The organism is Bacillus sp. SD127 (genome assembly GCF_058566445.1).
The window spans coordinates 3,731,855-3,962,540 of the sequence record NZ_CP191226.1; the positions used below are offsets into that span (position 1 = coordinate 3,731,855).

At 45.8% G+C, this 230,686-nt stretch carries 204 protein-coding genes, 7 tRNA genes, 11 pseudogenes and 2 riboswitches (1 of these 224 only partly in view); of the genes and pseudogenes, 66 read left to right on the forward strand and 156 right to left on the reverse strand.

Annotation, left to right across the window (positions count from 1 at the left end):
* Nucleotides 1-142: 142 nt before the first annotated feature.
* A pseudogene (locus ACQVGS_RS19385) lies at nt 143-368 on the forward strand (recombinase family protein); the annotation flags it as partial.
* A 151-nt stretch (nt 369-519) separates the two neighbouring features.
* On the opposite strand, the pseudogene ACQVGS_RS19390 reads toward ACQVGS_RS19385, so the two are convergent.
* Nucleotides 520-1,694, reverse strand: a pseudogene (locus ACQVGS_RS19390) (response regulator aspartate phosphatase).
* A 229-nt stretch (nt 1,695-1,923) separates the two neighbouring features.
* Between ACQVGS_RS19390 and ACQVGS_RS19395 the strand changes: the two are divergent.
* Nucleotides 1,924-2,646, forward strand: coding sequence for a DUF4145 domain-containing protein (locus ACQVGS_RS19395; RefSeq protein ID WP_189269892.1), 723 nt, complete (start codon nt 1,924-1,926; stop codon nt 2,644-2,646).
* 94 nt (nt 2,647-2,740) lie between these two features.
* Here ACQVGS_RS19395 and ACQVGS_RS19400 read toward each other — a convergent pair.
* The 3 genes and pseudogenes from ACQVGS_RS19400 to ACQVGS_RS19410 all read right to left on the reverse strand — a co-directional run.
* Nucleotides 2,741-2,827 (reverse strand): annotated as a pseudogene (locus ACQVGS_RS19400) (hypothetical protein); the annotation flags it as partial.
* Between the two features lie 63 nt (nt 2,828-2,890).
* Nucleotides 2,891-3,355: a DUF441 domain-containing protein gene (locus ACQVGS_RS19405; protein ID WP_106020939.1), complete on the reverse strand. Its 465-nt coding sequence runs from the start codon at nt 3,353-3,355 to the stop codon at nt 2,891-2,893.
* A gap of 354 nt (nt 3,356-3,709) precedes the next feature.
* Nucleotides 3,710-3,847 (reverse strand): annotated as a pseudogene (locus ACQVGS_RS19410) (lipoprotein); the annotation flags it as partial.
* A gap of 131 nt (nt 3,848-3,978) precedes the next feature.
* Between ACQVGS_RS19410 and ACQVGS_RS19415 the strand changes: the two are divergent.
* A complete protein-coding gene (locus ACQVGS_RS19415; protein WP_106020940.1) occupies nt 3,979-4,542 on the forward strand; it encodes a GNAT family N-acetyltransferase in 564 nt (187 codons plus the stop codon).
* Nucleotides 4,543-4,729: 187 nt separating this feature from the next.
* A pseudogene (locus tag ACQVGS_RS19420) lies at nt 4,730-4,822 on the forward strand (hypothetical protein); the annotation flags it as partial.
* A gap of 85 nt (nt 4,823-4,907) precedes the next feature.
* Here ACQVGS_RS19420 and ACQVGS_RS19425 read toward each other — a convergent pair.
* From ACQVGS_RS19425 to ACQVGS_RS19460, 8 genes are all read right to left on the reverse strand, one after another.
* Nucleotides 4,908-4,991, reverse strand: a tRNA-Leu gene (locus tag ACQVGS_RS19425).
* 81 nt (nt 4,992-5,072) lie between these two features.
* Nucleotides 5,073-5,154: transfer RNA gene (locus tag ACQVGS_RS19430), tRNA-Leu, on the reverse strand.
* Between the two features lie 11 nt (nt 5,155-5,165).
* Nucleotides 5,166-5,241: transfer RNA gene (locus ACQVGS_RS19435), tRNA-Lys, on the reverse strand.
* Between the two features lie 27 nt (nt 5,242-5,268).
* Nucleotides 5,269-5,343 (reverse strand) — tRNA-Gln (locus ACQVGS_RS19440).
* A gap of 12 nt (nt 5,344-5,355) precedes the next feature.
* Nucleotides 5,356-5,427: transfer RNA gene (locus ACQVGS_RS19445), tRNA-Glu, on the reverse strand.
* 29 nt (nt 5,428-5,456) lie between these two features.
* Nucleotides 5,457-5,547: transfer RNA gene (locus tag ACQVGS_RS19450), tRNA-Ser, on the reverse strand.
* A gap of 5 nt (nt 5,548-5,552) precedes the next feature.
* Nucleotides 5,553-5,627 (reverse strand) — tRNA-Asn (locus ACQVGS_RS19455).
* Between the two features lie 123 nt (nt 5,628-5,750).
* Nucleotides 5,751-6,203 carry a SprT family protein gene (locus ACQVGS_RS19460; RefSeq protein WP_491830431.1) on the reverse strand — a complete coding sequence of 151 codons (453 nt, stop codon included), beginning with the start codon at nt 6,201-6,203 and terminating at the stop codon, nt 5,751-5,753.
* A gap of 103 nt (nt 6,204-6,306) precedes the next feature.
* Between ACQVGS_RS19460 and cmpA the strand changes: the two genes are divergently transcribed.
* Nucleotides 6,307-6,420 carry a cortex morphogenetic protein CmpA gene (gene cmpA, locus ACQVGS_RS19465; protein ID WP_003225207.1) on the forward strand — a complete coding sequence of 38 codons (114 nt, stop codon included), beginning with the start codon at nt 6,307-6,309 and terminating at the stop codon, nt 6,418-6,420.
* A gap of 9 nt (nt 6,421-6,429) precedes the next feature.
* Here cmpA and ACQVGS_RS19470 read toward each other — a convergent pair whose 3' ends face one another.
* The 17 genes and pseudogenes from ACQVGS_RS19470 to acpS form a co-directional block, all read right to left on the reverse strand.
* Nucleotides 6,430-8,589 carry a Tex family protein gene (locus tag ACQVGS_RS19470; RefSeq protein ID WP_127695935.1) on the reverse strand — a complete coding sequence of 720 codons (2,160 nt, stop codon included), beginning with the start codon at nt 8,587-8,589 and terminating at the stop codon, nt 6,430-6,432.
* Between the two features lie 93 nt (nt 8,590-8,682).
* Nucleotides 8,683-9,126, reverse strand: a complete 444-nt coding sequence (locus ACQVGS_RS19475; protein WP_087992953.1) for a MarR family winged helix-turn-helix transcriptional regulator — start codon at nt 9,124-9,126, stop codon at nt 8,683-8,685.
* Nucleotides 9,110-9,549 (reverse strand): annotated as a pseudogene (locus ACQVGS_RS19480) (EVE domain-containing protein). The gene ACQVGS_RS19475 and the pseudogene ACQVGS_RS19480 overlap by 17 nt, the downstream one beginning before the upstream one ends.
* A complete protein-coding gene (locus tag ACQVGS_RS19485) occupies nt 9,546-9,971 on the reverse strand; it encodes an SRPBCC family protein (protein WP_491830434.1) in 426 nt (141 codons plus the stop codon). The pseudogene ACQVGS_RS19480 and the gene ACQVGS_RS19485 overlap by 4 nt, the downstream one beginning before the upstream one ends.
* Before the next feature lie 113 nt (nt 9,972-10,084).
* Nucleotides 10,085-10,684 (reverse strand): phosphoserine phosphatase RsbX, encoded by a 600-nt coding sequence (rsbX, locus tag ACQVGS_RS19490; protein ID WP_024120304.1) that lies wholly within the window; start codon nt 10,682-10,684, stop codon nt 10,085-10,087.
* The gene (gene sigB, locus ACQVGS_RS19495) at nt 10,684-11,472 is read right to left on the reverse strand and encodes an RNA polymerase sigma factor SigB (RefSeq protein ID WP_024120303.1); all 789 of its coding nucleotides are present in this window, start codon (nt 11,470-11,472) and stop codon (nt 10,684-10,686) included. The genes rsbX and sigB overlap by 1 nt, the downstream gene beginning before the upstream one ends.
* A complete protein-coding gene (gene rsbW / locus ACQVGS_RS19500; RefSeq protein ID WP_024120302.1) occupies nt 11,438-11,920 on the reverse strand; it encodes an anti-sigma B factor RsbW in 483 nt (160 codons plus the stop codon). The genes sigB and rsbW overlap by 35 nt, the downstream gene beginning before the upstream one ends.
* The gene (gene rsbV / locus ACQVGS_RS19505) at nt 11,917-12,246 is read right to left on the reverse strand and encodes an anti-sigma factor antagonist RsbV (RefSeq protein WP_024120301.1); all 330 of its coding nucleotides are present in this window, start codon (nt 12,244-12,246) and stop codon (nt 11,917-11,919) included. The genes rsbW and rsbV overlap by 4 nt, the downstream gene beginning before the upstream one ends.
* Nucleotides 12,247-12,306: 60 nt before the next feature.
* Nucleotides 12,307-13,314, reverse strand: coding sequence for a phosphoserine phosphatase RsbU (gene rsbU, locus ACQVGS_RS19510; RefSeq protein ID WP_024120300.1), 1,008 nt, complete (start codon nt 13,312-13,314; stop codon nt 12,307-12,309).
* 11 nt (nt 13,315-13,325) lie between these two features.
* Nucleotides 13,326-13,727, reverse strand: a complete 402-nt coding sequence (gene rsbT, locus ACQVGS_RS19515) for a serine/threonine-protein kinase RsbT (protein ID WP_106020946.1) — start codon at nt 13,725-13,727, stop codon at nt 13,326-13,328.
* 2 nt (nt 13,728-13,729) lie between these two features.
* On the reverse strand, nt 13,730-14,095 hold the full coding sequence (rsbS, locus tag ACQVGS_RS19520; RefSeq protein WP_003225190.1) for an RsbT antagonist protein RsbS: 366 nt from the start codon (nt 14,093-14,095) through the stop codon (nt 13,730-13,732).
* 4 nt (nt 14,096-14,099) lie between these two features.
* Entirely contained in the window at nt 14,100-14,924 is an 825-nt protein-coding gene (gene rsbRA, locus ACQVGS_RS19525) for an RsbT co-antagonist protein RsbRA (protein WP_081638235.1), read from the reverse strand.
* Nucleotides 14,925-15,039: 115 nt separating this feature from the next.
* Nucleotides 15,040-15,390, reverse strand: coding sequence for a type II toxin-antitoxin system endoribonuclease NdoA (gene ndoA / locus ACQVGS_RS19530; RefSeq protein WP_003156187.1), 351 nt, complete (start codon nt 15,388-15,390; stop codon nt 15,040-15,042).
* A 4-nt stretch (nt 15,391-15,394) separates the two neighbouring features.
* Nucleotides 15,395-15,676 carry a type II toxin-antitoxin system antitoxin EndoAI gene (gene endB / locus ACQVGS_RS19535; RefSeq protein ID WP_003225183.1) on the reverse strand — a complete coding sequence of 94 codons (282 nt, stop codon included), beginning with the start codon at nt 15,674-15,676 and terminating at the stop codon, nt 15,395-15,397.
* Between the two features lie 117 nt (nt 15,677-15,793).
* Nucleotides 15,794-16,963: an alanine racemase gene (alr, locus tag ACQVGS_RS19540; RefSeq protein WP_024120297.1), complete on the reverse strand. Its 1,170-nt coding sequence runs from the start codon at nt 16,961-16,963 to the stop codon at nt 15,794-15,796.
* 116 nt (nt 16,964-17,079) lie between these two features.
* Nucleotides 17,080-18,096 carry a LolA family protein gene (locus ACQVGS_RS19545; RefSeq protein WP_106021112.1) on the reverse strand — a complete coding sequence of 339 codons (1,017 nt, stop codon included), beginning with the start codon at nt 18,094-18,096 and terminating at the stop codon, nt 17,080-17,082.
* A 165-nt stretch (nt 18,097-18,261) separates the two neighbouring features.
* On the reverse strand, nt 18,262-18,627 hold the full coding sequence (acpS, locus tag ACQVGS_RS19550) for a holo-ACP synthase (protein ID WP_106020948.1): 366 nt from the start codon (nt 18,625-18,627) through the stop codon (nt 18,262-18,264).
* 94 nt (nt 18,628-18,721) lie between these two features.
* Here acpS and ACQVGS_RS19555 point away from each other — a divergent pair, with 94 nt between their 5' ends.
* The gene (locus ACQVGS_RS19555; RefSeq protein WP_024120294.1) at nt 18,722-19,321 is read left to right on the forward strand and encodes a rhomboid family intramembrane serine protease; all 600 of its coding nucleotides are present in this window, start codon (nt 18,722-18,724) and stop codon (nt 19,319-19,321) included.
* On the opposite strand, the gene ACQVGS_RS19560 is transcribed toward ACQVGS_RS19555, so the two are convergent.
* From ACQVGS_RS19560 to ACQVGS_RS19580, 5 genes are all read right to left on the reverse strand, one after another.
* Entirely contained in the window at nt 19,318-20,799 is a 1,482-nt protein-coding gene (locus ACQVGS_RS19560) for a PH domain-containing protein (RefSeq protein ID WP_106020950.1), read from the reverse strand. The two genes, ACQVGS_RS19555 and ACQVGS_RS19560, sit on opposite strands and share 4 nt — an antisense overlap.
* Nucleotides 20,789-21,268 carry a PH domain-containing protein gene (locus ACQVGS_RS19565; protein ID WP_106020952.1) on the reverse strand — a complete coding sequence of 160 codons (480 nt, stop codon included), beginning with the start codon at nt 21,266-21,268 and terminating at the stop codon, nt 20,789-20,791. Before ACQVGS_RS19565 ends, ACQVGS_RS19560 begins: the two co-directional genes overlap by 11 nt.
* Nucleotides 21,269-21,451: 183 nt before the next feature.
* Nucleotides 21,452-22,936, reverse strand: coding sequence for a degradosome RNA helicase CshA (gene cshA, locus ACQVGS_RS19570; protein ID WP_044161742.1), 1,485 nt, complete (start codon nt 22,934-22,936; stop codon nt 21,452-21,454).
* Nucleotides 22,937-23,359: 423 nt separating this feature from the next.
* Nucleotides 23,360-24,733: a UDP-N-acetylmuramoyl-tripeptide--D-alanyl-D-alanine ligase gene (locus ACQVGS_RS19575; RefSeq protein WP_106020954.1), complete on the reverse strand. Its 1,374-nt coding sequence runs from the start codon at nt 24,731-24,733 to the stop codon at nt 23,360-23,362.
* 74 nt (nt 24,734-24,807) lie between these two features.
* Nucleotides 24,808-25,893: a D-alanine--D-alanine ligase gene (locus ACQVGS_RS19580; protein ID WP_095714122.1), complete on the reverse strand. Its 1,086-nt coding sequence runs from the start codon at nt 25,891-25,893 to the stop codon at nt 24,808-24,810.
* A gap of 153 nt (nt 25,894-26,046) precedes the next feature.
* On the opposite strand from ACQVGS_RS19580, the gene ACQVGS_RS19585 reads away from it, so the two are divergent.
* Nucleotides 26,047-26,367, forward strand: coding sequence for a thioredoxin family protein (locus ACQVGS_RS19585; RefSeq protein WP_106020956.1), 321 nt, complete (start codon nt 26,047-26,049; stop codon nt 26,365-26,367).
* A 14-nt stretch (nt 26,368-26,381) separates the two neighbouring features.
* Here the strand turns inward: ACQVGS_RS19585 and ACQVGS_RS19590 are convergent, their stop codons facing one another.
* The gene (locus ACQVGS_RS19590; protein WP_106020958.1) at nt 26,382-27,254 is read right to left on the reverse strand and encodes a cation diffusion facilitator family transporter; all 873 of its coding nucleotides are present in this window, start codon (nt 27,252-27,254) and stop codon (nt 26,382-26,384) included.
* Between the two features lie 249 nt (nt 27,255-27,503).
* Between ACQVGS_RS19590 and ACQVGS_RS19595 the strand changes: the two are divergent.
* Nucleotides 27,504-27,669: pseudogene (locus ACQVGS_RS19595) on the forward strand (Fur-regulated basic protein FbpA).
* A complete protein-coding gene (fbpB, locus tag ACQVGS_RS19600; protein WP_010333101.1) occupies nt 27,656-27,802 on the forward strand; it encodes a Fur-regulated basic protein FbpB in 147 nt (48 codons plus the stop codon). Before ACQVGS_RS19595 ends, fbpB begins: the two are co-directional and overlap by 14 nt.
* Nucleotides 27,803-27,830: 28 nt before the next feature.
* Here fbpB and ACQVGS_RS19605 read toward each other — a convergent pair whose 3' ends face one another.
* From ACQVGS_RS19605 to dctS, 9 genes are all read right to left on the reverse strand, one after another.
* Nucleotides 27,831-28,973 carry an acyl-CoA dehydrogenase family protein gene (locus tag ACQVGS_RS19605; protein ID WP_105991472.1) on the reverse strand — a complete coding sequence of 381 codons (1,143 nt, stop codon included), beginning with the start codon at nt 28,971-28,973 and terminating at the stop codon, nt 27,831-27,833.
* A 128-nt stretch (nt 28,974-29,101) separates the two neighbouring features.
* The gene (locus ACQVGS_RS19610; RefSeq protein WP_003225151.1) at nt 29,102-29,437 is read right to left on the reverse strand and encodes a hypothetical protein; all 336 of its coding nucleotides are present in this window, start codon (nt 29,435-29,437) and stop codon (nt 29,102-29,104) included.
* A 95-nt stretch (nt 29,438-29,532) separates the two neighbouring features.
* The gene (locus ACQVGS_RS19615; protein ID WP_232351029.1) at nt 29,533-30,273 is read right to left on the reverse strand and encodes an ABC transporter permease; all 741 of its coding nucleotides are present in this window, start codon (nt 30,271-30,273) and stop codon (nt 29,533-29,535) included.
* 19 nt (nt 30,274-30,292) lie between these two features.
* Entirely contained in the window at nt 30,293-31,219 is a 927-nt protein-coding gene (locus tag ACQVGS_RS19620) for an ABC transporter ATP-binding protein (RefSeq protein WP_106020960.1), read from the reverse strand.
* A gap of 90 nt (nt 31,220-31,309) precedes the next feature.
* Nucleotides 31,310-32,548 (reverse strand): dicarboxylate/amino acid:cation symporter, encoded by a 1,239-nt coding sequence (locus ACQVGS_RS19625; protein WP_024120282.1) that lies wholly within the window; start codon nt 32,546-32,548, stop codon nt 31,310-31,312.
* A 72-nt stretch (nt 32,549-32,620) separates the two neighbouring features.
* Nucleotides 32,621-32,752, reverse strand: a riboswitch (cyclic di-AMP (ydaO/yuaA leader).
* A gap of 49 nt (nt 32,753-32,801) precedes the next feature.
* The gene (locus tag ACQVGS_RS19630; protein ID WP_024120281.1) at nt 32,802-33,854 is read right to left on the reverse strand and encodes an AI-2E family transporter; all 1,053 of its coding nucleotides are present in this window, start codon (nt 33,852-33,854) and stop codon (nt 32,802-32,804) included.
* A gap of 145 nt (nt 33,855-33,999) precedes the next feature.
* Nucleotides 34,000-35,265, reverse strand: a complete 1,266-nt coding sequence (gene dctP, locus ACQVGS_RS19635) for a C4-dicarboxylate transporter DctP (protein WP_024120280.1) — start codon at nt 35,263-35,265, stop codon at nt 34,000-34,002.
* A 118-nt stretch (nt 35,266-35,383) separates the two neighbouring features.
* The gene (gene dctR, locus ACQVGS_RS19640; RefSeq protein ID WP_101860311.1) at nt 35,384-36,064 is read right to left on the reverse strand and encodes a two-component system response regulator DctR; all 681 of its coding nucleotides are present in this window, start codon (nt 36,062-36,064) and stop codon (nt 35,384-35,386) included.
* The gene (gene dctS, locus ACQVGS_RS19645; protein WP_044161761.1) at nt 36,054-37,661 is read right to left on the reverse strand and encodes a two-component system sensor histidine kinase DctS; all 1,608 of its coding nucleotides are present in this window, start codon (nt 37,659-37,661) and stop codon (nt 36,054-36,056) included. Before dctS ends, dctR begins: the two co-directional genes overlap by 11 nt.
* 71 nt (nt 37,662-37,732) lie before the next feature.
* Here dctS and ACQVGS_RS19650 point away from each other — a divergent pair, with 71 nt between their 5' ends.
* Both ACQVGS_RS19650 and ACQVGS_RS19655 read left to right on the forward strand, forming a co-directional pair.
* Nucleotides 37,733-38,785, forward strand: a complete 1,053-nt coding sequence (locus ACQVGS_RS19650; protein WP_188323538.1) for a TRAP transporter substrate-binding protein — start codon at nt 37,733-37,735, stop codon at nt 38,783-38,785.
* An 85-nt stretch (nt 38,786-38,870) separates the two neighbouring features.
* The gene (locus ACQVGS_RS19655) at nt 38,871-39,692 is read left to right on the forward strand and encodes a manganese catalase (protein WP_101864020.1); all 822 of its coding nucleotides are present in this window, start codon (nt 38,871-38,873) and stop codon (nt 39,690-39,692) included.
* 28 nt (nt 39,693-39,720) lie between these two features.
* Here ACQVGS_RS19655 and ACQVGS_RS19660 read toward each other — a convergent pair whose 3' ends face one another.
* The 5 genes and pseudogenes from ACQVGS_RS19660 to ACQVGS_RS19680 form a co-directional block, all read right to left on the reverse strand.
* Nucleotides 39,721-40,119 (reverse strand): VOC family protein, encoded by a 399-nt coding sequence (locus tag ACQVGS_RS19660; RefSeq protein ID WP_127695941.1) that lies wholly within the window; start codon nt 40,117-40,119, stop codon nt 39,721-39,723.
* A 138-nt stretch (nt 40,120-40,257) separates the two neighbouring features.
* Nucleotides 40,258-40,617: pseudogene (locus ACQVGS_RS19665) on the reverse strand (YdbC family protein).
* Complete coding sequence (locus ACQVGS_RS19670; RefSeq protein ID WP_095714113.1) at nt 40,611-40,952, reverse strand: cupin domain-containing protein; 342 nt, start codon at nt 40,950-40,952, stop codon at nt 40,611-40,613. Before ACQVGS_RS19670 ends, ACQVGS_RS19665 begins: the two are co-directional and overlap by 7 nt.
* Before the next feature lie 146 nt (nt 40,953-41,098).
* Complete coding sequence (gsiB, locus tag ACQVGS_RS19675; RefSeq protein ID WP_010333086.1) at nt 41,099-41,470, reverse strand: glucose starvation-inducible protein GsiB; 372 nt, start codon at nt 41,468-41,470, stop codon at nt 41,099-41,101.
* Between the two features lie 128 nt (nt 41,471-41,598).
* Entirely contained in the window at nt 41,599-42,417 is an 819-nt protein-coding gene (locus ACQVGS_RS19680; protein WP_106022304.1) for an EcsC family protein, read from the reverse strand.
* A 119-nt stretch (nt 42,418-42,536) separates the two neighbouring features.
* Between ACQVGS_RS19680 and ACQVGS_RS19685 the strand changes: the two genes are divergently transcribed.
* The 4 genes from ACQVGS_RS19685 to ACQVGS_RS19700 all read left to right on the forward strand — a co-directional run bounded on the left by ACQVGS_RS19685 (nt 42,537) and on the right by ACQVGS_RS19700 (nt 45,210).
* Complete coding sequence (locus tag ACQVGS_RS19685) at nt 42,537-42,989, forward strand: DUF2188 domain-containing protein (protein WP_106020964.1); 453 nt, start codon at nt 42,537-42,539, stop codon at nt 42,987-42,989.
* 77 nt (nt 42,990-43,066) lie between these two features.
* Nucleotides 43,067-43,324 (forward strand): GlsB/YeaQ/YmgE family stress response membrane protein, encoded by a 258-nt coding sequence (locus ACQVGS_RS19690; RefSeq protein ID WP_010333083.1) that lies wholly within the window; start codon nt 43,067-43,069, stop codon nt 43,322-43,324.
* Nucleotides 43,325-43,555: 231 nt separating this feature from the next.
* The gene (locus ACQVGS_RS19695; RefSeq protein WP_049809886.1) at nt 43,556-44,833 is read left to right on the forward strand and encodes an Nramp family divalent metal transporter; all 1,278 of its coding nucleotides are present in this window, start codon (nt 43,556-43,558) and stop codon (nt 44,831-44,833) included.
* Between the two features lie 107 nt (nt 44,834-44,940).
* The gene (locus ACQVGS_RS19700) at nt 44,941-45,210 is read left to right on the forward strand and encodes a hypothetical protein (protein WP_010333081.1); all 270 of its coding nucleotides are present in this window, start codon (nt 44,941-44,943) and stop codon (nt 45,208-45,210) included.
* 266 nt (nt 45,211-45,476) lie between these two features.
* Here ACQVGS_RS19700 and ACQVGS_RS19705 read toward each other — a convergent pair whose 3' ends face one another.
* The 10 genes from ACQVGS_RS19705 to lrpC all read right to left on the reverse strand — a co-directional run bounded on the left by ACQVGS_RS19705 (nt 45,477) and on the right by lrpC (nt 59,965).
* Nucleotides 45,477-47,201, reverse strand: coding sequence for a pyruvate oxidase (locus ACQVGS_RS19705; protein WP_095714111.1), 1,725 nt, complete (start codon nt 47,199-47,201; stop codon nt 45,477-45,479).
* A gap of 62 nt (nt 47,202-47,263) precedes the next feature.
* Complete coding sequence (locus tag ACQVGS_RS19710) at nt 47,264-47,716, reverse strand: NUDIX hydrolase (RefSeq protein ID WP_106022302.1); 453 nt, start codon at nt 47,714-47,716, stop codon at nt 47,264-47,266.
* 57 nt (nt 47,717-47,773) lie between these two features.
* Entirely contained in the window at nt 47,774-49,597 is a 1,824-nt protein-coding gene (kimA, locus tag ACQVGS_RS19715; protein ID WP_188323536.1) for a potassium transporter KimA, read from the reverse strand.
* A gap of 190 nt (nt 49,598-49,787) precedes the next feature.
* Nucleotides 49,788-49,932, reverse strand: a riboswitch (cyclic di-AMP (ydaO/yuaA leader).
* A 136-nt stretch (nt 49,933-50,068) separates the two neighbouring features.
* Nucleotides 50,069-52,180, reverse strand: coding sequence for a cellulose biosynthesis cyclic di-GMP-binding regulatory protein BcsB (locus ACQVGS_RS19720; protein WP_188323535.1), 2,112 nt, complete (start codon nt 52,178-52,180; stop codon nt 50,069-50,071).
* 5 nt (nt 52,181-52,185) lie between these two features.
* Entirely contained in the window at nt 52,186-53,448 is a 1,263-nt protein-coding gene (locus tag ACQVGS_RS19725; protein ID WP_106020972.1) for a glycosyltransferase family 2 protein, read from the reverse strand.
* Nucleotides 53,441-55,171: a DUF2334 domain-containing protein gene (locus ACQVGS_RS19730; RefSeq protein WP_188323534.1), complete on the reverse strand. Its 1,731-nt coding sequence runs from the start codon at nt 55,169-55,171 to the stop codon at nt 53,441-53,443. Before ACQVGS_RS19730 ends, ACQVGS_RS19725 begins: the two co-directional genes overlap by 8 nt.
* A complete protein-coding gene (locus ACQVGS_RS19735) occupies nt 55,161-56,012 on the reverse strand; it encodes a diguanylate cyclase domain-containing protein (RefSeq protein WP_103671944.1) in 852 nt (283 codons plus the stop codon). Before ACQVGS_RS19735 ends, ACQVGS_RS19730 begins: the two co-directional genes overlap by 11 nt.
* Nucleotides 55,993-57,087, reverse strand: coding sequence for a lipoprotein YdaJ (locus ACQVGS_RS19740; RefSeq protein WP_188323533.1), 1,095 nt, complete (start codon nt 57,085-57,087; stop codon nt 55,993-55,995). Before ACQVGS_RS19740 ends, ACQVGS_RS19735 begins: the two co-directional genes overlap by 20 nt.
* A gap of 195 nt (nt 57,088-57,282) precedes the next feature.
* Nucleotides 57,283-59,466 carry a DNA topoisomerase III gene (locus ACQVGS_RS19745; RefSeq protein ID WP_188323532.1) on the reverse strand — a complete coding sequence of 728 codons (2,184 nt, stop codon included), beginning with the start codon at nt 59,464-59,466 and terminating at the stop codon, nt 57,283-57,285.
* A 64-nt stretch (nt 59,467-59,530) separates the two neighbouring features.
* Nucleotides 59,531-59,965: a transcriptional regulator LrpC gene (gene lrpC, locus ACQVGS_RS19750; RefSeq protein ID WP_010333071.1), complete on the reverse strand. Its 435-nt coding sequence runs from the start codon at nt 59,963-59,965 to the stop codon at nt 59,531-59,533.
* Between the two features lie 182 nt (nt 59,966-60,147).
* Here lrpC and ACQVGS_RS19755 point away from each other — a divergent pair, with 182 nt between their 5' ends.
* Nucleotides 60,148-60,438 carry a DUF3817 domain-containing protein gene (locus ACQVGS_RS19755; RefSeq protein WP_010333070.1) on the forward strand — a complete coding sequence of 97 codons (291 nt, stop codon included), beginning with the start codon at nt 60,148-60,150 and terminating at the stop codon, nt 60,436-60,438.
* A gap of 123 nt (nt 60,439-60,561) precedes the next feature.
* Nucleotides 60,562-60,999, forward strand: a complete 438-nt coding sequence (locus ACQVGS_RS19760) for a carboxymuconolactone decarboxylase family protein (protein ID WP_024120261.1) — start codon at nt 60,562-60,564, stop codon at nt 60,997-60,999.
* 38 nt (nt 61,000-61,037) lie between these two features.
* Here ACQVGS_RS19760 and amj read toward each other — a convergent pair whose 3' ends face one another.
* The 5 genes from amj to ACQVGS_RS19785 form a co-directional block, all read right to left on the reverse strand.
* Nucleotides 61,038-61,847: a lipid II flippase Amj gene (gene amj, locus ACQVGS_RS19765; protein ID WP_106020982.1), complete on the reverse strand. Its 810-nt coding sequence runs from the start codon at nt 61,845-61,847 to the stop codon at nt 61,038-61,040.
* Nucleotides 61,848-62,358: 511 nt separating this feature from the next.
* A complete protein-coding gene (locus ACQVGS_RS19770) occupies nt 62,359-62,781 on the reverse strand; it encodes a pyridoxamine 5'-phosphate oxidase family protein (protein WP_024120258.1) in 423 nt (140 codons plus the stop codon).
* Between the two features lie 77 nt (nt 62,782-62,858).
* A complete protein-coding gene (locus ACQVGS_RS19775) occupies nt 62,859-63,410 on the reverse strand; it encodes a GNAT family N-acetyltransferase (protein ID WP_105991485.1) in 552 nt (183 codons plus the stop codon).
* A 90-nt stretch (nt 63,411-63,500) separates the two neighbouring features.
* Nucleotides 63,501-64,004, reverse strand: a complete 504-nt coding sequence (gene lyxE / locus ACQVGS_RS19780; protein WP_010333065.1) for a D-lyxose ketol-isomerase — start codon at nt 64,002-64,004, stop codon at nt 63,501-63,503.
* Between the two features lie 14 nt (nt 64,005-64,018).
* Complete coding sequence (locus tag ACQVGS_RS19785) at nt 64,019-64,879, reverse strand: SDR family oxidoreductase (RefSeq protein WP_106022297.1); 861 nt, start codon at nt 64,877-64,879, stop codon at nt 64,019-64,021.
* A gap of 152 nt (nt 64,880-65,031) precedes the next feature.
* Between ACQVGS_RS19785 and ACQVGS_RS19790 the strand changes: the two genes are divergently transcribed.
* Nucleotides 65,032-65,628, forward strand: coding sequence for a class I SAM-dependent methyltransferase (locus ACQVGS_RS19790; protein WP_286109142.1), 597 nt, complete (start codon nt 65,032-65,034; stop codon nt 65,626-65,628).
* A 17-nt stretch (nt 65,629-65,645) separates the two neighbouring features.
* On the opposite strand, the gene ACQVGS_RS19795 is transcribed toward ACQVGS_RS19790, so the two are convergent.
* The 4 genes from ACQVGS_RS19795 to ACQVGS_RS19810 form a co-directional block, all read right to left on the reverse strand.
* A complete protein-coding gene (locus ACQVGS_RS19795; RefSeq protein WP_106020986.1) occupies nt 65,646-67,157 on the reverse strand; it encodes a class I adenylate-forming enzyme family protein in 1,512 nt (503 codons plus the stop codon).
* Nucleotides 67,158-67,367: 210 nt separating this feature from the next.
* Nucleotides 67,368-69,452 (reverse strand): BglG family transcription antiterminator, encoded by a 2,085-nt coding sequence (locus ACQVGS_RS19800; RefSeq protein WP_106020988.1) that lies wholly within the window; start codon nt 69,450-69,452, stop codon nt 67,368-67,370.
* A gap of 190 nt (nt 69,453-69,642) precedes the next feature.
* Nucleotides 69,643-70,545, reverse strand: a complete 903-nt coding sequence (locus tag ACQVGS_RS19805; RefSeq protein WP_095714100.1) for an aldo/keto reductase — start codon at nt 70,543-70,545, stop codon at nt 69,643-69,645.
* 97 nt (nt 70,546-70,642) lie between these two features.
* Nucleotides 70,643-72,649, reverse strand: coding sequence for a penicillin-binding transpeptidase domain-containing protein (locus ACQVGS_RS19810; RefSeq protein ID WP_024120250.1), 2,007 nt, complete (start codon nt 72,647-72,649; stop codon nt 70,643-70,645).
* 150 nt (nt 72,650-72,799) lie between these two features.
* Here ACQVGS_RS19810 and ACQVGS_RS19815 point away from each other — a divergent pair, with 150 nt between their 5' ends.
* Nucleotides 72,800-73,090: an antibiotic biosynthesis monooxygenase family protein gene (locus tag ACQVGS_RS19815; protein WP_024120249.1), complete on the forward strand. Its 291-nt coding sequence runs from the start codon at nt 72,800-72,802 to the stop codon at nt 73,088-73,090.
* 2 nt (nt 73,091-73,092) lie between these two features.
* Here the strand turns inward: ACQVGS_RS19815 and ACQVGS_RS19820 are convergent, their stop codons facing one another.
* The 9 genes from ACQVGS_RS19820 to ACQVGS_RS19860 all read right to left on the reverse strand — a co-directional run bounded on the left by ACQVGS_RS19820 (nt 73,093) and on the right by ACQVGS_RS19860 (nt 80,514).
* Nucleotides 73,093-73,338: a YczI family protein gene (locus tag ACQVGS_RS19820; protein ID WP_010333057.1), complete on the reverse strand. Its 246-nt coding sequence runs from the start codon at nt 73,336-73,338 to the stop codon at nt 73,093-73,095.
* Nucleotides 73,339-73,509: 171 nt separating this feature from the next.
* Nucleotides 73,510-74,151, reverse strand: a complete 642-nt coding sequence (gene lipC, locus ACQVGS_RS19825) for a spore germination lipase LipC (RefSeq protein WP_106020990.1) — start codon at nt 74,149-74,151, stop codon at nt 73,510-73,512.
* 63 nt (nt 74,152-74,214) lie between these two features.
* The gene (locus ACQVGS_RS19830; RefSeq protein WP_101864002.1) at nt 74,215-74,967 is read right to left on the reverse strand and encodes an IclR family transcriptional regulator; all 753 of its coding nucleotides are present in this window, start codon (nt 74,965-74,967) and stop codon (nt 74,215-74,217) included.
* 16 nt (nt 74,968-74,983) lie between these two features.
* Nucleotides 74,984-75,991: a 5-oxoprolinase subunit C family protein gene (locus ACQVGS_RS19835; protein ID WP_081638239.1), complete on the reverse strand. Its 1,008-nt coding sequence runs from the start codon at nt 75,989-75,991 to the stop codon at nt 74,984-74,986.
* Nucleotides 75,992-75,993: 2 nt separating this feature from the next.
* Nucleotides 75,994-76,716, reverse strand: coding sequence for a 5-oxoprolinase subunit PxpB (gene pxpB / locus ACQVGS_RS19840; RefSeq protein WP_127695958.1), 723 nt, complete (start codon nt 76,714-76,716; stop codon nt 75,994-75,996).
* A gap of 44 nt (nt 76,717-76,760) precedes the next feature.
* Nucleotides 76,761-77,534 carry a putative hydro-lyase gene (locus ACQVGS_RS19845; RefSeq protein WP_127696918.1) on the reverse strand — a complete coding sequence of 258 codons (774 nt, stop codon included), beginning with the start codon at nt 77,532-77,534 and terminating at the stop codon, nt 76,761-76,763.
* 23 nt (nt 77,535-77,557) lie between these two features.
* The gene (locus tag ACQVGS_RS19850) at nt 77,558-78,772 is read right to left on the reverse strand and encodes an NRAMP family divalent metal transporter (RefSeq protein WP_400152723.1); all 1,215 of its coding nucleotides are present in this window, start codon (nt 78,770-78,772) and stop codon (nt 77,558-77,560) included.
* Nucleotides 78,773-78,790: 18 nt separating this feature from the next.
* Nucleotides 78,791-79,558, reverse strand: a complete 768-nt coding sequence (gene pxpA, locus ACQVGS_RS19855; protein WP_127695960.1) for a 5-oxoprolinase subunit PpxA — start codon at nt 79,556-79,558, stop codon at nt 78,791-78,793.
* 206 nt (nt 79,559-79,764) lie between these two features.
* A complete protein-coding gene (locus ACQVGS_RS19860; protein ID WP_024120241.1) occupies nt 79,765-80,514 on the reverse strand; it encodes a Cof-type HAD-IIB family hydrolase in 750 nt (249 codons plus the stop codon).
* A gap of 131 nt (nt 80,515-80,645) precedes the next feature.
* On the opposite strand from ACQVGS_RS19860, the gene ACQVGS_RS19865 reads away from it, so the two are divergent.
* Entirely contained in the window at nt 80,646-80,810 is a 165-nt protein-coding gene (locus ACQVGS_RS19865; RefSeq protein WP_024120240.1) for a YczO family protein, read from the forward strand.
* Between the two features lie 35 nt (nt 80,811-80,845).
* On the opposite strand, the gene ACQVGS_RS19870 is transcribed toward ACQVGS_RS19865, so the two are convergent.
* The gene (locus tag ACQVGS_RS19870) at nt 80,846-81,238 is read right to left on the reverse strand and encodes a 3-hydroxyacyl-ACP dehydratase FabZ family protein (protein ID WP_286109140.1); all 393 of its coding nucleotides are present in this window, start codon (nt 81,236-81,238) and stop codon (nt 80,846-80,848) included.
* 85 nt (nt 81,239-81,323) lie between these two features.
* Here ACQVGS_RS19870 and ACQVGS_RS19875 point away from each other — a divergent pair, with 85 nt between their 5' ends.
* The gene (locus tag ACQVGS_RS19875; RefSeq protein WP_106020998.1) at nt 81,324-81,932 is read left to right on the forward strand and encodes a dienelactone hydrolase family protein; all 609 of its coding nucleotides are present in this window, start codon (nt 81,324-81,326) and stop codon (nt 81,930-81,932) included.
* On the opposite strand, the gene ACQVGS_RS19880 is transcribed toward ACQVGS_RS19875, so the two are convergent.
* From ACQVGS_RS19880 to ACQVGS_RS19900, 5 genes are all read right to left on the reverse strand, one after another.
* Entirely contained in the window at nt 81,918-82,982 is a 1,065-nt protein-coding gene (locus ACQVGS_RS19880; protein WP_106021000.1) for a tartrate dehydrogenase, read from the reverse strand. The two genes, ACQVGS_RS19875 and ACQVGS_RS19880, sit on opposite strands and share 15 nt — an antisense overlap.
* Nucleotides 82,983-83,070: 88 nt before the next feature.
* Entirely contained in the window at nt 83,071-84,192 is a 1,122-nt protein-coding gene (locus ACQVGS_RS19885) for a mannitol-1-phosphate 5-dehydrogenase (RefSeq protein ID WP_188323529.1), read from the reverse strand.
* Between the two features lies 1 nt (nt 84,193).
* Nucleotides 84,194-84,625: a PTS mannitol transporter subunit IIA gene (locus ACQVGS_RS19890; protein ID WP_059291950.1), complete on the reverse strand. Its 432-nt coding sequence runs from the start codon at nt 84,623-84,625 to the stop codon at nt 84,194-84,196.
* 24 nt (nt 84,626-84,649) lie between these two features.
* Entirely contained in the window at nt 84,650-86,083 is a 1,434-nt protein-coding gene (locus ACQVGS_RS19895) for a PTS mannitol transporter subunit IIBC (protein ID WP_254518044.1), read from the reverse strand.
* Between the two features lie 167 nt (nt 86,084-86,250).
* Nucleotides 86,251-86,604: a hypothetical protein gene (locus ACQVGS_RS19900; protein ID WP_044161850.1), complete on the reverse strand. Its 354-nt coding sequence runs from the start codon at nt 86,602-86,604 to the stop codon at nt 86,251-86,253.
* A 162-nt stretch (nt 86,605-86,766) separates the two neighbouring features.
* Between ACQVGS_RS19900 and cutR the strand changes: the two genes are divergently transcribed.
* The 3 genes from cutR to ACQVGS_RS19915 are packed head-to-tail and all read left to right on the forward strand — an operon-like array spanning nt 86,767 to nt 89,633.
* Nucleotides 86,767-87,339: a copper uptake transcriptional regulator CutR gene (gene cutR, locus ACQVGS_RS19905; protein ID WP_254518043.1), complete on the forward strand. Its 573-nt coding sequence runs from the start codon at nt 86,767-86,769 to the stop codon at nt 87,337-87,339.
* A gap of 34 nt (nt 87,340-87,373) precedes the next feature.
* The gene (gene ycnJ, locus ACQVGS_RS19910) at nt 87,374-88,999 is read left to right on the forward strand and encodes a copper transporter YcnJ (RefSeq protein ID WP_491830466.1); all 1,626 of its coding nucleotides are present in this window, start codon (nt 87,374-87,376) and stop codon (nt 88,997-88,999) included.
* Between the two features lie 13 nt (nt 89,000-89,012).
* Nucleotides 89,013-89,633 (forward strand): YcnI family copper-binding membrane protein, encoded by a 621-nt coding sequence (locus tag ACQVGS_RS19915; RefSeq protein ID WP_103671934.1) that lies wholly within the window; start codon nt 89,013-89,015, stop codon nt 89,631-89,633.
* Nucleotides 89,634-89,676: 43 nt separating this feature from the next.
* Here ACQVGS_RS19915 and gdh read toward each other — a convergent pair whose 3' ends face one another.
* From gdh to gabT, 4 genes are all read right to left on the reverse strand, one after another.
* A complete protein-coding gene (gene gdh, locus ACQVGS_RS19920; protein WP_044161863.1) occupies nt 89,677-90,462 on the reverse strand; it encodes a glucose 1-dehydrogenase in 786 nt (261 codons plus the stop codon).
* 18 nt (nt 90,463-90,480) lie between these two features.
* Nucleotides 90,481-91,344, reverse strand: a complete 864-nt coding sequence (glcU, locus tag ACQVGS_RS19925) for a glucose uptake protein GlcU (RefSeq protein ID WP_024120228.1) — start codon at nt 91,342-91,344, stop codon at nt 90,481-90,483.
* Nucleotides 91,345-91,461: 117 nt separating this feature from the next.
* The gene (gene gabD, locus ACQVGS_RS19930) at nt 91,462-92,850 is read right to left on the reverse strand and encodes a succinate-semialdehyde dehydrogenase (RefSeq protein ID WP_106021012.1); all 1,389 of its coding nucleotides are present in this window, start codon (nt 92,848-92,850) and stop codon (nt 91,462-91,464) included.
* 70 nt (nt 92,851-92,920) lie between these two features.
* Nucleotides 92,921-94,234 (reverse strand): 4-aminobutyrate--2-oxoglutarate transaminase, encoded by a 1,314-nt coding sequence (gene gabT, locus ACQVGS_RS19935; protein WP_106021014.1) that lies wholly within the window; start codon nt 94,232-94,234, stop codon nt 92,921-92,923.
* Nucleotides 94,235-94,339: 105 nt separating this feature from the next.
* Between gabT and gabR the strand changes: the two are divergent.
* Nucleotides 94,340-95,780 (forward strand): annotated as a pseudogene (gene gabR, locus ACQVGS_RS19940) (MocR-like transcriptional regulator GabR).
* Between the two features lies 1 nt (nt 95,781).
* On the opposite strand, the gene ACQVGS_RS19945 reads toward gabR, so the two are convergent.
* The gene (locus tag ACQVGS_RS19945; protein ID WP_024120224.1) at nt 95,782-96,096 is read right to left on the reverse strand and encodes an ArsR/SmtB family transcription factor; all 315 of its coding nucleotides are present in this window, start codon (nt 96,094-96,096) and stop codon (nt 95,782-95,784) included.
* A gap of 140 nt (nt 96,097-96,236) precedes the next feature.
* Here ACQVGS_RS19945 and ACQVGS_RS19950 point away from each other — a divergent pair, with 140 nt between their 5' ends.
* The 4 genes from ACQVGS_RS19950 to ACQVGS_RS19965 all read left to right on the forward strand — a co-directional run bounded on the left by ACQVGS_RS19950 (nt 96,237) and on the right by ACQVGS_RS19965 (nt 99,772).
* Nucleotides 96,237-96,524: a putative quinol monooxygenase gene (locus tag ACQVGS_RS19950; protein ID WP_044161872.1), complete on the forward strand. Its 288-nt coding sequence runs from the start codon at nt 96,237-96,239 to the stop codon at nt 96,522-96,524.
* A gap of 16 nt (nt 96,525-96,540) precedes the next feature.
* A complete protein-coding gene (locus ACQVGS_RS19955; RefSeq protein ID WP_326229921.1) occupies nt 96,541-97,290 on the forward strand; it encodes an NADPH-dependent oxidoreductase in 750 nt (249 codons plus the stop codon).
* A 166-nt stretch (nt 97,291-97,456) separates the two neighbouring features.
* On the forward strand, nt 97,457-98,335 hold the full coding sequence (locus ACQVGS_RS19960; RefSeq protein WP_127695978.1) for a TetR/AcrR family transcriptional regulator: 879 nt from the start codon (nt 97,457-97,459) through the stop codon (nt 98,333-98,335).
* Nucleotides 98,336-98,353: 18 nt separating this feature from the next.
* Nucleotides 98,354-99,772 carry an MDR family MFS transporter gene (locus ACQVGS_RS19965; protein WP_095714088.1) on the forward strand — a complete coding sequence of 473 codons (1,419 nt, stop codon included), beginning with the start codon at nt 98,354-98,356 and terminating at the stop codon, nt 99,770-99,772.
* Nucleotides 99,773-99,820: 48 nt separating this feature from the next.
* On the opposite strand, the gene ACQVGS_RS19970 is transcribed toward ACQVGS_RS19965, so the two are convergent.
* Genes ACQVGS_RS19970 through yclN form a run of 4 tightly spaced genes read right to left on the reverse strand, consistent with a single transcriptional unit; the run spans nt 99,821 to nt 103,438 of the window.
* Nucleotides 99,821-100,774 (reverse strand): siderophore ABC transporter substrate-binding protein, encoded by a 954-nt coding sequence (locus tag ACQVGS_RS19970; RefSeq protein ID WP_127695980.1) that lies wholly within the window; start codon nt 100,772-100,774, stop codon nt 99,821-99,823.
* Nucleotides 100,775-100,795: 21 nt separating this feature from the next.
* Nucleotides 100,796-101,554: a petrobactin ABC transporter ATP-binding protein YclP gene (yclP, locus tag ACQVGS_RS19975; RefSeq protein ID WP_106021019.1), complete on the reverse strand. Its 759-nt coding sequence runs from the start codon at nt 101,552-101,554 to the stop codon at nt 100,796-100,798.
* Nucleotides 101,548-102,495, reverse strand: coding sequence for a petrobactin ABC transporter permease YclO (yclO, locus tag ACQVGS_RS19980; protein WP_127695982.1), 948 nt, complete (start codon nt 102,493-102,495; stop codon nt 101,548-101,550). Before yclO ends, yclP begins: the two co-directional genes overlap by 7 nt.
* A complete protein-coding gene (yclN, locus tag ACQVGS_RS19985; RefSeq protein WP_010333025.1) occupies nt 102,488-103,438 on the reverse strand; it encodes a petrobactin ABC transporter permease YclN in 951 nt (316 codons plus the stop codon). The genes yclO and yclN overlap by 8 nt, the downstream gene beginning before the upstream one ends.
* A gap of 385 nt (nt 103,439-103,823) precedes the next feature.
* Here yclN and ACQVGS_RS19990 point away from each other — a divergent pair, with 385 nt between their 5' ends.
* From ACQVGS_RS19990 to ACQVGS_RS20000, 3 genes are all read left to right on the forward strand, one after another.
* Entirely contained in the window at nt 103,824-105,188 is a 1,365-nt protein-coding gene (locus tag ACQVGS_RS19990) for an aspartate kinase (RefSeq protein ID WP_095714086.1), read from the forward strand.
* A 152-nt stretch (nt 105,189-105,340) separates the two neighbouring features.
* Nucleotides 105,341-105,451, forward strand: a complete 111-nt coding sequence (locus ACQVGS_RS19995; protein ID WP_106021023.1) for a YjcZ family sporulation protein — start codon at nt 105,341-105,343, stop codon at nt 105,449-105,451.
* A 146-nt stretch (nt 105,452-105,597) separates the two neighbouring features.
* Nucleotides 105,598-105,690, forward strand: a complete 93-nt coding sequence (locus tag ACQVGS_RS20000) for a YjcZ family sporulation protein (protein WP_024120214.1) — start codon at nt 105,598-105,600, stop codon at nt 105,688-105,690.
* A 104-nt stretch (nt 105,691-105,794) separates the two neighbouring features.
* Here the strand turns inward: ACQVGS_RS20000 and phrC are convergent, their stop codons facing one another.
* From phrC to yclJ, 4 genes are all read right to left on the reverse strand, one after another.
* Entirely contained in the window at nt 105,795-105,917 is a 123-nt protein-coding gene (gene phrC / locus ACQVGS_RS20005) for a phosphatase RapC inhibitor PhrC (protein ID WP_010333023.1), read from the reverse strand.
* Entirely contained in the window at nt 105,901-107,049 is a 1,149-nt protein-coding gene (rapC, locus tag ACQVGS_RS20010) for a response regulator aspartate phosphatase RapC (protein WP_024120212.1), read from the reverse strand. The genes phrC and rapC overlap by 17 nt, the downstream gene beginning before the upstream one ends.
* Before the next feature lie 168 nt (nt 107,050-107,217).
* A complete protein-coding gene (gene yclK, locus ACQVGS_RS20015; protein WP_101860980.1) occupies nt 107,218-108,642 on the reverse strand; it encodes a two-component system sensor histidine kinase YclK in 1,425 nt (474 codons plus the stop codon).
* The gene (gene yclJ / locus ACQVGS_RS20020) at nt 108,629-109,312 is read right to left on the reverse strand and encodes a two-component system response regulator YclJ (RefSeq protein WP_127695984.1); all 684 of its coding nucleotides are present in this window, start codon (nt 109,310-109,312) and stop codon (nt 108,629-108,631) included. Before yclJ ends, yclK begins: the two co-directional genes overlap by 14 nt.
* Before the next feature lie 212 nt (nt 109,313-109,524).
* On the opposite strand from yclJ, the gene ACQVGS_RS20025 reads away from it, so the two are divergent.
* Both ACQVGS_RS20025 and ACQVGS_RS20030 read left to right on the forward strand, forming a co-directional pair.
* Nucleotides 109,525-110,979, forward strand: a complete 1,455-nt coding sequence (locus ACQVGS_RS20025) for an ABC transporter permease (protein ID WP_106022285.1) — start codon at nt 109,525-109,527, stop codon at nt 110,977-110,979.
* 15 nt (nt 110,980-110,994) lie between these two features.
* On the forward strand, nt 110,995-111,675 hold the full coding sequence (locus ACQVGS_RS20030; RefSeq protein WP_106021026.1) for an ABC transporter ATP-binding protein: 681 nt from the start codon (nt 110,995-110,997) through the stop codon (nt 111,673-111,675).
* Between the two features lie 102 nt (nt 111,676-111,777).
* Here ACQVGS_RS20030 and gerKB read toward each other — a convergent pair whose 3' ends face one another.
* The 3 genes from gerKB to gerKA are packed head-to-tail and all read right to left on the reverse strand — an operon-like array spanning nt 111,778 to nt 115,766.
* Nucleotides 111,778-112,902, reverse strand: coding sequence for an endospore germination permease GerKB (gerKB, locus tag ACQVGS_RS20035; RefSeq protein ID WP_101863982.1), 1,125 nt, complete (start codon nt 112,900-112,902; stop codon nt 111,778-111,780).
* A gap of 22 nt (nt 112,903-112,924) precedes the next feature.
* A complete protein-coding gene (locus ACQVGS_RS20040; RefSeq protein ID WP_254518036.1) occupies nt 112,925-114,148 on the reverse strand; it encodes a Ger(x)C family spore germination protein in 1,224 nt (407 codons plus the stop codon).
* Nucleotides 114,138-115,766, reverse strand: coding sequence for a spore germination protein GerKA (gene gerKA, locus ACQVGS_RS20045; protein WP_491830479.1), 1,629 nt, complete (start codon nt 115,764-115,766; stop codon nt 114,138-114,140). The genes ACQVGS_RS20040 and gerKA overlap by 11 nt, the downstream gene beginning before the upstream one ends.
* A 126-nt stretch (nt 115,767-115,892) precedes the next feature.
* Between gerKA and ACQVGS_RS20050 the strand changes: the two genes are divergently transcribed.
* Entirely contained in the window at nt 115,893-116,114 is a 222-nt protein-coding gene (locus ACQVGS_RS20050; RefSeq protein ID WP_024120204.1) for a YczF family membrane protein, read from the forward strand.
* Nucleotides 116,115-116,130: 16 nt separating this feature from the next.
* Here the strand turns inward: ACQVGS_RS20050 and ACQVGS_RS20055 are convergent, their stop codons facing one another.
* Nucleotides 116,131-117,885, reverse strand: coding sequence for a right-handed parallel beta-helix repeat-containing protein (locus ACQVGS_RS20055; RefSeq protein ID WP_106021031.1), 1,755 nt, complete (start codon nt 117,883-117,885; stop codon nt 116,131-116,133).
* Nucleotides 117,886-118,164: 279 nt separating this feature from the next.
* Between ACQVGS_RS20055 and ACQVGS_RS20060 the strand changes: the two genes are divergently transcribed.
* Nucleotides 118,165-119,643, forward strand: a complete 1,479-nt coding sequence (locus tag ACQVGS_RS20060) for a peptide MFS transporter (protein WP_044161897.1) — start codon at nt 118,165-118,167, stop codon at nt 119,641-119,643.
* Between the two features lie 35 nt (nt 119,644-119,678).
* On the opposite strand, the gene ACQVGS_RS20065 is transcribed toward ACQVGS_RS20060, so the two are convergent.
* The 5 genes and pseudogenes from ACQVGS_RS20065 to ACQVGS_RS20085 all read right to left on the reverse strand — a co-directional run bounded on the left by ACQVGS_RS20065 (nt 119,679) and on the right by ACQVGS_RS20085 (nt 123,345).
* Entirely contained in the window at nt 119,679-120,524 is an 846-nt protein-coding gene (locus tag ACQVGS_RS20065; protein WP_188323524.1) for an alpha/beta fold hydrolase, read from the reverse strand.
* A gap of 75 nt (nt 120,525-120,599) precedes the next feature.
* Nucleotides 120,600-121,064 carry a pyridoxamine 5'-phosphate oxidase family protein gene (locus tag ACQVGS_RS20070; protein WP_188323798.1) on the reverse strand — a complete coding sequence of 155 codons (465 nt, stop codon included), beginning with the start codon at nt 121,062-121,064 and terminating at the stop codon, nt 120,600-120,602.
* Nucleotides 121,061-121,288, reverse strand: a complete 228-nt coding sequence (bsdD, locus tag ACQVGS_RS20075) for a phenolic acid decarboxylase subunit BsdD (RefSeq protein WP_044161900.1) — start codon at nt 121,286-121,288, stop codon at nt 121,061-121,063. The genes ACQVGS_RS20070 and bsdD overlap by 4 nt, the downstream gene beginning before the upstream one ends.
* Before the next feature lie 17 nt (nt 121,289-121,305).
* Entirely contained in the window at nt 121,306-122,727 is a 1,422-nt protein-coding gene (bsdC, locus tag ACQVGS_RS20080; protein ID WP_106022342.1) for a phenolic acid decarboxylase BsdC, read from the reverse strand.
* A gap of 2 nt (nt 122,728-122,729) precedes the next feature.
* Nucleotides 122,730-123,345, reverse strand: a pseudogene (locus tag ACQVGS_RS20085) (non-oxidative hydroxyarylic acid decarboxylases subunit B).
* Between the two features lie 88 nt (nt 123,346-123,433).
* Between ACQVGS_RS20085 and bsdA the strand changes: the two are divergent.
* From bsdA to ACQVGS_RS20115, 6 genes are all read left to right on the forward strand, one after another.
* A complete protein-coding gene (gene bsdA, locus ACQVGS_RS20090; protein WP_106021037.1) occupies nt 123,434-124,306 on the forward strand; it encodes a transcriptional regulator BsdA in 873 nt (290 codons plus the stop codon).
* Nucleotides 124,307-124,421: 115 nt separating this feature from the next.
* Nucleotides 124,422-125,228, forward strand: coding sequence for a cystine ABC transporter substrate-binding lipoprotein TcyA (gene tcyA, locus ACQVGS_RS20095; RefSeq protein WP_106021124.1), 807 nt, complete (start codon nt 124,422-124,424; stop codon nt 125,226-125,228).
* Nucleotides 125,215-125,919, forward strand: coding sequence for a cystine ABC transporter permease TcyB (gene tcyB, locus ACQVGS_RS20100; protein ID WP_059334481.1), 705 nt, complete (start codon nt 125,215-125,217; stop codon nt 125,917-125,919). The genes tcyA and tcyB overlap by 14 nt, the downstream gene beginning before the upstream one ends.
* A 13-nt stretch (nt 125,920-125,932) precedes the next feature.
* Nucleotides 125,933-126,676, forward strand: a complete 744-nt coding sequence (gene tcyC / locus ACQVGS_RS20105) for a cystine ABC transporter ATP-binding protein TcyC (RefSeq protein ID WP_106022280.1) — start codon at nt 125,933-125,935, stop codon at nt 126,674-126,676.
* A 124-nt stretch (nt 126,677-126,800) separates the two neighbouring features.
* A complete protein-coding gene (locus ACQVGS_RS20110) occupies nt 126,801-127,448 on the forward strand; it encodes a YczE/YyaS/YitT family protein (RefSeq protein WP_024120192.1) in 648 nt (215 codons plus the stop codon).
* A 104-nt stretch (nt 127,449-127,552) separates the two neighbouring features.
* The gene (locus tag ACQVGS_RS20115) at nt 127,553-128,227 is read left to right on the forward strand and encodes a 4'-phosphopantetheinyl transferase family protein (protein WP_101863975.1); all 675 of its coding nucleotides are present in this window, start codon (nt 127,553-127,555) and stop codon (nt 128,225-128,227) included.
* Here ACQVGS_RS20115 and ACQVGS_RS20120 read toward each other — a convergent pair.
* The gene (locus ACQVGS_RS20120; RefSeq protein ID WP_106021039.1) at nt 128,222-129,556 is read right to left on the reverse strand and encodes an aminotransferase-like domain-containing protein; all 1,335 of its coding nucleotides are present in this window, start codon (nt 129,554-129,556) and stop codon (nt 128,222-128,224) included. The two genes, ACQVGS_RS20115 and ACQVGS_RS20120, sit on opposite strands and share 6 nt — an antisense overlap.
* A gap of 123 nt (nt 129,557-129,679) precedes the next feature.
* Between ACQVGS_RS20120 and ACQVGS_RS20125 the strand changes: the two genes are divergently transcribed.
* Both ACQVGS_RS20125 and ACQVGS_RS20130 read left to right on the forward strand, forming a co-directional pair.
* Nucleotides 129,680-130,621 carry a DMT family transporter gene (locus tag ACQVGS_RS20125; RefSeq protein ID WP_106021041.1) on the forward strand — a complete coding sequence of 314 codons (942 nt, stop codon included), beginning with the start codon at nt 129,680-129,682 and terminating at the stop codon, nt 130,619-130,621.
* A 49-nt stretch (nt 130,622-130,670) separates the two neighbouring features.
* A complete protein-coding gene (locus ACQVGS_RS20130) occupies nt 130,671-131,201 on the forward strand; it encodes a YcxB family protein (RefSeq protein ID WP_106021043.1) in 531 nt (176 codons plus the stop codon).
* Nucleotides 131,202-131,289: 88 nt separating this feature from the next.
* On the opposite strand, the gene ACQVGS_RS20135 is transcribed toward ACQVGS_RS20130, so the two are convergent.
* The 6 genes from ACQVGS_RS20135 to hxlR form a co-directional block, all read right to left on the reverse strand.
* Nucleotides 131,290-132,534: an MFS transporter gene (locus tag ACQVGS_RS20135; protein WP_254518034.1), complete on the reverse strand. Its 1,245-nt coding sequence runs from the start codon at nt 132,532-132,534 to the stop codon at nt 131,290-131,292.
* A 104-nt stretch (nt 132,535-132,638) separates the two neighbouring features.
* Nucleotides 132,639-133,367 carry a surfactin biosynthesis thioesterase SrfAD gene (srfAD, locus tag ACQVGS_RS20140; RefSeq protein ID WP_095714068.1) on the reverse strand — a complete coding sequence of 243 codons (729 nt, stop codon included), beginning with the start codon at nt 133,365-133,367 and terminating at the stop codon, nt 132,639-132,641.
* A gap of 27 nt (nt 133,368-133,394) precedes the next feature.
* Nucleotides 133,395-137,222, reverse strand: a complete 3,828-nt coding sequence (gene srfAC / locus ACQVGS_RS20145) for a surfactin non-ribosomal peptide synthetase SrfAC (RefSeq protein ID WP_263463663.1) — start codon at nt 137,220-137,222, stop codon at nt 133,395-133,397.
* A 37-nt stretch (nt 137,223-137,259) separates the two neighbouring features.
* On the reverse strand, nt 137,260-148,014 hold the full coding sequence (gene srfAB, locus ACQVGS_RS20150; RefSeq protein WP_433961296.1) for a surfactin non-ribosomal peptide synthetase SrfAB: 10,755 nt from the start codon (nt 148,012-148,014) through the stop codon (nt 137,260-137,262).
* A gap of 12 nt (nt 148,015-148,026) precedes the next feature.
* On the reverse strand, nt 148,027-158,790 hold the full coding sequence (gene srfAA, locus ACQVGS_RS20155; RefSeq protein ID WP_491830487.1) for a surfactin non-ribosomal peptide synthetase SrfAA: 10,764 nt from the start codon (nt 158,788-158,790) through the stop codon (nt 148,027-148,029).
* Between the two features lie 576 nt (nt 158,791-159,366).
* Nucleotides 159,367-159,729, reverse strand: coding sequence for a transcriptional activator HxlR (hxlR, locus tag ACQVGS_RS20160; RefSeq protein WP_003241118.1), 363 nt, complete (start codon nt 159,727-159,729; stop codon nt 159,367-159,369).
* A 231-nt stretch (nt 159,730-159,960) separates the two neighbouring features.
* Between hxlR and hxlA the strand changes: the two genes are divergently transcribed.
* The 5 genes from hxlA (at nt 159,961) to nin (ending at nt 164,040) form a co-directional block, all read left to right on the forward strand.
* Nucleotides 159,961-160,593, forward strand: coding sequence for a 3-hexulose-6-phosphate synthase (gene hxlA, locus ACQVGS_RS20165; protein WP_003224929.1), 633 nt, complete (start codon nt 159,961-159,963; stop codon nt 160,591-160,593).
* A gap of 5 nt (nt 160,594-160,598) precedes the next feature.
* Nucleotides 160,599-161,156 (forward strand): 6-phospho-3-hexuloisomerase, encoded by a 558-nt coding sequence (gene hxlB, locus ACQVGS_RS20170; RefSeq protein WP_101863966.1) that lies wholly within the window; start codon nt 160,599-160,601, stop codon nt 161,154-161,156.
* A gap of 112 nt (nt 161,157-161,268) precedes the next feature.
* Nucleotides 161,269-162,993 carry a methyl-accepting chemotaxis protein TlpC gene (gene tlpC / locus ACQVGS_RS20175; protein ID WP_404506043.1) on the forward strand — a complete coding sequence of 575 codons (1,725 nt, stop codon included), beginning with the start codon at nt 161,269-161,271 and terminating at the stop codon, nt 162,991-162,993.
* A 184-nt stretch (nt 162,994-163,177) separates the two neighbouring features.
* Complete coding sequence (gene nucA / locus ACQVGS_RS20180) at nt 163,178-163,615, forward strand: DNA-entry nuclease (protein WP_024120178.1); 438 nt, start codon at nt 163,178-163,180, stop codon at nt 163,613-163,615.
* A 26-nt stretch (nt 163,616-163,641) separates the two neighbouring features.
* Nucleotides 163,642-164,040 (forward strand): DNA-entry nuclease inhibitor, encoded by a 399-nt coding sequence (gene nin, locus ACQVGS_RS20185; protein WP_283912782.1) that lies wholly within the window; start codon nt 163,642-163,644, stop codon nt 164,038-164,040.
* A gap of 34 nt (nt 164,041-164,074) precedes the next feature.
* Here nin and ACQVGS_RS20190 read toward each other — a convergent pair whose 3' ends face one another.
* From ACQVGS_RS20190 to ACQVGS_RS20210, 5 genes are all read right to left on the reverse strand, one after another.
* Complete coding sequence (locus ACQVGS_RS20190; RefSeq protein ID WP_491830492.1) at nt 164,075-165,508, reverse strand: glycoside hydrolase family 1 protein; 1,434 nt, start codon at nt 165,506-165,508, stop codon at nt 164,075-164,077.
* Between the two features lie 72 nt (nt 165,509-165,580).
* Nucleotides 165,581-166,309: an AAA family ATPase gene (locus ACQVGS_RS20195; protein WP_188323518.1), complete on the reverse strand. Its 729-nt coding sequence runs from the start codon at nt 166,307-166,309 to the stop codon at nt 165,581-165,583.
* Nucleotides 166,310-166,460: 151 nt separating this feature from the next.
* The gene (locus ACQVGS_RS20200) at nt 166,461-166,766 is read right to left on the reverse strand and encodes a YckD family protein (protein WP_237728892.1); all 306 of its coding nucleotides are present in this window, start codon (nt 166,764-166,766) and stop codon (nt 166,461-166,463) included.
* A gap of 111 nt (nt 166,767-166,877) precedes the next feature.
* A complete protein-coding gene (locus tag ACQVGS_RS20205) occupies nt 166,878-167,303 on the reverse strand; it encodes an RDD family protein (protein WP_164848148.1) in 426 nt (141 codons plus the stop codon).
* A gap of 42 nt (nt 167,304-167,345) precedes the next feature.
* Nucleotides 167,346-168,482, reverse strand: coding sequence for a zinc-dependent alcohol dehydrogenase (locus tag ACQVGS_RS20210; protein WP_127696008.1), 1,137 nt, complete (start codon nt 168,480-168,482; stop codon nt 167,346-167,348).
* A 167-nt stretch (nt 168,483-168,649) separates the two neighbouring features.
* Between ACQVGS_RS20210 and ACQVGS_RS20215 the strand changes: the two genes are divergently transcribed.
* Together ACQVGS_RS20215 and ACQVGS_RS20220 are read left to right on the forward strand one after the other, a co-directional pair.
* The gene (locus ACQVGS_RS20215) at nt 168,650-169,513 is read left to right on the forward strand and encodes a transporter substrate-binding domain-containing protein (protein ID WP_127696010.1); all 864 of its coding nucleotides are present in this window, start codon (nt 168,650-168,652) and stop codon (nt 169,511-169,513) included.
* A gap of 9 nt (nt 169,514-169,522) precedes the next feature.
* Nucleotides 169,523-170,203, forward strand: a complete 681-nt coding sequence (locus ACQVGS_RS20220) for an amino acid ABC transporter permease (protein ID WP_127696012.1) — start codon at nt 169,523-169,525, stop codon at nt 170,201-170,203.
* Between the two features lie 47 nt (nt 170,204-170,250).
* Here the strand turns inward: ACQVGS_RS20220 and zinU are convergent, their stop codons facing one another.
* The 6 genes from zinU to ACQVGS_RS20250 form a co-directional block, all read right to left on the reverse strand.
* Nucleotides 170,251-171,444, reverse strand: a complete 1,194-nt coding sequence (gene zinU, locus ACQVGS_RS20225) for a zinc metallochaperone ZinU (protein ID WP_095714433.1) — start codon at nt 171,442-171,444, stop codon at nt 170,251-170,253.
* A gap of 134 nt (nt 171,445-171,578) precedes the next feature.
* Nucleotides 171,579-172,172: a Rossmann-fold NAD(P)-binding domain-containing protein gene (locus tag ACQVGS_RS20230; RefSeq protein ID WP_400152735.1), complete on the reverse strand. Its 594-nt coding sequence runs from the start codon at nt 172,170-172,172 to the stop codon at nt 171,579-171,581.
* Entirely contained in the window at nt 172,109-172,642 is a 534-nt protein-coding gene (locus ACQVGS_RS20235; protein WP_223203904.1) for an FAD/NAD(P)-binding protein, read from the reverse strand. The genes ACQVGS_RS20230 and ACQVGS_RS20235 overlap by 64 nt, the downstream gene beginning before the upstream one ends.
* Nucleotides 172,643-172,726: 84 nt before the next feature.
* Nucleotides 172,727-173,302, reverse strand: a complete 576-nt coding sequence (locus tag ACQVGS_RS20240) for a L,D-transpeptidase (RefSeq protein ID WP_106022567.1) — start codon at nt 173,300-173,302, stop codon at nt 172,727-172,729.
* A gap of 2 nt (nt 173,303-173,304) precedes the next feature.
* Nucleotides 173,305-174,213: a GTP cyclohydrolase FolE2 gene (gene folE2 / locus ACQVGS_RS20245; protein ID WP_038954144.1), complete on the reverse strand. Its 909-nt coding sequence runs from the start codon at nt 174,211-174,213 to the stop codon at nt 173,305-173,307.
* Nucleotides 174,214-174,341: 128 nt separating this feature from the next.
* Entirely contained in the window at nt 174,342-175,547 is a 1,206-nt protein-coding gene (locus tag ACQVGS_RS20250; RefSeq protein ID WP_127696018.1) for an MFS transporter, read from the reverse strand.
* Between the two features lie 181 nt (nt 175,548-175,728).
* Between ACQVGS_RS20250 and nirB the strand changes: the two genes are divergently transcribed.
* From nirB to cobA, 5 genes are all read left to right on the forward strand, one after another.
* Entirely contained in the window at nt 175,729-178,047 is a 2,319-nt protein-coding gene (gene nirB, locus ACQVGS_RS20255) for a nitrite reductase large subunit NirB (protein WP_127696020.1), read from the forward strand.
* A 6-nt stretch (nt 178,048-178,053) separates the two neighbouring features.
* Nucleotides 178,054-180,186, forward strand: coding sequence for an assimilatory nitrate reductase catalytic subunit NasC (gene nasC / locus ACQVGS_RS20260; protein ID WP_127696022.1), 2,133 nt, complete (start codon nt 178,054-178,056; stop codon nt 180,184-180,186).
* Between the two features lie 120 nt (nt 180,187-180,306).
* Complete coding sequence (gene nasD / locus ACQVGS_RS20265) at nt 180,307-182,724, forward strand: NADPH-nitrite reductase (RefSeq protein ID WP_127696024.1); 2,418 nt, start codon at nt 180,307-180,309, stop codon at nt 182,722-182,724.
* A gap of 31 nt (nt 182,725-182,755) precedes the next feature.
* Nucleotides 182,756-183,076, forward strand: coding sequence for a nitrite reductase small subunit NirD (gene nirD, locus ACQVGS_RS20270; RefSeq protein ID WP_024120163.1), 321 nt, complete (start codon nt 182,756-182,758; stop codon nt 183,074-183,076).
* 59 nt (nt 183,077-183,135) lie between these two features.
* A complete protein-coding gene (cobA, locus tag ACQVGS_RS20275; protein WP_400152736.1) occupies nt 183,136-184,587 on the forward strand; it encodes a uroporphyrinogen-III C-methyltransferase in 1,452 nt (483 codons plus the stop codon).
* 29 nt (nt 184,588-184,616) lie between these two features.
* On the opposite strand, the gene ACQVGS_RS20280 is transcribed toward cobA, so the two are convergent.
* A complete protein-coding gene (locus tag ACQVGS_RS20280) occupies nt 184,617-185,627 on the reverse strand; it encodes an NAD(P)/FAD-dependent oxidoreductase (RefSeq protein ID WP_188323514.1) in 1,011 nt (336 codons plus the stop codon).
* Nucleotides 185,628-185,913: 286 nt separating this feature from the next.
* Here ACQVGS_RS20280 and ACQVGS_RS20285 point away from each other — a divergent pair, with 286 nt between their 5' ends.
* Both ACQVGS_RS20285 and ACQVGS_RS20290 read left to right on the forward strand, forming a co-directional pair.
* A complete protein-coding gene (locus ACQVGS_RS20285) occupies nt 185,914-186,798 on the forward strand; it encodes a permease (protein ID WP_400152737.1) in 885 nt (294 codons plus the stop codon).
* Nucleotides 186,799-186,802: 4 nt separating this feature from the next.
* A complete protein-coding gene (locus tag ACQVGS_RS20290; protein WP_185848309.1) occupies nt 186,803-187,654 on the forward strand; it encodes a TIGR03943 family putative permease subunit in 852 nt (283 codons plus the stop codon).
* Nucleotides 187,655-187,691: 37 nt separating this feature from the next.
* On the opposite strand, the gene putR is transcribed toward ACQVGS_RS20290, so the two are convergent.
* The 7 genes from putR to ACQVGS_RS20325 form a co-directional block, all read right to left on the reverse strand.
* Nucleotides 187,692-188,927: a proline utilization transcriptional regulator PutR gene (gene putR / locus ACQVGS_RS20295; protein ID WP_010332961.1), complete on the reverse strand. Its 1,236-nt coding sequence runs from the start codon at nt 188,925-188,927 to the stop codon at nt 187,692-187,694.
* Between the two features lie 153 nt (nt 188,928-189,080).
* The gene (gene putP, locus ACQVGS_RS20300; protein ID WP_262927563.1) at nt 189,081-190,502 is read right to left on the reverse strand and encodes a sodium/proline symporter PutP; all 1,422 of its coding nucleotides are present in this window, start codon (nt 190,500-190,502) and stop codon (nt 189,081-189,083) included.
* 124 nt (nt 190,503-190,626) lie between these two features.
* Entirely contained in the window at nt 190,627-192,174 is a 1,548-nt protein-coding gene (gene pruA / locus ACQVGS_RS20305) for an L-glutamate gamma-semialdehyde dehydrogenase (RefSeq protein WP_044161972.1), read from the reverse strand.
* A 16-nt stretch (nt 192,175-192,190) separates the two neighbouring features.
* The gene (gene putB, locus ACQVGS_RS20310; protein ID WP_081638229.1) at nt 192,191-193,102 is read right to left on the reverse strand and encodes a proline dehydrogenase PutB; all 912 of its coding nucleotides are present in this window, start codon (nt 193,100-193,102) and stop codon (nt 192,191-192,193) included.
* A 188-nt stretch (nt 193,103-193,290) separates the two neighbouring features.
* Entirely contained in the window at nt 193,291-194,073 is a 783-nt protein-coding gene (locus ACQVGS_RS20315; RefSeq protein WP_024120156.1) for a nucleotidyltransferase domain-containing protein, read from the reverse strand.
* Nucleotides 194,074-194,154: 81 nt separating this feature from the next.
* A complete protein-coding gene (gene cah, locus ACQVGS_RS20320) occupies nt 194,155-195,111 on the reverse strand; it encodes a cephalosporin C deacetylase (protein WP_188323510.1) in 957 nt (318 codons plus the stop codon).
* A 156-nt stretch (nt 195,112-195,267) separates the two neighbouring features.
* Nucleotides 195,268-196,218: a LysR family transcriptional regulator gene (locus tag ACQVGS_RS20325; RefSeq protein WP_151174740.1), complete on the reverse strand. Its 951-nt coding sequence runs from the start codon at nt 196,216-196,218 to the stop codon at nt 195,268-195,270.
* 115 nt (nt 196,219-196,333) lie between these two features.
* On the opposite strand from ACQVGS_RS20325, the gene ACQVGS_RS20330 reads away from it, so the two are divergent.
* The gene (locus tag ACQVGS_RS20330; RefSeq protein WP_127696036.1) at nt 196,334-197,095 is read left to right on the forward strand and encodes a class I SAM-dependent methyltransferase; all 762 of its coding nucleotides are present in this window, start codon (nt 196,334-196,336) and stop codon (nt 197,093-197,095) included.
* 26 nt (nt 197,096-197,121) lie between these two features.
* Here ACQVGS_RS20330 and ACQVGS_RS20335 read toward each other — a convergent pair whose 3' ends face one another.
* The gene (locus ACQVGS_RS20335) at nt 197,122-197,682 is read right to left on the reverse strand and encodes a shikimate kinase (RefSeq protein ID WP_127696038.1); all 561 of its coding nucleotides are present in this window, start codon (nt 197,680-197,682) and stop codon (nt 197,122-197,124) included.
* Between the two features lie 370 nt (nt 197,683-198,052).
* Between ACQVGS_RS20335 and ACQVGS_RS20340 the strand changes: the two genes are divergently transcribed.
* Both ACQVGS_RS20340 and tmrB read left to right on the forward strand, forming a co-directional pair.
* A complete protein-coding gene (locus ACQVGS_RS20340) occupies nt 198,053-198,841 on the forward strand; it encodes a sugar phosphate isomerase/epimerase family protein (protein ID WP_127696040.1) in 789 nt (262 codons plus the stop codon).
* A 54-nt stretch (nt 198,842-198,895) separates the two neighbouring features.
* Nucleotides 198,896-199,489 (forward strand): tunicamycin resistance ATP-binding TmrB, encoded by a 594-nt coding sequence (gene tmrB, locus ACQVGS_RS20345; RefSeq protein WP_188323796.1) that lies wholly within the window; start codon nt 198,896-198,898, stop codon nt 199,487-199,489.
* A gap of 83 nt (nt 199,490-199,572) precedes the next feature.
* Here the strand turns inward: tmrB and nadE are convergent, their stop codons facing one another.
* On the reverse strand, nt 199,573-200,391 hold the full coding sequence (gene nadE, locus ACQVGS_RS20350; protein ID WP_101860186.1) for an NAD(+) synthase: 819 nt from the start codon (nt 200,389-200,391) through the stop codon (nt 199,573-199,575).
* 133 nt (nt 200,392-200,524) lie between these two features.
* Entirely contained in the window at nt 200,525-201,121 is a 597-nt protein-coding gene (locus ACQVGS_RS20355; protein WP_044161986.1) for a DUF1989 domain-containing protein, read from the reverse strand.
* Nucleotides 201,122-201,250: 129 nt separating this feature from the next.
* Between ACQVGS_RS20355 and ACQVGS_RS20360 the strand changes: the two genes are divergently transcribed.
* Entirely contained in the window at nt 201,251-202,591 is a 1,341-nt protein-coding gene (locus ACQVGS_RS20360; protein ID WP_103672186.1) for an amino acid permease, read from the forward strand.
* A gap of 1 nt (nt 202,592) precedes the next feature.
* Here ACQVGS_RS20360 and ACQVGS_RS20365 read toward each other — a convergent pair whose 3' ends face one another.
* The 3 genes from ACQVGS_RS20365 to ACQVGS_RS20375 all read right to left on the reverse strand — a co-directional run bounded on the left by ACQVGS_RS20365 (nt 202,593) and on the right by ACQVGS_RS20375 (nt 204,592).
* Nucleotides 202,593-203,354 carry a YqcI/YcgG family protein gene (locus ACQVGS_RS20365; protein ID WP_127696044.1) on the reverse strand — a complete coding sequence of 254 codons (762 nt, stop codon included), beginning with the start codon at nt 203,352-203,354 and terminating at the stop codon, nt 202,593-202,595.
* Nucleotides 203,355-203,423: 69 nt separating this feature from the next.
* Complete coding sequence (locus ACQVGS_RS20370) at nt 203,424-204,053, reverse strand: LysE family translocator (RefSeq protein ID WP_024120145.1); 630 nt, start codon at nt 204,051-204,053, stop codon at nt 203,424-203,426.
* 74 nt (nt 204,054-204,127) lie between these two features.
* A complete protein-coding gene (locus tag ACQVGS_RS20375) occupies nt 204,128-204,592 on the reverse strand; it encodes a MarR family transcriptional regulator (RefSeq protein ID WP_127696046.1) in 465 nt (154 codons plus the stop codon).
* Nucleotides 204,593-204,704: 112 nt separating this feature from the next.
* On the opposite strand from ACQVGS_RS20375, the gene bmr3 reads away from it, so the two are divergent.
* Nucleotides 204,705-206,243, forward strand: coding sequence for a multidrug efflux MFS transporter Bmr3 (bmr3, locus tag ACQVGS_RS20380; protein WP_106021104.1), 1,539 nt, complete (start codon nt 204,705-204,707; stop codon nt 206,241-206,243).
* Nucleotides 206,244-206,284: 41 nt separating this feature from the next.
* On the opposite strand, the gene ACQVGS_RS20385 is transcribed toward bmr3, so the two are convergent.
* The 5 genes and pseudogenes from ACQVGS_RS20385 to ACQVGS_RS20405 form a co-directional block, all read right to left on the reverse strand.
* On the reverse strand, nt 206,285-207,910 hold the full coding sequence (locus tag ACQVGS_RS20385) for an L-lactate permease (RefSeq protein ID WP_127696048.1): 1,626 nt from the start codon (nt 207,908-207,910) through the stop codon (nt 206,285-206,287).
* A gap of 32 nt (nt 207,911-207,942) precedes the next feature.
* Nucleotides 207,943-208,908, reverse strand: coding sequence for an L-lactate dehydrogenase (locus ACQVGS_RS20390; protein ID WP_103672191.1), 966 nt, complete (start codon nt 208,906-208,908; stop codon nt 207,943-207,945).
* Nucleotides 208,909-209,275: 367 nt separating this feature from the next.
* A pseudogene (gene amyE, locus ACQVGS_RS20395) lies at nt 209,276-211,274 on the reverse strand (alpha-amylase).
* Nucleotides 211,275-211,539: 265 nt separating this feature from the next.
* Nucleotides 211,540-212,031 carry a DUF6773 family protein gene (locus ACQVGS_RS20400; RefSeq protein WP_044162006.1) on the reverse strand — a complete coding sequence of 164 codons (492 nt, stop codon included), beginning with the start codon at nt 212,029-212,031 and terminating at the stop codon, nt 211,540-211,542.
* 115 nt (nt 212,032-212,146) lie between these two features.
* A complete protein-coding gene (locus tag ACQVGS_RS20405; protein WP_024120138.1) occupies nt 212,147-213,580 on the reverse strand; it encodes a YfcC family protein in 1,434 nt (477 codons plus the stop codon).
* A 127-nt stretch (nt 213,581-213,707) separates the two neighbouring features.
* Here ACQVGS_RS20405 and ACQVGS_RS20410 point away from each other — a divergent pair, with 127 nt between their 5' ends.
* On the forward strand, nt 213,708-214,859 hold the full coding sequence (locus ACQVGS_RS20410; RefSeq protein ID WP_151174736.1) for a M20 peptidase aminoacylase family protein: 1,152 nt from the start codon (nt 213,708-213,710) through the stop codon (nt 214,857-214,859).
* Between the two features lie 37 nt (nt 214,860-214,896).
* On the opposite strand, the gene ACQVGS_RS20415 is transcribed toward ACQVGS_RS20410, so the two are convergent.
* Genes ACQVGS_RS20415 through opuAA form a run of 3 tightly spaced genes read right to left on the reverse strand, consistent with a single transcriptional unit; the run spans nt 214,897 to nt 217,884 of the window.
* On the reverse strand, nt 214,897-215,778 hold the full coding sequence (locus ACQVGS_RS20415) for a glycine betaine ABC transporter substrate-binding protein (RefSeq protein WP_024120136.1): 882 nt from the start codon (nt 215,776-215,778) through the stop codon (nt 214,897-214,899).
* Nucleotides 215,778-216,626, reverse strand: coding sequence for a glycine/proline betaine ABC transporter permease subunit OpuAB (gene opuAB, locus ACQVGS_RS20420; RefSeq protein ID WP_024120135.1), 849 nt, complete (start codon nt 216,624-216,626; stop codon nt 215,778-215,780). Before opuAB ends, ACQVGS_RS20415 begins: the two co-directional genes overlap by 1 nt.
* Nucleotide 216,627: 1 nt before the next feature.
* The gene (gene opuAA / locus ACQVGS_RS20425; RefSeq protein ID WP_024120134.1) at nt 216,628-217,884 is read right to left on the reverse strand and encodes a glycine/proline betaine ABC transporter ATP-binding protein OpuAA; all 1,257 of its coding nucleotides are present in this window, start codon (nt 217,882-217,884) and stop codon (nt 216,628-216,630) included.
* A 290-nt stretch (nt 217,885-218,174) separates the two neighbouring features.
* On the opposite strand from opuAA, the gene ACQVGS_RS20430 reads away from it, so the two are divergent.
* Nucleotides 218,175-218,477 carry an ArsR/SmtB family transcription factor gene (locus ACQVGS_RS20430; protein ID WP_081638228.1) on the forward strand — a complete coding sequence of 101 codons (303 nt, stop codon included), beginning with the start codon at nt 218,175-218,177 and terminating at the stop codon, nt 218,475-218,477.
* A 66-nt stretch (nt 218,478-218,543) separates the two neighbouring features.
* The gene (locus tag ACQVGS_RS20435; protein WP_491830512.1) at nt 218,544-219,725 is read left to right on the forward strand and encodes an MFS transporter; all 1,182 of its coding nucleotides are present in this window, start codon (nt 218,544-218,546) and stop codon (nt 219,723-219,725) included.
* 13 nt (nt 219,726-219,738) lie between these two features.
* Here ACQVGS_RS20435 and niaP read toward each other — a convergent pair whose 3' ends face one another.
* The 11 genes from niaP to ACQVGS_RS20490 all read right to left on the reverse strand — a co-directional run.
* A complete protein-coding gene (gene niaP, locus ACQVGS_RS20440; protein WP_106021227.1) occupies nt 219,739-220,941 on the reverse strand; it encodes a niacin permease NiaP in 1,203 nt (400 codons plus the stop codon).
* 122 nt (nt 220,942-221,063) lie between these two features.
* Nucleotides 221,064-222,155 carry a toxic anion resistance protein gene (locus ACQVGS_RS20445; RefSeq protein WP_010332934.1) on the reverse strand — a complete coding sequence of 364 codons (1,092 nt, stop codon included), beginning with the start codon at nt 222,153-222,155 and terminating at the stop codon, nt 221,064-221,066.
* 15 nt (nt 222,156-222,170) lie between these two features.
* On the reverse strand, nt 222,171-223,784 hold the full coding sequence (locus ACQVGS_RS20450) for a YceG family protein (protein ID WP_400152739.1): 1,614 nt from the start codon (nt 223,782-223,784) through the stop codon (nt 222,171-222,173).
* 31 nt (nt 223,785-223,815) lie between these two features.
* A complete protein-coding gene (locus ACQVGS_RS20455; protein WP_106021223.1) occupies nt 223,816-224,616 on the reverse strand; it encodes an HAD family hydrolase in 801 nt (266 codons plus the stop codon).
* Nucleotides 224,613-225,722, reverse strand: coding sequence for a cysteine protease StiP family protein (locus tag ACQVGS_RS20460; protein WP_188323507.1), 1,110 nt, complete (start codon nt 225,720-225,722; stop codon nt 224,613-224,615). Before ACQVGS_RS20460 ends, ACQVGS_RS20455 begins: the two co-directional genes overlap by 4 nt.
* Nucleotides 225,723-225,728: 6 nt before the next feature.
* Nucleotides 225,729-227,039 (reverse strand): phosphoribosyltransferase family protein, encoded by a 1,311-nt coding sequence (locus ACQVGS_RS20465; RefSeq protein WP_491831854.1) that lies wholly within the window; start codon nt 227,037-227,039, stop codon nt 225,729-225,731.
* Nucleotides 227,029-228,189, reverse strand: coding sequence for an HpcH/HpaI aldolase/citrate lyase family protein (locus tag ACQVGS_RS20470; RefSeq protein WP_106021220.1), 1,161 nt, complete (start codon nt 228,187-228,189; stop codon nt 227,029-227,031). Before ACQVGS_RS20470 ends, ACQVGS_RS20465 begins: the two co-directional genes overlap by 11 nt.
* Before the next feature lie 62 nt (nt 228,190-228,251).
* Nucleotides 228,252-229,025 (reverse strand): TerC family protein, encoded by a 774-nt coding sequence (locus ACQVGS_RS20475; RefSeq protein WP_024120125.1) that lies wholly within the window; start codon nt 229,023-229,025, stop codon nt 228,252-228,254.
* A gap of 51 nt (nt 229,026-229,076) precedes the next feature.
* Entirely contained in the window at nt 229,077-229,655 is a 579-nt protein-coding gene (locus ACQVGS_RS20480; protein WP_010332927.1) for a TerD family protein, read from the reverse strand.
* 35 nt (nt 229,656-229,690) lie between these two features.
* A complete protein-coding gene (locus ACQVGS_RS20485; protein WP_010332926.1) occupies nt 229,691-230,272 on the reverse strand; it encodes a TerD family protein in 582 nt (193 codons plus the stop codon).
* Nucleotides 230,273-230,294: 22 nt separating this feature from the next.
* On the reverse strand, nt 230,295-230,686 hold the 3' portion of the coding sequence (locus tag ACQVGS_RS20490) for a TerD family protein (RefSeq protein WP_491830517.1). The gene runs 208 nt beyond the window's last position; 392 of the gene's 600 nt are visible here — the last part of the coding sequence; its start codon lies beyond the right edge, outside the window; its stop codon occupies nt 230,295-230,297.

A 230,686-nucleotide genomic window follows, 5' to 3' on the forward strand; every position in this document is an offset into this window, starting at 1 on the left:
CAAATAAAAATGTGGTTCCTGCCCCGTAGTTTCGTATTGGGTAAACAAAGCTCAAACTCATTGTCTTTCCATGGGTCTGAGCCTTTACTTTATTTCTTCCTTAATAATTATTGTATGTCTACAGGATTAGATGATAAAAAGAAGAGTCAGCGAATTTCAATTTGACATAATTAGTGAAAACACAAAGGTTGGAATTCAAGAGGCAAAATTAAAGGGGAAAAATACAGGACGTCTGAGAAAACCTGATCATAATGTCCGCCGTGCTATGGAGATGTACCAAAGCAAAAAGTATACCATTCAGCAAATTACCAAAGAGACGGAAAACAACATTATACCGTTACTTAGATAATTGGAATGATTTTGAGTAAGTATTTTTATCCAATGAATACTGTTTTACCAAATTAAAAGAGGAAGGGTACCTAACCCCTTCCTCTTTATGCACCAACTCGATCTGCGGCAATTTTGAAACCACCATTTGGAGTAGTGTCTTCATCTACAAAATGAGTAAATGTTAAGATGCTACTTAACACCATTACTGTCAATAGAATTCGGCTGATCTTCATTTATAATCTCTCCTTTCTTTATTCTTCGTCTCGCCTCGATACTAATACGATAATACTCATTTGATAGCTCTAAATTTCCCCGATGATGAAAAAAATGCCCAATTTCGGTAGCAAAATTTTCAACGTCAGCAAACATTTTTCTGTCTGCAAGATAAGAAAATGCTTCATTAATTAATTGATATTCACCATTAGAAAAATAAAGTCCTTCCAAAATTTTAAACTTTACTATGTATTCCTTATCCTTGTTCTTTTCAGCTACCTCTTTACCCTGCAAATAATATTCCTGAGCAACATTAAAATTATTTCTTTTCGCCTCAACGTGAGACATAGCAAATAAAGCTTTTGTTAAAAAGATGTGTTCAGATTTTTCAAAAACTTTAATGGATAAATCCAGATGATTAGCAGCATTATCGTAATCCTTAATTCCTCATAACAAATTCCAATATTCATATGGGACATACCAATCAAATGATCAACCTTTATATCCTTTGCAATATCTAAAGCCTTTAAAAATTGTTGTAAAGCCATTTCAAACTCTAAAAAATCAATGAAATTACCTGCTACAATAAATTGACATCTTAATGTCTGGACAGCATATTCATCATAATTCTTAAATATGTTTAGCGCTCGATTAGCATAATTCATTGAGAAATAAGTCTGTTTCGTATAATAATAAACGTACGATACTTTGAAGAAAAATTCTGCCCTTTCTATCTCATCCTCAACCTGATATAGCTTAGTTTCGGCTATCCTATAAGCACTGATAGCACTTGTTAACTCTTTTCGTCTAAATTCGTACATACCCAAGAAAAAGAAATAATAATATTCAAGCATTCCTGTCAATTGCCCCTGCTCTTCTATTTCCTTTATTGTTTCATAAGAACTATTTAGATCATCTATTTTTTTTGACTCCATATAAGATAACATTATCTCATGCCTGAATTCTAACAATTGATAATATAACAAAGCGTCTTGGTTCTCTTCCATATTTACTAATTCAGTTTCTACTCCTTTTTTTATTCTCTCAGCTTTTTCAACTTGATCATTCTTTATCGAAGTGTACCAAGCATTCAATTTTTTCGTAACTAGATCATACGGAATTTTAGTTTTATCTAAAAGAATCGGACGCAAGAAATATCCCCCGCCCTTACATAAATTATGAGAATTTTTACATTAATTGTATTATGTCAGATTTAAATTAAGTATACAAAGATGAATTGCAAAAAGGTACATTTTATCTTTTCCTTTGCGGTTACAGCAATCCTTTAGAGACTTGACATATTGAAACCATTGGTTAAAAATTTTAACAATTTAAACAAGAGTGCTATAATACGAGGACAAATATATTGGGGAGCTAAAAATGGAAGAAAATATCATTCTCACATGCCCACATTGTGGAACTAAGGCACCTATGAACTTATTAAACAGATATGTAAAAAAAACATTTGTACCATTAACCTCTTATGAAGCGCAATTTAATGACATATTTGAAGTGCTTGAGTGTCCTGTTTGTTTTGAGTTTCAACTGTATCACACTCATTGGAATACTGAAGAAGTATACTACGAGGGTGATGATATTTATAAAGATGGTCAAGTTTTATACCCATATAGTGAAAAAGTGAATTTAAACCTCTTACCTAAAAACATTAAATCTGCGTATGAGTCAGCTTTAAAAGTAAAGAAGATTGATGCTGTTGTGTGCCTAATGGCTCTTAGAAGAACTTTGGAAATGGTATGCAAAAATAAAGGGGCTATTGGAAGAACACTTCATGCAAAACTTAATGACTTAGAGGAAAGAAAAATTTTACCAGCCTTAATGGGCGATCTTTCTAAGGTGATTAAAGAGGCAGGGAATGCTGCTGCTCATGGCGATGATATAGAATTTAACAGTAATATGGTTGAGCCTTTATTTAAATTTACAAATAAGATACTTGAATATGTTTATATTCTTCCTACTGAAATGACCAGCGCTAGACGTCAAATGGAGATGTTAACAGGAAAAAAATTCACCGAAAAAAGAACACCCCATCGAAAAATACCCAGAATGAGAAAAGTGAACCCAAGAATAAAAAAAGAGGAGTAAACACACGGTCAACTCCTCTAATTTTGTTTGTTTGCCTTTTGCTTCTTCATAGTCTGGTGTTCTCTTGATAACTCCAGCCATGTTCTCCGAAAGTGCTGCTTGTTGATTCTATATGGTTCAATTCATTAATTTTTTCTGTTAAAACTGCATTTTTATCCTTTAACTTTTCAAGCTTATACGTTGCTATCCATTCGGAAGACTTTCACATTCAACTTAATTTTAATTTTTTATAAATAGGTGACACTCATTTGGTAAATAGGCCGATAATCTGAAATACCATATAAGCAATACCAGCTCCAATCAACGGCCCTACTGCTACACCATTTAACAGTACAACAGCAAGGATTGTACCAACGACAAGCGCTACTGTCACCTGCGGGTCTGATGACATCAAATTAACACCATATTTACCCATCACTGCTACCAGGATACCTGCAACTAACGCTACCCATGCATAATAAGATTTCACGCTTGCATATAGTTCATTGAAACCGATCTCCCCACTTGCAATAGGGACAAGTACTGCAATGGTGAGGACGGTAATCCCAATACTCAATCCTTTGGAAGCTAGAAAAGGAAATACTTTATCATCCAACTGCAGAACCTTAATGCCAAGCAGCACGTATGCAGCAATTGTAATGGATTGGTTCTTACCTATGATTCCTAAGATAAAAATAATTACTAAGAACAATGATGAAGTATTTAACAAGATTCTCCCTCCAATAAACTAACAAAAAAGATATAAGTGCAGAAAAATACTAGATTCTAGTACAAAATCAATTAAATATAATAATGTAAAATGTAGTGTTTGTATCTTTAATTTCAATAAGTATATGAGATGTTTTTCTGTTTTCAATCCCATTTTGAACCCTTTATCATCTCCTTACTTTTTTTAAAATGCAGAATAATATTACCATATATCAGGTCGACGGTCGACTTAGAATGGCTGCTATTTGTATTTCTCCTCCTTCACGTTTTTTGAGATTACTGCGTTACTTTTGAGACTTAACTCAACCTCACGTCAGTCCTTTTAAAGATAAAAAAAGAGGAGCAAACACATGGTTTACTCCTCTAACTTTGTCTCTTCATCTTTTACTTCTTCATAGTCTGGTGTTTTCTTCGATAAGCCCAGACGATCATTTTCGCCGTTCATTGGCATACCAGCCATCTCTTGATACTTATCGCCGACTTTCTCATAATAGATTTATATGATGTTAGTTAAGAAAAAGAATCTTGGAAGATTAAATGCAAATTGAATATATTTGTCCCGTCATAAAGTTTTTTTGCATTTGCTTTGCTTCTTTAATATAAAATACCGAGAGGGGAAATCAAATGAATCCTTTGTTGTTAGATGTTCCTTTACAATTAGAAACAGAAAGACTAATTCTTCGAGCACCACACCAAACAGGAGACGGAAAAATTGTAAACCAAGCAATTAGAGATTCTTTTAATGAATTAAAAGCGTGGTTGCCATTTGCTCAAGAACTTCCTACTGTTGAAGAAACAGAGATAAACTTAAGAAATGCTCATATAAATTTTTTAAAGAGAGAAAGTTTTCGTTTTCTTATTTTTGATAAAGATAGCAATAACTTAATTGGAATAACTAGCCTTCAGAGGATTGACTGGGCCATTCCTAAATGTGAAATTGGGTACTGGGTAAATACTAAATTTAGCGGGAATGGATATATGACAGAGGCAGTAAAAAAATTAGCTAACTTCGGATTAAATAATATCAAATTTAGAAGAATTGAAATAAGGTGTGAATCAACAAACCTTAAAAGTCGTGCTATCCCAGAAAAACTTGGATTTTCATTTGAAGGCACTTTAAAAAATGATGATTTATCCGCAGATGGCAGCAAGCTGACTGACACTTGTTTTTATTCTTTAATAAAGTAACAAGGTGAATATTTACACTTAAAGTAACGAGTCAACAAGAAAGAACATAACATATTTTATATAACTAATATGTTATGTTCTTAAATTTATCTTTTTTATTCTGGTCTTGATAAGTTAGTCTACTCCTCTAAAATTTTTTTGCACGCTGACTGTGTGCCTTTAATCTGAACGAGAAGAGAATCCATAGCATGGTTCTGTAAAAACGACAATTGACGTTTACGAACACCTATATCCAAACAAACAAAAGGAAATGGCTGATAAATTAGATGACTTACTTTAGGTAAGTGGGCAGTTAGTGGGCAGTAGATCGTTTAAAAATAAACACAAAAAAATACCAAGGTCGTCAAAACCCTTGGTATCATTGATGCGGCCGAGAGGACTTGAACCTCCACGGGTTATTCACCCACTAGGCCCTCAACCTAGCGCGTCTGCCATTCCGCCACGACCGCGTGATCATTAAATTGTGTTTGTGCTGGTTTATTAGGCTCTTAACCTAGCAAAACCTATTTGCGTGCACTTTGTAATTAAAGTGCGGGTGAAGGGACTCGAACCCCCACGTCGTAAGACACTAGATCCTAAGTCTAGCGCGTCTGCCAATTCCGCCACACCCGCAAAAAGACAAATGGTGAGCCATGAAGGACTCGAACCTTCGACCCTCTGATTAAAAGTCAGATGCTCTACCAACTGAGCTAATGGCTCTTACTATTTAATTTCATAAAATAAAAATGGCTGGGCTAGCTGGATTCGAACCAACGCATGACGGAGTCAAAGTCCGTTGCCTTACCGCTTGGCTATAGCCCAACGAAAATGGAATGACCCGTACGGGATTCGAACCCGTGTTACCGCCGTGAAAGGGCGGTGTCTTAACCGCTTGACCAACGGGCCGATGGTTGAGAACTTATATCGCAATCTTATGGCGGAGAAGGAGGGATTTGAACCCTCGCGCCGCTTACGCGACCTACACCCTTAGCAGGGGCGCCTCTTCAGCCACTTGAGTACTTCTCCAAATATGGCTCCACAGGCAGGATTCGAACCTGCGACCGATCGGTTAACAGCCGATAGCTCTACCACTGAGCTACTGTGGAATAATGAGACAAGATTCATTATATCAGGCTTGTCATTCAGAGTCAAGAGGTAAATATTTTTTATTTATCTCTCGTGACGACTTTTATAATGTAACATAGGCTTGCTAGTTTCGTCAACCTTTTTTACGAAAAAATTCTTTTTATTTTCCCGCGGCATTTTCCGCATCTGTATCTGTCAGGATTCATGGCGCGTCTCTTTATATACTGTTGGCCGCAAGCCGTACATATATACCTATATGTTTTGTTGCTTTCTGTTTTTTTCTTTAGAGGCGTACAGAAGCGGGGCGCATTGACTTGCTGGAGAAGCGCTCTGAAATCTTTGTCCCTGTGCTTGTATCCTTTTCCTTCAAGGTGAAGATGATAATGGCAGAGCTCGTGCTTAATAATGCCAATCAGTTCCTCCCTCCCATGTTCAATCAAATATTTTCTGTTCAATTCAATGTTATGAGAGGTTAACAGGTATCTTCCGCCGATCGTTTTAAGTCTGTCGTTGAAAACAGCCTGATGGCGAAACGGCTTTTTGAAATATGTGTTAGAAATATCCTCTGTAAGCTTTTGCAGCTCTTTGTTATCCATGGTGCACCTCACTAAAAAAACATTGAACGGGACAATTCACTGTTCGCATACAATAGGGTAATCACCGCCCCTCTTATGATAAAAGCTGAGGAGGAATGAGCCTATGCCAAATTGGCTGAAAAAGCAGATGCAAAAAGCGTTCCTTGAAAAAGATAATTACCAAATTAAACTGCTGAATCAATGCTGGTATTTCTATAGGAAAAAACACTGCTCGTAAGCAGTGCTTTTATTTTACCATAGACAGTGACACTCTGCCTTTTTGTACATCGACACCGTCAACCCAAACCGTCACGATGTCACCGACGGATACAACATCAAGCGGATGCTTGACGAATTGATTGCTGAGTTTTGAAATGTGCACAAGCCCGTCCTGTTTGACTCCGATATCAACAAACGCTCCGAAGTCCACTACATTGCGCACGGTGCCCTGCAGCTCCATTCCTTCTTTCAGATCCTCCAGCTGAAGAACGTCTGTTTTCAGCAGAGGCTTAGGCACCTCATCACGCGGATCACGTTCAGGTCTTGTCAGCTGTTCACAAATGTCTTTCAGCGTAATTTCACCGATTCCCAGTTCCTTTGCTGTTTCAGAAAGCTCAAGTTTGTTGATTTTATCCTTCAATTCCGCCGTACCGATCTGCTCTGTTGAAAGACCGAACTTTTTCAAAAGCGTTTTTGTTTCTTTATAGCTTTCCGGGTGGATTCCTGTTCTGTCCAGAGGCTCTGTCCCTTCCTGCACTCTTAAAAAGCCGATACATTGTTCATAGGTTTTCGCGCCGAGCCTTGGAATATCTTTCAGTTCTTTTCGATTCGAAAATTTACCGAGCTCTTCCCGCTTTTTGACAATGTTGCCCGCTACGGACTTTGATAATCCCGCTACATACTGAAGCAGCGCCGCGGAAGCTGTGTTGACATTTACTCCTACCTGGTTTACGACTGTTTCAACGACAAAGCGCAGGGATTCATTTAAGCGTTTTTGGCTGACGTCATGCTGATACTGCCCCACTCCTACAGATTTCGGGTCAATTTTGACGAGTTCCGCAAGCGGATCTTGAAGTCTCCGTGCGATGGATACTGCACTGCGTTCCTCGACCTGAAGCTCAGGAAATTCTTCTCTGGCAAGCTCAGATGCCGAGTATACGCTTGCCCCCGCTTCATTGACAATCACATAATAAATATCACGCGGCGTGTCCTTCAGCACATCCACAATGAATTGCTCTGTCTCCCTGGAGGCCGTGCCGTTTCCAATCGCCACCATTTCCACTTGATACTCTTCAAGAATCGCTTTCACTTTCTCATGAGCTTCCTTCGTTTTTTTGACAGGTGCATGCGGGTAAATCACATCAATTTTTAAGACTTTCCCGGTTTCATCTGACACTGCCAGCTTACAGCCTGTTCGGAAAGCCGGATCTACACCGAGAACCGTCTTGCCTTTCATCGGCGGCTGAAGGAGAAGCTTTCTGAGGTTCTCAGAGAAAATATGAATCGCCTGTTCATCCGCTTTTTCCGACAGCTCTTTTCTGATTTCACGTTCAATAGCAGGCTGAATCAGTCTTTTGTAGCTGTCTTCAATCGTTTCCTGCAAGATTTCTTTTACAGACGTTGAACGGTTTTTGATGATTTGCTTTTCCAAGTAAGCCTTAATGTGATCTGCTGGCGGTTCGATAGACACCTTTAAAATGTCTTCTTTTTCGCCGCGGTTCATGGCAAGCACTCTGTGCGGAACGACCTTTGCGATTGGCTCTTCATACTCGTAGTACATTTCGTACACGTTTTTTTCATCTGTGTCTGCTGATTTTCCGGCAGCTGACTTGATCGTTCCTTTTTTAAAGGTTTCCTGGCGAATCCATTTTCTGAAATTCGGTTCGTCTGAGATTTGTTCCGCAATAATGTGTTTGGCGCCTTCAATGGCTTCTTCTCTGGTGAACACTTCTTTTTCTTCACTGATATATTGGTCTGCTGTTTCTGCAAGGCGGTCATCTTGCGGAAGGGTCATAATATAGTCGGCAAGCGGCTCAAGGCCTTTGCTTTTGGCGACTGTCGCTTTCGTTTTGCGCTTTTGTTTATACGGACGGTAGAGGTCTTCTACTTCCTGAAGTTTTACGGATTGGTCAATTTTGCGTTTTAATTCAACTGTTAGTTTATCCTGCTCGGCGATTAGCCTGATTACTTCTTCTTTTCGCTGATTCAGGTTTTGTATGTATTGCCATCGTTCAGAAATGGTCTGAATCTGAACCTCGTCCATTGAACCCGTCTGCTCTTTTCGATATCTGGCGATAAACGGAACTGTGTTGCCGTCCTCAAGCAGGCGGATGACGCTTTCAACATGTTTTTGTGATAAACCTATTTCTTTCGCAATTTGCTGTTTCAAAAGGGCTGACGTTTCCATGTAACCATAGCCTCCAATTTTGTCGTTCTTACTCTAGTGTATCAAAAACAGAAAAAAACACATAAAAAAAGACAGCTGCCGCTGCCCGTATTTTTATTCATTTTTCAAGAGTTCCTGTAAGCCGCTTAGAAAGTTCTCTTTTATCATGGCTGCTTCAAAAAAAGATTGGTCAATCCGCTCGACAATCGGCAGAGCAGAGGTTACTCTTTCCTCTCCTGTTTCTGTTAATGACAGAAGAACTTCCCTTTTATCCTGAGGATTTTTGCTTCTTTGGATAAATCCCTTTTTCTCAAGCGTCCGCACAACCTCTGATACCATCATGATATTGGTCTGGCTGAAGCCTGCGAGTTTTTTTTGCGTGACGGTTTCTCCATGAGCAATCATATACTTGCATGAGGTCAGGAGAACAAATTGAACGTGGGTAAGGTCATGCTCAGCCAATGCTTTCCCTATTTTCCGCTGCCAGCTTTGTGTGACCTGCCATAATAAAAAACCTGGACTTGTGTTCGGTCCGCTAAATTCAGAGTGCCATTTCACTTATATTACTCCCATCGCTTGTGATATTGTCAAAAAATCATTTTTGCTGATTTCAAAGTGCCCTCTTCGAAATAAAAGCCCGAGATGATTTGTTTCCTGAACAAATTCCAACTGAGATTTAATATCGTAAAAACCTATTTTTTCACACGGAAAGTAATCAATGTCTAACCGGTATGGGATAAAGTCCGGAGCCATTTGATATTGATAGACGTTTCCGCTCTTCACTTTTCCGATAGCGGTAAAACATCGCAGCAGCCTGCCGTCCGGATATGCATCTCGCGGAGAATAATAAATAAGCCAATCATTCTCTTTCATCCTGGCAAGAGGCGCTTTTTTACCGTGGCATACTTGGGCAAATCCGCCGGCGGTCCCTTTTAAAACATGCTGCTCTGACACGACGCCAACCCAATATTTTGTGTTCATTTTAGCATTCCTTGGCAAAGACGGACAAGGCAGTTGACTGACTCTGGGATGTCTTTAGACAGTTCCTGCCCGATTTTTTCTCCCCATTTTTTTGCTTCTGCGCCTTCCAATACAACCCCATGCGTGATGTTTAGACCCTCTTGTCGCTTTTGCAGTACATGATAAAATTCCATTTTTACATTTGTATTCGGAAGGTGGGATATGACAGAAAATGATTGATGCTTCTCCACATGTTCAAGCCAAAATGGAACTGTATTTCCTCGCAAAAGCAATGCTCCTTCCGTTTCATTTTGAAACGGCCCTTTCAGAGAAGCTGATGTGATGCCCGCATCCCACTGTTTCCAGGATTCTGGGTGCTGATAATATTTCCAGATTTCTTCTGGTGCCGCATCTGATATTGCAGTGTATTCATATTTCCACATTTGTAATCCCCCCTAAATAATAAGTACACTTATTAATTATAATAAGTGCACTTACTAATAGTCAATCACAAAAAAAAAGAAGCCGGCTTTCCCAGCTTCTTTTTTCTACTCTTCTAGGACAGCTGCCCAAGAATATATGTCAGATCGTCTTTTCTTGATGTCGTGTACATTTTCAGTGAATTCGATATGTCTTCTACCGATTGGCCTTTTTTCAAATGGGAGCGGATATCGGGTACGTTGAGTCCATCTGTATGTATAATGAACTTAGAACCCTTTTCATAGGTAGCGGTGTGCGTTTTGTATTTTTGCGGCTTGCCTGATAAATAGCCTGAAATCGGCAGAGGATAAAAGCTTTCACCAGACGGGGAATGCAGGATAAAACGTACATTTCCGACGGAGCAGTACGTAAACTGCCTTTGTTCAAAGTTGATTTTTAAGATAGAAGCTGTCGCCCCTCTTTTGTTTCTCATCGCCTGATTACAGCGTTCGATAATGCTTTGTACGTCTTCGTTCGCATAGTTTTCCACTAAGTCTTTGATTGCTGAAGAAGATTCGTTGGCAAGCGATCCGCTTCCAAGACCGTCAGCTACCGCACAAATCAATTCTTTATCATCAGCTTTCATAAAAAAGCTGTCGCCGCAAATGGATTTTCCTTCTTTATTCAGTTGGTATACAAGGGTTTGAATATGCTGGTTTTCTTCAACCTGGATCATTACATTAACTCCATGGAGGGATCTTCAATCAAGGCCTCTCTAAGCTTCTTCACAGCTTTGCGCTGCAGACGCGAGACGTGCATTTGAGATATACCGAGAATGTCCCCAGTTTCTTTTTGGCTTTTGTTTTGAATGTACGTTAGGTCTATGATTTGTTTTTCACGGTCTGAAAGGACATGAAGCACGCTTTGCAGCATCATTTGCTGGTTCACCCGTTCATATCCATCCTCCTGTGATCCGACGATATCGAGAATGGTAACTGTGCTTCCGTCCGCATCTGCTTCAATGCTGTGATCTACAGATAAGGCTTGATAGCTTTTCCCCATCTCCATGGTTTCAAGAACCTCTTCCTCTGATACATCGAGGAATTCAGCAATCTCTTCCACTTTCGGCGACCTTTGTGTTTCTGTCGTCAGCTGATCGACCGCCATTTTGATTCTCGGCCCCAGTTCTTTGATTCGTCTCGGAACATGAACGCTCCACGTCTTATCTCTAAGGAAACGTTTAATCTCCCCGATAATTGTCGGAATCGCAAAAGCTTCAAACGATTTGCCCACCACGGGATCGTAGCGTTTTATTGCGCCGAGAAGCCCGATCATGCCGACCTGGCGGAGATCTTCGTGGAAGCTTTTGCCTTTTGAGTATTTCTTCGCAAGCATATCAACCAGATTTGTATACACCTGCACAAGCGTTTCCTGTGCCTGTTCATCTTGTTTTGTTTGGTAATCGCTTATGAGCCGATCGACTTCATCCTTAGTTAGTTTCGTAGTTTTTGATGGTTGTGTCATGATCAACTCGCTCCCCATTTAAATACTTTGTCATCGCTACGGTGACGCCGGAGTTGTTTTGCACTCTGACTTCATCCATGAGCGTTTCCATTAAATATAGACCGAGCCCTCCTTCTGATAATTGATCGACTGTGTGTGAAGGTGTGTACGGTCCAAGATCCTGCTGCTTTTCATCAAAATCAAAGCTGTCGCCTTCATCCGCCACAATGACCTCTAAACGATCCTCGAACACACCGAATCGGATTGACACTTCCCCGTTTTTGTCTTCTTTATATGCGTGCTGAACCGCATTTGTACACGCTTCACTCACTGCGATTTTCAAATCTTCAATCTCATCGTACGTATAGCCCATTCTGCTAGCGACGCCTGACAGAGTCAGCCGTATAATCCCTACGTATTCAGGCTGGGCCGGCACTTTCATTTCGATGTAATCAGCTTTGTTCTTCATTGCACTCCACCTTCTGACTTTGCAGAAATATCAATGATGTCCTTTAGACCTGTAATTTCAAACAGACGGATCAGGCGGTCAGACAGATTTTCAAGCTTGAGCGAACCGCCTTGTTTTTTCACTGTTTTAAATACACCTACAAAGACGCCAAGCCCGGTACTGTCCATGTAGCTGACATCCTTCAGGCAAATCCTTAAGTCAGCGCCTTGTTCTGCCAGAGGAACGAGTTTTTCTCTGAGAACCGGAGCTGAATACACATCAATTTCTCCTGCAATGTTTACTTGTATATCATTCACATTCTGTCGCACATCAACATTTATATTCATTCATATCACCTCAAAGTATCCTTTAAATCATAGTTGTTGTATACCCTCGGCTGGCAAACGCTAAACCTTTCTTCTTAAAACAATTAACGTAAAATCATCGTGAAGCTGAAAATCCTGCAATTTGAGGAGGCTGTCATATATGTTTTTGACCATTTCCTGCGCAGAGCAACACATATGTTCCTCAATGAGCTTCTGTATATCAAGACGCTCCAAGAAACCGTTTTCTGTCCTGCATTCTGTAACGCCGTCAGAAAATAAAACAATCATATCTCCCTTTTCGAGATACTGGTCAAATTGCCGGTAGTCATAATCCTGCGAGATCCCGAGAACCAGCCCTTTAGCTTCTAAATCGTAAAATGCATTGTCTTTTTGAGAATAGTAGAATCCCGGTTCATGTCCCGCTGAAGCATATGTAAATCGATGACTGTCCGTATTGTAATTGGCATAAAACATCGTAATAAACATACTGGCATCAACGTTTTGTTCAACAACACGATTCAAGTTTTTCAGCACCTGTGAAGGGTGAATGCCCGTTTCCGGCAAAGAATCCATCGCGTATTTAATCATAGACATACATAAAGCTGCCGGAATTCCTTTGCCGATGACGTCAGCAATGGCAATATTAATGGACTCTTTGTCTTTAACAAAATGGTAATAATCACCGCTCATCTGTTTGGCGGGCACACTGATCGCGCCGATGTCCAGCGCTTCTTCCTCCGGAATTTTTGTTCCCAGAAGCGTCTGCTGTACATTAGCTGCGATTTCAATTTCTGATTTAATTTCCTGCTGTATCCCTCTGAGAGTTTGATGCTCCTGATAAGCCATTCCATATCCAATCATGACTTCTATTAAAAAATCCAGCGAATGAAAAACATCTTCCGGGAGACTCGGATACAGTTCCTTCAGCACTTTTCGGTGAATACTGATGATTTCTTCCGGAGGAATTTGATGCTCGATTGTTTTTCGGCTGAATTTTTGGGCTTGATATAAAGATGTTTCTGTTAATTCGGCTATATATCGGTTAAGCAGCTGATGGTACCGCTGCTCAATAACCTCCCTAAAATCCACTTTCTAACCTCCTACCGAAGCCATTTTATGGCTTGTATCTCTGTTCCTTCCCCCGTTACGGAATTTAAGCTAAATTCATCCATCAGCCTTTTCACGCCGGGAAGTCCCGCTCCCAGTCCGCCTGACGTTGAAAACCCGTCTTCCATGACTTTTCGGATATCAGGAATTCCCGGCCCTTTGTCTTCCGCTATAATTTTCAGGCCCATTTTTCCTCTGTCTGCAACCTGTTCAATTCCAATCTGGCCCTTGCCGGCATATAAATAAATATTTCTGGCTAATTCTGATATAGCCGTTGTGATTCTTGCCTGGTCTACTGTGCCGAACCCCAGCTCTTTTGCAACGTTTCGCCCTAGCTGTCTGGCTGCCACGATATCCCATTCTGTCATGATCTTTACACAGGATTGGTCGTTCATAGCTATTCCCCCAATTCCCGCTTCAATGTCTCAAGCCCTTGCTCTAAGTCGAGCGCCGTTTCGATTTCCTCAAGCGCGATTCCAAGTTCAATCAGCGTCACCGCAACGGCGGGCTGAATGCCGGTTAAGACAACTTTTGCGCCCATTAACTTAGACATTGTGATGACATCACCCAGCACTTTGGCGATAAATGAATCAATCATATCCACAGATGTCAGGTCAATGACGACACCGTTTGCACCTGTTTCGTATATTTTATTTAATAAGTCTTCTTGAAAGGTTAATGCGGTTTGATCATCTAGTTCCCATTGAATAGATACTAATAAGCAATTATACAGTTTCAAGATCGGGATTTTCGGATGTCTCACAATATTATTCCCCCAATGAAACGATTTTTCGATCCGTCATTTCCAATGCTGTTTGAATTCCTTTTTGCAGGGTATTCTTAGTAATAACTTGGGATAAATCAATGCCAAGGTTAACGATCGTCTGGGCGATTTCCGGACGGATTCCGGCAAGCAGGCATTTCGCTCCGACAAGCCTTACCGCTTCAGACGCCTGAATAATATGATGGGCAACCATCGTATCGACGACAGGCACACCGGTAATATCGATCAGCACGACTTGGGAACGGTGTTTGACAACGCCGTTAAGCAGATTCTCCATAATTCGTTTTGCGCGTTCCGTATCAATCGTTCCGACCAGCGGCATGACCGTTATATTTTCAAAAACCGGGATCAGCGGCGCAGAAAGCTCCTGCAGTGCGATTTTTTGCAGGGATACTGTTTTTTCCCATGAGATGGAGTACTGATTAAAAATTTCTGTATTAATCGGACTGAAGAAGCGGTCAATCTGCCAGATTAATTCTGTACTCTCTTGATCTGGCAATCTCTTATCGTTCATCTTCGTGTAGAGACGCTTCCAGAATTCAGCAAGCGCCGTAGCCAGAAACTTCAAAGAAAGTCCGATTTGAACGGCTCTCAGCGCCAGTTCGCTGATTTGGCTTTCAGCAGCGCTCTCATCATTAACAGATGAAAGCAGAATGTCGATATATTCTTTAGATATATTTTCATAAACTTGGTCAGTCAGCTGATATGATTCTTGTTCACTTAATTCTTTTAGTGTGTCAGTCCACAATTGAAGCAGTTCATTTTGATTCTCGGCTATGAACTGATAGACAGTCTGATTCGACATCAAATTCGCTTACCTCCCGATAAAAAACAACATATTTTTTCGTTATTCCACTATTATATCGTTAATGTTTTTTGAAAACAAAAAAAGTTGCTCTATTTGAGCAACCAGGTAAATATTACTAAAAATCAATGAGTGCCAAACTGATCTGTAAGGCTTCATCAACCTTATCCATCATTTCATCATCCAGATGAGTAATCTTATCCGTTAACCTTTGCTTGTCAATCGTCCGAATTTGCTCCAGCAAAATAACGGAATCTCTTTCAAAACCGTAGCGTTTTGCATCAATTTCGACGTGGGTTGGTAATTTCGCTTTCTGTATTTGGGCTGTTATGGCTGCAACAATAGCAGTTGGGCTGAAGCGATTTCCGATGTCATTTTGGATCACTAAAACCGGGCGCACCCCGCCTTGCTCTGAGCCAACAACAGGAGATAAATCAGCAAAATAAACATCGCCGCGTTTCACAATCAAATGATTATCCTCCGCTGACTAAGCGCTCAACTGTCGTTTCAGCCTCGCACTCCGCAAAGTGAGCCTCGGAAGAAATGTTCAGGTTGATTTTCGCCATTTCCATATAGCCGCGTCTCATCAAATCACGGTTGTGACGAGTTGTTCGTTCGCTGACATAGGCTCTCACTGCTTGTGATATCAGTTCGTTTCTGCTTCGTTTCTCCCGCATCGCTACACCATCCAATTCAGCTACTAGGTTTTCGGGCAAGCTGATTTTCATTTCGGTTCTTGCGCTGGATTCAGACAAAAAACATACACCTCCACCAAACTTACGGATACGACTCTTTTATCCATCCAGTGATAATGATACCATTATTCACTCTTCAAGCAAAGCTGTTTTAAAAATTCTCTATCGTGATATGAGCTATTCGCTTGCATTCCCCTGCAATAAAGGGTTTCTTACTTCCATTATACTCCCATTTTCCAAAAACATACGGGGAACGCGGGAACTTATTGTACAAGCCACCTCGTAGTTAATGGTTTCGAGCCTGCCTGCGACCTCATCCATGGAAATATATTCATCCCCCTGGCAGCCGATCAATGTGACTTTTGAGCCCGGCGGATATTCCTGATCCAGCTCCACCATAAATTGGTCCATGCAGATTCGGCCGGCGATTTTCAGCCGTTTTCCTTTCACGAGTATCTCTGTTCCCTTTAATTGGCGGAGCCAGCCGTCCGCATAGCCAACGGGTACCGTTCCGATCCATGTGTCTTTTTCCGCCGTGTATTCCGCCCCGTAGCTGACACTTTCCCCTTTATGTACCTTTTTGACATGCGACAGGGTCGAATGCAGGGTGAATGCGGGACGCAGTTTAAACGGGATTTCATCGGTAATTTCCGCTGACGGACGCAGGCCGTACATGCCGATGCCAAATCTGACCGCGTTAAAAAAGCCTTTTTTCAGACGCAGGCCGGCGGCGCTGTTGGCGCAGTGAACCATCATTTTCTTTAAAGGCAGAGGAGCAATCAATTCTTTAAAGCGTTCAAACTGCATCAGAAAGTAGTCTCTTTGTTTTTCATCAGCAGTCGCAAAATGAGTGAAGACCCCTTTGCATTTTAAGCCTGGGTTGCGCTCCAGAATTTTCATCACGTGATGAATCTCTTCTTCTGTTTTTACGCCGAGCCTGTTCATTCCCGTATCGACTTTCAGATGAAAATGAAGGGAAGCTTTCTTGAGGTGGCGCGCAGCTTCCTGAAGCCATTCAACAGAATAACCCGTTAACGTCACATCGTATTCCGCCGCGATTTTCACATACTCCGGAGGAACCGCGCCGAGCACCAATATAGGCGCTTTCAGGCCCCGCTGGCGAAGAGAAATCGCTTCATCCAAGATCGCCACGGCTAAGCATGAAGCACCTGACTCAAGAGCCGCCTTCGCTACTTCGGCATCCCCATGTCCGTAGGCATTTGCTTTCACAACCGCCATCAGGTGGACATGTTCACCGATGTGTTTTTTCATATTACTGACATTTTCTTTAATCGCGGACAGATCAATTTCCGCCCACGTGTCTCTGTAAAAAGGTTTTGTGCTCATTTATGACACTTCCTAGCGTTTATTCAATATCATTTACATATCATACTAAAATTATAGGGCAAAGTGAAATTCTGCCTGACGAAAAAAAGGCCAAATTTGATTCGGCCTTTAGGAGATTATTTGGATGATTGTCCCTTCATGCTTTTGGCGATTGTCACCATCTCCTCTTGTGAAAGATCTTTTGATGACAGAAGATAATCCACGCCTTCGTAAGTCCATGTTAGCGAAGCATCTGACAAAGCGCCGATTGTGTAGCCGAGATTCACCGGTTCCGCGTTCAGCGTGACTGAGGAGGACGCTTTCGCAACCTGGGCTTTTTCCTGAATTAAGGTAAACGATTTTTCTCCGCCGTAAGTCATGATGACGCGCTTGCCATCTTCCGTTGAAATATCTTTTTCTTCAAGCAGTTTTACGCCTAGCGGCAGTTCAAGCGGCGTTTTGACGGCAAAAGAGTCGGAAGGCTTCGCGCTAGTGGCGACATCCATTTGAGAAAGGGTCATATTTTTCTTTTCATCAAAGGACTCTTTGTCAAATTGCTTATTGAATTGGAAGCTGCTGAACTCTACTTTCACCATCACTTTACGGTCGGTATCCATGACTTTGACAGATAGCGGGCTCATGTCCTTCTTGTTAAATGTGATTTCTTGTGTCGGAAGCATTTTGTTATGCTGATAGTTCGTTTTTGTTTCAAATACGTATTCTGATTCTTTTGAAGTGAAGACTGCATCCGAATCATTTTGAACATCCTTTACAAGCGATTCAAACAAATAGACTTGGCTGCTGTTGTTTGGCCAGTCGCTTTGAAACCTGAAGCTCTTATTTAAAGACGGTGTGAGAACAAATACTCCGTTTTCATTTCGTAAAATGACTTGGTTTTGGTCCTTTTTCGGATTTTCCAAATAGACCCGGTACAGAGACGGTTTTTTGTGCCAGATTTCCACATTGTATACTTGCGGGTCACTCCCTGTCTCAATGGTCATTTTTGCTTTTGCTTTGTACGAGGTATATTCTTTCGCCTTCTCGTCCAGCCCGGTAACGACATCTTCCTGTGATTTTTGTCCGCAGGCAGAAAGAATAAGGACAGCCAGCAGTCCCGTTAAAAGCAAAACAAAGCTTTTTCTCACCTTTTTCAACCCCTTTTTCTCAATTGATGTAAAAGGAAGAAATCGCTTGTTTGACTTTAACGGTACGCTCGGTACACGGTTAAACAGAACAGAGGCGTACCATAAAAGCCTCAAACAACTCGTCTCCCTTAATGCATTATCAAATATATGAGAGGGGTGTCCCTAATATGCAGACTAGCTTGACAACCTTTCAATAACAACCTGTGCAGCCGCATATTCCTTCGTATGAGTGATTGACACATGAACAGCGGCTTGGCTCAGCTTTGCGCAAACAATAAAAGGCTTGCCATTCGAATTTTTTGTCACTTCAATATCTTGAAAACTTAATTTCTTGCCTATTCCTGTGCCGTATGCTTTCGAAAAAGCTTCTTTTGCCGCAAATCTTCCTGCGAGAAATTCAATTTTTCTTTTCTCAGAAAGCTCATGATACTGAGCAAGTTCGCCGCCTGTTAAAATACGCTCGGCAAATCGTTTCTGGCGATCGGCCATTGAAGCGATCCGCTTAAGCTCAACGATGTCTAATCCTATACCGTAAATCATGTTTTACACCCTCCTTTGCGCTTGTACTATTTGAATGGTTTGTCTCATAAACGTGTTACTATAGAAATACCAAAATGATGAAATGGGGCTCGGCATGTTTATACGGACTGAAAACTTTCAAACCTTTATCAGGCTTTATCCCGTTGTCACCTTTATATTGGCTGCTCAGGCCGTTCTCTGGCTTTTCTTTTCACTTCCTGTTCCTTCAGTCGTGTTGTGGAGAGACGCTGTCACAGGCTATAACCTTGGCGTCGCTAACGGTGAATGGTGGCGGCTGGTCACGCCGATTTTTCTTCACGCAGGGTTTACCCATTTGCTGTTTAATTCAATGTCCATCTTTTTATTTGCGCCGGCTCTGGAACGAATGCTTGGAAAAGCGCGCTTCCTTCTTGTGTATGCAGGCTCCGGAATGATCGGAAACATCGGCACGTATTTTACAGAACCGCTGGATTATGTGCATGTCGGGGCTTCCGGCGCGATTTTCGGGCTGTTCGGCGTTTATCTGTTTATGGTTCTTTATCGTAAAGAGCTGATCGGGCAGGACAACTCCAAAATGATTATCACATTGCTTGCCTTTGCCGTTCTCATGTCGTTTATCAACTCCAATATTAACATGATGGCCCACCTGTTTGGACTTTGCGGCGGGTTTCTCCTGTCTTTTTTATGTGTGCAAAAAAAAGAGCGGCGGTATTAACCGTCCGCTTTTTCATATGAGTACCAATTTAAAATGAAATCTGCATCCTCTTCTCCCACATCTCTCACCGTTAATTCTTCCATATGGCTTGACGATTTTACCGAGGTGGAAATGGTATACAGCTTCCCCTTCTTTTGAAAATAAGATTGGCTCGCTTTGCATACCTGCATTCGCTTTCTCAACACAATTGCAGTCGTTCTGCCGATAAATCTCGATGTCAGCTGGAGACGGTCTCCGCTGATCACCCAGGCCGCATCTTTATAAGCAAGATACCCGAAAAACAATTCAATCGGCAGCAGGACAATCGAGAGATAACCCCATGGCTGAAAGAAAATACACAGCGGAATGATGAAAAAGATGGAGAAAATGGTTGAGCGGAATAAGTACCGCTTCAATGCGCGCCGCGGCAGATGGCGGCGATTTTCTTCCAGCGTGTATTCCGGCGTAAAAGTACGCAGCATGCCGGGAAGCTTTTTTTTGTGGATCATCGGAAACAGAATGGTCGAAGCGCCCTCTGCTTTTTCCGGGTCTCCTCCGCCGCCCGCGCTGACGATTGACACCGTCGCAAAACCGAAAAGCTGGCGGATGATGTTTTCTTTTATTTTGATGGCTTGTATTTTGCGAAGCGGTATGGTGACTTGGTGTTTTTCAATAATACCCCTTGAAATCACCAATTCCTGCTCTTTTTTCATGATTTGAAAGTTAGCATATTTGAACATCATGCCGGCTATGCTGAGAATCCAGGTGATAAATAAACCAATAAATATAAGTACGGCGTATATGCCTATATTGGCGTGCTGCAGAAAGGAGAATTTCTTAAAGAGCCAATCCATCGGCAGCACCTCATCCAGCTGAGAAATGAGCGCAAATACAGCAGAGATAATCACGCCGATTCCTCCGGAAGTTGAAGCGGCCATAAGTAATTCTTTTGCATTCATGCTGTAGTTCACCTGCGGCTCTGCATCCGGGAGCGCCTCTTTATCTCCTGACAGGCCTTCATCGGTATCGATTGAATTTCTTTCTGCTTTTTTCTTGAATACGGCTTCTTTGATTCTTTCAGCTTCTTCAACTGATATAGCCGACAATACCGCTTCCGCCTCTTTGCCGCCGCCAGCCGTTTCAATTTGCAGTTTGACAAGCTTGAAAATTTGCTGGACCACACCCGCACTCGTATTCATCGTTTGAATCCGGTCAATCGATATATACCTCTTTTTCGTCACAAACAAGCCTTCTTCGATTCTGAATTCATCATCTTCGATTCGATAGGAAAACTTTCTCCATTTGATGATGCTTGCTGCCACGAGCCAGATGAACAAAACGCCGAGCGCGATGGCTCCGTAAAAACGGACAGTATGATTAGAGTTGACGATATACACAAAAAAGAATGGCAGAATAATATTTTTTATCGTTTGAATAATGGTATGGGATAAATTCAAAATGACTGCCGCCGGGTGAAGGCGTTTCGGTTCAGACATCATCGTCAGTCACCCTTGCCAGGCGCGAAATGGAGTCTCTCAGCTGATCCGCTTCCTCCATCTCTAAAGCAGGAATTGAATGCACAGTTGCTGCCGTGGAGATTTTCACTGTTGCCAGATTGTATTTTCTTAATAACGGCCCTTGCGATGTGTCTACGTGCTGAACCCTGACCATCGGCACGATCACGCGTGTCACAACAAAGATACCTGATTGAATATCTATTTCGTTTTCATGAACTTCATAACGCCACACTTTGTGCCGGATCTTTGGAATCAGATAAATCGTCACAACCGAACCCAGCAGCCAAACTGCGCCGAGCACGCCGCTGATCCAGTACGGCCAATGAAAAAAATAACTGAACACTGCAACTGCTATGACAATAAGCAAGCAGACAGCGGATATGATTATCTCTTGAAGTCGCCAAACCTTTAATCCGTCTGGACTGATTTGGTTTTTTGGCTGCTTTCTCAAAATACCTACCTCCCGTTTTTATCATCGTTACTTATACGCACTTATGCAGAAAAAGTTTCATCTTTAAGCATACATAGAAAAAACGGTGCCGTCAGCTGAAAGTTTGCTTAATGTCCATGAATTTTTGAACATAAAAAAAGCCCAAAACAACTCATGTTTTAGGCTCTTATATTCTTTACAGAATTAGTATGATTTTTTCTGGCGTCTGTCACCTGAAGAACGGCGATCGTTTGAACGCTTTTTATCATAGGAAGAACGGTTGTTGCTTTTCCCTTTACCGCCCCGGTAACCGCCGCCTTGTCCGTCTCTGCGTTTAGAAGTGCGTTGGTTTTTGTAGCGTTTGCCGATCATCGGCGCTTCGTCCGTTAAGCGAACAGGCGTGCTATCCGGCTCTTTTGTAGCCATTTTGATAGCCGCTGCAACCACTGTCACTGCATCATGATCTTCAAGCAGCTCAGCTGCCGCTGTCATGTAGAAGTTCAAGTTGTTTTCGCTGATTGTCGTACGAAGACGATCAACTGTAACCTGCTGCTGGCCTTCTAACGCTTCATCAAGTGTCGGCTCTTTCATGCGGTCCATTTTGCGTTTCGTTGTTTGTTCAATTGCGCGAAGCATGCTTTTCTCACGCGGTGTGATAAACGTCATCGCCATACCTGTTTTACCTGCGCGGCCTGTTCTTCCGATACGGTGAACATAGCTTTCAGGATCTTGAGGCACGTCGAAGTTGTACACGTGTGTAACACCTGAGATATCGAGTCCGCGAGCTGCAACATCAGTTGCAACAAGTACTTCGATTGCACCTTCTTTAAATTTGCGAAGCGCAACCATACGTTTCGCCTGCGTTAAATCACCATGAATTCCTTCAGCTGCATATCCGCGAAGGTTCAGGGCTTCTGCCAGTTCATCAACACGGCGTTTTGTACGTCCGAATACAATCGCAAGCTCAGGAGACTGAATGTCAAGAAGACGAGTCAGTGTGTCGAACTTTTTACGTTCCTGTACTTCCAAATAGAACTGCTGAATGTTAGAAACAGTCATTTCTTTTGCTTTTACTTTTACGTGTTCAGGCTCAGTCATGAAACGCTCTGCAATGCGTTTGATCGGCGCTGGCATTGTAGCTGAGAACAGAAGCGTCTGATGCTCGCTCGGCACATTTGAAAGAATAGATTCGATGTCGTCGATGAACCCCATATTCAGCATTTCATCCGCTTCATCCATTACAACAGTATTTACATTGTTTAAACGAATCGTGCGGCGGTTAATGTGGTCAAGAAGACGTCCCGGTGTTCCGACAATGATATGCGGATTTTTCTTTAACGCCCGGATTTGTCGTCCAATATCCTGCCCACCGTAAATAGGAAGAACTTTCGCACGTTTATCTTGTCCGATTTTATATAATTCTTCAGATACTTGAATGGCTAGTTCACGGGTTGGTGCGATTACGATTGCTTGAATATTAGGAGACTCGGGGTTAATTTTCTCAACAAGGGGTATACCAAACGCAGCTGTTTTACCTGTACCTGTTTGCGCTTGTCCAATGACATCTTTATTTGAAAGTCCGAGCGGAATCGTTTGTGCCTGAATCGGCGTTGCTTCTTCAAATCCCATACGGTTAATTGCCTTCATGAGATCAGAACTTAATTGAAAATCTTGAAACGTTATAGTCAAATTATTCAAACTCCTTCTAATTGCTGTTTCAGTAATGTCGTGATTTACCACTTAAAAACTGCCCTCCATGGAAAAAGGACAGGATCCTTACGTATACAAAGCCCGAATTACTTTAAGTTTTATCTTACCATTACACTACTTGTTTTTCAATAACGCGGTAAGCAGATCAGCATTTTGAATGCGCTCGCTGACCTGCTAACCAAATATGCCGGACGATGCCCAATCCCGCTCCTTGTGTCCGCGGAAAACCTAAGGTCAGCGGGTGGCGGTCCGTACACATATTTTCGTATCGCGAAATAAACCTGTCATTATTGTACCATAGCCTCAGCCGGTCATACATAAATTATTTCGGGCCGGCATACATTAGTGTCTGCACATCATTTTTATTTTATGATTGCAATCTGCTTTTTTCCGCAGGATTTTTTAAGAAAACGGGCTCTCCATTAAATCTTTAACGATTTCTTCAAGCTTCATACCTCTTGACGCCTTGAATAAAATCAAATCTCCCTTTGCCGCTTTATTCTTCAGGGCCTGAGTGAGATCTTTTTTGTCGCTGAAGTGGCTGATGCGTTCTTCGCTAAAATGTTCCATCGCACCTTCCGCGATAAATGCCCCAAGTTTTCCATACGTAAAGACGTGGTCAATTTTGTCCGGGCTGATCACAGCGCCGCATTCTTTATGGAACGTTTCTTCAAGATCGCCGAGTTCAAGCATGTCTCCGAGCACGACCATTTTCTTCCCGTATCCTTCAAGGCTTTCTGTCAGTTGGATTGCAGCCTTCATCGACGTCGGGCTCGCGTTATAAGCGTCATTAATAATAGAAATGCCGCTGTCTGTTTTCATCAATTCAAGTCTCATGCCGGTGACCTTCAGGCCGCTTAATCCTTTTGCCGCATCCTCAGGTGTGATGCCGAAATAAGCCCCTGCAGCGATTGCCGCCATGGCGTTCATCACATTATGTTTGCCCAGTATAGGGATAAAAAACGTTTTTTCTATGCCTTTGATCGTAAAATGGGTTCCCGCTTCACTCTGGCTGACATCCTGCAGCTGATAATCGTTTTGCGCCCCAGTACCATACGTTTTCGTTTGGCAGCTGTAGTCCTTTTGCAAGAGCGGTTCGTCTCCGATATAAATCAGCACACCGTCTTCTTTCAGGCCGTTGATAATTTCCAGTTTCGCTTCCGCAATGCCTTCTCTTGAACCAAGATCCTGCATGTGGGATTCGCCGATATTCGTTATCACAGCCGCATCCGGATTTGCCAGGCGGCTCAGGAGGTCAATTTCTCCTTTTGCGCTCATTCCCATTTCCAGTACGGCAATTTCTGTATCTTCAGGCATCGCTAACACTGTAAGCGGCAGCCCGATATGGTTGTTGAAGTTTCCTCCTGTTTTATGGACGCGGTACCGCGTTTGCAGGACAGTGTGAATCATGTCTTTGGTCGTCGTTTTGCCGTTGCTTCCTGTTACCCCGATGACACGTGTGCCCAGCTCCTGTAAATAAGCTTTTGCAAGCTGCTGGAGTGCAGACAATGTATCTTCCACCAGAATCACAGCTTGATTCTCGGGCGGATTTGGTTCCGAGCGGTTCCACAGAACGGCAGACACACCAGCTTCAAAAGCCTGCGGCACAAAAGTGTGGCCGTTAAAATGTTCCCCTTTCAGCGGGATGAAAAGCTGATTGCTTTCCAGCTTTCTTGTATCTGTAGCAACTCCATGAATGACTGTATTTTCATATTGCGGGTTTGTCAGTGTGCCTTTGACCATTTCGGCAATTTTTTTTACGGTTCGCTTAATCAAGTAAGGTCCCTCTCTTTCTTTTGGTGATATACGGGAAAAGACACTGCCCTTTTACCGGCAGTGTCCGTCTTCATTTAGAATGTATGTTTAATCAATTGTTTTTCAGCGTGGCGTTCTTTAGCCAGCTCTACAAGCTGTTCAATGAGGTCAGCGTATTCAACTCCGGCTTCTTTCCAGAGAAGCGGGAACATGCTGAACGGTGTAAAACCAGGCATCGTGTTTACTTCATTGATCAGCACTTCGCCGTCAGCTGTCAGGAAAAAGTCCGCTCTGACAAGTCCTGAACCGTCAATTGATTTAAACGCTCTGATCGCCATGTCACTGATTTTCGCGTATTCCTCATCTGTTACAGCCGCAGGAATAATCAGGTCAGTGTCTCCATCCTCGTATTTCGCTTTGTAATCGTAGAAATCTGTCTTAGGTGCGATTTCTCCAACTGCAGAGCATTTAGGATCATCATTTCCGAGAACGCCGATTTCAATTTCGCGGCCGTTGATGCCTTCTTCGACTACGACTTTCCGGTCATATTGGAACGCCAGCTCAAACGCTTTTTGCAGTTCTTCACGGTTTCGGCATTTGCTGATTCCGACGCTTGAGCCAAGGTTGGCCGGCTTCACGAAGCAAGGGTAGCCCAATTCTTGTTCTACTTGCTCGCAGCTTTCTTCTGGAGAACGAGTCCAGTCTTTTTTAAGGAAGGCTGTGTATTTCGCCTGTGCAAGGCCGGCTTGCGCAAACAAATGCTTCATGACAACTTTATCCATACCAGCTGAGGAAGCGAGCACACCGTTGCCGACATAAGGAATATTTAAAAGTTCAAGCATTCCCTGAATCGTTCCGTCCTCTCCGTTCGGGCCGTGCAGGAGCGGGAAGACGACATCAATTGCTTCATTTTGTTGTGACACTTCCTGCGGAAACATCTCCTGGTTTAGAGCAGATGGAGAAAAAGCAGTTCCGCCCTGCTCAAGCTGAAGCATTTTTACGTTGGAAACAGGCTCTGTTAAACGTGCGCCTCTTATCCATTCGCCTTTTTCAGTTATATAAATTGGATGTATATCAAACTTCTCAGTATTTAGCGCTTTTGTTACAGCCAGAGCTGTCTGAAGCGAAACATTATGTTCGGCTGACTTACCGCCGTACACTAATCCTAGACTTGTTTTCAATGGATACTCCCCCCACTACAATTCATCTTTACTATCTTATCACTTTCACAAGAAAATGATCTAATTATTTTTGGGCATGCTGAAGCTGAATGCATTTGTATGTAATTCCTTTTTATTTTATATTAAAATGGCATTGAAAAGGAGATGTGACATATGAAAAAAATCACAACAAAAGAACAATTTAATGAATTGATTCAATCTGATAAAGAAATCATTGTAAAGTTTTATGCTGATTGGTGCCCTGACTGCACACGCATGAATATGTTCATCGGCGATATTTTGGAAACGTACAATCAAAACGATTGGTACGAGCTGAATAAGGACGACCTTCCTGAACTGGCTGAAATATATCAGGTAATGGGTATTCCAAGCCTGCTCATTTTCAAAAATGGAGAAAAAACAGGCCATCTTCACAGCGCCAATGCCAAAACGCCTGAAGAAGTGACTGAATTCTTATCAGAACATATAAGCTAATTCGATCAGCAGCCCTATTTTATGTCGTCGGGCTCTACGTGAACATGAACATGAGTGACATCGTGTTCATGTTTTATTTTGTTTTCTACCTCATCTGCGACCCCGTGGCCTTCCTCTACTGTCAGCTTCGGATCCACTGTAATGACCATCTCTATATGTACTGTGCTGCCCAAGTATCGCGCTTTCACGTCCTTAAGACGATGCACATTTTCTATCCGGCCGACAGTCTGTTTATAAGGTTCAAGATCTTTCAAATGGAACCCGTCCGTTAATGAATGCGAAGCGTCTTTGAAGATATCCCAGGCTGTCTTGCAAATGATGATTCCGATAATAAAAGCCGTAACCGGATCTATCCAGGCCAGCTGCAGCTGGGACGAAAAAACACCGATAAACGCTCCGGCACTTACAAATGCGTCTGACCTGCTGTCCTTCGCCGCCGCCATAAGTGCAGAGCTTTTAATGGATGCTGCGAGTCTTTTGTTATATAAATAGATGCCGTACATAAACACTGCACTGACTAAAGCCGTCCACGCCGCGATAAGGCTTGGCGTTTCTGATGTGCCGCCCGCAATCGCTTTTCCTCCGCCGATTAACACTTCAATTCCAACAGCCATCATAATAAAAGACGCAATAAGGGACGAAATTGTTTCAGCCCGATAATGGCCATATGGATGGTCACTGTCAGCCGGCCTTTGGGAAATACGCAGTCCGATCAGCACCGCTATTGACGCCACAATATCTGTCCCATTGTTTAACCCGTCTGCTCTCAGCGCTTCAGAATGATACAGTATTCCGATTGTCAGCTTTACTGCAGCAAGAATGATATATGCCAAAATATTGAGGAGTGCTCCTTTTTCTCCCTTTTTAAGATTATCTGTCCTCCCCATTGAATACCAGCCTCCATTCTATTACATAGTATGGTTAAAAACATGAAAAATAGCAGCAGCGATTCTCAACGAGGAGGGAAATTTCGACAGCAAATTATTGCCCGGGAAACTTTTTGTCGATATGTTGAAGGTTTGCTTACTTACGAAAGAATAGGACTGTTTTCACCTTTACAGGCTGTGGAGGGCATTGTATACTGAGATTAATTGATAATGATTATCAATATCGTTTGATTGGAGGTTGGTGACACAATGACACCTCAGTCTGCAGAAATCAGAAAAAAGCATCTCATTCATCTGTTAATACAGAATGGTATATACAAAAAGTCCAAGCGTCATTTGTATGAATTGTCGCTGATGGAGCTGGAAAGTGAATACAAAACATTGTCAGGAGGCGCCAGGGCATGCCAAAGCGTAAAATAAAAACCTACCAACAGCTGATCCAGGAAAACAAAGAGGCGATCATGGGCAATCCAAAGCTGATGAACGTCATTTACGACAGAATTGACCGCAAGCATCAGAAGAATCTTCAGGAACAAAACAATACATAAAAAAGAGCCGGCAAAGGCTCTTTTTTATTTAATGAAAGGCTTCTGCGGCCAGCTTTTGAATGACCGCGTCGTCCATCGGCGGGTTATGGAGACCGGCGCGCACATCCCGGTAATAGCGCTGAAGCGGATTGGTGCGTTCGAGGCTTTTGGCCCCTGCAATTCTCATCGCTTTGTCTACAACAGAAAGCGCGGCGTTTGTGACGATATGTTTTGCCGCACCGAGCTCACTCTTCAAGTAAGGGCGGCGCTCCGGATCGTCATACAATTCAGCCGCATGAAAAAGAAAGTGTCTGGCATTCAGCAATTCAAGCTCCATTTCGCCTGTTCTTTGCTGAACGGCCGGAACATCCTTGATCGGCCCCTTCAAACTATTTGGAGAATACTCGGAGGCAAAGCGCACCGCATAGTCTCTAGCAGCTTGAGCCACGCCAAGATAAACCGCCGGAATATGGAGCAGCCAGCCATTTGGCTTTGCTCCCCGCGGCCCTTGAAGCAGCTCCACCAGTTTATTGTCCTCCAGCGTTACCTCGTTTAATACAAGATCATGGCTGCCGGTAGCCCGCATCGCCATCATATCCCATGTTTCTTCAATTGATACACCAGGATCATTTTTATGAACCAACACGACACCTGTTGTTTGTTTTTCTTCAATCCATGCCGTCACTAAAAAATAATCAAGCGCTTGCGACATTGTCGTAAACGTTTTTCTTCCATTCACCACCCATTTGCCGTCCTTTTTGACGGCGGCAGTCCCGGGGCGTCCTCCCCTGGTCGGGCTCCCAGTTTTCGCTTCTGTCGCTGCTCTATTGATCACGGCGCCGTTTTGGACTTCCTTTGCGATAAACGCAAACACATCTTCATCCCAGCTGTTTCCTTCTCCGAGCTCTCCCATCACGCTTAAATGCCAGCCGATGCTCAGAGCTGCAGGAGCATCTCCCCGTGCAAGCCGCTCTTGAAAAAGCAGCATGTCGTAAACAGACATTCCTGCTCCTCCATGGGATTTTGGCACGGTTATCGCCGTATATCCCGAATCACGCAGTTTTTGTATTTTTTCGGCAGGAAATCGTCCCTGTTCATCATCCTCAGCGGCTGTTTGCTGAAATTCATCCGCTAGCTGTCCTATTTTCTCTATCCATTGCCGCTGTTTTTCGTTCCGTACAAATAATGACATCCGGCAGCCCCCCATTTTTTCAATTCCGATAAATTTAATATGTATTATAGATTTCCAGCCATGATTCCGCAACTGTTAACAATTTGTCCACGATAGAAAAACACGCCGTTCCCGAGGGAACAGCGTGTTTAAACCGGATTTGCATCCCGGTCTTGTTTCATACCGAGATAAATGAGCATATAAGTCAGGTAACCCATTGTCATGACCAATCCGCCGAAGAAAAAGCTTGAGAAAATCGGCTCTTCAAAGGCAGTAACTGCCGCAAGCACAATCCAGCTTGCATACAGATATATGATAAAATAACGGATACCCGTCTTCATTTTATATATCATGTACAGCCCCACGAGAGAAAACAACCCCAGCGCGAGCCTGAAATATACAAGATGTTCAAACTGAAACATGAATGACACAAATGAGAATCCAAGCAGCAATACAATCGGTAAAGCGGTAATAAAGTTCCTCAATTCGAGACACCTCCGTCAGTACCTTTATTATAAACCAAAACATTGAATGATATTGATTTACGTGAGCTTTTTCACAAAAATGTCATTCCTTGCCTTTAGATTCGAACATCCCGTTTGCAGAAACTCCACCAGGCAACGGCAATGAAGAAAACAGCATGAATCACAATAATCCCTACAGAGAACAATGGCGTCATGCCTGAAAACAGAGCCGTTTGTCCGCTTTTGTATTGAGTGAAGTCCGTGTTTGCAAAAAGCAAAAAGCTTCCCCATTTGTTTTCAAACAGCTTCATGATTTGCACAAGTGAACTTGCTCCATATAAAACAACAAAAGAAACAACAACTGAAATGGCACTGTTGCGGAACAGTGATGAACAAAGCAAACCGAATAATCCCATCAGCACCGCTTCAAGCCAGTTTGTGCCGATTAGCTCCAATGTGTTGATGAACAATGTTTTTGATTCAGATGTCACGGACGTGCCAAAAAAGACAAGACCGAATAATAAAGCCAGAATGTAGTATGCCAGATAAAGATAGAAGCTGACCATTACAACTGTCATTAGTTTCGACCAAAAGACCTTTTGCCGCTTGACCGGGCGTATGAGCAGAAATTTGATTGTCTTTTTATCAAATTCATTAGAAATAATCGTCGCTGCAATGACAATGGTTAACGCCTGCAGCAAGATATTCAGGCTCGGTGTATAGGAAAAGTAGCCGATGAAATTTTCGTCAGTTCCGGCACTGATAACGATCCGTTTAATGATCAGCGCCATGAAAAATTGAAAAACGGCCATCAATATAAGCGAAACAAATGTAACTTTCCGATTAAAGAGTTTCATATGTTCATTCCATATTAATTTAGACAAGCTCTTCTCCCTCCTCTTGATGAGCGGTTGTCGCTTTAATAAATTCGTCTTCCAGTGACTGCGTATAAGGCATAATTGAAAATACGTTCAGTCCTTGTCCGACTAGCGAGCGGTTCAGCTCTGGTATATTTTCTTTCGCTATATCCACCACGATGGAGCCGTCTTTACGTTCAGCTGAGTACCCATTGCCCATCAGCCAATCGAGCGCTTTTTCCGCCGGCTGCACTTCTATAACGGCTTTCTCCGTTTTCTGACCGGCTCCATTCAGGCTTACTTCTGCTTTGATCTCGCCTTTTTGTATGATGATCACACGGTCACACAGGTCTTCAACTTCACGCAATAAATGAGTAGCGAATAAAACCGCTGTTCCTTCCTCTTCAGCGAGCTCCTTAATATGATCGCGAAAATCCTTCATACCGGCAGGATCAAGACCGTTTGTCGGCTCATCTAAAATGAGAAGCTTCGGCCGGTGAAGAATCGCCTGAGCAATGCCGAGACGCTGGCGCATGCCGAGGGAGTAGGTTTTCACTTTATCATCAATCGCTGATGTCAGCCCGACTCTTTCCACCACTTCGTCCAGTCTTTCATCAGTTATCTTTTTGTGCATATTTGCAAAGTGTTTGAGGTTTTCCCAGCCTGACAGGTACGGGTAAAACTCAGGGTTTTCCACAATCGCGCCGACAGCTTCCATCGCTTGTTCGAACTCAGTATCATGCTTGAATCCGTTGATGGCCACGCTTCCGCTGTTTTGTTTTAACAGTCCGACGATGATGCGGATGAGTGTCGTTTTTCCGGAACCGTTCGGACCGAGAAGACCGATAATCTCTCCCTGCCTGACGTCCATGCTGATCTGTTTTAAAATCTGTTTAGACCCTATTTTTTTATCAAGGCCTTCAATATGTAAAATCGGCTCAGCCATAAAGCCTTCCTCCTTTTTTCGACAAAAATAAACAGTGCCTAAAAATAGGCACTGTTTGTATTATAGCATTTGTTGCTTCCAAATGTTTGGTTAAACCGATAGAGTCGGTGCTTGCTCCGGCTGTTTGTTCTTTTCTGTTTCTGTAATGATGACGGCACAGGCCGCGTCTCCTGTTGTGTTGACCACTGTGCGAAGCATATCGAGCAAGCGGTCTATTCCGAGGATCAATCCGATACCCTCAACAGGCAAGCCGACTGATTGAAGCACCATGGCGAGCATAATCAAACCGACTCCCGGAACACCCGCAGTTCCCACACTTGCTAATACAGCCGTCAATATCACCATCAGCAATTGCGTAAATGTAAGATCATGTCCGAATACCTGTGCAATGAAGATGGTGGCCACCCCTTGCATAATGGCTGTCCCGTCCATGTTAATCGTCGCCCCGAGCGGCTGAACGAAGCTGCTGATCGGCTCAGGCACTTTTAGTTTTTTCTGGGCTACATCCATTGATACCGGAAGCGTTGCATTGCTGCTTGAGGTACTGAACGCAACGACCATAACTTCTGAGAAATCTTTAAAGAATGTAATCGGATTTCTTTTTGCTAAAAGAGCCACTGTTGAACCGTATGTGACGATTGCATGTATGACAAGAGACAGTGTAACAACAATCATGTACAGCCCCATCGCTTTTATTGCACTGAATCCCTGGCTGCCGATAGCTGTCGCAATGAGACCAAACGTGCCGTATGGCGCAAACTTCATGACCAGGTTGACCAGATACATCATCAGTTCATTGCCCTGCTCCACGACTTTCAAAAGCATATCCGCTTTTTTGCCTAGCATCGTAATCCCGAGTCCGACAAAAATGGAAAACACGATAATCTGGAGCATATTTCCTTCGGTCATCGCTTGAACGGGATTGGCCGGAATCATGTTCAGAAGTGTGTCAGCAACACTCGGCGCTTCTTCTGCCTCGAATTTAGCGGATGAGACATCATAAGTGCCGAACTCACCCGGCTTAATGACAAGCGCCAGTATAAGCCCGATCGTAATCGCCACCGCTGTCGTGATGAGAAAATAAGAAATGGCCTTCACACCGATTCTGCCAAGCTTTTTAGGATCGCCAAGCCCGGCAACTCCTAATGTAAGAGAGAAAAAAACAATCGGTACGACAAGCATTTTAATGAGATTTAAAAAGATGGTGCCAAGAGGCCCGAATACAAACTTATTCAAATTTTCAAATAATTCAGGTGATGTTACATTAAGAATAATCCCCGTGACGGCACCCAGAACCAATGCAATGATGATCTTTCTTGCCAGTTTCATCCGCATTCCTCCTTTTTTGAAAAAAAGCCCGCGAGAGACTCCCGCGGGCTTTGGCTGTATCATAAAACCACAGGATTCTCTCTTCACGCTGATGAGGTTAGCTGCCGGGTTCGGACGAAGAGATGTCCGTTTTTCAGATAAAAAATGAACCCCAAACGATTGGGTCCCCCACTCCTTTTAAAAAGGATTAAGCGTGTGGCTTACTTTTGTATGATGTAGTTTTATTTATACAGAAAATATCCAATTTTGTAAACTATTTTTTGTTACTTTTCTCTCGAGGTCTTTTAGGCCTATTTTCCTTGTTGGTTACATCAAGAATATCAAGGAGAAATACAAAGATCGGAATCCCGATAATTAAGCCCCAAATGCCGAGAAAGTGTTCAGAAAAAATCAGGACTGTAAATGTGAAAAAGATCGGCAGCTCTGTTTTCGCTGACATCAGCTTCGGATTGAGGAAATATGTCTCAATCGCATGAATGGCGAAAATGACAAGCACAATGTAAAGCACATACATTCCGCCGCCTGTGCTGTATGCAATAATACTAAGCGGAATCAGGGAGATGACAACGCCTGCTACCGGGATCAATCCGAGAAAGAAAACCATGATGGACAGCCCCAACAGCTGAGGGAAGTGCATAATCCAGAGTGCAATAAAAGTCAGTATGCAGTTCACGAGCGCAATGATAAATTGTGCCTCAAGCACCTTGCCGAATGTTCTCGCGAATTTACCTCCGAAAAAAGCAATCTCATTATAAAAAACAGCAAGCTTGCTCGTTTTAAACTGCTCCATAAATTCAGACAGCCGTTTTTTCTCAAATAAGAAGAACATGCTGAGAATGAGCGCCATCACGATCTGCAAGCCGAATGTGCTGATATCGGCCAGATACGTATATAGTACATTGAAACCCTCTTTGACATACGAACTAATATTAATATCTCCGAAAACACTTGTGATCTCATCAAAGAAAGGAATGCTGCTTGGATGATACGCAATATGTTTAATCTGCTTGATCAGCTGCTGAATCTGTGCGGCAACGACCGGATAAAACACAAACCCTCCGACTGTAAGCAGCACGGCCAGCAAAATGTAGAGAAACGTAATGACAACCCGCTGGCTCACGCGGAAGAACCGGCTTAAAAATTGCCGGACGACAAGCTCCAAACGATCCATAAGAAATGTGAAAATGAAGGTCAGCAATATTAAGTTGATCATGCTCTTAAATAGATATAACACACCAGTTAACACGACAAAGATGGAAAAACGCCTTACTCCCGGGTGCTGAAAAAATTTTACTAAAGCGGCCATTTATACACTCCTGTTAGGACAAACGTCCTTCATTCAATATAGTATCCATTTGTAAATTATATAACAAAAAAATGCTGAGGTCTCTGTCCTCACCTTAATTATTCTTAAACAATTAAAAAAACGGCCCCATAATGGGCCGTTTTTTTCAGACTGCTGCTTTCATTTTTTTCATGCCTTCCACAGCCTCCACGCTTTTTGCTTCATCGAATTCTTTTTCGCTTTTTGCAACGATGATTGTGGCGATTCCGTTTCCGATCAGGTTCACAATCGCTCTTCCTTCACTCATGAAACGGTCGACACCAAGCAGAAGCGCAAGACCCTCAAGCGGAATGACCTGAAGTGCTGACAGCGTTGACGCAAGAACGATAAATCCGCTTCCTGTCACACCGGCTGCCCCCTTCGAAGTCAGCATCAGAACGAGGATAATCGTAATTTGCTGTCCGATGCTGAGATCCACTCCAAACACTTGAGCCAGAAAGACAGTCGCCATTGATAAATAAATGGATGTTCCGTCAAGGTTAAACGAATACCCGGTCGGAATAACGAGCCCGACGACTGATTTTGAACAGCCGTAGCGTTCCATTTTATCCATCATTCTCGGAAGAACCGATTCTGAAGAGCTTGTGCCGAGCACGATGAGAAGCTCATCTTTGATGAAGCGCAGGTAGTTCCACAGGCTGAATCCGTATAGCTTGCAGATGATATTTAAAACAACAAACACGAACAGGAACATTGTGATATACACGGACAGCATTAAGCTGGCAAGCGGCTTGATGGAATCGAGTCCGAAGTGCCCGATCGTATACGCCATCGCTCCGAATGCACCGATTGGAGCGGCACGCATAACATAGCCGATAATTTTGAAAAAGACATGTGAAACTTTATCAAAAAAATCAATGACGCTTTTCCCTTTTTCACCTAATGCCGCTAGACCGACTCCGAAAAGAATGGAAAAGAATAAGACCTGCAAAATATCCCCTTTTGCGAAGGCATCAACCATGTTGGACGGTACGATGTGTGTGACAAATTCAACCCAGTCGATCCCCTGACCGCCATTTTGGGTGTATTGTGAGACATCTCCCTTTTCAAGCTTGCTGTAATCGAGGCCCGCACCCGGCTTCATAATATTGACGACAAATAAACCGATAATGAGTGCAAGGGTCGTAACAACCTCGAAATAGATAAATGCTTTTCCCCCTACTTTTCCAACCTTCTTCATATCGCCCATTTTTGCAATCCCGAGAACGATTGTGAAGAAAATGATTGGAGCGATCACCATTTTCACAGCGTTGATAAAGGTATCGCCAAGCGGTTTCATTTCTTTCCCGACATCCGGCCAAACCAATCCGACAATGACCCCGATGATGACCGCGGTTATGACTTGAACTGTTAAATTTTTAAACAGTTTCATATTCTCCCTCCCCTGTCCTAGTCGCCTTTGTGTCTTTCTTACTAGAATGATAGCGTTTTCATTAGAGGCGGGGAAGTTTATGTTCATAACGGACATTTTGGTCTTTTTGGTCTCGGGTTTACACTTTAAATATGTAGCGGTTGACGGGGCGTCCGACTCCTCCGTACTGAACATCAAGCTGAATCGTTCCGTTCTTTTCGAGATAATCAAGATATCGCCTCGCTGTCACTCTGGCGATGCCGAGAGCCTTGGCAACCTCTTCAGCAGAAAGAGGCGACGTTTGCTGCTTCAAAAAAGCAATGAGCTCATTCATCGTAAAATGATTCAACCCCTTCGGCAGATCCTGTACGGCCTGCTGCGGGATATTGAGGATGGCATCAAGCTGATCCTGGGACAGCGTGTCGTTTTCCTCTATTTTTTGTTTATACCGCTTATATTTTTCAAGCGCCTGTCTCATCCGTTCGAGCTTAAACGGTTTTAAGATATAGTCAACTGCTCCATTTTGCAGCATAAGAGCAATTGTTTCCTTGTCTTTTGCAGCGGATACGACGATGACATCTACCTCAAGCTTTTGCTTTCTGATCTCCTGCAAGGTTTTGATCCCGTCTTTTTTTGGCATGTATACATCCAGAACCACGAGTTCGGGCTGCTGTTCTTTGATCAGCTTGATGCCTTCGTCCCCGTTTCCCGCTTGCGCACAGACGGTAAAGCCTTTAACGGTTGTTATGAAATCCTTATTGACTTCCTGAACCATCGGATCGTCTTCAATGAGCAGAACCTTGATTTCCTTACGAGCCATGCTGCGCTTCCTCCCCCTTCATCGGAAAAACGATTGAAAAAGACGTTCCCTGTCCCGGGTGTGAATCGACCTCTATCGCACCCGATCCTTTGTCTGTTATTTGCTTGACTAAATAGAGGCCATAGCCTGTGCCGCCTGTTTTATTCACTGTAAATCCTTTTTCATAAAGGTACGGCATATGTGTGTGTTGAATCCCGCATCCGTTGTCTTCTATTAAAATCGCAAGGATATCCTCCGTTTGTTCAATGCTGATGTCAATTCGTTTGTCATCAGACTGAACGGTTTCAAACGAGCCGAAGGCATTTTCAATCAGGTTGCCGAGAAGCACGACGATATCATGCTGGTCAACATGCTCGGGAAATTGCTGCAGGCTGCTGTTTTCATCAATATGCACAGCAATGCCGAGCTCTTTTCCCCTTCTGATTTTACTTAACAAAAGCCCCGCCGCGGCGTCATTTTGAATGGAGCGATGCAGAAATTCTGTGACGTTTTCCTGCTCGGTTGAAGTCTGAAACGCCAGCTGCAGCGCTTTTTCAGATTTCCCGAGCTGGATCAGGCCTGCGATGGTATGGAGCTTGTTCATATGCTCATGATTTTGGACGCGGAGCGCTTCGACAAAGTTTTTGACACCCGTCAATTCCTCAGCCATCTTGGCCGCTTCCGTTCTGTCCTGAAAAATCGCGACGGCACCGATGACTTTTTTCTTCATGACGATCGGAATCCTGCTGCTCATGATGACCTTTCCGCTGACACGAATTTCTTCATTATAAACCGCCTTGTTCCGTTCCACGATTTCGGGCAAACGCGAATCCTTGAGTACATCCCAAATCACCTTTCCGACCAGATCGCCCTGCACCTCAAAAATCTGTTTGGCTTTTTCATTAAATATTGTGATGATATGCCGGTTGTCAATGGCGATCACGCCTTCGTTCATAGAGTGAAAGGTAGCGGTTCGCTCTTCATACATTCTGACAATTTCATGGGGCTCGAGCTGAAACATTTGTTTTTTGATATGACGGGCCAGCAGGAACGAACCCGCCAGGCCGAACCCGAGTGTCAGCACTACGATGAAGGCGATATCCCTTCTTAAATGAAACAATATATCAGCCATCCCCGGCAGTGTTTTTCCAACGAGTACTACGCCGACCTGGTTCAAATCCTGATCCTTTACCGGATAAAAGGCCCGGACAGCCGTCCCGATCTCGCCTGTTGCTTCTGAGAAATAAATGTGCTCCGCAAACGCTGCTTCTTCATCTGCACCCTTTGACTTTTTTCCGATGTTTGTGGTGACAGGATGAGTATAGCGAATGTGATCCATATCCATGACGACAATGTAGTCTGCTTCATTGATCATACGGATCTCTTCAACCGCATGACGGACGGCTTCTGTTTGTTCTTTTCGCGATAACGCCTCTTTCACTTCGGTCATCTCCGACACCGTCCGAGCCGTATTCATCAGCCTTTTTTTCAGCTCCCTTTCCTCAGTATGCTGAATATTGCCTATGAGCACAATGCCGCCGATCAAAAAGGAGAAAATGACGAGTATGTAGGAAAGGATCGTGATTTTCCAGCGGATTGAGAGCTTTTTTTTGTTCATCAGCTTCTCCTTTCAGGTCTTTACGAATCACATCTGCCCCATTATTCTTAACATAAGGGAGGGGGCTTTTCATGAAGAGTTTGCTTGCATGTCTCGGTCTGATGATCGCCGGAATTGCAACCGCTTTATTTATCGGATTCCATGACCGGTCCAGCGGCGAAGAGATTGTATATGATGACGACCAGGAAGGCTTACAGGATCAAATCGTATTCAAATTCAGCCACGTTGTTGCTGAAAACACGCCAAAAGGGCTGGCCGCCAACAAATTCGCCGAGCTGGTAAACGAGAAATCAGGCGGGAAAATGAAAATTGAAGTGTTCCCGAATGGAAGCCTGTATTCGGACATTGAAGAAATCGAAGCATTGCAAAATGGCGACGTACAATTTATCGCCCCCTCCACATCGAAGCTCGGTATGCTCTCTCCTGAATGGGGAGTTCTTGATCTTCCGTATGCATTTACAGACTATGATGCGGTTAAAAAAGGGCTGCACGGAATAATTGGAACACAGCTGTTTGATTCCTTAAAGAAAAATCAATTAAAGGGCCTGGCGTACTGGACAAACGGCTTTAAGCAAATCACCACGAATCAAGGCCCGGTCAAAACCCCGGATGATTTAAAGGGACAAGACCTGCGCATTATGCAAAGTAATGTAATAGAGGACCAGTTCAAGCTGCTTGGTGCAGCACCCCACCAGGAATCTTTCAATGCTACTTTTCAGCTGTTAGAAAGCAATATAGTAGATGGCGAGGAAAATACAATCTCAAACATCTATTCTAAAAAATTTTATAATGTTCAAGACTATTTGACAATAAGCAGCCACGGTTACCTCGGCTACGCTGTGATGACTGATGAGCATTTCTGGAACGCGCAAACACCGGAAACAAGACGCATTCTGACGGAAGCGATGCAGGAAACGACAGAGTGGAATGAAACGTATGCCGAAGAAATGAACAAGGAGCAGCTGGAAGAAATCAAAAAACATTCTTCTATTAAAATCTACGAGCTGTCAGATAAAGAGAAAAAAGATTGGATGAAGCGCCTTGATCCTGTTTACCGGAAGTACGAGCCCATCTTCGGCCGGAAGCTGATTCAGGAGCTTCTGGAGCTGCGCAAGGATTCGTAGAACCCATCTCAATACGCTGCTTTTCGTTTATCTTTGTTCCCATCGGAAATATAGAAAGAGAGACACGAAAAAAGGAGATGGGTACATGTTTAAACATACGAAAATGCTGCAGCATCCTGCTAAGCCAGACCGTCCAGATCCATTATTCGCTAAAAAAATGCAAGAAATTTTAGGCGGGCAATTCGGAGAAATTTCTGTTGCCATGCAGTACTTATTTCAAGGCTGGAATACAAGAGGAAATGAAAAATACAAGGATTTGCTGATGGATACGGCAACTGAAGAAATCGGGCACGTTGAAATGATCGCTACCATGATCGCCAGACTTCTTGAGGATGCCCCGCTTGATGAACAGGAAAAAGCGGCTGATGATCCAGTCATCGGTTCCATCATGGGAGGCATGAACCCTCACCATGCCATTGTATCAGGACTAGGCGCCATGCCGGAAAGCAGTACAGGCGTACCATGGAGCGGAGGCTACATCGTAGCGAGCGGAAACCTGCTGGCAGACTTCCGCGCCAATCTGAATGCGGAATCACAAGGCCGTCTACAGGTTGCACGCCTGTTTGAAATGACGGATGACAAAGGCGTCAAGGACATGCTCAGCTTCCTGCTGGCGCGTGACACAATGCACCAAAACCAATGGCTGGCCGCTATTAAAGAATTAGAAGCACAGGAAGGTCCGGTTGTCCCGGGTACATTCCCGAAAGCGCTCGAGAAACAGGAATTCTCTCATCAGCTTATCAATTTCTCTGAAGGTGAAGAAAGCGCCGAGCAAAACTGGCTGAAGGAGAAAGCCCCGGACGGAGAAGCGTTTGAATATGTGAACGAAGCAAAAGCTTTTGGAGAAAAGCCGGAATTGAAGCCTGCTCCTCCTTTTGTTCATAATACGCTTCCTGGGCGTGAGTAAGAGGCTATCATAAAAAAGATAGATCACTCTAACTGTGATCTATCTTTTTTTGTGCAATTTTCTGCCGCTCAAGCATCTCCAGACGATTGCCAAATGGATCTGAAATATAGAATCTGTCCGCTCCCGGAAGTTTATTGTCCTCAACTATTCCAATTCCATTGCATTTCAAATGTTCTTTTAAACCTTCTATATTCATAACCTCAAAGGCAGGGTGTGCTTTTTTAGCGGGGACAAAAGGTTCTTCTATCCCGATATGCAATTGTCTATTCCCAAAAGTGAACCAGACTCCGCCCCTAGCTTTTAAATCATCAGGTTTTTCAATTTCCCGAAAGCCTAATATGCCGCCGTAAAATTGTCTTGCAATAGTTTCACAGCCTTTAGGAGCCGCAAGCTGAATATGATCAATTTCATTAAAATGAAAAGTCATCTGAATCAATCCCCCTGATTTCACAATTGAATGCCATTTTCTTCATTCTAATTCAATCAAAATAACAGGAGAATATCTTTATTGTTATTATGAGTGATAAAATCAGCTAATCATCTTTTTTAGGACGACTTCTCTTCACTAAGCTTTTGCCACATTCCATCCAGGCTCGTATTCAATGTCCCTGCTGTCAAATAAACAAGCGGCCTCCTCTGCATCCACCTGAGACAGCGTCACTTCGATAGAGAGAATCGTGCCCTTTTGCTCGATTTCTTTATAGATGATGTCGTGTTCGTTCTCCATAAAAGCATCATAAGCTTCTCTGTTCTCCCAAACGCTGGTGATTTCTGCGGTGAACAGCCCATCCGCTGTTTTCCGCCATCCGCCGGCCTGTTTGATGAAGCCACTTACATATGATAGTGCTCCTCACTGTGACTGCGCCTTCGAAAATGCTTCAGCGTTTGCCGCGTCCACCCCACATACAATCTTTTTGATCAGCATTTTGATTCCTCTGTTATGACCGTTTCTGCATGAATGTGCTCGACGCAGAGATTCACGGTCCTGACGTAAGAGCGTGTGCGGTGTATGGTGCCTTTTGGGACAAGCAGGCTGTCATTCGCTTTTAACACCGCGGTTTCTTGATCCTTAAAATCAATAAGCAGCTCTCCTTCAAGAACGATAAATAATTCATCTGAGTCAGGGTGATGGTGCCAGTCGTATTCTCCTGTAAACACAGCAAGCCGTACACAATGGTCATTGACCTCTGAAATGGAGAAATTAGCGTGTTTTTCTTTGACTTCATTTGCAATGGCCAGCAGGTTTTGCATCTCAGGCATAAGTGAAAACTCCTTTTTCACCTATTTTACCGCAGAAGCGTCATTGGGAAGGTATATTTTTTTCCATTTCATCATAAAAAGCGATCCAGCTGCTGCGCCGGATCGCTTTTTATCTACAGGTTGTCTGCCTTTTATGCTTTACTTAGTTAGTCGTTGTCGCGGGCGTTTCCGCCTTTTGAGCCAATTTCTTGATAGAATTCCTTATCATGATTTTTGCTTGTCGCTTCTCCGCCTTTACGGCCGATTTCTTGATAGAATTCTTTATCATGATTTTCGCTAGTGGCTTCTCCGCCTTTTTCACCGATTTCTTGATAGAACTCTTTGTCATGGTTCTTGCTAGTGGCTTCTCCGCCTTTTTCGCCGATTTCCTGATAGAATTCTTTGTCATGGTTTTTGCTAGTGGCTTCTCCGCCTTTTTGACCAATCTCTTGATAGAATTCTTTATCATGGTTTTTGCTAGTCGTTTCTCCGCCTTTTCTACCTGCTTCTTCTCTGCTCATTTTGTTATCTTGTGCCATTTTGAATTCCTCCTTTAATTGGTGTTGGTTGTTGTATTCCCGCTGTCATTTCTTTTAAACAAACAAAACACATTGAGTGTGTTTTGACTGAAAAAGCAGACGGAATGCGGTGCCCGTCTGCTTTTCTTCTATTCATGATTCTGTTCTGTTTCTATGAGCCGCTCAAGGATGCGCCGCTTTTTATAAAGCATCATGCCTGTTTCGGTAATGTCATTTAAGGTCGAGCGATTGGCCGCCGCGCCAAAGACCATTCCCGCGACCGGCACCATTTGAAAAAGCTTTTTCCAGCCAAAGGTGTCACGGTAGCCTAAAACCACTTCCCTCCAGCCTTGAATTTGGGAAGCGACATTCTTATATGTACGGTCCTGATCATAATCTTTTAATTCTTTCAGAATGGATTTTTTACCGACAACATCTGCTGAAGTAAGCTGCAAACATTTTACGATGAAGACCCGCTCTTTTTTCTCCTTTGGATCATAGCCATAGGTCACTGCGATATCCTGCAGTGTTTTTAATGATAAACCGAGCACAGCCGGAATGTCTGCCGCCAGAGTAAATACGCCGCCCACACCCGTGGTCGCTCCCTGAACTGTTGCAGCGTTGATTCGGTTTTTGCCCATCGCTTCAGCAACATCATCCATAACAGCCAGAGGCGCTTTCTGTACGTCCTCCAGTGATTCAAAGGTTTGCTCGGGCAGTTTCTTTTGAAACGTTTTGATAATCTGTTTTTCCGATGTCAGGTACTGTCCTCCAGTTTGAACAAAGCTGCCCACCTCATCCAAAAGCTTGCCGATCTTTTTCTGGATGAATTCCGGCGTCAGCTTGTCCAGCAGCTGAAACGGGAGACGGCTGAGTTTTTCCCAAAACCAGACTTTTTGCTGCTCCTTTTCCCATTTCTCTATTTCTTTTAATTGCTGATGTAAGTCTTCTTTTCGTTCTGTTGTCACCCAACTCGCACTTCCCTTCCGTTTTTTTCTACTATATAGTATACCTTCATTTTTCTCTAAAACGTTTTTATTTTTCACCTGCGGGTACCATTTTTATAAAAGCAGAAGGAGTGATGGATATGCCTTGGTCTATGAAGGATTACCCCGCTTCACTGAAAAATCTCGAGAAGCCTGTGAAGAAAAAGGCGATTGAAATTGCGAATGCCATGATTGATGAAGGCTATGAGGACGGACGCGCCATTCCGATTGCGACGAGCAAAGCAAAGGAATGGGCGGAAAACGCCTCAAAAAAGGAAATTGACGACTTCCTCAAACATGATGATGAAACAGAACGCGATGAGGAGGCAAACGATGACGCCAGACCTGAGCTAATGAATAAAGCGGAGCATGTCATCAAACATAAAAGTGGCTGGGCCGTCAAAGCTGAGGATGCCAAACGTGTATCTGAAATCAAGAATACGAAAAAGGAAGCGATTGAACGGGCGAAGGAAATTGCGGAACATAAAGGCACAGAAGTAATTGTTCATTTGGCTGACGGCAGTGTGCAGAGAAAGATAAAAACAGGATCATAACCAAATATGCTTTTGTACGTTTCGGATCTGTCTAGAACGGTAATTGATATATAAATCATTAAGGAGAGGTGAATATGATGCTTAGCTTTTTGGTTTCATTAGTTATTGCTATCTTAATTGGACTAATCGGAAGCGCCATCGTCGGCAATCGCATGCCTGGAGGAATCTTCGGTTCGATGATTGCAGGGCTGATCGGCGCATGGATCGGGCATGGCTTACTCGGAACTTGGGGACCAAGCCTTGCAGGATTTGCCATTATTCCGGCAATTATCGGGGCAGCGATCTTCGTATTCTTACTGAGCCTCGTATTCCGCGGACTGCGCAAGGAAGCCTAGATATTAGATGATTCAGGAGGCATCGTTTCATACTGAAACGATGTCTTTTTATGTATGGACCTTATCAGATGCCCTACATATCATGTTACATAACAGGGAAAAATTTGAGTGTCATTTTTGAACATCATTGGTTGACAAGAAATCGTGATGGTCATATGATGTAGATAAAATAATTTGGTTTAAGGAAACTCTTTGTTGTATGGCAAAAACAATTAGAATTCAGGTGAGTACATGATGAATAAGGACATCACAGCACAATCTCCCCGTTCCAAAGCAGTCCAAGATGCGCTTGACGGGAAAAGCAGAGGATTCAGAGGACTGCTGCCTTTTTTAGGCCCGGCGTTTATTGCAGCCATTGCCTATATCGATCCCGGTAACTTCGCAACAAATATATCAGCAGGTTCTAAATATGGATATATGCTGCTATGGGTGATTTTATTTTCTAATATCATGGCGCTCTTGATCCAATCACTCTCCGCCAAACTCGGTATCGCGACAGGCAAAAACCTGCCTGAGGTCGCTCGTGAGGAATTTCCTAAGCCTGTCTCTATCGGCTTATGGATTCAAGGCGAGCTCGTCATTATCGCGACTGATCTGGCGGAATTTATCGGAGCGGCATTGGGACTGTATTTGCTGTTCGGCATCCCGATGCTCGAAGCGTCTATTATTGCTGCGATCGGCTCTTTCGCGATTTTGGAGCTTCAGCGCCGCGGTTATCGCTCACTTGAAGCCGGTATTGCCGGCATGCTGTTTGTAGTGGTCATCGCCTTTGCGCTGCAGACCTTTTTTGCAAAACCGGATGCCGTCTCAGTGATGAAAGGACTTTTCGTTCCGACATTTCATGGCACCGATAGCGTGCTTCTTGCAGCAGGTATTCTCGGCGCAACCGTTATGCCGCACGCCATTTATTTACACTCTGCCCTCACACAGCGGCGGGTGGTCGGCAAAACAGATGCTGAACGGAAGAAAATCTTCAGATTCGAATTTATTGATATTTTAATAGCGATGCTGATTGCAGGGGCTATTAATGCGAGTATGCTGATTGTGGCTGCCGCATTATTCTTCAAAAACGGGCTGTTTGTCGAGGACCTTGATGTCGCGTTTCAGCAGTTCGGTCATCTTGTCAGTCCTGTTTCAGCCGCGTTATTCGGAATCGGCCTGCTGGTAGCGGGCCTGTCCAGCTCGTCTGTCGGAACACTTTCAGGCGATGTGATTATGCAGGGATTTATCAACTACCGCATCCCGCTGTATGTACGGCGGTTCATCACCATCATTCCGCCGATCTTGATCATTGCATCAGGCGTCAATCCGACGTCGGCTCTTGTGCTGAGCCAGGTGGTTCTTTCCTTCGGCATTGCCTTTGCCTTAATCCCGCTTATTATGTTCACAAGCAACAAGCGGATTATGGGTTCGCTGATCAATGCCAAATGGGTAACAGTGGTTTCTTGGCTGATCGCTGTGCTGATTGTTGCTTTGAATGTGTTTTTGATCGTCGATACGTTCCGTTAGAAAAAAACCGGCTGAAAGAGCCGGTTTTTTATTTTGGCTTAAAAGCTCATTGATATCATTTTTTACAGAAATTTGTTATGATAGAAGAAAAAATCGGAGTTTTGATAATGTCAGTATTTATTCTGTTTTATTTATGGATTGTCCCTATTGTTATCGGAATTTTATGTTCTGTTATCGCTTATAAATCAACAGGTAAAAAAATGCGAATCGCGCCCGGCATTGCCATGGTGGTGCTCAGTATCATTTCCTTGATTACGGCTTTTACGGCTGGAGGCGCTAATTTTCACGTGTTTATCGGCGGAATGTTTTTATTCGGCACTTTATTAGTTGGTTCTGCTTTTCCTTTCTTTTTCGGACTTTCGAAAAAAGGGAAATAAACTTATAAAGACATTCATTTTGTAAGATTTGATAAGAATAAACAGATGAAACAGACAAGGACAAATGCGCTGATCTTTCTGCTTTGAAAGAAGATGCATTTGTCCTTGTGTCTGTTTTGGGCACGGCGAAAATCATGACAGGCTGCATAGATCATTCCTGCTGATCCCAATAAATATACGAGTCATTTTAAAGGTTCAAACAACCGATTTTATGACTCACCCTCCGTAAAATCAAAAAACAGGAGCCTTCACGGGCCCCTGTTTTTTTAGAATAACCGTTTTAAGCTTTGTTTCAATGACGGCATTTCAATTTTTTGGTTTTCGAAGAAGTTTTTCAGCATATATTTGCTGAAGCCTTTTGCCTGTCCGTAGGTGATTTTGCCGGGCAGCGGCGGTTCGTTTCCGATCATGACGTCGACAACGACCGGCTGATCGGAGTGAAGCGCCTCATGGAAAGCCGGTGCAAGTTCTTCCGCTCTCGTCACCTTGATGCCTTTTGCTCCGCAGCTTTCTGCAAATGCGGCATAGTCGACATTCTGAAGTTTTGTGACATAGTCGATGTTCCCTTTGACCTGCTGTTCATATTCAATCATGCCGAGATTTTCATTGTTTAAAATGACAACAGTAATCGGGAGCTTATATTTGACTGCGGTCGGGAGATCCTGCATGACCATGGAAAAGCCCCCGTCACCGCAGACTGCGATGGCTTGGCGCTCCGGTTCAGACAAGCTCGCCGCTATAGCTCCCGGCAGGCCGCATCCCATTGTCGCAAGCCAGCTGGAAACGATGAAATCCTGGTTGACGTTCATTTTGAAATGCCGTGCCATCCAGACGGTGACAGTGCCGACATCTACAGACAGCACCGCGTCTTCCGCGGCTGCCTCCTGAAGACGTGCGATAACCTGCTGAGGTTTAAGCGGTGTTGTCGCCTCAGTTTCATCTTTTTCGATTTCGTTCCACCAATGCTGCATATGCTCAGTGCAGGCATTTAGGAATCGTCGGTCTTCCTTCCGTTCAATATACTCCGTCAATTCGCGCAGACCGAGAGCCGAGTCACAGACAAGCCCCGCTGTTACCGGATAGCGTTTGCCGATTTTCGCCGGGTCTGAATCAAGCTGGATGGCCGGTGTGTCTTCCGGCAAGTAATCACGATACGGGAACGAGGTGCCAAGCATGATTAACAAATCGCATTCTTCCATTGCCTCATAGGCAGGCTTTGTCCCAATCTGTCCAAGGTTGCCGAGAAAGTGCGGGTGCTTATCGGGAACAACGCCTTTTGCGGGGAGCGTGACGACGATCGGCGCCGCTGCTTTATCCGCAAATTCCAGTAGCTCCCGCTTCGCCTTCTTCATTCCCTGTCCCGCCAAAATGATCGGCTTTTTCGCATTGTTAATATATTGCGCGCATGTCACAAGCTGTTCTTTTTTCGGTTCAAGATTCCCTTCAATATACAACGGTGATGTATAAACGGGTTCCCGTTTGATTTTCTCCGCAAACAAATCATCTGACACACTTAATACCGCAACGCCTTTTTTGCTGTAGGCAGTGCGGATCGCCTGATTCAACAGATCCGGCAGTGACTCCGCGCTATGTACCTCCCTGTTAAACACTGCCACGTCTTCAAACATTTGCTCAAGCTTAATCTCCTGAAAGTAGTCCCGCCCGACTTCACCTGAGGAAACCTGACCTGCAATCGCAAGCACAGGGGCGCCGTCCGCTTTTGCATCGTATAAACCGTTCAATAAGTGCACCGCACCCGGCCCTGCAATTGACAGGCAGACACCGATCTTGCCGGTGAGTTTTGCCTCAGCCGCGGCTGCCAGCGCTGCCACCTCTTCATGGCGGGTTTGGATGAATTCCAATTGATTTCTTTCGTGTCTCAGTTCCTCAATAAATTCGTTAATGCTGTCTCCGGGGATGCCGTAAACATGATCAACTCCCCAATGTTCAAGCAGTTCTGTCATTGTTTGTCCTGCTGTTTTGTGTGCCATGCCGTATCCTCCTTTTTCCTTTTTCAATACCACAGGGGGAGGCGTTTAAAACCCGGAGGCAACTATCGCTTGCTGTATTTCCTTCTGAACAGGTCTAGGGCCGCCAAAAAGCTCTTGTCCTTGACGGTAATACGGATGCCCGCAGCGCCGTTTAGAAAATCTCTGATTTGCATTTTCCGGTTTGGCACCATCAAAAGCGGCAGACGCTCTGGCGAAAACCACTTCATCCCGGCCGTTTCCATGCCGTTTTCTATCGCTTGTCCGCCTGTTATGTTCCCTGCAAACACATGCTGTTCGTCTTGAAACTTAGGTCTTTGATAGACACCCAATTTCCCGGAAGGCTCTATCAGATATCCCGTTTCTTCCATTACCTCCCGGACCGCCGCTGCCTCCGGGGTTTCTCCTGATTCAACCCGTCCGCCCGGCAAATCCCATAAAGGAACGTCTTTTCGTTTGACCAGCAGAATCTGCCGTTTTGTGTTTGTCACTATGACAAATGCCCCTTCCGTATACATCGCCATTTTCCCCTTTATTTAAAAAAGACCAAGGAGATGTCCCTTGGTCTGAGCTGCTTACTTTTTAAAATGATACGGCAATGTGGCAACGATTATGTCCTTCTTCCAGAACAGCCGGACTCTGAGCAGGAAGGCTGACTGGTTGTGCAGAATGGTGTGCCAGCGTTTTTTTGTGATAAATTGCGGGAACAGCACCATGACAGAAAACTGTTTCTTCTTCGCTTTTGCTTCAACAGTTTCCAAAAACTTATCAAACGGATGGACCAGGCTTCTGTACGAAGAGTGAAGCGTGACGAGACGCACTCCATTATTCAGCTCTTCCCAGCGTTTTTCCACTTTCTTTTCCTGTTCTCTGTCAAACGACACGTGAACGGCAATGACCTGATCTGACAGTGATTTCGCATATTGAATGGATTTTTGCACGACGGTTGTGACGCCGGCTACAGGCACAATCACGACCGTACCTTTGATTTCTTCCGGCTGTTTGTTTACGATACGAAGCTGTTCACCGACAGCCGTATAGTGATTTTTAATCGCAAAAAACAAAAAAACGACGATCGGCATAAAGATTAAAACAGGCCATACGACATTAAACTTCGTGACAAACAGGATGGACAGAACCATAAACGATATCAATGCGCCGCAGGTGTTGATCAGCATTTTTCCAATCCAGCCTTTTGGTTTTTGTTTGATCCATTTGATGCACATCCCTGTTTGTGAAAGGGTAAATGGAATAAACACACCGACCGCGTATAGCGGGATTAAGTGCTCCGTCTGCCCTCCAAATAACAGAATCAGCACAATTGAGGCAACACCTAAAAAGATAATCCCGTTTGAGAAGCCTAAGCGGTCGCCTCTTACTGTAAACATGCGCGGCATGTATTGGTCTCTCGCCAAGTTGAAGGCAAGCTGCGGGAAGGCTGAAAAGCCCGTATTCGCCGCAAGGACCAAAATTAACGATGTCACACCCTGAATGACATAGTAGAACACATTTCTGCCGAAGGTATCCGATGCGATTTGTGAAATGACCGTTTCATTCGGTTTCGGAGCCGTCCCGTAACCGTATGCAAGTACCGTAATGCCGGCAAACAGAACCGCAAGCAAGATCCCCATCATAGCTAACGTTCTCGCCGCGTTTCGCGCAGGCGGGTTTTTGAAGGCTGGAATCGCGTTGGAGATCGCTTCAACTCCGGTGAGCGCGGAGCAGCCGGATGAAAAAGCCTTAAGCAGCAAAAACAGCGTAATGCCGGCTACCGGTGTGCCGATCGGTGTATGATGGACTGGCTGATCAATTTGTCCTGTCATAAGCTTAAAAAGACCGACGGCAATCAGGATGAAAAGCGCCGCCACAAACAGATAGACCGGGTAGGCAAGAATCGATGCTGATTCTGACAGCCCCCGCAGATTTAAAATCATAATCACTAAAACAAGTAAAACAGCAATCGGTATATGATAATCATGCAGTGCCGGGAACGCCGACGTGATGGCGTCCGTCCCTGCGGAAATACTTACCGCTACAGTTAATATATAATCGACAAGCAATGAACCGCCTGCAATCAGCCCGGGCTTTTCGCCGAGGTTTTCTTTTGATACAACATACGCCCCGCCGCCCTGCGGATAAGCGTAAATAATTTGCCTGTATGAGAGAATCAGCGCGAGCAGCAAAATGAGTACGCCGACCGCTATCGGAATGGAATACCAAAATGCAGCAGCGCTTACCGCCGCCAATATGATAAGAATTTGTTCCGTTCCGTAAGCGACAGATGATAAAGCATCTGAGGAGAGCATGGCAAGCGCCTTTAATTTCGTCAGTTTTTGTTCTCCTGCGGCTTGTGATTTTAACGGTTTCCCAATCAAAAAACGTTTGATTGAATGATACATCGATGTCTTCCCCTTTTAATTTCATTTTTCATTAAAACAATAAAACATCCGCATCTGTTCTCACATTTTGTAATAGTCCCTTTCTGCTATGATGTCTCTGTATGCGATTTACATCCTGAAAATTGAACAGCAAAAAACACAGAGGCAAACGGATGCCCCTGTGCCTTAACATCGAACACAGGTTTCATTCATCTCCTCTCATGAACGCTTACGAGGTTAGCTGACGGATTCGGGCATATGAGAGTTTGCCCTACCTAAAAAGGATTCACCCCGAGCGGCAAAATGCCGCTAAAATGGGTCCCCCGCTCTGTTTACAGATTAAGCGATTTGTTTTCTAAAAGAGATCATACTCCCGTTTACGTATGTTGTAAAGAGGCTTATCGACCGGGAGAAAAAAATAAAATGACAGGTTCCACAAATGGAAAATTTAAACCAAAAACAAAAAAACAGAGGCTGATAACAGCCTCTGCCTTATTCTCTGTCTGTCTTTCTCTTTCTTCGTCTAACGGTTACCCAAATGAAGGCTGCCGCAATTACCATCATGAGAGCCAGCACGCCGATATACAGCAGTTGTTGCCCATGATCTTGTGCTGTTTTTTCTGTTTCAGAACTGTTTGTTTCCGATTTGAGCTGCTGGTGGTTTGTAAACACCTGCTGGCTGTTTGTTTCATTGATGACGGTCGCCGTGTCATCATTGCTGTTCAAAAAGCTGATGATTTCTTTTGTGACGGCCGCGCCATTTCCTTTCAGCGGCGCAAAAACAGCCATCGTATAATTTGAATCCCATAAAGACGCTTGGGTAAATGCCACTTGTTTCGTCGTCTCGTTCAGCATTTCAAAGCCCGACACGTCAAACGAGCCGTTTTTCGCTTGAGGCACGAGCAGATCAGAAGATTTCTCTTTCAAAAGAGAGAACTGGCTAATGCCGCCGATGAAAATTAAGTTCCGGCCTTTCGCGTCCTCCGCTTTAACTTCAGATGCTTTCCTTACTGTGAAAGATTGCTGGGCTTCGCTTCCAAAGGAATCAGTAACGAGAGAAAGCTCCTTAAGCTTGGATTTGCTCACGCTGTCAGGTAGCACAATCAGTGTTGCCTGTTCCTGATTTCCGGCGTATGGAAGCGGCCATTCTTGAAAATCGGCTGACGGAGATGTGCCTTTGATCGTGTAAGACAATGTGCTGCTTTTATCAATGAAGACCCATTTCTCTTCGTCCGTTGTGTTGCAAGGGTTGTTTTCCTTTAAGCCCGTGGTGATAAACTGTATATCAATGTAGCGGTTTTTCTGCAGCAGCTCAGGGTCTACTTTCAGCGTGACATGATAGTATCCGTTTTTATCTTCTTTCCCTAATTCATCAAGGCGAACTGAATGCGGCTGACCGTTGATGAGGACCTTCAGCTCTGCTGCTTGAGAGGCTGAACCGCTTTCTGCCGCGGCTGCTTGAATCGTTTCCGATTTCTTTAGTTTAAGCGACAGCTTGGCTGATTGATTTTGGTCTATCATCGCAGAAGCCGGATAAAAATAATGTGCTGAAGATGTTTTGTCAGCTCCGATTGTCATATCTTCTGCCCCGAATTTCTCAAGGGTCAGCTTATTGCTTACCTGCTTTTCAGCCTTCTGAAGCTTGCCAATTGAAAGTGTTTCCCCGCTTAGCTGGCCGGTGTAAGTCTGATCGGCGATGGCGCTGATTTTTTCTGAGAGCACATCATCAGATGCCGTTTGTGCAAACAGAACCGGCTGCTGCTTGCCCTGTGCTTTCAGCACGCGCTCCGCAAGCAGAAGTTTTTCTCCTTTTGCCTGTAAGCCGGCTTGTTTGATCAGCTTCTTCACCTTGCCGTTCCAATGCTTATCCACTCCGATGAAAATGGTCGGCTTGTCGATTTGCTTCACTTCAGATTCCTTCACAAACGAAATGCTGACACTGCTGTCCGCAGTTTTCAGGTATCCTTCTGTCTTGACAGCCGCTTCAATTTCTGCCGAGCTCGGGTTATCCGGAATGACAATAGCAGTCTCTTCCGCTGTATTTCCCGATTGGGCAAATGGGTATGGGTAATGTTCAAGTGATGTTCCCTTCGCTTCGCTGCTGTCCGCCAGTGTCAGGCGGCTGTCCGGATAAACTTTGATCCAGTTGCCGGACGTATCCTGTCTGACGCAGACGCCCTCTTTCAAGACGCCGTAAAATTTCAGTGATACGCTGTGATAGCCTGGGGCGGACTGGCTTTTGTTCAAGTTCAGCTTCAGTGTTTTCCGTTTTGAATCGCCGTTTAGCTTTAACGTTTTTACCGGTTCATTGTCAATTACAGCCGTTAACGATGAAGGAGAAATTAAAAGATCTGATGCCTCATATTCAATCACCAATTGCTGGCTGCCGGAAGAGGCGCCTGCCGGAATCTGATACGTCAGTTCCGCGCTGTCTTTTGATCCGTACAATGTCATAAGATCGTTTGTCAGCACCTGCTGTTTGGCTTGTTCACGGCTGCTTTTGCCCAGAAGCGAGCCATCAACCTGCATCTCTTGGGCAAAGGCCGATTGTCCGGTCATTGCCAGCAGCAGAAAGCTTGTAAGAAAAATAAGTAGTTGTTTCAAAAAGGTCACCCGCTTTTATGTTGATTGTATCGTTCTGTTTTGTACCATTTGACCTCTTGCTTGAATAAACGGTGCTTGATTTCTACGAATAAAGAATAGATCACGAGCACAATCCATGCCTGCGAGTACGTAAAGTACATAAGGAATACGATAAAGAAGTTTTGCCTGTTCATTTCTGTTTTTTCGATGCTTAACGTAATCATGACCTCCGTCATAAATAAGAAAAACGCCAAAATCCAAAGGATCATTGCCAAAAACCCGACCGACAAATGCAAATCATAAAACAGATTGACCACAAATATCGTGTTTGACATGATCACGCCAAAGAAAAACAGGAAATACGTAAAGAAAAAGTAAAACAAGTCAAAGATAATCCGTTTTCGTTTCAGTTTGAAAAACTGCGCCAAAAACTTCAGGACGACATATTGGTTGCCGCGCGCCCATCTCGTCCGCTGGCGCCACCACACCTTCCACGTTTCCGGCTCCTGCTCCCAAGTAATAGCTGCCGGGAAAAAGCGGATGTGATAGCCGAGGTTATACACCCGGATGGTCAGCTCGGTATCTTCAGCCAGCGCTTTATCATCCCAGCCCCCGAGCTTTTCAATAATGCTTCTGCGGATCGCGAAATTGGTTCCGGGAATGGTAGCGATTTTGAACCACTTCCATCTGCCTCCCTGCGCCATCCACTGAAAACAGATCGTTTCAATATTGATAAACTTCGTCAGCAGCGTTTTTGCCGCATTGATGACGCGGAATTTCCCCACCACTGCGCCTGCCTTCTCGTCATTCATCAGACCGAGAACAAGATAATACACGGCCATTTTTTCAGGCGTGTTGTCGGCGTCATATACACAAATGACATCGCCGTTCGATTCAGCAAAACCGGAGTTGAGCGCCGAGGATTTGCCTTTTCCGGCGTTAGGCGGTTTTGTGATCACCATTTTGATAAAATCGTATTTCTCGGAAAATTCATTGACGATATCACCCGTCCCGTCTGAAGAATTATCGTTTACCACAATAATCTCCAGCCGGTCCTTCGGATAATAAAGATTCACCATTGCCTTCAGCGTCTGCCGAATGACAACTTCTTCATTATGGGCCGGGATGAGCACACTGACCTTCGGCAATTCCTTCATATTTTCTCTCCACTTCGGAATGTTCCGCTCGAAGGTCATGTAGTGGCGGAATCCGCCTTGCATGAGAAACATGTGATAGAGAAGCATCACCCATATTAAACTTAGCGAGATAAAGAACAGCGTATTACCCAAGGCTTCTTCTCTCCTTAAACATTCGTTTTTTCAATGTGGCTCTCAAGTAAAACGTATAGCTGACAAACATCACGACAAACAAGAGCACAACGGCGGAGAGAACCCATAACGCCTTTTCCAGCGGGGTTTGCCGATGGTGGTCGAAAAACTCGCCAATGGCACTTACATTGTTTTTTACGTGAACCGTTCCGTCACCGCTTGTATGGATTTCCACTTTGTCCGTTTTGACGGTTTGTTGCGTTTTCTTCAAATCAAGCCATTCACTGTCCGGAATGCGTTCCATCCGGTCAACGAGCTCCGGCAAATATTTCATCCCGAGATACGGATGATAAAACCCTCCGGCCACTCCGCCTTCAAAATCAATCATCTGGGAAATGTGTTCCTCCATATCGCCGAGCGGGTTTTGCTTTGATGTATCGACAAAACCGATTGTTTCCGGATACAGCGTCATCCCATGCAGCATAGCTGGTTTGGTCACAAACGGGGATGCGCCGGAAGTTTTCCATGTTGTATCGCTGAGCTGCACCTGCCCGAAAATGCTTGAGAAATACTGTGAAGCCATTTGATAGCCGTACTCAGACATCGTATAGTGCGGGGCTTCAAATGCCAGCGGATAAAGCCCTGCCGAGGTTAAATCCTCAATGGCGTGCGTCAGCTTTTGCCTTGTATATGTTTCTTCCTTTTCCTGAAACGGCTTCAAATAGCTCTTATAGGCCTGTTCGTTCGGAAAAGCCTGTTCCTTTTCCAAAATGGACGGGGGGTCATCGGCATTTTCCGAAGTGATCGGCTGGTCCGCCTTGGCATCCCAAAATTCGAAGCCCTCTCCTGTTTCACTGTGGCGATAGGCGTGTGTGTAGCCGTGAACAATGATACTGCCGCCCATGCTTTGCAGTTTTTTCAATACCTTGACCATCTTCGGTTTATCAGACAAATACACTTTATCGCCTGTTTCCGGATTCAGATACACCGGAATGACTGACAGGATAAAAGGCACATGTCTCTTGTACAGATATGTACCGGCTTGAAGCAGCAATGTTTCATCAGACATCGGGCTGATATCCTCCAGCCGCAAATATAAAAGCGCGGTTCCGGCCTTCTCTCCAAATGCTGCTCGAAGCTCTTTCGCCACAATCAGATTGTCATTTAACAGATTGGTTAAGCCGATGTACACATTTGATTTATCCGTTTTCCATATAAACGGACTCGTTTTGCCGTCATCAGATGTAAAGGTATACAGCCCCTTTCCTTTCAGGCCTGATACGCTCAGCACGTTAAGCCCGCTCTCTAAGGAGACATCGTTTTTTTCCGTGCTGCTGTGAATCTGATAGACATGTTCTTTTCGGGTTAAGGAAAGACCGGAAAATTGGCTGATTTGTCCGGCGTTATAGCCGATGGCGACGACGGGTTTTTTTACGCCGCTGATAAGAGACACCAGTTTTTTGCTGAGCTTTCTTTTCGTTTGCCCGTAATAGATGACATGTTCTTTGCCTTTCACATCAGATGCTGTAACATCCGAATCTTTTCTGACCGTGACATGAGTTGCAAAATGGCCGGCCAATAAATCGAGCATTTTGACTTGAGGCGACTCTTTGCCGTCCAAGGTTGAATAGATGATGAGAATGCCGTCATCCTTCTCCTTCGCTTGGGCAGAAATAGGAAAAGAAGCAATAGCTGTCAGCATCAGAACGGACACGCAGAGTAGCGTTATTCTTTTAAAGTTCATTCATCATCATCTCGTTTTCCAGTTCTTCTAAAAATTGATCAGCTGTCCTTATATCTCTTCGATAAGGTAAATAACAGACATGGAACGTAAGCGACACATACTTTCCGTTTGTCAGCTGATACGTGTCCAGCTGTTTTTTCAGCTTTGTCAGGACGGCCGGCATATGTTCAGCCGGCGTGTGTGTCAGCACAATGCCGAAGCGCTCATCAGAGGGGCGGAATTTTTTATCCGTTTCCCGGACGCTTGACCTGATTTGCCGGCTGACGAATTGAAAGAGAAGGTCGGTCTCTTTCTCCCCGTACAAAGACTTAAATTCCTTGAAATAATGCATATGAAGCAGCAAAAAGACAAAGGAATTGCCGTAGCGCTCCGCCCGTTTGATTTCCTCTGACAGTTCCAGTTTCATTCTTTGCTTATTATCAAAGCCCGTCACTCTATCGACAGCCACGAAGCTTTTGATTTCAGATTGAAGACGTTTGACTGAATGGCGCAGCTCTGCTGCGATATCATGAATTCTTCCTGATATAAAGGAAAACAGCAAAAGCGCAATTCCCCACACGATAAGCATGCGCAGCCCGTCTTCAGCCGAAAACATCACAGCCTGTCCAGTCTGAAAAAACATCATGAGCGTGCCGAGAACAAAGAGAACGATTAAGGTGACCGCCAGCGCGTAAATCGGACCGAACCAAATGCCGGCCCCGATCACGACAAATGTAATGCAAATGATCAGAAAGCCCTCCGACTGCTCGGCGGACACATAAAAAATAAACAGAGACAGGGCTGCGATGAGCCCTGAAAGATAAGCATATAATTTTTGTGATTCATTGAATGATCGTTTCATTAAAAAGCTTCCTTTCGGCTAACAGCGGCAGCAGATTGTCGAACGAGTGCGTGTCGGAGCCGCTCATGTAACCCCCATAATACGGTTTCGCCGGATCAAGAATTTCAAAGTCATTCATTCTATCATAAATCGCTTTGATGACCGAGCTGTCTTCATGCTGTTTTGTTAAAAATAAAACAGCTAACGCGTATACGGACGGCGACTCATATTGGACGGCAGGCTCCTTCGTATCTGCCACATATCGTCCGTACAGCTTTCCGTTTGCCTGAAATTCCTTTTTGACCCACTCTGCTATCACAGCGGCTTTTTCATCCCCTTCCGGCAAATGCCACGCGGCGTACAGCTGGTCAATGACGTTTACTTCACTGTCATATTTGTACTGCTTCGACTCTGCGCTGTACGTCTTTGGCAGGAAACCATTCTTTAAAGGGGCTAGATAGAGAACATCGGCATTTCGCTGTTCTGTTTCTTCGTCTATGATTCCATATTTTTTCAAAACAGCTAGTGCATCGGGCATGACATACGAAAGCGTCACGTCCTTTGAAGCGGCATGAGAGGCTGAATCGTAAAAGTCTGTAAACATCCCGTTGTACATGTTGTATGTCTTTAAAGCCGTGCCAATATCACGGGCAGTTTTTTCATATTGGCTGCTCCCCCAAAGAGCAGCTGCCTGATCGAGAGACACCATGATTCTCATATCATCAATCAGCGCATTTGTCCCGCTCGCTTGACCGTTTTGTATCTTCCATGTCACCAACTGATGATTCAGAAGAAAAGAATCCCTCAGATGCTGATATTGCTCCTGAAAATGCGAGGCATCTTGTCTGCTGACCAAAAACTCCATCCACAGGCCAATCGATTCTGATAAATAGGAGGGCTGATCTGAGAAATCCGTTTTGATAAGCCCTTGGTCATTCATAAGATTGTGATAGATGAAATACTCCGCCGGCTGAAGCGGGCGGGTATTCATATCTGCCTCAGACTGATATAGGGTTTTATTCCCAGCTTCAGCACACCCTGCGGAAAGTCCGATAGATAAGCAAAATAAGATAGCAGCGACCAACACATGCCGCACAGGCAAGTCCCCCTTTGTCGTCCGAAGCGAATCAGACGCACCAATATATGACGAAATTATTACTGCCATGTTACAAATTATATTAACTATAAAAGAAAAAAACGAAGATTACTAGCTTTTTTTCCCCTTTTTGAACTTTCAAAAAACAGGACCTAAGTCCAATAAAAAACCTGTGCGAATCGCACAGGTTTCTTTTTATTGATCCAAACCGAGTTTCTTCAGCTGTTCCGCCAGCGCATTGTTAATCGGTTCGTCTTTATTTTGTTTTTTCATATAAGAAGAGACGTCCCGCTTTGTAGCGCGCCCTTTGTCTTTGTTTTTCCGTTTTTCAAATACAGAAAGCTTCTCACGGTGCCCGCAAACACACGCGAAGGTCTGGCCTTCTCCTTGGCCGCGAAGCTCCATTCTTTTATGGCAGTTCGGGCAGCGCGCGTTTGTTTTTCTGGCGATCGTTTTTCTGCTTCCGCATTCCCGGTCTTGGCACACGAGCATGGTGCCGCGCTTGCCGTTGACCTTCAGCATCATTTTGCCGCACTCCGGACATGCCGTTCCCGTGATGTTATCATGTCTGAAGGTTTGGCTGCTGTTTTTGATTTCTGTTACCGTTTGCTTAGCATAAGCCTTCATGTCTTTAATAAAGACAGCGGATTTTAAATTTCCGGCCGCAATGGCGGACAGCTTTTGTTCCCACTCTGCCGTTAAGGCAGGTGATTTCAAATCCTCAGGAACGAGCTGCAGGAGCTGTTTTCCTTTTGAGGTGATAAAAATGTCTTTGTCTTTTTTCTCAATTAAAAAGCTGTTGAACAGTTTTTCGATAATATCGGCACGCGTTGCAACCGTGCCGAGACCGCCTGTTTCGCCAAGCGTTTTGACAAGGCCTTTTTCTTCTCCCTGCATAAAGGCGCTTGGGTTCTCCATAGCTGACAGCAGCGTCCCTTCATTAAAACGGGCCGGCGGTTTGGTTTGGCCGCTTGTTTCAGTTAATGTGCGGACAGTGAGCGAGGCGCCTTTCTGCAGAGCCGGCAGCGTCTGATCTCTGTCGTCCTCCTGCTCGTCATCCTCGTCAGCCATATCATAAACAGCTTTCCAGCCTTGTAACTGTACGGTTTTTCCCTTCGCCGTAAAGGTTTCTCCGCCGATTTCTGCCATGACCTTTGTTTCTTCATATTCGAAAGCCGGCATCAGCACAGCTAAGAAACGTTTGGCAATCAGATCATACAGCTTGCGTTCTTTATCGCTGAGACTGCTGAGAACAAGCGGCTCTTCAGTCGGGATAATCGCATGGTGGTCTGACACCTTAGCATCATTTACGTAGCCTTTGTGCGATTTGATGCCGCGCTTTTTAATTTGAGTGACATATTGGGCATACGGTTTCACTTCCATGCCCTCCAGCCGGTCTTTTAAGGTTGGGACAATGTCACTGGATAAAAACCGTGAGTCTGTCCGCGGATATGTGACAAGCTTGTGCTGCTCATACAGCTTCTGCAGAACTGAGAGCGTTTCTTTGGCGGAAAATCCGAAGCGTTTGTGGGCGTCCCGCTGGAGTTCCGTCAAGTCGTAAAGCGCAGGAGCAAAGCTTTTTTTCGCTGTTTTTTTCAGTTCAGCGACCACCGCCTGTTTTCCATCAAGTTCTTTTAGCAAACGGCCTGTTACGCCTTGATCGAATGTTCTCGTCTGCTTCGATTTTTTGTCCTGCCACGTCAGCGTCATTCCATCGACTGCTGCGCGAATGCCGTAATACGGTACAGGCTTAAAGGCTTGGATGTCCGCTTCGCGCTTGGCAATCATGGCTAGCGTCGGCGTCTGCACACGTCCGCATGAAAGCTGGGCATTGAATTTTGTGGTGAGCGCACGGGTTGCGTTAATGCCGACAATCCAATCCGCTTCTGCTCTGGCAACGGCTGAGTGGTACAGATTTTCATACTCTTTGCCGCTGCGCAGCTTTTGAAAACCTTCCTTGATCGCTTTGTCCGTTACAGATGAAATCCACAGCCGTTTGATCGGTTTGCGGACGTTCGCTTTTTCAATGATCCAGCGTGCGACGAGCTCACCTTCCCGGCCGGCATCAGTGGCGATGACGATCTGATTGACATCTTTGCGGGTAAGCTGCGCTTTCACCGCATTGAACTGCTTTCCGGTTTTTTTGATAACAACAAGCTTTAGCGGTTCGGGGATAATCGGCAGATCCTCAAGCCGCCATGATTGAAATTCTTTTCCGTAGCCTTCCGGATCAGCAAGTGTCACCAAATGGCCTAAAGCCCATGTGACAATATATTGATCTCCTTCGAGATAACCGTTCCCTTTTTTATGGCACTTCAGCACCCGGGCCAAATCGCGGCCGACTGAAGGTTTTTCAGCTAATACAACTGTTTTTGACATGCTTGATCACTTCTCTTTCTTTCACGCTCATCCTTTTATTATAACAGACTTGAACAAGCACTCTCTAACCGCGCCCGTTTTTCGTGTCAATTTCTGAGAAAATGACGTGAGTGACGGTTTGGGCGTAAGGCGTTGTTTTGTTGATGAAAGCTTCTACTGCTTCAAGGCTCTCCGCGTTGATTTTCAGTATATAGCAGGCCGCTCCCGCAATCCGGTAGCAAAATTCAATATTCGGCAGCGTTTGAATGTAGCTTTTGAATCGATCGTAATCCCCGTTTTTGACGGTTGCCTCGACAATACAGGAAACCGGAAGGCCAAGTTTTTTCTGATCAACCTCCAGCGTATATTGCTTAATGATGCCAAACGATTCCAGCTGTCTCACCCGTTCGGTGACCGATGGCGGGGACAGCTTAATTTTCCTTCCTAACTCCCTCATGGACAAACGGCTGTCTTTTTTCAGTTCCGCAATGATATTCAAATCAATTTGGTCAAGTTTCATATCAAAATCCTTCTTTTATTTTTGTTCACATTATCTCGGGAATTTGTGTAAATGACAAGACTGAGGCCCAAGATAGATTTTTTAAATATGAATGTTTTCCGAACATTTTCTGAAACTTGTCATATATGCCCGCCGGATTGTTTATAGTATAGATGAAAACGTGTCCACAAGGAGGGCGATTTATGCTGCAAACGCCGATCGGAAGACTTCGCACGATGGGTTTTATTGAAGGAATGTCACTCTTAATCCTGCTTTTCGTCGCCATGCCGCTCAAATATTGGGCAGGCCTTTCGCTTGCGGTAACAATTGTCGGTTCTGTTCACGGCGGATTGTTTATTTTGTATTTGCTTGTGTTGGCCTATGTGACGTTCTCTGTGAAATGGTCGCTGAAATGGTCAGCCGCCGGTTTCGTCGCCGCATTCGTCCCATTCGGAAACTTTTTGTACGACCGCGGATTAAGAAACTTTAAATAAACGATAAAGCGGCATGATGTGCGCCGCACTGTTAAGAAAACTGCTTGGATCTGCTTCAGGCTGTTTTCTTTTTTAACCCAATCATCATGTAATAATGATACAGCAGTGAAAGGAGATGGAATGATGACGAAGAGGATTCCCTACGACCAAATAGCACCTGATGGGTTACATATCATGATGAATATGGAGGCATACACGAAAACATCAGGCATTAACCGGACAACAAGAGAGCTAATGAAAATAAGAGCATCACAATTGAACGGCTGCGCCTACTGCATTAACATTCATACGAAAGATGCCCGAAAAATGGGAGAAACCGAACAGCGCATTTACGGATTAAACGCTTGGGAAGAGTGCAGTTTTTATACACCTGAAGAAAAAGCAGCATTATTGCTGACGGAGCATGTCACTTTTATTTCTAACAAGCGTATGCCTGATGATGTTTATCAAGAGGTGCGTAAATTTTATAATGAAAAAGAATATGTTGATCTCATCCTCATCATTAATCAGATTAACAGCTGGAACCGAATCGCCATCTCTATGGGCAACATCGCCGAATAAATAAAAAGCTGACCTTTTACCAGGTCAGCTTTTCGCTATCAAAACCATTTTGTCAGCCACGCGATATAATATGCGCCAGGGATAAACATAAGCTGGGCAAGAAGCGTGCCCGCCACCCTTGACGTCACCATTGTCACAGAGGTCCATTTCAAATAAACGTAGCTTCGTTTTCCTTTTGCCACATCATCGGCAAGAACTGACACTTTCGGGTCAACAAAAATGGCCAGCAGCATCGTCGCAATCCCGTTGATTAAGCCTGATGCCATAACCGCCGTCGTGCTTCGCTCGGGTGCTAGCAGCCCTGCGTACAATGCGGAGAGCACGCCAATTGTATAAATGGACGTGATCAGCATGTTGATGACAAACAGCCGTTTTGGAATCAAGCGCATGTGAAATCCCTTCAAATACGAAGCAGACGGCAGACGCAAATAGGAGCAGGCATTTTTAAATCCATTCTTAGAAAATCCTTTCCGAAAAACTTGTAAAACGGAGCCGCCCCCGCCCGCCAAGTGGATGATCGCACGTGAAAACAGGGCGACAAACGACGGGAGCAGGATAATGCCCACAATAGTCCCAACCGTCGAGCCAAAGATCAGGAACCGGAACTGCTCGCCTACGAGTGTCAGCGCGTTTTTTCCGGCATCGTCAATTAAGCGCCCCGTGAAGGGCTGCTGCACCATGTTCGACATCCTTGACACGATTACCATGACATTAAACAAGGAAAGCGCGGATGCGATAAACCCTACCCGGGCCCCTGAAAGCCTTGTGGCATAGGCAAGGGTCTCTATTGAGTGAATCAATAACAAAAAACAGAAAATAAAAACGACTTGTGTTGTAATGACATGCACGGTATTCTTTCCTCCAGTTTCATCCTAGTGATAAGACTGAAGGAAACAACGAGAAGTTTCATGTGTGATTTGTTTTTTTCACAATAAAAAACCGCCGGCTTACGCCGAGCGGTTTGTCTTATTCTTTTCTATACGCAAATAAAGATTATATTATCCGCCGATTCGGGCGGGTTCGATTCATGTAGCATTGTTCCGAAGAATCATTCTGGAAAGTAAACACCATGGAAATTTCTTGAACACAAGACAACGAAAGCCCTACCTCTCAATCGTCACTGCGGCTCCGAAGCCGCGCCGGTGTGAATTGTAAAACAAAAAAGTCTTTTTTCCATCTCATCGTTAGGGGCGATTTGTTATGAAGGAAAAGAATAAGGGCAGCTGGTTTGCTGCTTGTGAAGCGGTAAAAGCTTCTCTCTCAAAACAGAAAAAAGAAGTTTACTTTCTTTTTTATTTGCTTATTTTTCTTGCTTAGCTATTCATGATAACATATCGCCCCTGCAAATACAAACTTTTATTATAATTCGAGTGAGACTGGTGTTTTCTCTCCCGCATTCATTAGCCTGATATCTTCCGGTTCGATTTCAAGAATCACCAGATTCGGGTCATCCTTGCCGTCGAACCAGCGCTCCAATTTAGAACTCCAGATTTTGTCTTTCAATTCTGATGAATTGTTTATTTTTGCTTTTCCTGTGACTTCGACATACGCATCGCCAAAGCCTTCACAATCATAACCTAATAAAATGTGCACATTAGGGTTATTCTCAATTTCTTCAGCTTTATGAGTTTCTTTGCTTGTCGGTGTATAAATCGTCAGCCCGTCATGGAAAAAAGTCATGTAGCGGGAATGCGGTTTGCCCTTTTGAACCGTTGCGAGCGAACCTACTTTATGGTGATCTAGAACATCAAGCACTTTTTGTTTAATATCTTGCTGATTCATCTCGAATCACTCCTTTTTAACGTCTCCGCTGTTACTTTTCCACATCCGGGAACGATTTAAACAAGAAAATGCGCTCTTTATTTTTCTGCTTCCCATTCACGCTTTAACAGACTGTAATAGACGAGGTCGTGGAACTTGCCTTTAATGAATATACCTTCCCTTGCTGTTCTTTCCTCTTGAAAGCCGAGGCGCTCCGGGATCGCTCTGCTTTTGTGATTTCCGACAGCCGCGCAGATGGCAACCCGATTCAATTCCAGGTCCTGAAAAGCATATGTGATGAGTGCACGGCAGGCGGCAGTGATAATGCCTTTTCCTTCGTATTCCCCGTCAATCCAATAGCCAATTTCCGCTTTTTTATTCACTTGGTCAAGGTTATGCAGGCCAATCATGCCGCACAAGCTGCCGTCATACAGAATCCCCGCTTCGATTCCGTTCAGGTCAGCATACTGACGCCGCCAATCCGGAATGAGGGTTTCCCTGTACGTTTCGGCATCACTTGGATTTTCAGCCCAGAATAGCCATTGGCTGATTCGCTGTTGGTTCTCATGAATGATCGCTGCCAGCCGATCCGCATCCTTTGGCTCCAATAACCGGATGGTAATGTGCTCGTTTACACTGCAGGTGAACATCTCCTTCGCCCTCTTTCCTTTTTTACCCATTATAACGGTGTTTCCGTTTTTTTCAATATAAAAAAAGGATGGGCTTTTTAAGCCTCATCCTTAAATTCTAGGATCGGTAAAGATATCGTGTTTGTCTGTGCTAGTTGAAGACATTTCCGTTACGACTGCGCCTTCCTCCCCGGCCTGGAACCAATGCTTCGTGTTCGGCGGAATTGTATATTGCCCGCCGGGTTCAAGCTCGATCTCATGCCAGACTGTATAGTATTCTCTATCCTCTTGAGGAGGAAGAACCTTTGGAAGCTGCGTTTTTTCTCCTTCAACATAAAGATACACTTTTCCGTAGCGGCAGCGGAAGGTCTCCTGCTTGCCTTCCTGCCCATCAACCGGCGGATGCCGATGCTCCGGGCAAGTCTGTCCCGGAAACAGCACCAGTTCCTTTGAACAATAACGGTCTGTATTCACATAGACAAAGAGCTGGAGCCCGACTTTTCGTTCTTTTCCCAAGCCGTAGTCCATGAGCTGAATTTGTTCTACTTCATCATCCGTTAAGACAATACCGGCTTTTTGATAGTAGCTGTTTACTTCTTCTTTCGTGATGCTCATTTCCTCACTCCCTCTTACGTCGTCACAAAGTCTCCGCCGTTTACATGCAGCGTTTGTCCTGTCATATAGGATGATTCATCTGATGCCAGCAGCACATAGCAGCCGACATGCTCAACAGGCTGACCCGGACGGCCCATCGGCGTATTTTGCCCAAATTGAGCGACTGTATCTTCTGAGAATGTAGACGGAATTAACGGTGTCCAGATTGGTCCCGGCGCTACCGCATTTACACGGATGCCGTCTTTGACAAGTGCCTGCGCCATTGTTCTTGTAAAGGCATTGATCGCGCCTTTCGTTGCCGTATAATCAATCAGCGTCGGATTACCGCGATAAGGGTTAATGGAAGTCGTATTGATGATCGCGCTGCCTGGTTTCATATAATCAATTGCTTTTTTAGTCAAATAAAATTGTGAATAAAAGTTTGTTTTGAATGTGCGGTGAAGCTGTTCGCTTGAAATATCTTTGATGCTTTCCTTCGGATGCTGCTCACCGGCATTGTTCACAAGGATATCCAGACGGCCGAGTTCATTGACTGTTTTTTCAACCGCTTCATTACAGAACTCCTCTTCGCCCACATCTCCGGAGATTAAGAGACATTTCACGCCCTCTTGTTCCACGCGTTTTTTGGTATCTTCAGCATCTCCGTGCTCATCCTTATATACAATGGCGATGTCAGCGCCTTCCTTTGCGTAAGCGACAGATACCGCACGTCCGATTCCGCTGTCACCGCCTGTAATGAGTGCGACTTTTCCTTTTAATTTATCCGCACCTTTATAATGCTCGTATTCATATACCGGACTTGGATTCATTTCGCTTTCGATTCCCGGCTGGCGATTTTGGGTTTGTGCCGGCAGTTCTTTCGGATAGTTTGCCATGATGATTCTCCTCCTTTGTTTTTCATGTCTATTTGTTGTGTACCTCGTGCATACTCTGGGTAAACATGGATGAGCACCTTCGGAATGCTTTATCAGAAAAATGTTTCACATGAAACGCAAGGAGGAAAATGATGTGAAAAGGAGGTTGCTGAATGATTAACATGCTTTCTAAAAAATTCAGCAGACCGAAGGGGATGTTCGGCATACTTGCCGGATACATCATGGCTGCTGAAAATAAAACACTGAATCAGTGGACAATAGATCAGCTTGGATTAACACGCACAGACCGCATTCTAGAAGTCGGTTTTGGACCAGGTTACTGCATGAAGCAGATGCTGAAACGCGAAAAGAGCGTTCATATTCATGGGATTGATATATCAGAAACTATGCTGAAGCTGGCTGCACACAGATTAAAAACAGACCGTGTTCGCCTGATACAGGGCAGCATTGAAACGTTCCCCCTCCCCGCCGCGTATTACGATAAAGTCATTTCCGTTAACAACTATACGATTTGGAAAGACCAGCAAGAAGGCATCAAACAGATTTTTCAAGCATTAAAACCTGGCGGCAAAGCAGCCATTACGATGCAGCCCCGGGAAGCAGATGCCGGTCCCGAGAAAACTGAATCGTTCGGTAAACAGATGCTCGCTGACCTGAAAGCGGCAGGCTTCAAAGACATTGATATCCAATATAAAGATATTAAACCTGAGCTTTCAGTCTGTGCAACCGCAAAAAAGCCCGTCACATAAATGACGGGCTTTTTCTTTTATGAATGTACGGCTTGCTTGCGCAAGACGTCTTTTTTCACTTTGCCGAGATTATTTTTCGGAAGTTCCTTTACGAATTCGATTTCAGGAATTTTGTATGCGGACAAGCGTTCTTTACAAAATGCAATGACATCCGCTTCTGTTATTTCCTGAGTGCTGTTAGTGACGATAAAGGCTTTTGGTTTTTCTCCGTACAGCTGATCCGGTATCCCGACCACTGCTGTTTCAAGGATGCCCGGGATCTGCTGGATGACTTCTTCAACCTGATCAGGATAGACATTGTCGCCTCCGTAAATAATGACATCCTTGTAGCGTCCGGTGATGAAGATAAAGCCGTCCTCATCCACGTAGCCTGAATCTCCGGTTCTGAACCAGCCGTTTTGCAGCACTTTTGCTGTCGCTTCAGGGTTTTCCTCATAGCCTTTAAATAAGAATGGGCTGTGCACCACGATTTCTCCGATTTCACCTTGCGGCAGCTCTTCTCTCGTCTCAGGATCTTCTACCTTGACTTGAACATCAGCAACGGGTTTACCGGCAGAGGCCGCTTTATCCATTCCCATTTCAGGAACCCATGTGCTGATTCCCCAAGCTTCTGTGCTTCCATAACCGTGAGCGAGCTGGATGCCGATATCAAGATACCGCTGAATCAGGCTGCTAGGCACTTTTGTTCCGCCTGTCATCAAAATGATGAGCGAGGACAGATCGGTTTGATGTTCTTCCCACGCCTCAAGCAAATATGTGTAAAACACAGGAAGGGCCATAATCGTTTGAATTTTTTCTTCTTCAATGACCTTCAGCATACGAACGGGATCTTGATCCTTTGTAAAAATAAACGTGGTTCCCGCAAACGTTCCAAGCATGATACAAATAAGCGCGCTTGTATGATAAATCGGGTGGCACGCAAGAAAACGCAGATTTTTCATTCGTGCGCTTGAGCTATTTGACTTTGATACGTAATTATATATACCGCCATGGGTGATCATGCATCTTTTCGGGTTTCCTGTTGTCCCTGACGTAAACATCAGAAGCGCTGTATCATCCGGAGAAACCGTTTCTGCTTTTGGTAAATGATCAGGTCCTGCAAAAAGCGCTTCAAACACTGGAGACGTCTCATACGCTGTTCCTGTTTCCATGATCAAACGCACAGAAGACAGCTCAGGCAGCACTTCATCCATTATCTCTTTAAATTCCGTTCCGTAAAACAATGCTTTCGGTTCACTTGCTTTTAAAATGCCTGTCATCTCGTATGGTTTCAGCTGCCAGCTGACGGGCACTACAACGGCCCCGATTTCAAGTGCGGCAAACATAATGGTTGATGCGGGGTGGCCATTTTTGCAAAGTAAAGCCACACGGTCGCCTTTTTGAATTCCTTTTTGAAGCAGAGCATTCGCCAGCTGATTGATCCGTTTGTGATATGCTGCATATGTCAGTGTGTGGGCTCCGCTTTTTACAGCTTCTATTTCTTCGCTATCCGGCATGTCATGCAGAATCAGATGCTGTAATGTTTCCATATTGTCATCTCCTATATTCTCTTGAATCTTCAATAATTTGTTAGATTATCTTCCTTACCTCACCCATTTTAACCCAAAAAAGATAACTTGTAAAACTATTTCATTTTGGAATTATTCCATTACAGAATGATAAAATAGTCCCGCATTTTTTTATTTTGTGCTGCATCCATACAAAAACACACGCCTTTTTTTGGCGTGTGAAATAGGTGATTACGGGATGTTTTTTTCTTTCATCCATGTGAAAAAGATGCGGTTTAAACGCTGATACAGTTCTCGTTCCCCTTCCTCCTGAAAGCCCGCCATGCTTTCTCCGCTTTCAATAATGGCAGAGCTGATCGCACTCAAAATCTCTGAGCCTTCAGCTGATAATGTGGCCGGTGCCATCATGACGAGAATTCTTGTCATATCGAGGGTATTTCCGTCCATGCCATTAACTTCAAAAGATGTGCTGAGGTCATACATTTTGAAAAAAGGCAGGACGATATGATCATTTTTGAGATGATAAAGCGCCATGTTTGTACCCGGTATGCCCAATCCCCCTTGTTTTTCGCGTTCTGCAAGGCAATCCGCCGCTTTTTTCGGATCTCGGATGAGGCCATCCTCTTTCAGCTGTTGAAAAAGCTCAAACAGCAGCATGCCGTGATCCGGCTTTGTTTTCATTTCAGTGAGTGAAAAATGGCGCAAGACGTCTTGAATCACCGCCATGTATCGTCCCACGCTTTCCGCCGCTGCCAGCATGTCAGGGATGTCGGCTTGCCGCGTTTCTTCCTTCGGGCTTCTTTTTTTCTCAAGAATGAGCGGGATTTTCCGCTTGATATACTGCTTCACCTGGTTTGCGTCTTCCTCATTTAAAAGCGGGCTGACCATAATATAGTCGATGTTTTGATAAGGGATCGGCACAGTGGACACAATCATATCATAGGCATGAGTGTCGCGGTCCTTCAGCTCGATCAGTGATGACATATCAAACGATTCAATTTCAGGCAGCTCTTTCTTCAATCTCGAAGCAAGCATTTTCGAAGAACCGATTCCGCTTGAGCAGACAACAAGCGCTTTCACTTTTGCTTCTTCTTTTTTGATTTCAAGCGCTGAACCGAAGTGAAGAACGATAAAGGCGATTTCATCATCAGAAAAGGACATGTCCGGGAAAAATTTTTCCACGCCCTCTTCTATCGCCATATACAGCAGAAAATAATCGCGCTTGATCTGTTCCTTCATTGGATTATAGATGTCGATGTTTTCTTTCATGCGGCTGATGGCCGGCTCCAAATGGGCAATCAAACCTTCATATAAAGAGTAGTTTTTCGTCAGATCCATTCTGATTTTTTCTGAAATAAAAGCGATCAGCCGTTTTGTTTGCAAGGCTGTTTCAAGCTCTATTTCCTGCGCTCTGTATTCTGTTTTGTATTTGCGGTTGGCGCTTCGCAGATGGATCGTAATATAGCCGACCTCCGCTTCCGGGATCGTTACGCCGAAAGCACGTTCAAGCTCGCCCGCGATTTCCAGAGCGGAGCTGTATTCTTTTGCACTCTTGAGTTCATCAAGCTCGCTCTCTTCCATGCTGATCGTCTCGCCAAGTTTAATGCGTTCGATCGCAAACGTCAGATGAACGACAAGCGCTATATAGGAGCTGTCAGATAGAGAAAATGCGATTTTTTCTTTCAGCTGGAATAAAATCCGCTCCATTTTTAACAGCTCGCCTTTGCTGACAACCCCGAACATCTTCTCGGAGGAATCGGCTTTTCCTTTAATGTTTAATTCAACCGCTTCCAAAAACATTTGGATATCGAGGCGGTTCACAATCAGATTGCCGACAATTTTTCGTTTCGCGTTCTCTGGCCCCATGAGCTGGATGCCAAAGCCTCTTTTTCGGATCAGTGTTAACCCGAACGGAGAAATCCATTTCTCCAGCTCATCTAAATCGTAGCTGACCGTAGCATTGGTGACCTGCAGATCATGAGCGAGCGTGTACAGCTTCACCGGTTCTTGGGACTCTAATAGCGAACAGAGAATCAGCAGTTTTCGTTCGTCGGCGCTGTATTCATGCTGTTCATGTGACAGCTCGGTGAGCAGCTTTTGTTTATCTTCGGGACTTCCTACCGCCTTCAAGCCTTTGCCGGGCTGTTTATCGAGCTTGAGCCCCACAGTCTCCATCAGCGGCTTGATTGATTTCAGCTCCCTGTGAATGGTTCTGGTGCTCACTTCCATCAGCTCAGCCAGCTCCGTTACGGTTACATATCGGTTCAGTAGTAATAAATGCTTTAAAAGCTTTTGTTCTCTTGCAGTCATATACATAAAAAGGCCTCCAGACATTCGTGATGTGCGGATGAAGTCGCATGGAGATATAGGAAGAGGAAAAAAAGAGGGTTTCTATATTAATATAAAACGCTTTCAAACAGGATTCAATCACTTATAAATGGGAATTTGGCACTAAGCGGTGTGACAATATTGAAAAAGCATCAGCCGTTATGCTGATGCTTTTTCTTTATGGTATATCGTGGCCTTGTACGGCTGTATAAATACGGAACCACTGATCCTGATCAAGCTTATACGCCAAGGCGTTTACCGCGGCGGAAATACGCTCGCGTTTTCCGCTTCCGACAATCGGCATGATGCCGGCCGGATGCGTGAACAGCCATGCGTACATCACCTCGTCCAATGAGGCAGCACCGATTTCAGCCTGAACAGTTTCAAGCGCCGTGCGAATGCGCCGATCTTTTTCCGTGTTTCCGGCGAATACTTTACCGCCTGCAAGCGGCGACCAGGCCATCGGAGAAATCCGTTTTTCCTGACACAGGTTCAATGTGCCGTCCTGAATATTTTCTAATTCATATGCGGAAAGCTCAATCTGATTGGTGACAAGCTTTTCAGGCAGATACGATTCCAGCATCCGATATTGATGGCCTTTAAAGTTCGACACACCGAAATATCTGACCTTCCCGGAGCTTTTCAGCGCATGAAACGCCTCAGCCACTCCTTCCGGGTCCATGAGCGGGTCCGGTCTGTGAATCAGCAGCACATCGATATAATCCGTTCTGAGATTCAAAAGCGACTGTTCAACAGACGCGAGAATGTGTGTTTTGCTTGTATTATAATGGTGCGATCTGTGAGCAGGGCGTTCAGGTGATTCAAGAACGATGCCGCATTTTGTGACCAGCTCTATGTTTTCCCTTAATCCGGGTGAAAGAGCAAGAGCATTTCCAAACCCTTTTTCGCACGTGTAGCCCCCGTAAATATCCGCATGATCAAAGGTGGTAATGCCTTGATCGACACACCACTCAATGAGACTGAGCAGCTCAGCGTCTGAATAGTTCCATTCATTCAGACGCCAAAGCCCGTGTATCACTCTTGAAAATTGAAGATCCTCCGCCAAATGAATACGCTGCATGCAAAATCCCTCTTTTCTTTATAAACCGGGTTTTTGCCCCTTACTAGATCATTCGGCCTCAGACGCCCTTTTTCCTTTCACTCCCGTTAAAAAGGTTTTATTTCGATTGAAATTGCTTTTTTGCTTTTTCGACTACGTAGTGGCTGCCGCCGTGATCTTGAACATTTTGAATCATCATCGCGACAAGCAGGTCTTTGTTTTTATAGTCATAGCCGACGAACCAGCCATTTTCGGTGCCGTCTTTATCATCCTTTGATTTTTTCAGCTCGGCTGTTCCCGTTTTTCCAGCCACAGTGATTCCTTTTACGACAGGCTGATACGCTGACCCGCGCTCATCTTCGACTACGCCTTTCAACCCTTTTGTAATATCGGCGGCTCCTTCTTTTGTGAGCACTTGTTTGTGCCAGACATCAGCGGTTTGTGAGTCTTTCTTGATAAGCGTCGGTTTCACGAGGTCTCCATTATCGACAAATGGCGTGTAAGCTGCCGCTAGGTGAAGCGGAGACATCTGCATTTGTCCCTGTCCGTAGCCTGTATCCGCAAGCAAAATGTCTGAGTCAAGCTTGTCGTTTGCGATTGACGATTGCTGGACTGGGAATTCAAATGGAATATCCTCTGCAAACCCAAATGTTTTCATGCCTTTTGTAAAGGTGTCCGCTCCCATATCAAGCGCGTTTTGCGCAAAGTAAATATTGTCTGACGTGATCAGGGCATGTTCCAAATCCACTTGCTCTAAGCTGTCAGACACTCGTGTAACAGAATAGCCGCCCCAGCTTGAATCTTTCTGCCACTGTTTCCCTTTGATAGTTTTCTTCTCTGCGGCTTTAAGCGTGCCGTTTTTCAGGCCGATAGCAGCAGCGATCGGTTTAATCGTGGATCCTGGTGCATATGTTTTGTTGAATTTCGCCGAAAACGGATTGTTTTTGTCTTCGTTTAGTTTTTTCCATTCTTTATCGCTCCATCCGAAGATAAATCCGTTTGGATCGTAAGAAGGCGCGCTGACAAGAGCCAGTGTTTCACCTGTCTGCGGCTGCAGTGCGACTGCCGCCCCGCTGTCATCCTTCAGCTCGTCATAAAGCTTTGTTTGCGTTTTGATATCAATTGTGAGATGTAAATCCTCACCGTCTTTCGCTTTCGTTTCAGCGATGACTTCGCCGGTTTGCGGAACGTAGATTTTCCATCCTGTTGTGCCTCTGAGCTTATCTTCATACACATTTTCAAGACCTGCGATTCCGATGTTTGACGTATCGCTGTATGTTCCGTCTTTCTTTTTCTTCAGTTCTTCCGCCGTAATCGCGCGAACGTAGCCTGTCAGATGGGCTGTTTTTTCGCCATACGGATAATAGCGCGAGCTGACATTTGTTCTTGTGACGCCTTTTAATGACGTCACCTCAGACACTAACTTTTCTTCGTCCGGTTTTACTTTTTTGACCGGCACGAATGAATCATCTTTGACCCAGCTTTGTTTCAGCTTCTGGTTGATGTCATCTTCAGTTACATCCAGTTTTTTCGCGAGCTCTTTTATGACTTTCTCTTTTTTATCGCCAAGTTCTCCGGGAATAATTCCGATTTCTGGAACATCTGTGTTGACGGCTAAGCCTTTCCCGTTTTTATCGTAGATTTGGCCGCGTTTCGGTTCAATGCTGGCGATTTGAACGGTTTTGTCATCAGCCAGCTGCTTGAAAATAAACGATGGGTCCCAATCTATATTCCATGACTCCTCATCATCTGTTTTTTCTTTTTTCAGCACAGCGGTATTTTTAAAGCTGACTTTGCCCGCATTTGTGTCCATGCTGACTTTGTATGGGATGTGCTTCATCGTTTTATTGTCTTTATCATCCTCGTCCACTTTTCCCGCAGTGACTTTCAGATTTTTTACGCCTGCCTGCTCATAGATGGTTTTATATCTGCTGACGAAATCCTTTTTGGAGATTTCTTTTTTTACATCTTTGGTCAGGCTTTGATACATGTCATCGAATTGCTGATCGTTCCACTGTTTTACGAATGCTTCCATTCGGTCCTCTGGTGAATCTGTTTTGGAGCATCCGATTAATCCGATCAGCCCGATACATAGAAATAATAGTAGAATACACTTTTTACACATGACTTTCCCCTGCCTTCCACTTGTTATTTTCTCTTAAATGAATTAGTACGTGCAAGATTTTTTTGAAAATGAAGGAAAAGGTTCATCGATTTTGCAGAAATCTCCTTTCGTTTCCTGTAAACTATTTGAAAAGAGGAAAGAAGGGATCGCATGGTCAGAGAAGCAGCTATGCTTCATATTAAAGAGGGGCTTGAACAAGAATTTGAGGACGCGTTCCGGCTGGCGGCGCCGATCATTGCCGGAATGAAGGGCTATATCACACATTCTTTATCAAAATGTATGGAAGAAACACATAAGTACCTGCTGCTCGTAGAGTGGGAAACGCTTGAGGACCACACTGAAGGCTTTCGCGGGTCTTCCGAGTACAAAGAGTGGAAAGCCTTGCTGCACCGGTTCTATACGCCGTTCCCAACGGTTGAACATTTTCTGGATGTATCATAGATTTATATCATATAAAGCGTAAAACCGATGAGAGAAACAGACCAAACGAAAACGGCAGTATAGATGTTAAATGCTCCTGAGCTGTCGTTTTCTTTTTTGCGTTCTTCAAGCCCCTGAATAAACATGACAGCGCCCAGGAAAACGAGCATGACCGATTGGATAACAGAGGTGTGTTCCGTATAGTTAAAAGCGATAAGCGCCAGTATGATAATGATAACCGCAAAAGACATTTTAAAAATGCGAAACAAAAGGACCATCCTTCCTTATATACGAAATATTGAGCGTTATGCCTATATTTGCCTTTGCCCTCCATTATTCTAGCGCACTTTTTTTGTATATAGAACATGAGACGGGGAAATTTAAGTTTCTTTTAATATTTGAATTCATATAAAAAACGCGCCAGTGATCAGGCGCGTTTTCTATGAAACTGATAATTCTCGATAACCTATTCCTCGGAGCACTTCGGCCATTGCCTGATAGCCGCTGCTATTCGGATGGACACCGTCGAAAGACAGGTATTCCTGCTCTTTCCCTTTAAAGACACTGTAAACATCAGCGATTTTAACATGAGGTGCTGTTGCCAGCGTTTTCAAATGCGAATTAAATGAAGTAATCCATTGATCAGCAATGCCAATGCCGGGAAACGGGTTGTATAAATTAAAAACACGGATGGCGTAAGGTGATGGATCTGACCCTTTGATATTGGCGATTTGGGCAATCATCTTTTCAAAATTCTCATGACAATGCGCGGACGCACGGCTGAAAATCGTTTCATCCTGAGAAGATTGATAGGATAATACAGATTCAATGAGATCATTTCCGCACCCTGTGATCGTAATCATATCAGCGGCTTGAATTTGTTTTTGCACATAGGGATATGACAGGAGCCCGAGGATTTCCTCTGTATCAAGACCGGATTTGGCGAAAACCGATACGGCTGTTTTTGATTTCAGATCGGCTTCCATCATGTCTCTGAAGCGCTGGACAAATCCTGCAGAAAACAGCCCAGAGCCTCTCCCCGTCGTTAAAGAATCTCCGAGCGCTGTATACTGAAGCACCATGATCTTTCCTCCACTCATGAACGTCGATACGTTAATGTACGCAGCAGAGAAAAGATCGGCTACTTATGGATACCCTATTTTTCTGGAAATCTGCAAAGCGGCTTGTTTTACCTTTTCCGTTAAGTATGGCAGCCTGTCTTCTGTAAATCTCGCTTCAAACCCTGCAATACTGATGCCGGCCGCCACCTGGTGATGATGGTTAAAAATCGGCGCGCCAATAGCGGCCGTATAGTTTTCAAGTTCTGAATAGCTGACGGTATAGCCGTTTTGCACCGAGGCCTCAATGGCCTCAAGAAGCTTTGACGGATCTGTAATGGTCCCTGAACCGATCGGAATGAGCTCTGTCTGTTTGATGTACGCTTCAATTTCTTCACGGGGCAGAAAGGACAAAATGCTCCGGGCACATGCCCCGGCGTACAGAGGAGAACGCCGGCCGATTGCAGTGTAGAGGCGAACGGTCTGTGTCCCTTCAATCTTCTCCACGTAGATCGCTTCATTTCCGTCCCTCATGATCAAATGAACGGCTTCATCTACATCGCGGCAAAGCTCTTCCATCACAGGCTTGGCTATTTTTCTGATATCGAGTCTGTCCGCGACAAGCTGTCCGAATTCCAAAAACACCAGTCCCAGCGTATAAACGCCGGATGGGTCTCGATTGAGGAACCCCATTTCTTCCAGTGAGCTGACCATTCGGTGAACAGAGGTTTTCGGCATTCCTGACAGGGAAACGAGTTCGCTTAAAGTAAGGCTTGGTTCATGCAAAAACAAATTGAGCAGCGCCATAGATTTCACTACGGTTTTGTTTTTATTCTGCATCATTCCATCCCCTTTGTTATGTCAGCCATTCCATTTTCATTCTTGTTTTCAGTTCTTTTAGATGCGCTTCCCGTTCAATGAAAAGCGCTTCCGCTTCCTGAAGGGATACAGGCTCAAATTGGACGTGCTCACCCGGCATGATTTGCGAGGCAATCGGAAGATCAGCTGAAATGATGTGAGCGATCCTCGGATAACCTCCCGTCGTCTGCCGGTCTGCAAGCAGGATAATCGGATTGCCGTCAGGCGGCACCTGAACTGTCCCAAATGTAACCGCCTCTGACACCATCTCAAGCGGCGCCTTCAATTCAAGCGGTTCCCCTTTGAGCCTGTAGCCCATACGATCGGACTGCGGAGTGACACGAAACGTTTCTTCATAAAACCGCGTTTTCGATTCTTCTGTGAAAAAAGAGAATTGTTTTCCTTCCAGCACTCGGATCACCGGATTCTTTTTTAACGGCAGAAATCTGTATCGGCTGACTGACCAGTTCGGCGCCGCAAATCCTCGCTGGCCAAGGTGTTGGCTCAAGCGGGAGACGATGGTTTTCGAAAGAGATGACATCTCTCCGATCGGCAGTTCATCTTCCTTCTGAAGCGCTCTTCCGTGAAATCCGCCGATGCCCGCTCTGACATACGTGCTTTTGCTTTCCATCACAGCAGGTACATTGAAGCCGCCGGCTGTCGCCAAATAAGCGCGGCTGCCGAGTTTGCAGGGGCCGAAGGTGACCGTGCTGTTTCCCTTAACGAGCACAGGTTTCCAAAGAGGCGCTTCCTCATCATTCACACGCAGGGTAAAGTCCGCTCCTGTTACGGCAATCAGCATTGGTTCTGACACATAAAGCGACGGGCCGGGACCCATCAGCGTAATTTCAAGGCCGGCTTCTTTTTCGCTGTTTCCGATCAGCAGATTTGCGATTCGAAGCGATACCGTGTCCATGGCGCCGCTTGCCAGCACGCCGTATTTTTGATACCCCGTTCTGCCTATATCCTGAACCGTTGTGAGCAGTCCGGGCTTTAACACTTTCATGCTCAATTGGACTCCTCCTTATAGGCGTGATAGTCATCCTCTGAGATGCGGACAAATGTAACAATATCTCCTGCTCTTAATAACGTTGGCGGGTTTTCCTGCGGCCGGAATAGAGCCAGCGGCGTTTTGCCAATCAGCTGCCAGCCGCCCGGTGTCGAAATCGGATAAACGCCTGTTTGCAGTCCCGCAATTCCGACTGAACCGGCGGGAATCGATGGTCTTGGCGATGATTTCCTTGGAGCTGCAATGCGTTTGGACATCCCGCCTAAGAAAGGAAACCCCGGTGCAAAGCCCAGCATATACACCACATATTCACCGCCTGTATGAATCTCAATGACCTCTTCGGGTGTGAGATGATTGATCTTCGCCACCTCTTCTAAATCAGGCCCGAATTCACCGCCATAGCAGACGGGAATTTCAACGATGCGGCGGCTGCTTTCATAATCAGCCGTTAATTCTCCGAGCCGCTTATGAATATCGCGTTTCACCTTCTCAAAAGGCGAGCTGATGCCTTGAGGCAAATGCTTATACACTTCATATATATCATAAAATACGGTAAGACTCGTAAAAGCCGGGATACATTCAATGAATCCCGGAAACGGCTGTTCTTCTATATAAGCGGCAGCGGCATGGACAAGACCGTTTACTTGCTCGCTTATTTCTTCTCCAAATCGGATCATCATTGCAGAATCACCGAGCTGTTCGATTTGTAATCGTTCAGTCATCTTTCTCACCTCGTTTATTTCTCGTTCATCAGGAGGACGAGAGGTTACAGCACCGCAAGCGACTCGTCTCGAATATCTGTGATGAGCATATGCCCCGGCGCATGTGTGATGACCATTTCAGGTTTTACATTCATAGCCACAGCTTGCGGAGTTACCCCGCATGCCCAAAATAGAGGAACCTCGCCTTCACGAACAGAAACGGCATCTCCGAAATCTGGATTGCTCAAATCCTGTATGCCGATCGCTTTTGGATTGCCGATATGAATCGGTCCTCCGTGCACAGCCGGAAAACGCGAGGTCACCTGTGCGGCGCGTACAGCGAGCCGTTCAGGAACCGGTCTCATACTGACAACCATCTGTCCATGAAACGGCCCCGCCGGAACACAATCTATATTCGTTTTGTACATTGGAACGTTCGTCCCCTCGTCGATATGTCTGACGGGTATTCCATGATTGATCAGCGCTTGTTCAAAAGAGAAACTGCATCCGATCAGAAAGCCGACAAAATCGTCCTCCCAGTATGGCGTAATATCAGATACCTCATCTGCCAAAACACCGTGCCTGTATACACGGTATTTTGGAAAATCCGTTCTGATATCCGCATCTGGCGCTGCAAGCGACGGCACAGGCGAACCGGATTCCGTCACATCCAGCACCGGACAGGGTTTTGGATTCCGCTGGCAAAACAGCAGAAAGTCAAATGCCAGATCTTTTTTCAAAATCACAAGGTTCGCTTGAGCATAGCCGCCGGACATTCCGGCGGTCGGCCCGTTTATTTTCCCCTCTCGTATAAGCGCGCGCACATCTCTTGGCGCCATCTTGTTCAAATGATCCACTCTTATCAGCTCCACAATTGAGGAAGTTGTGTAAACAACGTGTAGACGCCCATAATCGCCATGACGATGACAACCAATGCACCTGAGCCTGTCAGCCAAAGCGGATGCTTATAATCACCGACAATGTTTTTCTTATATGCGGCAATAAGCAGCGTTCCAAGCGCAATCGGCAGAATCAAACCGTTCAGAGATCCGACAAGCACGAGAATTTTTGCCGGCTGGCCGATGGTGACGAAGGCTAATGTAGAAACGACAATAAATCCGATAATAATGGCGCGTGAATTCTTTTCAATTTTTGGAGAAAAGGTTTTAAAAAACGAAACAGATGTATAAGCGGCTCCGATAACAGACGTAATGGCCGCTGACCACATGATCAATCCGAAAATTTTATAACCGACATTTCCCGCTGCCAGCTGGAACACAGAGGCCGCCGGGTTACTTTCATCAATGTGCAGGCCTTTTGAAACAACGCCGAGCACAGCTAAGAAAAGGGCGATCCGCATGATGGATGTAATTAAAATGCCAATAACTGAGCTTTTTGTCACCTGGGGGATGGATTCCTTGCCTTTAATCCCTGCATCAAGCAAACGATGTCCGCCGGCAAATGTGATATATCCCCCGACGGTTCCGCCGACTAATGTGACAATTGCAAATATACTGAAATGTTCAGGGACAAACGTGTTAGCCACAGCCTGTCCGACCGGCGGCGCTGTGGTGACCGCAACAAAGACAGTTAAAATAATCATGACAAAACCCGCGATTTGCGTAAAACGGTCCATCGCTTTTCCTGCTTCCTTGATGACAAAAATCAGAATGGCGATGACGGCGCTGATTAAGGCGCCTGTTTCTGGTGTAATACCGAACAAGACTTGAAGTCCGAGCCCAGCCCCTCCGATATTCCCGATATTAAAGGCAAGTCCGCCAAGCACGACGAGAATGGCGATAAAATATCCCAGTCCGGGAAGCACCATATTCGCAATCTCCTGGCCCCTTTTTCCTGAGACCGCAATGATGCGCCATACGTTGGTTTGAGCGAAGATATCCAAAATAATAGAAATGAAAATAACAAAACCGAAGCTTGCTGCGAGTGTGTTTGTGAATGTTGCGGTTTGTGTCAGGAATCCCGGGCCGATTGCTGATGTCGCCATTAAGAAGGCGGCCCCCATCAGCAATGACCAGCTGCCCGTTTTTTTCCCTGCTGTTTTTTTCTGCTGCTCCATCTATTTTCCTCCTTCTGATTACTCCTGCGCTGAAATAGCAGTCACTTCGATTCCGGCCGCTTTAAGCTCTTTTCGTATTTTTTGCGCAAACGTCAGCGCGTGGGCTCCATCTCCATGAATGCAAACTGTATCTGCTTTTAATGACACATCATGTCCTTGCTGAGATTTGACCGTCCCTTCTTTCACCATTTTGATCACCTGAGTGACGGCGGCATCATCGCTTTCAATGAGTGCGTCCGGCTGGGAGCGCGGCGTGAGCGTCCCGTCCGCTTGGTATGTTCTGTCGGCGAACACTTCACTTGCTGTTTGAAGCCCGATCCGTTCTCCCGCTTTTACAAGCTCGCTCTCAGCAAGGCCGAAAAGAATCAGTCCTGGATCTACCTTGCAGACAGCTTTTGCAATGGCGTCCGATAGCTTCTGATCGACTGCGGCCATATTGTACAAAGCGCCGTGCGGCTTGACGTGCTGCATGTGAAGTCCTTCCGCTTTTAAAAACCCTGACAAGGCGCCAATTTGATAAACCACAAGATCATATGCTTCCTCTGGAGAAATCGCCATATTTCGGCGGCCGAAGCCGAGCAAATCCGGGAGTCCCGGGTGAGCGCCGATTTTCACGCCTTTTTCAGCAGCAAGGGCAACTGTTTTCCGCATGACACTTGGATCCCCTGCATGAAATCCGCATGCGACATTCGCTGAAGTAACAAACTCTAAAATATCTTGATCAAGACCTATCGTATAGGCTCCGAAGCTTTCCCCTAAATCACAATTTAAATCAACTTGAAACACAGAATCCCTCCTGCCAAGCAAACGATTGCTTTATGTATTTTATTGTTCCGAAATTCGGAACGACTATTCCGAATTTTTGAACTTTATTTCATTATATTCAATCATATCAGTTTGTGAAATAACTTTGTTAGAAAACCTACCATGGTCCTAGAAGAAAATCTCCCTGATAAAAAAAAGAAAAGAGTCCTTATCTCAGGACTCTTTTCTTATAGTACCCAATGACGTATCGCTTTAGCGACGCCATCTTCTATATTTGTATCAGTGATCCAATCAGCCGTTTCCTTCACGACGTCTTGGGCATTGCCCATCGCTACGCCCAGTCCGGCTTCTTTGATCATCGCGATATCATTCAGGCTGTCGCCCATCGCCATGACATTTTCCATCGTAAAGCCGAGTTTTTCAGAAACCTTCGCAAGGGCTGCGGCTTTGTTGATGCCGAGCGCGTTGACCTCGATGTTTGTCGGGCTTGAGTTTGTGATTTCGAGCTCTTTATTTTTTCTGAGCTCCGCCAGCACTTCGTTTCGGATGTCGTCATCCTCTATGTCAAATCCGAATTTAAGCCATTCATGATCAGTGATGTTTTCCGGGAACTCGCCTCTCCACACTTTGTTAACAGTTGAAGCCCAGAAATTAGTGTTGTGCTTATTCCGCAAATCCCACATCATTTTGATGTGATCCGTGTGGAGCAGCTTGCGTTCCACTAAATTAAAATTCGAGTCCCAGATTTCGCTGCCGTTAGCCGTGATTAAAAAAGACGACAGCTTCAGCGACTCAGCCAGCTCCCGGCACGTCATCAGCGTCCGGCCCGTACTGATGACCACGTAAACGCCTTTATCCTCCGCCTCACGAATCGCGTTGCGGTTTTCGTCTGAAATCAGCTGCTCGTCATTCAGCAGTGTTCCGTCCATATCAATAGCAATCAGCTTGATATTCACATCTTCTCTTTGAACAGACATATATGTACCTCTCTTTATCTTTTAGTTGTTCTGGTTCTATTCTAATACATTATACCCAGCGGAACAAAACAGCCATTTCACATGTTTCAAGTGGAGGCATTAGAGGAAAACAAATGGTGAGGTGATAAAACATGAAAGAGAGAAAACAGCAGAACCGCCCTAATGAAAACCCCGAACATAATGACTTGACCGATCCGATACCGAATGAAGAGCTGAAGGAAAACATGAATGATGAAAAACAAAAGCGGCAGCAACGAGATGACTCACAAAGCGAACGGGATTACGATACGAAATAATAGAACCCCTCACAAATCGTAGTGAAGGGTTTTTTTCATTTTTCAATATAGATGCCGATTTCCGCTTCAGCAACAGGCTGCCCGCCCACTGACGCCTTGGCATGTCCAAACACAAACCCGCGCCGGTTGCGCGTGACTTCAAACGTAAGATCAAGCCGGTCACCGGGTATGGCCGCGCCCAGCTTTTCCGCTTTCTTCACGGAAGACAATAAGCCCAAGCTGTTTTCATCTGTAATTCCTGTAAAAGCCGCGGTTTGCGCAAGTGCTTCAATCACAAATGAAAACGGCATTTCTGTTTGCGTGTCAGTGATAAACCAGTCGTTCTCACTGACCAGCTTATAAGCAGCTGCATGCTTGCCGGGCTCGCTTTCTGTCACGCCGTCAATCAATAAAAATGGGTAGCGGTGAGGCAAAGATAATAAGTTCATTCTATTTCTCCTTTTTTTGACCATTATATATCAGCCTAAAGCTGAACGATAGGATATAATGGAAAAAATACAAAAGGAGACCGTTATGCCCCAAAAACCGCTCGTCATTCTCGCACACGAAATATACGGTGTAAACAGCCATATGAAAAAAATCGCCCGCCTGATCAAAATGGCTGGATATGATGTGATGACACCTAACCTGCTCGGTGATGGTGAAGTTTACAGACCGCAAGAGGAAAAAACCGCATACGAACAGTTTACAAAACTTGAACGGCTGAAAACAGGAGAAATCATCATTCAAAACTTGATTAGGCAAAACGCGGGACGACGCATTTTTGTGATCGGGTTCAGCGCAGGTGCAACGATCGCATGGAAATGCAGCAGTATGCCTGAGGTGAGCGGAGCTGTATGTTATTACGGTTCCCGGATACGCGATTGCCTTGATCACATTCCTTCCTGCCCGGTTCTATTGTTTTTCCCTTCATATGAACCGTCGTTTGATGTTGCTCTTCTCGTCAAAAAACTGCGGGAAAAACAGCATCACGATTTGGAGATTTATCAATTTGATGCTTTTCACGGCTTTGCCAATCCTGATTCGGTTTATTTTGACAGGGCAATCTTCTTCAAAACGCTTTCCATCATAAAAAACGAGGCAGAAAGTCTGCCCCGCTCTGTTCTATCAAAGTTTTCTTAAACGCACACAAATTTCGTCAGTGACCTCTTCCGTCGTGCTTTGTCCGCCAATGTCGCGTGTTTTAATGCCGTCAGCCGTGACTCGTTCCATCACATTGAGGATCTTTGCCCCCAGTTCTTCCTCTCCGAAATGGTCAAGCATCAGCTTCGCTGTCCAAATCTGGCCGATTGGGTTGGCAAGGCCTTTGCCGGCAATATCCGGAGCTGAGCCATGAACCGGTTCGAACATGGATGGGTACTTGCCGGACGGGTTAATGTTCGCAGACGGCGCAATGCCAATGCTTCCCATCAGGCTCGAGCTGATGTCGGTTAAAATATCACCGAACAGGTTGCTCGCCACAATGACATCAAACGTTTCCGGACGCGTCACAAAAAAAGCGGCCAACGCATCAATATGCTGGGATGACGTTTCAATCTCGCTGTAATCAGCAGCAGTCTGCTGAAAGACTTCATCCCAAAACGGCATTGCGTGATAAATTCCGTTGGACTTTGTTGCGCTTGTCACATGGCCGCGCCGTTTTTTCGCCAATTCGAAGGCAAAACGCATGACACGTTCTGTCGCTTTTCTCGTAAACACGGCATTCTGGATGGCGATTTCATCGTCACCCCTGTGAATGCGTCCGCCGATTTCACTGTATTCACCTTCACTGTTCTCGCGAATCACCACTAGATCAAAATCGTTCGGATGCCGCAGCGGCGACGTGATGCCGGCCATTTGTTTGGCTGGTCTCATATTAATGGAAAGCTCAAGCTCTCTCCGGATCTTCAGCAGCAGCCCCCATAAGGAAATATGGTCGGGAACCAGTTTCGGATTTCCGACCGCTCCCAAGAAAACCGCTTCAAATTGAGTGAGCGTATGTATTCCGTTCTCAGGCATCATTTTGCCGTGCTCCATATAATAGTCACAGCTCCATGGAAATGACGTAAATGAGAATGACAAACCTCCGTGAACCTCAGCTGCTGTGTGAAGCACTTTCTCAGCAGCGGCTACAACCTCTTTTCCTACTCCGTCTCCCGGTATTGCCGCAATCTCGAATTGTTTCATCGTCATTCTCCTCCCCCTGTTATCGTAAGCGTTTTCTATTATACTAGATTGCGAGATGGTAAAAAAAGCCCGTGACGTATAGTCACGGGTCCGGTTATTGATTCAATTTCTTTAAAACGATGGCATGCAGCGGTTCATGAGACGGAATACCGCACACCTCGTGAAGCACTCCGCTGTATCCTTTTTCCGCGATCAGCGCTTGCAGCTCGACCGCTTCCGGATCACCGGCAAAGTCGAATCGCAGTGCCGCAGCAATGCCTTCAGCCAGCGCATTCGGCTCTTTGATTTTCTTCGCCGGACCTACAAGCCTGTCATTTTCTCCAAGCTTTCTGAGCGGCGATCTCGCTACACGGGTTACATCGTCGGTGATAAATTCATTTTCAAAGCGGCCGATGATTTTTTTAATATATTGCTCGTGTTCTGATTGCTTAAAATGATACGTTTTGATGAGATAATCACCGGTTTCAAGCAGCGCTGAGTGAACAACACGGCGGATTTCCGGATGATCGATCGCTTCTTTTATCGTTTTTAATCCGCGCTGATAGCCGACATAGGCCGTTACAGCATGGCCGGTATTAACGGTAAACAGCTTTCGTTCGATGTACGGCGTTAAATCATCAACAAACAGCGCCCCTTTTATTGCCGGTGTTTCCCCTATAAAGCCTGATTCGTCGATGACCCATTCAAAGAACGGCTCAACCGACACTTTGAGCGGATCTTCATGATGCTGAATCGGCACGATCCGGTCAACCGCGGAATTTGGGAATCCGACAGTGTTGCCGACAGCCTCCTGCTCCGCCTCTGTTAAGTGGCTGTATACTTCTTTTTTTAAGAAGCTGCTTCCGCCAATCATATTTTCACAGGCAATGATATTCAGTGTGTCGGCAGAGCTTCTTCGTCTTAAGCCTTCTGCGATAGACGGGGCAATCAGCTTTAATACATTCGGGCCGACAGCCGTCGTGATGAGCGCCGCCTCATTGATCAGCCGATACAGCTCCTCCGGCTGGCTGCCGCTGTTGATGGCGCTGACCGGGCCGATCACCTCTGACGAACGCCCTTCTTCTGCGAGTTCAACAGTGTATGCCCGTTTTTCATTAAGGAGGCCGACCATCGTGTCATTAACATCCGCAAACACCACTTCATAGCCGGAGTGGTGAAGCAGCGCACCGATAAAGCCCCTCCCGATATTTCCCGCACCGAAATGTAAGGCAATCATGCTAGTTCACCTCGTTGAAAATCGCGATCAAATCTTCTTCGCTTTTCGCAGAAATCAGGCGTTCAATGTTTTCTTCTTCTGAGCAGATGATGGCGATGTTAGACAAAATGTCTAAATGCTCGTTATTTTTTCCGGCAATGCCGAATACGACTTTGGCTGTATTTCCTTCTCCATACTCTACTCCGCCAGGAATTTGAATGATCGAAATCCCTGAGTGAAGCACTTCGCTTTTGGCATCTTCTGTGCCGTGGGGGATGGCAATAAAATTCCCCATAAAGGTAGAAGATGTTTCTTCCCGTTCAAACATTTTTTCAATATAATCGTCTGTCACGTAGCCGTTGTCAATCAGCGTTTGGCCCGCCAATCTGATCGCTTCTTCTTTTGTTGCAACCGTTTGATTGAGTTTGATGTTTTCTTTTGCGAGTACTTGCATGAGTATCACTCTCTTTCTATGAGATTACTTTTTTAGCTTTTCAATAAGCTCGTCATATTTCGGACTGTTTAAGAAGTTCTCCACTGATATGTGCGTCGCATTTGGCAGCTTTGCCTTTGCTCGATCTGTTAAGTCTTTGTGGGTAATGACAATATCCGCATCGCTCGGCAGATTGTTAATCGCCGTGTTGGTCACGCTGATATCCAGGTCAGCTTTTTTGACTTTGTTTCTTAAAATCGAAGCCCCCATCGCGCTCGAGCCCATTCCGGCGTCACATGCGAAAATAATTTTATTGACGCTTTCAGGAGACAGCTCAGACGCTTCCTCAGCTTTTGCTTGTTCTGCCTCTAAAGCAGCGGCAGCTTGGCTTTTCTTCCCCTTCATGGACTGCATTTTTTCTGTTGCCGCTGCGAGATCTTCTTCGCTTGCTTTCGAAGACTTCAGGATCACTGCTGATACGATGAACGAAACGGCTGCAGCGACCAATACGCCTGCCAGCACGCCGAAGTATCCGCCTCTTGGCGTCATGGCCATCAATGCGATAATGCTGCCTGGTGACGATGCTGCAACTAGACCGGCATTAAAGATAGAGAACGTTAGGAGTCCGCTTGCTCCGCCTGCAATCGCTGCCAGAATCAATGCCGGCTTCATTAAAATGTACGGGAAGTAAATTTCGTGAATCCCCCCGAAGAAATGAATGATTGCCGCTCCAGGAGCCGTTGATTTTGAAGATCCTTTTCCAAAGAACATATACGCGAGCAAAATGCCGAGCCCCGGTCCAGGGTTTGCTTCTACTAAAAACAGAATTGACTTTCCGGTATTGGCTGCCTGCTCGATTCCAATCGGGCTTAAGATACCGTGGTTGATCGCGTTATTTAGGAACAAGACCTTCGCCGGTTCCACGAAAACGCTTGCAACAGGCAGTAAGTTAGCGTGTACAATGACCTCTACACCGGCTGCCAGTAATTTATTTAACGTCAGAACGACTGGGCCGATCGCATAAAACGCGAGAATCGTTAAAGCCGCGCCGACAATTCCTGCCGTAAAGTTGTTAATCAGCATCTCAAAGCCTTGTTTTACTTTATCCTTGAATAATTTATCAGTTTGCTTAATGAGATATCCGCCCAGCGGCCCCATTATCATCGCGCCTAGAAACATCGGAATATCCGACCCGACAATTACTCCGATTGCCGCCGTCGCACCGACGACTCCGCCGCGGTGGTCATAAATCATTTTTCCGCCTGTATACGCTATCAAAAGCGGCAGTAAATACGTAATCATCGGGCTGACCAGCGTATTCAGCTGCTCATTCGGAAACCATCCCGCCGGAATAAACAAAGCGGTAATGATACCCCACGCGATAAACGCGCCGATATTCGGCATGATCATTCCGCTCAAATAACTGCCAAAGCGCTGAACTTTCATTTTTATGCCGCCTTGCTGCTGTTCTTGCTGCATATATAAACCCTCCCTGTTTTGTTTGTCGCTAAAAGAATGATAATGTCAGAGAATGATGCTTCCCTTTGACTCTATATTAAAACGCTTACAGTGTGTGCACAATTGAAAGTAAAGAGGACTTTGGCACATGGGTGTGACAATTTTTTAAAAATAAAAAGACTCCTGTTTTAGGAGCCTTTTCTCTTTCCTCTATAAATAATCTTGCCGTTTTGAATCACATACTTCGCGATCATCCGTTCACTCACAATAAATACAGGATACGCGCACACAAGCGCAAAAACTGCCATCGGCACATGCTGAACGGCCGGAATCATTGAGCCTGCCGCATTGCGAAGGAGCATCAAAAGATAAATAAGCAGCACGATGAGTGCCAAAGACACAATCATAATCGGAGCTGATACTTTATATTCGTAAAGCCGTTCCCGGCAGTGTCCGCAGCGAAATTGGCACGGGACATTTGACGATCTGACCATGTCGCCTGTCAAAGGTTTGCCGCAGTTCGGGCATACTGTTTCTTTCATATGGTATTTTCACTCTCCATTCATATGTCCATTATACCAGAGACCCTTCTGTTTCGTTTTGTTACTGTTCAACACATTTTCACATTTTTTATCATCAGCATACTTGTCTCGGTCTTTGAAATCCTCTACGCTTAAGAAGATCTTAATGAAGGGGATGTATGAATGCTTCCGATTAATAGACAGCAGCACATACTTGAGTGGCTGAAAAAAGAAGGCGCGCTCAGAATTTCTGATATCAGTCAACGGTTCGGTGTGTCAGAAATGACAGTATACAGAGATGTGAATCAGCTTGTCCAATCAAACCAGGTGATGAAAACGGCCGGCGGCATCACGCTCCCAGTCCGTGCGCCTCAGGCTGATCACATGTGCAGCTATTGCCTAAAGCCGGCCAATCAGGCTTATTCAGTCCAGCTGATCACGGTGACACAAGACATTGAACAGCTGTGCTGCGCACATTGCGCGTTTTTACGGTATGCAGATAAAACAGAAGAGGTCTCTCATTTGATTTGCAAAGACTTTCTGTTGCAAACTACGGTCAGTGCCGCTTCGGCTTATTTTGTTGTAAACGCCGAATTAAATCTGCACTGCTGCCAGCCCCAGGCCATACCGTTTGCGACTCTCGACCATGCTGAACGTTTTCAAAAAGGCTTTGGCGGTGCCGTCCGCACCTTCGATCAAGCGCTGGAAGACATGCTGAGAGACAGAAAAAAGCGCTGCACCTGCACCAAGAAATAACACAATATAATTAGCGGAAGGTGGTGTCTGAGTAATGCAACGAAACAGATGGTGGATCATACTTCTGCTTTTTCTTGTTTTCCTGCCGAAAACAAGCTTTGCTCACGCCTATATTGTCAAATCTTCGCCCGGAGAAAACAGTGAATTAAAAAGCGCTCCCGCACAGGTGGAAATTGAATTTAATGAACCGGTTGAAGAGGGCTTTCACTACATTAAAGTCTATAATTCAGACGGCGACCGGGTGGATACGGACAAAACAGAAATCAAAAAAGACAACAATCACATCATGACCGTGAAGCTGAAAAAGAATCTGCCTAATGACGTATACAGAGCGGAATGGAATGCCGTTTCGGCAGACGGGCACCCTGTTTCCGGCGTCATCCCGTTCAGCATCGGAAAAGCGGATGGAGGGTTCAGCAGCCAGAAAACATCAGGCTCAGCCCTGAATCCGGGAACAGCAGCAGACCGCGCCATTCTGTATACAGCCTTTTCTCTGTTTATCGGGACCGTTTTCTTCCATCTCTTCTGGTATAAAGGGGACGGAAAAAAACTCGCCAAACGGACGAAGCGTTTGCTTGTCATCTCAGTCACTGTGCTGGGGCTGGCGCTCCTGCTTCAGCTTCCGATACAGACAAAAGCGAATGCAGGCGGCGGCTGGGGCAATGCCTTTCAGCCGGGGTACATGAAGGAGACGCTGTTTGAAACCGCGGGAGGCACAATTTGGATGATTCAGGCCGTGCTGTATGTACTGCTTGTCCTGTCTGCCATCCCAGTGTTACGCAAAAAGCGTTTTGCGTCCTTCGCATATTGGACGGCGCCGCTCATTTTCTTTTTCGGTCTCCTGCTTGCCAAAGCGTTTACCGGACATGCCGCTGTTGTTGAAGAAAAGACAGTCGGTATCCTGATGGATTTCCTTCATTTATCGGCCGCCTCCATCTGGATCGGCGGAATAGCGGCCATCGTTTTACTGCTGTCACAGGAGTGGAGACAGCCGGACAAAACGCTTGCTTGGGAGACGGTGAAACGGTTCTCTCCATGGGCGCTCACAGCAGTCGGTGTCATTTTGTTCTCGGGCTTGCTCAATGGATTTTTCATCATTCGGTCAATGGATTCACTGTTCCATACGGCGTATGGCCAAGCCTTGTTAGTCAAAAGCGGACTGTTTGTTTTGATGCTGATTCTGGGCGGTATTCATTTTCTGCTCACCAGAAAACGGCAGGGGTCCAAAATCACCCGCACGCTAAAAGCGGAATGGGCAATCGGCATCGCTGTCCTGATCACAGCTGCCGTATTTACAAGTCTGCCAAGTCCGCCTGAGCCTGCACCCGAACCGTTTTATCAAACGAAAGCGATTGAAAACGGGCAAAATGTTTCTCTCAGCATCAGCCCGAACCAGCCCGGCAAAAACGAGTTTGAACTCAGGGTTACCGATCATAACAGAGACCCAGTAAAAAACATTCAGCAAATCACCTTGACCGTTTATAAAACGGGACTGTCAGGCAGCAAAAACAAAAGCACGTTTCAATTGAAGGAAAAAACAGATGGCATCTTCCAGACTGAAAACCTGTCCATTAATGAAAAGGGAAACTGGAAGATCAAAGTCCACGGACTGACCGGCGACTTTAACGAAATCAATATCATGTTTACAAAGACAAATTAAAGGAGTGTTTGAGTTGTTGAAAAAAATCGCATTCACACTATGTCCAGCTGTTATCGGCTCTCTTTTATTCTTTACGGCGCCTGCCAGCGCGCACGTGTCAGTAAAACCGGCTGAATCCGCCGCAGGCTCATGGGAGACCTACACAATGAAGGTTCCTTCCGAAAAAAATCAGCCGACAACAAAGGTTGTTTTAAAAATGCCAAAGAATGTTGAGTTCCAGCAATACGAACCGGTTCCGGGCTGGAAGGTGTCTACTGCCAAACACGACGACAAATCAGTGTCCGTGACGTGGGAAGCCACTGACGGAGGCATTCAGGAAGGCCAGTTCCAGCAATTTACCTTTGTTGCCAAAAACCCTGATAAAGCGGAGGAAGCCGCTTGGGATGCCTATCAATATTACAAAGACGGCAGCATAGTTGAATGGACAGGCGATGAAGATGCGGATACGCCTCATGCCATTACAAAAATCACCGCAGCCAAAGAAGTAACAGATGAGCATGGCGCCACTCAAACGAAAGATGATTCTGCTTCTGCAGACTCAGGTTCATCGGCTCTTGATATCACAGCGATTGTGCTGTCTGCGGCAGCCATTATTTTATCTGTTGCAGCTCTAGTAAAGAAAAAGCGCGACTAAACAAAAAGCGATCCAGATGAGTTCTGGGTCGCTTTTTTTTGATTTATCCGCGTCCTGCCTGGAAGGAAGGGTATTGTGTCATACCGCCGTCCGCGAATAACGTAATGCCTGTGACGTAGCTGGCTTCCTTCGAAGCAAGCCATGCTGCCACTGCCGCAATTTCCTCCGGTTCACCGATATATCCCATCGGAATCATGCTTTCTACATCTGCTCTCTGCTTAGGATCAGCAAATTTTTCAGCATTGATTGGCGTGTTGATCGCGCCTGGTCCGATATTGTTGACACGAATGCCTTTCGGCGCATATTCCAGCGCCAATGTTTCCGTCATCAGCTTGATTCCGCCTTTACTTGCCGCATAGTGAACAAATAATGGCCACGGAATCACTTCATGTACGCTCGACATATTAATGACATTTCCTTTTATATCGTTTTCAACAAAATATTTAATCGCTTCACGGCTTCCTAAAAAGGCGCCCGTTAAGTTCGTGCTGATGACTTTTTCCCAATCCTTGAGCGGCATTTCATGAGACGGCACGGGATTTTCAAGACCGGCATTATTAATCATAATATCGAGTGTGCCGAACTCTTTAATCGCTGTTTGGACGATGTTTTTTACATCTTCCTCTTTCGTTACGTCTCCTTGGACGACAATGGCTTCACCGCCCGCCTTGATGACCTCTTCTTTTACCTCGTTTGGATCCTGTTTATTACTGTAATAGTTGATGACCACTTTCGCCTGCTCCTTGCCGAAGCGAATGGCCATTGCCTTTCCTAATCCTGAAGCAGCTCCTGTAATAGCAACGACTTTTCCTTTTAAATCCGGATACATATTCATCCTCCTTAACTGTTATGAATTCGTTTTGGCGATCCCTAAAAATACGGCAGCCGCAATAATCAGTGCAATCCCGATCGCAATCGCAATCAGCTGGCGTTTTGATTTCTTTTCACGCAGGATGAAAATACCGCCAAGCGTCGAGATGACAATTCCCATTTGAGAGAGAGAAAAGCTTGTGGCAACGCCGACTTTCGGCTGAGAAATAAACAAAAACATATTTCCCCCTGCCCAGATTAAGCCCGGGAGAATATTTCGGATGGCATACTTATTGAAGGGCTTGTGCTTATAGGTTAAAATGACCCCTCCAATGACCATCCCGATCGCCTGCGGCAACAGGGCGGACCATCCAGATACATTAAATAATCTTGCGACAACGACATAAATCAAATAACCCAATGTCGAGACCAGAAGGATTAAAATGCCCTTTTTTAAGTTGCTCGGCTCTCCATCTTTTTTGTCTTTCTTATCTTCTAATGACGTAAGAACGATACCGACAATAATAAAGATAAGAGCGAGGACTCCAAGTGTAATCGAAATCGGTGTTGACCACTCTCGGAAAACAATGACGCCGAACAGTGAGGTGGAAACAAGCTGCATCCCTGTGGAAATCGGCATCGTTTTGGACACACCCATTAACTGAATGCTTTTGAGCTGGTTGCTCTGCCCAAGTGACCAAAATAAGCCGGATATAATTCCAACGATAAAAATGCGCATGGACAAGACGGGTTGGACAAACAAATAAATAACGATAGAAACAATTAACGCCCCGATCGTCGTTCCCAGTGTTTGGCTGTACGGCCCGCCGCCTAATTTAACATTGAAGAGAACAATGCTCCCCCAAAACAAAGCCGGGAGAAGAGCCAAAAATAAATCCATTGTTGGGGAACCTTCTTTCAAAATGTATTTGCTGTTATTTTGGCTGGAATTGATATGTTTATTCGCTGAAACAAAAAAAGAGCTGCCGGATCTTCCGGCAGCTCTTCAGCGTTTCGTTTATAAACCGATGGACATATATTTTGTTTCAAGGTATGGTTCGATACCTTCTGAACCGCCTTCACGGCCGATTCCGCTTTCTTTCATTCCGCCGAAAGGAGCTTGAACCGCGGACGGTCCTCCGTCATTCCAGCCGATAATTCCGTACTCAAGGTTCTCGGAAATATATATGCCGCGGCGGTAATTTTCTGTGAAGAAGTAAGCAGCCAAGCCGTACGGTGTATCGTTGGCAAGCTCAATTGCTTCATCAATATCTGTAAAAGTGACGATTGGCGCAACAGGGCCGAATGTTTCCTCGTGCATGATATTCATGGACGTATCGACGTCAGCGAGCACTGTCGGATTGACAAAGTAGCAGCCTTTATCATCGTTTCGTTCATAAGTGCCCCCAGCGACAACCTTCGCTCCTTTTTCAACCGCATCATCAATTTGGCTGACGATTTTTTCAAAGCCCCTTTTGTTGATAATCGGACCGACGTTTACGCCTTCCTCAAGTCCATTTCCTACCTTCAGCTTCGATACTTGCTCGCTCAGTTTCGCAGCAAATTCATCTTTGATGGATTCATGGACGATGAGCCGGTTGGCGCATACGCAAGTCTGACCCGCGTTTCGGTATTTAGACACCATTGCCTGTTCAACAGCAAGATCAATGTTTGCATCTTCATCCACAATCAGCGGGGCATGTCCGCCGAGCTCCATGGATACGTGTTTCACAGTATCGGCGCTGTTTTTCATCAGGATTTTCCCTACAGGTGTTGATCCTGTAAAGGTGATTTTGCGGATTTTCGAACTGCTTGTAAAAACATTTCCGATCTCCTCGCCATCACCGATGACAACCTGAAGCACGTCTTTTGGAATACCTGCTTCGTATGCGAGGCGTGCAAGTTCATAGGCTGACAGCGGTGTATCAGGCGCCGGCTTGATAATAAACGTACAGCCGGCAGCAAGAGCAGGCGCCGCTTTACGTGTAATCATCGCATTTGGGAAATTCCAAGGCGTAATCGCGGCAACTGGGCCGACTGCCTGGCGCGTCACGACAATTCGTTTTCCGGTTGTCGGAGCCGGAACGGTTCTTCCGTATACACGCTTCGCTTCCTCTGCGAACCATTCGATATAACCGGCGCCGTACAGCACCTCTCCGACAGCTTCCTGGTACGGTTTTCCGTTTTCCTTCGTAATTAAATCTGCAAGTTCTTCTTTATGTTCAACGATTAGCTCATACCACTTTTTCAAAAGAGACGCTCTTTCGTTCGCTGATGTTTTAGACCATGATGTAAACGCTTGATGTGAACGTTCAATGGCTTCTTCTACTTCCTTGGCTGATTGCTGAGGAATCGTTTTGATCGCCTCGCCTGTAGCCGGGTTGTAGACCGTTAATTGATCTGGCATATTGAACATTCCTTTCTATTCTTGGATTTACTTAAAATGATAGCAGACCCGTGTGCGGTCTTTCCAATGATTAAGCTCGCAGACCTGCTTCCACAATGTGGAGCCCTTCATTCAGAAGGTCATCTGAAATAACCAGCGGCGTCAGGAAGCGGATGATATTGCCGTTGATTCCGGCTGTCAGCAGCAGCAATCCGTTTTGATTCGCGTACGCTGCGATGGCTGCCGCTTTCGCTTTATCAGGTTCACGTGTTTCAGGGTCTTTCACGATCTCGATGGCTGCCATCGCCCCAAGTCTGCGGATGTCACCGATAAACGGGTATTCTGTTTTCCATTCAAGCGCTTTTTCTTCAATGATCCTGCCGATTTCCTCAGAACGTTCATTCAGGCCTTCTTCTTCAATAATGTCCAAAACAGCCAATGCCGCCGCGCACCCAAGCGGACTTCCCGCATACGTGCCGCCGAGCTCTCCGGGCGCCGCCGCATCAAGCATTTCCGCGCGTCCGATCACACCGCTTAACGGCAGCCCAGCCGCAAGAGATTTCGAAACCGTGATCAGGTCTGGCACGACATCAAAGTGCTCGATCGCGAAATAAGTGCCCGTTCTGGCAAATCCGGTTTGAATTTCATCGGCTACAAAGACGATGCCGTGTTCTTTACAGAAGGAAGCGACGTGCTGCACAAACCGTTTAGAAGGAATAATGAATCCGCCTTCTCCCTGCACCGGCTCCATCACAACACACGCTACCGTTTCAGGAGCAACTGCTGCGATAAAGAAGTCATTGAACGCTTGAATGACCATATCGTCATATGCATCATCACTCAGTCCGGCAGGCTTCTGATAATAATACGGAAACGGCGCCTGGTATACCTCTGATGCAAATGGGCCGAAACCGAATTTGTACGGCTTTACCTTGCTTGTCATGCTCATTGTCATATTCGTGCGTCCGTGGAACCCGCGTGTAAACGAGACAACGCCTTGGCGCTTGGTATACTTTCTGGCGATTTTCACAGCGTTTTCCACCGCTTCCGCTCCGGAATTGAGGAAAATCGCTTTTTTCTCATGAGTGCCAGGCGCAATGCCGCAAAGCTTTTCAGCTAATTCAATATAAGACGGATACATCATGACGTTAAAGCCCGGATGGATCAGCTCCTCCGCCTGCCGCTTCACAGCTTCTACCACCTTCGGATGCGAGTGTCCGACGTTTAAAGTTCCAATAGCGCCAGCAAAATCAATAAATCTCCGGCCGTCCAAATCATACAGCTCTGCTCCCTCTCCTTTTACCGCCAGGCTGCGGTTTCCGTTGCTCACACCTTTTGAGACAAATTGGTCCCGTTTTTGCTGCCACTCTGCTGTAGTGAAAGTTGATGCCGTTGTTTGACTCATGTGAATCCCCCCACTGTCATTATTTTCTTACCATTCTGACTTCTTTTTGGTATGATGAAAAGTACCAATTATAACTTTTTGATGGTACCAGAAGGAGACACCGCAATGGACATCACAATCACTCTCGATCGCTCAGAAAAAGCAGATTATATCTATCAGCAGATTTATCAAAAGCTGAAAAACGAAATCCTCAGCCATAATCTGCTGCCCCACTCGAAGGTTCCCTCCAAACGAGAGCTGGCTGAAAAGCTGAAGGTCAGCGTAAACTCTGTGAATTCAGCCTATCAGCAGCTGCTCGCCGAAGGGTATTTGTACGCTGAAGAAAGAAAGGGTTTTTTCGTCGAACAGCTGGACACATTTCCCTCTGAGGAACAGCCCTCATCTTCACTGCCGGATGATCTGAAAGAGGTTCATATCGATCAAAGCGATTGGATATCTTTTTCACATATGAGTGCCGATACAGATCATTTTCCAATGAAAAGCTGGTTTCGCTGTGAGCAAAAAGCGGCTGCCCGCTCACACCGCACGCTCGGCGACATGTCTCATCCGCAAGGCATATATGAGGTAAGAGCCGCCATTACAAGGCTCATCTCTCTGACGCGGGGTGTGAAATGCCGGCCGGAACAAATCGTCATCGGGGCGGGCACCCAGGTGCTGATGCAGCTGCTGACTGAGCTTTTGCCTCAGGACGCGGTGTATGCGATGGAGGAGCCTGGCTACAGGCGAATGTACCAGCTTTTGCAACATGCCGGAAAACAGGTGAAGACGATTATGCTTGATGAAAAAGGGATATCGATTTCTGAAATCATCAGACAGAAGCCTGATGTATTAATCACTACCCCTTCGCATCAATTCCCGGCCGGGACAATTATGCCTGTGTCCCGGAGAATTCAGCTGCTGAACTGGGCAGCGGAGCAGCCGAGCCGCTATATTATTGAGGATGATTATGACAGCGAATTTAAATATGATGTAGACAGTATCCCGGCGCTCCAAAGCCTTGACCGCTTTCAAAACATCATCTATATGGGCACATTTTCAAAATCACTTCTCCCCGGATTGCGGGTCAGCTACATGGTGCTGCCGCCGAAGCTGTTACGGGTATACAAAAAGCGGGGCTATGACCTGCAGACATGCTCGTCGCTCACCCAGCTCGCCCTGCAGGAATTTATCGAGTCCGGAGAATATCAGAAGCATATAAAAAAAATGAAGCAGCATTATAAAGAAAAGAGAGAACGCCTCATCCGCGCATTAGAATCAGAGTTTGGAGGGGAGATTACAGTAAAAGGGGCAAATGCGGGACTGCATTTCGTCACTGAATTTTACACCTGCCGCACAGAACAAGAGATCCTCGCGCATGCCGCCGCCCAACAGCTTGAAATCTTCGGGATGAGCCGGTTTCGCTTAAAAGAAAGCCGTCCGCAGCCGGACAAACCCGCGCTTATTATCGGCTTTGCACGGCTGAGGGAAGAGGACATTCAGGAAGGTGTGCAAAGACTTCGCCGCGCTGTTTATGGAACATAAAAAAATCCCCTGTTCAGGGGATTGATTTACCAGCGCTCCTGGTCCACGTTCAGCACTGCTTCAAGCAGGCCCGGAAATGCCCTTTCAAGATCTTCTGTGCGAAGCGAATAATAACGGCGCTTTCCTTCTATGCGTACTTGAGCGATGCCCGATTCTCTTAATACTTTAAAATGGTGGGACAAGGTCGACTTTGCAACCTGTACATCAGCACAGGTGCTGCACGTTTTCTCTTTTGCTTCGGCCAATTGCTTCACCAGCTCTAAACGTAGCGGATCACTCAGTGCGTGAAGAACCTTTGTCAGCTGCAATGTTTCTGTTTCTGGATGGTTTGGAATGTTCATGACACAAATGTATCACACAACAATTAGAATGACAATTTTACTATTTGAGGGTTTTTCCTTTACCTGATTTTGATTACATGGTACATTTAGTTCGATCAAATTCGAACAATAAATTTTAAAGACAAATGGAGGAGATTTACATGATCGTATTACAAGCTTATATGAAAGTAAAACCCGAAAAACGCGAAGAATTCTTGAGCGAGGCACAATCGCTCGTTCAACATTCAAGAGCCGAGGAAGGCAACGCGCAATACGACCTTTTTGAAAAAGTAGGCGAAGAAAATACATTCGTGATGCTTGAACAATGGAAAGATGAAGCGGCGATGAAATCACACAATGACACTGCGCATTTCCAAGCATTTGTAGCAAATGCCAAAGAACTGCTGAGCGCTCCTCTTGATGTTGTACGCACAGAGCTCAGCGAGTAAGGAAAGGATGTCTCACATGAACGAAGTAATCAAATCATTAACAGATCACCGCTCCATCCGCAGCTATACGGATGAGCCGGTGTCAGAAGAGCAGCTAGACCACATTATACAAGCGGTGCAATCAGCCCCTACTTCTATCAACGGGCAGCAAGTGACTGTCATCGCGATTCAGGATAAAGAGCGGAAAAAGAAAATCTCCGAACTGGCGGGCGGACAGCCTTGGATTGACCAAGCTCCGGTTTTCTTGCTTTTCTGCGCAGACTTCAACCGGGCAAAAATTGCTCTTGAAGATCTGCATGACTTCAACATGGAAATCACAAACGGTTTAGAATCCGTTCTTGTCGGCGCTGTAGATGCCGGCATCGCACTTGGCACGGCGACAGCGGCAGCTGAATCACTCGGTCTTGGCACTGTTCCGATCGGCGCGGTTCGGGGAAACCCAAATGAACTGATCGAGCTGCTTCAGCTTCCGAAATACGTGTTCCCTGTATCGGGTCTAGTCGTCGGCCATCCTGCTGATCGTTCAGCGAAAAAACCTCGTCTTCCAAAGGCAGCGGTTTATCACAAAGAAACGTATCTGCAGCAGGACGAGCTGACATCACACATTCAGTCATATGATGAACAAATGGCCGAATACATGAAAAACCGGACCAACGGAAAAGAAACACGAAACTGGTCACAAGGCATCGCCTCATACTATGAGCGCCTGTACTATCCGCATATTCGTGAAATGCTCGAAACACAAGGATTTAAAGTTGAAAAATAAGCCTCACCCGGCCTGTCGGAATTCCGGCAGGCCCCTTTTATTGTCCGGATAAAATCCATTGACTTTCATTTTGTTTATTTGGTAAAATTTTATCAATGTTACTCATTGGTTTCCTGTGAACCAATGGGTTTTCTATTGTTCAAGAAAGAAAGAAGGAAGCCATGAGATGCTTGATAAAAAAACAGAAATCTTGTTAGCCGCGCGGAAGCTTTTTTCTGAAAAGGATTTTACGTCGGTTTCCATGCAGGCAATCGCAGAAGAATGTAAGATATCAAAAGCTTCGATATATAAGCTGTTTCAGTCGAAGGAAGATTTGCTTTTGGAGCTGCTGACGTTTAACCAGAAGCAAATGGTGGCCGCGGCATCAAGACTGCAGGAAAATACCGCACTGACACCGGAGGAGCGTTTGATTCAAAAGGTCAAAATGGAGCTGGAAGGATTCAGGCGGAATCAGCAGTTTTTTAATATGCTGACCTACGGAAACCCCAAGCTGCACAATGACCGTGTAAAACAGCATATCCATCAGACCAGATCAACGATTATCTGCTGGCACCGCGATTCGCTGATCCAGGCGTATGGAGAAACCATTCTCCCGTTTGTATGGGATTTAGTGATCATTCTTCACGGCATGATGCGTGAGTTTTTAATGCTGATCAAAATAGAGGAAAAACCGCTTGAGCTTGACCCGATCGCAGCGTTTATCATCAGCACCCTCAATCAGATTGTCAAAAACAGAGAAACACGGCAGTCCCTGATTCCGCCTGAGACCATCGAGCTTTATATCCAATCGGCGTCCTCCTACCAGCCAAAGGATAAATCACTCCTGTTATCAGAAAGCCTGAAAGAATTACATAAAGGCATCTCTTCCCTGCCCGCCGCGGATTATGATATCGATGAGCTGACATCCGCTGCAGCCATGCTGGAAGAGGAAGCAAAAAAGGAAGAGCCCCGCGCCTTTTTACTGAAATCACTGATTGGCTATCTGGAACAAACCGGTGTTTTAACACAGCAAATTTCTATGTTAAAAACACTGCTAATTACTTAAAGAAAAGAAGGGATCTTATTGGACACAAGTATTGAAAAAAAACCGTTTAACCGTTCTGTCATTGTCGGCATTTTGTTAGCCGGGGCGTTTGTCGCCATTTTGAACCAGACACTGTTAATTACCGCTCTCCCCCATATCATGAGGGATTTTCATATAGATGCAAACCAAGCCCAATGGCTGACGACTTCATTTATGTTAACGAACGGTATTTTAATTCCGATTACTGCGTTTTTAATTGAAAAATTCACGAGCCGTACGCTTCTCATTACGGCGATGAGTATTTTCACTGCCGGAACAATCGTCGGCACGTTTGCCCCGAACTTTCCGGTTCTGCTGGCGGCCCGTATCATTCAGGCAGCCGGAGCCGGCATTATGATGCCGCTCATGCAGACAGTATTTTTAACGATCTTTCCGATTGAAAAGCGCGGCCAGGCTATGGGTATGGTCGGATTGGTCATCTCCTTCGCGCCTGCGATCGGACCGACTCTTTCAGGATGGGCAGTAGAAGCTTTCTCATGGAGATCATTGTTTTATATCATTCTTCCGTTTGCCGTGATCGATTTGCTTCTCGCTATCATTCTTATGAAAAACGTGACGACATTAAGAAAAACACAGATTGATATTTTATCAGTTATCCTGTCGACACTTGGATTTGGCGGGCTGCTCTATGGCTTCTCAAGCGTCGGCTCTTACGGATGGACCAGCTCAACGGTTCTGATTTCACTGCTAGTGGGCGTGATCGCGCTGCTCTTATTTATTACAAGACAGATGAAGCTTGAAAAACCGATGCTGGAATTCCGCGTATTTACGTTTGGTATCTTCAGCTTAACAACCCTGCTGGGAACCCTTGTCTTTGCATTATTAATTGGTACAGAAACAATTCTGCCGCTGTATACACAAAACGTCAGAGACGTCACAGCCTTTGATACAGGGCTTATGCTTCTTCCGGGAGCCATTGTAATGGGCTTCATGTCACCGATTATCGGAAGAATTTTTGACCGTGTCGGCGGAAGAGGCCTGGCGATTGCAGGTTTCTGTATCATCTTCCTGACATCACTTCCGTTTATGCAGCTGACTGACCATACGTCACTGGCTTGGATTGTCGTTTTATATACCGTTCGTCTCTTAGGGACAGCGATGATTATGATGCCTGTGACAACAGCCGGAATCAATGCGCTGCCGCGCCACCTGATTCCGCACGGAACAGCGATGAACAATACGGTTCGCCAAGTCGGCGGCTCCATCGGAACTGCTCTCCTGGTATCCGTGATGAGCAACCAGGCGGCACATGCAGGAACCACAAATGTAAAACACGCCGCTCTGCACGGCATGAACGCCGCTTTTATCGTGGCAGCCTGCATCGCGCTTGCCGGCTTACTTCTATCCTTTACATTAAAGAAACCTCAGCGCCCTGCCGAACAGCAGCCGGCACGCTGATCCTATAAAAAAAGAGCCCCGCTTTGAGAGCGGAGGCTCTTTTTGGTTTTACTTCTCTAACCCGTCTTTCACTTCTTTAATCATTTGCGTCATTGACTCAAGTCCGCCTCCTGATAAGTACCAAGTAGCTGAATCAAGGTAAACGACATGATTATTTTTCACGGCGTTTACGTTTTTCACATAGTCATTTTCAACGACTTGTTTTGTAGATGATGTTTCTCCGATTGCTGTACCGCGGTCAATAACAAACAGGTAATCAGGGTTTGTTTTTGAAATGTACTCATATGAAACGCTTTGTCCGTGAGTAGACGCTTTAATATTTTTATCAGCCGGTGTCACCCCGAATACGTCATGGATCAGGCCGTATCTTGATTTAGATCCGAACGCGCTGATTTTTCCGTCGTTCGCCATCATCACAAGGCCGTTTTTGTTTTTCTTTTCAGCTGTTTTCTTAAGATCCGCAATTGAGTTATCAATTGTTGCGAGCTCGTCTTTTACTTCATCTTCTTTATCAAAGATTTTACCGATTGTTTGTGCATCTGATTTAAATGATTCCATGTAGTTCGCTGTATCTACGCCAAGGTAAATGGTCGGTGCAATATTAGAGAATTCTTTGTAGGACTCAGATTGTCTGCCAGAGATAATGATCAGGTCAGGGTCTAAATCCGCTACTTTTTCAAAGTCTGGCTCTTTTAAGCTTCCGACATCAGCATATTTGTCATCTTTGAATTTGGACAGATATTTAGGAAGGGCTTGTTTCGGCAGGCCCGCTACTTTATCATCAAGACCTAATTTATCTAATGTATCTAAGCTTCCTAAATCAAATACAACGACTTTTTTAGGGTTCTTTGTCACTTTTGTGCCGTTTTTGTCCAGCTGGTGTTTCACCGTCATTTGTTCTTTCTTCGTGTCAGAACCTTTGCTGCTTGAGCTTTGGTTTCCGCAAGCGGAAATGACAACAGCCGTCACCAATGCGATGAATAGAATTGCAAACTTTTTCATGCTCTTCACCTCTTCTGTATATTAAGAAAAATAAACACCTATTCTTTGGTTATCAATCGTCTGAATCGGGATGGTCATATCGTAGATTTCTTCGAGCACAGAGGTTTCAATCATCTCCTTCGGCGGCCCCTCTTTTACGATTCGGCCGTTTTTCAAAGCAACGATATGATCGGAGTAGACGGAAGCAAAGTTGATATCGTGAATTACGATCACGATTGTTTTTCCAAGCTCCTCTACCAGCCTCTTCAGAAGCTTCATAATTTCAACTGAATGTTTCATATCCAGGTTGTTCAGCGGCTCATCCAGAAAAATGTAATCCGTGTCCTGGGCAATGACCATTGCGATAAAAGCCCTTTGGCACTGTCCCCCGCTCAGCTGATCCAAGTACTTATCCTGAATCTCCTCCAGCTTCATATAACTGAGCGCCTGGTTGATATGAACCCAGTCTTCCTCTGTCAGCCGGCCCTGTGAATAGGGGAATCTGCCGAAGCTGACAAGGTCTTTGATGGTCAGTCTGATATTGATTTGGTTCGCCTGCTTTAAAATACTCATTTTTTTGGCAAGCTCTTTGCTGTCGCAGGTTCCGATCTCTTCTCCGTCTATGAAAATCTCACCGGAATCCTTTTTGATCAGGCGGCTCATAATAGACAGCAGCGTACTTTTGCCGGCGCCGTTAGGACCGATAAACGAGGTGATTTTGCCTTTTTGAATCGTGACTGACGTCTCTTCAAGGACAACTTTCCCTCCATATTGTTTGCTTACATTTTTGACCTCTACCATGATTTATTCTCCTTTAACAGCAAGTAGATAAAATAAATCCCGCCGGCAAAATTAATAATAACGCTCAGCGTCGTTGAGAAGGTGAATACTTTCTCAACCACAAACTGTCCCCCGACTAACGCAATAATGCTGATTAAAACAGAACCTGCGATTAAGTACGAATGCTGATATGTTTTCAGAAATTCTCTCGCCAGGTTGACGACGAGAAGCCCCAAGAACATAATCGGGCCGACAAGCGCTGTAGAAACAGAAACAAGGATCGCGATCACGATCAGCATCTGTTTGACAACTTTGTCGTAGTTAATGCCCAAATTGACGGCGTGTTCACGGCCGAGTGACAGCACGTCAAAAAATTTCGTGAAACGCCAGACATAGATACCGGTCAGCAGGAAGATGATGAAGGCGAGCCATAACAAATCAGTGTTGATGTTGTTAAAGCTGGCAAACATTTTGTCCTGCACAACCTGAAACTCATTCGGATCAATCAGCATCTGCATAAAGGAAGACAGACTGCTGAACAGCGTGCCGAACACGATTCCGATGAGCAGAAGAAAGAAGATATTTTTCCCCTCACCTTTGAACATGATCTGATAGAGAACAAAAGAAAACAGCACCATCAGCAAAACAGAGATGATGAAGTTGATGTTTTTATTCATGATTACGATATTCATAGAACCGAACAAAAAGATGATGACGGTCTGAATCAGCATATAGAGAGAATCAAGGCCTAAAATGCTGGGCGTCAGGATGCGGTTATTCGAGATGGTTTGGAAGATCATCGTCGAAAACGCAATCGCTCCGCCTGTCAGCATAATGGCAGCGACTTTTTTGATTCTTCTCGGCAGTGTGTAATCCCAATTGCCTAAGTCATAAAACAGAAACAAACCGATACATACAACGGCTATACCAACGAGCAACGCAATTTTCATCTGGTTACGCATACGCTTTTCTCCTTAACAGCATAAACAGGAAAATGCCGCTGCCGATGATTCCGACCATCAGACCAATCGAGATTTCATATGGGAAGATAATGACTCTGCCCAATATATCGCAAAACAGAACAAAAACCGCTCCCAGCAGCGCAGTGTGCGGCAGGCTGTTTTTCAGGTTGTCTCCTCTGTAGATCGATACAATGTTCGGGATGATTAAACCGAGAAACGGAAGCATACCGACAGTCAAAATGACAAGTGACGTAATCAGGGATACGATAATGAGCCCGATGTTCACAACCCGTTTATACTTGAGGCCGAGGTTGACAGAAAAGCTTTCTCCCATACCCGCCACTGTAAATTTATCCGCATAAACATAGGCAATGATGACAAGCGGAATACTCAGATAGAGAAGCTCGTATCTCCCTTTCACAACTAAGGAGAAATCCCCCTGAAGCCATGATGACACGTTCTGGATCAGGTCATATTTATACGCGATAAACGTCGCGATTGAGCTGACGATATTCCCGAGCATTAAACCGACTAGCGGAATAAAGATGGTGTCGTTAAACTTGATTCTTTCAAGAATTTTCATAAACAGAAAATTGCCGACTAAAGCAAAGACAAAAGCAATCAGCATTTTCATTAAAGGACTTGCCGATGTAAACAGAAGCAAGGATATTAAGATTCCCAGCCTCGCCCAGTCCATCGTGCCGGCCGTTGTCGGTGACACGAATTTGTTTCTGGTGATCTGCTGCATAATCAGCCCGCAGATGCTCATGCTCATGCCCGCGATTAGAATACTGATCAGCCGCGGCAAACGGCTGGCAAAGAGCGTTGACGCCTCTTCTTTGCTTAAATCAAAGAGATCAAGCGGCGACAGATCTTCTACGCCGATAAATACAGAAGTGACTGCTAATATGATAAGTAGAAAAAATAAGTAACGTAGCTTCATGCTGCCTCCTTACATCCTCACAGCAAAAAGAACGTATCTCCTACTCCGCAAGGACTCAAAACGATATGGCCATATAGTAATTGATTATCATTATCATTTACATATTACCATTTTTCTAGTGTTAGTCAATATTCTTTAAAAATATTAACTTCGTTATCTATTCAATTTTACTAATCATTCAAACCATTTCCCATCACAAATCGTTAGTCTGTTTACCATATTTATCTTCACTATGCTTCAGGTTCGTCATCAGACCTGACACAATTCCTCTCTATAAATACAAATGTTCATTCCACAAAGAAATTTCTCCTTGATTTACAGAACTGAAAGAGGGATAATAAATACTAAATTTGTGTGAAAATTTTAAACATTAGGAGATGTAAACATGAAGGTCGTTAAATTCGGAGGCAGCTCACTCGCTTCAGGCGCACAGCTTGAAAAGGTGTTTCAAATCGTAACCTCAGATCCCGCACGCAAAGCTGTAGTGGTTTCGGCTCCGGGCAAACGCTATTCAGAGGATACGAAAGTGACTGATCTCTTAATCGCATGTGCTGAACAGTATTTATCATCCGGCAGCGCCCCTGAACTGGCGGAAGCGGTCATTGAACGGTATGCTCTGATCGCAAATGAGCTTCAGCTTGAGCCGTGTATTATAGAAAAAATCCGTGATGATTTGTTTACGCTTTTAGAAGGAGATAAAAGCAATCCCGTACAATATTTGGACGCAGTCAAAGCAAGCGGTGAGGATAACAACGCTAAGCTGATTGCCGCTTATTTCCGCCACAAAGGCGTGAAAGCGGAATATGTGAACCCGAAGGATGCCGGCCTTTTTGTAACAAACGAACCCGGCAACGCGCAGGTGCTGCCTGAATCGTATCAAAATCTCTTTCAGCTGAGAGAGCGTGAAGGCCTCATCATATTCCCCGGCTTTTTCGGGTTCAGCAAGGATGGCGATGTGATGACATTCTCACGGAGCGGTTCTGATATTACAGGCTCCATTTTGGCCAACGGTCTTCAGGCCGATCTGTACGAAAACTTTACTGATGTAGATGCCGTGTACTCTGTTAATCCTTCCATTGTTGAGAACCCGAAGGAAATCCACGAGCTGACATACAGAGAGATGCGCGAGCTGTCGTACGCAGGCTTTTCAGTGTTTCATGATGAAGCGCTCATTCCGGCCTTCAGAGCGGGCATTCCCGTACAGATCAAAAATACGAACAACCCGTCGGCGAACGGAACACGCGTCGTCAGCAAACGCGATAACACTAACGGCCCTGTCGTCGGCATTGCCAGCGATACCGGCTTTTGCAGCATTTATATCAGCAAATATTTAATGAACAGAGAAATCGGGTTTGGCCGCAGAGCCCTTCAAATCCTAGAAGAACACGGTTTGACGTATGAGCATGTTCCATCGGGAATTGATGACATGACGATCATCTTAAGACAGGGCCAAATGGATGCTTCGGCCGAACGAAGCGTAATGAAGCAGATTAAAGAGAACCTTCATGCCGATGAAGTCATTGTCGAGCACAATCTGGCGCTGATTATGGTTGTAGGAGAAGCAATGCGCCATAATGTCGGCACAACGGCAAGAGCGGCCAAAGCCTTATCAGAGGCGAAAGTAAATATCGAAATGATTAACCAAGGATCTTCTGAAGTGAGCATGATGTTCGGCGTAAAGGAAGCCGAAGAAAGAAAAGCCGTCCAAGCATTATACCGGGAGTTTTTCGCGGGTGTGCTGGTCTCTTAATCTATACATAAAAGCGGGCGGCAGGGCCCGCTTTTTATATTGTCCGCCTTGATAGCCGAATTGTTCATTCTTTGCCTTGTCCACTATTATCCCTATCAATCCGGCCATGTCCGCACATTTTGTAGTATCCATCATAGGGAGGTGAAAGCCTTATGTCAGGATATTCTAATGGCGGCGGTTACGGCATCGGTTCTTTCGCTTTGATCGTTGTATTGTTTATTCTATTGATTATCGTAGGTACTGCATTTACAAGAGGCTTCTAAGTCTGCAGTACAGCGCCGTAAGACAATATCATTGTCATGCGGCGTTTTTTAGTTGTTTTCTTTATTTTTCAATCTATATCCTGAAAGCCCTGTCCGCCGCGTTTATGCAGCATATCATAAAGTAATCTCACAAGGAGGTGGCACAGATGTCTGGTTACGGAAACTCTTTTGCTTTGATTGTTGTGTTATTTATCCTCTTAATTATCGTGGGAACTGCGTTTTTTAACGGAGGCTACTAAGAAAAAGGAATCTCCATGAATCAGGCGGCGCCGTAAGGTCCATATCCTGCGTTGCTGTTTCTTTAAAAGAAAACCCCTTCTCTTATTGAGAAGGGGCCTGGTTCTTACGTCATTCCTCTTTCTGTGACATGAAAGTCGGATGCTTCAGCATGTGCAGAGACGCCAACCGCTGTAAAAACAGCTGCTGCAGCCAAACAAATAACAAATAACTTAGATTTCAATTTCATACAAACCTTCACTCCTTTGTATTTGTTTTCTTGCCTCTTCAACTCTAAGAAAGTAGGAAGCAGACAGTTCAAACCATTTTTGTTCATAGTAATATTTTGCTACTTCTAGGCCTAAATCCTCTATATCAGCATACATATTTTTATTTTTTAAATATCGGAAACATCGTTCGATTCCTTCTGTATTGGGCTGTGCCTGATATAGGGATTGTAAAAACTCAAATTTTACCGCGTAATCTGCATCGTCTGTTTCTTTAGCATATTCATAGCCCCTCTTGTGATATTCCGAGGCCTTCTCATGTTTTCCGCGTTTATAATAAATAAGTGTTATTAAAAAATATGCTTGAGGCAGAGAATTGGTGATTCTGCTGTTTTCAAAAGTGGAAACCGCTTTCTCAAAATGTTCAATGGCAGGGTCGAGGAGGTCTTGATTGTAATAACACAGCCCTAAATTATAAAATGCTCTTCCGACCAATTGGGCTTTTTGTTCCGCTTCCGCCATCTCCAGCGCCAATTTGAAATGCCGTGCGGCTTGTTCAAAATTTCTCTCATCCATAAGGTTAACCCCGAACACGAAATGGCATTGGATTATCCGAACATTATAGGTTTCCTGCTCTACATAAATTTCATATGCATTTTTGATATGAATCAATGAAAAGTACGTTTGCTTCATATAATAATAAGCTTCCGCAATTTTAAAATAAAATTCAGCCCGTTCAATATGATCGGAAACAAAAGAAAGTTTTTTCTCCGCCTGTTTGTAATATGTAATGGCAGAAATAAATTCCCGCTTATCAAACTCATACATTCCGCGGAAAAAATTCACATAATAATCGAGAAGCCCTTTCAGATCAGCTTGGTTGCTGTCTATATTTCGTGATAATTCAGACAGGCTTGGCTGGTCTTCGATATTTAATTTCTCCAGCGGCTCGAGATAATCAAGCATAAGCTGGTGGCGAAATTCCATTAGTGAGTAATATAACAGCAAGTTGGAATCATGCTGCATGTGTTTCAGTTCCTGCTGGATTTCAGCTTTTAGCACCTCGGCATCCGGCACGCTGAAGGTCCGGATATATTTGTACCACTCGTTAATTTTTTGACCGACCGCTGAAGAAGGAATTACCCCGCTCTTCATTCCTTCACCCTCTCCCATCAAAAACTGTTTATGTCATATTTTATCATGTTTACAGACTGTCCTAACCCGAAAAACACGCAATCTTTATTTCGGGAGCACGCAATAAAAAAAGGAATACCGAAGCGCTGTTAGAAAGAAGGCGGCAGCATCTGACGATATGCCGCCGCCTTACATGATTGATTGCTGTTTTGCAGGTAAAGGAAGGCGGATAATGAATGTTGTGCCTTTCCCTTGTTCACTCTTAATGTCTATTGTACCTTGATGCATTTCAACAAGCTGCTTGACGATGGAGAGGCCGAGGCCGTATTCTCCGTACGCCGTGTTCGTTCTTGAAATATCAGCTTTGTAGAACCGCTCCCAAATATGCTCGATATCCTCTTTTGAAATGCCGATTCCCGTATCTTCAATTTCGATAATGGTCTCTTTATATCCTTCTGTTCCCCGCAGCCAAATGTCACCTTGCTGCGTAAATTGGATGCTGTTTTTTGTAATGTTCACGAGGATTTGAATTAACCGGTCATAGTCGGCATGAACGATCACGCTGTCCTCCACCTGAATCATCAGCTTATTTTGCTTTTCTTCCGCCTGCTGTTCAAGGTGCTCTTTCATGATTTCGAATACTTCAATCAGCGGAACGTCAAGCTTGTTCAGGGTGATTTGCTGTGATCTGATTTTTTCGTAATCGAGATTTTCTTTTACGAGACGCAGCATTCGCTTCGTTTCCTCACTGATGAGCGAGAAGCATTTTTCTTTATTCTCCTCTGGAATCGTATTGCTGTCCAGCCCTTCAACCAAACCGTTAATGGTTGTCAGCGGCGTTCTTAATTCATGGGATACATCGGCAATAAACTGCCTTCTCCGCTTCTCAAGCCGGTCGATTTCATCCCTCGACTGCTTTAATTTTTTCGCCATGATATTAAAGTCAGACGCCAGCACCCCGATTTCATCCCGGTAGCCGTTTTCCAAGTGGATGTCATAGTCGCCGGAAGCTACTTTATCCGTTGCTTCTCTCAGCTTTTGAATGCGTTTCACATGGAATTTGGAAAGCAGCCAGCTGACGAGAATGGTAATGACAAGCGTGCTGATTATCGCGTAAAACATATAGAGGTTGACCTGGTTAATCATTTGCTCTACGCCGCTGATTGGAGAAATCAGCAGTACCGCGCCTTTAAATTCATTGTTAACAAAAATCGGCTGTGCAACAAGGGAAACCTCATCGTTAAAACGGCCATCCGCTCTGTTCATGACCACCTGCCCTTTTTTCAGCTTCTCCCACTCCGCTTTCTTCAGCTTTTCCCGTGGGTGAAAGTCTTCAGGGTGAAAATAAGGCTGCTGTGCTTCATTAAAGATGATAAACTGTGTCTTTCTTGTGCGTAATATATCCTGATATGGGTACAGCCGGCGCATATCAACCTGGCCGGTTTGAAATTCGCTTGCAATCTGCACCGCATATGACGTCAGTTCCTCTACTTTATTTTGGTAGGCAAACTCTTTCACAAAGTGAGAAAAAAGAGAAATAATGATAACAAATGCTAAAATTAATATGCTGACATGGCTCAGCAGCAGCTGATATAAATATTTAATCCTCATCAAATTTATACCCTACTCCCCATACAGTATATAGGAAAGGCCTGTCCTCACTTGCAAGCTTTTTCCGCAGCCGTTTAATATGAACATCGACAGTCCGTTCGTCTCCGTAGAACTGATAGCCCCATACCTGCTCAAGCAGCTGCTCTCTGGAAAACACCTGCCGCGGGTTCTGCACAAGGTAATAAAGCAGGTCAAACTCCTTAGGCGTGAGGTTTTCAACAGGCTCCCCATTTAAAAATACTTCTCTCGTCTTTTTATTAATTTTAAAGCATTCCGATTCAATCGTATCTTCTTCCGCTGCCGCCTTGCCCGTCGCCTGATATCTTCTGTTCACGGCTTTGATGCGGGCAACCAATGTCAGCGGGCTGAATGGCTTCGTCACATAATCGTCCGCACCCATCTCAAAGCCGATCACCTGATCTGATTCGGTGTCTCTGGCAGTCAGCATGATAATCGGAACCGTGCTTGTCTCTCTTATTTTTCTGCAGATGGTTACGCCGTCCATAGACGGAAGCATAATATCCAGAATCACCAAATCCCAATTCTCTTCAGCAAAGCGCTGATACCCCTCTAAACCGTTATGAACAAATTCAGCTTCAAAACCTTCTTTAAAAAAGAACATCTCTGTCATCGTACAAACACTTACGTTATCTTCTATCATTAAAATTTTCATTGGATCCTCCGATTGTTTTGATGCTTTTCTATATAATAGCACCATTTTATACAGAGAATTTTGGGTTTCACAATTGTTAGTTTTTATTTCATCAACTAGAAATAGATTGTTCATATTTTTTTCATACCTTTGGACTACTATAAATTTATCAACAAGCGGGCCTGCCTCACAGGCGGTCTTATCTATAAAAATACCTATACGGAGGAACATAAATGAATTTTATCAAACGGGCTTTTTGGAACATGAAGGCCAAAAAAGGAAAAACGTTTTTGCAGTTATTTGTGTTTACAGTGATTTGTATATTTGTTCTGTCTGGCCTCACGATCCAGTCAGCAGCTCAAAAATCCAGCGACCTTGCCAGACAGGAGCTGGGCGGAAGCGTTACGCTTCAAGTTGACCGCCAAAAACAAATGGAGAAGCAGCAGGACAGCGGTGAAAAACGCAGCTTCGAATCTACACCGATAAAAGTGTCTGATGCCAATAAGCTGACAGCGCTTGATCATGTGAAGAGCTACAACTTCATTACGTCAGCTTCAGCCAACGCCGGAAACTTCGATGCGATTGAAAGCTCAAGCTCTAGTGATTCGAGCACAGACTCAAGCTCAAGCGATACAAAAGGCGCTCCAATGCAAGGCGGAAAACAAATGGTTCAAGCCGATCTTTCGATTGAAGGTGTTATCAGCACGTCGCTGTTAGAGGAATTCTCAGACGGAGATTCAAAAATCACAGACGGGCGCGCGATTACAAAATCTGATGTCGGCAAAAACGTCACAGTGATCAATGAAACATTAGCAGAAGAAAATGATGTAATCGTTGGGGATTCCATCACAATAGAATCAGCAACAGACGAAGATACAACAGTCAAACTGAAGATTGTCGGTATTTATAAAACAACGTCTTCAGGCGATGACCAAGCCCAGAATTTCTCATTCTTAAATCCTTACAATAAGCTTTACACACCTTACACAGCAACAGCGGCTCTGAAAGGTGACGATTATAAAAACACGATTGATTCAGCTGTTTATGATATGGACGATGCTGAACATATTGATGCATTCGTTACAGCAGCGAAGAAAACGTCAATCGACTTTGATACGTTTACTTTAAATACAAACGATCAGCTTTACCAGCAAATGGTCGGCCCGATCGAAAATGTAGCTTCTTTCTCTAAAAACGTTGTGTACCTTGTATCAGTGGCAGGCGCTGTCATTCTTGGCCTCATTGTCATGATGTCAATCAGAGAGCGCAAATATGAGATGGGTGTGTTAATGGCTATCGGTGAAAAACGGTGGAAGCTGATTGGCCAGTTCTTAACTGAGATTCTGATCGTGGCAGTTGTGGCCATCGGCATTGCATCAGTGACTGGAAATCTGGTCGCCAACCAGCTCGGCAATCAGCTCTTATCCCAGCAGATCAGTTCATCAACTGATTCAACACAAACTGCAAGCGCCCAAATGCCCGGCGGCGGGGGCGGCATGGGCCACGGAATGTTCGGCCAAAGCTCTTCAAACGCGGACGTCATTGATTCACTGAATGTGGCAGTTTCGATGAACGATATGCTTGTTCTCGGCGGAATCGGAATGTTAATCGCTGTCATTGCAACGCTGCTGCCGTCTATTTCAGTACTGCGGCTCCACCCGAAAACGATATTGACAAAACAGGAATAGAAAGAGGCGAAACGAATGAGCTTATTAGAATTTCAACAAGTCGGCTACTGGTATAAAGACAAAAGCCAGCCCTTGTTTCAGGATATTAATATCAGCTTTGAAAAAGGTAAATTTTATACAATCGTCGGCACCTCAGGGACAGGAAAAACTACCTTCCTGTCTCTGGCAGGCGGACTTGACGCACCTAAAGAAGGACATATCCTTTATGGCGGAAAAGCTGTTTCTAAAATCGGATTGACGAATTTCAGAAATAAATACGTATCAATTGTCTTTCAGGCGTACAACCTGCTTCCATATATGACAGCTCTTCAAAATGTGACAACCGCCATGGAAATCACAGGTTCAAAGGAAAAGAATAAAGAAGCATATGCTTTGGAGATGCTGGAGAAGGTCGGCATCAATGAAAAACAAGCCCGGCAAAAGGTGCTGACATTAAGCGGCGGACAGCAGCAGCGTGTTTCCATTACAAGAGCGTTTTGCTGTGACACGGACTTGATCGTAGCCGATGAACCGACCGGAAACCTTGACGAGGATACGTCGAAAGAAATTGTGCGGCTCTTTCAGGATTTGGCGCACAAAGAAAATAAATGCATCATCATGGTGACGCATGATGAACAAATTGCAAGAGTATCTGACATTACCATCAGACTTTCACGAGGAAGCTTTACTGTGACGGAAAACGCCGCAGTCGTATAACAAAAACGCGCCTCTGCCAGTGCAGACAGGGGCGCAACCTATATCCCCCTTTTATATAGAAGTGAACGTAAAAAGAGCGGCGGCTGCATCCCCCCGCTCTTTTTATTGTTTCTGTTTTTCAGCCTGCTTTGATTTCTCTCTTCTCTTCTTTTTCCAAACAGCGAGGATAAACAGAAATAATGGAAACAGCACTTGAAAAGGCAAATGAATGTACAGCGGCACTACTTTCAGCCCTTCATTTAAATGCTCTGAAAAGTTGGTGGCAATTGCGATAGAGAGGATGAGTATGCCCAGTCCCATTGGATATGCCAACTGTGAAGGATTTTTTTCCTTAAAAAGAGTGGACGCACCCACCACCACCGCATACAGATAGAGGCTGACTTTGAAGAAGCCGCCGATAATCAGTGCCAGCATAAAAAAGATATCAAGCCGGTCCAGAAATTCTTCCACTTTGATTGTCTGAATCGTACTTAAAAGCGGAAACTGCGATCGCAATGTCAGATCAACATCAAGCACACTGATATTAATCGCTACGGTAAGCGCCACAACCAATCCGCTGATGACCATAGCGAGCATCCCCACTTTTTTGACATTCTTGCGATCATTGAGATTAGGGAAAATCATTACAAATAAAACAATTTCACCGAACGGAACGTACATGGTTTGTGTAAAAACAGAATGAATAACAGGGAAAATCCCGTCTGCTAAAACCGGTTTTAAATTTTTCAGATCTATGGAACCCGATACAATGATCAGCACGAGACCGAGCGCACCCAATAGATACATTGCCCCGAAGAGAAGCTCACCCGCCCGCGCCAGCACTTCAATTCCTTTTCTGACGGCATATATGCTGACCACCATTAGTAAAGCATTCACGATGATAATCGGAGTATCATGGTAAGCAAACGTCAGCAGCATTTCTCCGAAATCACGCAGCACCCGGGCGGCAATATATGCAAAATACAAGATATAAAGAAACGAAAAGAACCAGCTCAGCTTTTTGCCGAGCATATCATCCATGTATTCTTTCGGGGAGAACTCCGGATAGCATTGATAGATCCCCTGATACAAGTAAAAAAGAAATAAACCAACTGCACAGCCTAATAGCACTGCTATCCAGGCATCCCGGCCCGCCATCGTTCCCGGTGTAATCAATAAGGAGCTGCCCAGCTCAAAAATGATCATCATGACAAACAGCTGCCTAATGCTGATTTTGGCTTTTTCCATCTGTCACTACTCCTTTCTTGACCTATTTATGATTAAGCTGGTTTCTGAGCGGATTATTTCGCAGCCCCGTTCTTCTGATATACGTCTCCGCCTTTACATCGACAGGCAGATCAGGCAAATATTCTTTGTCCCATGTATCCCTCATTTTTTCCCACTGCTTCGGATACTTCCTGTATATCGTGTCTCCGAATCCGATAAAGTCAATTTTATGTTCCTTTATCTTTTCAACTGCATGGCTGATTTCCTTTTCCAGCTGTTTGTTGAGTGCTTTTTCGATATCGGCTAACACCTTTGGGTCAGACAAATGAAATGGATACTTTACTGCGTCTATTATGCCTTCAACCGTTACGTGAACATGAATGCGGGGACGGCCGTTTCGTATTTCCGGGTTAAGCTTTGTTGTCTGATGCGTGACCTGTAAGCTTACCGCATCTTTTGTCTTCTTACAATCGGCATTAATAAACGTATGCTGGATTTGATTCTTAAGCCAGACAACCCCAGCTTTGTCCTTATCTTCAATCCAATATTTTAAATGGCCTCTTTTATCGAATACCGCCAAACCGTCCGCCTGAAGAATGGCTTGCGGGTCAGTCGCCTGTGTGTTTTCCAGGCTGACTCCTTTTTTATCATCCCCGATCATCCTGTATCCGGGGATCACCGGCGCTTCTGTGGTGAGGGCAAGTGTTTTCAAGACATCTTGGATATTGGTTTTAATCACCCGCCCATATTGCGCTTGCGTGAAGTCGAGTGTTTTATTGACTTTATTGGATGGTATTTTATCAATCGGCGTAAGCGTTTTGACGATATTTTCGGCTTTCGTTTTATGGGCGATGACAATCGTTGCCGTGGTCCTGAATTCCGTATCGCGGTCAAGGTTATCTAACACAAAATTCAAACCTTCCTCTCTCGCCAGCTTTTCACTGATCACGACCAGGTTGGTATGGGCAAAATAAAGCCGCCTGGATACTTTCATAGAGGCTTTTCTGAGCGCTTCCGTCATGTTGTCGCCTACTATGGAATAGACGGATACAGGCGGCCTGTCTCCCGCACCGCCGCCCTGAAGCCCTCCGGCAACGTTTCCGGGATTAATGATCTGAAAGTGCAGTACGTAATTCCCTTGATTTGTCCGATCAATGCCGATTGCCGATATAATCGCAAGATCTGTCAGCTCGCGCTTATCCCAGCAGCCGGGCAGCACAATGATGCTCAAAAGCATGATAACGGCTAGTACACGTTTACGTATCATCTTGATCTCCTTCTCTCAACTCTTTGTTCACCATTCCGCGTGAACCATCCGGCTGAGGACGCTGGTCTTTCCCCTGACGGACCTTATCTTTTTTGCTGATGGATTCAGGCCTTTTCTGGTCGGCCCACCAAGGAACACGGAACAGCGTGTCCTTCACGCCTTGTGAAGAAAAGGGCGCAAGCGGCGACATATAAGGAACACCAAAGGAACGCAGACTGCATAAATGAACAAACATCATAATAATCCCTAATACCAGCCCGTAAAAACCCATTACGGCAGAAGCAATGATAAACATAAACCGAATGAGGCGGGCAGATATCGCCATGGCAAACGCCGGCGTTGCGAAGCTGGCAATGGCCGTTATGGCAACGATGATGACCATAGCCGGAGACACGATACCAACCTGAACAGCAGCTTGGCCGATAACAAGCGCGCCTACAATGGAAACAGCCGATCCTACAACCCTCGGCAGTCTGACCCCAGCTTCCCTGAGAATCTCAAAAGCAACCTCCATTGTGATGGCTTCAACAACGGCCGGAAACGGAACGATTTCCCGCTGGGCAGCAATGACGATTAACAGCTGTGTCGGAATCATTTCCTGATGAAACGTCGTAGCTGCCACATAAACAGCCGGTGCGACAAGTGAAATAAAAAAGATAAATATCCGCAGAATCCGTATACTTGTCGCAATGTCAAAGCGTGAATAATAATCTTCAACCGACTGAAAAAATTGAATAAATAAGGCTGGGGCAATCAGAACAAACGGTGTTCCGTCCACAACGATTGCAAATCTTCCTTCTAATAGATTTCCTGCGACGACGTCAGGGCGTTCCGTGTGATACATGGTCGGAAACGTCGTAAACGTTTCGTCTTCGATCAGCTGCTCGATGTATCCGGATTCTAAAATACTGTCAATGTCTATTTTTTTCAGGCGCTGCCTCACTTCCTTCAGCACCTTTTCATCACAAATGCCGTGAATGTACATCAGCGCGATATCCGTATTTGTCACAGAACCGATTTTCATTTTTTCGACCCATACATTGGGATTTTTAATGTATCGCCGAATCATGGAAATATTGGTTTGCAAAGACTCTGTAAACCCTTGGCGCGGGCCCCGGAATGACACCTGGGTGCTCGGCTCTTGTATGGAACGGTGCTCTCCCCCCTGGGTGCTGCAGATAAGCGCCTCATCAGAACCGTCCGCAAAAACCAGCGCATTTCCAAGCATCAATTCAGTGAACAGCTTGTCCCAGCTCTTTTCAGCTTTTACTCCGCCCAGCGGAAGCGTTTTTTCAAGGATCTGCTTTAGCGCATGGGCATTTTGGATGGTTTGATCCTGAATCAAAGGCTCGATTAACGATTCATGTATCGTGTTATTATCGACCAAACCCGCGATATAAATAATGGCCAGGTGAACTTCATCCTGTTCCCCTGCTTTCACTTCCCGAATAATGACATCAGAGCTGCTTCCGACTTTCTTCTTCATGTCCGCCACATTTTTCGCCAAACTTGAAGAAGCCAGAATCGCCCCTTCTTCTTTCTTCTGCTGATTCTTATCTTCTTGTTTCTGGCTGTCTTTCGTTTCGGTATTTTTCTTTTGCTTAAAAAATGACGGCATACACAAAATACCTTTCCTTATCGTTTTCTCATATTCTTCCTGTCAGCCTTAAGATTATGCATGTGACTGGCGAGCGGGTATAACTCTCTCATAAAGATAGACACTAAAAGCGGAGGGTGATGAAGGATGAAAATATTAGGCATAACGGCTGTTTTATTAATTTGTTTGTTGGTGATTTCAGTTTTCATGGACATGCTTCAAGGATTCAGTTTGGGAAAAGCCATTTATAATAATATGTCCAGCTTCAAGATGACATCGTTTGCGGAATGGATGATGCTTTTATTTTTTGTTTTGCTATTGGTGAGAGAGATATTCGTGATCTATAAATCGAACAAAAAAAGCCCCTAGAGCGAGGCGCTTTTGTTCAGACGATCATATTGCCGTTTACCTTATCTCCGCTGTTGTTGGTGATGGTTCCTTTGATGATTCGATTTCCGATGATGGTGGAATTGGTTGAGGTGTCCGTTTGAATGGCCACCGCCGTGCTTGCGGAGAGATTATTGATGGTGTTTCCTGAAATGATAGAGCCTGAGGAGCCGTTGAGATAAATCACAATCGGTCTGCCGGCTGTTCTATTGACTGAAAGGGTGTTATCAAAAATGTCATGAACGCCGGTGCTGATATAGATGGTCACTAAAAGAGGAGATCTTTCAAAGTGGTTTCCGATAATAGAGGTTTTTGCACTTGTCGTACAGTAAATCGGGTAATTTTTAAAGTTCTTAAATGTATTGTTTTTAATGATTGCGCCAGCATTGTTTGTGACAGAAACGGCATACGATTCAAGGGCCGCTTCAAACGCGTCGGGGTTAAGCGTATTTCCTTCGATCAACGCGCTTCCTTGAGCGATCCAAATGCCGCGGCTGAATTTTCTCAGCACATTGTCTTTAATGATCATATCGCCTCCTGAAATGTTCACCCCGTCGATGACTTGAATAAGACAGTTATTCAGAAATGCGGTATTATCAGACAGCACCGCTCGAAGGCCGGTACTGCGCCTTGTTTCAGACAGCCCGTTTTGAATCTGGTTGCCGTCTACCTTTACGTCGGAAGACTGATAAACCAATATCCCTGTGTTTTCAAAATTGCTGATTTTGTTGTTCGTGACAAGAACGCTCTTTCCTCTGACATCAATTCCGGTTGAAAATCCGGTAATGAGGTTGCCGGCGATCACTGCATCACTGCTTTCTTTTCCTTGTGAAACACCCAATCCGGTAATCCCGACTCTAGGCGCCGCAGCCGCGTCTTCCGCCCTTCTGAGAATATTCCCCTTAATGACCGTTTGAGTGCCGTACCCATAGCTGATCGTATTGTCTGAGTGGTTTCCTTCTATTGAAATGCCGTACCCGTTAAAATTAGTCACAGAACTTGAAACGTTTCCATTAAAATAGTTATTTCGAATCGAGACATTGAGCGGTTCCTCATAATCAATATTTCCTTCACCATATCCTTCAATGTCAATTCCGAATTTCGGCGCTGTTCCATTTCCCGTTCCGGCATCTTCAATCACGCAGCCCTCCACCGTGACTGTGTCACATCCGGTAATCGAAATGTTATTTCTCCTCGATCGCCGAACCTTACAGCGGCGGATGGTAATGTGCTCTGATGTTCGATAATCGTTATTTGTCTTTAAGCCCCGCGGACTGATAATGATCCCATCTCCAGTAAAATCAGAAATGTTGACATCATCAATAACAACATTCGAACACCCTTCAATACAAATGCCGAAGCCCCATTCATGGGTTGACCTTATCCCCGCGGACGCATACGTATGCTCGTCGCGCTCGCCGATAATTTGTCCACCGGAAATGGTTATATTCTCTTGCTTGCCTACATAAAATGCAGAATACCCCCAGGAGCTGTTCGGAATGACTTTGATGATACACTCAGGGTCCATGACGATATTAAGATTGCCGGGAACAATAATCCCAGCGTTGCGAAACACCTGGTTCGCATCCCCTCCAAGCGTCCCGTCAATTAAATATGTTCCTTTCGGGAACCAGACTGTATGGTACCCCTTTGAAACAGCCGCGCTGAGGCATTGATTAATCAGTTCTGTCGAATCCGTTTTTCCGTCCCCTGAAATACCGAAATCTGCTGCATTCAAGATGAATTCAGCCAATGATCCAACCTCCTCCCGCATGATTGTTACCATGATATTCGCGGCAGCCCGATCTGCTTGTACATTTCTCTAAAATTTTATTAAAAAAGTATAAAGAAATACTATCGTTAGAAAATGTAACAAAACGAAACATAAGAAACAGGAAAAACTCACTACTTTCTACCTTTATAGTTTTTCCATTCTGGAACTTCTTGAAATGAGTATAATTTATATTGACACAAGTATTATATAAGAATATGATTTTTATAATACACTTTTTTAAGAAAGGGTTTGGCTGACATGGCTTCGATTGATAACGAAAGTATCATTAAAAGCGTCCCGCAAAAAGGGTTCTTTGGTCACCCGCGAGGACTATTTACACTATTTTTCACCGAATTTTGGGAGCGTTTCTCTTACTATGGAATGAGAGCAATCTTGCTTTACTATTTGTATACAGAGACGGTAAACGGAGGGCTTGGCTTTGACAAAGGCACTGCGGTTGCCATTATGTCGATTTACGGATCACTCGTATACATGTCCACTATTATTGGCGGATGGCTCGCTGATCGGGTATTCGGTACCGCAAACACCGTGTTTTACGGCGGCATATTTATTATGTTCGGCCACATTGCACTCGCCTATCCGGGCAGCGCGATAGCATTCTATATCAGCATGGTGCTTATCATTATCGGAACAGGCTTATTAAAACCAAACGTTTCGAGCGTCGTTGGAGATCTTTACACGAAAGAAGACCCGCGCCGCGACTCAGGTTTCAGTATTTTCTACATGGGGATTAACCTCGGCGGTTTACTCGCGCCGTTAATTGTCGGAACACTCGGACAGAAGTACAACTATCATCTCGGCTTCGGAGCTGCCGCGGTCGGAATGCTTCTTGGACTTATCGTATTTGCTTTGACAAGAAAGAAAAACCTCGGACCTGCAGGTTCAAATGTCCCGAATCCGCTGTCTAAAAAATCTGCAATTGGCACCGGAATCGGTGTTATCATTGTGGCGATCGCAGTGATGATCTCTGTACAAACAGGCGTGCTGACGATCAACCGTTTCATCGACCTTGTAAGTATTCTCGGTATTTTGATTCCTGTTATTTATTTCATCATCATGTTTACAAGCAAAAAAGCGGACAAAACAGAAAAATCTCGTCTTGCCGCTTACGTTCCTTTGTTTATCGGTGCTGTCATGTTCTGGGCCATTCAGGAACAAGGAGCGACCATTCTTGCGGTATACGCTGATGAACGCATAAGACTTTCATTGGGCGGAATAGAACTTCAGTCATCTTGGTTCCAATCATTAAACCCCTTGTTTATCGTCATTTTTGCACCAATTTTCGCATGGCTTTGGATGAAGCTTGGCAAACGCCAACCGTCTACACCAGTTAAATTCTCAATCGGAATTATTTTAGCCGGATTGTCATTTATCATTATGGTATTCCCGGCTATGCAAGGGAAAGAAGCTCTCGTAAGCCCGCTGTGGCTCGTTCTCAGCTTCCTGCTTGTCGTGCTTGGAGAGCTGTGCCTGTCACCAGTCGGTTTATCCGTGACAACGAAACTGGCGCCAGCTGCATTCTCTGCACAGACAATGAGTATGTGGTTTCTGACTAACGCAGCAGCCCAAGCGATCAATGCCCAAGTAGCCGGGTTGTTTGATAAAATACCTGAAACAACGTACTTCGGTACCATCGGCTTGATTTCTATCATACTCGGCGGCATTCTGCTGCTGATCTCACCGATCATCAAACGTGCGATGAAAGGTATCTTATAATAAAGAAAATCCCGCAGATCAGCTCTGCGGGATTTTTATTTGTCTATCCATTCCATTAAGCTTTGCCCGAAGGTCTGCGGTTCCTCCAGCATCGGCTGGTGCCCGCTCTTTTCAAAGATGACCTTCTTCACATGCGGATATATACCGTCAACGGCATTCCACAACGATACAGGAGCAACCAAATAGTCATATCTGCCTAAACCGATATAGACAGGAACATGAACGTCTGCTAACCGCTGTATGAGGTTCATCTGCGCGAATGTATGTCCCCATAATTCATCTATGATCGGCATATTGGTGTCAACACCTTCCCATAAAGCTGCCGCATTCGGCCTCTCTTTATAAAAGCTTTTCGCTTCAGCGCGAATGCACATGTGCACGAAACGCCTTTCAGGATCTTTTTCTATGTCACCTGCTAAACTTGCAATATCTTTTTCGAAACGTTTCTTTCTCTCAGGGCTGGCTGTTTCCCTAAAAAACGCTTCACTGTCCCGCTGTCTCTTTTGACTGTTATCAGGCGCTGAATTGAGGAGCACGGCCTTTCGCACATGCTCAGGGTACTTTCTGGCGTATTCTAATGCCATAAACGCATGCCCCGAATGTCCCATGATGATAAAATCCTTAAGCTGAAGATGGCGTCTTATCGCTTCAATATCGTCCAAAACTGCATCCAGGCTTTGATCTTCCGGCCGCAGCGCCCGCGCCGGCTTGGCAAAACCCCTGTGATCGGCAAATATCCATTGATATTTCTGTTTGATATCCTGATGAAATAGACGCGGGTAGTAAACCGCACTGCCGATCACGAGAATCGGCGCGCCCTCTCCTTCAATACAATAAGATAAATCAAAACCGTCTGAATAACAGATCCCCTTTGTGCCCATTCCTCACGCCCCCTTTGTCTTTATATGGTTCATTATACTAATAAAAGCCTGACGCATGGCGTCAGGCTTTTTCATTTATCGTTTTAATTCCTCAAGCGTTGCTTCCCATCTGTTCAGCACCTCTTCAGCATTGTGAAGCTGTATCCTGACACCGGAAGTTATATCAGCGTACTTTGCAACATCCTCCTTAGCTGAAGCGATACGGCAGGCAAAGCGTTCCCTGTCATAGACCGCATTTTTCAGCGGCGGGAGCGGCTCACATTGCAGTTTCACGTAATGAGCGGCTCCTTTCCACCATGCAGTAAGCTGGGCTTGTCCCGTTCGAAGGATATTTCCCGCGGTCTCTGTGTTTTTCCACAGGGCGATCCGGATATCCGTCCGATTCAGGGCGATGATTTCTCCGGCGCTGATCATAGCGGCATGCGGCCAGCCGTCCTCCGATACCGTTTGCAGAACGAAGGCTTCATGCTGCTTTTCTTTCAGACGTTCCCCGTCAAGCAGCTCAAAGAGACGGTCTGATAGTTGGTTCACGCCGATCAGGCCTTTCGTTCCGGAACAGCGGGAACTTCAACCGCTGTTTCTGTTTCTTTTGGATCGATTTTAAAGGCCGGATTATATTTTTCCGGATTTGTAATACTTTCCGGTTCACATGATCTCCATGTAAAAAAACATGTTTGGCATTGATAGACTTCCCATGCTCCTTCTACAGGCGATTTGCTCATGACTTCTCCTTTTTTTGAATCGCATCGAGGACATGTATGCATGTCGAATCATCCTTTCCTTATTTATTCATCAAGTCCATTAGTTTTTGTTCCCATTCTTTTGTTGTTAATGGAGAATCAAGCGGCTGTGAATAATGGCCTCTTGTTTCCGGCGCAACAGGTGTTGTGGCATCAAGAATCATTTTGTGCGTGATTCCTGATGGATTTGATCCCGGGTCAAGCGGCAGGACTGATAAATCCGGAATAATGACCGCATCGTGTTTCGGGTGCATTTTTGTAGAGAGCGCCCACATGACCTGCGGCAGATTGAATGGATCGACATCCTCGTCGACAACGATAACCATTTTGCAGTAGCCTAGTCCGTGCGGGGTTGTGAGCGCGCGCATGCCGACCGCTTTCGCAAATCCGCCGTAGCGGTTTTTTGTTGATACAATCGCGATTAAACCGTGTGTGTACATGGCGTTCACAGCCACAATTTCATTCGGATACGCTTCTTTTAGCTGCTGATACAGCGGCACACAAGTATTAATGCCGATCATGTAATCACATTCTGTCCACGGCATGCCTAAGTATAAATGTTCAAAAATCGGGTTGTTTCTGTGATACACGCGGTTAATTTTGATAATCGGCATGCTGCGTCCGCCGGAATAGTGCCCTGTAAATTCACCGAATGGCCCTTCATATTCACGTTCTCCGGCAATGATTTCTCCCTCGAGCACAACTTCTGCTCCCCATGGAATATCAAGGTCAGACAGCTTTGATTTTACGATGCGGTACGGTTCTCCTTGGATTGCTCCCGCCATTTCGTATTCGGATTGGTCATAGAGAAGCGGAGTGGATGCCGCAGTTGTAATGACCGGTTCACATCCGAGCGCAATCGTGACCGGAAGATTAATGCCGCGTTCTTCCGCTTGGCGCAGATGGATCGCAATATCGTGCTGCGGCACAGGCTGTATGCCGAGGCGGTCTTTTCCCTTTACCTGCATTCTGTATATGCCGACATTCTGTTTGCCGAAGTTGTCAGGGTCCTCAAGGTCGCGGGAGATGACGCATGCTTTGTCTAAATAGTAACCGCCGTCTCCTTGGTTAATTCTGAAAAGAGGCAGGATATCGAACAAATTGATGTCCTCTGTGATTTCATTTTCATGAAATGGCGCTGTTTCTTCGCGTTTGACCTCCATCGGAAACTGTTCATATCGCTTCGCGAATTCAAAAAACTGCTCTTTCACCGGTGTATCTTTCGGCAGTCCGAGCATCATTGCGTGGTTCGGCCAAGAGCCGATGACATTCATCGCGATTTGCGCATTGTTGTAGCCGTAAATATTGTTAAATAGCAGTGCAGGGCTTTTATCGCCGAGGTTGCTGGCTGCCCGTGCAGCTGCTCCCAGATCAGGCTCAGGCTTTACCTCTTCATTCACCGTTAACAATTGTCCCTCTTTTTCAAGGGCAGCGAGAAATTCTCTGAAATCTTGATAAGCCATCATCAAGCTCCTCCTTTTTGTTTTTCAATTCCATTCCAGCGCTTTGCCTCAGAAAGGCGCAGGCCGAATTGGTCCAACGTTCTGAATACAATATGGTCGACCATTTCTTCTAAGCTGCTCGGCTGATTATAAAACGCCGGCATCGGCGGAAGAATAATCGTCCCCATTTTTGTGAGTGCAAGCATATTTTCGAGATGAATCTGGTTCAAAGGTGTCTCTCTTGTTAAGAGAACGAGCTTTTTCCGCTCTTTCAGCATGACATCCGCCGAGCGAGTCAGCAGATTATCCGCCATCCCGGTGCGGATGCTCGCAAGCGATTTCATACTGCACGGCGCCACAATCATGCCATCGGTATCAAACGAGCCGCTGGAGATGGCCGCCGCCTGGTCCTTGTGCGAGTATGTGTATGTGGCCAGCTTTTCAACTTCTTTTAACGTGTAGCCTGTTTCATGTTTGATGGTAACGTTAGCCCAAGGAGACACAACGAGATGGGTTTCCACTTCCGCCGCCTTCAGCCATTCTAATAGCCTGACACCGAAGATAGCCCCTGTTGCCCCTGTCATTCCGACAACGAGTTTCAAATTTCGCCCCTCCTTTACGCTTGAATTCTGTCTTCATTTCAATCATACTCCTGATATATCCATATGAAAAATATTCGTTAAATCTATAATCAATACCTAAAAGGTATATAAAAGGAGGCCCTTCTTTGGACATTCGTCAGCTGCGATATTTCATTACCATTGCCCAAGAACAAAAGATCACCTCTGCCGCCAAAAAGCTCCATATGGCGCAGCCGCCGCTAAGCAGGCAGCTCAAACAGCTGGAGGATGAGCTGGGTGTTGTATTGTTTGACCGCAATAAGAAAAAACAAATGACTCTTACATATGAAGGAAGCATTTTTCTCAAAAGAGCCAAAGAGATTCTGCACAGGTTTGAAGATGCGGTCATTGAGGTACAAGAGCTGAGGGAGGAGGTTGCCGGCACGCTGGCTGTGGGTTCGACGATTTATTGCGCCGCTCTTATGCTTGAGAAAGTGACGCAAATGAAAGATAGATATCCGCACCTCACCTTTAATATTTGGGAGAACGAACCGGCAACGCTGTTAGAGCTGCTGGAAAGCCGGCAAATCGACGCCGCTGTCACGACAACCATGATAAAAAGCGATACCGTCCAATTTAAAAAGCTTGACGAAATTCCATGTGTGCTCGTTCTTTCTGATGATGCCGGGTATACATGCGGAGACACCATTCAAATGGAGGATATCCCTTCTTTCCCGCTGATTCTGCTGCGGCCTGTGAACGGAAAAGGCGTTTATAACCAGGTCATGAATGAATTTCAGCGTCTTCAGCTGGAGCCGCGTATTGTTTGTGAATGCCACGATTCAGTAACACTGCTCAGTCTCGTCTCATCAGGATTTGGCGCGTCCATTCTGCCCGTCACCATGATTCCTGTTCATATGAGAAACCACATTCACACAGTTAAAATCGAAAACAATCCCTTCGTTATGACACCGGCTGTCATGTGGAGAACTGACAGTTATTTGCCAAAACCGGTACAGCAATTTTTGAATTTATTTTAAGTGTTTTTGTCTCATGAAAACCAAATACTTGACTCATACTAAAAAAAAGTTATCCTTTAGATTTGTAAGCTATTTTTTCATTTCAACAAAATTAATCAGAAAAGTGGGGAATAGAATGAAAAAAGCACTTTTAGCTTTATTCATGGTCGTAAGCATTGCAGTTCTCGCAGCTTGCGGAGCAGGAAATGACAATCAGTCAAAAGATAACGGAAAAAACGGCGATCTTTGGGCTTCAATTAAGAAAAAAGGCGTACTGACAGTCGGTACAGAAGGAACGTACGAACCGTTCACTTATCATGACAAAGACACTGACAAGCTGACTGGCTATGACGTGGAAGTCATCACAGAAGTCGCAAAACGCCTTGGACTGAAAGCCGAATTCAAGGAAACACAGTGGGACAGTATGTTTGCCGGCCTGAATTCCAAACGGTTTGACGTCGTTGCCAACCAAGTCGGAAAAACAGATCGTGAAAACCAATATGACTTCTCAGACAAATACACAACATCAAGAGCCGTTGTCGTGACGAAAAAAGACAACAACGATATTAAGTCTGAAAAAGACGTAAAAGGAAAAACGTCAGCTCAATCACTGACAAGCAACTATAACAAACTAGCTACAAATGCCGGTGCGAAAGTAGAAGGCGTTGAAGGCATGGCGCAGGCCCTTCAAATGATCCAGCAAGGCCGCGTCGACATGACGTACAACGATAAGCTTGCCGTTTTAAACTATTTAAAAACATCAGGCAACAAAAACGTAAAAATCGCGTTTGAAACAGGCGATCCGCAGGAAACGTATTTCACGTTCCGTAAAGGAAGCGGCGAGGTTGTCGACCAAGTCAACAAAGCATTAAAAGAAATGAAAGAGGACGGGACTCTTTCTAAAATCTCTAAAAAATGGTTCGGCGAAGATGTTTCTAAATAATATACCGGCACTGACGCTTGGCACGGCGATCCCGTGGGATCTGGTGCAGCAGTCATTCTGGCCTATACTTTCAGGGGGAATCTACTATACGATTCCCCTTACGATTCTTTCCTTTATATTCGGAATGATACTGGCGCTGATTACGGCGCTTGCCAGAATGTCGAAAGTGAGACCTTTGAGATGGGTGTTCAGCGTATACGTATCCGCCGTACGCGGCACTCCACTTCTCGTTCAATTGTTCATCATTTTCTATCTGTTCCCGGCCTTTAACATTACACTAGATCCATTTCCAAGCGCAGTCATTGCCTTTTCCTTAAACGTCGGCGCCTATGCATCTGAAATCATCAGGGCATCTATTTTATCCGTGCCGAAGGGGCAATGGGAAGCTGGCTATACCATCGGCATGACACACCAGAAGACGCTGTTCCGCGTCATTTTGCCGCAGGCGTTTCGTGTGTCAATCCCGCCATTATCCAATACCTTTATCAGCCTGATCAAAGATACATCTCTTGCATCTCAGATTCTCGTCGCTGAGCTGTTCAGAAAAGCTCAGGAAATCGGCGCGCGCAATCTCGATCAGATTTTAGTCATTTATATTGAAGCGGCCTTTATTTATTGGATTATCTGCTTCTTGCTTTCGCTCGTCCAGCATGTCATCGAACGGCGTCTTGACCGCTACGTGGCCAAATAAGGAGGTTCCGAGTATGCTTTCCGTTAAAGGATTAAATAAATCATTCGGTCAAAATGAAATTTTAAAAAAGATAGATATGAAGATAGAAAAAGGAAAAGTCATCGCTATACTTGGGCCTTCCGGTTCAGGGAAAACGACGCTGCTTCGCTGTCTGAACGCGCTGGAGATCCCGAATCGCGGGGAGCTTGCATTTGATGATTTCTCCATCGATTTTTCAAAGAAAGTGAAGCAGTCGGATATCCTTCAGCTCCGCCGGAAATCGGGAATGGTGTTTCAGGCGTATCACCTCTTCCCTCACCGCACAGTCCTTGAAAACGTGATGGAAGGCCCTGTTCAGGTGCAAAAACGAAACAAAGAGGAAGTCAGAAAAGAAGCGATTCAGCTTCTTGATAAAGTCGGATTGAAGGACAAAATGGATTTATATCCGTTCCAGCTTTCCGGAGGCCAGCAGCAGCGCGTCGGCATCGCCCGTGCACTGGCAATTCAGCCTGAGCTGATGCTGTTTGACGAACCGACCTCAGCGCTTGACCCTGAGCTTGTGGGTGACGTACTGAAGGTTATCAAGGATTTAGCCAATGAAGGCTGGACCATGGTCGTTGTTACCCACGAAATCAAATTCGCCCAGGAAGTGGCGGACGAAGTCGTCTTCATTGACGGCGGCGTCATCGTGGAGCAGGGGCCGCCTGAGGAAATTTTCTCTGCTCCAAAAGAAGAACGAACCCAGCGGTTTTTGAATCGGATTTTGAACCCGTTGTAAAACCCAAAACAGGGCGCCTGCCGGCGGCCCTGTTTTTTTGTTGAGCCCCTTTCGCCTATTCCGCCCTTTTGTCAGATATGCTACAATGACAATCGATTGATTTTTACGAAAGAAGGGACTTCACGTGAAGCGAGAACTTGTTCTGCGCTGGACATTTTATTTTGCCGGTCTGCTTATTTTGTCTTTTGGTGTATCCCTTACGATAGAAGGAAAAACGCTGGGGATCAGTCCGTGGGATGCATTTCATTACAGCCTGTTTCAGCACTTCGGGCTTACCGTCGGCCAGTGGTCCATCATTATTGGAGCGCTCATCGTCGGATTCACGTCATTGTTTACGAGGGCTTGGCCAAAAATTGGGGCGATCCTGAACATGGTGCTCATTGGTGTTTTTATAGATTTTTTCAATTTTCTTCTGCCTGCCCCCTCCACCTACACAGGCTCCGTCATCGTCTTCTCTCTCGGCGTGCTGCTGATCGGCTACGGCGTCGGTGTTTATGTATCAGCGGGCCTTGGCGCGGGGCCGCGTGATTCACTGATGATGCTGATTACAGAAAAAACCGGCTGGAATGTGCAATGGGTGCGGAACGGCATGGAAATAACAATTTTGTTTGCAGCATGGGGCATGGGCGGTCCGATCGGTTTAGGTACAATTTTGACCGCCATCCTCACCGGTATCATTTTGCGCTTTTCGTTGCCGCAGTCAATCCAGCTGCTGAATTATGCTGTGGCAAGGCGGACAGCCGCTGTGAAAGCAACTCCGCCTATACACTAAAACAAAGCCGCTTCGGCTTTGTTTTTTTATTTTCTCCTCTATATGAGTCTTGTTGAAGTATGATAGGATGGTTTTGACAATCTTTTGCAGACGGAGGATCTAGAATGAAAATTTACGGAATTTATATGGACCGCCCGCTTTCACAGGAAGAAACGGATCGGCTGATGTCTTTCGTTTCCGCTGAAAAACGGGAGAAATGCCGGAGATTTTATCATAAAGAAGATGCTCACCGCACCCTCCTGGGAGATGTGCTTGTTCGCTCTGTCATCAGCGAGCAGTACCAGCTGAATAAAGCCGATATCCGATTCAGCGCGCAGGAATACGGGAAGCCTTGTATCCCTGACCTCCCCAATGCCCACTTTAACATTTCCCATTCCGGCCATTGGGTCATCGGCGCGTTTGATTCAGATCCGATCGGCGTCGATATTGAAAAAATGAAGCCAATCAGCCTCGGGATTGCCGAACGTTTCTTTTCGAAGAACGAGTACAGCGATCTTTTATCCAAACATAAAGACGAGCAAAACGATTATTTTTATCATCTATGGTCTATGAAAGAGAGCTTTATCAAGCAGGAAGGCAAAGGCCTGTCGCTGCCGCTTGACTCCTTCTCCGTGCGCCTGCATGAGGATGGCCGAGTATCCGTCGAGCTTCCGGAACACCATACGCCTTGCTTTATCAAAACGTATGAGGTAGACCCCGGCTATAAAATGGCCGTGTGCGCCGCCCGCCCTGATTTCCCGGAGGACATCACGATGATCTCGTACGAAGCGCTTTTATAAATGGCTCATCAGCAGCTTAATGCCGCGTTCAATATCTTCAGTCTTCACATTGGAAAGATTGATTTTTAATAGATTTTCTTTCGGATAATCTGATAAATAATGGCGGTCAATCGTTTCAAGAAGGACCTCTTGTTTTTTCATCTTTTGAATCACTCTTGATGCCGGCAGATCCTCAGGAAGCACCAGATGGGTATGCATGCACGGGGCCTGGCCGCTGGAAAATAGAAAGCTGCCGCGGCTCGATTGTCCGTGTGTTTGAATGGCTTCATGAAGCCTGAGAGACCGTTCCTTATAGGAATTTCTGATTTTCTCCTTGTGCCTGCCGAACATTCCGCTTTTAATGTAAATTTCTAACGCGGCTTGGGAAATCATCGAGCAGTCAATGTCGTTCAGCTTTTTGTACGTAAGAAATGTGTCAGTCAGCGCATCTGGCAAAACGGCGGCTCCCACGCGAAGGCCGGGAAATATCATTTTTGAAAAGCTTTTTAAATAAATCACATGTGAGGACAGATCATATGCGTACAGCGGATCTGCCTTTTTATTTTCCTCGAGATCACCGAGATAGTCATCCTCAACAAGGTAGACGTCATAGGCTTCCGCCAATCTTACCAGCTCTTGTTTGTCCCGTTCGGCCAGTGAGCTCCCAAGCGGGTTATGGAAGCGTGGCATCGTATAAAAAAATTTGATCGGTTCTGTTTGAAACAGCCGCTCGACTTCCGCTAAATCAAGCCCCTGCTCCGTTCTTTTTATCCCGATTGCGGGGATGCCCAGTGTCTCCACTTGTTCAATCATCAAATGATAGCCTGGCTGTTCAATGGCGATCTTCTCTTTCCCATTAGGAAACGGCATTGCACATAGCAGGGATAGCGCCTGCTGGACACCGGATGTGATAAACATATGCCGCTCGTCCGCAAATACCTGCTGATCAGCAAACAGCTTTCGCAATACACGGATGAGCGACGGGAGGCCCTTCGGCGTTCCGTAGAGAAACAAATCATGCTTGTATGTATCAATCGCTTTGTTGATGCAATGCTGAAAATCCACATACGGAAAAATATCAGGGTCCGGCGCAGACGTTGCAAAGTCGATTGGGCCTGACTTGCCGTGATGCGGCTTCCTCGTCTTTTTCACAAGATAATAGCCGCTTTTCGGAACAGAATAGATGAGATGGCGTTTTTCCAGCTCTTGCAGCGCGCGGATCACCGTGCTTTTGCTGACTTGATAGCGGGCGGACAGCTGCCTGATGGAAGGCAGCCTGTCTCCTTCTTGATAGACACTGCTTTGCATCATTTCCTCTATCTGTATGAAGAGACTGATATACTTCTCCATTCTTTCTCCCCCTGTTTTGTACCGGTACAGTTCATTGTTTTTCTTATTGTACCGTTCCTATCCACCCCATACAATAAAAGGGAGCGGCCGGCTCTATTATTTATATAAAGGAGCACTTCCTGTATGTATAAAAACCAGCAAACCTCAGCTTATCTTGCAGCTATGTTAAACGCATTGATTATCGGGTTATCCTTTCTTTTCGTGAAAATCGCGCTGCAATCGGCAGAACCATTTGATATTCTTGCACACCGGTTCACCCTTGCGTTTGTAGCGGCTACTATACCTGTCTTATTCGGATGGGTGAAGCTGTCCATCCGTTTAAAAGATGTAATGGCCATTTTGCCGCTCGCCTTGCTGTATCCGGCGCTGTTTTTCAGCTTTCAGGCATTCGGCCTGGTGTACTCGTCATCCTCTGAAGCCGGGATCATTCAGGCATCAATTCCGATTTTTACAATGGTCTTTGCCGCTTATTTTTTAAAAGAGCGATCGACGTGGGCTCAAAAAGGGTTCACTGTGTTATCAGTTGCGGGCGTCATGTTTATTTTTGTGATGAAGGGTGTGAACGTTGAATCGGCCAGCCTAAAAGGATCTTTACTTATTCTCTTGTCCGCTCTGTCTTCAGCTATGTACAATACCGCCGCAAGAAAAATGACACAGCGTTTCCGGCTGATGGAGCTCACCTACATCATGTCAGCGATCGGATTTGTCGTCTTCAATGCCATCGCCTTGGTGCGGCACGGCGCTTCCGGAACGGTCGGCACTTACTTCCATCCATTCCGGGAGCCCGGCTTTATTCTCGCGATAGTGTATTTGGGCGTATTATCTTCGCTCGTGACTTCGTTTATGTCCAACTATGCGCTGTCCCGGATTGAGGCGTTTAAAATGAGCGCCTTTAATCATTTGTCCACCATCGTGACGATGATTGCCGGAGTTGTGGTTTTGCACGAAAGCCTAGCCTGGTATCACCTTGCCGGTGCGGTTTGTATTATCATCGGCGTGCTGGGAAGCAATGCCGGTCTCCGAAAAAGAAAGCAAACCAAAAAATCCATTTCTATGAACAAATGAGATGTTATGTTAGAGTTGAAGAAAAAATGGTTTGAGGTGCAGTGTAAGAATGATTCAACACAGTGTCTTCCTAGAGGGAGCCATTTCATTACAAGATATGAGATGTTACTTTTTATCCCGGCAAAGAATATCAGCATTGTTTTATTTTATTTATATTTTTCTTCTATCTTTATTGGTGTATTCGCTTTATGGATTTCCGATTACCGTTTATGACAGCGAAACACTTGAAGTGATATATAATGGTATTTTCATAGCGATTCTATCTTTGATCTGTACATTGCTTTTGATTGCTTTTCATTATATAAGGCTGCGTACCAGCTATAAGAACAATACACGGCTAAAACGCAAAAGGACATATACCATTAACCGGCAAGGCATTCAAATTCAATCCAAAAACGATAATGCATTGTTTGAATGGGATGAAATAAGGGCAGTTGCAGAATATAAACACTTTTTCTCTATCAAAACTTCTAGTCACCAGGTCATCTTAGTTCCTAAACGTTTTTTTGTATTCGAAAATGAGCTCCACTCATTCAGACAGCTTGTAAAAGAACATGTACGTGCCAAAAAAGTAAAATGACAAATTTAAAAAGAGGGTTTTCCCTCTTTTTTTATGTTAATGAGATATGCCGCTTCATTGAGTAACATTCTCTTCAGCTAATGGAGATTTACCCCTCAACACTCTCTTCGTTATGAATATGATTGTTTTTTTTGATTGGCGCCAGCTCCAATAATGCTGATAAACTTACAAGCACCAAACACACAACAGTAACCAGCAAATAATTATGATTCATGTCAAAAAACAATCCGCCCACATACACACTGAGAGCCCCGGCGATTTGATGGATAAAGAAATTGATGCCTAGGAGCGAGCCGATAAGCCCGGTTTGAAAGCTTTCAGAAATGGACGCAGCAGTCAGCGGGATCACGCCTGTGTAGCTGAGCCCGAATAACAGCGTAAAGCACAAGTACCAGAGCTCACTGTTATGAATGCCGAGTGCGGGAATGAGCAGGCAGATCAAGCTGATGAGACGAATGAAAAACAAAATGGAGAGCATCACGCTTCTGCTGCCAAGCAAATCTGACAGCCAGCCTGCCAATAATCCCCCGATGATAATAAACGCCCCGAATGCAGCCATCATTCCGTTGATATGAGAGACATGCGCATCCTCCAGCATTGGAACGAGATGAGCATCAATGATTCCCATCGTAAATCCGCACGTAAATACGCCGAAGTACAGGATATGAATGAAGCGGGACTGCTTTAACACCTTCCAAAATCCCTGCCAGTCATAAGATTTTTTCACGGACTGCCCTTGGACATTGGGCGGGTGCTTCATTCCGAAGGCCAAAAGAGGCAGCAGGACAGCCGCTAAGAAAATGCCCAATATTGTATACGCAGTTTGCCAGCCTGCATAGTAAGGAGCCGCAGCCCAAATCGGTGACAGCAGCAGCAAACCGGCTGAATTTGCATTGGTCAAAATGGCGAGCGCCAAGCCTTTATGCGTGTCAAACCAGCGGCTGATAAAATACTGTGTCGTCACGCCAACCGCGCAGGAATAGCCGATTCCGCCCAGCACTCCGTAGATCACAGAAAATATATGGACATTCGGCGAATGCGGGAGCGCCAAAAAGCTTGCGCTGATACAAATGGCGCCGATCCCCATAATCTTTCTGACGCTGAACCGGTCAATAAAAAAGCCGACAAAAAACTGAACGACTCCCGTTGTGATCATAAAAATGCTGACGGAAGCCGAAATCAGCGACCGATCGGCGTGAAAGGTCTCTGCCATCGGGAGCATAAAAAATTGAAAGGAATTTCTGAATGAGTTCATTCCGATGGCGAAGACAAACGTGAACAGCAATACTAACCATTTCATCTTAGGAGACGCGCAAAGGATGTGCCGAGACATTTTTTCCTGACCTGCCTTTATTTGAGTATTGCGACTATTATATCATGAAAAAATTTACATTCTATATAAAAAAAGCGAACAGCACAGCGCTGTCCGCTTTTTCATTAGGAACTGGAAATCGGATGCTGATTCAAAATCGCAAAAATCCGTTCCGCCACTTCCTCCGTATTTGACAGCAGAAACATATGCCCGCCGTCAAATTCATGGAACATGATGTGTTTCGCCCACTTCTTCCAGCCTTCCGCATCCCGGATGCATTTTTCGTCATTCAGTCCGTTAAAGACGTGGACCGGCGATTGGATCGGCGTCATGTCGTTAAGCTCGAATTGTTCAAGAGCCCGGTAATCCGATCTGAACGAAGGAAGGAAAAATGACATAACTTCTTTATTTTCAACGAGCTCTGCGGGCATTCCGCCTAATTTGATAATATGATCGAGAAATTGATCATCAGGCAAATGCGATACTTTTTTCCGCTGAATATGCGGCGGCTGAATCGCAGAAATAATCACAGCCTGCGGAAAAATGCCTTCACGCTCCAGTTTTTGCGCCAGCCTGAAGGTAATCATGCCGCCCATGCTGTGCCCAAACAGCACAAACGGCCGATCTGGATGCAAATGTAATTCTTGCTTGTACAAATCAGTCAGCTGCTCGAGATCCTCAATTGCTGACGTCTGATTCGTGCCGTGCCCGGGCGGTTCAGCTGCAAGCATTTCACACTCCCCCTGCAAAAAAGCATGGAGAGGGCGAAATGACGCCGAGTAGCCGCCGGCAAACGGAAAACAGATGAGCTGCGTCTTTTCCGATGCATCAAATGATCTGAAGAGTTGGCTCATTGGCCGGCTCCCCCTTTCATCGCTTCCTTAAGAAAGCGTTATGGTTTGTTTATTAAGAAATTCGCGCAAAATCCCGGCATTCCTATCAAGACATTCGCCCTGCAGCATTTCGGCGTGTGTACCGAAGCCTTTTTTCACACGATAAGCGCCCGTTGTCGCCTCTTCCCACGGCGAAAGCCATTCAGGCATTTCAAAGTCAATATCAGAGGTCAGCAAATCAATGTCCGCTTTCACTTGCCCCGAGCTGATCAGGTTGACATAGTATGAGTAGAAGGCATGTGTTTTTTTCTTGAGCCCCTGCTTGACGGCTTCGCTATTGAGGGCTTCATTGTCTCGATTTACATTCATCAGCGCCTCTACATCGTTTTCGACCGTGCGTCCGTCCAGATCACTGACGCCTTGTTTTTTATAGGAATCCACCATGATAATCCGCTGTACAGTGCGTCCCTGCTCTTCAAGTTTTTTAGCGGCTTCAAACGCCAGGCTGCATCCTGCTGAATAACCGAACAGTGTCACAGGACCTTCCGGCTGAAGTTCCTTGATCAGAGCGGCATAACGGTCAAGACGGTTTTCCTCTTCAATAAAGTCAAAGGCGCACAGCTTGTATGACGGCAATTGCTTGGCCAGATTCTGATACATTAAGCCATATCCCAATACCGGCGGGAATGCGAAAATGATGTCATCCTGATCCGGATTCATGATTGTAACGTCCTCAAGTCCTTCTGAGCCTCCGTTTTTCAGATATGCTGAAATGCCGGCAATCGTCGGCGCTTCAAACAATAGCTTCACCGGAAGGTCCATTCCGAGCTCTTTTTTGACGCGAGAAGCGGCTGTCATCGCCTTTAAGGAATGGCCGCCAAGCTCGAAGAAATCGTCATGGATGCTGATTTGCTTTCTGCCGAGAATCTCGGACCAGATTTGCGCGATTGTTTCTTCCGTTTCATTTCGAGGCCCAATCCATTCTTGCGATATCTGATCTTGCTCCGGTTTTGGCAGCAGACGTTTATTGACTTTTCCGTTTGTTGTTAAAGGAAGCTCGTCCAAGAACGTAAATGTCTGCGGCACCATATAAGCAGGAAGCTGTTTTTTCAGGTGTGCCTTAACGTCTCCTGCTGAAAGCTGTGTCCGGTTCACAAGGTAGGCGTTAATTGATGCGTCCCCAGACTCGCGGCGGTCCACCACGACGACCGCGTCTTTTACTCCGGGATATTCCTGCAGCTGCTTTTCGATTTCTTCCAGCTCGATCCGGTGCCCCCGTATTTTCACTTGATCATCAATGCGGCCGGCGTATTCAATCGTACCGTCAGGCAGCCAGCGAGCGAGATCCCCGGTGCGGTAAAGTGTTTCTCCCGGTTTGAACGGGTTGGCGGTAAATTTCTGCTTTGTCAGCTCATCACGGTTTACATAGCCTTTTGATACGCCCATTCCGCTGATGCATAGTTCACCGACCGCTCCGAATGGCTGGAGCTGATTTGATTCATTGAGAATATAAATACTCGCATTGCTGATCGGATTTCCGATCGGCAATGAGGAGATAGACTCCGGAATCTCGTGCACGACGTGAGCCGTTGCAAACACCGTGCCCTCAGTCGGACCGTAGCAGTTAATCAGCTTGCCCGGCCCCATGATCCGCAGCGCTTTCCTAACGTGAGGCACAGACGCGCGTTCCCCGCCGAATAACACACAGCGAAGCCCCTTCAGCCAATCCTCTCCCGCATCTGTGAGAAGATTAAATAAAGCTGTGGTCGCAAACATGACGCTGACATTCTCTTGACGGATGAGACTCGTGAGACGGTCTGTATCAAGCAGTGTATTTTCATCTGCGATAATCAGCCTTGCTCCATTCAAAATGGAAGCGTAGAAATCAAAGGTAAATGCGTCAAAAGCGTAATTCGATACAGATAAGAACGTGTCTTTTTCAGAAAACGTCATGTAGTCAACGTGCTTTACTAATCCTTGAATATTGGCATGCGTCGTGATATTTCCCTTTGGCTTTCCGGTTGTGCCTGATGTATACATGATATACGCCGCATCATCTGGTTCAATCGCGGTTTCAGGATCGCTTGCCTCTTCTTCAAAACGGATGGGATCATCAATGATAAGCGTTTGGCCTGTAAACGGCAGCTGACTCGCTTGCTCTTTCATCTCTTGATGTGTAAGCAGACATGCCGCCCCGCTGTCGGTCAGCATATATGAAATTCGGTCATCCGGCAGCTTAGAATCAACCGGCACATAAGCAGCTCCCGCTTTTAACACACCGAGAATCCCAATCACCAGTTCCAGCGAGCGCTTCGTGTACAATGCAACAACTGAGCCTTTGCCTGCCCCTTGCTTTTGCAAACGGCGTGCGAGGCGGTTCGTTTCCTCGTCTAATTCGTGATAGGACAGCGTTCGGCCTGCAAATGTGAGCGCCGGTGCACTTGGATTGACGTCCACCGCCTCCTTGAACCAATCCGTCAGAGGTTTTGGCTCACACATTTGAGGTGCCGGATTTAAGCCGTTAAGCAAGTACTCTTTTTCTTTTTCGTCAATGAAATCAATGGTGCTGACAGGCTGATCCGGATGCTGAATAAGCTGCTGAATCGCTGTGAGAAGCTGGGATTTTAAGCGCAGCATAAACGCTTCATCAAACACATTCTCATTATAGGCAAGCTTGATCAGCATTTCTTCACCCGGGGAGGCCATCAAATTGAGATCGTAATTTGACTTCTCAAATACATGGACATCCTCCATATCGAATCCGTTTTGTCCGCTTTCTTCATTGCTTGCATCCTGAAGCGGATAATTTTCAAACACGATGATGTGGTCAATCAATTTCGGCTGGTTGGCTTGGCTTTGGATGTCATAAAGCGGCACATATTGATGCGGTTCTGACTCAAGTGACTGCTCCTGAAGCTGCTTGAGCAAACCGTTGAATGTCATGTTTTCAGCCAATTTCACTCTTCTTGGAACAACGTTGATAAACAGGCCGACCATATGTTCAACGCCTTTGATTTCCGCGGGACGCCCGGAAACGACTGTACCGAAAGCCAAATCGTCAGACCGCTGATAACGGCTGATCAGTACGCTCCAGACTGCCTGCAAAGCGGTACTCAAAGTGGTGTGCTGAGATTTCGCAAGCTCTGTAAAAGCTTTTGTTTCCGCTTCCGGCAGTGAGAAGAGAAGTTCTTTCGGTTCGTACCCTTCCTTTTGTTTCTTTCTTTGTTCCGCAAACGTCGCCTGTCCTTCAAAGTCTTCCAAGTACTCGCGCCAGTAGCGGAGCGATGCTTGTTTATCCTGCTTTTCAAGCCACTTGATGTATTCCTTATACGGTTTGACAGGCGGCAGACTGTACGGCTTTTGTTCGCGCAGGGCGTTGTATACCTTAAACAGATCCTGCACGACGATGCCGAAGCACCATCCGTCCAAAATAATGTGGTGGTAGCTCCACACCCATTCAAAGCTGTTGTCAGCTTTTTTGAAGATGGCTGCCCTCATCGGAATATCCCGCGTTAAATCAAAGCCTTTGATCTTATCCTGTGCTTTGTATTCATTGATTTTGTCCGTTTGCTCACTTTCGGATAAACGTGTCAGATCCATTTCTTCTATATGAAATTGACGTTTTTTTAATACGACTTGAACGGGCCTTTTTACTTTTTCGTGAATGAACACGGTACGAAATACATCGTACCGGTCCATGATGACATTCATGCTTTCTTCAAGGCATTTGATATTGAAGTCGCCCTTTACTTTCATCGTAATTTGTTCAAGGTAAAAGCTCTGGCCTGGATTAAGGATGGTATGAAACAGCATCCCCTCCTGCATCGGCGATAGGTAATACATATCTTGAACCTGATCTTTGCTAAATTGACTCATATGTTTCGCTCCCGCCTTCTGTAATTCCCTTGCGTTTTTATTTCAAATTCTCCTCAAGCATGTCAAAGATATCGCCCATCTCATCCATTTCAAGGTCTCCCGCACTGAAGTCGCTCGGTGTGAATTCCTTGTCCTCTTTTTCCGTACAATGGCGGATGATCAGGAGGAGATTTTCTTTAAACCGCTCCATTTGTGCTTCGACCGTTGCTCTTTCATATTCCTTCTCATTGTAGGAGCAAGAAAGGACAAAACGTCCGTTTCGGATCATGCCGCTGAAGCTTAAAGCGTACAGGGCTTCTGATTCTTCGCTCACTTGGCGTCCCATATCGAAAGCGGACGGTTCAAAGAAATCCGTTTTCACTTCACTGTCGAATTGGCCTAAATAGTTAAAGCTGATTTCCGGTGTGAAGCCTTGCGCTTCCGCTTGTTCTGTAAAGTAGCGGAGAATGCCGTATCCGACGCCTTTATCCGGAACGCGGCGCAGGTTTTCTTTGACTGCTTTGATGACCGCTGAGACATCTGTTTCAGACATGTCGAGCACAACAGGATATTGTGCCGTAAACCAGCCAACCGTTCTGGAGATGTTCACATTCGGGATGATGTCTTCCCGTCCGTGCCCCTCAAGATTGATGCCGATTTTGACACCGTCTGTCCATTCTTTCATCGTTAATCCGAGCGCACTGAGGAGAATATCATTGATCTCGGTTCCATATGGCTGATGAACATCTGTTAAGAGATGTTTAGTGTCTTCTTCATTTAATTCGCAGATGACGGATGATGTATGTTTGACAATCCGCTCCTCTGTTTCATCATCCTTCGGTACAGCAGAAACCTCTTCAGCGTCAATTTGCGCCCAATATTCAGCCTGCTGCAAAAGGTGTGCTGATTGGCTGAATGCCGCCAATTCTTCCGCCCAATCCTTGAAGGAGTTCGTTTTTTGCGGGAAGACGATTTTCTCTTCGTTCTCAGCCTGCACGTAGCCTGATGCAAAGTCCTCAAGTAAAATCCGCCATGATACGCCGTCGACCACGAGATGGTGTACAGCGATGAGCAGGTGATCCCCCGCTTCCGTGCGGTACAGCTCCCCTTTCAGAAGCGGACCGTTTTGCAGGTCGAGACTGCTTTGCAGACTGTCAGCGAGAACCTTAATCTGGTTTTTCAGCATATCTTCATCTGAGCCGTACAGATCAACGATTTCGAAGCTGACCTCGCATTCGTCTATCCGTTTATACGCTTGAATGATGTCGCCGTTTTCTTCACGGTAGACCATGCGCAGCGTGTCATGATGCTCAATCAGTGCCTGCAATGTCTTTTCAACCCGTTCAGGATCGAAACCCTTCGCAGAATGAAGCATGACCGACTGATTCCAGTGGTGTTTGTTCGTGAAATTCTTTTCAAAGAACCAGCGCTGAATCGGCGTCAGGATAACTTCGCCCTCCACCGGGCCTTGGTTTGCCTGTTTGCCTTCGGCACGCTCCACGTATTGTGTCAGTTCTTCAATCGTCGGGTGCTGGAAGAGATCCTTCATTTCCAGCTTCCAGCCGTGCTGGTTCAAGCGGCTCGCCATCTGGATTCCTTTAATAGAATCTCCGCCGAGCGAGAAGAAATTGTCGCCGACACCGACTTCAGAAATACCGAGCACGTCCTGCCAAATGCCGGCAAGCAGCTCTTCCATGTCGGTGGACGGTGCTTTGTATTCTCCGCTTCCTGCTTCGATGTCCGGCTCCGGAAGTGCTTTGCGGTCTACTTTTCCGTTTGCGGTAACCGGAAGCTCGTTTAATGTCACCCAGAACGCCGGGATCATGTAGTCTGGCAGAGTTTCCTTGAGCGCCGACTTCAGCGCTTCTATGTCAGCTGTTTCCGGTGTGACATACGCCGCGATCGCTGTATTGCCGCCTTTATCTTTTACAGCTGTCACTGCCGCATCCTGCACCTCAGAAAGCTGGGCCAGCTGCACTTCAATTTCTGACAGCTCGATTCGGTAGCCGCGGACTTTGACCTGCTGGTCGATCCGGCCGATGTATTCGATGCCGCCGCCCGTCCATTTCACCAAATCGCCTGTTTTGTACATGCGTTCACCCGGGACGAACGGATCGGCGACAAACCGCTTCGCGGTTTCGTCTTCCCTGTTCAGATAGCCGCGCGCCAGTCCGCGTCCCGCCACACAAAGCTCTCCGGCCACGCCCTCCGGCTGAACCTGATGGCTTTCGCTGAGAATGTACACTCTCGTATTGGCGATCGCGCGCCCGATGGAAAGCGAGCCTTCCTCCGGATTGATTTCTGTGCTCGTCGCAACGACCGTGTTTTCGGTCGGCCCGTAGTTGTTGACAATCGTGTACGGCTGCTTAACCGCACGCTTCAGCTTGTCCCCTCCGGTCAAAAGCACGCGGAGTGACGTGTTCTCAAGCTCCATGAACTGTTCCGCCAGCTGTGTCGGCAGGAACGTGATTGTGACGTTATGCGTTTCGAAATAGTCATTCAGGCGGGTGATATCAAGGCGAATCGCTTCATCAATGACATGAAGCTCGGCGCCGATCGTCCAGGTCGGGAACATCTCCCAAATGGAAGCGTCGAACCCGAAGCCCGCGTACTTCGCACTGCGGTCCTCCGCCGTCATGCCGAACGCGTCATGATGCCAGAAGCACAGGTTCACAAGCGCATGGTGCTCGATCATAACACCCTTCGGCTGTCCGGTTGTTCCTGACGTATAAATCATATAAGCAAGGTGATCCGCGGTTGTGTCGGTCTGCGGATTTTCCTCATCGTTTTCATCAAGCGGCAGACTCAGGATCGTGCGGTTGCCGTCAAGAAGAATGACCTCGCCCGTGTAGCTGTCCGGCACTGTGATGCCTTCCTGTTTCAAGAGAAGCGTCGCGCCGCTGTCCTGTAGGATATATTCAATCCGCTGATCCGGATAGTCAGGGTCAATCGGCACAAATGCCGCTCCTGCCTTCAGGACACCGAGCACCGCAGCGGACATTTCAAGCGACGGCTTCGTGAGAATGCCGACGCGCTCATCCGCGCCGATGCCGCAGTCAATCAGAATCCGCGCCAGACGGTTTGCCTTCGCATTCAGCTCACCGTACGTCCATGATTGCCCGTTATACGTAACAGCCGGTTGGTCTTTGTGGCGCTGAGCCGTTTCTTCAAACAGCTGATGAACCGTTTTGTCTGTCGGCACAGGCAGTGTTTTCCCTCTCCATGCCTCCAGAAGCGTTTGTTTTTCTGTTTCGTTGACGAGTGACAGGCCGGAAAGCGGCTGGTTTGGATTTTCCGCCACAGCCCGCAATAATCGCAGGACGTATTCGCTCCATTGCTCAGCAGTTTCTCTTGAGAATAAGTCAGTCGCATATTCCAGCTGCAGACCGATGCCGTTTTCGTCAGCGAAACCGCCTAATGTGAGGTCAAACTTGGATGTTCCTTGATGTGCCTCATAAGGTGAAATCGTGAGATCTTGCAGCTCAAGCTGTTCTTTATCAGGGTTTTCTGTCGTAACCATCACGTTAAACAAAGGATTCCGGCTCATATCCCGAGGGAGGTCTAACTGGTTGACCAAGTCTTCAAACGGATACTCCTGATGCTCAAGTGCTGACAGATTTGTCTCCTTCGCTTGCTCCAGAAGCTCTGCAAACGTCTGCTCTTCCCTTGCTTCCATTCTCAGTGCGAGCGTATTGACGAACATCCCCGGCATGTTTTGCACGTCGGCATTCGTGCGGCCTGCTGTAACCGAGCCGATCACGATATCCCGCTGTCCGGAGATTTTGCTTAAAAAGACATGGAAGACGGTGTGAAGCACCATATGCAAAGTCGTTCCCGTTTCTGCTAGCAGTTTCTCAATCGCCTTTGCCGTTCCGCTTTCCGTACGGAAACGGACGGTATCCCCTTCAAAGCTTTGAACAGGCGGTCGGGTGTAATCGAGCGGAAGGTCAAGCTCCGGCAGTTCGCCTGAGAGAACTGAAAGCCAGTATTGCTCATGCTCCTTCATCCGTTCTTTCTGTCCGGCTTCATTTTGCCAAACAGCGAAATCTTTATAATGAAGCTTCGGCTCCGGAAGCTGTTCGCCTTTATAAAGCAGTGCCAATTCTTTAACAAAAATACCTCTTGATACACCATCCGCGATAATATGATGCATATCCAATAGAAGCAGATGTTTTTGGTCTGCGATTCGGAGTAATGCCGCGCGAATGAGCGGAGCGCCGCTTAAGTCGAATGGCCGGATAAATTCTTTAATCTTCTGTTCCGCCTCGCCCTCTTCTGCATCAAACACGTGAAGATCAATTGAAGCCTCCTCAACAATGCGCTGGACAGGCTCTCCGTCTGCTTCCGTAAATGACGTGCGCAATGATTCATGACGGTTTACGAGCTGGTTGAGTGATTCCCGCAGGCGCGAAATATGAAGCTCGCCTTCCATAAGAAGAACCGATGGCATATTATAGCTGATCGTCTGCCGGTCAAGCTGATTGAGCACGTACATCCGTTTCTGCGCGGATGACAATGGATACACATCCTGTTTGTCAGCAGGCTTCAGCATGTGATAGCCGCCTGATGCTGCCGATTCCTCCATATAAGCCGCCAGCTGGCGTACAGTCGGTTGCTCGAACAGCGCTTTAAGCGGCACGGTTTTCTCCAATTCTGCCTGTATATTGGCGATGAGCATCATTCCTTTTAGTGAATGGCCGCCTAAATCGAAGAAGTTGTCATCGATTCCGATCGCTTCAATGCCGAGTGTTTTCTGCCAGATGCGGCAAAGGCTTTCTTCAAGCGCTGTTTCCGGAGCAGCTGACGCTTCATATCCGGATTGCGCTGCGTTCGGCTTCGGCAATGCGTTTCTGTCGGTTTTCCCATTTGCCGTGAGCGGGATAGCGTCCACCTGCACAAAGAAGGCAGGGATCATATGAGACGGCAGTATTTGTGAAAGCTGTTTCCGGAGCTCTGCTTTTTCAATGGCTTGATCCGACGTATAATACGCGCAAAGCTCCTGAAGCCCGCCCTCAGAAACCGCAAGCACAACCGCTTCCTGAACTTCGCTGAGGCTGAGCATGATCGTTTCAATTTCTTTCGGCTCTATGCGGTAGCCGCGGATTTTCACCTGATCATCAGCCCGGCCGATAAATTCAATCGTGCCGTCAGCCAGTCTCCGGACGACATCTCCGGTCTTGTACATCAGGCTGCCCGGCGCATACGGGTTTTCCACAAATTTCTCGGATGTGAGCTGAGGACGGCTGAGATATCCTCTGGCAAGCCCCTGCCCCGTGATATATAGCTGGCCGCTTGCTCCCGAAGGCACAAGCTTCAATGATTCATTTAAGACAAGTGCGCCGGTATTGGCAATCGGCCGTCCGATTGTCGGCCGTTTCGCGAATGTGTCAGGTTCACTCAGGTCAACCCGTCCGGCAATGGCGCCGATCGTTGCTTCGGTCGGACCGTAGTGATTGATAAATTCGGTATGCTGATATACCTTGCTGAAAGCTAAAACATCAGCCGGAATGATCTTTTCTCCTCCCAACACAATCAAGCGCAGGGATTCAAAGTGCGGCTCCTTTGTAAAGCTGGCTGTGTTCACCATCGTATGGAACAGGGACGGTGTCAGCTTGATATACGTGATGCCGTGCTCCTTGATATAACGGCCAATCTGATCGGGCGCCGTATATGTTTCTTTCGGCACAATGTGAAGCTCACCGCCTGCTTGAAGCACAGGGAAAATGCTTGTATACCCCAAGTCGAATGCGTAAGACGAAAGCAAGACAGACTTATCCGTTTCAGCCAGCCCTGCCTCTTTGCTAAACCAAGAAACATAGTTTGTCAGATTGCGATGCTCAATCTGCACACCCTTCGGCTTCCCGGTCGTGCCGGATGTGTAAATGATATATGCAAGATTCTTAGGCCCAGAAATCGGTTCCGGACGCTCCTTGCTTTCGTTCCGCCAATCCGCTTGATCGATGTTGATGACGGTTCCTTGATATTGCCCTATGGCAGTCATATTTCTTTCATTCACGACTGTAAATCTCGCACCGCTGTCTTCTAATGAATAGCGGATTCGTTCCTCAGGCGTATCTGGATCAATCGGAAGGAAAGCTGCTCCCGCCTTCATGACACCAAGAACAGCTGTCATTAGGTCAGCTGAACGATCCATGACGACGGCTACGATGTCTTCACTTCCTGCCCCGTGCGCGCGCAAATGATGCGCCAGCTGGTTCGCCTGTTCATCGAGTTCACGATAGCTCAGCTGGTTTCCGCCAGAAATCACAGCCGGATGATCAGGTGTTTGCTGCACCTGTTTTTCGAAAAGTGACGCAAACGTGTCATTGCCAGAATGAGTGGTTTGTTTTTTCTCTTCAAGCAAAGCTGCCGTTTCAACTGGTGAAAGAATCTCCAAATCAGACAGCCGTACGTTCGGATTAACCGCAGCTGCTTTGATCAAATTGACGAAGTGGCTGCTCCAGCGGCGGATCGTCTCGTCTTTAAACAAGGCAGTTGCGTAGTCAAAGCTTAAACTGATTTCTTCTTCCCGTTCGACAGCTTCCAAGGACAGATCAAATTTCGCCACGTGATGAAGCATGGAATAGGAAGAAATCTTCAAATCTCCTAATTTCAAAGAAGGAATCTCCATGTTCTGCATGTTGAACATGACGCTGAACAGCGGGCTTCGGCTTGTGTCCCTTGTGAGCGGCAGTTTTTCAATCAGTTCCTCAAGCGGATAGCTTTGGTGCTCGAATGCTTGCAGACTGACCGTTTTGACTTCGTCTAGGAATTGTGCAAAGGTTTTATCCCCCGCAGGCGCTGTCCGTAATGCCACCGTGTTGACAAACATACCCGGCACACCTTGCAGATCAGGATGCGTTCTGCCCGCAGTCGGTGAGCCGACGATGATGTCATCCTGTGACGCGTACTTAGAGAGCAGTACATGAAATGCGGCTAAAAGGAACATGTACATTGTTGTGTCTGTTTCTGACAGCAGCGATTTGATTTGAGCTGTGATTTGTTTATCCAGCCCGAACATGACGCGCTCCCCGGAAAAGCTCCGTTCTGCAGGCCGCGGGAAATCCGCCGGAAGATCAAGAACCGGCAGCTCGCCTTTAAACGTATCCAGCCAGTATGCTTCATCCTTTTGATGATCCGCATGTTCTTTTTGCCAGACAGCGTAATCTTTATAGTGAATCTGCGGGAGCTCCAGATCTGCGCCTTGATAGATTTTGGCGAGATCGCCGATGAGAATGCCTGTCGAGCTGCCGTCTGTAATGATATGGTGCATATCAATGAGCAGCAGATGGCGTTCTTCTTCAAGCTGGATAAGCTTCGAACGGACGAGCGGCGCGCGGTTTAACTCAAACGGCTGAATAAACGATTTGATCAGCTCTTCCGCGTCTTCTTCCCGTCCCTTGGCAGCCTCCAGCTGGAACGATATGTTTTTATGAACGGTCTGTACGACTTCTCCGTCTATCATGTCAAACGACGTACGGAGAATTTCGTGCCGGCTGATTAATTGCTGAATCGCATGTTCAAGCCGGTCTTTGTTTACTTCTCCCTCCAGCAAAAGTACAGCAGGGACGTTGTAGCTTGTGCTTGCTTGTCCAAGCTGATTGAGGATGTACATTCTCCGCTGGGCCGGGGAAACAGGATAATGCTGCTGATAAGGTGCTTGCCTGATCGGTTCAAACGTCTGCTCCTCCTTGCTTTCGCTCTCTTCCAAATACAGTGCCAGTTCTTGAATGGTCGGCTTTTCAAAAAGCACTTTAATCGGTACTTCCTTGTGGAAATGCTCTTGAATTTTCGCAGTCATCATCATGGCTTTCAGAGAATGTCCGCCGATCATAAAGAAGTTATCTGTAACGCCTGCTTTAACGCCGAGTATCCCTTCCCAAATCTTCGCTAATTTCTTTTCACTCTCTGTTTTGGGTGCTGCATATTCAGACTGCACAGCGTCTGATTGAGGCGCAGGCAGTTCTTTTTTATTGATTTTTCCGTTTGGCGTGAGCGGCAGGCTGTCCATCTGGATCAAATGGGCAGGAACCATATAGTCAGGCAATGATTGAGACAGCGTTTTTCTCAGCCCGCTCACAGACACTTCGCGATCCGCTGTAAAGTACGCGCAGATTTCATTTTCATCCGCTTTGTTTTTGCGAATGATCACGGCAGCCTCTGTCACATGTTCGGCCATGTTCAATTTGGTTTCGATCTCCCCAAGCTCAATCCGGAACCCGCGCACCTTCACCTGGTTATCAATTCTTCCTAAAAACTCGATATTCCCGTCCGGAAGCCATCTCGCCAAGTCGCCAGTTCGATACATTTTTTCACCCGGTCTGAATGGATCTTCGAGAAATTGCTTCTTCGTCAGCTCTGGGAGGTTGACGTAGCCCCGTGCCACGCCGCTTCCCCCGACACACAGTTCACCGGGCGCGCCGATGGGCTGCAGGCGCTGCTGCTCATCCATGATGTATGCAGTGGAATTTCCGATTGGCTTCCCGATTGGAATTGAACCGCTGTACTCGCGATCAATCAGAAAGCTTGTAGAAAATGTCGTATTTTCTGTCGGGCCGTACCCGTTCCACAGAGAAAGCGACGGCGATGCCTGTTTCACTTTACTTACAATATGCGGCACGAGCGCGTCTCCGCCGATGATTAAATGGCGCAGTGTGCCGAACATGCCGGCATCCTTTGCAGCCAGCTGGTTGAATAATGGCGAGGTCAGCCACATCGTCGTAATTCTCTGCTCACGGAGGAACGCTGAAAACCGTGTCGCGTCAAGCAGTGTCTCTTTTTTCACCGGATAAAGCGCAGCGCCGTTCAGCAGCGCGCCAAATACCTCAAATGTACCGGCATCAAAGCTGACAGCTCCCGTTTGCGCCATGCGGTCTTCTTCATGAACAGGAACGTATCCTGCATTTTTAACGAGACGCAGAATGCTTTTATGTTCGATCATGACGCCTTTCGGTTTTCCGGTCGAACCTGACGTGTACATGATGTAAGCCAGGTCAGACGGATCCGCGGGCAGATTCAGATTGTCTGCCGTTTCATTCCCTTCAAAGACGCCTTCCAGCGGGAGAACCGGTACTTGCAGCTGATTTGCCTGTTTTGTATATGCCTCTCCAGCTAAAGCGATCCGAATCGAGCTGTCCTCCGCCATGAAACGGAGCCGATACTCCGGAAGTGCGGGATCAAGCGGCACATATGCGGCGCCTGCTTTTAAAACAGCCAGCATGGCGGCAACAGTGTCTGCCGAACGGTCATTCATAATGGCTGCTGTTTCACCCTTTTGCAGACCTTGCCCAATGAGCTTTCTCGCCAGGCGGTTCGCCGCTTCGTTCAGCTCGCGGTATGTCAGCTCGGCTCCTTCACATACGAGGGCAGTACTTGCCGGTGTCCGCTTTGCTTGTTCTTCAAATACTTGATGAACAGCCATTCCTTCAGGGAGTTCTGATGAAGTGCTGTTAAAGGTCTCCACAATTTGCCGCTGCTCTTCTTCTCCCACAAGCCCGTGCTCACGCACAAAGGCGTCCGGCCGCTCAACAGCGGCTGTCATCATGCGGGTGAGATGTCCTGCTGTCCGTTCAATAAAAGCAGAATCAAATGCAGCGCTGTTATATTTGATTTTGACGGTCCAGGTTTTACCCGGGTAAACAATGAGGTTGAAATCAAAGCTTGTTTGTTCAAATGCGCTCTTAACCTTGATAGAGAACCCGAGCCTGTCTTCCATGCTGCCGTTTTCAAGCTCTTGATCAAGCGGATAATTTTCAAAAGCGACAAGATGGTTCAAAAGACTGCTGTCCAAGGCTGAACGTTTTTGAATCTCGTAAAGCGGCACGTAATCGTAGCGCTCCGCCTCCACCGCATGCTGCTGAACGTCTGTAAAAATATCAGCGAATGTAGACTGCTGATCAACCTTTACACGCACCGGAATGGTATTGATAAAGAGCCCCGCCATTGTTTCAATTCCGTTGATTTCAGACGGCCGTCCCGATACGACCGTGCCGAAGACCACATCATTTGTAAAGTTATATTTGCTGAGGACGATTCCCCAGATCGCCTGAAACAGGTTAGGCCCCGTCACTTGATGGCGGTTCGCCGTTTGCTGAATGCGTGCAACCAGTTCCTCATCCCATGTAAATGAGTATTCTCTGTTCACATACTCTTCTTTTTTCTCGGGCAAGCGGCCCGGGAGCACGCTTGGCTGTTCAAAATCCGCCAAGCGTTCGCTCCAGTAGTCTTCCGCTTCTTCATTATCCTGTTTTCCAAGCCACTTAATATAGTCGGAATATGGCTTACCCTGCCCGTTTGCAGGTGTGCGGCCTGCTCTGAGCGCTTCGTAGTTTTGGAACAGGCTTTTCATCAGCACGCCCATGCTCCAGCCGTCCATCATAATATGGTGATTGCTCCAGACAAGATACAGCTGATCTGCATCAAGGCGGAAAACTGCCACCTTAAACAAAATGTCTTTGGCCAGGTTAAAGCCTTGGCGCTGAACGTCTTGTTTGTAACGCTCGATGTGGTCTTTCTGGCGATCCTCGTCTGCATGACTGATATCTTCATAGTGCACCTTTGTCTTGCGTTCCGCTAACACAACCTGACGCGGCTTTTGCAGCTGCTGGTGCACAAATACCGTACGGAGAATATCGTATGACCGGATCAGTTCATTGACGCTTTTCTCAAAGATTTCTAGATCAAAAACACCTTGAATGCCAAGCTCTAATTGTGTGAAGTAAGAGGAAGAATGCGGATCAAGCATCGCATGATACAGCATTCCTTCCTGCATCGGTGTAAGTGCATACACCTTTTGAATCGATTTTTTGCTCATATGCCACCTCTATTAAAAAATTTCCATTAATTTATCAAGCTCATCCAGCGTCAAATCGTCGTCGCCAAGGTCACTCGGCGTCAGTTCCGTGCCATCTTGAGATAGGCAATGTTCAATGATTCTAAGAAGATGGGCCTTAAAGCTGTCACTGAATGTCTGTATCGTTTTTTCATGAAATTCGAGAGAGTGATAGGCCAGTGACATCGTCAGTTTTCCGTTTTCAATATATCCGACAACATCAAGCGCGTTCGGTTTTTCCGTTTCCGGACTTAATGACTGTCCTGACGGCAGCTCTGATCTCGTGAATAAACCTGCATCCGACATTTCATCGAACTGACCTAAATAGTTAAAGCTGACATCCGGCTGAATGGAGAACGCCACATCTTCTTTATGCTCCGGCGCCGTCAAATAGCGCAAAATTCCGTAGCCCACTCCCTTATTCGGGATATGTCTGATGTCTTCTTTCATTTGCTTCAGCTGATAAGCCAGATCATCCGCGTGCTTCATATCCAGCACCATCGGGAACATACTCGTAAACCAGCCGACTGTCCGGGAAATGGTCAGGCCTTCTACTATATCTTCACGTCCATGCCCCTCTAAATGAACACTCACTTGCTCCTGACCTGTCCACTCCTTCATCGCCAATCCGAATGCCGTCAGCAAAATATCATTCATTTCTGTGTGATAAGCCTCATGCACCTTGGTGGTAAGCTGTTCTGTCTCTTCAGCAGTCAGCGAAAATTCGATTGTCTTTGTATGTTTCATTCGCTGATCACTAGATTCGCGATCCTTCGGAAGCTTCACCGGGACAGTCTGTTCTTCAAGCTGTTTCCAATACTCTTTTTCTTTCAAAAAGGCCTTAGAATTTGCGAAGTCTTGTAATCTCTCCGCATACTCCGCAAACGAATGGGTTTTCTGCGGAAGAACCGGCTCGTTCCCTTGCTCCAGCTGTGTATAAACCGCGGCGAAATCCTCCAGTAAAATCCGCCACGATATACCGTCAACCACTAAGTGGTGAATCACAAGCAGCAAGTGATCTCCGTCTTCTGCTTGGAACAAGCCTGCTTTTAACAAGCCGCCTTCATTCAAATCGATGCTGCTTTGCAGACGCTCCGCTTCTCTCTCTATGCGGTCTTCATGATCTATAGCCTGCCCCTCAAGCTTGGCGATCTCCAAGTGGACAGACACAGCATCAAGCCCTTTATTAAACTGAACGATCTCCCCTTGTTCCTCGCGGTAGACCATGCGCAGCGTGTCATGATGCTCAATCAGTGCCTGCAATGTCTTTTCAACCCGTTCAGGATCGAAGCCCTTCGCAGAATGAAGCATGACCGACTGATTCCAATGGTGTTTGTTCGTGAAATTCTTTTCAAAGAACCAGCGCTGAATCGGCGTCAGGATAACTTCGCCCTCCACCGGGCCTTGGTCTGCCTGTTTGCCTTCGGCACGCTCCACATATTGTGTCAGTTCTTCAATCGTCGGGTGCTGGAAGAGATCCTTCATTTCCAGCTTCCAGCCGTGCTGGTTCAAGCGGCTCGCCATCTGGATGCCTTTAATGGAATCTCCGCCGAGCGAGAAGAAATTGTCGCTGACACCCACTTCAGAAATACCGAGCACGCCCTGCCAAATGCCGGCAAGCAGCTCTTCCATGTCAGTGGACGGCGCTTTGTATTCTCCGCTTCCTGCTTCGATGTCCGGCTCCGGCAGTGCTTTGCGGTCTACTTTTCCGTTTGCGGTAACCGGAAGCTCGTTTAATGTCACCCAGAACGCCGGGATCATATAGTCCGGCAGGGTTTCCTTCAGTGCTGATTTCAGCGCTTCTATGTCAGCTGTTTCCGGTGTGACATACGCCGCGATCGCTGTATTGCCGCCTTTATCTTTTACAGCTGTCACTGCCGCGTCCTGCACCTCAGAAAGCTGGGCCAGCTGCACTTCAATTTCTGACAGCTCGATTCGGTAGCCGCGGACTTTGACCTGCTGGTCGATACGGCCGATGTATTCAATGCCGCCGTTCGTCCATTTCACCAAATCGCCTGTTTTGTACATGCGTTCACCCGGCACGAACGGATCGGGGACAAACCGCTTCGCGGTTTCGTCTTCCCTGTTCAGATAGCCGCGCGCCAGTCCGCGTCCCGCCACACAAAGCTCTCCGGCCACACCCTCCGGCTGAACCTGATGGCTTTCGCTGAGAATGTACACTCTCGTATTGGCGATCGCGCGCCCGATGGAAAGCGAGCCTTCCTCCGGATTGATTTCTGTGCTCGTCGCAACGACGGTGTTTTCGGTTGGCCCGTAGTTGTTGATGAGTTTGTACGGCTGTTTGACCGCACGCTTCAGCTTGTCCCCTCCGGTCAAGAGCACGCGGAGTGACGTGTTCTCTAGCTCCATGAACTGTTCCGCCAGCTGTGTCGGCAGGAAGGTGATTGTGACGTTGTGCGTTTCGAAATAGTCATTCAGGCGGGTGATATCAAGGCGGATCGCTTCATCAATGACATGAAGCTCGGCGCCGATCGTCCAGGTCGGGAACATCTCCCAAATGGAAGCGTCGAACCCGAAGCCCGCGTACTTCGCACTGCGGTCCTCCGCCGTCATGCCGAACGCGTCATGGTGCCAGAAGCACAGATTCACAAGCGCATGATGCTCGATCATAACACCCTTCGGCTGTCCGGTCGTTCCTGACGTGTAAATCATATAAGCAAGGTGATCCGCGGTTGTGTCGGTCTGCGGATTTTCCTCATCGTTTTCATCAAGCGGCAGACTCAGGATTGTGCGGTTGCCGTCAAGAAGAATGACCTCTCCCGTGTAGCTGTCCGGCACTGAGATACCTTCCTGTTTCAAGAGAAGCGTTGCGCCGCTGTCCTGTAGGATATATTCAATCCGCTGATCCGGATAGTCAGGGTCAATCGGCACAAATGCCGCTCCTGCCTTCAGGACACCGAGCACCGCAGCTGACATTTCAAGCGACGGCTTTGTGAGAATGCCGACGCGCTCATCCGCGCTAATGCCGCAGTCAATCAAAATCCGCGCCAGACGGTTCGCCTTCGCATTCAGCTCACCGTACGTCCATGACTGCCCGTTATACGTAACAGCCGGTTGGTCTTTGTGGCGCTGAGCCGTTTCTTCAAACAGCTGATGAACCGTTTTGTCTGTCGGCACAGGCAGTGTTTTTCCTTTCCATGCCTCCAAAAGTGTTTGTTTTTCTGTTTCGTTGACGAGTGACAGGCTGGAAAGCGGCTGGTTTGGATTTTCTGTTACTGCTCCTAAAAGCTGAATCCAGTATTGCTTCCATCGTTCAATCGTTTCCGTTGTAAACAGCGCCGTATTGTATTCAAGAACAAATGTGAGCCCTTCGCCGGTTTCGTCAGCTGTCAGCGTGATATCAAACTTGGCCGTTTTCCGCTCAAACGGATGCGGTTCAAGCTCGACCCCTTTCATCGTTAAATCTTTAATGTTCGCATTTTGCATAGAAAATACTGCGTCAAATAAAGGGTTTCTGCTTGTGTCACGGTGAACCTGAACTTTTCCGATCAGTTCCTCAAGCGGGTAATCCTGCGCTTCAAATGCGCTAAGTGCTGTTTCTTTCACTTCGCCAAGATAATCCGCAAACGTCTTATCGCCCTTCGGATACGTGCGCAGCGCCAGCGTATTGACAAACATGCCGATGACGCGGCTGATGTCTGCTTGAGAGCGTCCGGCTACCGGCGAGCCAACAATGATATCGTTTTGCCCGCTCAATTTTGATAAAAACGCACTGTAAGATGCCAGAAGAACCATATACAATGTGGAATCCGTTTCCTTCGCAAGCTTGCGAAGAGCATCTGCTTTTCTTGCATCTAATGAAAATGCAATCCGGTCTCCCTCAAACGTTTGAACCGCAGGACGGCTGTAATCAGTTGGAAGAGTCAGCACCGGCAGCTCTCCTTCAAGCTCCTTCAGCCAATGCTCCTCTTGCTTCCGGTAAAGCTCGGACTGAATAAACTGCTGCTGCCACACGGCATAATCCTTATATTGAATATGAAGCGGCTCAAGGCTTTCTCCGTCGTACAGCTTCGAGAGTTCATCAATCAGCACGCCGACAGACGCTCCGTCAGAAATAATATGGTGCATATCAAACAGCAGCAGATGCTCAGTTTCTGAAAGCTTGATCAGCCCCATTCTGAACAGCGGCAGCCGGTCAAGTGTGAACGGACGGATAAACTCAGAAACGAGCCGCTCGGTCTCTTCTTCTGGAGCTTCGAAATATGCCATATCAAACGCTGCTTCATCCCAGATTCGCTGCACCGTTTCTCCGTCTTTTATTTCAAAGGTTGTTCTGAAGGCTTCATGGCGCTCCATTAACTGATTCATTACGCATTTGAGCCTTTCAGCATCCAAATGACCCTTCAGGCGCAGAACCGATGGCATGTTGTAGCTTGTGTCCGCTCCTTCAAGCTGCTGAAGCACGTACATCCGTTTTTGCGGAGAAGAAACAGGATAAGTCTCTTGTTTCTTTGCCGGTCTGATACTGATCGCTGTTCCTTTTTCAGCGGCGGCAATAGCCTGCGCTAAGCTTTCAACGGTCGGTGATTGGAAAAGATCCTTCAGAGAAAGCTCGGCGCCCAGTTCCTGATGAATCAAGGCAAGCATCTTCATGCCCGCTAACGAGTGTCCGCCGATATCAAAGAATTGGTCATAGATGCCGATCTGTTCAACCTGAAGCACCTGTGCCCAAATGTCTGCCACTTTTTGTTCTATTTCATTGCGCGGCGCAACATATGAAACACCATTTGAGATGTTGGCGTCAGGAAGCGGAAGCGCCCGACGGTCGATTTTTCCGTTTCCGGTCAGAGGCAGCTCATCCATTTGGATAAATACCGCAGGAATCATGTAAGCCGGCAGATCCTTTGCCGTATGCTCTCTCAGCTCTTGCGCTGTAATTTCACCCTGTCCGACAAAATACGCGCAAAGCAGTTTGTCTCCCGCACCTTGATCGACGGCAAGCACAACGCTCTCCTGCACACGATCGTGGCTTTGCAGCTGGTGCTCAATTTCTCCGAGCTCAATGCGCTGTCCTCGGATTTTCACCTGGTGGTCGATCCTTCCGATAAATTCGATATCGCCATTCGGCAGCCATCTTGCCAAGTCACCTGTTTTATACATGCGTTCGCCTTTTTTAAACGGATGCGGCACAAATTTCTCCTCAGTCAGTTCAGGTCGGTTGTAATAGCCTTTCACGAGGCCCTCCCCGCTGACACACAGTTCTCCGGCGATGCCGGCAGGCTGAACATGTCCCGCGCGGTCAAGAATGTATACTTCCGTATTGCTGACCGGTTTTCCAATCGGAACGGACATCGTGTGCTCATCCAATTCATCAACCGGATGATACGTCGCGAAAACCGTGCTTTCAGATGGGCCGTACATGTGAAGCAGCTTGCCTTTTCCAACGGTCTGCAGCGCTTTTTTCACATGATCTACAGAAGCCCGTTCTCCTCCAAACATAATCTTGCGCAAAGTCGACAAGCATGTCGGATTCAAGTCCACAAGAAGGTGGAACAGAGCTGTCGTGATCATGAGAATGCTGATGTTCTCCCGCTCAATGACACGAGAAAGACGAGCCATGTCCAGAACTGTTTCTTTCGGAACGATGACAAGCTTCGCGCCGTTTAAAAGAGAACCGAACACATCAAACATAAATGCGTCAAATACATAGTTTGAGAGGCCGAGTATCGTATCCTGTTCCGTAATGCTGAGATAATTCGTCTGCTTAACCGTGCGCATAATATTGGCATGTGTCACGATATTCCCCTTTGGCGTTCCTGTCGTTCCGGATGTATACGTCAGGTTGGCCATAGCCGCCGAATCAAACGGCAGAGCGAGGTTTTGCGCATCGTCGTGATAGCTATCATCCTCATCAGCGAGCGCGATGACGCCTTCGAATTCCGCTTTTTCCGCTAACGCCTTTAATTTCTTCTGGGTGAGAAGCACTTTCGCTCCGCTGTCTTGGAAGAAATGCTGCATCCGCTGAATCGGGTGTTCCGGATCAATCGGTACATAAGCCGAACCGGATTTTAATACCGCCAGGATTGACACAATCATATCCATTGACCGTTCACATAGGACGGCCGCTGTCCTGCTTTCGCCTGCTCCCATTGAAAGAATGCCGCGCGCTAAACGGTTGGCCCGTTCATTCAGCTCACGATATGTGAGCGATTGTCCTTCATATTGAAGTGCCGGACGATCCGGCGTTTTGGCAGCCTGCTCCTCAAACAGCTGAACAATCGTTTTGTCTTTCGGATAAGGCGTTCTTTCCGGGTTAAACTGCTGAACTTGTGAAGCGGCTTCCTCTTTAGATAGAAGATTGTATTCAGAAATCTGTTTCTCAGGCTCAGCCGCTACATCTTCAAGCAACCGCGCAAAATGCGTGAGCAGCCTGTCTGCCGTGCTTCGTTTAAACAGTTTGGTGCTGTAGTCTAAATCAAGATCAATGCCTTGGTCCGTTTCTCTTGCCTGAACCGTTACATCAAATTTGGCAATGTTGAAATTGGTCTCATGAATCGACAATGTCAAATCACCGACAGCCGGAATGCCCGCCGTTGCGTTTTGGAGACTGAACATCGTGTCAAACAATGGATGCCTGCTGATATCACGCGGTATATTCAGGTCTTCAACAAGCCATTCAAATGGATAATCCTGATGAGAAAAAGCATTCAGGACCTGCTGGCGCACACGTGTGAGCAGGCTGTTAAAGGTCTCATCCTGCTTCACCTCGCTGCGAATCGCGAGCGTATTGACGAACATGCCGACAATGCCCTCTGTATCAGAATGATGTCTGCCCGCTGAAGGAGTGCCGACAATGATGTCATCCTGCCCGGTATATTTAGACAGGAGCGTATAGTAGGCTGACAGCATGACCATATAAAGTGTGGCTCCATTTTTTTCAGCTAAACGATACAGGCGATTCTTTAACTCCGCATCCAGCTTGATGGAAACCCGGTCTCCTTCAAAGCTTTGGACAGGCGGTCTCGGATAATCGGATAGAAGCTGAAGCACTGGAAGCTCACCCGCAAAGGCTTCCTTCCAATACGCCTGATCCTCCTGGTATCCTTCAGCAGCCTGCGCGCTTTGCCAGACGGCGTAATCTTTATACTGAAGACGGAGCTCAGGAAGCTGTTCACCGCGGTAAATCTGTGCCAGTTCCTCCAAAATAATGCCGATGGAAACACCGTCAGAAATCAAATGGTGCATATCAAACAGAAGCATATGACGGTTTTCTTCAAGCTCCATCAATCCGATTCTCAACAGCGGCGCTTTCGATAAGTCAAACCGGCGGACAAAAGAAGTCATAACCTCCTCATTTGAGCGGCCGCTTCTTTCAATCATCTCGATGTTGAACTGAACACTGTCATGAATTTGCTGTCTCGGCGTACTGCCTTCAAGCACAAATGACGTCCTCAGCGACTCGTGGCGGCTGATTAATCCGTCAAATGCGCGTTCCAGTTTTAGAATGTCTAAAGGCCCCTCTAAAATAGCTGCCGCCGGCATGTTATATCCGACTCCCGCATCTTCGAATTGGCTGACAATATACGTCCGCTGCTGCGCCAAAGAAAGCGGGTAATGTTCCTGTTTTTCAGCTGGCTCAATTGCCGCAAACGTCCTGCCTTCTTTACACTCGGCCGCCTCAGCAAGAGCGGCGATGGTCGGATGCTCAAACACATATTGCAGCGGGATGTCAGCGCCCGTCTCCTTATGAATCTTTGTTAAAAGCGTCATGGCCTTCAATGAATGACCGCCCGTTTCAAAGAAATTGTCAAAGACCCCGGCTTTCTCAACGTTCAGCACATCCTGCCAAATCTCAGCGATTGCTTTTTCCATTTCGTTTCGAGGTGCGGTATAAGCTGTTCCGCTTACCGCTTTTACCTCAAGCGCAAACAGCTTGCGGCGGTCAACTTTACCGCTTGGTGTGAGCGGGATTTCTGTGATTTCTGTGATGTAAGCCGGCACCATATAGTCAGGAAGCTGTTTTGCCGCGTGTTCCCGCAAACGTGCTGGAGCAAATTCGCTTCCCCCCTTTTGCACAACATACGCACAAACCTCAAGATTCCCTTGGTCGTCAGGCCTCGCCAAGACGACAGCTTTGGCAACATCAGGCGCCTGCTGAAGCACGGCTTCAATTTCTCCAAGCTCAATGCGGTATCCGCGAACTTTGACCTGATCATCTTCTCTTCCTAAATATTCGATCGTTCCATCTGGAAGCCAGCGCACCACATCTCCGGTACGATACATGCTGTCACCGGGCACAAACGGGTCTTGTGAAAATTTCTCAGCTGTCAATTCCGGAAGGTTTAAGTAGCCTCGTCCTACACCGTCACCCGCGATATAAAGCTCGCCCGCCACGCCTTCCGGCTGCAGACGGCCTTTTGGATCCAAAATATACAAGCGGTTATTCCCAAGTGCTTTACCGATTGGCACATACGCTGATTGAACTGAACTGTCCGGGTGGACCGGATGAACGGAAGCATCCACACACGTTTCAGTCGGCCCGTACACATTGGTCAAACGAGGAACGGCACCCGCTTCTTTGAACAATGTCAGAAGCTTGTCCGCCACAACAGAAGAAAGACCTTCCCCGCCAATCAGTAAGTGTTTGAGCTTAAGACCAGTCAAATCTCCCGCAGCAATCAGCATTTGCAGATGGGCCGGTGTTCCGTCCGTCGCCTCAATCCCGTATCTGCGGTAATACTCAGCAAGAGCAGCGCCATTCGTCACCGTGTTCTTCGGTACAATATAAAGGGTCTGTCCCAAAAGGAGCGACGCGAAAATCTGTTTCACTGACGCATCAAAGTGGAACGGCGCAAGCAATGCCATCCGCAGGGTCTGACTCTCACTCTGATAAATGGTCTGCTGCAGAGATTCAACCAAATGATGAACCTGGCGATGCTCGATCATCACTCCTTTTGGACGTCCGGTTGTTCCCGACGTATAAATAATGTAGGCAAGATCACCAGCGTTCAGATTGACATCCGAAATAGCATCTGTACCGCCTGCAATCGCCTGATCAAAGTCAATAAGCTCAGCAGATGCACTTGGAGACGCAACCTTCGATTCAGTCAAGACGAAATCCGCACCGCAGTCCTCCAAAATAAATTGGATGCGCTCTGCCGGAAACTCGGGGTCAATCGGCACATAGGCTCCGCCGGCTTTTAAAATCCCCATAATGGCCGTGATCATTCGTTCAGAACGTCCGAGCAAAACGGCAACCGGGCTGTCTGCACGGACACCCTTATCTTTCAGCACACTGGCAATGCGTGATGATTGTTCATGTAACGTTCGATAGGACAATGCTCGATTTTCAAACACAACCGCAGGCTGATCAGCAAGCGATTCAGCCTTTTCTTGAAACAGCGCCGGAATCGTCATGTTCTTGCGGTAATTGACCGGTTCACCGCCAGCCCGCAATAGCAGCCGCTCTTTCTCCGCCTCAGAAATCAGCGTCAATTCATCAATCGTATGATTCGGGTGCGTAAGTGCGTTCTTAAGCAATGTCATCATGCGTTCACAAACAATTTTGATTTCTTCGCGCGTCATTAAATCAGTACGGTAGTCAAAGTCAATTGTAAGTTTCCCAGTATCCCATCGATCCTTCACATGAATCGAAACATCATTTAATCCGCTTCCGCTGAAAATAGGCTCAGTCAAAAAGGCAAGATTTTCTTCTTTCTGCCACTGCATCACCTGATACTCAAGAGAAACGGTAAACAGCTTTGTCACAGAGCTTTTTGTTTCACGAAGATCATTGATGAGAAGATTATACGGGTACTTTTGATGGCGAAGAGTTTTCATTAAATCCTTCATCCGGTCTTTAACAAAATCAAAAAACGCCTGTCCGCCGTCAATGTTTGCCCGAAGCGGAACCGTAGAAACAAACATGCCGAGCATCTGCTTCTCTTTCGCATTTGTCCGGTTGCCCATAAATGTTCCTGTAACCACATCATTCTGGCCGCTGACTCTGTACAAATAGGCGGCAAGCACCGATTGAAATACCGATAAAACGCTGACCTTGTGCTCCTCACAAAAGGATAAAATTTGCTGATGCAGCGCCTCAGGCACATCTTGAGAGAATCTCTCAGCATCTAAACTTCCGCCTGCAGGGGCATTCCGTTTCAGGGAAACGAGTTCAGGCACCTTTTCGAATTGCTTGTTCCAGAACGCTTTATCTTTTTCAAACCGCTTCGATTGAGCATAGTCCTGTTCAGACAAAACATGATCGATAAATGAATGCGAGATTCCTTTTTTTGTTTCTGATCCGCCTGCTAATTCCAAGTAAATGTGCATAATGGCGTTTCCGAGGATGTTCATGGAGATCCCGTCAGAAATCACATGATGAACATTTGCATAAAACCATACTTCATTTTCTTTGATGGTAAACAGGGAAAAACGGAATAAATCACAATCGTACAGAGGCAGAGGTTTTTTCGTTTCCTCCCGGCCCCATTGTGAAATAGATTCTATCGCATTCGGATCTCCGGTGGTGTCAGTATGTTTTATATCAACAGGCCGATACTCGCTTATATATTGAACGGGCTCTCCATTTTCATCGAGACGCAAACGAAGGCGCATTGCGTCATTTCTGCGGACAAACTCTTGAATCGCTTGCTCCACAAGCTTCCAGTCAATTTTTTCAGTTGAAACCAGCTTACCAATCCCCGCAAGATTTGAAATACTCGTATGAGGATAAAATTTTTCTGTATACCAAATTCGTTTTTGAGCATCCGTTAAAGGATAAAAAGTTATTTCCATATTATCTTACCTCCCCTAATCTTCAATAATCTGTAACATGTGCAGGATTATTTCTATTTCGTATCCTTTGACAGCTTTTGAATCTAATGAACTAACTGCTCAAAAAGCCAAAAGTACTACTTCTCAAAAGCGTTGCATCTAAACAAAAAACACAAAGCGACCTAAAAATAGCCAGCCGTAAGCATTGATTGCGGTGTCAGGCACAGGCAGATAAAGACCGCAAGCCCTCTTGCCCTAAAGTGAAACATTTTTGCCTATTTCTTCATTGTTTTCAATATTTTTAACCTTTCTAACGTTCACTTTAAATGAAAAAAATGTTTTTATCACCGAAAAATGGGTGAAAAGTTTCATGCGGGATACCGAAAAGATTCCAGTTTATTCACTGGGATATTTTTGCGGGATGCCGCAATAATTTCCACTAAACATTATTTACAGAAAAATAAAAATTTTTAAAATGCGCTCTCACGCTATTTCCCATTTATTGTTGAAAGCCATTTACAATCTTTACATCCCATATGTTTACCGCGCAAAAACCGAAAAACAGGCAAAAAAAAGACACCCTTAGCCAAGAGCGCCTTACAACGATTCCTTAATGACATTTTTGTCGATATCAATCAATTCCATATAGCCTTTCCCCCACTCATACATGGCATCAAGAATAGGCATCAGGCTTTCTCCTTGCGGGGTCAAGGAATATTCAACCTTCGGCGGGACAACCGGATACACTTCCCTGTGAACAATCATATCCTGCTCAAGCTCTCTCAGCTGATTCACGAGGATCTTCTGCGTAATATCAGGAATCAAAGCTTTCAATTCATTAAAACGTTTTGTGCCTTCTTTTCCCAAATGCCACAAAATGAGCATTTTCCATTTGCCGCCGATCACCGCAAGCGTTAATTCCTTCTCACAATTAAACCTTTTGTCGTCCATCCGGCTCAAAAGAAATCCCCCCTTAGTATCCTTTTTGTATGTTAGATACGTATCATCACTTACTTACTTTTTGGCAGACTCTTTTTCATTATACTCACTCATAAAACCAAGCGAAAGAAATCTGATTGCCTCTTCTCACAGTATCCTCCAAGTAACTAGTTGACTTCAAAGTGCCTACTTCTCAGCTGAAGAGGGAACCTATAGAATGAAAAATAATTCGAATAAGGGAGTGGATCAACAATGGAATTACAGCTGGCATTAGACCTAGTAAATATCCCGGAAGCCATCGAGCTTGTCAAAGAAGTGGAACAATATATCGACGTGGTTGAGATCGGAACACCGGTTGTCATTAATGAAGGCCTTAGAGCCGTTAAAGAAATAAAAGAAACATTTCCGCAATTGAAGGTCCTGGCAGACCTGAAAATCATGGATGCCGGCGGATACGAAATTATGAAAGCGTCGGAAGCTGGGGCTGACATCATCACCGTTTTAGGGGCTACAGACGATGCAACAATTAAAGGCGCAGTAGAAGAAGCCAAAAAACAGAAGAAGAAAATCTTAGTGGACATGATTAACGTGAAAGATATTGAATCCCGTGCGAAAGAAATTGACGCACTCGGTGTTGACTACATCTGCGTCCACACTGGTTATGATCTTCAAGCAGAGGGCAAAAACTCTTTCGAAGAATTAACGACCATCAAAAATACCGTAAAAAACGCAAAAACCGCAATTGCGGGCGGCATCAAACTTGATACACTGCCAGAAGTGATCAAACAAAACCCTGACCTTGTCATTGTTGGGGGCGGAATTACAAGCGCAGCCGATAAAGCAGAAACAGCTTCAAAAATGAAACAGCTTATTGCCCAAGGATAAATAAAATGAAAACGACTGAATACGTAACGGAAATTCTCAATGAATTACACCGTTCAGCGGCTTATATTTCTAATGAAGAAGCTGATCAGCTTGCCGATCACATTCTTTCGTCCAATCAAATTTTCACTGCGGGCGCGGGGCGGTCTGGCCTGATGGCAAAATCCTTCGCGATGAGATTGATGCACATGGGCTTTAACGCTCATATTGCCGGTGAGGTTCTCACTCCGCCGCTCCGCAAAGGAGACCTCGTCATTATCGGCTCAGGATCAGGCGAGACAAAGAGCCTGATCAATACAGCAGCCAAAGCAAAAAGCTTACACGGAATTGTTGCCGCTTTAACCATCAATCCGGATTCGAGCATTGGAAAACAATCGGATCTCATCGTCAAAATGCCTGGCTCTCCTAAAGACCAGTCAAACGGAAGCTATAAAACGATGCAACCAATGGGTTCATTATTTGAGCAAACATTGCTGCTGTTCTATGATGCAATAATTTTAAAACTCATGGAGAAAAAAGGACTCGATTCTGAAACCATGTTCACTTACCACGCAAACCTTGAATAGCGTCACACAGCCGGCCTGGAGATCAGGCCGGTTTTAATATCCCCTAAAATAAAACTTTACACCCAAAAACCCGATAAGTAATATGACCTACAAACAAACAGAGGGAGGAATTATGTTGAAAAAACAAATAAAGCTGAAGCTTGGAACTAAAATTCTCAGCTTGGTCTTCGCAGTTATTCTATTGTTTTCTCTATCAGTCGGCGCCGTAATGCTAAAAGACATTACAAGCAGCATGAAAAAAATGGCCACTGAAAAAGCCAAAGGCGATCTTGCTTTAAGCAGCACGTATATTGATGACGTGATTTTAGGGAACTGGGAGGTAAAAAACGATAAGCTGTATAAAGGCGAGACACAAATAAACGGAAATGAAGAAATTGTTGATCTGCTTGGCAAAAAAACAGGTGATACCGTAACGATTTTCCAAGGAGATACTCGGGTCGCAACCAACGTAATGAAAGACGGCGAAAGAGCTGTCGGCACTCAAGCTTCTGCTGAGGTCACTGACGCTGTTTTAAAAAACGGGAAGCAATTCTACGGACAAGCAGATGTGGCAGGCTCCTCTTATCAAACAGCATATATGCCCTTAAAAGATAAGGAAGGCAACATTATCGGTATGCTGTATACAGGAGCCAATCAAAGCATTTTAGCATCGCTTACCCAATCGCTGTTCACTCAATTCGCTATCGTTCTTGCTGTAGTTATTATTATATCTGTCATCCTTGTTTTGCTTTTCACCAGAAGAATCAACCGGCGGCTGAACGTATTAAAATACGCCTTTGAAAGCGCCGGAAACGGAGATATGACAATAGAAGTTTCAGACAAGTCCGCTGATGAGTTAGCAGAACTGAGTGTCTACTATAATAAGATGAGAATGAAGCTGAATCAGACAATCCAAACGGTACAGCAATCCGCCCTTCAGCTTGCATCAGCCTCTCAGCAGCTTTCAGCCGGAGCAGAAGAAACCAATCAAGCCTCCGAAAAGATCACAGAAGCTGTTCAGCATATTGCAAACGGTTCCAAGCATCAAATCACACGAATCGAAAACAGTGAAAAATCACTGGAGCAAACAACAGCTGACATACGGCATATTTCTTCAAATACTGCTGCCATTGCTGAGAAAGGACAGCTTGCGCAATCAAAAGCAGACATTGGCCAAAATGAAATTTCAAATGTTCAGGCACAAATGGATACCATTCACCATTCGATTGAAAAAAGCGGAGAGATCATTCAGCAGCTGGACGGCCGTTCTAAACAAATTGAACAAATTTTATCCGTTATCACCCAAATTGCCGATCAGACAAACCTGCTTGCTCTTAATGCAGCAATTGAAGCTGCCCGAGCCGGAGAACACGGTAAAGGCTTTGCCGTTGTTGCTGATGAAGTTCGCAAATTAGCAGAGGAATCTCAACGGTCTGTCGGACAGATTTCCAAATTAATCGCTGAGATAAAAAATGATATGACTGAATCTGCGCAGTCTGTTGAACATGTGAAAACAGAAGCTGCTGAAGGTGTAAACATGATTCACCGCACCAGAGACGCATTTAAAGAAATTGCAGCCGCAACAGATGAAATCACTGCGGAAATCAGCGATTTATCAGCATCTGTTACCAACATTTCAGCAAGTACGCAAAAAATCAATGAATCCTTTGCCGCCAATACAACAGACATTAAAGAATCAACAGAGAGTACCCGGCAGGCGGCAGCTTTAACAGAAGAGCAATTTGCCGCAATGGAAGAGATTACTGCAGCCTCAGAAACGTTATCTCAATTGGCTGAAGAGCTTACGAGTATCATAAGTCAATTTAAAATGATTGATCAACCTGAAAACAGCCTATAATCTAGTATCAATATTTCAATTTGATAACGTTATTTTTTTAAAATGAATATTTCGATCTGCTAAAATTACGATTTCTGCAATAAACCTAAGGCAAAACAAAAAATTTTAATCTTTACACCCAGCCCTTTCTGCATTACTCTTGGAGCAGTTTTAAAGTTGCTGACGCGGGAGGTGATCATCACGAATGGACATTATAAAAACTTTACTTCTCGTAATAGTCGTCATAGCAGCTGCAGCTGTTGGCCTGATTAAGGGAGACTTTTTCTCAGACGATCAAAAAACGTCTCAAACAGAAGAATATGACGAAACACTGGCCTTCCCTTCTGAGCGTTATCCTGAGACAGCAAATCATATCAAGGACGCAATAAGTGAGGGGCATTCAGATGTGTGCACCATAGACAGAGACGGAGCTGAGGAACGCCGCGAACAATCATTAAAAGACGTACCTTCCAAAACAGGGTATGACCGAGATGAATGGCCAATGGCCATGTGCAAAGAAGGCGGTGAAGGGGCTTCTGTAGAATATATTTCTCCCGCTGACAATCGCGGCGCAGGCTCCTGGGTCGGGCATCAGCTGACCGATTACCCTGACGGCACAAAGGTTTTATTTACGATTCAGTAAACAGTTAAAAGAGGAGGAACAGCACATTGATCAAATCATGGAAGCCGCAAGAACTGACGATTTCATATCATCAATTTACTGTATTTCAAAAGGGTTCCGCACCGCCAGTCATCGATTGGACAGATGAAGCAATTGAAAAAGGATATGCGGAAACGGACGAAGCCATTTCGTTTGAGGCACAGCGAAATTCAAAGGTATATATTCTTTTGCGACTTAACAGTTCAGAAACAGTTGCATCCTACGAAAAAAAAGTGACTGTTCCTTTTCACGTCACAAAAGACGGAATTGAAATTGAAAGCATCATGTCCAAGAGGCTGTCCTTTGACCTTCCTAAAGGAGACTATCAATTCACATGCTACACTGTGCCGGCTGAGCTGTCAGATCTGCACGCTGACACTTATATCATTGATGCTGTTTCCGTATAATGAAAAGCCCTGAGAGAATACTCTCAGGGACTCTTTATACATTTTCTCCATTTGTCTTAATGACATCCTGATACCAATAAAAGCTTTTTTTCTTCAATCGTTTTAAGTCATGTTCATTCTCTTCGTCACGATTCACATAAACAAAGCCGTATCTTTTTTGATAACCGTTCAGCCAGCTTAACAGATCAGTAAATGACCAGCTGCAATATCCAATCAAATCGACTCCATCACTAATGGCCTGTCTGCATTGCTCAAGATGCGATTGCAAATAATCAATTCTATAATCATCATGTATAGTGCCGTCTTCAACTTTATCGAATTCTCCTAAACCGTTTTCTGTAATAAACACAGGAAGCTGATAACGTGTCGTAATACGGCGAAGCCCGATACGCAATCCTACCGGATCAATCGTCCAATCCCAGTTGCTCGTTGTTAGGTTAGGATTTTTCTTAGTTTTAAATAGTCCCGGCATCCCTGTTTCCTGATTGGTCCCTTTTTGTCCCGTCGTATTCATTTTCCCTTCTGAGACACCGTCGAGCGGATTTCGTTCGTAAGTAATCGTTTGATAATAGTTGACACCTACAAAATCCGGCTTCCCTTTGGCAAGCAGCTCCATATCACCCGGTTCGACTGTCGGCGCCCACCCCTGTTTTTCTAAATAGCGGAAAGGAATTTGCGGGTAGGTTCCCCAGCAGTACATGTCCAGCCACCAATTATTCATAAATTCTTCAGCATTTTCAAATGCCGTAATGTCCTCTGGATGACTGGTTAAAGGGTATGCGGGAGAATAAGCAAAGCTTGGTCCTATTTTGCCTTCGGGCACATATTTTCTGAAGGACTCAATGGCTTTCGCATTTGCCAGAAACGCAATATGATTTGCTTCGTAAAATCGTTTTCTGTCCTTCACGCCAGGCGGATGCATAGCTGTTAGAAAGCCGTGATTAAAATTGTAGTTTTGTTCATTTAACGTTACCCAATATTTCACTTTCTGCCCAAAGCGTTTATAAAGAGTAATGCAGTAATGATTAAAATCCTCTATGATGTTTCTCGACTCAAATCCGCCATACTCGTCCATAAGCGCCTGAGGCAAATCCCAGTGATATAAAGTCAAAAACGGCTCAATGTTATGAGAAAGCAATTCATCAATCAGGTTATCGTAAAATGCCAGACCGGCTTCATTGATTTCTCCTTTTCCTTTTGGAAAAATACGCGGCCAGCTGACAGAGAATCGATATGCCTTCAGCCCCATCTCAGCCATCAGAGCGACATCTTCCTTATAACGGTGATAATGGTCAACTGCAACATCACCATTGGTGCCCTTAAACGTTTTGCCGGGGATTTTCGTAAACACGTCCCATACAGAAGGACCTTTGCCATCTTCGTTCCAAGCTCCTTCAACCTGGTAAGCTGCTGAAGCCGAGCCCCATAAAAAATGTTTCGGAAAAGATTCTGGATGTTGATGGATCATTGTGTTAATCACTCCTGAAATATTTGATAAGCCTATCATAGGCTATGAAACGCGTTTCATAGCAACACAATGTTAATCCCGGAACAGCTCAGCTAATATTTTCTCTCTTTGTTCAAGAAAACATCTGGTTAACTGGACGTGTTCAGTGCTTTCGTATTCTGTATGATGAATACTGCCCCCGTCAAAGCTGAAAATGTCAGCATTCGGATACCCCAGCAAAATTGGAGAGTGAGTGGCAATGATGAACTGTACATTTCCGCCTTTCACTAAATCGTGTATGACTCTCAAAAAAGCTAACTGCCGTGAGGGAGAAAGAGCAGCTTCAGGCTCATCTAAAAGATAAATGGCTTTTCCTTTAAAACGATGTTGAAACAGCGACATAAAAGACTCACCATGCGATTGCTTGTGCAGCGGCCTTCCGCCATAGGAAAGATATGGCTGCGGAGCATCTCGTTCCACTTCATCAAGATGAAGAGAAAGCTGATAAAACGATTCTGCTCTTAAGAAAAAACCATTTGTGATCTTCGGAAGCCATGATAACCGTATGTAATCTCCCAAATGAGAGTCTGACTCCTGCAATTCATAGATATTATTACGGCTGCCGCCCGCTGTATTAAATTCACACTTATCAGCAATTGCTTCAAGCAACGTTGATTTCCCCGAGCCATTTTCCCCGACAAAAAAAGTCACTTCTCTGGTAAATGAAATGTCGTGTAATTGACTTACAGCAGGGATAGTGAATGGGTATCTGTTAAAGGACGGGATCTTATCTCTAAGGAGTGTTACTCTTTTTAAAAACATAGCTTCTCCTCTCGCGTTAAATGAATATATGAAGTAAAATCTTTTGATCCATAAGAATGCGTTCTCATATTCCAAATTATATATTATATTGTCAGTATATTCTTTTTAACGGTAATGAAAAAGCACCCAACCTTAATTGGATGCTTACAGCCTAATGTCTCTTTTCAAATTTATGCGGATGAGGATGAGGCTTCGGAACAAAGCCGTTTTGTTTCATCATTTCAAAGTGTTTGACCATGTGATTTTTGATGTGATCTCCTCTTTCTTTAGGCAGAATTCCGTATTCTACATACTTTGAGATGACATCCTTGCGTTTTTTTAATATGTCTGCTTCCAGCTGTTCAATTTCTTTCTTTTGCTGTTCAGTCAGTGTAACGTTTGCAGGCGGCTGCTGATTCTGTTTTTCCGCTGCTTCAGCTGTGCCAGTTAAAGAAATAACAGCCGCGGCAATGAGCATTCCGATGATATTGACTTTCACTTTTTTCACCCAGTTTATTCCTCCTAACTTTTTTTCATATATTTTACTTCATTCTGTTTTTTATGCATACAAAATAGAAAGAGCGAACCATTATTCGCTCTTTCTGATCTGTTCGTCCGTATATAGTTCTTCTTCTCCCGGTGATGCGTAAGTAACGTATGTTCCTGCGATAAAATCATGTAGCGTCCGTTTGTCTTCTCTCAGCCCGATCATAAACAGGCTGACAATTAAGCCAAGCCCGAAGGTTATGCCGTAAACCAGTCCGGCAATGATGACTCGCATAATCATGGTTACCAGGCCGACCTGTGACCCGTCTTTTTTTACGATTCTGATTCCGCAAATCCTTTTTCCGATGAGATAGCCTTGCCAAAATACCGGCAGCAAAATAGAGTACAGCAAAACGACCAGGCTGATGATCATGCTGTCGTTCGGGTCTTTTCCTGTGATCAGCCAATAGATCAACAAAAGGGGCACCGAGACAATAATGTAATCCAGTAATGAAGCTCCTAGTCTGATCTAAAATCCGGCCGGTTTATAGTTCTTCATGTAACTCCCCCATTATGGTTTCAATATGACTTTGATGTTGCCGTCTTCTTTCTTATCGAATATATCATATGCTCTAGGGGCATCAGCAAGACTTAATTTGTGCGTAATGATATCAGTAGGATCAATTTCTTGCTGATCAACCATTTGATACAGCATCGGCATCAGATGAATGACCGGTGCCTGTCCCATTTTGACAGAGACATTGCGGGTGAAGAAATCGCCGAGCGGAAAACCGTCCGCTTGAGAAATATATGCCCCTGTCAGCTGAACTGTGCCGAACTTTCTGACTGCTTCAGACGCGGTGAGAATCGGGCTGATGGTTCCGAATTGGTTCGGTTTTTCAGACGCTTTTTCTTTCGAAAGCGGGGTCCCGTCCATTCCGACACAATCAATAACGACATCCGCTCCGCCGTCCGTTTCATCATAAAGAAGCTTCCCGATCTCATCATGTTCTGTAAAGTTGAACGTTTCCACGCTGTTTGTCCGTTTTGCATGCTCCAGTCGATGAGGAACTTGATCAACGGAGATGACGCGTTTCGCTCCCTTCATCCAAGCGAATTTTTGCGCCATTAATCCAATCGGCCCCGCTCCCAGAATCAAGACGGTATCGCCTTTTTTCACTCCGCTGTGCTCCACGCTCCAATATGCTGTCGGCATCACGTCGGATAGAAACAAGACCTGTTCATCCTTAAGCTCACTGTCGGCAGGAACTTTGAAGGATGAAAAATCAGCAAACGGCACCCGCAAGTATTCAGCCTGTCCTCCGGGAAAATTGCCGTTATCTTCAGAGAAACCAAATAAACCGCCGGCATCGGTATGCGGGTTTGGATTTGATTCGTCGCACTGGCTCTCCATTTGATGCTTGCAATAAAAGCATTCGCCGCACCCAATGTTAAACGGAATCACGACACGATCGCCTTTTTTTAGTGATTGAACCTCGCTTCCGGTCTCTTCAACTACTCCCATCGGTTCATGTCCGATAATATAATCCGGCGCAGCCGGAATCCCGTTTTTATACAAATGTAGATCAGAGCCGCAAATACCTGTTGCCGTAATGCGGATAATAGCATCTCTTGCATCCTGAATCCGGGGAGCTTCAACCTCTTTCACTACCACATGCTCTTTCCCTTGGTATGTCAGTGCTTTCATCCTTGGCCAACTCCTTTTTTATGACTCCTTCCCTTCCCGGCTGCTTTTAAACTCGCAGCTTCATTTGTATACACAATTCGAACTTTTTGAAAACGCCATCAACATATTGCAACCCCTTATGTTCAATGCTATCTTTTTAGTTGATTAACAGATTGGGGGAAACATAGGTGAAATCATGTAAACAATCAAAAGCCGTTATCTTTAGCTTTACAATGGCTTTCTTTCTTATATTGGCAGCCTGTTCCGGCAAAGATGAAGCCGGTTCCAAGGATACAGGCTGGGAGCAGATCAAAGAAAAAGGAAAAATCGTCGTTGCTACGTCCGGCACACTTTATCCTACGTCCTATCATGATACCGATTCAGGTAAGGATCAACTGACAGGCTATGAGGTTGAAGTTGTTCGAGAAGCGGCTAAGCGTCTCGGGCTCAAAGTCGAGTTCAAGGAAATGGGCATCGACGGGATGCTGACAGCGGTGAACAGCGGCCAGGTTGACGCTGCCGCCAATGATATAGATGTGACAAAGGACCGCGAGAAGAAGTTCGCGTTTTCTTCTCCTTATAAATATTCATATGGCACAGCCATTGTCCGAAAAGATGATTTATCAGGGATTAAAACACTGAAAGATTTAAAAGGGAAAAAAGCGGCTGGCGCAGCGACAACTGTCTATATGGACGTTGCCAGAAAATACGGCGCCCAAGAAGTCATTTATGATAACGCGACCAACGAGCAGTATTTAAAAGATGTTGCCAACGGCCGCACTGATGTCATCTTAAATGACTATTACCTGCAGACACTGGCACTCGCGGCATTTCCGGATCTTAACATCACGATCCATCCTGACATCAAGTACATGCCGAACAAACAGGCCCTTGTCATGAAAAAAAGCAATACTGAGCTTCAGAAACAAATGAACGAGACGCTGAAAAAGATGAGCAAGGACGGCACTTTGACAAAGCTGTCGAAACAATTCTTTAATAAAGCGGATGTATCAAAGAAACTGGATATCGACGTTCAAGACGTTGACCTGTAATCAGACGCCATGATGTACAGCATTCAGTGGGAATATATTTTCAACACACAGCTGGCGATTGAATCGTTTCCTTATGTCATAAAGGGTATAGGGTACACGTTGCTTATTTCTTTTGTCAGCATGTTTGCGGGAACGGTAATCGGGCTGTTTATATCGCTCGCCAGAATGTCTAAGATTGCCCTGCTGAGATGGCCGGCGCGTCTCTACATTTCTTTTATGCGCGGCGTTCCGATTTTGGTGATCCTGTTTATCCTTTATTTTGGAATCCCTTATATCGGCATTGAATTTTCTGCCGTTACGGCCGCCTTGATCGGCTTTAGCCTCAACAGCGCCGCTTATATTGCGGAAATTAACCGTTCAGCCATTTCATCCGTTGAAAAAGGGCAGTGGGAAGCCGCATCCTCGCTCGGTCTTTCCTATTGGCAGACGATGAGGGGCATCATTTTGCCGCAATCGATCCGTATTGCGCTGCCTCCGCTCGCCAATGTATTGCTCGATTTGATCAAGGCATCCTCGCTCGCCGCGATGATTACGGTGCCGGAATTGCTCCAGCATGCGAAAATTATTGGGGGCCGAGAGTTTGATTACATGACCATGTATATTCTGACCGCGCTCATTTATTGGGCCATCTGCTCCGTTGCGGCGGCTTTTCAGAATATCCTTGAGAAGAAATACGCACATTATCTTTAAACAAACGTTTCATTAAAAAAAGCCGCTCCGCAGGAGACGGCTTTTTCCTATTGATTCAGCTTCCATTTAAATGGATCTTCAAACAGCGACCAATCGGAATCAAACTCATATTCAGTCAGCAAACATTGATCCAGCTCCTTCGTAATGGCGTCTTCATCCAAGTCTGTTCCGATAAACACCAGCTGCGTCAGACGATCGCCGAATTCCGGGTCCCAATCCTCTAATATTTCCGGCTCCTGCTGTTTGATTTGCTCCTGCTCAAGCTTCGGCATTGCCGCCACCCAATAAGATACCGGCTCAATCGTTACGGACGGGCCGGCTTGGGACATCAGAAGAGCGAGGCTGTTATGCGATGCGCACCAGACAATACCTTTGGCGCGGACAACATTTTTAGGCATTTGATCCATCCAGTGATAAAAGCGCGTTGAATGAAATGGCAGCCGTCTTTTATAAACAAATGAAGAAATGCCGTATTCCTCGGTTTCCGGGGTATGGGCTGCATGGCCTGCCGTCAGCTCTCTTATCCAGCCGGCAGATCCGCTCGCTTCCTCGAAGTTAAATAGCCCCGTATGTAAAATCTCCTGCGGCTTGACGTTCCCTTTGACAGCACGAATGAATGTAGCCCTTGGCTGCAGGGTGCGAAGGACTTTCTCAAGCTGTTCAAGCTCTTGCTCGCTGACTAAATCACATTTATTTAAGATCAGAACATCGCAAAACTCAATTTGATCGATTAACAGGTCGGCAATTTCTCTTTCGTCTTCTTCCCCAAGTGCTTCTTTGCGGTCCAGAAGGCTGTCACCCGACTGATAGTCATGCCAAAAACGGTTCGCATCGACCACTGTCACCATCGTATCTAACTCACAAAACTTGGTGAGATCGATTCCCAGCTCTTCGTCAATATAAGAAAATGTCTGGGCCACCGGGATCGGTTCGCTGATTCCCGTCGATTCGATTACGATATAATCAAACCGTCCGTCTTTTGCCAGCTTCTCCACTTCGACTAACAAATCCTCGCGAAGTGTGCAGCAAATGCAGCCGTTTGACATTTCCACTAGCTTTTCATCTGTTCTGGAAAGCCCGCCTTCCTGCTTGACCAGCCCCGCGTCAATGTTTACCTCGCTCATGTCATTTACAATAACGGCTATTTTTAAGCCTTCGCGATTTTGCAAAATGCTGTTGAGCAGTGTTGTTTTTCCCGCGCCAAGATAGCCGCTTAGTACTGTAACCGGAATTTTTTTCATTGTGATCACACCCTCTCAAAATAGAATCATTACGATTTAAATGCCGTATGTGTAATGGTGAATGCCGCTTTTCGCGCCCCAGAAATATTTCTCGCTGTCGGCCCGATTTCAAGTTCCGCAAAGGCACCCATCACTTATAACCCGTTCCCCCATTGCAAATCCTTGCCGACAATCGGAAAGCCGCAGCCGGCAAAAGGCAATTGCTCTGCTTGCGCTGCTTTTTGAACCCACTCGAATCGGCTGATGTCAGAGGCAAAGCCTGTTGCCAGCGCGATATGTTCGAATGTGTATGACGATTCATTTTTCTTCAGCTGTATCTGCAGCCGGCCGTCAGCTGTTTTTTGACATGATATCACTTCATCCTGAATGACCTTTATCCTGCCCTCTTCTCTATAGACAGCAAGCTTTCTTGAGATGTCCTTCGGGAAGGAGCCGCGATGTCTGGCATTTGTGATCCATTGTCTTCTCTTTTGATAGTCTGGCGTTTTGCTGAATCTTTTCATATACTTCGGGCCAAGCCAGCCCGGATCACTGTCAAAATCATAGGTGCGGAACGGATGCCTCACGAACATCGTCACGTCGCGCCCGTCATCTGAGAGCTTTATGGCGTAATGAGCCGCCGTGATCCCTCCGCCCACAACCGCCGCTTTTACGCCTTCCTGTTTTAACCCTTGCACATCCCTGTCAAACACATGATAAATGCCGTCATTCTGAAATGCTGTGCCCACTCCGGCCAGCAAGGCTGTTGTGAAAAACTCATGGCTAGTACAACTCTTTCGCCCCTGATTGTTTCGGAGGCATCTGTCCTCACTTCCCACAATCCGTTTTTTCTTCTCAAGTCTGTCACCATGCCTGTCTTCCACGCCTGATCAATATGTATCTCATCCAATACAGTTTCACAATGCTGATTAAAAAGCGATAAAGAGGGACGCTTATACCTCCCGAAGAATACCTCCGGCCACTGGCTTTTATCCGCATACGTTTGCAGGCTGAACGGCTCGGTATCCATGTGATGGACCGGTGGAGAGCGTAAATCATTCATCCGAATGCGGGCCGTATTTCGCTTCCAGCACTCAAGGGGCTGTTCATGAGGATCAATGACCGCAAGATCCTGGATAGGCACCTTTCCGCTCTTCACCAGATGCACAGCCAAGGTCGATCCTTGAATTCCGCCGCCGATGATAAGCCATTTATACATAGGAGTAACTCCTTTCTGCACAAAACGTAATTATTACGATTTAAATCGTATGTTCTTTTTTCCTTTTTGTCAACTGCTTTCTATTCAGCTGATCACAACTTTTGTGTGTTCAGGTATGTTTTCGTATATCCATTTCGCATCTGGAATGGATAGTCTGATACAGCCATGGGATGCTTTTGTCCCTAATTTTTTTGCTTCCTTTTCAATGACTTTTTTGTCCTTTGTCATGGGTACGCTGTGAAAAAGAAATTCTCCATGGTTTTTCCATGAGACCCAGTATTCCGCCCCTTCCTGATATCCTTCAGAGAAAAACCATTCTCCCCGTTCAGGCTCGATATGAAATGTGCCTTTCGGTGTGGAATCATCATGGGTTTGATCGAGTCCTGATGAAACGATCATGGTATAGATGGTTTTGCTTCCGGCATTGATATAAGCCTTCTGCTGTTTCACGTCCACATCAATCCAGACATTTTTCAGCTGCTTGATATCGGGGTATTCTCCGCCGGAAGGCTTTGTCCAATCAATGCTTGTTTTCTCTGCCGCTATGTGTTTGTCTGTTTTCTTCATTTGAGCTCCCGGTTTCTCGTCCGCATGATAAGAACAGGCTGACAGCAGAATTGCCGGCGCAAAAACAGCAATTAATAAGAATGAAAGTTTCATAGTCATTCCTCCTGTTTCGAAAACCTAAGCTTCGCATAGGCATCGTGCAGATGAATTGATTCTTCATTTCTGCATTCAATATCAAAGGCCGACACCCATTCAAGCTCATATAAGTCTGCTGCAATGAGACGGGCCAGATCCTCAACAAATCTGGGATTTTCATATGCGGTTTCCGTTACGGCCTTTTCATCCGGCCGCTTTAGCACCGGGTGCAGTCTCGCGCTGGCATTTGATTCTGCAACGTGAAGCAAATCGGCTTTTACATCGACTGGGAGCAGTGCCGTTGGATGAATATCGGCCAAAATGCTGACCGTTCCCCTCTGATTGTGGGCACTGTATTCACTGATTTCCTTAGAGCAAGGGCAAAGAGTCGTTACTTTCGCCGAGATACCGGCCCGCTGTTTAAACGGCTGATCTTCGTGATAGGTGACAGACATCAACATCTCAGCATGCATCAGCCCCGCTTTCCCAAGCATTGGACTCTTTCTTTCGAAATACCATGGAAACCGCACTTCGACGCAAGCCGAGATTTGATCCATGTTTTCTGCAAGCTCTTTCGTAAATTGCTGAAGAGAAGAAAATGTGAGAATCCAGCCGTTTTGATGATAGCGTTGGAGCTGCTCTGTTAATCGGCTCATATTGATGCCTTTCTGATTCCGCTGCAGGCTGGCGGTCATGGTAAAATTCGCTGCTGTCGTTTGCTGACAAGGCTTCATCGCTGAGGCAACAGTGACCGGGTGAGACACATTGGTGACACCTACTTGCTGAATATCAAAAAAATAGTCTTTTCTGATATTCTGAAGATCCTTCATGTTCTCCTTTTCCACAGGCTTTTGCCCTTTCACGGGACTGACCGACCCAAAATATTGAAGACGCTCCGTTTTTTCCGGGAGCAGAATGTGTTGTTCCAATCAGAAAACTCCTTCCGTTTTAAATCGTAATAATTACTATTTATTCTGATCGGTTCACGAGTTAAAATCAAGAGAAAGTTGAAAACAGCAAAAAAAGACACGCGCAAGCGCGTGTCTCCCATCCAACATCAAACATCCGCCGGGCTGCTTTCCGCGCTCCAGCTTTTTCTCCAGTAATATCCTGCGGCAATCACAAGCACAAACGCCAGCAATGCGATACAGGAAAACGTGATAAATCCGATGGCATATGTGCCTGTCATCTGTTTTAATGACCCTAAAATGTTTGGCAGAAAGAAACCTCCGATGCCTCCTGCTGCGCCGACGATTCCCGTCACCATTCCGATTTCTTTCCGGAAGCGCTGCGGGACGAGCTGAAACACTGCTCCGTTGCCCATTCCGAGTCCCATCATTCCGACAAATAAAAGGATGATAACCATTGAAAGAGACGGCAGACTGCTGACTCCGGCCATGCAAAGAGCCACGATGACAAACAGAACAGAAAGAACCTTCGTGCCCCCGACTCGATCGGAAATCCAGCCCCCTACAGGCCGGAAAAAACTGCCCGCTGCTACACATAATGTGACGAAATCTCCCGCGTGAATTTTTGACAGCTGATATTGATCAACGAAGAATATCGCCAAAAAGCTGGACAGCCCGACAAACCCTCCAAAAGTAACGCTGTACAGCAGACAGAAAAACCACGTTTCCTTCTGTCCGAACACCTGCAAGTAGTTTTTGAGCGGCTGCGGCGCCGGTTGTTCAGGAGAATTCTTCGCCATGAAAACAAACAGAATAAAGACGATGATCAGAGGAAGAAGCGCAATTCCCATCACACTGTGCCAGCCGAACTGCTCTGCAAGCCGGGGGCCAAACAGTGTCGCAAACAAGGTGCCGCTGTTACCCGCACCCGCTATTCCCATCGCCAGTCCCTGCAAATGAGGCGGATACCACCGGCTTGCCATAGGAAGCGCAACAGCAAAGCTCGCGCCTGCCACGCCAAGCAGAATGCCGATCGCGTAAAGCTCAGTCAGCGTACGGCCGCCAAAAGTTCCCCAAAGCAGTGGGATCATTGTCACCAGCATTCCGGTCACAGCTGTTTTTTTCGGCCCGATTCTGTCCGTTAATACGCCTAATATGATCCGAAACACAGATCCCGATAAAATCGGCACAGCCACGATAAGCCCTTTTTCAAAGGGAGACAGGCCAAAATCCTGAGAAATATAAACACCAAGCGCCCCAAGCATAACCCATATCATAAAACTTACATCAAAGTATAAAAACGAGCAGAGCAAAGTGGACGGGTGACCGCTTGTTTTCAGTTCCAACAGCTTCATAACATTCCCCTTTCTTGACCCTATAAAAATTTCAATTTTCTGAATCAAGAATATATGACCTTATTTTTTCGGAAAAGACATGTGTAAGCTAATGTGACACGTTTAATGCGTTAACTGAGCATTGTGCCATAATTTTTGATAGGAGAAAAACTTACAAGCTGAGGCAAAGGAGGTCTGGCAAATGAAGAAACAAAGATTAATTGTAGCAGGGAACGGAATGGCCGGAATTCGCTGTATTGAAGAAATATTAAAGCTTCATCGTGACATGTTTGAGATTGTCATTTTCGGCAGCGAACCGCATCCCAACTATAATCGCATTCTCTTATCCTCCGTTTTACAGGGGGAGGCATCGCTCAATGACATTGTGCTGAACAGTAGTGAATGGTACGCCAAGCAAGGCATAACACTTTACACAGGAGAAACAGTCGTTCAAATCAACACAGACTTGCAGCAAGTCATCACAGATCAAAAACGCAGCCTGTCCTACGACAAATTGATTCTGGCAACAGGCTCCTCCCCTCATATACTCCCCATACCCGGGACAGACAAAGAAGGTGTTTACGGCTTTCGGACAATAGAAGACTGCCAAGCTTTTATCAGCATGGCGGAACGTTATCAAAAAGCAGCGGTCATCGGCGCCGGCTTATTAGGCCTTGAGGCGGCTGTAGGCCTGCGGCATTTGGGCATGGATGTCAGCGTCATTCACCACTCTCCCAGCATTATGCAAAAACAGCTCGATCAAACAGCGTCTCGTCTGCTTCAGTCTGAGCTTGAACGAAAAGGCTTAACCTTTCTTTTAGAGAAAGACACAGCAACCATTACAGGAGGCCCACGGGCAGATGGTATCCGGTTTAGCGACGGCTCTTCGATAAAAGCAGACTTGATTGTGATGGCGGCTGGTGTAAGACCCAATATCCAATTGGCTGCATCAGCAGGAATCGCCGCAAACCGCGGCTTCATCGTCAATCAATTCATGCAGACGAGCAAACCGAATGTGTATGCCGTCGGGGAATGCGCCGAGCACAACGGAATGGTATACGGATTGGTCGCGCCTCTTTATGAACAAGGAAAAGTCCTCGCACAACACATCTGCGGCGCTCCATGTGAAGGATATCGTGGCTCTGCCCAATCTGCAGCCTTAAAAATAGCGGGAATTGATGTGTGGTCGGCAGGAAAGGTGCACGAAGACGCAGGCACGACGAGCATTAAGCTTCATGATGAACATGCCGGCTGCTACAAAAAAGTCCTCTTTGAGAACGACAAACTGGCTGGTGTAATTTTATTCGGAGACACATGTGATAAACAGCGGCTTCTCGACAGCCTGCTTAAACAAAGAGACATTTCCATTGTCAAAAAGCAGCTGATCGAACCGGATCAAAGCGGCATTTCATTTGCATCTATGCCTTCCGCTGAACCCATTTGCCAATGCAACTCGGTGACAAAAGGTTTGATTGAAGAAGCGGTGCACACGAAAGGCTTAACAACGGTCGAAGAAGTTAAGCAGTGCACAAAAGCATCCGGCTCTTGCGGAGGCTGCAAGCCGCTCGTTGAAGACCTTCTGAAATACATGGAAAGCAGCGAATATACAGAACCAGCCGGCCAGCCTTCGTTTTGCGGCTGCACTGATTTGACGGAAGATGAAGTCATCGCCGAACTGCACCGATGTCATTTCCCCGATCCTGCTGAGGCAATGAATCAGCTTGGCTGGAAAACGAAAAACGGCTGCCGCGTTTGTGTTCCGGCGCTTCACTATTACATGGAATTGTTGCAGCCTGGGTATATCCAGTCTCCTGAAACATCGCCCAAGGATACATGCACCCTCATTCCGCAAATGTACGGCGGGCTGACAAATGCAAAGGAACTCAGAAACATCGCAAACATCATCGAGACATACGGCATCCCCAATGTTTCAATAACTCACGGCCAGAGGCTGAAGCTTTCCGGAATCCGGCCGAATGACCTTGCAAACATCAGAAAAGAACTGCACATGCCAGTTTTCACTCATCAGCACCGCCGCTCGCTGCAAAGTGTCATAGCATGTACGTGCGGGGATGATCGCTCTATTCAAAAGCTGGCAAGCCACATCGAAAGACATACTGACGTGCTTTCCATGCCTGATCACATATCCATCAGCTTGTCGTGTGAAAAAGACTGCACCGCCGCAGCTATACAGGATATCGGCGCCATTCGAACACAAGAGGGCTGGGACATTTACACTGGCGGCATCCGGGGAGCGCATGCCCGTGCCGGAATGCTGTTTTGTGTGACGGATAGCGAAGAAAATACTGCCATTATGATGAAAGGCCTTCTTCAATATTATCGCGAAACGGCTCACTACGCGGAAGCGGTTCATCAGTGGATTGACCGCCTCGGCATCATTCATATCAGAGAGGTATTATTTGAACAGGATTTGCGTACGCAGCTGCTGGAAAACCTTCAAACTGACCTGTCATTGATACAAGATCAGCCTATACAGGCTGGCGCACTTAAGAAAGGATGAGGCATTTTGACTGAACGACTGCTTAGATATTTCCGCGAAAAACAGCAAGACGTCCAATCAGAAAAAACATACGACACCCAATGTCCGTTTTGCAGCATGCAATGCAAAATGCAGCTTGTGGAACAAACCGTCGTCACACGGAAAAAGTATACAGCCATCGGCATCGACAATCCCACGACACAAGGCCGTTTATGCATGAAAGGGATGAACGCCCACCAGCATGCCCTGCACTCCTCCCGCATCACCCGGCCGCTGCTCAAAAAAAACGGTGAGTTTGTGCCTGTTTCCTGGGCTGAAGCGCTGAACTATATAAAAGAGCAAGTCACCCTGATCCAAGACAAACACGGTCATGATGCGATGGCTGTCTACGGAAGCGCCTCGATTACGAATGAAGAGGCTTATCTGTTAGGAAAGTTCGCACGAGTCGGCTTACAGACAAAATACATCGATTACAACGGCCGGCTCTGTATGTCCGCCTCAGCAACCGGAGCCAACCAAACATTCGGAGCAGACAGAGGCTTGACGAATCCCTTAGCGGAAATCCCCCACACCCGAGTGATCATTTTGGCCGGCACCAATATCGCGGAATGCCAGCCGACCATCATGCCGTATTTTGAACAAGCGAAAGAAAACGGTGCTTATCTCATTGCCATTGACCCCCGGGAAACAGCGACGACCAAAATAGCCGACCTTCATCTGAAAATCAAACCCGGAACAGACGCAGCCCTTGCCAACGGTTTAGTCAAAATCATCATAGACGAACAGCTGATAAACGAAGACTTCATTCGCACGCGCACAAACGGATTTGATGAGCTCAAACAGCATACCGGCGCTTTAAATCTGGAAGACATCGCCGAGCAGACAAGTGTTCCTTTAGAGCAAATACGAAAGGCCGCTATGAAGTTTGCCAAGGAAACGTCCGGCATGCTGTTTACAGCCCGCGGCATTGAACAGCAAACCGACGGAACCGCAGCTGTGAAAGGCTTCTTAAATGTGGTGCTGATCACAGGAAAAATCGGCAAGCCTTACTCGGGCTACGGAGCGATCACCGGACAGGGCAATGGGCAAGGCGCCCGAGAGCATGGCCAAAAAGCAGATCAGCTTCCCGGCTACCGTTCCATCGAAAACGAAGAACATCGGGCTTATATTGCAAAAGTGTGGGGAGTCGATCCGGATGAGCTCCCGCGAAAAGGCGTCTCAGCCTATGAAATGATGGAAAAAATCAACGATGGAGACATTAAAGGGCTGTTTCTAATGTGTTCCAATCCAGCAGTCTCCAGCCCAAATGCCAACCTTGTCAAACAGGCGCTGTCGAAACTGACATTCTTTGTTGCGATCGACTTGTTTCTATCTGAAACTGCGAAATTCGCTGATGTCATTTTGCCCGCATCCTCTTACTTAGAAGACGAAGGCACGATGACAAATGTCGAAGGCCGCGTGACATTGAGGGAAGCGAGCCGCCCCTGCCCGGGAGAAGCAAAGCATGATTGGCAGATCATTTGCGAAATCGCGTCCGTTCTCGGAAAAGGCCGTTATTTTTCCTACACGTCTGCGGAGGATATCTTTAACGAATTGAGAGAAGCGAGCCGCGGCGGAATCGCCGATTATTCCGGCATCACATATGACAGGCTCAGACAAGAAGGCGGGATTCACTGGCCGTGTCCGGAGCCTGATCATCCCGGAACCGGGCGCTTATTTGAGGACTCATTTGCACATCCGGATCAAAAAGCGGCATTAAGTGTGATCCCAAACGAACCCGTTGTTCCAAAAGATAAGCCGACCGCCGAATATCCGTTGTTTTTAACGACCGGAAGGGTCATGTCTCATTATTTAACAGGTGTCCAAACGAGAAAAAGCGCCTCTTTGGCCGCAAGACATTTTGAATCATTTATGGAAATCCATCCGAAAACAGCAGCAGCCTACAATATCGAAGACCGCGTTCTCGTGAACATCGAATCTCCTCGCGGAAGCATCACCGTCCGCAGCAAATGGTCAGAACACATCAGAAAAGACACAGTATTTGTTCCCATCCACTGGGCGGATGCCCAAAACGTAAATGATTTGATTGGCGACAGCCTAGATCCAGCGTGTAAAATGCCCGGTTTTAAGGTATGCGCCGTCCGAGTCAGACCTATTTAAAATTTTCATAAAATTTTTAGAAATTTTCGTATTTTTTGTTACATTTTATAACATGCATCTTAAATATTTCTTTTTGCTGTGCTACGCTGAAAAAAACATTGATAAGGAGCGGATCATCTGATGGGAAAAAAACAGCTAGTTCTTGTTGGTAATGGAATGGCCGGGGTAAGGGCGATTGAAGAGATACTGAATGTTTCAAAAGACGAATTTCAAATCACAATTTTTGGTTCCGAACCGCATCCCAACTACAACCGAATCCTTTTGTCAAAAGTGCTGCAAGGCGATACAGATATCAAAGATATTACGTTAAACGATTGGAACTGGTACGAAGAAAACAATATACAATTGTATACCAATGAAACAGTTATTAAAGTGGACACCGAAAACAAAACCGTCATCACCGATGCAGACAGAATACAGCCTTATGATGAACTGATCCTGGCTACGGGTTCTGTCCCTTTTATCCTGCCGATTCCAGGTGCAGACAAAAAAGGCGTCACAGCTTTCCGGGACATAAAAGACACAGACACGATGCTCGCCGCGTCAAAACAATATAAAAAAGCAGCCGTCATTGGCGGAGGCTTGCTTGGCTTAGAAGCTGCGCGCGGTTTGCTGAATCTCGGTATGGAAGTCTCCGTTATCCATCTCGCTCCCTTCCTGATGGAACGCCAGCTTGACGCAACGGCCGGACGCCTGCTGCAAAACGAATTAGAAAAACAAGGAATGACCTTTCTGCTTGAAAAGCAAACAGAAGAAATTCTCGGAGATGACCGGGTCGAGGGCGTCAGATTCAAAGACGGCACAAGTGTTGAAGCCGATTTAGTCGTCATGGCCGTCGGCATCCGTCCGAATACAGCGCTTGGGGCCGAAAGCGGAATTCCAGTCAACCGCGGCATCATTGTCAACGATTATATGCAAACCGAAATCCCGCACGTTTATGCGGTCGGTGAATGCGCCGAGCACCGAGGAATCGCATACGGACTCGTGGCGCCGCTCTATGAACAGGCGAAAGTGCTCGCTAAACATATCTGCGGTGTTGAAACGAAACCTTATGAAGGCTCCGTTCTCTCCACTCAACTGAAAGTATCAGGAGTCGAGGTCTTTTCTGCCGGTGACTTTAACGAATCAGACGAGAAAAAAGCGATTAAGGTTTTTGATGAACAGGATGGCATTTATAAAAAAGTCGTGCTGCGAGGCAATCAGATTGTCGGAGCCGTTTTATTCGGCGACAGCAGTGAGGGCAACCGCCTGTTTTCGATGATTCAAAAAGAAGCAGATATCTCTGAAACCTCTAAAATCTCAATTTTACAGCCTCTCAACCAAGAAGCCGGCACAAGTCTGACCGCTGCCATGAGCAATGATGAAATCATCTGCGGCTGTAACGGCGTGTCAAAAGGAGCAATTATTCAGGCCATCCAGGAACAGGGCTGTTCATCAACAGATGAAATCAAAGCATGCACCGGCGCGTCCCGCTCATGCGGAGGCTGTAAGCCGCTCGTAGAAGACATCCTTCAGTATACGCTGGGATCAGACTTTGACGCATCAGCCCAAAAAGAAGCGATTTGCGGCTGTACCTCATTGTCGAGAGACGAGGTAGTCGAAGAAATCAAAGCCAAAGGGCTGTCACATACAAGAGAAGTCATGAACGTGCTCGGCTGGAAAACGCCAGAAGGCTGTTCCAAATGCCGTCCGGCTCTGAACTACTACTTAGGCATGATCAATCCGTCCAAATATGAGGATGACAGAACATCCCGCTTTGTTAATGAACGGATGCACGCCAATATTCAAAAAGACGGAACCTACTCTGTCGTACCGCGGATGTACGGCGGTGTAACCAACTCTCAAGATCTTCGCAAAATCGCTGATGTCGTCGACAAATACGAGATCCCGCTCGTCAAAATGACAGGCGGCCAGCGAATTGACTTGATCGGCGTGAAAAAAGAAGACCTGCCAAAGGTATGGGCCGATCTTGATATGCCGTCAGGCTACGCGTACGGAAAAACACTCCGCACGGTAAAAACATGTGTAGGCGAACAATTCTGCCGCTTCGGCACACAAGACTCCATGGCCTTAGGCATCGACCTTGAGAAAAAATTTGAAGGACTCAACACGCCTCATAAAGTGAAAATGGCCGTATCTGCCTGCCCGCGAAACTGTGCAGAGTCCGGCATTAAAGATCTTGGCGTTGTCGGCATCGACGGAGGCTGGGAGCTTTACGTCGGCGGAAACGGCGGAACCCATCTGCGTGCCGGCGACTTGCTGATGAAGGTGAAAACAAATGAAGAAGTCTTGGAATACGCAGGCGCTTATCTTCAATACTACCGGGAAACGGCAAACTACTTAGAACGCACGTCCGCATGGCTAGAGCGCGTCGGTTTATCCCATGTCCAAGATATTTTAAACGATCCGGAAAAACGGCAGGAGCTGAACGACCGAATGAATGAAACGCTCTCTGTCCGCAAAGATCCGTGGAAGGACTTCCTGGAAGATAAACAAACCTCTAAAGAATTATTTGAAAATGTCGTGACCACATCATAATGACAGAAACAAACATTGAGGAGGAATGGACATGGTGAACAAAGACGTCACAAAAGTATGTATCGGAAAAATCGAAGAATTGCCTGAACAATTAGGAAAAACAGTGTATATTGAAGATAAGGAGCTTGCGGTCTTTAAGCTTTCAAACGGGAGCATCCGCGCCATTGAAAACCGCTGTCCCCATAAGGGCGGCGTCCTTGCAGAAGGTATCGTCAGCGGCGAATATGTCTTCTGTCCGATGCACGACTGGAAAATCTCCTTGGAAGACGGAATCGTTCAAGAGCCGGATCACGGCTGTGTCAAAACATACGAAACGCTGATCGAAGGAGAATACGTTTATCTCGTATATTGATCAAAGACCGGATCACTTTCAAAGTGATCCTTCATTTTTTACAGTGACGGAAGGATGACATGATCATGAAAAACGGAATCGTATATTTTGTGGGCGCCGGACCTGGGGATCCAGGGCTCATCACCATAAAAGGAAAACAGGCGCTGGAGGTAGCGGATGTCATTTTGTATGACCGGCTCGCAAATCCAAAGCTGCTCGAATACGCATCACCAGACTGCCAGTTCATTTATTGCGGAAAACTGCCGGACCGCCATTTTATGAAACAAGCAGAGATCAATGCCCTGCTGATTGAAAAAGCGTCGGAGGGATTAACTGTTGTCCGTTTAAAGGGCGGAGATCCCAGCGTGTTTGGCAGAGTCGGCGAGGAAGCAGACGCTCTCCACCAGCATGGCATCCGCTATGAAATGGTGCCGGGCATCACCTCGGGAATCGCAGCGCCGCTGTATGCGGGAATCCCCGTCACGCATCGGGATTTCGCTTCGTCTTTCGCCATGATTACCGCACATGATAAATCCTTAAAAGGAACGCCGAACCTTGACTGGGAAGGGCTTGCCCGAAGCGTTCAAACGCTTGTGTTTTACATGGGTGTCAAAAACCTTCCATTTATTTGCCAGCAGCTCATCGCGTACGGAAAATCTCCTTCTGTCCCTGTCATCGTGATTCAATGGGGAACGTGGGGCCGCCAGCGGAGCGTAAAAGGAACGCTGCAGGATATCCATCAAAAAATACAGGAACAGCAAATCACAAATCCCGCCATTATCGTCATCGGTGATATTGTAAACGTTCAAACACACAGCTGGTTTGAAAGCAAACCATTCATCGGGCAGCATATGATGATAGTCACTCATGGCGAAGATGAGCATACGCTGGCAGACAAGCTGCGCGATTATGGTGCCGATGTCATCGAATGGCCGAAATGGCGGACTGAAAAAATGCCTGCCAACGAGGATATTCTAGGACAGATCAGCACCTTTGAGGATATTTTCTTCACATCACGCCGTGCGGTTTGCGAATTTTTTGAAGCGCTCGCGTCCAAACGAATCGACATTCGCCAGCTGACCGCACGCCTGAGTGCAGCGTCAGAAGCAGGAAAGGCAGAGCTTATAAAACGCGGCTTCATCATATCCGAGCACCATCACAATTCACCTAAAAAGCTGATTGTCGGCAGCCGTCATTCAGTAGAAGAAATGCAGAAATCAGAGGCCTGTTTGTGCTATATCACCCATGAAAACGTCATAGATGAGCGATTCACCAGAATGACCGAACGGACGATCAGTGAGTCTCCTCTGAACATGATCATTTGCCCCGGCAAGCAGTCCGCTCAGCAATTGATCAGCGCAGGAGAAGAAATCGGCATTTCACCAGAACCGTCAGCAAGCCGCCCCCCTGTCATCTGTGTAGGCGATGGCGCGCCCGCCGCTGCATACGGGTTTACTGCCGTACAAGACCAAGAGCAATTATTTGCGTTTATACAAAATGAGCAAGTGGAGAAAAAGCTCCTCCACAGCTGATGATACAGCCCTTTTCCAAAGGGCTTTTTTTATTTATGAACCAATTTTTTGTGGTGGGTGGAATACATCGCCATATTTTCTGCCTGAGGGTCCAGATAAGATTTCGCACTGTTGACGGCAGTCGGGCCTTCCGTAAAGCCGCCGGCAATCAATCTGAGCTTGCTTTCATAATAAGCCGCGTCCCCCGCAACAAACACGCCCGGAAGATTCGTCCGCATATGTCTGTCAGCTTTAATCCGGCCTTCTTCAATCTCGAGACCCCAATCCTTCATCGGGCCGAGATCAATTTTAAACCCGTGATTAATAATGAGCTCATCAAGCTCGATTTCCTCGGTATGTCCAGACTCAGCATGACAAACGGCGACGCTTTCGATGCGTTCTTCAGTGCCGCTGAGATGTTCCAGCCGATAAGGAGTAAGCACCCGCACAGATGACTGCTTCATTTTTGTCACGCTGCTTTCCAGTCCGCCGAATTCCTCCCTGCGGTGCACGACAGTAACAGACGCCGCAATCGGTTCCAGCTCATTAGCCCAATCGACCGCAGTATCTCCCCCGCCAGAAATTACGACCCGTTTGCCTCTAAACGCATCAAGCTTTTCCACTTTATAATGAAGATTTTTTCCTGCATATCGGCTTGCATCCTGGCTGTCAAACTCATTGACCTCCAGCGTGCCCATTCCGACAGCCAAAATAACGGTTCTTGTATAGTGCTTCTCCCCCTCAGAGCTAGTCAGCACCATGGTTCCGTCATCCAGACGCTCAAATCCGGTCACTCGCTGATTCAGCACAATATCAGGGTCAAACGTCGCCGCCTGCTCCTTCAGCTGTTCGATCAGCTGCTCCCCGGCAATCCCCGGTATCCCGCCAATATCGCGAATGATTTTCTCAGGGAAAAATAAAGACACCTTGCCCCCGAGCCGCGGCAAAAACTCGATCACTTTCGTTTTCAGCTCCCGCATGCCGCAGTAAAAAGCCGTAAACAGCCCGATCGGTCCCCCGCCTATAATCGTGACGTCATACACCTCATGATTTTCAGCCATCCGTCCTGCCTCCCGTTCCAATCTATCATTAACGTTATATCATTTAATTGAGAATGAATATCAATACAAAGTATATCATATTTTAATAGCCTGTGTTCAACCATTTCGTCGGCCCTGAATAATAATTCCCGCGCATGATGTTTGCCGCAAAGGTGCCGCAGTTCACCACTGGATTTCTTAGAATCCTAAACAAGGTGAAACGATCCTTCCTCCTCTTCCGTCAAACAATCAGTGCCTTTTTTCGTGATATAATCAGAGGCAGCTTACCATGAGCGGAGGTTTTATTGTGACAGCACAATCGTCTTTTCTTCAGCTGAATTCTATTTTTATCAGTATTTTAATAGAAGCCATTCCGTTTATTCTGATTGGCGTCATTTTGTCCGGAATCATTCAAATGTTTGTTTCTGAAGAAATGATTGCAAGGATCATGCCGAAAAACCGGTTTCTCGCAGTCTTATTTGGTGCGCTTGCCGGCATCTTATTTCCCGCCTGCGAATGCGGCATTATCCCGATTACGAGGCGGCTTCTGCTAAAAGGGGTTCCTCTTCATGCAGGCGTTGCTTTTATGCTGACTGCTCCTATCATCAATCCCATTGTTTTGTTTTCTACGTATATTGCGTTCGGGAATAGATGGAGCGTTGTCTTTTACCGGGGCGGACTGGCGCTCGCCGTTTCGGTGATCATCGGCATCATCTTATCCTATCAATTTAAGGATAACCAGCTTTTAAAGCCTGATGAACCCGGGCATCGCCATCATCTTCACCACACCCTGCTGCAAAAGCTGGGAGGGACCTTGCGTCACGCCATTGATGAATTTTTCTCCGTGGGGAAATATTTAATCATCGGCGCCTTTATCGCAGCTGCGATGCAGACGTACGTCAAAACATCCACTCTGCTTGCGATCGGACAGAATGATGTATCATCTTCCCTCGTGATGATGAGCCTGGCGTTTGTCTTGTCGCTTTGTTCAGAAGTGGATGCATTTATTGCGTCTTCCTTCAGCAGCACATTTTCTTTAGGCTCGCTCATCGCCTTTCTCGTCTTCGGTGCGATGGTTGATATTAAGAATCTCTTGATGATGCTCGCGGCCTTCAAAAAACGATTTGTTTTCCTGCTGATTACGTATATTGTCGTGATCGTCTTAGCGGGATCACTACTGGTAAAGGGGTGATTGGATGTTTCGTCTATTGGTGCTGATGGGATTTACGTTTTTCTTTTATCATCTGCACACCTCAGGAAATCTAACAAAATATATCAATATGAAATATGCCTATCTTTCCTTTATTGCGATCTTCCTGCTGGCCATTTTGACAGCTGTTCAAGCGTATTTATTTATCAAATCGCCTGAAAAAGGCGGGCATCATCATGACGATGATTGCGGCTGCGGCCATGATCATGACCATGAACAAAACAAACCATTTTATCAGCGGTATTTTATTTATCTTGTTTTTATTTTCCCTTTGGTGTCAGGCATCTTTTTTCCGATTGCGACGCTTGACTCATCCATCGTCAAAACGAAAGGATTCTCGTTTAAGGCCATGGAAAGCGGAGATCACTACTCCCAAACCCAGTATCTACGGCCTGATGCCAGCCTTTATTATGCGCAAGACAGCTATGACAAGCAGATGAAACAGCTGTATAAAAAATATTCTGGTAAAAAAGAGATTTCTCTGACCGATGATGATTTCTTAAAGGGTATGGAAACCATTTATAACTATCCGGGTGAATTTCTCGGCCGTACGATTGAATTTCATGGATTTGCGTATAAAGGAAACGCGATTAACAAAAACCAGCTCTTCGTATTGCGGTTTGGCATTATTCACTGTATCGCTGATTCCGGCGTTTACGGGATGCTTGTGGAATTTCCGAAGGACATGGATATTAAGGATGATGAATGGATTCATATCAAAGGCACTTTGTCCTCAGAGTACTATCAGCCATTCAAATCCACCCTCCCTGTCGTGAAAGTGACGGACTGGAACACCATTAAAAAACCTGATGATCCGTATGTTTACAGAGGATTTTAATTGAAGACGAAACCAGTACAAGTACTGGTTTCTTTTTTTATTTCTTTTTCATCAGCATCAAATCAAGATAGAGCTGGCATCGCGTTCTGAAGTCGCTTAAATCGATGGATGTCATCTCAAGAATCTGCTTGATGCGGTAATTTAATGTGTTTTGGTGAATAAACAGCTGTTCTGCGGCTGGTTTTGTTTTGCAATTGTTGAGGAGATAGATTTCCAGCGTTTTCAGCAGCTCGGTGCTGCTTTCTTGGTCTTTCGCTTTTAGTAAAGCCAAATCCTTATTCTCGTATTCCAAAAAGTCATTTTTCTGTTCAATGCTTTCTAAATAACGATAAATACCGAGCTTCTCATATTCATATGGAATGTTTTCCTGGTTGCCGGTTATTTCTGCGGCTTTAATGACTTCCAATGCTTCTGTATAACTTTTGCCAAGTTTTAAGATGTGGTCATATTCGTTTCCGATACCGATATAGATAGGGGTAGGAATTTTTTGAAAGTGAAAATGTGTTAACAGCTTGTTAATGAATTCAGCAGCTGCTGAGGAGGCGGAGCTTTTTTGGGAAAAACTCGCTACGACGATGACAATATTGGATTCTATCGTTAAGACATGACTGACTTTATCCCGCAAATTCAGGTAAGACCTGATATTTTCCTTTAAATCTTCCACCGCTTCCCCATCCCCATTCGCGGCGTGCAGGATGACAACTGAAAACACAGAAGGCAGCACGGTGTTGATTCTCTCAGCTTCGCGCCTGAGCTCCTTTTCAGAAATAAATTGCTGATAGATAGCCCGTTTGATGAGGTCCTCAGCTCTTTCTTCCTTTTCCTGTTTCAGTTTGTTCGCTTTATAAATAATTTTTCCGACATGGAAGGAGGTCTCGTACAAAAAATCGAGCTCTTCGTCTGTCAGATCACGATCCAGTTCCTGAATCCAGATGTAGCCCATGACTTCCCCTTTATGCTTCGCACTCACGACTACTCTCTGATTTAACCCAATGCTCTCAATTTTATTGACGCGAAAAGGCTCAGGTTCTGTTTTCAGCTTTTCAATGATCCCGTCCTTCAAAAACCTCTCAAAAATCTGAACCGGACACTTTTTTGAAAAAATAGTCTGCTGGTTCGCAGAATCAAAATGGTTAATATAGTAAGAATTGTAGGCTAACAAAAAGAAATCCGCGCTTTCCAGTATCACTGGTTTTTGCAGTTCATAGCTGATAAAGTCAATCAGCTTATCAACATCTGAAAATGAAAAAACTCTCTCTAAAAGCTCTTCCATACCTTTTTTCTCCTATACTTTTTTTACTTTAATCATATCCATACGGGGTCTTTTTGTATAGAAAAAAATACGTTTGTTTCCAAAAGAAAAAACAGCGGTCTTAAAAGGAGAAAAGAGGAAAAAGGGATATCCCCTTCCTCCTCCTTTCGATCTTTATTGTGACATCGTATCTTGGTAGTCTTTAAACTGGTCTGTCACATCTTGTGACGGAGCCTGCGTCAATACGCTGACGATATAGACAGATAATAGACTCGCAGCAAAACCAGGTATGATTTCATACAGAAAGCCCGAAAGACCGGCATTCGCCCAAATGATTACAGTCGCTGCCCCTACAATCATGCCGGCGAGTGCCCCCCATTTGGTCATTCGTTTCCAAAATAAACTGAGCAGTACAACCGGTCCAAAAGATGCACCGAAGCCCGCCCACGCGTAGCTGACCAATCCAAGGATGGTATTGTTTTTCTCCCATGCCATAACTAACGCGACAATTGAAACAGCCAGCACAGCCAGACGCCCTAAAAACACCAGTTCTTTATCAGAAGCTGAGCGCCGGAACATCGACTTATACAAATCCTCTACTAAAGAGCTTGATGTGACAAGCAGCTGGGAAGAAATCGTACTCATGATGGCCGCTAAAATCGCAGAAATCAGAAAACCTGTGATAATTGGGTGGAACAAAATGTTTCCTAATTGAATAAAAATCGTCTCCGGGTCCTTCAATGTCATGCCCCGCTGATGGTAATAAGCGATTCCGCCCAAACCTGTCAGCACTGCGCCGGCTGCCGAAAGAATCATCCATCCCATTCCGATTCTGCGCGCTCTTTTTATCTCTTTGACAGACGTAATCGCCATAAAGCGCACAATGATATGCGGCTGGCCGAAGTAGCCCAAGCCCCAGGCAAACAATGAAATGATGCCAAGAACACTGGTTCCTTTAAAAATATTAAACATATCAGGGTCCACAGAGCGGATCTCAGCAGTTGTTTCACCTATTCCCCCGGTGTGGAAAAACGTAACGATAGGAACGAGAATAAGTGCTGCAAACATAATGATCCCCTGAACAAAATCTGTCCAGCTTACAGCCAGAAAGCCCCCAAACAGGGTGTACGCGACAACAACACCAGTCACAATCCACAAGCCGGTGTGATAATTCATCCCCAAGATGCTGTTGAATAAGACGCCGCCGGACACCATTCCGGACGATACATAAAATGTGAAAAAGACTAAAATGACAATTCCTGAAAACAGTCTGAGGAGCTTTGTTTGATCTCCGAAACGATTTTCAAGGAATCCGGGAATCGTAATCGAATTCCCCGCTTTTTCTGTATATGTTCTCAGCCGCGGCGCGACGTAGAGCCAGTTTGCCCATGCCCCAAGGCAAAGCCCGAACACAATCCAAACGCCGCTTAGTCCAGTTGTAAACATGGCGCCCGGAAGCCCCATCAGCAGCCAGCCGCTCATATCGGCAGCTCCCGCACTGAGAGCGGTTACAGCCGGACCTAAGGAACGTCCTCCCAGCATGTAATCCGTCAGGTTTGACGTACGTTTGTAGGCAAAGTAGCCGATCAGCAGCATCCCTGCCATATAAATACAAATTGAAATAATCAGCTGTGTGTTTTCTATGGCACTTCCTCCTCTTTTTTATAGTATATGGATGAAATGGACACCCCCGCAGGGAGGATGCCCATTTAGTCCCGCTTTAGAACATTTCACTGATTGTTTTTGCCTGCATGTGCAGTGCCAGGTAATCAGGACCGCCGGCTTTTGAATCTGTGCCGGACATTTTGAAGCCGCCGAACGGATGGTAGCCGACGATGGCTCCTGTACAGTTACGGTTAAAGTACAGATTTCCAACATGGAATTCTTGTTTTGCACGCTCAATGTGCTTGCGGTTGTTTGTGATCACCGCTCCCGTTAAACCGTACTCAGTATTGTTGGCCACTTCTAATGCTTCATCAAAGCTTGATACTTTAGAGAAAGCGACAACAGGCCCGAAAATTTCTTCCTGCATGAGTCTTGCTTTCGGTTCAAGGTCAGCGAAGATCGTCGGTTTGATGAAGAATCCTTTTGAATCATCACCAGTGCCGCCGCTTACTAATCGGCCTTCCTCTTTTCCAATCTCAATATAACTCATAATTTTATCATAAGAACCCTGGTCAATGACAGGTCCCATGTAAACATCTGCGCTGTCAGGGCTTGCCGTTACTTTAGATTCTGTAATTTCAATAACGCGCTCTAATACTTGGTCATACACTTTTTCATGGACAACAGCACGTGAACCCGCAGAACATTTTTGGCCCGCAAAGCCGAATGCAGATGTAAAGATGGATTGAGCCGCCAATTCAATGTCCGCATCCTCATCCACTACAACTGTATCCTTACCGCCCATTTCAGCGATAACACGTTTTAAGTGCTGCTGGCCTGGCTGAACTTTTGCCGCACGTTCGAAGATTCTCGTACCGACTTCTCTTGATCCTGTAAACGTGATAAGGCTTGTTTTTGGATGATCAACAAGGTAGTCACCGACTTCCGCTCCGCTTCCAGGAACAAAGTTGACAACGCCTTTTGGCAGACCGGATTCTTCAAGAACCTCAACGAATTTCGCAGCAATGACAGGCGTTGCGCTCGCAGGTTTAAGAACAACTGTGTTACCGGTAACGATCGGTGCTACTGTTGTTCCCGCCATAATCGCGAACAAGAAGTTCCAAGGCGGAATAACGACTGTTACGCCAGTCGGCGTGTATACATATTGGTTTTTCTCGCCTTCACGGCTGTTGACCGGTTTTCCTTTTGCCAGTTCAATCATTTGGCGTGCATAATATTCCATGAAGTCAATCGCTTCAGCCGTATCGGCATCTGCCTCGTTCCAAGGCTTCCCTGCTTCTTTTACGAGCAAAGCGGAGAATTCATGCTTTCTGTTGCGGACTTTGGCAGCCGCGCGGAACAGGACAGCCGCTCTTTCTTCCGGAGACGTGTATCTCCACTCTTCAAAGGCTTTAGCCGCAGCTTCAATTGCTTGCTCAGCGTGCTCTTGAGAAGCTTTTGAGACTCTGCCGACTACCTCTTCTTTATTAGCCGGGTTAATTGAAACGATCTTCGCTTCTGTTTCCACTCTTTCACCGTTGATGACAAGAGGATAGTCTTTTCCTAAATATTCGTTTACTGTCGCAAGCGCTTTTTTAAACGCTTCTACGTTGTTTTGGTCTTGGAAATTTGTGAATGGTTCATGTTTGTAAGGTGTTGTCATTGTAATCTCTCCTTTTTTACTTCTTCGTCATTCCTTTGAAAGCAAATGCAATGTTTGACGGACGTTCTGCCAGGCGTCTCATAAAGTAGCCGTACCAATCCTCTCCGTAAGGCAGGTAGACTCTCATGTTATAACCTTCTTTTACGAGGCTGAGCTGGGTTTGCGACCGCATGCCGTACAGCATCTGGAATTCAAACATGTCATTGGAAATGCCGTTTTCCCTGGCAAGCTGCTTTGTATAATCGATCATTTTATCGTCATGTGTCGCAATCGCTGTGTAGTGACCATTTAAGAGCTGCTTTCGGATGATTTTTTTGTAGTTCTCATCGACATCGCTTTTTTCCGGAAAAGCCACTTTTTCTGATTCCTTATATGCTCCTTTTACAAGACGAAGGAACGGTTTCAAAGAATCCAAATCGTCAATATCGTTTTCCGTCCGGTACAGATAGGCCTGCAACACCGTGCTTACATACTCGTATTTCCTTCTGAAATCCTTGAATATATCAAGCGTTTTCTGGCATCTGACCTCGTCTTCCATGTCTATGGTGACCATGACTTTATGCTTCTCGGCCGTCTGGACGATTTTCGTCATATTTTCATACACCAGATCCATATCTATATCGAGACCTAAAGACGTCATCTTTAAAGAAACGTGTGAGTTCAGCTGCTGATCCGCAATGGTCTCAATGGTTTGGATGCATTCTTCCGTGCGTTCCCTTGCGACCTCGGCGCTGTTCACAAACTCGCCTAAATGATCGACAGTAACTGACAAGCCTTGGCTGTTAAGCTGTCGAATTGTCGGGATTGAACTGTTAAAATCATTCCCGCCGATAATTTTACCCGCTGCCACCCGGCTTCCCCAGTTTCTCGCCATCTTATTGAGAAAGCCGCTTTTGGATAAAAATAAGAAAAAATCTCTTGTGATCACTTCCAATCTCAACACCCCGCAATCTAAGAAGTATTTGTATGAGTTTATTGTAAATGGACAAAACCACCGTTCACAATATTCTCAAAATACAAAGATTCTGATTATTTTTGTGGGTTTCTCACAATCAGATAGTTAGAAAGTCGGGGGACTTCCTGTCGAAATATGGAGAGAGGAAGCGACATGAAACATCAGCTTCCTCCATCATTCCACACTTCTTCAACAGTATTCAAAAGCAAACGATTCAGCTCAGGCGTGATATCTTTTTTGATGATTTTCAGCGTTTTCGCCGCTTCCATAATCCTTTCAATCTCCGTTTCAATGAATTGGTGAATCACATGAATTCTTGCTTCTAGATCCAGTTCTTCACCTTTTCTTTTGCGCTCAAGCAAGGTTTCCATCTCTGCTCTCAGTTCGGGTTCCGTAATCAATTCATTCATCAAAACAGTAAAATCCATCGGCGGAATGGTTCCGTGCTTTTCAATCCACTTACACGCCAGTATCGGCCGCAGCACGTAAAAATACTTTTTGATTTTCACCTCTTGCCCTTGCAGGTAATCCTTGACGTTTCTTTTTGCCATATTGATATAGTGATACACACTGGCTTCAGGCTTAAACGCTGTGCTTCGCAGCTTTCTCAGCTGCTCTGCGGTCGTAAAGGCTTCGTAATACACAATGTCTGAGGACAGCCACTCAAGCAGCGGAGGGTTTGATTTTTTGAATAGACGCAGCGTTTTTCTCAGTTCCCAGCCGCTGATGTCCAACAAATCGTGGATCGGCTCTTCAATGACATCCCTCTCCTGCTCGATTGAAAAATACCATTCCTTCTTCGGCACATAAATAAAGCGGACATCATAATCGCTGTCTTGCGACGGGAATCCCCAAGCACGGCTCCCTGATTCAACGGCATACACGATTTTAACGCTGTACTCTTGCTCAATTCGTTTTAGTTCATCAATGATTCTTTGTTTCATATATATTCGTCTCCCGTCTTTTCTCATTCCGGCTGTCTGCAGAAAAAAACCGCCCGATGATGCGGCGGCTCTTCACGTCTGTCAGCCTTTAAGATGCTGCTTAAAGAAGGCAAGCTTTTCCGTTTGAAAGGCAGGGATATACTCATGCCCAAAGTAGCGGTACACCTTCAGCTCTTTTTCTGTCTCCAGATGGTTATATGCCGCAAACACAGTAGAAGGCGGCGTAATCTTGTCAATCAGCCCGATCGACATCAGTACAGGCACCTTCACCCTGTCAGCCAGATTCATAATATCGAAATACGTTAGTGTATTCATGGCCCGCTCTTCTGTTTCCGGGCTGCCATTTCTTCTGAAGAAGGAATTGATTTCGAGATACGGCTGTTCAAGCGCCACATCGATGGCCCGATCGAAATTGCTTAAATAAGGATAATCAGCAACAGCGGCTTTCGGAATATCTGACAGAGCCGCGGCCGCAATGGTTAAGCCTCCGCCCTGGCTTCCGCCCGTCACGCCGATTCTCGTTTCGTCGACTTCATCAAAGCTGCTGATGACTTCAAGAGCGCGGACGGCGTCCAAATAAACTCCCCGGTAGTAGTATGTATCTTTATCAAGAATTCCTTTCGTCATCCAGCCCAATGCGTGTCCGTGCGGAGAAATACTGGTATCCTCGCTGCCCTGCTGGCCGCGGACAAGCATGCCGAACGCAGCGTATCCGTGCAGCGCCCAATTGACCATTTCATGAATGTCTCCGTCATAGCTTGCATTGTAGCCGTGATATTTCACGATCGCCGGATGCGGGCCTTCTTTGTCAGGCACCGCATACCATCCGGCAATGCTGGCATTTCCAAAACTTTTATATGTGAGGCGGTATACCTTTACCCCGTCAGCAGGATAATCAACCGGCTGTAAGTCAGGAACTGCTGGAACTTTGGCAAGCTCATTCAAAGAGGATTTCCAAAACTCAGAAAAATCTTTTTGGGCAGTTTTGTCAGGCTTATACGTTTGCAATTGGTCGAGCGGCATATCGAATAGTTGCATTTCCGATTATTCTCCTTTGTTTAATAAGATTTAGTTTATTCTATACTATCACGTTTTGAATCTATTTTCTAAATTTTTTAACATCTGTTTTCTGATTCAATCCCTCGACGTGCATTTGATCTTGTGATGTATATCCTTCTATCCTTGAACACCAATTCACTCTTCTTGATCAAACGTTTGTTTAACCGATTCCCGGCTCAGTTCCATAAAGGCCTGAGCGGTCAGACTGACATAGCGGTTCTTTAAAAATACAAAAACCAGAGTGCGTGAAGGCGCGGATTGAAGAGATAAATAGATGACACCCGGGTCTTTGTCTCTTTTGACCATATTTGGCGCCAGTGTTACCCCCAAACCGTTTGCCACAAGGGATTGCGCGGTTTCGATGTGGCTCGTTTTAAACGTCGCGTGTGGCTTAAAGCCGCTTTCCGCACATAGGTCAAGTACCGTCCGGCGAAAACCGTAGCCCTCCTTCAGCAAAATAAAAGGAACGTGCTTTGCCATCTCAAGCGGCACGCACGGCGGCCGGCTCCCCTCTCCTTCCAGCGCTTTATCAATCAGTGCAGTCATGTCGGGCGGCATCCACCTTTGTTTTTCCTTTGGTACGGCAAGAACGATCGGCTCCGTCAGCAAGGGTTCGATGGAGAGTCTCTCATCCTCGATCGGCAAGGATAAAACAGAAAGATCAACCTCACCCTTTGCCGTCATCTCCTCTAAGGCAGCTGGGTCTTTTTCGATAAGCTGAACCTCCATATGGGGATAACGCGCCAAAAACTGCTTCAGCAGCGGAGGAAAAATATATCTCCCTGTTACAGCCGGAATCCCGATCGAAAGCTTGTGTCCCAGTCCTTGAGAACGCTCCTGCATCTCCCGCAGCAAGTCATCCCTTGATCGAATGATGTCCTCAGCCTTTTCAATAAAACGGCGGCCGTGCGGTGTCAGCGTAACAGAGCCGTGTGACCTGTGAAAAAGAGTAAGCCCAAGTTCCATCTCCAGCTTTTTGATTTGCTGGCTGAGAGAAGGCTGGGCGATATGAAGGTGCTTCGCCGCTTTTGTAAAGCTCTGTCGGCGGGCAATTTCCGCAGCATATTCCATCACTTTAATATCCATTTCAGCCTCCATAGGTTGAAACTATCGAATTCATCATTTTTATATCTTGGACGAATCATAACAGACATTGCTAACATAATCCATATCACCACCAAAAATGAAGGAGCTGGTTCACTTGCCAAATGAAACTCCGTTTTCGAAAAATGCTGAGATGTACCGTGATGAGAAGGTATTTGCTGAGGGTGAAGATTTAGCGATGCTGATCAAAACTGCGGAATGCCGTGCAGAGCAGCGAGTGCTTGATGTCGGAGCGGGAGCGGGCCATACAGCGCTGGCTTTTTCCCCTTACGTCCAAGAATGCATCGGCATTGATGCGACGCAAGAAATGGTTGACGTTGCTTTATCTTTTGCGGAAGAAAAAGGCGCTTTCAATGTACACTTTCAGAAAGGAACGGCAGAGGAGCTTCCTTTCCCTGACGATTCATTTGATGTCATCACCTGCCGATATGCGGCTCACCACTTTTCCAATGTTCATCAAGCCGTCAGTGAAGTTGCACGCGTGATGAAAAAGAACGGACGGTTTTTCCTGGTCGATCACTACGCGCCTGAAGCTCCTGATCTTGATGAGTTTGTCAATCATTTGAACCGGCTCAGAGATCCTTCTCACGTACGCGAAAGTTCATTATCGGAATGGCAGTCAATGTTTACGGCCAACCAGCTCGGCTATGAAGAAATCCAAAAGTGGAATTTGCCGATTGAATACAACAGCTGGATCAAACGAGGCGGAACCCCCGCCGATCGGGAACAGCGTATCATCAGCCATTTGAACAACGCGTCTGACGAAGCCCGTGACACCTTTTGCCTCGAATTGAATCAAAACGGAAAGCCTGAATCCTTTTGCTTAAAAGCGATATTGATCCAAGGCGTGAAGCGATAAAAAAAGCCGTGCATACCGCACGGCTTTTACATTGGCTGATAAAGATCCCAACCGATTTTTAACGTCTCCACAATGTAATCTGCAATCTCTTCAGGAGCAAGGTTGTCTGTTTCCACTTTTGAATTGTGCTTGTCATAGATGACTTTTCTTTCGTTAAACAGCTGCTCCATTTCATCCATTGACCGGTTATGCAGCACCGGGCGGCTTTCGATCAGCAAATTCGCGCGCTGCTTCCAGTTCTCCCAAGACAGATCGAGGTGAAGCACCAGACAATGTTCGAGACAGCATTTTCTGATTTCCTCTTGTTTAAAAGAGCCTCCGCCAAGTGAGACAATTTTAAATCTTGTATGGTGGCATAGATTCAGGATATATTCTTTTTCTGTTTTCCGGAAAAAGTCCTCACCTTTTTTTTCAAACATCTCAGGGATCGACATGTTGAAATCCTTTTCGATTTCTTGGTCAATATCGATAAAATCTCTATATAATTTCTTAGCGACCAATTGGCCGATTGTCGTTTTTCCTACACCCATGAATCCAATCAGGACGATATTTCTTTCTCTTACTGGGATGGCTCGTTTAGCGTTCATCTTCGGCGAAATCCTCCTAAGGAATGAAAGTTTATCTTCATTATATGCTGATTTTGCGAATATTTATATAGATACCGGCTCAGGCGTCCTCTATTTCATTAAGCTTTCCTACAATAAAACATAAGAAAACGCAATGGCCTCCGTGATGCAGAATAAAAGATGTAACATGACGAAACGTCGTTTTTGAGCAGTCGGCTCCGTTTCTTTTTTGCGTTCAATAACCTTCTTGTCCGGATGACATTCATTGTACAACATTTTCAGAAATAATTTAATACTTCGACGCAAAAAAGCATTAAATGATTAAACGTCCTTCCTCTCTCTGCGTTTATCCGTTTTTCATCAGGGAAAAAGATGACGGGAGGGATGTGAGATGAAAATAAGCTTTTGTACAACCGGGTGTAAAAAGCAAAATGTAATGGACGTCATTTCCTTTGCGAAGGAGCAGTCCTTTGACGGGATTGATTTGTGGTACGGCCACATCGAACAGTATGAACAGGACTTCGGGCCGCTGGACAGCCTTTATACCCTGCTGCAGCAGCATAAACTGAAGGTGCCCGCGGTCAGCTTATACACCGATTTTGTGACACAAGGAGAAGAAGAAACAAAAGAAGCAGTGAGAAAAGGGCTTCGGGCTGCGAGACAGCTTCACAGCCCGCTTATTCGCGTATTTGCCGGCAATCAGGCGTCAAACAGAACGTCACCGGAAAAATGGCTGCGTGCGGTTGAACAATTCCAGCAGGCTGCGCAAATGGCAGACGGCTATGAGGTGAATATCGGTCTGGAAATTCACTATGATACGTATGCCGATACACCTGAAGCTGCTTTAACATTTTTGAAGGCTGTCGGCCATCCGAGACTCCGAACGATTTTTGACGGGTCAAATCTGCACGCGAACCGAATTGACCAGCTGCCCGCTTTAGAAAAAACCTTTCATACGATCAGCCATATCCATTTGAAAAACTACCGCTGGAACTTTGATATCTGGTATCTGAGCGAGCCAACTCCGATTTTTCAAGGAGATCTCGATCAAAAAGCATTTTTAAAAGAGCTGATGAACAGACAATATGATGGTTTTGTTTCTCTTGAGTATTTTGGAGAACATGCCTTTACGCATATAAAGGAATCGCTCCGCGAATATACGTCTGTTTTTTCCCGCTGACTCTTCGATCGAAGGGTCTTTTTTTGTATCATAAACAAAAAGGGGGATATCATGATGATCATTTGGATAAATGGGGCTTTCGGTTCCGGAAAAACACAAACAGCGTTTGAACTGCACAGAAGGCTGAAACCGTCTTACGTATATGATCCTGAAAAGATGGGGTTTGCGATGCGTTCGATGATATCGCCGGATATCGCTGAAGATGACTTTCAAAGCTACCATCTGTGGCGGGAATTCAATTACAGCATGCTTTCCTATTTATCAGATACATATCAGGGCATCATCATTGTGCCCATGACCATTACGAATGATCAATACTTCGATGACATTATCGGCAGGCTGAGACAGGATGGCCGGACCATTCACCACTTTACCCTGCTGGCTTCAAAGGAAACATTGCTGAAACGCCTGCGCACCAGAGCGGAAGGAAAAAACTCCTGGGCCGCAAAACAAATCGACCGCTGCATCAACAGCCTGTCTGATAGCCTCTTCACAGAACATCTCCATACAGACCAAATGTCTATTCAGCAGGTCGCAGAAACGATCGCTGCCCAAGCAAATCTGCCGCTTGAGCCTGATTCGAGAGGCAGCCTGCGAAGATTCACTGACAGATTGATGGTGAAGCTGAATCATATCCGTATCAAATAAAAGACGTTTTGAAAGCATGTCCCTGATACATGCAAATGGATCAATAAATAAAAAGCCCACTCCAAGAGTGGGCTTTTATCATATTATTTCCACCAGTCATCAAACATAGAAGCTGGGACCTGGCGCTTATGCTCCGTCACGCTGTAGCGTTTCTCCAGCGCTTCTGACGCCTTCGCCGATACTTCTTTTCCTTCGAGATAATCATCAATCTCATCGTAGGAAATGCCAAGCTCAGTTTCATCAGACTGCTGCGGCTTTTCATCCAGCAGATCGGCAGTCGGTTCTTTTAAGTATAAGCGTTCCGGTGCATCCAGCTCTTTCAGCAGGCTTCTTCCCTGACGCTTTGTTAAACCTGTCAGCGGCAGGAGATCTGCGCCTCCGTCACCGTATTTCGTAAAGAAACCAGTCACGGCTTCGGCCGCATGGTCTGTTCCAATCACAAGAAGGCCTTCTTGGCCGCCGATCGCGTATTGAGCAATCATTCTCGTTCTCGCTTTTACGTTTCCTTTATTAAAGTCTGTCAGCTTATCGCCTGTCTCTTGCTGATATTGATCCGCAAAAGCGCTGACTGTTGATTGAATGTCAAATTTCCATGATTTATCCGGCTTGATGAATTTCAGAGCGAGCTGGGCGTCATCTTCATCCTGCTGTGTGCCGTGCGGAAGACGGACCGCGATAAATTGAGCGTCTCCGCCCTCCTCGCGAATGCTTTCCACCGCAAGCTGAGCAAGTCTTCCCGCAAGTGTTGAATCCTGTCCGCCGCTGATGCCAAGCACAAGTCCTTTAGCGCCGGTTTTCTTTACATATTGTTTTAAAAAATTGACTCTGTCCTCAATTTCTTGCTTTGGATCAATTGAGGGCTTCACATGTAATTCACGCATAATCTTTTCCTGCATGCTCATCCCAATCATTCCTCCTGTACATTTTCGCTTGTTTCTTACTGTTCATTTCCCCGAATCAATGAAAATGAATCATGACTGTTATGTATCCATATTAACTATAGCACAGGTCTTATTTCATAGTGAATAAGAGAGATCAGCTGACTTCAACCCGTATGGACGTCACACTGTCGCCATTGCACTTTCCTTTTTCAATCGGGCAGGAAGAAAACGCGACAACCAAATCCATCTCCGCTCTGAGTCTGACGTAATCCCCGGCATTTGACAGCGGCGTTTCCACAGACAGGTTCCCTTTCTCATCCAGAACGGTATTCATAAAAATCGCAAACGGATAATGCATATGCGGCTTCGGCACGCCGAACTGCTCAAGCGCCCGGTTCATATTGTCATAACACGTATCCTGGAACTCGTCCTTTTGTTTTCCGTATAACAGCCGGTTCATATCAGGCCGGCAGGCGGGCAGAAGCAGGTCATGCTTGCCGACTGTATCCTCAATGAGCGTTAGCATCGGTTTATACAAATTAGAGTAAATATGATCGTTTACCTTCACATGAATGGAATGATTGGCATCAATGGTCGCTCCCTGATCAAGATGCTCATAAAAATCCTTTGCGTGGTACGCCACAAAATCAGCAACCTGCTGCCCCTCTACATCAACCACCTTCAAAATCTGGCCCTTTTTCAGCTTCAGGCCGAGCCCTTTCTTCGGCTGAACGATATATTGCTGTGTCATCCGCTTCGCTCCTTTTTCTATTAGTATGAGCGTTTACCATCGCCTCCATGTAAAAAGAGGCAAAAATCCGATGCATATAAGCCTTGCGCGGGTTGCAATCTAACCTTAGATAAAAGGGGTTGAATGTAAATGAGTCAAACAAAAAAAGACCAAGAAAAAGGAAATCTGGCTTGGTGGCAGCTTTCATTAATCGGGATAGGATGCACAATCGGAACAGGTTTTTTTCTCGGTTCCAGCATCGCAATTGTGAAAAGCGGATTTTCCGTTCTGCTTTCATTTCTAATTGGAGCGATCGGCACTTATTTTGTATTCGAACAGCTTGCCAAACTTTCGGCAAAACACCCTGAAAAGGGCTCGTTCTGTTCATATGCGAGAAAAGCGTTCGGCAGGTGGGCCGGCTTCAGCAACGGCTGGGTGTACTGGTCATCTGAAATGCTGATTACCGGAAGCCAGCTGACAGCCATTTCGTTATTTACGAAGCATTGGTTTCCTCAAGTACCGCTGTGGGTATTTGCTTCCATCTATGCTGTACTTGGGCTTCTCATTATTTTTACCGGACTTTCTGTTTTTGAAAAAACAGAAAACGTGCTGGCAGTTATCAAAACAGCCGCTATCTTCATGTTTATCGTGATTGCCATTCTGGCTTTGTGCGGCATATTATCAGGCGGAAAGCCGGAGGTGCAGATTCCGAATGAGACGAAAGAATTTTTCCCATTCGGAGCTATGGGGCTGTGGACAGGCCTGATTTATGCATTTTACGCGTTTGGCGGCATTGAAGTCATGGGGCTCATGACGGTTCATTTAAAGAAGCCGGAGGAAGCCTCAAAATCAGGAAAGCTGATGCTGGCAACGCTGGCGATTATTTATATCATTTCAATCGGGCTCGCTTTGCTACTAGTTCCTTTACACAAGTTTACAGAACAGGACAGCCCGTTTATTACGTCTTTAAAAGGATTTCATCTCGAAGTGATCCTTGATATTTTTAACGGCATTTTTATTATCGCGGGCTTCTCGACCCTTGTCGCTTCACTCTTTGCCGTGACAACATTGCTTTGTACGATGGCCGATGACGGCGACGCGCCGAAATGCTTTACTCTAAAAGAAGGCAAAAAAATATGCTGGCCCGCGCTCGGATTAACATTTGCGGGGCTTATCGTGTCTATCGTACTGTCTTTAGTGCTGCCTAAAAATATATATGAGCACATGACAACAGCGGCCGGGCTTATGCTTTTATACACTTGGCTGTTTATCCTGTTCTCCAGCAAAAAGCTGACCGATCCGGCAGCCATGGCGAAAACGCAAATTTATTTGGCGACAATTCTGATCGCGGCGGCTGTGTCCGGCACGCTGTTTGAAAAATCAAGCCGACCCGGATTTTTTGTCAGCTTGGGATTTCTAGCTGTCATTGCCGTTGTCACCTTGATCTATCAAAAAAAGCAGGGACACAAAGACCGCCCTGCCAGCTCGTGAACTATTTCATTTTGTTAAACATGTTCTTTAAATATGAAAACGGGCATTTTGATACCTGTTTTTCATCATCCCTGAGAAAATACTGTTTCCATTCCCGATTATCCTTTCCTCCGTACCAGCCTAAATGCGGATGAATCGGGGCTTGATCATAAGCCTGTAAACGGGATCGGATCAGCCTGCTCATGTTTCGGCCAGATGCGGTTGAACCATTTAGATCTTCAAACACCCATCTTGGCTGGAACGTGATCATAAAATAAGGAAAGCTTCGGCTTCTCCTCGCATCATGAGCCGGCGTTGCACACAGAATAAAATACGGCTCGCCGTCAAAACAAAACTCCCATTTATAATGCTCTGGATCGGCCGGAATATCTGCCGGCCACTCTTTTTCATCTTGTTCGCTCAGTCTATTTAAAAAGCGCCAAAACAGCTCTTCATATGCTTCAATGGAATAATGCTCAGCCAAATCCTCCGGTGTATCAAATAACACAACCAATGACGTATACTTCCCGGAGTCTCGCGAGATATTCCCATACTCCGCAAGCAGCGGCGCCAGTTCCTCCACCGTACCGTTTTCCCTGGGATCTCCTGCAAAGGCAATGCGAAGCTGATCAGTCAGAAATGCCTGACGGCCGGGAATACACGGGAACTTATCCGCGTCATCCGCCAAAGTTTCTGCTAATAGCTCAAAAGCGATCCTTTGCCATTCCGGGAACTCAGCTTGATTCCGTTCCAGAAAACTTTTGGTGTAAATCCCTTTCACCATTGATCCACCTCCAGTATCATCTGAATACTATATTAAAACGGAAGGCGGCAGGTGACTGTCCTTTTTGAATCAGCCCAATAACTCTTTAATGCCTTGATAACCGAAGTAAAAACCGAATACAAGCAAGGATATGCCAGCAATCGCGGTGAATCCCCGCAACAGCTTTTCGTGAAGCAGGTTCCTGAATGTACTGGCTGCGATCGCCATGCAAAAATCCCAGATTAAAATGCCAATCATAATGCCGGAACTATAGATGAGAAGCTGACTCATATTGTAAGCCTCCGCCGTTTTTGCAAGAATACTCCCGTAAATCCCAAGCCAAAAGAGGATACTCAATGGATTTGACAATGAGATGAGAAAACCCGAGGCAAATGTTTTTCTGTAGGACGGCTTCCCCTTCGAGCTGCGTACGTCTATCGCTTCCCTGATATTCTTCAGCGTTTCAATACCGGTATAGGTCAGTACAAAAAAGCCAAAGAGCCACAAAAACGTTTTCACAAACGGAGCGGTCAAAAACTGTGACAGACCGAAATAGATGAAAAGCATGTACAGTCCGTCAGCTGTCATGGCGCCTAAACCAAAAATCCACGCATGCCAAAACCCGTTTTTAATGCCTTTATCAATTTGCGCCGCATTGACAGGTCCCACAGGCGCAGACAAGGACAGCCCCAGCACAATATAACTCAAAAAAATGTTCACCGGCCCGTACTCCCCTCTCTTACTCAACTTGTACAATTTATTCGGGAACGGGCCAAGCTATGCACAAAACTCACCTATTGTTTCAAGCGGTCAAGCTCTTCCTCTATAATATCGGAGGCTTTGCCGATAAAACCGAAAATCAGTTCCAATTCCTCCTCCGTATACTCGCGGCACAGATCCATCGTCGACTCTGACAGTGATCGGAACAAATCCTTCACATGCTGTTTAGAAGCGGTAAGAGGCACGATAATCACTCTTCTGCGGTCGTTCGGGTCCCTTTCACGGGCCACATACCCCGCTTTTTCCAGCCGGTCAACGAGCGCCGTAACCGAACCCGTGCTGAGTCCCGTCTTTCTCCCCAGTTCGCCGGCCGTCATTGGCCCCGCTTCATTTAAGATGTCAGCTGATTTCAAATCGGTGGGAAACAGACCGAGAGCCTGAGCGGCTGCCTGATGAAACAGAACCGTTCTTGTGCCCAATTTCCGAAAAAGCTGAACGGAAGTCTTTTCCAACTCACTTCTGGAATCTCTTGTTGACAACTGACAGTCCTCCCTATAAAATCAAATTTATCTTGATAATCGAGATAATTAATAATCAAACTATTATCATGATATCAAACCTTACTTAGAAAAGGTAGAGGAGGTAGAATAAATGGATACAACAGCCGCAAAATATCCTTCCACTAAATTTGTGGTTCTCGGTCTTTTGCTGGGCATTTTAATGTCGGCAATGGACAATACAATTGTTGCCACAGCGATGGGCAGCATCGTGGCTGATCTTGGAAGCTTTGATAAATTTGCATGGGTAACTGCATCCTACATGGTAGCGGTGATGGCTGGAATGCCGATTTACGGCAAGCTTTCCGACATGTACGGCCGAAAACGTTTTTTCCTGTTTGGACTTATCTTTTTCTTAATCGGGTCGGCATTATGCGGAATCGCACAAACAATGAACCAGCTGATCATCTACCGGGCCATTCAGGGGATTGGGGGCGGAGCGCTCCTGCCGATTGCCTTCACGATTATCTTTGATTTGTTTCCGCCGGAAAAACGCGGAAAAATGTCAGGCATGTTCGGCGCTGTATTTGGATTATCAAGTGTTCTCGGCCCGCTGTTAGGCGCTATTATCACAGACTCTATCAGCTGGCACTGGGTGTTTTACATCAACGTCCCTATCGGTGCACTGTCATTGTTTTTCATCATTCGCTATTACAAAGAATCGCTGGAGCATAAAAAGCAGAAAATTGATTGGGGCGGCGCGATTACTTTAGTCGTATCCATTGTGTGCCTGATGTTCGCGCTTGAGCTCGGCGGCAAAACATACGACTGGAATTCGATTCAAATCATTGGCCTGTTTATCATTTTCGCTGTTTTCTTTATTGCCTTTTTTATTGTGGAGAGAAAAGCGGAAGAACCGATTATCTCCTTCTGGATGTTTAAGAACCGCTTGTTTGCCACAGCGCAGATTCTCGCTTTTCTTTATGGCGGAACATTCATTATTTTAGCAGTGTTTATTCCGATTTTCGTACAGGCGGTATACGGCAGCTCAGCGACAAGCGCAGGCTTCATTCTGACACCGATGATGATCGGATCAGTGATCGGAAGTATGATCGGCGGAATCTTCCAAACGAAGGCAAGCTTCCGCAATCTGATGCTGATTTCCGTCATATCTTTCTTTATCGGCATGCTGCTGCTTTCCAATATGACGCCGGACACAGCGCGCGTATGGCTGACTGTCTTTATGATGATTTCAGGCTTCGGCGTAGGCTTTAACTTCTCGCTTCTCCCGGCAGCATCCATGAATGATCTTGAACCTCGTTTTCGGGGAACGGCCAACTCCACGAATTCATTTTTACGATCATTCGGCATGACGCTCGGCGTCACGATTTTCGGCACGGTTCAGACGAACGTATTCACAAACCAGCTCAGCGATGCCTTCAGCGGGATGAAAGGCTCCGCCGGCTCAGGCGCTCCGCAGAATATCGGTGATCCACAGGCGATTTTCCAAGCCGGCACACGATCACAGATCCCTGCTGCGATTCTGAACCGGATCATCGACGCCATGTCATCAAGCATCACATATGTCTTTTTACTTGCTTTGATTCCAATTGTCCTCGCGGCGATCACCGTTTTGTTCATGGGAAAAACAAGAGTCAAAACAACTGAGGAAATGACGAAGAAAGCAAATTAATACAAAAAGCAGTACACCTCGAGTGTACTGCTTTTTTTCTATTAAACACCTAATCTTGCAAGAATAAACGTCCATATGCAGATGATCAATAGCAGAATCAGACTATACATCACTGTCCGTTTAAACAGCTTTGATTCCTTCCCTGTCTGGCCGACCGCGGCAGCGGCAATGGCGATAGATTGCGGAGAAACGAGCTTCGCCATCACCCCGCCCGCCGTATTTGCGGCTAACAGCAAATCAGAACCGGCACCGATCTGTGCTCCGGTGACAACCTGCAAATGCCCGAACAGAGCGTTATTGCTGACAACTGAGCCAGTAATGAACACGCCGATCCAGCCGAGAACAGGACTCACAAACGGGAACAAATCGCCTGTTTTCGCCAGTGCCAGCCCGATGGAAGAGCTGAGCCCCGCGAAGTTGGCCAGATTGGCAAACGCCATCACAAAGCAGATCGTGACAATCGGCATCCACAGTTCTTTCCCTGTCTCCTTCAAGCAACTGAAGCCATCCCGATAAGAGAAATTTTTGCTGAACAGTCCTGTAACGATGACTGCGGCTAAAATCGCTGTACCTGTCGCTGATAACAAATCGACTTTAAAAATCGCATCAAGCGGCATGGCAGATGGGGCAATGGGCGGCATTTTCATAATTTGCTGATGCAGAAAAGGCATCTTGAACAAAAGCGTTGTCTGATAGAAGAGCCCGCCTTCTTGGAAAAGCGCTTTGAATGCAGGAAGGCTCCAGATGGTGATCGCCGCAGTTAAAATGTAGAAAGGAGACCACGCTTTGGCAATGTCTGCGGCGCTGTATCTCTTTTTCTCACCGGTTTCTTCGGCTCCCTGCTCACGGTAAATCTGTTTCGGCTGCCACTTGCGCAGGAAGAGCGCAAGCCCGCCCATACTGAACAGCGCCGCCAAAATGTTAGCTAATTCCGGTCCGAGCACAGCCATTGTCAGCGTCTGAACCGCTGTATATATACCGCTGACAACCAACAAGGCAGGCCAGGTTTGTTTGATTCCCTTCATCCGGTCTAATAAGAACACGAGTAAAAACGGAATCAGAAAAGTAATCATCGGCAGTGTCCAGATCAATGCCCGAGACAGCTCAAGAGAAGACAAGTCTCCAATTTGCGCGCCTGTAATCACCGGTATCCCGATCGCGCCAAAGGCTCCAGAGGCAGCATTCGCAATCAAACAGAGCGCCGCCGCCTTTAACGGTTTAAAGCCAAGTTCTACGAGCAGCGCCGCACTAATTGCAATCGGAACACCAAAGCCGGCCGCACCTTCCAAAAATGCGTTAAAACAAAAACCGATTAATAATAGCTGTAATCTTTGGTCAGGCGAAATGCCGGCAATGCTGGAACGAATAATGGTAAACTTCCCGGTTTTCACAGCGATTTTATAGAGCCACACTGCCATCAGGACAATGTAGCCGATCGGCCACAAACCGCTTCCGATGCCTAATAAAACAGAAGAAACGGCTTTTTCAACCGGCATATGAAATGCCAATACGGCAACCAAAAAGCTGGCGGCTAGGGTCAGAAATGCCGCAAGAATGCCTTTCATCTTAAAAACGGTTAAAGCTAAGAGAAAAAAGAGAATCGGTGTGAGCGCAACCAGTGCGCTCACATACTCGTTTCCAAACGGATCATACAACTGCTCCCACATTGACAATCAGCCCTTTACTCTATAGTTGCGTTCTAATTGACGTTTTGTTCTGCAAAATGCGGTTTCAAAATGTTTTTGAGCACGTTGGCGCTGTGGTTAAACTGCTCTTTTTCTTTCTCATTTAAGTTCAGCTCAGTGATGCCAGCGACTCCGCCGCGGTTGACGACAGCCGGCACTCCGATGTACACGTCATCTGCTCCGTATTGTCCGTCCAAATATGTGCTGACTGTTAAAATGCTGTTTTCATTATGAAGAATCGCTTTAGTGATTCGCGCAAGGCTCATGGCTACCCCGTAATACGTCGCGCCTTTTTTCTCAATGATATGATAAGCGGCGTTTTTCACGTCATCCACGATCTGGTCAAGCTCTTCTTGTTTGTATGCTTCGTTTTTCTCAACCAGTTCACTGACCGGCACTCCGCCGATATTCGCGTGGCTCCAGACAGGAAGCTCAGTATCACCGTGTTCGCCGATAATATGAGCGTGCACATTGTGTGCCGCTGCACCGAAGTATTCGCTCAGCATGTAACGGAATCTCGCAGAATCAAGTGTTGTGCCGCTTCCGATCACTCGCTCTTTTGGCAGGCCGCTGAATTTCCATGTTGCATACGTCAGAATATCAACCGGATTTGTCGCGATTAAGAAAATGCCGTCAAATCCGCTCGCCATGACTTCACTGACGATTCCTTTGAAGATCTTTAAGTTCTTTTCTACTAATTCAAGGCGTGTCTCACCAGGCTTTTGGTTTGCGCCGGCGCAGATGCAGACAATATCAGCATCCTTGCAGTCTTCATATGTTCCGAAAGATGTTTTGACCGGATGCGGCGCAAACGCCTTTCCGTGGTTTAAATCCATTACATCGCCCATTGCTTTTTCTTTATTTAAATCAATGACCACAAGTTCATCTGTGATCCCTTGGTTAATTAACGCAAATGCATAACTGCTTCCAACAAAACCCGCTCCGATTAAAGCTACTTTATTTACACGTTCATTCATCATTTATCCTCATCCTCCAGTGTTTGTTTTTCTTTGGTGTTTGTTTGTGAAGTATTTCACATTTATATTGTGCAACATTTCACAAACTTTTGCAAGAGAAAAGATTTGTCTGATTTATGAACAAAAAAAGAAACTATCTATGATAGTTTCTTACCGTTTTCTTGAGTGATTTTCAGCATGAGAATCGCAAGACAAAGAAGGAATGTTTGTTAGTTTCTTTCGCTGCTTTCCTCAAAAAGCATTGTATCCGGCAATGTGAATGCTCATTATTTATCATGATTGTGACGCATCGATCTGACATTGCCGGAGCCTATACATGGTGATCTCCAAACAGATAAAGTAAGCGATTGTTCACTTTAGGGTATTGTTGTTAACGAAATGTCCGGACTAAATGGGGCAAAGAACCATTTAAGCCAGAGTCATTATATAAACCATTTTGCACGTAATCAAAACCAGGTTGATTCTGGCCAGGTACTTGGGCGCTGCCGTTGTTAAAAATCACTTTGGCGTTTTTTGTATCAGTATCCGCCGATAACGTCAGAGTGTAAATGCCGTCTGCATTCTTACTCATTGCTTTTCCCGGCCAAGATCCGGTCAATTCTATTGCCTGCCCCCCATTCTCCTTGTATACATATGCATTAACTTGACTCCAATTATTTAGGTTTTGATAGCCTATTCTTTTCTCAGAAGATGGGTCTGTTTTTACAAAAGTATATTCTTTTGTCCCAGATGCTCCATCACTGTTCGTTCCTGTTAAAGTGACCTTGTATGTTGTATTAAACGGGTCCCCTTTTCCGATCATTAATTGATCCCCGTCCTTAAACTGTGTCTCATCACCATGATTTATTTGATAAGCAGCTTTTGCGGTATGAGCGTCGGCACGCAGAGTTACCGTTAGCTGATCATCATAGAAAGAATGGGTTACACCTGTTTGATAATTCTCGAGGAAGACATTAGGTACATTTGCGGTATCTTCCGCATAAAGCACAACCACACCTCTGCCGCTGATTGTACCTGTCAGTATGCCATCTGTTACTTTAAACGAACCATCCCCGGCTTTATTATCGTAGCTGCCATCAGGTAAATCCGTTGAAGTATGAATGGAAACTGGTGATGAAGATGCATTTGCCAAAACAGCACCTTCAGGGCCGCGCTGATTCATGAATATCTGATTGTTTCCATCCGGGTTAGAGAGTTTCTCAGGCTGTCCGGCCATGGCATTATGAAATGTATTGACTGCAGCGATGGCTTGATCTTTAAATAAAGCACTCCCGCGATCACCTAATTGACTTTTCCCAGGGAATCTTACACCATTTCCGCCGCCCTCAGGTCTGGAGAAAAACAAGGGTGTACTTCCTGAACGAGAAGCAATAATCGCCCAGCCTAAACGAATATCATCATCGCTCATCCATGTAGATTCTTCATCATCATTGGCATACGTATCATGCGATTCCACCCATGTGACCAAATCATCCGCAGATACATGAGATGCATAATTGGAGATGTTCGATGCGCTAAAATTGCGATTCTTTAAAGCAGACCTTATGGAATGCCCATAGTTTGATGCTGTAACATTCATATAATTCGCATATGCAGCATCTCTGGAGGCACTGTCTTGTAATATTTCTCCATATTGGAATTCTGCAGATGTATCTGTGATATTCGGCCAAAAATGACTGCCAAAATCACCGTCATCCGGAAGCTCTATATGTTTGGCCGCATCATACCTAAATCCGTCAGCACCGTCATCCAATGCCCTTTCCAGAAAATGTTTCAGATATGACTGTACTTGTGTATTCTGCGTATTCCAATCATAAAGCCCCAGCAATGAATTCTGAGTGACATCCCTTCGATCGGACCAATTTTTAATTTGTGTGTTTCCATGCGTCCAATTTGAAATACTTTTAATTTCATTTGAAATCGCAGCATAGTCACTGGTTGTGTGATTGATGACGGCATCGACAATAACCTTCACGCCATATTCTTCAGCCGTCGCACACATTTCTTTAAACTCTTCCTCGGAACCCATACCTGTTGCCAATCTGGTAAGAGGTCGGCTGGTAAAGCCAGTACCAGTTCCCCATGCTTTTATCTCCATTATTTCCTTCCTTTACTTGATTAATAGGAGACGTCTGAATGGCAGTATATCCTGCATCATGGATATCCTTCATATTATTTTTCAAGGTGTTGAACGACCAATTCCAAGCATGAAGAATGGTCCCGCTCTTTATTGATGGCGCTGTATATTCATTTGATTGGTTCGCGGTCTCTGCATTTACAGCCACCGGCCCTGCCAGAATCAAATGAAACAGCAATAATAATCCAGCGAATAACGGCAGTAAAGAGGTATTAAATCGTTTTTTAGACATTCTGGACACTCCTTATTTCATTTTTCATTTCTGAAGACTTACTGCGGAGTCAGAAATCCCTCTTACTCAATCCTTCCACTTCCTCCTTTCAGACGCATGTGAAGACTGGAGAATTTTGTTAACGCTTACATTTTAAACTATCATACTCTCTCTATCAAAACAACTTGATAGAGTCATTTCCCAAACAGACATCTCGAGCCATTTTACATGCTTAAACAGCAAGTGGAGATATTGTCTGATTTATGAACAAAAAAAGAAACCATCTCTATGATGATTTCTTCTTAAACTCCTTTTTTACCGTTCTTCTGTAAGACAGCTTCACGATTCCGAATCGAAGCAGAAACAGAACGCCGCCGCAGACGATAAATAGGAGAATCATTTTCAGCCAAGCGAAGAATGTATGGGGAACTCCCCTGTCATACATCGTAAGCACCACTACCGCAAAGGCGACAGCTATTGATTCTATGAACTGCTGCTTCACCCGTTTATGCAGTTCTTCCTCGGTGTCTATTCTCGGCATCAGCATTCCAGAAGCTGATGCCCTGATGCAGTAATATAAGATGATAATGAACAAAAACACAAGGCTCGAGACCCATTCTTTAAACGGAAATTCAAACATAATGCCGCGGATGATCACATCCAGGAGCGCAAACGCCCCGGCTAACTTGCCGATATCCGACCAGATCTTTTGTTCTTTTTCTTTTACTCTCTTATTTTTCCCATTCACGCCTGAAAGTCTGTTATGCAGATTATTCATGACCTTCCTCCCGCACTTTTACGAATGGCTTATGGCTTACATGTTACAATAACAGCCTGCGCTTCTGCAACGAATAAATGAAAAGCCCGCCGTACAAGCCGGCGGGCAGCAATGTTTAAAACGGCCCCCAATTGATCAGGACACCGATACAAATAAACACAAGCCCGATTAAGAACCAAATCAGAGCGAGCGGCAGCATAAACCGAAGCCACTTGACGTACGGAATTCCGCTGGCGGCAAGCACTGCCATCAAAACGCCGGACGTCGGGTTCACACAGTTGACGACCCCTTCTCCAAGCATAACCGCTTCCACCGCGACCTGTCTCGTGATGCCCATCAAATCAGCGAGCGGCGCCAGAATCGGAATGAACACAACCGCTTCGCCCGATCCTGAAGAGATGAGAAAATGGAGCAGAGCGCTGGCGATATACATGCCGATTGCGCCGGCCATCGGACTGAACCCGTCCAAAACCGAAGCCAAAGCATTGACGACTGTATCCAGCAGCTTCCCATTTTCAAGAATGACAGAAATGCTCCGCGCCATCCCGACAATCAGCGCACCGTATACAAGGCTCTGACAGCCGGTAATAAAAGTTTTGGCAATATCGTTTGCCGCAAGTCCTCCAATGAATCCGGCAAGGACAGAAATAAAAATAAACGTCGCAGCCATTTGGGAATCTGACCAGCCGAGTTTCAATGCGCCGTACAAAAATCCGATCAGCGACAAACCCGCCACTCCCAAAATCAGCTTATGGCGAACGGTAAACGGCACAGACTTATCTTCTTCTTGATTCGCATCGCTCAATCCTGCCGCCGGGAACCAGTTTGTGCCTAACACACTGGCATCCTTTGATTTCTTTAATTTTCTTGTATACCAATAGATATAAATGATAGAAGACACCAAAAAGCATAAGTATATGACCACACGAAGGCCGATCCCCGAAAACAGAGGCAGCTCCGCAATCGATTGCGATAAGCCAAGCGGAGACGGTGATAAAATGGTAGAGTTAAACCCGGCATAGCAGCCAATATAAATAACAGCCGCACCCGCGACCGCATCCCATTTTAAGGAGCGTGCGACGATAAGGCCGATGGGGATGAATCCGATCACTGAATTCACGACAATTCCAGTCGTTCCAAGAATAGAAAACAACGCACCGACAATACAAATAAATAATAATTGCTTTGTGCGGAACTTGCTGATGACATTGTAAATCAGTCCGTTGATGGCACCTGTTTTTTCTAAAATAGCGATCGTGCCGCCTGTGAATAAAATCAGAAAAATAATAGGCGCTGATCCCACCATTCCATCCTGAAGAGAAGTGAAAAAGCTGATCAGGCTGACCGGAGACTGTTCAATTGAATGGTAGCTTCCCGGCACCGCAGTGGTAACCTCCCCTTTCGTCACACGGTCAAATTCTCCCGCCGGCACAATATACGAAGCAACGGCGCAAATGAAAGCGATGATAAATAAGAGGACATAGGCGTCAGGCATGTTAAAGGCGGTGCGTTTCTTCTTTGGCTGTGTTTCGGCTGCTGGCATACTCATATTTCGATCCATCCCCTCTTTTTAGAAAATATCTATTATTCTGAAAAATATAAATATGTGCTATATTATAAACAGCCAATCTACCTGTTTCAATATAAAAAAAGGAATGAAGGAGGTTTTTCTTCCCATGCAAAAACTCTCAGAAGAAATGAAACAAACCGTAATGCACATCTTTGAACATCTTCACGCCAACCCTGAAGTCAGCTGGAAAGAATATGAGACAACTGAATTTCTTAAACAAAAACTCGAAGATGCAGGGTGCCGCACGCGCACGTTTTCAGATTGTACCGGAGTTGTCGGCGAAATAGGTTCGGGTTCGCCTGTTGTAGCTGTCCGCGCTGACATTGATGCATTATGGCAGGAGGTCAACGGCACATTTCGCGCCAATCATTCCTGCGGGCATGATTCGCATATGACAATGGCTTTAGGTACGTTAATGCTGCTGAAAAAACAGCCGCAGCTTCCGAACGGAACGATACGTTTTATCTTTCAGCCCGCAGAAGAAAAAGGCGGAGGCGCTCTGAAAATGATAGAGGAAGGCGTGCTTGATGACGTCGACTATTTGTATGGCGTCCATGTCCGTCCAATTCAGGAAACCCAAAACGGACGCTGCGCCCCATCCATTCTGCACGGGTCAAGCCAGCACATCGAAGGCACAATCATCGGAGAGGAAGCTCATGGCGCACGTCCGCATCTTGGCAAAAACAGCATCGAAATCGCTGCATTCCTCGTACATAAGCTGGGGCTGATTCACATTGATCCGAAAATCCCGCACACAGTCAAAATGACAAAGCTTCAAGCCGGCGGCGACAGCTCCAACATCATTCCCGGAAAAGCGACCTTCAGCCTTGACCTGCGGGCGCAAACAAATGAAGCCATGGAGACGCTGATCGCAGAAACAGAAAGAGCCTGCGAAGCGGCTGCCGCGGCATTCGATGCGAAAATTAAACTTCACAAGGAACACAGCCTTCCGGCGGCAACACAAAATAAAGAAGCTGAAGGCATTATGGCTGAAGCAATCACAGACGTTATCGGAGCTGATCAGCTCGATGAACCGCTTGTGACAACCGGCGGCGAAGACTTTCATTTTTATTCTGTGAAAGTGCCGAACCTTAAAACGACCATGCTTGGCCTCGGCTGCGGACTTCAGCCAGGACTCCATCACCCGCATATGACCTTTGACAGAAACGCGATGTTTACCGGGATTCACATTTTAGCAAACGCCGTGTTAAAAACGTTCCAAAAAGCCGATACACTCGCATCAGCCAACGCTTCTTAAATCAAAAAAGCAGCCTGCGAACAGGCTGCTTTCTTCATTATTTCTTTAGATCTTCAATTGAGTTGACGTTTTTCATATATTGAGGCACAACAAGACCCATCTTCACGCCAGTGATACTGACGCCTACATCATCATATTTGCCTTTATATTTGACAGCGTATGGTTTATGGGTATTCGGCAGCCATGCGGAAAGGGATGCGTCCGCGCTTCCCGTCGCAATCGCCGTCCACATCGGACCAGCTTCTACCTGAGTGAGTTTCACGTCATAGCCCAAGTCTTCTAACACTTTGCCCATAACGTTTGTACTTGCAATCTCACTGTCCCACGCCACATAGGCAAGGTTGATTTTGTCTCCCTTGACCTTTTGCACGCCTTTGGTCCACTCCGCGATTTGATCCTTATGCTTCTTCACATACTCAGCAGCGGCTTTGGAAGGTTTCTCGCCTTCTTCCACCTTGATCATCACTTCACCCATGTCGTCTTGCGTCCATTTAAACTGGCTCAGAAGCTTAACGGCATTCGGCTGTTCTTTGCTGAAGCCTTTTCTGGTGATCGTATGAATCTCCTCAGCACTGCCGTAAGTTTTTTTCGGATCATCGAGATATTTTAATTTATATCTGGAGAACATCCAATGCGGTGTCCATCCTGTGATAATAATTGGTTTCTTACGGTCGTATGACTTTTTGAGCGTAGCAGTCATAGCAGCGCTTGACGATGAAATCAGTGTCCAGTCGTCCAGGTTATAATCCTTCAACGCTTGATCAGTCAGGCTCATAATACCTGAACCGGGGTCAATCCCGATGATCGTCTTATTCACCTGTTCAGCCGCGGACGCATTTTCGTCGTTTTCTTGTCCGCAAGCCGCAAGTGAGAGTGCCAGCATGGCGGAAACACCGATACCGATGATTTTTTTAAACATCAGGCATTCCCCCTGCTTTTCTTCTTCACTTTAATATTTTGTGTAATACGGTCGAGCGTAATCGCAACGATAACGATAGCGATACCTGCTTCTACACCAACCCCTGTTTTCAGCTGTGTAACGGCGCTGTATACTTCTGAACCTAGTCCAGGCGCACCGACCATTGCTGCGATAACAACCATTGATAATGCAAGCATGATACTTTGGTTGATCCCGGCAAGAATGGTTTTTGTTGCAAGCGGAAGCTGAACCTTAAACAAACGCTGAGCTGTTGTAGAACCAAACGCTTCAGTTGCTTCAATCAGATCCGCAGGCACTTGTTTAATACCGAGAACCGTCATACGGATTGTCGGCGGCATTGCGAAGATAACAGACGCAACAACACCCGGCACAACACCGATATTAAAGAAGAAAATTGCCGGCAAAAGATATACGAAAGCAGGCATTGTCTGCATTAAATCAAGGATAGGCGTTACGATACGGCGAACCGTTTCTTTCTGAGATGCCCAAATTCCGATCGGCACACCGACTACAATCGAAATAATGACGGACGTGACAACCAGCGCTAACGTTTGCAGCATGGGGTCCCAATATCCTAAATAATCAATTACGAGAAACCCAATTAAAGTGAACAGCGCAATTCCTCTCGTACTGATCCACCATGCAAGAGCTGCGAAAATAATCGTTAACAAAATAGAAGGTATAAATCCAAGCCCGCTTACAATCCCGTTTACAAAAACGGCCAAGCCATTTGCGATTCCGTCGAGGAACCCGCCGAACGTTATCGTAATCCAGTCAACAAAACGGTCAATGATATCTGCTAAAGGTATTCTAGGCAGTCTATCCAATTTACTTCACCTCCCGTACAGAAGGATCTTGTGTTTGCTCAGCAGTGCCTTCAACATTGATATAATCGTTATTGCCCGCAAGTGCGCCAATCAGCGCGCCTCTTACGACAATCCCTTTCATTCTTTGCTTTTCATCTACAACCGCAATTGGAATATTCGCGTCAGACACAACGTCAAAAATCTCAGTCAGATACGTATTCTCTGGTACAGTCGTAAATTCCGTATTCAAGATATCCTGAAGGGATAAATCAGACTCGGCTGCTTTTTTCGCATCAGCTGCGTAAATGACACCTAACAATTGTTTCTGTTTATCGACTGCATAAATAGATGAAATCCCTAGGTTTTTCATCAGTGTTAACGCAACGCGAGGCCCTTTATCAATCCGCACCGTTTCAGCGCGTTTCATAATGTGGCCGGCAGTTAATACTTTAGACAAATCAACGTCCTCAACGAATTTCTCAACATATTCGTTGGACGGATTCATGAGGATTTCTTCCGGCGTGCCGATCTGAACGATATTTCCGTCCTTCATCAGAGCGATTCTGTCGCCGATGCGAAGCGCTTCGTCCAGGTCGTGCGTAATAAAAATAATCGTTTTTCCGACATTATCATGCAGATCCAGAAGCTCATCCTGCATATCTTTACGGATTAATGGATCAAGCGCACTGAATGCTTCGTCCATCAGAAGGATGTCCGGATTATTCGTCAAAGCGCGGGCAAGGCCGACACGCTGCTGCATTCCGCCCGAAAGCTGATCAGGGTATTGGTGTTCAAATCCTTCAAGTCCGACAAGTTTAAGCGACTCAAGCGCTTTTTGCTGGCGCTCCTGTTTGTCTACACCTTGAAGCTCCAGTCCGTATTCTGTGTTTTCAAGTATCGTTCTGTGCGGGAACAGAGCGAACTTTTGGAAGACCATACTGATTTTTTTCCGGCGGACTTCCCGGAGCTGGTCTTTAGACATATTTGTTATCATGTCACCATCAATGTAAATTTTTCCGGCAGTCGGTTCAATAAGCCGGTTTAACAGCCGTACTAAAGTTGATTTACCGCTCCCTGATAGACCCATGATGACAAATATCTCACCATCATATACATCAAAATCTGCTTGGTTAACCCCAACGGTTGATCCGGTTGCTTTCAGGATCTCTTTTTTATTTTTTCCGTCGGCAAGCATTTGAACTGCTTTCTTGGTTTGTTTCCCAAAAATTTTAGAGACTTTCTCGACTTTTATCTTAATCGGTTTCTCATCTACACTCATATTTTCCCTCCATATTAAGCAATCTTTATTACCGTACCATTTATGTAACAACACACACAAACCGCATATTCTCTTTTATTCTGTACCATTTCATGATAAACATCCCTGTGACCCCAAGACCTTATTTATGCTTCTAAATACTCGGTAATCCTCCTTTATTATTGTATTTTACAGGTAAAATTAAGCCTTTTTAAAATTGAAAACGCTTTTATTGAACCGAAAATCCTTCTTCCTCTTATGACTTCAAGCTCCTTTACTGGAAAAATAAGTTGCTTTTTCATCTCTATGTAATGTATTATAGTTTCATGACTATGAAACAATCAGAAGACCATATCAGAGCTCACATATTCAAAGCATTGTCTGACGAATCCAGGCTTGCAATTATTCGTACGCTTTATTACAGCGGAAAAGAACTCAGCTGCGGTGAAGTAGGTGAAAAATGCAATATCGTCAAAACCACAGCATCTTATCATTTCAAAACGCTGCGTGAAGCGGGATTGACTGCAACGCGAAAAGATTCACGGACAAAATATGTCAGGCTGCGTGAAGACACCTTTCAAACATACCTGCCTGGCTTTCTGGAGACCCTCTAAAAAGGGTTTTCTATATACATATCTGTTTCATAGTTTCATAATTATAAAACTATAGGAGTGTTAAAAGTGAAACTTATTTGGCTTTTTTTCAGTGTAATGTTTGTCATCGGCACAGATACCTTTTTGCTCTCACCGCTTCTCCCGCTTTTGCAGGACCAATTCCATGTCTCCACTGATTTGTCAGGCTGGATGGTCAGTGCTTATGCGCTCGGTTATGCGCTGTTTGCTTTGGCAGCCGGTCCGATCTCTGACCGCTTTAATCGGAAAACAGTGATGCTGTCGGGGCTTGCGGGCTTTATCCTTTCCACGTTTTTATGCGGCATCGCTCCCTCCTTTGCCGCCATGTGTGCATTCCGTTTTGCCGCCGGTGTCAGCGCCGCGTTTGTGACGCCTCAAATTTGGGCATCCATCCCTGTCATCGTCCATGCCTCAAAAGTGTTAAAAAGCATGGGGATTGCAACAGCAGGATTAGCGGCTTCACAAATGCTCGGGCTTCCGATCGGCGGATTTTTGGCTTCCTTCACTTGGCACACGCCCTTTTTCGTTCTGTCAGCAGGCTCGCTGGTTCTCCTGTTCATTTTGGCGGCGGCCATGCCAGATATTCGTCCTGCAGAAGCGGCAGCACACCGTTCATCTATAGTCAGCCCTTATCGTGAGCTGTTTTCACTGCCAAAAACATCGATGATCCTGCTTGCTTATTTTCTCTTTCAAACAGGAAATTTCGCCACGTTCAGCTTTCTCGGCACCTGGCTTTCTGCAGATTATCATCTAACCGTATCCCAAATCGGCGCCGCGATGCTTGTACTGGGGCTGGGAAATATGCTTGGAAGCCTTATAGGAAGCAAAATTGCATCAAAGCTCGGAACGTTTAAGACATTAATCAGCGGCATGCTGATGATGGGCGGGCTCTATTTTTCCCTTCCTTTCTTCCCTACCTTATTTATTGTAGAAACCAGCTTTTTTCTGACTTTCTTTATAGCGGGGATCATTTTTCCGTTAATGATGGGGATATTCCAATCCATTTCACCGAACGCGCGCGGAACGATTGCATCTCTTTCCAATGCGGCTATGTATGCAGGGACCACTGTCGGCACATGCCTTGCCGGATTTTTATATCAAAACACGCATCATTTTGGGGCTGTCACGGAGTTTACGGCGATTTTATTTGTCCTGTCTATGGCCCTTTATCAAACAAGCAGAAAAAACAAAGACCAAGCTGCCGGTTTCCATGTAAAAAGCACCTCATGATGAGGTGCTTTTATTACTCAAGCTCAGTTTGTTTCGTTTCTTTTCCCATAATCAAAATACACGCGACCGCCAGTAAAATGGCAATGCAAAAGATTGAAAAAATCACTGAAAACGAAATATGGCGGGCGGCGAGTGTTCCGACGAGCAGCGGGCCGAAAATGCCGCCGATTCTTCCAAACGCCGCTGTGGTTCCTGAACCTGTCGCCCGAATCGATGTTGGATATTGCTCCGGTGTATAGGCATACAGCACGCCCCACGCGCCAAGATTAAAGAAGGACAACAGCATTCCAGCCGTCAGCAGCAGACCTAAGGAATCTGCCGTTCCGAAGAAATACGCGCTTCCCGCTGTTCCGATCAAATAAATGACCAGTATCCATTTCCGGCCCGCCTTTTCGATCAGCCACGCAGCCGAAAAATAGCCCGGAAGCTGAGCAAGCGTCATCAGCAGAACATATTCAAAGCTTTGAATCATGCTGAACCCTTTTAACAGCATCACACTCGGCAGCCACAAAAACATCCCATAATAAGAAAAGACAACGCAGAACCAGACGATCGACAGCATTACCGTCGGCCGTACATACTGTTTCGCCCAAACGCTTTTCACGTTCTCCCACACAGATTTCTTTTTCATAGAAAGCGATTCGTACTTTGGCGAATCAGGCAATCCTGTCCGCAAGTACAGCGCATAAAATGCCGACAGTGCGGTTAAAAGCAAAGCCGCCTGCCAGCCGAAGCTTGGAATGACAAAATAAGAAATAAGCGCCGCTGCCAGCCAGCCCACAGCCCAAAAGCTTTCGAGAAGCACAATGACCCGGCCCCGTTTTTCAGGCACAACCGCTTCCGAAACAAGCGTTGAAGCGACAGGCAGTTCGCCGCCAAGTCCCATCCCAATTACAAAACGCAGAATGAGAAATGCCGATAAGCTTGTGACGAAAGCTGATATACCGCTTCCGATTGAAAAGCATAAAAGAGTAATGATAAATACTTTTTTGCGGCCGATCCGATCAGCCAGCAATCCAAACAAAAACGCACCCACAGCCATGCCGATGGAATTTACGCTTCCGATCCATTTCATTTCTTCAGGCGAAAGATTCCACTCCACGTGGAGCGCGGCGATAATAAACGATAATATTCCGACATCCATTGCATCAAACAGCCACCCTAAACCGGCGACACCCAGCAGCTTACGCTGGGATATAGGCTGTTGTTTTCCCATAGCCAACACCTCTGATATGCAAAAATGATTACCGTTTAAGTTTACACCTGTCTTTACACGTTGTCATTACCTAATTGATGTCAATCAAAAACCCCGCTTATGATTCACAAGCGGGGGTCTTTTTATTGCTGTAATGCTGCTTTTTTAATATTATCCTGCAGCTGGGCAATTCGTCTTGCGCCCTCTTCTCGAAGGCGTTTGTTTTCTTCTTCGATTTGTTTTGTTTCCTGCATGCCGCTGACAATCGTGTTCCAAGAGGATTCGATCGTTTCTATATCAATGCTTGGTCTGCCGGCCATTCTGGCAATTTCAACACTCTGGTTCGAGATGTTCTCCGCATTGCGTTTCAGCATCTCATTTGTCCGGCGGTCAAGCTCGCTCATAGAGTCAGCCACAAGCTTTTGGCGTTTCACCGTAACAGCCTGAATAATGCCGTTTTTGAAAATCGGAATGGTGATGATAAAAGCGGAGTTAATTTTCCCGATCAGCTTAGCGTTACCGCGCTGGAGCAGTCGGATCTGCGGTGCGGTTTGAAGCGCCACCATTCGCGCCATATCAAGATCATACACGCGTTCCTCAAGCGCCTGAATGCCGTTGCGCAGCGTATCGAGCTGCATTTGCGCAAGCTGGTTTCCGCTTGCCGCTTTTTCTTCATATGAAGGAAGGATTGACTGCATCTCTTCCAGCTTCATTTGACCGGCAACAACGTATTTTTCAAGCTCCATGTAGTAGTTGATATTGTTTTCATACATTTCATCGAGCGTGTAGTTTGTTTTTGTCATCTCATCTTTATATTTGGAAATCTCAACGTTGATTTTTTCAATTTCTCCGCCGAGCGTCTGGTACTTTTTAAAGATTTTCTCAATCATGCTGCCGCCGCGTTTGAAGATTTTGGCCATCAGTCCCTTGGGCTCGTCAAAATCATTTTTGTCAAAGCGGTCCATGATTTTTCCAAGCTGAGTCAGCATTGTGCCTGAGTCTGTCACGCTTGTTGTTTTCATCATTCCTAAGATGCGGTCAGAGAACTTGGAAATTTCAACAGCCGGCTCCTTTCCATACTCCAGCAGCTCCATTTGGTTTTTCACGTCAATTTGCTGGGCGAGGCGCTGCACCTCTGGTTCCTGGCGGAGCTGCAGGCGGATATCGTCTGCCTTTTGCTGAGAAATTTCTTCGTTTTTATCGAGAACAAGCGGATTTTGATTTTCTGTTGTCATGCTTTTCTTCTCTCCTTACTTTTGGGTAATCGTTCTGAACAGCCTTTTCACGAGCGAAGGCTCTTTATAGTCCTGCTGAAACACCATGTCGTCCAGCCAGTGGATATCATACTGATCCTCTTCAATATAATGCTCAATGTCTTGATGTCCGGGAGGATTATAAATGACGATATCAATTCCGATTTCATTCAAAAACAGCAGGGCTGCGGCGTCTGATCGTGTGAGCTCACCGTTCATTTCCGTATGATACAGCACCAGTTTCGGAACAGTCTGCGCATAGTCGAACATTTGAATCAATTTCAGCAGGTTAGCGGGAAGGTTTGTTGTTTGTTTAAACAAGTAGATTTGAACATCCTTGACCTGTTCCTGATGCAATGCCTTCAGCCGCGGGTGTCTGCACATTCTTGAGATCGTTTTGGCGATCGCGGTCTGAATGCCTGCCGGAAGCTGTTTGTACTGCCACACATTGCTTGCGATCAGCTTGTCCGGATCGATGTTTCCTTCATGATCAAGCGCGTGGCTGTAATGAAATTGATAGTTTGATTTGATTTCTTCTGTTAACGGAAAGCTTCGAACCATCTCCGTTTCTGGATAGTCCGCCATTGTATGAAGTCTGTTCCAATATTCTTTATTGTCCTTCGACACACCCATAATTTTGGCAAACACATTCGGAATATCGATCGAATGTTTATCGGCTTTGAAATTCGGGCGAATAAACGCACGTTCTTTCGCAATTAAAAACAGTTCATCATAGGTCGTTTTCAGCGTCACGGAAACCGGTGTGTGGTCTCTGAACTGCCAAGGCTTGTACAGCATGGATTCCTCGTGATTCAGCACATGCTCAATTTCCTTTGTCGATCGATACGCCACCGTTGATTTACGGTCAGGTTTTTCTTTCGGGAATGGCTGAAGATCTGAAACATCCGGAAGCTTTTCCGTGAAGCTTAGCTCCTGCTTAGGGTCAACGAGCGTCAGCTGATCGGTTCCCGCCGGATGGAACAATAGAACATCACAGCCGACAAGCATCAAATAATATAAGAAATACAGCTGGCTTTTCGTCGCGTCTCCATACCAGACCACCTTCGGCATCTCCCGCTCTATATCGGCTTTTTCCAGCCAAGGATTCAGGTGGTTCAAGGAAAACTTTGAAACATCAAGAAGCACTCTGCGAAAATCAGGATGATTCAGCCCCTGCTCATGATTTTCGGCAAAGGTATGTAAAAGCGTCATCAGTGCTTTTCTTAAATGGCGGTGCAGCAATGAATTGGAATGCTTCGCAATCAGCTGTTCCCCGTCCAGAAAGGCGACAAAGCGGCTGACCGAAAGGCCTTTTTCCTTCTGGTTGATGGAATGAATATGCTGAAGCGCCTGAAAGGTTTCGGGTGCAATTGTTTTATCAAGTGTTTCGCTCAGGACATAAATATGATTGTTTACAGAAAGTTCATACAGCTCGTTAAAGTAGTCGGTCTCATCAATGGGTGTGCCCAGTATTTGCCCGGCAAGCCTCGAAAAAGCAAGACCTTGTTCATTCTCATAGTGATCCCGCTCCGGCAATGGCTGAAACAGCATGCTTTTCCAATCACCATCGGCCGGAACAGCTTTATGAATGATTAGCTCTTCTTGTCTCATCATATCCTCCTTTCTGGTTTGTTTGTGTACATTACACGTGTTTTAATTTGGATATTTGCGATAAAACTGACGCTGTGATTTCTTCACCCGCCAGCATGCCGCTTGCAATCGTTTTGCGTAGTTCCGGATCGTGACTCAATACCTCGCCGTGCGCGGGTGCGATGCCAAAATCGGCTTCCCGGATCAGTTCAAGATCAAGCAGCGAGTCTCCAGCCGTATAGATTTCATCAAGAGAGAGCCTGGATTTCAGGTATTCAACTGCTTTCCACTTATTAAGCGGATTGGGAATAAAGTAAAGCTTCCGCCCCTGCAGAGATACTTGCCAGCCCTTATCGGCGCCCCACTCTTTCACAGCGGATATATCGATATACGGTATTTTTTCCTCATGTAAAATGAGATACACGAAATAGTGATGGGCGATTCGGGTTCTTTTTACCGCCTCTGATAAAGAGAGACCTGCGATTTCCCTTAGCATGGCCTCGATCGGCAGACACGACGCCAGCTCCTCTTTCATCAGCTCGTCCCACTCTTTCAGAGGCTCGCCGTCTTTTAAGATGCACCCGCCATTTGTTGTCACCGCATATTCCGGCACAATGTCCTGCTGGAAACATCCGATTCTCTTATACTGTTCGTTTGTACGCGTGGTGACGGGGATAAAATAGTGATCCTTCTGAATCTGATTTAAGTGCTCTTTTACGGCTGAGGAAATATAGGAAAGCTCCCGCCCATTTAATGTTTCAATCAGCTCAATCCCGGCTTCCTTATCGGGCGTGCCGATCATGCGCCTTGAATAAATTAATGTTCTGTCTAAATCGCTGGCAAACGCGTTCATAGGCTTTTCTCCGCCGGACGAATCAGCCCGCAGCAGCTGTAAGACATGTTCTCGTATTCTTCTACAGGCACTCCCCGATCCTTTGCCAGTAAAAGAATATGTTTCAGCGTTTCTTCAGCGCCAGGCTGAATCAGTATTTTCCAAGGCACTCTGCGAAGAAGCACACGGGTCGTTTCTCCGACACCAGGTTTAATCAGGTTCGTATTGCTGATGCCAAATTGCTTTCGGATCGTCTCAATGGAAGCCAAGCCGTCCCAAGCCGGTTTCATACGTACGCGCTGCAAGCCAATCGCCAGACGTTCTGCTTCTTTAAAAATAGACGGAAATTGCTCGGCTATCGTTTCAATATAGAATACAGAAACATCCTCTTCGCTCAGCTCACGGTAATATTTCGCCCCGTGAAAATCATCCGGCCCGATCCATTTTTCATTTAAGACCGTGCGGCTGACAAGACCCGAGACCGTAGAGTTCAAGCAGGCACTCGGAATCAGAAAATCCTCCTTCGTTCCGTAGATGTCCGCGCAATCACCCGGATCGGCAAGCACCGCAATTTCTGAGGAAAGTCTCGTATTCCAGCGCTGGTTAAACTGTTCGATGGATCGATTCAGTTCTTTAGTAATAGCGCCTTTGCCTGTCCAGCCGTCGATAAAGGCGATTTTTCCTTCTGGATGATGCTTCAGCATATACTGCAAGGCGTTTTCATCAATTCCCCTGTCCCGAATAATCGATATGCTGTAGTGCGGAACTGAGACGTGATACTTCATCTTGATGTACCGTTTGATCAATACACCGATCGGCGTGCCCGCCCTTGCCAGACTGCACAAAACCATATGCTCACCGTGTTTGGCGAAAAGCTGCTCCGCTACAGCTCCGGCCGCTAACGCAACCTTCTGTTTACTATCTTCAAGCGAGGCATAAAACAGTTTCATATATTCATCTGTCGGCTTATATTCGATCGGCAGCATCTCTGAGTAATGGGTGCCGCTTTGGATCGAGCGTTCCCGTTCTTCCGTGCTTTTTTCAATCGAAACAGCGGACAAATCTTTTAATAGAAAGGTGACATCCTCCTTCGGATAGCTCCCAATCTGGTCAATTATCTCAGTCAATTCAGATCACACCTTTCCTGAAAGGGTTACAATGTGGATATGCGGCACTTCTTTTTCTTTGAATATATGAAAAATTGGCTGTAACGCCTCATCCGAAACGGTCTTTTCAAGACAGAAAAAGACCTCGTCATACGCTCCGGCGGGGAGGTTATAGATAAAATGGCGAACCGCCTCATCTTCGGGATTCATAAATGAATAACCGTTTTGCACAGCATAGCCCGCTTTGACAACAGGGTGAATCGGGCTGCGGGTAGTAGAGTGATAGGAAATGGAGCCCTGAAGATGCGCTGCGATTTTCATAGGAATGTACATCAGCTCTCCCGTTCCAAGCACAAGCGTTCTTCTCCCCTTCCGATACTGTTCCACATGCTGCGCAGCTAGGCGGCAGGCCTCGTGAACCGCCTGCCTGTCACTCGCCTTTAAGCCAAATCGCCCTGTTTCCTTCACATAAAAATGCTCGTCTGCGAATGTGGCCGGCTGATAGGGTAAGGATGCAAAGAAGCCGGACAAGTCGATGTCTGTTCTGTGTATTGCTGATTCCTGCGGCTTTGGTCTGTAATCGTAGGAGGACTCTGACAAAAGCTCTCCCTTAAAGGAAATGCGCCCAGACAGTAAAGCTGTTGTTGATATGGTAACCCCTAATTCCCGTTCCGCTTCATCATAAGCTTGTTTGTGCTCCTCAGTGCGCCAATCCAATAAAGACAAAACAGCGTATTCTTTGCGGGGGAACTTCGATTGTATATCCCGAATGATATGCAGTGCGGTTTTTCCTGTCGTGATTTCATCATCCACGAGAATCACCGGGCAATCGTTGTTGATCATATGAGGTTCCGCATAGCACAGCTGGTCGGTCGCATGGGAGTGCTCCTCGACAAATGTAATGGAAGGCTCGTTGTTTCGTATCAATTCACGTGTTGTATGGACATACGACGCATTCTCAATGCAGTCATAAACCGCGTGTCCAAGGGCTGTCGCCGTTTCCGCAAACCCGATCACAAGCGGCGCTTCCTCTAGTGCAATACGCTGCTTTTGCAACGTTCGATAAGCAGCCCGAAGCCCGCTGTCCGTTCCTGAAAGAAACCCGTTCAGAATGTCGGCCTTCTCCTTCAGCTCACGGCCCGTTTTTCGTTCAGCGTACTCCAAAGCAAGCATCCCTGACGCCAAAAGCGGCTTCAGCGGATGAACTGGAATATGCTTTCCCAGCACTTTGCTGACAAATAAAAAACCCCTTTTTTTGTTTACACGCGCCGCCATTTCAAATAAGACTTGCTCCGGAATAGAAAGCGGATTGTCAGTGACCGACAGATCAACCGCCATATTGTCCAATATTTGAAGTGTTTTGCTGTTCGTTGAGCAAATCGGAGAAAGATCGGTTTTCATGATACACCCCATAGATTTCTGATTTTATTATGATGTTCTCAGCCCATTTCATATGGGGCTTCATCTCATTCATTTTGTTGGAAAAATGGCTTTTCATCACACCGATTGAACCGTTTCCGTGATGAATAATGCTTAACGCATCCATATAGTCTTCCTTTGATACAACATACAGGCTGTTTACCGCTTTAAGCTGAGACGGGTGAATGACCGTTTTCCCGTGAATCCCGTTAGCGATATCAAGCTCTGTTTCCTTCACCAAACCTTTGACATGCTCATTCAGCTCAGAAGGCTGGTGCGCTGACAGAAGGTGAGGCTTTTGCGCTGTCTGGAAATATTCCCAGACCGGTCCAGAAACGACAAACGTCCGGCCGAAATAATTGATGACATCCGCCATAAAATCGGAAATCAGGCGAATATCATAGATGGTTTGCCCCGGCTTTCTCCGGATGCCGTATAACCCGCACAAATCAGTAGCACCGATTCGCACATTTAAAATCAAGTCCTGATATTGATGCAGAACCGCACTCAGCTCTCCGAAAGCCTCCGGCCGCGTCTCTTTAGAAAGCAAATCGGGCGTTTCTAAAATCGGCATTCCATAAATCGGCGCTCTCATATCGCGAGAAATGTTTTCCACCGTTTCCGCATAGTCACGGGCGTTCACTCCTGAACATTTCGGAAACACAAAACCGGTTAACAAATGAAGAAAGCGCTTCAAGCGTCCCGCCAGCTCCTGCAGCTGCTTCGGAGAACGCACCCTTACAAACATGAGCGGAAGATTATCCGGTTCTATTTTGTTTTGCTGAATCGCCTGTTCTATGCGCTCAAGCTGAATGTTGAGATTATGTTCAGCCTGCTCGACTTCATGATCCCCAATCGCATCCTCTAAGCAGAAAACAACGGACGTTAGATCCTCGTACTTTTGTTCAGTAATCATAGCGGCTATGTCGTGGCGGGTTGCAGGCATATATAATAGGGCTCCCAGCGCTTGTTCAAGCCATTTTTTAGGCGCCTCTTTCGTGACCTGTTTCGGCACTTGATAAAATACATGCTCTTCTTGACGCGCTGATAAATAGTGGAAATACCGCAAACCAGTCACCCTCTTTTCTGTAACAAAAAAGGAAGGACATGAAACTCCCTCCTTGTTTTGTTTTATTCTTCTTTTGACGCAGCTGTTTGTTCGCGCACCTGCTTTTGTTTGTTGATATAGTGAATGATAAATGTTACCGCAAATGCAGCGATAATGATAATGAAGAATACAGAATGCGGCATTTCATAATGGAAAGCGCTCCCTGCCATTTTCAGCGCGATAATTCCGATTAACACGAATGCTGTGTTTTCAAGTTCAGGGATTTTATCGATCAGCACAAGGAATACTTTTGCGACTGTACGCATCATTAAAATACCCAGCATACCGCCGATCAAAAGAACCCATACTTTTTCAGATACCGCAAACGCGGCCAAGATGCTGTCCACAGAAAAGGCAAGGTCCATCAGCTCAACTGAAATAACAGTTGCCCAGAAGATACCGAATGTACGGACCATCCAAGAGTTTTTCTTAATACCGTCTGCTTCCTCTTCTTTTTCGCCGATCCAGAAGTGCTTAATGACGAGCCAAGCCAGGTAAAGCGCGCCAAGCACTTTGATCCACCAGAATTTAATGAGAAGCATACCGAGTCCGATGAATATAAATCGGAAAATGTACGCTCCGAATAAACCATACGTTAACGCTTTTTTACGCTGTTTTTCCGGAAGATGTTTCACCATAACCGCAAGAACTAACGCGTTATCGGCCGATAAAAGGCCTTCCAGCACAACAAGGGAACCGATCAGACCCCAAGAAACCGGATCAGTCAGAACTTCCCCCCACATTTTCCAATCGAAAAATGAAGCATACGTAGACATGATGTGATGTAAAAATTCCAAGTTTTTTCCTCCTATTAATTGAAAACGGTGACTGCTTTATTTGTCACTCGCTTACACCTGCAAACCGTAGTTCCGGCATAATGAAGCAAGGCCGCCGGAAAAACCGCTGCCGATCGCATTGAACTTCCACTCGTTTCCGTGTCTGTACAGCTCACATACGACAACGGCTGTTTCAATGGAGAAATCTTCTCCCAAATCGAAGCGAAGAAGCTCATTTTGAGTCTCTTCATCTGCAACGCGTACAAACGCGTTTGACACTTGTCCAAAGTTTTGGCTGCGTGCTTCCGCGTCATGAATTGTAACTGTGATGCCGATTTTCTCAATGTGAGCAGGGATTTTTGAAAAATCAACGATGATCTGCTCATCATCTCCGTCGCCTTCACCGGTGCGGTTGTCACCCGTATGGATGACACCGCCGCTCGGGTGCTCAAGGTTATTATAGAAGACGAAATCGAGATCATTCACACAGTTATCATGCGCATCCACTAAAAAGGCTGAAGCATCCAGGTCAAAATCGTGTCCGCCTGAGTACTTATTTGTATCCCAGCCTAAACCGATCACCGCTTTTGTGAGTCCCGGATTTGTTTTCGTTAAGTCAACACGCTGTCCTTTTGCTAATTGAATGGCCATACTGCCTCTCTCCTTTCTGCTCTTCGTAATATGTCTTAACCGACTTGCAAGCCGTAGTCTGTTGCGATGCGGGCAAGACCGCCTTGGTAGCCTGAGCCGATAGCAGAGAATTTCCATTCGCCGTTGTGTCTGTAAAGCTCTCCAGCGATAATTGCCGTTTCAATAGAGAAATCTTCCGCAAGATCGTAACGAATAAGCTCTTCATTTGTTTCTTCATTGACAATGCGTACAAACGCGTTTGACACTTGTCCAAAGTTTTGGCTGCGCGCTTCCGCTTCGTGAATCGTGATAACAAATGAGATTTTGTCGATATTCGCAGGTACGGCGCTGAGATTGACTTTTACATTCTCGTCATCACCCTCGCCAAGACCTGTCAGGTTATCGCCTGAATGAACAACTGAACCGTTTCCGCCTTCAAGCTGGTTATAGAAAATAAAATCATTTTGAGATGCGCATTTTCCAGACGCATCTAAAAGAAATACACTTGAGTCAAGGTCAAAGTCATGACCGCCGTCATACTTATTCGTATCCCAGCCTAAACCGACAACAACCTTTGAAAGACCCGGATTTGTTTTTGTTAAATCTACTTTTTGTCCTTTTGCCAATGAAATTGCCATGTTTCATCCACTCCTTTTTCTTTTATACGTACCGGTTGACAATATCTTCTAATCTCGTATCGTTTGTGCCTTCGCCGACCGCCGCGAATTTCCACTCGCCGTCCTGGCGGTAGATTTCAGCCGTAATCAGGCTTGTTCTGCCGGCATAATTGTCTTTCAAATTGTATTTGAGCATTTCTTCATGATTCGATTGATCAACAACACGGATAAAAGCATTTTGAATCATGCCGAAATCCTGTTTTCTTCTCACGCATTCATAAATATTCACAACAAATACAAGCTTATTAATGTTGGCAGGCACTTTCGCCAAATCAATTAAAATCTGCTCATCATCGCCCGCTCCGTCGCCTGTCAGGTTGTCACCTGTGTGCTTGACACTGCCGCAGCGGCTTTTCAGGTTTCCAAAATAAATGA

Excerpts from the sequence above, each read along its gene's own strand:
- ACQVGS_RS19395 (WP_189269892.1), top strand. The coding sequence starts at position 1,924 with ATGGAAGAAAATATCATTCTCACATGCCCACATTGTGGAACTAAGGCA.
- ACQVGS_RS19415 (WP_106020940.1), top strand. The coding sequence starts at position 3,979 with ATGAATCCTTTGTTGTTAGATGTTCCTTTACAATTAGAAACAGAAAGA.
- ACQVGS_RS19460 (WP_491830431.1), bottom strand. The coding sequence starts at position 6,203 with ATGGATAACAAAGAGCTGCAAAAGCTTACAGAGGATATTTCTAACACA.
- cmpA (WP_003225207.1), top strand. The coding sequence starts at position 6,307 with ATGCCAAATTGGCTGAAAAAGCAGATGCAAAAAGCGTTCCTTGAAAAA.
- ACQVGS_RS19470 (WP_127695935.1), bottom strand. The coding sequence starts at position 8,589 with ATGGAAACGTCAGCCCTTTTGAAACAGCAAATTGCGAAAGAAATAGGT.
- ACQVGS_RS19485 (WP_491830434.1), bottom strand. The coding sequence starts at position 9,971 with ATGTGGAAATATGAATACACTGCAATATCAGATGCGGCACCAGAAGAA.
- rsbX (WP_024120304.1), bottom strand. The coding sequence starts at position 10,684 with ATGATCCAGGTTGAAGAAAACCAGCATATTCAAACCCTTGTATACCAA.
- sigB (WP_024120303.1), bottom strand. The coding sequence starts at position 11,472 with ATGACACAACCATCAAAAACTACGAAACTAACTAAGGATGAAGTCGAT.
- rsbW (WP_024120302.1), bottom strand. The coding sequence starts at position 11,920 with ATGAAGAACAAAGCTGATTACATCGAAATGAAAGTGCCGGCCCAGCCT.
- rsbV (WP_024120301.1), bottom strand. The coding sequence starts at position 12,246 with ATGAATATAAATGTTGATGTGCGACAGAATGTGAATGATATACAAGTA.
- rsbT (WP_106020946.1), bottom strand. The coding sequence starts at position 13,727 with ATGAACGACCAATCCTGTGTAAAGATCATGACAGAATGGGATATCGTG.
- alr (WP_024120297.1), bottom strand. The coding sequence starts at position 16,963 with ATGAGCACAAAACCTTTTTACAGAGACACGTGGGCGGAAATTGATCTG.
- acpS (WP_106020948.1), bottom strand. The coding sequence starts at position 18,627 with ATGATTTACGGTATAGGATTAGACATCGTTGAGCTTAAGCGGATCGCT.
- ACQVGS_RS19555 (WP_024120294.1), top strand. The coding sequence starts at position 18,722 with ATGTTTATACGGACTGAAAACTTTCAAACCTTTATCAGGCTTTATCCC.
- ACQVGS_RS19560 (WP_106020950.1), bottom strand. The coding sequence starts at position 20,799 with ATGATGTCTGAACCGAAACGCCTTCACCCGGCGGCAGTCATTTTGAAT.
- ACQVGS_RS19585 (WP_106020956.1), top strand. The coding sequence starts at position 26,047 with ATGAAAAAAATCACAACAAAAGAACAATTTAATGAATTGATTCAATCT.
- ACQVGS_RS19590 (WP_106020958.1), bottom strand. The coding sequence starts at position 27,254 with ATGGGGAGGACAGATAATCTTAAAAAGGGAGAAAAAGGAGCACTCCTC.
- fbpB (WP_010333101.1), top strand. The coding sequence starts at position 27,656 with ATGCCAAAGCGTAAAATAAAAACCTACCAACAGCTGATCCAGGAAAAC.
- ACQVGS_RS19605 (WP_105991472.1), bottom strand. The coding sequence starts at position 28,973 with ATGTCATTATTTGTACGGAACGAAAAACAGCGGCAATGGATAGAGAAA.
- ACQVGS_RS19615 (WP_232351029.1), bottom strand. The coding sequence starts at position 30,273 with ATGAAACTCTTTAATCGGAAAGTTACATTTGTTTCGCTTATATTGATG.
- ACQVGS_RS19620 (WP_106020960.1), bottom strand. The coding sequence starts at position 31,219 with ATGGCTGAGCCGATTTTACATATTGAAGGCCTTGATAAAAAAATAGGG.
- ACQVGS_RS19625 (WP_024120282.1), bottom strand. The coding sequence starts at position 32,548 with ATGAAACTGGCAAGAAAGATCATCATTGCATTGGTTCTGGGTGCCGTC.
- ACQVGS_RS19630 (WP_024120281.1), bottom strand. The coding sequence starts at position 33,854 with ATGGCCGCTTTAGTAAAATTTTTTCAGCACCCGGGAGTAAGGCGTTTT.
- dctP (WP_024120280.1), bottom strand. The coding sequence starts at position 35,265 with ATGAAACTGTTTAAAAATTTAACAGTTCAAGTCATAACCGCGGTCATC.
- dctR (WP_101860311.1), bottom strand. The coding sequence starts at position 36,064 with ATGGCTCGTAAGGAAATCAAGGTTCTGCTCATTGAAGACGATCCGATG.
- dctS (WP_044161761.1), bottom strand. The coding sequence starts at position 37,661 with ATGAACAAAAAAAAGCTCTCAATCCGCTGGAAAATCACGATCCTTTCC.
- ACQVGS_RS19650 (WP_188323538.1), top strand. The coding sequence starts at position 37,733 with ATGAAGAGTTTGCTTGCATGTCTCGGTCTGATGATCGCCGGAATTGCA.
- ACQVGS_RS19655 (WP_101864020.1), top strand. The coding sequence starts at position 38,871 with ATGTTTAAACATACGAAAATGCTGCAGCATCCTGCTAAGCCAGACCGT.
- ACQVGS_RS19660 (WP_127695941.1), bottom strand. The coding sequence starts at position 40,119 with ATGACTTTTCATTTTAATGAAATTGATCATATTCAGCTTGCGGCTCCT.
- ACQVGS_RS19670 (WP_095714113.1), bottom strand. The coding sequence starts at position 40,952 with ATGCCTGAGATGCAAAACCTGCTGGCCATTGCAAATGAAGTCAAAGAA.
- gsiB (WP_010333086.1), bottom strand. The coding sequence starts at position 41,470 with ATGGCACAAGATAACAAAATGAGCAGAGAAGAAGCAGGTAGAAAAGGC.
- ACQVGS_RS19685 (WP_106020964.1), top strand. The coding sequence starts at position 42,537 with ATGCCTTGGTCTATGAAGGATTACCCCGCTTCACTGAAAAATCTCGAG.
- ACQVGS_RS19690 (WP_010333083.1), top strand. The coding sequence starts at position 43,067 with ATGCTTAGCTTTTTGGTTTCATTAGTTATTGCTATCTTAATTGGACTA.
- ACQVGS_RS19695 (WP_049809886.1), top strand. The coding sequence starts at position 43,556 with ATGATGAATAAGGACATCACAGCACAATCTCCCCGTTCCAAAGCAGTC.
- ACQVGS_RS19700 (WP_010333081.1), top strand. The coding sequence starts at position 44,941 with ATGTCAGTATTTATTCTGTTTTATTTATGGATTGTCCCTATTGTTATC.
- ACQVGS_RS19705 (WP_095714111.1), bottom strand. The coding sequence starts at position 47,201 with ATGGCACACAAAACAGCAGGACAAACAATGACAGAACTGCTTGAACAT.
- ACQVGS_RS19710 (WP_106022302.1), bottom strand. The coding sequence starts at position 47,716 with ATGTATACGGAAGGGGCATTTGTCATAGTGACAAACACAAAACGGCAG.
- kimA (WP_188323536.1), bottom strand. The coding sequence starts at position 49,597 with ATGTATCATTCAATCAAACGTTTTTTGATTGGGAAACCGTTAAAATCA.
- ACQVGS_RS19730 (WP_188323534.1), bottom strand. The coding sequence starts at position 55,171 with ATGAACTTTAAAAGAATAACGCTACTCTGCGTGTCCGTTCTGATGCTG.
- ACQVGS_RS19735 (WP_103671944.1), bottom strand. The coding sequence starts at position 56,012 with ATGAAACGATCATTCAATGAATCACAAAAATTATATGCTTATCTTTCA.
- ACQVGS_RS19745 (WP_188323532.1), bottom strand. The coding sequence starts at position 59,466 with ATGTCAAAAACAGTTGTATTAGCTGAAAAACCTTCAGTCGGCCGCGAT.
- lrpC (WP_010333071.1), bottom strand. The coding sequence starts at position 59,965 with ATGAAACTTGACCAAATTGATTTGAATATCATTGCGGAACTGAAAAAA.
- ACQVGS_RS19755 (WP_010333070.1), top strand. The coding sequence starts at position 60,148 with ATGCTGCAAACGCCGATCGGAAGACTTCGCACGATGGGTTTTATTGAA.
- ACQVGS_RS19760 (WP_024120261.1), top strand. The coding sequence starts at position 60,562 with ATGACGAAGAGGATTCCCTACGACCAAATAGCACCTGATGGGTTACAT.
- ACQVGS_RS19770 (WP_024120258.1), bottom strand. The coding sequence starts at position 62,781 with ATGAATCAGCAAGATATTAAACAAAAAGTGCTTGATGTTCTAGATCAC.
- ACQVGS_RS19775 (WP_105991485.1), bottom strand. The coding sequence starts at position 63,410 with ATGTTCACCTGCAGTGTAAACGAGCACATTACCATCCGGTTATTGGAG.
- lyxE (WP_010333065.1), bottom strand. The coding sequence starts at position 64,004 with ATGAGCATCACGAAAGAAGAAGTAAACAGCTACTATCAAAAAGCCGGT.
- ACQVGS_RS19785 (WP_106022297.1), bottom strand. The coding sequence starts at position 64,879 with ATGGCAAACTATCCGAAAGAACTGCCGGCACAAACCCAAAATCGCCAG.
- ACQVGS_RS19790 (WP_286109142.1), top strand. The coding sequence starts at position 65,032 with ATGATTAACATGCTTTCTAAAAAATTCAGCAGACCGAAGGGGATGTTC.
- ACQVGS_RS19795 (WP_106020986.1), bottom strand. The coding sequence starts at position 67,157 with ATGGAAACATTACAGCATCTGATTCTGCATGACATGCCGGATAGCGAA.
- ACQVGS_RS19800 (WP_106020988.1), bottom strand. The coding sequence starts at position 69,452 with ATGTATATGACTGCAAGAGAACAAAAGCTTTTAAAGCATTTATTACTA.
- ACQVGS_RS19805 (WP_095714100.1), bottom strand. The coding sequence starts at position 70,545 with ATGCAGCGTATTCATTTGGCGGAGGATCTTCAATTTTCAAGAGTGATA.
- ACQVGS_RS19810 (WP_024120250.1), bottom strand. The coding sequence starts at position 72,649 with ATGTGTAAAAAGTGTATTCTACTATTATTTCTATGTATCGGGCTGATC.
- ACQVGS_RS19815 (WP_024120249.1), top strand. The coding sequence starts at position 72,800 with ATGGTCAGAGAAGCAGCTATGCTTCATATTAAAGAGGGGCTTGAACAA.
- lipC (WP_106020990.1), bottom strand. The coding sequence starts at position 74,151 with ATGGTGCTTCAGTATACAGCGCTCGGAGATTCTTTAACGACGGGGAGA.
- ACQVGS_RS19830 (WP_101864002.1), bottom strand. The coding sequence starts at position 74,967 with ATGCAGAATAAAAACAAAACCGTAGTGAAATCTATGGCGCTGCTCAAT.
- ACQVGS_RS19835 (WP_081638239.1), bottom strand. The coding sequence starts at position 75,991 with ATGAAAGTGTTAAAGCCCGGACTGCTCACAACGGTTCAGGATATAGGC.
- pxpB (WP_127695958.1), bottom strand. The coding sequence starts at position 76,716 with ATGACTGAACGATTACAAATCGAACAGCTCGGTGATTCTGCAATGATG.
- ACQVGS_RS19845 (WP_127696918.1), bottom strand. The coding sequence starts at position 77,534 with ATGGCGCCAAGAGATGTGCGCGCGCTTATACGAGAGGGGAAAATAAAC.
- ACQVGS_RS19850 (WP_400152723.1), bottom strand. The coding sequence starts at position 78,772 with ATGGAGCAGCAGAAAAAAACAGCAGGGAAAAAAACGGGCAGCTGGTCA.
- ACQVGS_RS19860 (WP_024120241.1), bottom strand. The coding sequence starts at position 80,514 with ATGTCTGTTCAAAGAGAAGATGTGAATATCAAGCTGATTGCTATTGAT.
- ACQVGS_RS19865 (WP_024120240.1), top strand. The coding sequence starts at position 80,646 with ATGAAAGAGAGAAAACAGCAGAACCGCCCTAATGAAAACCCCGAACAT.
- ACQVGS_RS19870 (WP_286109140.1), bottom strand. The coding sequence starts at position 81,238 with ATGAACTTATTATCTTTGCCTCACCGCTACCCATTTTTATTGATTGAC.
- ACQVGS_RS19875 (WP_106020998.1), top strand. The coding sequence starts at position 81,324 with ATGCCCCAAAAACCGCTCGTCATTCTCGCACACGAAATATACGGTGTA.
- ACQVGS_RS19880 (WP_106021000.1), bottom strand. The coding sequence starts at position 82,982 with ATGACGATGAAACAATTCGAGATTGCGGCAATACCGGGAGACGGAGTA.
- ACQVGS_RS19885 (WP_188323529.1), bottom strand. The coding sequence starts at position 84,192 with ATGATTGCCTTACATTTCGGTGCGGGAAATATCGGGAGGGGCTTTATC.
- ACQVGS_RS19890 (WP_059291950.1), bottom strand. The coding sequence starts at position 84,625 with ATGCAAGTACTCGCAAAAGAAAACATCAAACTCAATCAAACGGTTGCA.
- ACQVGS_RS19895 (WP_254518044.1), bottom strand. The coding sequence starts at position 86,083 with ATGCAGCAAGAACAGCAGCAAGGCGGCATAAAAATGAAAGTTCAGCGC.
- ACQVGS_RS19900 (WP_044161850.1), bottom strand. The coding sequence starts at position 86,604 with ATGAAAGAAACAGTATGCCCGAACTGCGGCAAACCTTTGACAGGCGAC.
- cutR (WP_254518043.1), top strand. The coding sequence starts at position 86,767 with ATGCTTCCGATTAATAGACAGCAGCACATACTTGAGTGGCTGAAAAAA.
- ycnJ (WP_491830466.1), top strand. The coding sequence starts at position 87,374 with ATGCAACGAAACAGATGGTGGATCATACTTCTGCTTTTTCTTGTTTTC.
- gdh (WP_044161863.1), bottom strand. The coding sequence starts at position 90,462 with ATGTATCCGGATTTAAAAGGAAAAGTCGTTGCTATTACAGGAGCTGCT.
- glcU (WP_024120228.1), bottom strand. The coding sequence starts at position 91,344 with ATGGATTTATTTTTGGCTCTTCTCCCGGCTTTGTTTTGGGGGAGCATT.
- gabD (WP_106021012.1), bottom strand. The coding sequence starts at position 92,850 with ATGCCAGATCAATTAACGGTCTACAACCCGGCTACAGGCGAGGCGATC.
- gabT (WP_106021014.1), bottom strand. The coding sequence starts at position 94,234 with ATGAGTCAAACAACGGCATCAACTTTCACTACAGCAGAGTGGCAGCAA.
- ACQVGS_RS19945 (WP_024120224.1), bottom strand. The coding sequence starts at position 96,096 with ATGAACATTCCAAACCATCCAGAAACAGAAACATTGCAGCTGACAAAG.
- ACQVGS_RS19950 (WP_044161872.1), top strand. The coding sequence starts at position 96,237 with ATGATCGTATTACAAGCTTATATGAAAGTAAAACCCGAAAAACGCGAA.
- ACQVGS_RS19955 (WP_326229921.1), top strand. The coding sequence starts at position 96,541 with ATGAACGAAGTAATCAAATCATTAACAGATCACCGCTCCATCCGCAGC.
- ACQVGS_RS19960 (WP_127695978.1), top strand. The coding sequence starts at position 97,457 with ATGCTTGATAAAAAAACAGAAATCTTGTTAGCCGCGCGGAAGCTTTTT.
- ACQVGS_RS19970 (WP_127695980.1), bottom strand. The coding sequence starts at position 100,774 with ATGAAAAAGTTTGCAATTCTATTCATCGCATTGGTGACGGCTGTTGTC.
- yclP (WP_106021019.1), bottom strand. The coding sequence starts at position 101,554 with ATGGTAGAGGTCAAAAATGTAAGCAAACAATATGGAGGGAAAGTTGTC.
- yclO (WP_127695982.1), bottom strand. The coding sequence starts at position 102,495 with ATGCGTAACCAGATGAAAATTGCGTTGCTCGTTGGTATAGCCGTTGTA.
- yclN (WP_010333025.1), bottom strand. The coding sequence starts at position 103,438 with ATGAAGCTACGTTACTTATTTTTTCTACTTATCATATTAGCAGTCACT.
- ACQVGS_RS19990 (WP_095714086.1), top strand. The coding sequence starts at position 103,824 with ATGAAGGTCGTTAAATTCGGAGGCAGCTCACTCGCTTCAGGCGCACAG.
- ACQVGS_RS19995 (WP_106021023.1), top strand. The coding sequence starts at position 105,341 with ATGTCAGGATATTCTAATGGCGGCGGTTACGGCATCGGTTCTTTCGCT.
- ACQVGS_RS20000 (WP_024120214.1), top strand. The coding sequence starts at position 105,598 with ATGTCTGGTTACGGAAACTCTTTTGCTTTGATTGTTGTGTTATTTATC.
- phrC (WP_010333023.1), bottom strand. The coding sequence starts at position 105,917 with ATGAAATTGAAATCTAAGTTATTTGTTATTTGTTTGGCTGCAGCAGCT.
- rapC (WP_024120212.1), bottom strand. The coding sequence starts at position 107,049 with ATGAAGAGCGGGGTAATTCCTTCTTCAGCGGTCGGTCAAAAAATTAAC.
- yclJ (WP_127695984.1), bottom strand. The coding sequence starts at position 109,312 with ATGAAAATTTTAATGATAGAAGATAACGTAAGTGTTTGTACGATGACA.
- ACQVGS_RS20025 (WP_106022285.1), top strand. The coding sequence starts at position 109,525 with ATGAATTTTATCAAACGGGCTTTTTGGAACATGAAGGCCAAAAAAGGA.
- ACQVGS_RS20030 (WP_106021026.1), top strand. The coding sequence starts at position 110,995 with ATGAGCTTATTAGAATTTCAACAAGTCGGCTACTGGTATAAAGACAAA.
- gerKB (WP_101863982.1), bottom strand. The coding sequence starts at position 112,902 with ATGGAAAAAGCCAAAATCAGCATTAGGCAGCTGTTTGTCATGATGATC.
- ACQVGS_RS20040 (WP_254518036.1), bottom strand. The coding sequence starts at position 114,148 with ATGATACGTAAACGTGTACTAGCCGTTATCATGCTTTTGAGCATCATT.
- gerKA (WP_491830479.1), bottom strand. The coding sequence starts at position 115,766 with ATGCCGTCATTTTTTAAGCAAAAGAAAAATACCGAAACGAAAGACAGC.
- ACQVGS_RS20050 (WP_024120204.1), top strand. The coding sequence starts at position 115,893 with ATGAAAATATTAGGCATAACGGCTGTTTTATTAATTTGTTTGTTGGTG.
- ACQVGS_RS20060 (WP_044161897.1), top strand. The coding sequence starts at position 118,165 with ATGGCTTCGATTGATAACGAAAGTATCATTAAAAGCGTCCCGCAAAAA.
- ACQVGS_RS20065 (WP_188323524.1), bottom strand. The coding sequence starts at position 120,524 with ATGGGCACAAAGGGGATCTGTTATTCAGACGGTTTTGATTTATCTTAT.
- bsdD (WP_044161900.1), bottom strand. The coding sequence starts at position 121,288 with ATGCATACATGTCCTCGATGCGATTCAAAAAAAGGAGAAGTCATGAGC.
- bsdC (WP_106022342.1), bottom strand. The coding sequence starts at position 122,727 with ATGGCTTATCAAGATTTCAGAGAATTTCTCGCTGCCCTTGAAAAAGAG.
- tcyA (WP_106021124.1), top strand. The coding sequence starts at position 124,422 with ATGAAAAAAGCACTTTTAGCTTTATTCATGGTCGTAAGCATTGCAGTT.
- tcyB (WP_059334481.1), top strand. The coding sequence starts at position 125,215 with ATGTTTCTAAATAATATACCGGCACTGACGCTTGGCACGGCGATCCCG.
- tcyC (WP_106022280.1), top strand. The coding sequence starts at position 125,933 with ATGCTTTCCGTTAAAGGATTAAATAAATCATTCGGTCAAAATGAAATT.
- ACQVGS_RS20115 (WP_101863975.1), top strand. The coding sequence starts at position 127,553 with ATGAAAATTTACGGAATTTATATGGACCGCCCGCTTTCACAGGAAGAA.
- ACQVGS_RS20120 (WP_106021039.1), bottom strand. The coding sequence starts at position 129,556 with ATGGAGAAGTATATCAGTCTCTTCATACAGATAGAGGAAATGATGCAA.
- ACQVGS_RS20125 (WP_106021041.1), top strand. The coding sequence starts at position 129,680 with ATGTATAAAAACCAGCAAACCTCAGCTTATCTTGCAGCTATGTTAAAC.
- ACQVGS_RS20130 (WP_106021043.1), top strand. The coding sequence starts at position 130,671 with ATGATTCAACACAGTGTCTTCCTAGAGGGAGCCATTTCATTACAAGAT.
- ACQVGS_RS20135 (WP_254518034.1), bottom strand. The coding sequence starts at position 132,534 with ATGTCTCGGCACATCCTTTGCGCGTCTCCTAAGATGAAATGGTTAGTA.
- srfAD (WP_095714068.1), bottom strand. The coding sequence starts at position 133,367 with ATGAGCCAACTCTTCAGATCATTTGATGCATCGGAAAAGACGCAGCTC.
- srfAC (WP_263463663.1), bottom strand. The coding sequence starts at position 137,222 with ATGAGTCAATTTAGCAAAGATCAGGTTCAAGATATGTATTACCTATCG.
- srfAB (WP_433961296.1), bottom strand. The coding sequence starts at position 148,014 with ATGAGCAAAAAATCGATTCAAAAGGTGTATGCACTTACACCGATGCAG.
- srfAA (WP_491830487.1), bottom strand. The coding sequence starts at position 158,790 with ATGGAAATAACTTTTTATCCTTTAACGGATGCTCAAAAACGAATTTGG.
- hxlA (WP_003224929.1), top strand. The coding sequence starts at position 159,961 with ATGGAATTACAGCTGGCATTAGACCTAGTAAATATCCCGGAAGCCATC.
- hxlB (WP_101863966.1), top strand. The coding sequence starts at position 160,599 with ATGAAAACGACTGAATACGTAACGGAAATTCTCAATGAATTACACCGT.
- tlpC (WP_404506043.1), top strand. The coding sequence starts at position 161,269 with ATGTTGAAAAAACAAATAAAGCTGAAGCTTGGAACTAAAATTCTCAGC.
- nucA (WP_024120178.1), top strand. The coding sequence starts at position 163,178 with ATGGACATTATAAAAACTTTACTTCTCGTAATAGTCGTCATAGCAGCT.
- ACQVGS_RS20190 (WP_491830492.1), bottom strand. The coding sequence starts at position 165,508 with ATGATCCATCAACATCCAGAATCTTTTCCGAAACATTTTTTATGGGGC.
- ACQVGS_RS20195 (WP_188323518.1), bottom strand. The coding sequence starts at position 166,309 with ATGTTTTTAAAAAGAGTAACACTCCTTAGAGATAAGATCCCGTCCTTT.
- ACQVGS_RS20200 (WP_237728892.1), bottom strand. The coding sequence starts at position 166,766 with ATGCTCATTGCCGCGGCTGTTATTTCTTTAACTGGCACAGCTGAAGCA.
- ACQVGS_RS20210 (WP_127696008.1), bottom strand. The coding sequence starts at position 168,482 with ATGAAAGCACTGACATACCAAGGGAAAGAGCATGTGGTAGTGAAAGAG.
- ACQVGS_RS20220 (WP_127696012.1), top strand. The coding sequence starts at position 169,523 with ATGATGTACAGCATTCAGTGGGAATATATTTTCAACACACAGCTGGCG.
- zinU (WP_095714433.1), bottom strand. The coding sequence starts at position 171,444 with ATGAAAAAAATTCCGGTTACAGTACTAAGCGGCTATCTTGGCGCGGGA.
- ACQVGS_RS20235 (WP_223203904.1), bottom strand. The coding sequence starts at position 172,642 with ATGTATAAATGGCTTATCATCGGCGGCGGAATTCAAGGATCGACCTTG.
- ACQVGS_RS20240 (WP_106022567.1), bottom strand. The coding sequence starts at position 173,302 with ATGAAACTTTCATTCTTATTAATTGCTGTTTTTGCGCCGGCAATTCTG.
- ACQVGS_RS20250 (WP_127696018.1), bottom strand. The coding sequence starts at position 175,547 with ATGAAGCTGTTGGAACTGAAAACAAGCGGTCACCCGTCCACTTTGCTC.
- nirB (WP_127696020.1), top strand. The coding sequence starts at position 175,729 with ATGAAGAAACAAAGATTAATTGTAGCAGGGAACGGAATGGCCGGAATT.
- nasD (WP_127696024.1), top strand. The coding sequence starts at position 180,307 with ATGGGAAAAAAACAGCTAGTTCTTGTTGGTAATGGAATGGCCGGGGTA.
- nirD (WP_024120163.1), top strand. The coding sequence starts at position 182,756 with ATGGTGAACAAAGACGTCACAAAAGTATGTATCGGAAAAATCGAAGAA.
- cobA (WP_400152736.1), top strand. The coding sequence starts at position 183,136 with ATGATCATGAAAAACGGAATCGTATATTTTGTGGGCGCCGGACCTGGG.
- ACQVGS_RS20280 (WP_188323514.1), bottom strand. The coding sequence starts at position 185,627 with ATGGCTGAAAATCATGAGGTGTATGACGTCACGATTATAGGCGGGGGA.
- ACQVGS_RS20290 (WP_185848309.1), top strand. The coding sequence starts at position 186,803 with ATGTTTCGTCTATTGGTGCTGATGGGATTTACGTTTTTCTTTTATCAT.
- putR (WP_010332961.1), bottom strand. The coding sequence starts at position 188,927 with ATGGAAGAGCTTTTAGAGAGAGTTTTTTCATTTTCAGATGTTGATAAG.
- putP (WP_262927563.1), bottom strand. The coding sequence starts at position 190,502 with ATGCTGCTGATCGGCTACTTTGCCTACAAACGTACGTCAAACCTGACG.
- pruA (WP_044161972.1), bottom strand. The coding sequence starts at position 192,174 with ATGACAACACCTTACAAACATGAACCATTCACAAATTTCCAAGACCAA.
- ACQVGS_RS20315 (WP_024120156.1), bottom strand. The coding sequence starts at position 194,073 with ATGAAACAAAGAATCATTGATGAACTAAAACGAATTGAGCAAGAGTAC.
- cah (WP_188323510.1), bottom strand. The coding sequence starts at position 195,111 with ATGCAACTATTCGATATGCCGCTCGACCAATTGCAAACGTATAAGCCT.
- ACQVGS_RS20325 (WP_151174740.1), bottom strand. The coding sequence starts at position 196,218 with ATGGATATTAAAGTGATGGAATATGCTGCGGAAATTGCCCGCCGACAG.
- ACQVGS_RS20335 (WP_127696038.1), bottom strand. The coding sequence starts at position 197,682 with ATGAACGCTAAACGAGCCATCCCAGTAAGAGAAAGAAATATCGTCCTG.
- ACQVGS_RS20340 (WP_127696040.1), top strand. The coding sequence starts at position 198,053 with ATGAAAATAAGCTTTTGTACAACCGGGTGTAAAAAGCAAAATGTAATG.
- tmrB (WP_188323796.1), top strand. The coding sequence starts at position 198,896 with ATGATCATTTGGATAAATGGGGCTTTCGGTTCCGGAAAAACACAAACA.
- nadE (WP_101860186.1), bottom strand. The coding sequence starts at position 200,391 with ATGAGCATGCAGGAAAAGATTATGCGTGAATTACATGTGAAGCCCTCA.
- ACQVGS_RS20355 (WP_044161986.1), bottom strand. The coding sequence starts at position 201,121 with ATGACACAGCAATATATCGTTCAGCCGAAGAAAGGGCTCGGCCTGAAG.
- ACQVGS_RS20360 (WP_103672186.1), top strand. The coding sequence starts at position 201,251 with ATGAGTCAAACAAAAAAAGACCAAGAAAAAGGAAATCTGGCTTGGTGG.
- ACQVGS_RS20365 (WP_127696044.1), bottom strand. The coding sequence starts at position 203,354 with ATGGTGAAAGGGATTTACACCAAAAGTTTTCTGGAACGGAATCAAGCT.
- bmr3 (WP_106021104.1), top strand. The coding sequence starts at position 204,705 with ATGGATACAACAGCCGCAAAATATCCTTCCACTAAATTTGTGGTTCTC.
- ACQVGS_RS20385 (WP_127696048.1), bottom strand. The coding sequence starts at position 207,910 with ATGTGGGAGCAGTTGTATGATCCGTTTGGAAACGAGTATGTGAGCGCA.
- ACQVGS_RS20390 (WP_103672191.1), bottom strand. The coding sequence starts at position 208,908 with ATGATGAATGAACGTGTAAATAAAGTAGCTTTAATCGGAGCGGGTTTT.
- ACQVGS_RS20400 (WP_044162006.1), bottom strand. The coding sequence starts at position 212,031 with ATGAATAATCTGCATAACAGACTTTCAGGCGTGAATGGGAAAAATAAG.
- ACQVGS_RS20405 (WP_024120138.1), bottom strand. The coding sequence starts at position 213,580 with ATGAGTATGCCAGCAGCCGAAACACAGCCAAAGAAGAAACGCACCGCC.
- ACQVGS_RS20410 (WP_151174736.1), top strand. The coding sequence starts at position 213,708 with ATGCAAAAACTCTCAGAAGAAATGAAACAAACCGTAATGCACATCTTT.
- ACQVGS_RS20415 (WP_024120136.1), bottom strand. The coding sequence starts at position 215,778 with ATGTTTAAAAAAATCATCGGTATCGGTGTTTCCGCCATGCTGGCACTC.
- opuAA (WP_024120134.1), bottom strand. The coding sequence starts at position 217,884 with ATGAGTGTAGATGAGAAACCGATTAAGATAAAAGTCGAGAAAGTCTCT.
- ACQVGS_RS20430 (WP_081638228.1), top strand. The coding sequence starts at position 218,175 with ATGTATTATAGTTTCATGACTATGAAACAATCAGAAGACCATATCAGA.
- niaP (WP_106021227.1), bottom strand. The coding sequence starts at position 220,941 with ATGGGAAAACAACAGCCTATATCCCAGCGTAAGCTGCTGGGTGTCGCC.
- ACQVGS_RS20445 (WP_010332934.1), bottom strand. The coding sequence starts at position 222,155 with ATGACAACAGAAAATCAAAATCCGCTTGTTCTCGATAAAAACGAAGAA.
- ACQVGS_RS20450 (WP_400152739.1), bottom strand. The coding sequence starts at position 223,784 with ATGAGACAAGAAGAGCTAATCATTCATAAAGCTGTTCCGGCCGATGGT.
- ACQVGS_RS20455 (WP_106021223.1), bottom strand. The coding sequence starts at position 224,616 with ATGAACGCGTTTGCCAGCGATTTAGACAGAACATTAATTTATTCAAGG.
- ACQVGS_RS20465 (WP_491831854.1), bottom strand. The coding sequence starts at position 227,039 with ATGGCGGTTGATCTGTCGGTCACTGACAATCCGCTTTCTATTCCGGAG.
- ACQVGS_RS20480 (WP_010332927.1), bottom strand. The coding sequence starts at position 229,655 with ATGGCCATTCAATTAGCAAAAGGACAGCGTGTTGACTTAACGAAAACA.
- ACQVGS_RS20485 (WP_010332926.1), bottom strand. The coding sequence starts at position 230,272 with ATGGCAATTTCATTGGCAAAAGGACAAAAAGTAGATTTAACAAAAACA.